Source organism: Aeromicrobium sp. Leaf245, from assembly GCF_942548115.1.
GTDB lineage: Bacteria > Actinomycetota > Actinomycetes > Propionibacteriales > Nocardioidaceae > Aeromicrobium.
This window is the reverse complement of sequence record NZ_OW824151.1, coordinates 502,427-728,492: the sequence shown is the minus strand read 5'-3', so window position 1 is coordinate 728,492 and position 226,066 is coordinate 502,427. Positions and strand designations below refer to the sequence as shown.

Annotated in this window: 214 protein-coding genes, 2 tRNA genes, 1 other RNA gene, 1 pseudogene and 2 riboswitches (1 of these 220 only partly in view); of the genes and pseudogenes, 90 read left to right on the top strand and 128 right to left on the bottom strand. The window is 71.9% G+C overall.

Features of this window, described 5'->3' with window-relative positions; genetic code table 11:
• Positions 1-278: 278 nt before the first annotated feature.
• Genes NBW76_RS03585 through NBW76_RS03570 form a run of 4 tightly spaced genes read right to left on the bottom strand, consistent with a single transcriptional unit; the run spans position 279 to position 3,646 of the window.
• Complete coding sequence (locus NBW76_RS03585) at positions 279-1,784, bottom strand: fused MFS/spermidine synthase (RefSeq protein WP_056556427.1); 1,506 nt, start codon at positions 1,782-1,784, stop codon at positions 279-281.
• A 49-nt stretch (positions 1,785-1,833) separates the two neighbouring features.
• A complete protein-coding gene (locus NBW76_RS03580; RefSeq protein WP_056556431.1) occupies positions 1,834-2,112 on the bottom strand; it encodes a Rho termination factor N-terminal domain-containing protein in 279 nt (92 codons plus the stop codon).
• A gap of 50 nt (positions 2,113-2,162) precedes the next feature.
• Positions 2,163-3,020 carry a glucose 1-dehydrogenase gene (locus tag NBW76_RS03575; protein ID WP_056556433.1) on the bottom strand — a complete coding sequence of 286 codons (858 nt, stop codon included), beginning with the start codon at positions 3,018-3,020 and terminating at the stop codon, positions 2,163-2,165.
• Positions 3,017-3,646 carry a hypothetical protein gene (locus NBW76_RS03570; RefSeq protein WP_156364879.1) on the bottom strand — a complete coding sequence of 210 codons (630 nt, stop codon included), beginning with the start codon at positions 3,644-3,646 and terminating at the stop codon, positions 3,017-3,019. Before NBW76_RS03570 ends, NBW76_RS03575 begins: the two co-directional genes overlap by 4 nt.
• Positions 3,647-3,721: 75 nt before the next feature.
• On the opposite strand from NBW76_RS03570, the gene NBW76_RS03565 reads away from it, so the two are divergent.
• Both NBW76_RS03565 and NBW76_RS03560 read left to right on the top strand, forming a co-directional pair.
• Positions 3,722-4,273, top strand: coding sequence for a hemerythrin domain-containing protein (locus NBW76_RS03565; RefSeq protein ID WP_056557206.1), 552 nt, complete (start codon positions 3,722-3,724; stop codon positions 4,271-4,273).
• A 79-nt stretch (positions 4,274-4,352) separates the two neighbouring features.
• Positions 4,353-5,102, top strand: a complete 750-nt coding sequence (locus NBW76_RS03560) for a GAF and ANTAR domain-containing protein (RefSeq protein ID WP_056556440.1) — start codon at positions 4,353-4,355, stop codon at positions 5,100-5,102.
• Between the two features lie 3 nt (positions 5,103-5,105).
• On the opposite strand, the gene NBW76_RS03555 is transcribed toward NBW76_RS03560, so the two are convergent.
• Positions 5,106-5,801, bottom strand: a complete 696-nt coding sequence (locus NBW76_RS03555; protein WP_055963082.1) for a GAF and ANTAR domain-containing protein — start codon at positions 5,799-5,801, stop codon at positions 5,106-5,108.
• A 106-nt stretch (positions 5,802-5,907) separates the two neighbouring features.
• Here NBW76_RS03555 and NBW76_RS03550 point away from each other — a divergent pair, with 106 nt between their 5' ends.
• From NBW76_RS03550 to NBW76_RS03525, 6 genes are all read left to right on the top strand, one after another.
• Positions 5,908-7,221, top strand: coding sequence for a threonine/serine exporter ThrE family protein (locus NBW76_RS03550; RefSeq protein ID WP_055963079.1), 1,314 nt, complete (start codon positions 5,908-5,910; stop codon positions 7,219-7,221).
• Positions 7,222-7,339: 118 nt separating this feature from the next.
• Entirely contained in the window at positions 7,340-8,497 is a 1,158-nt protein-coding gene (locus NBW76_RS03545; RefSeq protein WP_055963076.1) for an acyl-CoA dehydrogenase family protein, read from the top strand.
• Between the two features lie 7 nt (positions 8,498-8,504).
• Positions 8,505-9,620 (top strand): acyl-CoA dehydrogenase family protein, encoded by a 1,116-nt coding sequence (locus tag NBW76_RS03540; RefSeq protein ID WP_056556443.1) that lies wholly within the window; start codon positions 8,505-8,507, stop codon positions 9,618-9,620.
• A gap of 188 nt (positions 9,621-9,808) precedes the next feature.
• Entirely contained in the window at positions 9,809-10,903 is a 1,095-nt protein-coding gene (locus tag NBW76_RS03535) for a sigma-E factor regulatory protein RseB domain-containing protein (protein WP_056556446.1), read from the top strand.
• Positions 10,900-11,787, top strand: a complete 888-nt coding sequence (locus tag NBW76_RS03530) for an ABC transporter ATP-binding protein (protein WP_056556449.1) — start codon at positions 10,900-10,902, stop codon at positions 11,785-11,787. The genes NBW76_RS03535 and NBW76_RS03530 overlap by 4 nt, the downstream gene beginning before the upstream one ends.
• Positions 11,784-12,599 (top strand): ABC transporter permease, encoded by an 816-nt coding sequence (locus NBW76_RS03525; RefSeq protein WP_056556452.1) that lies wholly within the window; start codon positions 11,784-11,786, stop codon positions 12,597-12,599. Before NBW76_RS03530 ends, NBW76_RS03525 begins: the two co-directional genes overlap by 4 nt.
• Here NBW76_RS03525 and NBW76_RS03520 read toward each other — a convergent pair.
• Together NBW76_RS03520 and ffs are read right to left on the bottom strand one after the other, a co-directional pair.
• Positions 12,589-13,374 (bottom strand): triacylglycerol lipase, encoded by a 786-nt coding sequence (locus tag NBW76_RS03520; RefSeq protein WP_056556455.1) that lies wholly within the window; start codon positions 13,372-13,374, stop codon positions 12,589-12,591. The two genes, NBW76_RS03525 and NBW76_RS03520, sit on opposite strands and share 11 nt — an antisense overlap.
• A 58-nt stretch (positions 13,375-13,432) precedes the next feature.
• Positions 13,433-13,528, bottom strand: an RNA gene (gene ffs / locus NBW76_RS03515) — signal recognition particle sRNA small type.
• Positions 13,529-13,590: 62 nt separating this feature from the next.
• Between ffs and NBW76_RS03510 the strand changes: the two genes are divergently transcribed.
• Positions 13,591-13,675: transfer RNA gene (locus tag NBW76_RS03510), tRNA-Ser, on the top strand.
• Between the two features lie 251 nt (positions 13,676-13,926).
• The gene (locus NBW76_RS03505; protein ID WP_056556458.1) at positions 13,927-14,484 is read left to right on the top strand and encodes a dihydrofolate reductase family protein; all 558 of its coding nucleotides are present in this window, start codon (positions 13,927-13,929) and stop codon (positions 14,482-14,484) included.
• Positions 14,485-14,487: 3 nt separating this feature from the next.
• Here the strand turns inward: NBW76_RS03505 and NBW76_RS03500 are convergent, their stop codons facing one another.
• The gene (locus tag NBW76_RS03500) at positions 14,488-15,324 is read right to left on the bottom strand and encodes a helix-turn-helix transcriptional regulator (RefSeq protein ID WP_056556460.1); all 837 of its coding nucleotides are present in this window, start codon (positions 15,322-15,324) and stop codon (positions 14,488-14,490) included.
• Between the two features lie 120 nt (positions 15,325-15,444).
• On the opposite strand from NBW76_RS03500, the gene NBW76_RS03495 reads away from it, so the two are divergent.
• Complete coding sequence (locus NBW76_RS03495) at positions 15,445-16,383, top strand: SDR family oxidoreductase (protein WP_056556463.1); 939 nt, start codon at positions 15,445-15,447, stop codon at positions 16,381-16,383.
• A gap of 15 nt (positions 16,384-16,398) precedes the next feature.
• Here NBW76_RS03495 and NBW76_RS03490 read toward each other — a convergent pair whose 3' ends face one another.
• The 10 genes from NBW76_RS03490 to NBW76_RS03445 all read right to left on the bottom strand — a co-directional run bounded on the left by NBW76_RS03490 (position 16,399) and on the right by NBW76_RS03445 (position 25,388).
• Positions 16,399-16,731 (bottom strand): Lsr2 family protein, encoded by a 333-nt coding sequence (locus NBW76_RS03490; RefSeq protein ID WP_156364880.1) that lies wholly within the window; start codon positions 16,729-16,731, stop codon positions 16,399-16,401.
• 93 nt (positions 16,732-16,824) lie between these two features.
• Positions 16,825-17,580 (bottom strand): 2-phosphosulfolactate phosphatase, encoded by a 756-nt coding sequence (locus NBW76_RS03485; RefSeq protein ID WP_056556466.1) that lies wholly within the window; start codon positions 17,578-17,580, stop codon positions 16,825-16,827.
• A 29-nt stretch (positions 17,581-17,609) separates the two neighbouring features.
• Positions 17,610-18,263, bottom strand: coding sequence for a hypothetical protein (locus NBW76_RS03480; protein ID WP_056556469.1), 654 nt, complete (start codon positions 18,261-18,263; stop codon positions 17,610-17,612).
• A 22-nt stretch (positions 18,264-18,285) separates the two neighbouring features.
• Positions 18,286-19,092, bottom strand: coding sequence for an ECF transporter S component (locus NBW76_RS03475; RefSeq protein WP_056556471.1), 807 nt, complete (start codon positions 19,090-19,092; stop codon positions 18,286-18,288).
• Between the two features lie 139 nt (positions 19,093-19,231).
• Positions 19,232-20,845, bottom strand: a complete 1,614-nt coding sequence (locus NBW76_RS03470; protein ID WP_056557209.1) for an ABC transporter ATP-binding protein — start codon at positions 20,843-20,845, stop codon at positions 19,232-19,234.
• Positions 20,829-21,974 (bottom strand): energy-coupling factor transporter transmembrane protein EcfT, encoded by a 1,146-nt coding sequence (locus tag NBW76_RS03465; protein WP_056556474.1) that lies wholly within the window; start codon positions 21,972-21,974, stop codon positions 20,829-20,831. The genes NBW76_RS03470 and NBW76_RS03465 overlap by 17 nt, the downstream gene beginning before the upstream one ends.
• Positions 21,975-21,996: 22 nt before the next feature.
• Positions 21,997-22,830 (bottom strand): LPXTG cell wall anchor domain-containing protein, encoded by an 834-nt coding sequence (locus NBW76_RS03460; RefSeq protein WP_056556476.1) that lies wholly within the window; start codon positions 22,828-22,830, stop codon positions 21,997-21,999.
• On the bottom strand, positions 22,827-24,410 hold the full coding sequence (locus NBW76_RS03455) for a hypothetical protein (protein WP_056556480.1): 1,584 nt from the start codon (positions 24,408-24,410) through the stop codon (positions 22,827-22,829). Before NBW76_RS03455 ends, NBW76_RS03460 begins: the two co-directional genes overlap by 4 nt.
• 85 nt (positions 24,411-24,495) lie before the next feature.
• Positions 24,496-24,565, bottom strand: a riboswitch (cobalamin riboswitch).
• A gap of 95 nt (positions 24,566-24,660) precedes the next feature.
• Complete coding sequence (gene rraA / locus NBW76_RS03450) at positions 24,661-25,149, bottom strand: ribonuclease E activity regulator RraA (RefSeq protein ID WP_056556483.1); 489 nt, start codon at positions 25,147-25,149, stop codon at positions 24,661-24,663.
• Between the two features lie 86 nt (positions 25,150-25,235).
• Positions 25,236-25,388, bottom strand: a complete 153-nt coding sequence (locus tag NBW76_RS03445) for a hypothetical protein (RefSeq protein WP_156364881.1) — start codon at positions 25,386-25,388, stop codon at positions 25,236-25,238.
• A 96-nt stretch (positions 25,389-25,484) separates the two neighbouring features.
• On the opposite strand from NBW76_RS03445, the gene NBW76_RS03440 reads away from it, so the two are divergent.
• The 3 genes from NBW76_RS03440 (at position 25,485) to NBW76_RS03430 (ending at position 28,621) form a co-directional block, all read left to right on the top strand.
• Positions 25,485-26,180: a metal-dependent transcriptional regulator gene (locus tag NBW76_RS03440; RefSeq protein WP_056556486.1), complete on the top strand. Its 696-nt coding sequence runs from the start codon at positions 25,485-25,487 to the stop codon at positions 26,178-26,180.
• Positions 26,181-26,270: 90 nt separating this feature from the next.
• A complete protein-coding gene (locus tag NBW76_RS03435) occupies positions 26,271-28,172 on the top strand; it encodes an acyl-CoA dehydrogenase (RefSeq protein WP_056556489.1) in 1,902 nt (633 codons plus the stop codon).
• A complete protein-coding gene (locus NBW76_RS03430; RefSeq protein ID WP_056556492.1) occupies positions 28,169-28,621 on the top strand; it encodes a hypothetical protein in 453 nt (150 codons plus the stop codon). Before NBW76_RS03435 ends, NBW76_RS03430 begins: the two co-directional genes overlap by 4 nt.
• A gap of 31 nt (positions 28,622-28,652) precedes the next feature.
• Here the strand turns inward: NBW76_RS03430 and NBW76_RS03425 are convergent, their stop codons facing one another.
• Both NBW76_RS03425 and NBW76_RS03420 read right to left on the bottom strand, forming a co-directional pair.
• Positions 28,653-30,026 carry a GntP family permease gene (locus tag NBW76_RS03425; protein WP_056556495.1) on the bottom strand — a complete coding sequence of 458 codons (1,374 nt, stop codon included), beginning with the start codon at positions 30,024-30,026 and terminating at the stop codon, positions 28,653-28,655.
• A 759-nt stretch (positions 30,027-30,785) separates the two neighbouring features.
• A complete protein-coding gene (locus NBW76_RS03420; RefSeq protein WP_055963004.1) occupies positions 30,786-31,292 on the bottom strand; it encodes a MarR family winged helix-turn-helix transcriptional regulator in 507 nt (168 codons plus the stop codon).
• Between the two features lie 56 nt (positions 31,293-31,348).
• On the opposite strand from NBW76_RS03420, the gene icmF reads away from it, so the two are divergent.
• The 5 genes from icmF to NBW76_RS03395 all read left to right on the top strand — a co-directional run bounded on the left by icmF (position 31,349) and on the right by NBW76_RS03395 (position 37,382).
• Complete coding sequence (icmF, locus tag NBW76_RS03415; RefSeq protein ID WP_056556498.1) at positions 31,349-34,576, top strand: fused isobutyryl-CoA mutase/GTPase IcmF; 3,228 nt, start codon at positions 31,349-31,351, stop codon at positions 34,574-34,576.
• Positions 34,577-34,740: 164 nt separating this feature from the next.
• Complete coding sequence (locus NBW76_RS03410; protein ID WP_056556501.1) at positions 34,741-35,295, top strand: hypothetical protein; 555 nt, start codon at positions 34,741-34,743, stop codon at positions 35,293-35,295.
• A 110-nt stretch (positions 35,296-35,405) separates the two neighbouring features.
• Entirely contained in the window at positions 35,406-36,056 is a 651-nt protein-coding gene (locus NBW76_RS03405; protein ID WP_056556503.1) for a hypothetical protein, read from the top strand.
• A gap of 79 nt (positions 36,057-36,135) precedes the next feature.
• A complete protein-coding gene (locus NBW76_RS03400) occupies positions 36,136-36,636 on the top strand; it encodes a thioesterase family protein (RefSeq protein ID WP_056556506.1) in 501 nt (166 codons plus the stop codon).
• Positions 36,633-37,382 carry a helical backbone metal receptor gene (locus NBW76_RS03395; RefSeq protein ID WP_056556509.1) on the top strand — a complete coding sequence of 250 codons (750 nt, stop codon included), beginning with the start codon at positions 36,633-36,635 and terminating at the stop codon, positions 37,380-37,382. The genes NBW76_RS03400 and NBW76_RS03395 overlap by 4 nt, the downstream gene beginning before the upstream one ends.
• A 108-nt stretch (positions 37,383-37,490) precedes the next feature.
• Here the strand turns inward: NBW76_RS03395 and NBW76_RS03390 are convergent, their stop codons facing one another.
• The 6 genes from NBW76_RS03390 to NBW76_RS03365 all read right to left on the bottom strand — a co-directional run bounded on the left by NBW76_RS03390 (position 37,491) and on the right by NBW76_RS03365 (position 46,239).
• A complete protein-coding gene (locus tag NBW76_RS03390; protein ID WP_055962987.1) occupies positions 37,491-38,855 on the bottom strand; it encodes an NAD(P)/FAD-dependent oxidoreductase in 1,365 nt (454 codons plus the stop codon).
• A 63-nt stretch (positions 38,856-38,918) separates the two neighbouring features.
• Positions 38,919-39,959: a hypothetical protein gene (locus NBW76_RS03385; RefSeq protein WP_056556512.1), complete on the bottom strand. Its 1,041-nt coding sequence runs from the start codon at positions 39,957-39,959 to the stop codon at positions 38,919-38,921.
• A 72-nt stretch (positions 39,960-40,031) separates the two neighbouring features.
• Positions 40,032-42,647: an ATP-dependent chaperone ClpB gene (gene clpB / locus NBW76_RS03380; protein ID WP_250246815.1), complete on the bottom strand. Its 2,616-nt coding sequence runs from the start codon at positions 42,645-42,647 to the stop codon at positions 40,032-40,034.
• A 612-nt stretch (positions 42,648-43,259) separates the two neighbouring features.
• On the bottom strand, positions 43,260-44,876 hold the full coding sequence (locus tag NBW76_RS03375; protein ID WP_082482049.1) for an FAD-dependent oxidoreductase: 1,617 nt from the start codon (positions 44,874-44,876) through the stop codon (positions 43,260-43,262).
• Positions 44,873-45,754 (bottom strand): FAD:protein FMN transferase, encoded by an 882-nt coding sequence (locus tag NBW76_RS03370; RefSeq protein WP_056556520.1) that lies wholly within the window; start codon positions 45,752-45,754, stop codon positions 44,873-44,875. Before NBW76_RS03370 ends, NBW76_RS03375 begins: the two co-directional genes overlap by 4 nt.
• 20 nt (positions 45,755-45,774) lie before the next feature.
• On the bottom strand, positions 45,775-46,239 hold the full coding sequence (locus NBW76_RS03365; RefSeq protein WP_156364882.1) for an FMN-binding protein: 465 nt from the start codon (positions 46,237-46,239) through the stop codon (positions 45,775-45,777).
• 196 nt (positions 46,240-46,435) lie between these two features.
• On the opposite strand from NBW76_RS03365, the gene NBW76_RS03360 reads away from it, so the two are divergent.
• The 5 genes from NBW76_RS03360 (at position 46,436) to NBW76_RS03340 (ending at position 50,592) form a co-directional block, all read left to right on the top strand.
• The gene (locus tag NBW76_RS03360; RefSeq protein WP_056556523.1) at positions 46,436-47,056 is read left to right on the top strand and encodes a hypothetical protein; all 621 of its coding nucleotides are present in this window, start codon (positions 46,436-46,438) and stop codon (positions 47,054-47,056) included.
• A complete protein-coding gene (locus NBW76_RS03355) occupies positions 47,053-47,349 on the top strand; it encodes a transcriptional regulator (RefSeq protein ID WP_055962972.1) in 297 nt (98 codons plus the stop codon). The genes NBW76_RS03360 and NBW76_RS03355 overlap by 4 nt, the downstream gene beginning before the upstream one ends.
• A complete protein-coding gene (locus NBW76_RS03350; protein WP_055962968.1) occupies positions 47,346-48,224 on the top strand; it encodes an ABC transporter ATP-binding protein in 879 nt (292 codons plus the stop codon). Before NBW76_RS03355 ends, NBW76_RS03350 begins: the two co-directional genes overlap by 4 nt.
• A gap of 35 nt (positions 48,225-48,259) precedes the next feature.
• Positions 48,260-49,045, top strand: coding sequence for an ABC transporter permease (locus NBW76_RS03345; RefSeq protein ID WP_056556526.1), 786 nt, complete (start codon positions 48,260-48,262; stop codon positions 49,043-49,045).
• Between the two features lie 173 nt (positions 49,046-49,218).
• On the top strand, positions 49,219-50,592 hold the full coding sequence (locus tag NBW76_RS03340) for an FAD-dependent oxidoreductase (RefSeq protein WP_055962959.1): 1,374 nt from the start codon (positions 49,219-49,221) through the stop codon (positions 50,590-50,592).
• Between the two features lie 60 nt (positions 50,593-50,652).
• On the opposite strand, the gene NBW76_RS03335 is transcribed toward NBW76_RS03340, so the two are convergent.
• Positions 50,653-51,069, bottom strand: coding sequence for a hypothetical protein (locus NBW76_RS03335; RefSeq protein WP_055962956.1), 417 nt, complete (start codon positions 51,067-51,069; stop codon positions 50,653-50,655).
• Positions 51,070-51,214: 145 nt separating this feature from the next.
• Between NBW76_RS03335 and NBW76_RS03330 the strand changes: the two genes are divergently transcribed.
• The 3 genes from NBW76_RS03330 to NBW76_RS03320 all read left to right on the top strand — a co-directional run bounded on the left by NBW76_RS03330 (position 51,215) and on the right by NBW76_RS03320 (position 54,409).
• Positions 51,215-52,075, top strand: coding sequence for a 3-hydroxybutyryl-CoA dehydrogenase (locus NBW76_RS03330; RefSeq protein WP_055962953.1), 861 nt, complete (start codon positions 51,215-51,217; stop codon positions 52,073-52,075).
• Positions 52,076-52,669: a GNAT family N-acetyltransferase gene (locus tag NBW76_RS03325; protein ID WP_235493065.1), complete on the top strand. Its 594-nt coding sequence runs from the start codon at positions 52,076-52,078 to the stop codon at positions 52,667-52,669.
• A gap of 144 nt (positions 52,670-52,813) precedes the next feature.
• The gene (locus NBW76_RS03320) at positions 52,814-54,409 is read left to right on the top strand and encodes an AMP-binding protein (RefSeq protein WP_055962950.1); all 1,596 of its coding nucleotides are present in this window, start codon (positions 52,814-52,816) and stop codon (positions 54,407-54,409) included.
• On the opposite strand, the gene NBW76_RS03315 is transcribed toward NBW76_RS03320, so the two are convergent.
• Positions 54,402-55,070, bottom strand: coding sequence for a TetR/AcrR family transcriptional regulator (locus NBW76_RS03315; protein WP_056556529.1), 669 nt, complete (start codon positions 55,068-55,070; stop codon positions 54,402-54,404). The two genes, NBW76_RS03320 and NBW76_RS03315, sit on opposite strands and share 8 nt — an antisense overlap.
• A gap of 242 nt (positions 55,071-55,312) precedes the next feature.
• On the opposite strand from NBW76_RS03315, the gene NBW76_RS03310 reads away from it, so the two are divergent.
• On the top strand, positions 55,313-57,379 hold the full coding sequence (locus NBW76_RS03310; RefSeq protein WP_056556531.1) for an Ig-like domain-containing protein: 2,067 nt from the start codon (positions 55,313-55,315) through the stop codon (positions 57,377-57,379).
• On the top strand, positions 57,369-58,031 hold the full coding sequence (locus tag NBW76_RS03305) for a GNAT family N-acetyltransferase (protein ID WP_156364884.1): 663 nt from the start codon (positions 57,369-57,371) through the stop codon (positions 58,029-58,031). Before NBW76_RS03310 ends, NBW76_RS03305 begins: the two co-directional genes overlap by 11 nt.
• Before the next feature lie 50 nt (positions 58,032-58,081).
• Here the strand turns inward: NBW76_RS03305 and NBW76_RS03300 are convergent, their stop codons facing one another.
• The 13 genes and pseudogenes from NBW76_RS03300 to NBW76_RS03240 all read right to left on the bottom strand — a co-directional run.
• The gene (locus tag NBW76_RS03300) at positions 58,082-58,972 is read right to left on the bottom strand and encodes an NAD(+)/NADH kinase (RefSeq protein WP_056556537.1); all 891 of its coding nucleotides are present in this window, start codon (positions 58,970-58,972) and stop codon (positions 58,082-58,084) included.
• Positions 58,969-60,000: an SPFH domain-containing protein gene (locus NBW76_RS03295; protein ID WP_056556540.1), complete on the bottom strand. Its 1,032-nt coding sequence runs from the start codon at positions 59,998-60,000 to the stop codon at positions 58,969-58,971. The genes NBW76_RS03300 and NBW76_RS03295 overlap by 4 nt, the downstream gene beginning before the upstream one ends.
• A gap of 72 nt (positions 60,001-60,072) precedes the next feature.
• Positions 60,073-60,579 carry a hypothetical protein gene (locus NBW76_RS03290; RefSeq protein WP_056556543.1) on the bottom strand — a complete coding sequence of 169 codons (507 nt, stop codon included), beginning with the start codon at positions 60,577-60,579 and terminating at the stop codon, positions 60,073-60,075.
• A complete protein-coding gene (locus NBW76_RS03285; protein ID WP_055962929.1) occupies positions 60,576-61,190 on the bottom strand; it encodes a hypothetical protein in 615 nt (204 codons plus the stop codon). Before NBW76_RS03285 ends, NBW76_RS03290 begins: the two co-directional genes overlap by 4 nt.
• Positions 61,187-62,377 (bottom strand): MlaD family protein, encoded by a 1,191-nt coding sequence (locus NBW76_RS03280; protein ID WP_056556546.1) that lies wholly within the window; start codon positions 62,375-62,377, stop codon positions 61,187-61,189. The genes NBW76_RS03285 and NBW76_RS03280 overlap by 4 nt, the downstream gene beginning before the upstream one ends.
• Positions 62,377-63,675 (bottom strand): MCE family protein, encoded by a 1,299-nt coding sequence (locus tag NBW76_RS03275; RefSeq protein ID WP_082482050.1) that lies wholly within the window; start codon positions 63,673-63,675, stop codon positions 62,377-62,379. Before NBW76_RS03275 ends, NBW76_RS03280 begins: the two co-directional genes overlap by 1 nt.
• An 11-nt stretch (positions 63,676-63,686) precedes the next feature.
• The gene (locus NBW76_RS03270; protein ID WP_055962922.1) at positions 63,687-64,688 is read right to left on the bottom strand and encodes an MCE family protein; all 1,002 of its coding nucleotides are present in this window, start codon (positions 64,686-64,688) and stop codon (positions 63,687-63,689) included.
• Positions 64,685-65,722, bottom strand: a complete 1,038-nt coding sequence (locus tag NBW76_RS03265; RefSeq protein WP_055962918.1) for an MCE family protein — start codon at positions 65,720-65,722, stop codon at positions 64,685-64,687. Before NBW76_RS03265 ends, NBW76_RS03270 begins: the two co-directional genes overlap by 4 nt.
• Positions 65,719-66,732, bottom strand: coding sequence for an MCE family protein (locus NBW76_RS03260; protein WP_055962914.1), 1,014 nt, complete (start codon positions 66,730-66,732; stop codon positions 65,719-65,721). Before NBW76_RS03260 ends, NBW76_RS03265 begins: the two co-directional genes overlap by 4 nt.
• The gene (locus NBW76_RS03255; protein WP_156364885.1) at positions 66,729-68,030 is read right to left on the bottom strand and encodes an MCE family protein; all 1,302 of its coding nucleotides are present in this window, start codon (positions 68,028-68,030) and stop codon (positions 66,729-66,731) included. Before NBW76_RS03255 ends, NBW76_RS03260 begins: the two co-directional genes overlap by 4 nt.
• Positions 68,027-68,935 (bottom strand): ABC transporter permease, encoded by a 909-nt coding sequence (locus NBW76_RS03250; protein ID WP_082480360.1) that lies wholly within the window; start codon positions 68,933-68,935, stop codon positions 68,027-68,029. Before NBW76_RS03250 ends, NBW76_RS03255 begins: the two co-directional genes overlap by 4 nt.
• Before the next feature lies 1 nt (position 68,936).
• Positions 68,937-69,686: an ABC transporter permease gene (locus tag NBW76_RS03245; RefSeq protein ID WP_082480430.1), complete on the bottom strand. Its 750-nt coding sequence runs from the start codon at positions 69,684-69,686 to the stop codon at positions 68,937-68,939.
• A 414-nt stretch (positions 69,687-70,100) separates the two neighbouring features.
• Positions 70,101-70,697 (bottom strand): annotated as a pseudogene (locus tag NBW76_RS03240) (ABC transporter ATP-binding protein); the annotation flags it as partial.
• A gap of 304 nt (positions 70,698-71,001) precedes the next feature.
• On the opposite strand from NBW76_RS03240, the gene NBW76_RS03235 reads away from it, so the two are divergent.
• The 3 genes from NBW76_RS03235 (at position 71,002) to NBW76_RS03225 (ending at position 73,030) form a co-directional block, all read left to right on the top strand.
• Positions 71,002-71,331, top strand: a complete 330-nt coding sequence (locus tag NBW76_RS03235; RefSeq protein WP_056556552.1) for a hypothetical protein — start codon at positions 71,002-71,004, stop codon at positions 71,329-71,331.
• Positions 71,332-71,400: 69 nt separating this feature from the next.
• On the top strand, positions 71,401-71,613 hold the full coding sequence (locus tag NBW76_RS03230) for a helix-turn-helix domain-containing protein (protein ID WP_055962904.1): 213 nt from the start codon (positions 71,401-71,403) through the stop codon (positions 71,611-71,613).
• Between the two features lie 169 nt (positions 71,614-71,782).
• Positions 71,783-73,030, top strand: coding sequence for a helix-turn-helix domain-containing protein (locus NBW76_RS03225; RefSeq protein ID WP_082482051.1), 1,248 nt, complete (start codon positions 71,783-71,785; stop codon positions 73,028-73,030).
• A gap of 154 nt (positions 73,031-73,184) precedes the next feature.
• Here the strand turns inward: NBW76_RS03225 and NBW76_RS03220 are convergent, their stop codons facing one another.
• The 3 genes from NBW76_RS03220 to NBW76_RS03210 form a co-directional block, all read right to left on the bottom strand.
• Complete coding sequence (locus NBW76_RS03220) at positions 73,185-73,826, bottom strand: hypothetical protein (RefSeq protein ID WP_156364886.1); 642 nt, start codon at positions 73,824-73,826, stop codon at positions 73,185-73,187.
• Between the two features lie 75 nt (positions 73,827-73,901).
• Positions 73,902-74,537, bottom strand: a complete 636-nt coding sequence (locus NBW76_RS03215; RefSeq protein ID WP_055962894.1) for a hypothetical protein — start codon at positions 74,535-74,537, stop codon at positions 73,902-73,904.
• Between the two features lie 127 nt (positions 74,538-74,664).
• Positions 74,665-75,300 carry a hypothetical protein gene (locus NBW76_RS03210; protein WP_055962884.1) on the bottom strand — a complete coding sequence of 212 codons (636 nt, stop codon included), beginning with the start codon at positions 75,298-75,300 and terminating at the stop codon, positions 74,665-74,667.
• A gap of 297 nt (positions 75,301-75,597) precedes the next feature.
• On the opposite strand from NBW76_RS03210, the gene NBW76_RS03205 reads away from it, so the two are divergent.
• The 4 genes from NBW76_RS03205 (at position 75,598) to NBW76_RS03190 (ending at position 80,930) form a co-directional block, all read left to right on the top strand.
• Complete coding sequence (locus NBW76_RS03205) at positions 75,598-76,704, top strand: hypothetical protein (RefSeq protein WP_056556561.1); 1,107 nt, start codon at positions 75,598-75,600, stop codon at positions 76,702-76,704.
• Positions 76,705-77,083: 379 nt separating this feature from the next.
• Positions 77,084-78,271, top strand: coding sequence for a helix-turn-helix domain-containing protein (locus tag NBW76_RS03200; protein WP_056556564.1), 1,188 nt, complete (start codon positions 77,084-77,086; stop codon positions 78,269-78,271).
• Complete coding sequence (locus tag NBW76_RS03195; protein WP_056556567.1) at positions 78,268-79,695, top strand: HAD family hydrolase; 1,428 nt, start codon at positions 78,268-78,270, stop codon at positions 79,693-79,695. Before NBW76_RS03200 ends, NBW76_RS03195 begins: the two co-directional genes overlap by 4 nt.
• Before the next feature lie 104 nt (positions 79,696-79,799).
• Positions 79,800-80,930: a helix-turn-helix domain-containing protein gene (locus tag NBW76_RS03190; RefSeq protein ID WP_082482052.1), complete on the top strand. Its 1,131-nt coding sequence runs from the start codon at positions 79,800-79,802 to the stop codon at positions 80,928-80,930.
• Between the two features lie 9 nt (positions 80,931-80,939).
• On the opposite strand, the gene NBW76_RS03185 is transcribed toward NBW76_RS03190, so the two are convergent.
• From NBW76_RS03185 to NBW76_RS03165, 5 genes are all read right to left on the bottom strand, one after another.
• Entirely contained in the window at positions 80,940-81,335 is a 396-nt protein-coding gene (locus NBW76_RS03185; RefSeq protein ID WP_055962855.1) for a heat shock protein transcriptional repressor HspR, read from the bottom strand.
• Positions 81,332-82,492 (bottom strand): molecular chaperone DnaJ, encoded by a 1,161-nt coding sequence (gene dnaJ, locus NBW76_RS03180; RefSeq protein ID WP_056556573.1) that lies wholly within the window; start codon positions 82,490-82,492, stop codon positions 81,332-81,334. The genes NBW76_RS03185 and dnaJ overlap by 4 nt, the downstream gene beginning before the upstream one ends.
• 74 nt (positions 82,493-82,566) lie before the next feature.
• Positions 82,567-83,193, bottom strand: coding sequence for a nucleotide exchange factor GrpE (gene grpE / locus NBW76_RS03175; RefSeq protein ID WP_056556576.1), 627 nt, complete (start codon positions 83,191-83,193; stop codon positions 82,567-82,569).
• The gene (gene dnaK, locus NBW76_RS03170) at positions 83,190-85,034 is read right to left on the bottom strand and encodes a molecular chaperone DnaK (protein ID WP_056556579.1); all 1,845 of its coding nucleotides are present in this window, start codon (positions 85,032-85,034) and stop codon (positions 83,190-83,192) included. Before dnaK ends, grpE begins: the two co-directional genes overlap by 4 nt.
• A 183-nt stretch (positions 85,035-85,217) precedes the next feature.
• Complete coding sequence (locus NBW76_RS03165; protein ID WP_056556582.1) at positions 85,218-85,775, bottom strand: isochorismatase family protein; 558 nt, start codon at positions 85,773-85,775, stop codon at positions 85,218-85,220.
• 100 nt (positions 85,776-85,875) lie between these two features.
• Here NBW76_RS03165 and NBW76_RS03160 point away from each other — a divergent pair, with 100 nt between their 5' ends.
• From NBW76_RS03160 to NBW76_RS03140, 5 genes are all read left to right on the top strand, one after another.
• The gene (locus NBW76_RS03160; RefSeq protein WP_056556584.1) at positions 85,876-87,081 is read left to right on the top strand and encodes a sensor histidine kinase; all 1,206 of its coding nucleotides are present in this window, start codon (positions 85,876-85,878) and stop codon (positions 87,079-87,081) included.
• 47 nt (positions 87,082-87,128) lie between these two features.
• Positions 87,129-87,758, top strand: a complete 630-nt coding sequence (locus NBW76_RS03155) for a response regulator transcription factor (protein ID WP_056557214.1) — start codon at positions 87,129-87,131, stop codon at positions 87,756-87,758.
• Positions 87,759-88,085: 327 nt separating this feature from the next.
• Positions 88,086-88,877, top strand: coding sequence for an ABC transporter ATP-binding protein (locus NBW76_RS03150; protein ID WP_056556587.1), 792 nt, complete (start codon positions 88,086-88,088; stop codon positions 88,875-88,877).
• The gene (locus NBW76_RS03145) at positions 88,874-91,306 is read left to right on the top strand and encodes an ABC transporter permease (protein ID WP_156364887.1); all 2,433 of its coding nucleotides are present in this window, start codon (positions 88,874-88,876) and stop codon (positions 91,304-91,306) included. Before NBW76_RS03150 ends, NBW76_RS03145 begins: the two co-directional genes overlap by 4 nt.
• 115 nt (positions 91,307-91,421) lie before the next feature.
• Positions 91,422-92,756 (top strand): HNH endonuclease signature motif containing protein, encoded by a 1,335-nt coding sequence (locus NBW76_RS03140; RefSeq protein WP_250246814.1) that lies wholly within the window; start codon positions 91,422-91,424, stop codon positions 92,754-92,756.
• Positions 92,757-92,910: 154 nt separating this feature from the next.
• Here the strand turns inward: NBW76_RS03140 and NBW76_RS03135 are convergent, their stop codons facing one another.
• A complete protein-coding gene (locus NBW76_RS03135) occupies positions 92,911-93,465 on the bottom strand; it encodes a TetR/AcrR family transcriptional regulator (RefSeq protein WP_055962828.1) in 555 nt (184 codons plus the stop codon).
• 159 nt (positions 93,466-93,624) lie between these two features.
• Between NBW76_RS03135 and NBW76_RS03130 the strand changes: the two genes are divergently transcribed.
• Positions 93,625-94,380 (top strand): SDR family NAD(P)-dependent oxidoreductase, encoded by a 756-nt coding sequence (locus tag NBW76_RS03130; RefSeq protein ID WP_056556597.1) that lies wholly within the window; start codon positions 93,625-93,627, stop codon positions 94,378-94,380.
• 99 nt (positions 94,381-94,479) lie between these two features.
• Here NBW76_RS03130 and NBW76_RS03125 read toward each other — a convergent pair whose 3' ends face one another.
• From NBW76_RS03125 to NBW76_RS03090, 8 genes are all read right to left on the bottom strand, one after another.
• Positions 94,480-95,010 (bottom strand): 2'-5' RNA ligase family protein, encoded by a 531-nt coding sequence (locus NBW76_RS03125; protein WP_056556601.1) that lies wholly within the window; start codon positions 95,008-95,010, stop codon positions 94,480-94,482.
• A 29-nt stretch (positions 95,011-95,039) separates the two neighbouring features.
• The gene (locus tag NBW76_RS03120; RefSeq protein WP_082482053.1) at positions 95,040-97,106 is read right to left on the bottom strand and encodes a VWA domain-containing protein; all 2,067 of its coding nucleotides are present in this window, start codon (positions 97,104-97,106) and stop codon (positions 95,040-95,042) included.
• Between the two features lie 4 nt (positions 97,107-97,110).
• Positions 97,111-98,523: an AAA family ATPase gene (locus NBW76_RS03115; protein ID WP_056556604.1), complete on the bottom strand. Its 1,413-nt coding sequence runs from the start codon at positions 98,521-98,523 to the stop codon at positions 97,111-97,113.
• A 7-nt stretch (positions 98,524-98,530) separates the two neighbouring features.
• Positions 98,531-99,547 (bottom strand): aldo/keto reductase, encoded by a 1,017-nt coding sequence (locus NBW76_RS03110; RefSeq protein WP_056556607.1) that lies wholly within the window; start codon positions 99,545-99,547, stop codon positions 98,531-98,533.
• A 52-nt stretch (positions 99,548-99,599) separates the two neighbouring features.
• The gene (locus NBW76_RS03105; RefSeq protein WP_055962811.1) at positions 99,600-99,992 is read right to left on the bottom strand and encodes a DUF6157 family protein; all 393 of its coding nucleotides are present in this window, start codon (positions 99,990-99,992) and stop codon (positions 99,600-99,602) included.
• A 66-nt stretch (positions 99,993-100,058) separates the two neighbouring features.
• Entirely contained in the window at positions 100,059-100,745 is a 687-nt protein-coding gene (locus NBW76_RS03100; protein ID WP_056556610.1) for a maleylpyruvate isomerase N-terminal domain-containing protein, read from the bottom strand.
• Positions 100,742-101,227 carry an SRPBCC family protein gene (locus NBW76_RS03095; protein WP_056556613.1) on the bottom strand — a complete coding sequence of 162 codons (486 nt, stop codon included), beginning with the start codon at positions 101,225-101,227 and terminating at the stop codon, positions 100,742-100,744. Before NBW76_RS03095 ends, NBW76_RS03100 begins: the two co-directional genes overlap by 4 nt.
• On the bottom strand, positions 101,224-101,595 hold the full coding sequence (locus NBW76_RS03090; RefSeq protein WP_055962800.1) for a helix-turn-helix transcriptional regulator: 372 nt from the start codon (positions 101,593-101,595) through the stop codon (positions 101,224-101,226). The genes NBW76_RS03095 and NBW76_RS03090 overlap by 4 nt, the downstream gene beginning before the upstream one ends.
• 99 nt (positions 101,596-101,694) lie before the next feature.
• On the opposite strand from NBW76_RS03090, the gene NBW76_RS03085 reads away from it, so the two are divergent.
• Both NBW76_RS03085 and NBW76_RS03080 read left to right on the top strand, forming a co-directional pair.
• Complete coding sequence (locus NBW76_RS03085) at positions 101,695-102,237, top strand: hypothetical protein (RefSeq protein ID WP_055962796.1); 543 nt, start codon at positions 101,695-101,697, stop codon at positions 102,235-102,237.
• 55 nt (positions 102,238-102,292) lie between these two features.
• Positions 102,293-102,916 (top strand): hypothetical protein, encoded by a 624-nt coding sequence (locus tag NBW76_RS03080; protein WP_055962793.1) that lies wholly within the window; start codon positions 102,293-102,295, stop codon positions 102,914-102,916.
• Positions 102,917-102,919: 3 nt separating this feature from the next.
• Here NBW76_RS03080 and NBW76_RS03075 read toward each other — a convergent pair whose 3' ends face one another.
• A complete protein-coding gene (locus NBW76_RS03075) occupies positions 102,920-103,810 on the bottom strand; it encodes a rhodanese-related sulfurtransferase (RefSeq protein WP_056556615.1) in 891 nt (296 codons plus the stop codon).
• A 46-nt stretch (positions 103,811-103,856) separates the two neighbouring features.
• On the opposite strand from NBW76_RS03075, the gene NBW76_RS03070 reads away from it, so the two are divergent.
• Entirely contained in the window at positions 103,857-105,284 is a 1,428-nt protein-coding gene (locus tag NBW76_RS03070; RefSeq protein ID WP_235493066.1) for an amidase, read from the top strand.
• 58 nt (positions 105,285-105,342) lie between these two features.
• Here NBW76_RS03070 and NBW76_RS03065 read toward each other — a convergent pair whose 3' ends face one another.
• Together NBW76_RS03065 and map are read right to left on the bottom strand one after the other, a co-directional pair.
• Positions 105,343-107,262, bottom strand: coding sequence for a zinc-dependent metalloprotease family protein (locus tag NBW76_RS03065; RefSeq protein ID WP_250246813.1), 1,920 nt, complete (start codon positions 107,260-107,262; stop codon positions 105,343-105,345).
• Between the two features lie 147 nt (positions 107,263-107,409).
• Complete coding sequence (gene map / locus NBW76_RS03060; RefSeq protein ID WP_056556620.1) at positions 107,410-108,180, bottom strand: type I methionyl aminopeptidase; 771 nt, start codon at positions 108,178-108,180, stop codon at positions 107,410-107,412.
• A 188-nt stretch (positions 108,181-108,368) separates the two neighbouring features.
• Here map and NBW76_RS03055 point away from each other — a divergent pair, with 188 nt between their 5' ends.
• A complete protein-coding gene (locus NBW76_RS03055) occupies positions 108,369-110,462 on the top strand; it encodes a PhoX family phosphatase (protein ID WP_056557223.1) in 2,094 nt (697 codons plus the stop codon).
• Positions 110,463-110,535: 73 nt separating this feature from the next.
• On the opposite strand, the gene NBW76_RS03050 is transcribed toward NBW76_RS03055, so the two are convergent.
• From NBW76_RS03050 to NBW76_RS03015, 8 genes are all read right to left on the bottom strand, one after another.
• On the bottom strand, positions 110,536-110,919 hold the full coding sequence (locus tag NBW76_RS03050) for a hypothetical protein (RefSeq protein ID WP_055962780.1): 384 nt from the start codon (positions 110,917-110,919) through the stop codon (positions 110,536-110,538).
• Between the two features lie 166 nt (positions 110,920-111,085).
• The gene (locus NBW76_RS03045) at positions 111,086-111,910 is read right to left on the bottom strand and encodes an SDR family oxidoreductase (protein WP_056556624.1); all 825 of its coding nucleotides are present in this window, start codon (positions 111,908-111,910) and stop codon (positions 111,086-111,088) included.
• A 10-nt stretch (positions 111,911-111,920) separates the two neighbouring features.
• Entirely contained in the window at positions 111,921-113,144 is a 1,224-nt protein-coding gene (locus tag NBW76_RS03040) for an acyl-CoA dehydrogenase family protein (RefSeq protein WP_055962772.1), read from the bottom strand.
• 1 nt (position 113,145) lies between these two features.
• The gene (locus NBW76_RS03035) at positions 113,146-113,604 is read right to left on the bottom strand and encodes a MaoC family dehydratase (RefSeq protein ID WP_055962769.1); all 459 of its coding nucleotides are present in this window, start codon (positions 113,602-113,604) and stop codon (positions 113,146-113,148) included.
• A gap of 74 nt (positions 113,605-113,678) precedes the next feature.
• Entirely contained in the window at positions 113,679-114,407 is a 729-nt protein-coding gene (locus NBW76_RS03030; protein WP_056556628.1) for an energy-coupling factor transporter transmembrane protein EcfT, read from the bottom strand.
• The gene (locus tag NBW76_RS03025; RefSeq protein WP_056556631.1) at positions 114,404-115,783 is read right to left on the bottom strand and encodes an ATP-binding cassette domain-containing protein; all 1,380 of its coding nucleotides are present in this window, start codon (positions 115,781-115,783) and stop codon (positions 114,404-114,406) included. Before NBW76_RS03025 ends, NBW76_RS03030 begins: the two co-directional genes overlap by 4 nt.
• Positions 115,784-115,842: 59 nt before the next feature.
• A complete protein-coding gene (locus tag NBW76_RS03020; RefSeq protein ID WP_055962763.1) occupies positions 115,843-116,478 on the bottom strand; it encodes an ECF transporter S component in 636 nt (211 codons plus the stop codon).
• Positions 116,468-116,578, bottom strand: a riboswitch (TPP riboswitch). It overlaps the preceding gene by 11 nt.
• Positions 116,579-116,636: 58 nt before the next feature.
• On the bottom strand, positions 116,637-117,044 hold the full coding sequence (locus NBW76_RS03015; RefSeq protein WP_056556634.1) for an ankyrin repeat domain-containing protein: 408 nt from the start codon (positions 117,042-117,044) through the stop codon (positions 116,637-116,639).
• Between the two features lie 54 nt (positions 117,045-117,098).
• Here NBW76_RS03015 and NBW76_RS03010 point away from each other — a divergent pair, with 54 nt between their 5' ends.
• From NBW76_RS03010 to NBW76_RS02995, 4 genes are all read left to right on the top strand, one after another.
• Positions 117,099-117,767 carry a GPP34 family phosphoprotein gene (locus tag NBW76_RS03010; RefSeq protein ID WP_056556639.1) on the top strand — a complete coding sequence of 223 codons (669 nt, stop codon included), beginning with the start codon at positions 117,099-117,101 and terminating at the stop codon, positions 117,765-117,767.
• A 60-nt stretch (positions 117,768-117,827) separates the two neighbouring features.
• Positions 117,828-118,373, top strand: coding sequence for an NUDIX hydrolase family protein (locus NBW76_RS03005; RefSeq protein WP_055962753.1), 546 nt, complete (start codon positions 117,828-117,830; stop codon positions 118,371-118,373).
• A gap of 42 nt (positions 118,374-118,415) precedes the next feature.
• Entirely contained in the window at positions 118,416-119,573 is a 1,158-nt protein-coding gene (locus NBW76_RS03000; protein WP_235493067.1) for an MFS transporter, read from the top strand.
• A 180-nt stretch (positions 119,574-119,753) separates the two neighbouring features.
• On the top strand, positions 119,754-123,482 hold the full coding sequence (locus tag NBW76_RS02995) for a heterodisulfide reductase-related iron-sulfur binding cluster (RefSeq protein WP_250246812.1): 3,729 nt from the start codon (positions 119,754-119,756) through the stop codon (positions 123,480-123,482).
• Between the two features lie 270 nt (positions 123,483-123,752).
• Here NBW76_RS02995 and NBW76_RS02990 read toward each other — a convergent pair whose 3' ends face one another.
• A complete protein-coding gene (locus NBW76_RS02990) occupies positions 123,753-124,490 on the bottom strand; it encodes an MBL fold metallo-hydrolase (protein ID WP_056556644.1) in 738 nt (245 codons plus the stop codon).
• A 121-nt stretch (positions 124,491-124,611) separates the two neighbouring features.
• On the opposite strand from NBW76_RS02990, the gene NBW76_RS02985 reads away from it, so the two are divergent.
• Positions 124,612-126,411: a CocE/NonD family hydrolase gene (locus NBW76_RS02985; RefSeq protein ID WP_056556648.1), complete on the top strand. Its 1,800-nt coding sequence runs from the start codon at positions 124,612-124,614 to the stop codon at positions 126,409-126,411.
• 5 nt (positions 126,412-126,416) lie between these two features.
• Here the strand turns inward: NBW76_RS02985 and NBW76_RS02980 are convergent, their stop codons facing one another.
• The 8 genes from NBW76_RS02980 to NBW76_RS02945 all read right to left on the bottom strand — a co-directional run bounded on the left by NBW76_RS02980 (position 126,417) and on the right by NBW76_RS02945 (position 132,193).
• Positions 126,417-127,169 carry a hypothetical protein gene (locus tag NBW76_RS02980; protein ID WP_156364890.1) on the bottom strand — a complete coding sequence of 251 codons (753 nt, stop codon included), beginning with the start codon at positions 127,167-127,169 and terminating at the stop codon, positions 126,417-126,419.
• A 31-nt stretch (positions 127,170-127,200) separates the two neighbouring features.
• Positions 127,201-127,557 (bottom strand): hypothetical protein, encoded by a 357-nt coding sequence (locus NBW76_RS02975; protein WP_056556655.1) that lies wholly within the window; start codon positions 127,555-127,557, stop codon positions 127,201-127,203.
• Positions 127,558-127,723: 166 nt separating this feature from the next.
• On the bottom strand, positions 127,724-128,614 hold the full coding sequence (locus NBW76_RS02970; RefSeq protein WP_055962735.1) for a carbohydrate kinase family protein: 891 nt from the start codon (positions 128,612-128,614) through the stop codon (positions 127,724-127,726).
• A gap of 3 nt (positions 128,615-128,617) precedes the next feature.
• A complete protein-coding gene (locus NBW76_RS02965) occupies positions 128,618-129,526 on the bottom strand; it encodes a pseudouridine-5'-phosphate glycosidase (RefSeq protein WP_055962731.1) in 909 nt (302 codons plus the stop codon).
• Positions 129,527-129,544: 18 nt separating this feature from the next.
• Entirely contained in the window at positions 129,545-130,120 is a 576-nt protein-coding gene (dcd, locus tag NBW76_RS02960) for a dCTP deaminase (protein ID WP_055962728.1), read from the bottom strand.
• A gap of 80 nt (positions 130,121-130,200) precedes the next feature.
• Positions 130,201-130,836, bottom strand: a complete 636-nt coding sequence (locus tag NBW76_RS02955) for a class I SAM-dependent methyltransferase (protein ID WP_055966121.1) — start codon at positions 130,834-130,836, stop codon at positions 130,201-130,203.
• Positions 130,833-131,528 carry a DUF2064 domain-containing protein gene (locus NBW76_RS02950; protein ID WP_056556658.1) on the bottom strand — a complete coding sequence of 232 codons (696 nt, stop codon included), beginning with the start codon at positions 131,526-131,528 and terminating at the stop codon, positions 130,833-130,835. The genes NBW76_RS02955 and NBW76_RS02950 overlap by 4 nt, the downstream gene beginning before the upstream one ends.
• Complete coding sequence (locus NBW76_RS02945) at positions 131,525-132,193, bottom strand: glycosyltransferase family 2 protein (protein ID WP_055962721.1); 669 nt, start codon at positions 132,191-132,193, stop codon at positions 131,525-131,527. Before NBW76_RS02945 ends, NBW76_RS02950 begins: the two co-directional genes overlap by 4 nt.
• A 119-nt stretch (positions 132,194-132,312) precedes the next feature.
• Here NBW76_RS02945 and NBW76_RS02940 point away from each other — a divergent pair, with 119 nt between their 5' ends.
• The gene (locus NBW76_RS02940) at positions 132,313-133,638 is read left to right on the top strand and encodes a hypothetical protein (RefSeq protein WP_235493068.1); all 1,326 of its coding nucleotides are present in this window, start codon (positions 132,313-132,315) and stop codon (positions 133,636-133,638) included.
• Between the two features lie 90 nt (positions 133,639-133,728).
• Here NBW76_RS02940 and NBW76_RS02935 read toward each other — a convergent pair whose 3' ends face one another.
• Entirely contained in the window at positions 133,729-134,775 is a 1,047-nt protein-coding gene (locus tag NBW76_RS02935; protein ID WP_056556661.1) for an NAD-dependent epimerase/dehydratase family protein, read from the bottom strand.
• The gene (locus NBW76_RS02930) at positions 134,772-135,563 is read right to left on the bottom strand and encodes an S-methyl-5'-thioadenosine phosphorylase (protein WP_056556664.1); all 792 of its coding nucleotides are present in this window, start codon (positions 135,561-135,563) and stop codon (positions 134,772-134,774) included. The genes NBW76_RS02935 and NBW76_RS02930 overlap by 4 nt, the downstream gene beginning before the upstream one ends.
• Positions 135,564-135,664: 101 nt before the next feature.
• Between NBW76_RS02930 and NBW76_RS02925 the strand changes: the two genes are divergently transcribed.
• Positions 135,665-136,030 carry a UBP-type zinc finger domain-containing protein gene (locus NBW76_RS02925; protein WP_056556667.1) on the top strand — a complete coding sequence of 122 codons (366 nt, stop codon included), beginning with the start codon at positions 135,665-135,667 and terminating at the stop codon, positions 136,028-136,030.
• A gap of 18 nt (positions 136,031-136,048) precedes the next feature.
• On the opposite strand, the gene NBW76_RS02920 is transcribed toward NBW76_RS02925, so the two are convergent.
• The 3 genes from NBW76_RS02920 to arsB form a co-directional block, all read right to left on the bottom strand.
• The gene (locus NBW76_RS02920) at positions 136,049-137,419 is read right to left on the bottom strand and encodes an NAD(P)-binding domain-containing protein (protein ID WP_056556669.1); all 1,371 of its coding nucleotides are present in this window, start codon (positions 137,417-137,419) and stop codon (positions 136,049-136,051) included.
• 77 nt (positions 137,420-137,496) lie between these two features.
• Positions 137,497-137,901 (bottom strand): arsenate reductase ArsC, encoded by a 405-nt coding sequence (locus NBW76_RS02915; RefSeq protein ID WP_156364891.1) that lies wholly within the window; start codon positions 137,899-137,901, stop codon positions 137,497-137,499.
• Positions 137,898-138,968 carry an ACR3 family arsenite efflux transporter gene (arsB, locus tag NBW76_RS02910; protein ID WP_056557232.1) on the bottom strand — a complete coding sequence of 357 codons (1,071 nt, stop codon included), beginning with the start codon at positions 138,966-138,968 and terminating at the stop codon, positions 137,898-137,900. The genes NBW76_RS02915 and arsB overlap by 4 nt, the downstream gene beginning before the upstream one ends.
• Positions 138,969-139,174: 206 nt before the next feature.
• Between arsB and NBW76_RS02905 the strand changes: the two genes are divergently transcribed.
• The gene (locus tag NBW76_RS02905; protein WP_055962702.1) at positions 139,175-139,534 is read left to right on the top strand and encodes a helix-turn-helix transcriptional regulator; all 360 of its coding nucleotides are present in this window, start codon (positions 139,175-139,177) and stop codon (positions 139,532-139,534) included.
• Between the two features lie 12 nt (positions 139,535-139,546).
• Complete coding sequence (locus NBW76_RS02900) at positions 139,547-140,068, top strand: GNAT family N-acetyltransferase (RefSeq protein WP_082482057.1); 522 nt, start codon at positions 139,547-139,549, stop codon at positions 140,066-140,068.
• 237 nt (positions 140,069-140,305) lie between these two features.
• Here the strand turns inward: NBW76_RS02900 and NBW76_RS02895 are convergent, their stop codons facing one another.
• The 3 genes from NBW76_RS02895 to NBW76_RS02885 form a co-directional block, all read right to left on the bottom strand.
• Positions 140,306-140,677 carry a hypothetical protein gene (locus NBW76_RS02895; protein WP_156364892.1) on the bottom strand — a complete coding sequence of 124 codons (372 nt, stop codon included), beginning with the start codon at positions 140,675-140,677 and terminating at the stop codon, positions 140,306-140,308.
• Positions 140,664-141,176: a hypothetical protein gene (locus NBW76_RS02890; protein WP_156364893.1), complete on the bottom strand. Its 513-nt coding sequence runs from the start codon at positions 141,174-141,176 to the stop codon at positions 140,664-140,666. The genes NBW76_RS02895 and NBW76_RS02890 overlap by 14 nt, the downstream gene beginning before the upstream one ends.
• 458 nt (positions 141,177-141,634) lie before the next feature.
• Positions 141,635-144,061, bottom strand: a complete 2,427-nt coding sequence (locus tag NBW76_RS02885; RefSeq protein ID WP_082482058.1) for a DUF262 domain-containing protein — start codon at positions 144,059-144,061, stop codon at positions 141,635-141,637.
• Positions 144,062-144,178: 117 nt separating this feature from the next.
• Between NBW76_RS02885 and NBW76_RS02880 the strand changes: the two genes are divergently transcribed.
• Entirely contained in the window at positions 144,179-145,207 is a 1,029-nt protein-coding gene (locus NBW76_RS02880) for an EcsC family protein (protein WP_056556678.1), read from the top strand.
• 73 nt (positions 145,208-145,280) lie between these two features.
• On the opposite strand, the gene NBW76_RS02875 is transcribed toward NBW76_RS02880, so the two are convergent.
• On the bottom strand, positions 145,281-145,637 hold the full coding sequence (locus tag NBW76_RS02875) for a hypothetical protein (RefSeq protein ID WP_156364894.1): 357 nt from the start codon (positions 145,635-145,637) through the stop codon (positions 145,281-145,283).
• Positions 145,638-145,867: 230 nt separating this feature from the next.
• Between NBW76_RS02875 and NBW76_RS02870 the strand changes: the two genes are divergently transcribed.
• From NBW76_RS02870 to NBW76_RS02860, 3 genes are all read left to right on the top strand, one after another.
• Entirely contained in the window at positions 145,868-146,308 is a 441-nt protein-coding gene (locus NBW76_RS02870; RefSeq protein ID WP_056556686.1) for a hypothetical protein, read from the top strand.
• Positions 146,309-146,436: 128 nt separating this feature from the next.
• The gene (locus NBW76_RS02865; RefSeq protein ID WP_156364895.1) at positions 146,437-147,960 is read left to right on the top strand and encodes a hypothetical protein; all 1,524 of its coding nucleotides are present in this window, start codon (positions 146,437-146,439) and stop codon (positions 147,958-147,960) included.
• A 10-nt stretch (positions 147,961-147,970) separates the two neighbouring features.
• On the top strand, positions 147,971-148,543 hold the full coding sequence (locus tag NBW76_RS02860) for a hypothetical protein (protein ID WP_056556691.1): 573 nt from the start codon (positions 147,971-147,973) through the stop codon (positions 148,541-148,543).
• A 34-nt stretch (positions 148,544-148,577) separates the two neighbouring features.
• On the opposite strand, the gene NBW76_RS02855 is transcribed toward NBW76_RS02860, so the two are convergent.
• The 4 genes from NBW76_RS02855 to NBW76_RS02840 all read right to left on the bottom strand — a co-directional run bounded on the left by NBW76_RS02855 (position 148,578) and on the right by NBW76_RS02840 (position 154,891).
• The gene (locus NBW76_RS02855; RefSeq protein WP_056556694.1) at positions 148,578-151,910 is read right to left on the bottom strand and encodes a type I restriction endonuclease subunit R; all 3,333 of its coding nucleotides are present in this window, start codon (positions 151,908-151,910) and stop codon (positions 148,578-148,580) included.
• Complete coding sequence (locus NBW76_RS02850) at positions 151,910-153,139, bottom strand: restriction endonuclease subunit S (protein ID WP_056556697.1); 1,230 nt, start codon at positions 153,137-153,139, stop codon at positions 151,910-151,912. Before NBW76_RS02850 ends, NBW76_RS02855 begins: the two co-directional genes overlap by 1 nt.
• Positions 153,136-154,686: a class I SAM-dependent DNA methyltransferase gene (locus NBW76_RS02845; RefSeq protein ID WP_056556699.1), complete on the bottom strand. Its 1,551-nt coding sequence runs from the start codon at positions 154,684-154,686 to the stop codon at positions 153,136-153,138. The genes NBW76_RS02850 and NBW76_RS02845 overlap by 4 nt, the downstream gene beginning before the upstream one ends.
• 131 nt (positions 154,687-154,817) lie before the next feature.
• A tRNA-Gly gene (locus tag NBW76_RS02840) sits at positions 154,818-154,891 on the bottom strand.
• A 49-nt stretch (positions 154,892-154,940) separates the two neighbouring features.
• Here NBW76_RS02840 and NBW76_RS02835 point away from each other — a divergent pair.
• From NBW76_RS02835 to NBW76_RS02825, 3 genes are read left to right on the top strand one after another with little or no spacing between them, the layout of a single operon-like run.
• Positions 154,941-155,369: a cyclopropane-fatty-acyl-phospholipid synthase family protein gene (locus NBW76_RS02835; protein WP_056556702.1), complete on the top strand. Its 429-nt coding sequence runs from the start codon at positions 154,941-154,943 to the stop codon at positions 155,367-155,369.
• A 59-nt stretch (positions 155,370-155,428) separates the two neighbouring features.
• Positions 155,429-156,118 (top strand): SGNH/GDSL hydrolase family protein, encoded by a 690-nt coding sequence (locus NBW76_RS02830; RefSeq protein WP_235493070.1) that lies wholly within the window; start codon positions 155,429-155,431, stop codon positions 156,116-156,118.
• Between the two features lie 25 nt (positions 156,119-156,143).
• A complete protein-coding gene (locus tag NBW76_RS02825; protein WP_056556707.1) occupies positions 156,144-156,896 on the top strand; it encodes an enoyl-CoA hydratase in 753 nt (250 codons plus the stop codon).
• 102 nt (positions 156,897-156,998) lie between these two features.
• Here the strand turns inward: NBW76_RS02825 and NBW76_RS02820 are convergent, their stop codons facing one another.
• Complete coding sequence (locus NBW76_RS02820; RefSeq protein ID WP_250246811.1) at positions 156,999-157,895, bottom strand: LysR family transcriptional regulator; 897 nt, start codon at positions 157,893-157,895, stop codon at positions 156,999-157,001.
• A 407-nt stretch (positions 157,896-158,302) separates the two neighbouring features.
• Here NBW76_RS02820 and NBW76_RS02815 point away from each other — a divergent pair, with 407 nt between their 5' ends.
• Together NBW76_RS02815 and NBW76_RS02810 are read left to right on the top strand one after the other, a co-directional pair.
• A complete protein-coding gene (locus tag NBW76_RS02815) occupies positions 158,303-158,908 on the top strand; it encodes an HAD family hydrolase (RefSeq protein WP_235493071.1) in 606 nt (201 codons plus the stop codon).
• Positions 158,909-159,102: 194 nt separating this feature from the next.
• Entirely contained in the window at positions 159,103-160,980 is a 1,878-nt protein-coding gene (locus tag NBW76_RS02810; RefSeq protein WP_055962687.1) for an acyl-CoA dehydrogenase, read from the top strand.
• A 63-nt stretch (positions 160,981-161,043) separates the two neighbouring features.
• Here NBW76_RS02810 and NBW76_RS02805 read toward each other — a convergent pair whose 3' ends face one another.
• On the bottom strand, positions 161,044-161,919 hold the full coding sequence (locus tag NBW76_RS02805) for a DMT family transporter (RefSeq protein WP_200932695.1): 876 nt from the start codon (positions 161,917-161,919) through the stop codon (positions 161,044-161,046).
• An 82-nt stretch (positions 161,920-162,001) separates the two neighbouring features.
• On the opposite strand from NBW76_RS02805, the gene NBW76_RS02800 reads away from it, so the two are divergent.
• Positions 162,002-162,904 carry a LysR family transcriptional regulator gene (locus tag NBW76_RS02800; protein ID WP_055962684.1) on the top strand — a complete coding sequence of 301 codons (903 nt, stop codon included), beginning with the start codon at positions 162,002-162,004 and terminating at the stop codon, positions 162,902-162,904.
• Here NBW76_RS02800 and NBW76_RS02795 read toward each other — a convergent pair.
• Entirely contained in the window at positions 162,894-163,304 is a 411-nt protein-coding gene (locus tag NBW76_RS02795) for a DoxX family protein (RefSeq protein ID WP_055962679.1), read from the bottom strand. The two genes, NBW76_RS02800 and NBW76_RS02795, sit on opposite strands and share 11 nt — an antisense overlap.
• A 117-nt stretch (positions 163,305-163,421) precedes the next feature.
• On the opposite strand from NBW76_RS02795, the gene NBW76_RS02790 reads away from it, so the two are divergent.
• Positions 163,422-163,937 (top strand): hypothetical protein, encoded by a 516-nt coding sequence (locus NBW76_RS02790; protein ID WP_156364898.1) that lies wholly within the window; start codon positions 163,422-163,424, stop codon positions 163,935-163,937.
• Positions 163,938-164,732, top strand: a complete 795-nt coding sequence (locus NBW76_RS02785; RefSeq protein WP_056556716.1) for a maleylpyruvate isomerase family mycothiol-dependent enzyme — start codon at positions 163,938-163,940, stop codon at positions 164,730-164,732. It abuts the gene before it with no gap.
• 13 nt (positions 164,733-164,745) lie between these two features.
• On the opposite strand, the gene NBW76_RS02780 is transcribed toward NBW76_RS02785, so the two are convergent.
• Positions 164,746-165,543 carry a DUF4344 domain-containing metallopeptidase gene (locus NBW76_RS02780; RefSeq protein WP_056556719.1) on the bottom strand — a complete coding sequence of 266 codons (798 nt, stop codon included), beginning with the start codon at positions 165,541-165,543 and terminating at the stop codon, positions 164,746-164,748.
• Between the two features lie 52 nt (positions 165,544-165,595).
• Here NBW76_RS02780 and NBW76_RS02775 point away from each other — a divergent pair, with 52 nt between their 5' ends.
• Entirely contained in the window at positions 165,596-166,528 is a 933-nt protein-coding gene (locus tag NBW76_RS02775; RefSeq protein WP_056556722.1) for an oxidoreductase, read from the top strand.
• 9 nt (positions 166,529-166,537) lie between these two features.
• Here NBW76_RS02775 and NBW76_RS02770 read toward each other — a convergent pair whose 3' ends face one another.
• A complete protein-coding gene (locus NBW76_RS02770; RefSeq protein ID WP_056556725.1) occupies positions 166,538-167,806 on the bottom strand; it encodes a nitrate/nitrite transporter in 1,269 nt (422 codons plus the stop codon).
• A gap of 115 nt (positions 167,807-167,921) precedes the next feature.
• Between NBW76_RS02770 and NBW76_RS02765 the strand changes: the two genes are divergently transcribed.
• Positions 167,922-168,545, top strand: coding sequence for a DUF1684 domain-containing protein (locus tag NBW76_RS02765; protein ID WP_200931188.1), 624 nt, complete (start codon positions 167,922-167,924; stop codon positions 168,543-168,545).
• 146 nt (positions 168,546-168,691) lie between these two features.
• On the opposite strand, the gene NBW76_RS02760 is transcribed toward NBW76_RS02765, so the two are convergent.
• From NBW76_RS02760 to pdhA, 3 genes are read right to left on the bottom strand one after another with little or no spacing between them, the layout of a single operon-like run.
• Positions 168,692-170,074, bottom strand: a complete 1,383-nt coding sequence (locus NBW76_RS02760; RefSeq protein ID WP_055962658.1) for a dihydrolipoamide acetyltransferase family protein — start codon at positions 170,072-170,074, stop codon at positions 168,692-168,694.
• Between the two features lie 16 nt (positions 170,075-170,090).
• Entirely contained in the window at positions 170,091-171,101 is a 1,011-nt protein-coding gene (locus NBW76_RS02755; RefSeq protein ID WP_056556728.1) for an alpha-ketoacid dehydrogenase subunit beta, read from the bottom strand.
• Positions 171,098-172,267, bottom strand: coding sequence for a pyruvate dehydrogenase (acetyl-transferring) E1 component subunit alpha (gene pdhA / locus NBW76_RS02750; RefSeq protein WP_082482060.1), 1,170 nt, complete (start codon positions 172,265-172,267; stop codon positions 171,098-171,100). Before pdhA ends, NBW76_RS02755 begins: the two co-directional genes overlap by 4 nt.
• A 231-nt stretch (positions 172,268-172,498) precedes the next feature.
• Between pdhA and NBW76_RS02745 the strand changes: the two genes are divergently transcribed.
• On the top strand, positions 172,499-174,211 hold the full coding sequence (locus tag NBW76_RS02745) for an NAD(P)/FAD-dependent oxidoreductase (protein WP_056556731.1): 1,713 nt from the start codon (positions 172,499-172,501) through the stop codon (positions 174,209-174,211).
• Positions 174,212-175,032: 821 nt separating this feature from the next.
• On the opposite strand, the gene hisC is transcribed toward NBW76_RS02745, so the two are convergent.
• Positions 175,033-176,103 (bottom strand): histidinol-phosphate transaminase, encoded by a 1,071-nt coding sequence (hisC, locus tag NBW76_RS02740; RefSeq protein WP_056556734.1) that lies wholly within the window; start codon positions 176,101-176,103, stop codon positions 175,033-175,035.
• A gap of 44 nt (positions 176,104-176,147) precedes the next feature.
• Between hisC and NBW76_RS02735 the strand changes: the two genes are divergently transcribed.
• The 9 genes from NBW76_RS02735 (at position 176,148) to NBW76_RS02695 (ending at position 184,350) form a co-directional block, all read left to right on the top strand.
• Positions 176,148-177,113: a DMT family transporter gene (locus NBW76_RS02735; RefSeq protein ID WP_056556736.1), complete on the top strand. Its 966-nt coding sequence runs from the start codon at positions 176,148-176,150 to the stop codon at positions 177,111-177,113.
• Positions 177,114-177,280: 167 nt separating this feature from the next.
• The gene (locus tag NBW76_RS02730; RefSeq protein ID WP_056556738.1) at positions 177,281-177,664 is read left to right on the top strand and encodes a phage holin family protein; all 384 of its coding nucleotides are present in this window, start codon (positions 177,281-177,283) and stop codon (positions 177,662-177,664) included.
• 4 nt (positions 177,665-177,668) lie between these two features.
• Positions 177,669-178,175: a low molecular weight protein-tyrosine-phosphatase gene (locus NBW76_RS02725; RefSeq protein WP_055962638.1), complete on the top strand. Its 507-nt coding sequence runs from the start codon at positions 177,669-177,671 to the stop codon at positions 178,173-178,175.
• A gap of 10 nt (positions 178,176-178,185) precedes the next feature.
• A complete protein-coding gene (locus tag NBW76_RS02720; RefSeq protein ID WP_055962635.1) occupies positions 178,186-179,064 on the top strand; it encodes a fructosamine kinase family protein in 879 nt (292 codons plus the stop codon).
• A gap of 74 nt (positions 179,065-179,138) precedes the next feature.
• Positions 179,139-179,831: a response regulator transcription factor gene (locus tag NBW76_RS02715; RefSeq protein WP_055962632.1), complete on the top strand. Its 693-nt coding sequence runs from the start codon at positions 179,139-179,141 to the stop codon at positions 179,829-179,831.
• Complete coding sequence (locus NBW76_RS02710) at positions 179,831-181,354, top strand: cell wall metabolism sensor histidine kinase WalK (protein ID WP_082482061.1); 1,524 nt, start codon at positions 179,831-179,833, stop codon at positions 181,352-181,354. The genes NBW76_RS02715 and NBW76_RS02710 overlap by 1 nt, the downstream gene beginning before the upstream one ends.
• Positions 181,355-181,447: 93 nt before the next feature.
• Positions 181,448-183,031 carry a S1C family serine protease gene (locus tag NBW76_RS02705; protein WP_056556740.1) on the top strand — a complete coding sequence of 528 codons (1,584 nt, stop codon included), beginning with the start codon at positions 181,448-181,450 and terminating at the stop codon, positions 183,029-183,031.
• A gap of 167 nt (positions 183,032-183,198) precedes the next feature.
• The gene (locus NBW76_RS02700; protein ID WP_056556743.1) at positions 183,199-184,116 is read left to right on the top strand and encodes a DMT family transporter; all 918 of its coding nucleotides are present in this window, start codon (positions 183,199-183,201) and stop codon (positions 184,114-184,116) included.
• An 18-nt stretch (positions 184,117-184,134) separates the two neighbouring features.
• Entirely contained in the window at positions 184,135-184,350 is a 216-nt protein-coding gene (locus NBW76_RS02695; RefSeq protein WP_055962621.1) for a DUF2945 domain-containing protein, read from the top strand.
• Positions 184,351-184,383: 33 nt separating this feature from the next.
• On the opposite strand, the gene NBW76_RS02690 is transcribed toward NBW76_RS02695, so the two are convergent.
• The gene (locus tag NBW76_RS02690) at positions 184,384-186,324 is read right to left on the bottom strand and encodes an anthranilate synthase family protein (RefSeq protein ID WP_056556746.1); all 1,941 of its coding nucleotides are present in this window, start codon (positions 186,322-186,324) and stop codon (positions 184,384-184,386) included.
• A gap of 194 nt (positions 186,325-186,518) precedes the next feature.
• Here NBW76_RS02690 and NBW76_RS02685 point away from each other — a divergent pair, with 194 nt between their 5' ends.
• Positions 186,519-187,766, top strand: a complete 1,248-nt coding sequence (locus tag NBW76_RS02685) for an ArgE/DapE family deacylase (protein WP_056556749.1) — start codon at positions 186,519-186,521, stop codon at positions 187,764-187,766.
• 429 nt (positions 187,767-188,195) lie between these two features.
• Here the strand turns inward: NBW76_RS02685 and NBW76_RS02680 are convergent, their stop codons facing one another.
• The 11 genes from NBW76_RS02680 to NBW76_RS02630 form a co-directional block, all read right to left on the bottom strand.
• Entirely contained in the window at positions 188,196-189,143 is a 948-nt protein-coding gene (locus tag NBW76_RS02680) for an aminoglycoside phosphotransferase family protein (RefSeq protein ID WP_056556751.1), read from the bottom strand.
• 33 nt (positions 189,144-189,176) lie between these two features.
• Positions 189,177-190,784, bottom strand: coding sequence for a metallophosphoesterase (locus tag NBW76_RS02675; RefSeq protein ID WP_156364899.1), 1,608 nt, complete (start codon positions 190,782-190,784; stop codon positions 189,177-189,179).
• Positions 190,785-190,898: 114 nt separating this feature from the next.
• Entirely contained in the window at positions 190,899-193,004 is a 2,106-nt protein-coding gene (locus NBW76_RS02670; RefSeq protein ID WP_056556756.1) for an AAA family ATPase, read from the bottom strand.
• Between the two features lie 116 nt (positions 193,005-193,120).
• A complete protein-coding gene (locus NBW76_RS02665) occupies positions 193,121-193,867 on the bottom strand; it encodes an enoyl-CoA hydratase-related protein (protein ID WP_056556759.1) in 747 nt (248 codons plus the stop codon).
• An 11-nt stretch (positions 193,868-193,878) separates the two neighbouring features.
• Complete coding sequence (locus NBW76_RS02660; RefSeq protein WP_055962600.1) at positions 193,879-195,042, bottom strand: acyl-CoA dehydrogenase family protein; 1,164 nt, start codon at positions 195,040-195,042, stop codon at positions 193,879-193,881.
• Complete coding sequence (locus tag NBW76_RS02655; protein ID WP_056556762.1) at positions 195,039-197,018, bottom strand: biotin carboxylase N-terminal domain-containing protein; 1,980 nt, start codon at positions 197,016-197,018, stop codon at positions 195,039-195,041. Before NBW76_RS02655 ends, NBW76_RS02660 begins: the two co-directional genes overlap by 4 nt.
• A 29-nt stretch (positions 197,019-197,047) precedes the next feature.
• Positions 197,048-198,637 (bottom strand): acyl-CoA carboxylase subunit beta, encoded by a 1,590-nt coding sequence (locus NBW76_RS02650; RefSeq protein WP_371876627.1) that lies wholly within the window; start codon positions 198,635-198,637, stop codon positions 197,048-197,050.
• A gap of 10 nt (positions 198,638-198,647) precedes the next feature.
• On the bottom strand, positions 198,648-199,802 hold the full coding sequence (locus NBW76_RS02645) for an acyl-CoA dehydrogenase family protein (protein ID WP_082482062.1): 1,155 nt from the start codon (positions 199,800-199,802) through the stop codon (positions 198,648-198,650).
• Positions 199,799-201,565 (bottom strand): acyclic terpene utilization AtuA family protein, encoded by a 1,767-nt coding sequence (locus NBW76_RS02640; protein WP_056556765.1) that lies wholly within the window; start codon positions 201,563-201,565, stop codon positions 199,799-199,801. The genes NBW76_RS02645 and NBW76_RS02640 overlap by 4 nt, the downstream gene beginning before the upstream one ends.
• A complete protein-coding gene (locus tag NBW76_RS02635; RefSeq protein ID WP_056556768.1) occupies positions 201,562-202,392 on the bottom strand; it encodes a TIGR03084 family metal-binding protein in 831 nt (276 codons plus the stop codon). The genes NBW76_RS02640 and NBW76_RS02635 overlap by 4 nt, the downstream gene beginning before the upstream one ends.
• Position 202,393: 1 nt before the next feature.
• On the bottom strand, positions 202,394-202,990 hold the full coding sequence (locus tag NBW76_RS02630; RefSeq protein WP_235493072.1) for a TetR/AcrR family transcriptional regulator: 597 nt from the start codon (positions 202,988-202,990) through the stop codon (positions 202,394-202,396).
• A gap of 166 nt (positions 202,991-203,156) precedes the next feature.
• Between NBW76_RS02630 and NBW76_RS02625 the strand changes: the two genes are divergently transcribed.
• A complete protein-coding gene (locus NBW76_RS02625; protein WP_056556770.1) occupies positions 203,157-204,971 on the top strand; it encodes a DUF3352 domain-containing protein in 1,815 nt (604 codons plus the stop codon).
• A gap of 52 nt (positions 204,972-205,023) precedes the next feature.
• Positions 205,024-205,428, top strand: coding sequence for a VOC family protein (locus NBW76_RS02620; RefSeq protein ID WP_056556773.1), 405 nt, complete (start codon positions 205,024-205,026; stop codon positions 205,426-205,428).
• An 18-nt stretch (positions 205,429-205,446) separates the two neighbouring features.
• Here NBW76_RS02620 and NBW76_RS02615 read toward each other — a convergent pair whose 3' ends face one another.
• From NBW76_RS02615 to NBW76_RS02605, 3 genes are all read right to left on the bottom strand, one after another.
• Positions 205,447-205,824, bottom strand: a complete 378-nt coding sequence (locus NBW76_RS02615; protein WP_056556775.1) for a hypothetical protein — start codon at positions 205,822-205,824, stop codon at positions 205,447-205,449.
• Positions 205,825-205,863: 39 nt separating this feature from the next.
• Positions 205,864-207,147: an alpha/beta hydrolase gene (locus tag NBW76_RS02610; RefSeq protein WP_082482063.1), complete on the bottom strand. Its 1,284-nt coding sequence runs from the start codon at positions 207,145-207,147 to the stop codon at positions 205,864-205,866.
• A gap of 106 nt (positions 207,148-207,253) precedes the next feature.
• The gene (locus tag NBW76_RS02605; RefSeq protein ID WP_056556782.1) at positions 207,254-207,910 is read right to left on the bottom strand and encodes an SIMPL domain-containing protein; all 657 of its coding nucleotides are present in this window, start codon (positions 207,908-207,910) and stop codon (positions 207,254-207,256) included.
• 185 nt (positions 207,911-208,095) lie between these two features.
• On the opposite strand from NBW76_RS02605, the gene NBW76_RS02600 reads away from it, so the two are divergent.
• Positions 208,096-209,415, top strand: coding sequence for an ATP-dependent 6-phosphofructokinase (locus NBW76_RS02600; RefSeq protein WP_055962572.1), 1,320 nt, complete (start codon positions 208,096-208,098; stop codon positions 209,413-209,415).
• Between the two features lie 84 nt (positions 209,416-209,499).
• Complete coding sequence (locus NBW76_RS02595; protein WP_156364900.1) at positions 209,500-209,808, top strand: hypothetical protein; 309 nt, start codon at positions 209,500-209,502, stop codon at positions 209,806-209,808.
• 144 nt (positions 209,809-209,952) lie between these two features.
• Here the strand turns inward: NBW76_RS02595 and NBW76_RS02590 are convergent, their stop codons facing one another.
• The gene (locus NBW76_RS02590; RefSeq protein WP_056556787.1) at positions 209,953-210,387 is read right to left on the bottom strand and encodes a GNAT family N-acetyltransferase; all 435 of its coding nucleotides are present in this window, start codon (positions 210,385-210,387) and stop codon (positions 209,953-209,955) included.
• 106 nt (positions 210,388-210,493) lie between these two features.
• Here NBW76_RS02590 and NBW76_RS02585 point away from each other — a divergent pair, with 106 nt between their 5' ends.
• Both NBW76_RS02585 and NBW76_RS02580 read left to right on the top strand, forming a co-directional pair.
• Positions 210,494-211,783 (top strand): bifunctional o-acetylhomoserine/o-acetylserine sulfhydrylase, encoded by a 1,290-nt coding sequence (locus NBW76_RS02585; protein ID WP_055962563.1) that lies wholly within the window; start codon positions 210,494-210,496, stop codon positions 211,781-211,783.
• A complete protein-coding gene (locus NBW76_RS02580; protein WP_082482064.1) occupies positions 211,780-212,901 on the top strand; it encodes a homoserine O-acetyltransferase in 1,122 nt (373 codons plus the stop codon). The genes NBW76_RS02585 and NBW76_RS02580 overlap by 4 nt, the downstream gene beginning before the upstream one ends.
• A gap of 1 nt (position 212,902) precedes the next feature.
• On the opposite strand, the gene NBW76_RS02575 is transcribed toward NBW76_RS02580, so the two are convergent.
• Complete coding sequence (locus NBW76_RS02575) at positions 212,903-213,589, bottom strand: TetR/AcrR family transcriptional regulator (RefSeq protein ID WP_055962560.1); 687 nt, start codon at positions 213,587-213,589, stop codon at positions 212,903-212,905.
• A gap of 129 nt (positions 213,590-213,718) precedes the next feature.
• Here NBW76_RS02575 and NBW76_RS02570 point away from each other — a divergent pair, with 129 nt between their 5' ends.
• Entirely contained in the window at positions 213,719-214,624 is a 906-nt protein-coding gene (locus NBW76_RS02570; RefSeq protein ID WP_056556790.1) for an NAD-dependent epimerase/dehydratase family protein, read from the top strand.
• Positions 214,625-214,642: 18 nt separating this feature from the next.
• Here NBW76_RS02570 and NBW76_RS02565 read toward each other — a convergent pair whose 3' ends face one another.
• The 6 genes from NBW76_RS02565 to NBW76_RS02540 form a co-directional block, all read right to left on the bottom strand.
• Positions 214,643-214,843 (bottom strand): hypothetical protein, encoded by a 201-nt coding sequence (locus NBW76_RS02565; protein WP_055962552.1) that lies wholly within the window; start codon positions 214,841-214,843, stop codon positions 214,643-214,645.
• Positions 214,844-214,901: 58 nt separating this feature from the next.
• A complete protein-coding gene (locus NBW76_RS02560; RefSeq protein ID WP_082482065.1) occupies positions 214,902-215,834 on the bottom strand; it encodes an SPFH domain-containing protein in 933 nt (310 codons plus the stop codon).
• An 80-nt stretch (positions 215,835-215,914) separates the two neighbouring features.
• Positions 215,915-216,673 carry an SDR family oxidoreductase gene (locus NBW76_RS02555; protein WP_082482066.1) on the bottom strand — a complete coding sequence of 253 codons (759 nt, stop codon included), beginning with the start codon at positions 216,671-216,673 and terminating at the stop codon, positions 215,915-215,917.
• A 1-nt stretch (position 216,674) separates the two neighbouring features.
• Entirely contained in the window at positions 216,675-217,496 is an 822-nt protein-coding gene (locus tag NBW76_RS02550) for an SDR family NAD(P)-dependent oxidoreductase (RefSeq protein WP_056556793.1), read from the bottom strand.
• Between the two features lie 201 nt (positions 217,497-217,697).
• Positions 217,698-218,534 (bottom strand): rhomboid family intramembrane serine protease, encoded by an 837-nt coding sequence (locus NBW76_RS02545; protein ID WP_056556797.1) that lies wholly within the window; start codon positions 218,532-218,534, stop codon positions 217,698-217,700.
• 3 nt (positions 218,535-218,537) lie between these two features.
• A complete protein-coding gene (locus NBW76_RS02540; protein WP_055966091.1) occupies positions 218,538-219,062 on the bottom strand; it encodes a peptidylprolyl isomerase in 525 nt (174 codons plus the stop codon).
• Positions 219,063-219,178: 116 nt separating this feature from the next.
• Here NBW76_RS02540 and NBW76_RS16855 point away from each other — a divergent pair, with 116 nt between their 5' ends.
• Positions 219,179-219,301, top strand: a complete 123-nt coding sequence (locus tag NBW76_RS16855; protein ID WP_255353803.1) for a hypothetical protein — start codon at positions 219,179-219,181, stop codon at positions 219,299-219,301.
• Positions 219,298-220,095 carry an enoyl-CoA hydratase/isomerase family protein gene (locus tag NBW76_RS02535; protein WP_056556800.1) on the top strand — a complete coding sequence of 266 codons (798 nt, stop codon included), beginning with the start codon at positions 219,298-219,300 and terminating at the stop codon, positions 220,093-220,095. The genes NBW76_RS16855 and NBW76_RS02535 overlap by 4 nt, the downstream gene beginning before the upstream one ends.
• A 9-nt stretch (positions 220,096-220,104) precedes the next feature.
• Here the strand turns inward: NBW76_RS02535 and NBW76_RS02530 are convergent, their stop codons facing one another.
• From NBW76_RS02530 to NBW76_RS02510, 5 genes are all read right to left on the bottom strand, one after another.
• Positions 220,105-220,440 carry a DUF3817 domain-containing protein gene (locus tag NBW76_RS02530; RefSeq protein WP_056556803.1) on the bottom strand — a complete coding sequence of 112 codons (336 nt, stop codon included), beginning with the start codon at positions 220,438-220,440 and terminating at the stop codon, positions 220,105-220,107.
• Positions 220,437-221,261 carry an SURF1 family protein gene (locus NBW76_RS02525; RefSeq protein ID WP_056556806.1) on the bottom strand — a complete coding sequence of 275 codons (825 nt, stop codon included), beginning with the start codon at positions 221,259-221,261 and terminating at the stop codon, positions 220,437-220,439. The genes NBW76_RS02530 and NBW76_RS02525 overlap by 4 nt, the downstream gene beginning before the upstream one ends.
• Positions 221,262-221,263: 2 nt before the next feature.
• A complete protein-coding gene (gene glyA / locus NBW76_RS02520; protein ID WP_055962529.1) occupies positions 221,264-222,538 on the bottom strand; it encodes a serine hydroxymethyltransferase in 1,275 nt (424 codons plus the stop codon).
• Positions 222,539-223,311: 773 nt separating this feature from the next.
• Complete coding sequence (locus NBW76_RS02515; RefSeq protein WP_056556809.1) at positions 223,312-223,959, bottom strand: response regulator transcription factor; 648 nt, start codon at positions 223,957-223,959, stop codon at positions 223,312-223,314.
• A 25-nt stretch (positions 223,960-223,984) separates the two neighbouring features.
• Complete coding sequence (locus NBW76_RS02510; RefSeq protein ID WP_056556812.1) at positions 223,985-225,607, bottom strand: GAF domain-containing protein; 1,623 nt, start codon at positions 225,605-225,607, stop codon at positions 223,985-223,987.
• 253 nt (positions 225,608-225,860) lie between these two features.
• Between NBW76_RS02510 and NBW76_RS02505 the strand changes: the two genes are divergently transcribed.
• On the top strand, positions 225,861-226,066 hold the start of the coding sequence (locus NBW76_RS02505; RefSeq protein ID WP_056556815.1) for an ABC transporter substrate-binding protein. The gene runs 1,378 nt beyond the window's last position; only the first 206 of its 1,584 coding nucleotides appear in the window; it begins with the start codon at positions 225,861-225,863; the stop codon falls past the right edge of the window.

The window sequence follows — 226,066 nt, the reverse complement described above, 5'->3', positions numbered from 1 at the left end:
AGACCGGCGGGTCCTGAGCTCGCGACAGTGCGCGGGGCAGAGCGGGTCAGCGATTCTCCCTTCGCGCGGGACGGTCCACGAGAAGGAAGAATCCTGCGTGAATCACGCGCAGATGGAGAATCGTGGCCACGCCCCGCAGACCCAGCCGGGCCGAGAACCCCCGCTCCGGTCGAGGCCCTGTCGGAGCCCACCCGACTCTCGGTCACAGCGACGCAGCAGCGGGCGAGAGCACAGCCGCCGGAGAGGCCCGGCGGCAGCGAGGACCCGCTCGGCGACCGTCAGGGGGTGAGCAGCTGGTCGACCGGGGCGTAGTCGTCGCTCAGCTCCGCGGCGTCGCCCACCCAGGCGTCGAGGTCGTCGCCGTCGGTGACCTCCCACCCCACCTGGCGCTCACCCAGTCCGGCGCGCACCGCATCGACGTCGACCGGTCGCTCCGACGCCGCCACCACGATGTTGCCGCCGCCCGGTCCGGGGCCGTCGGCGGGCCAGCCGAGCACCGCCACGTGCGGCCAGCGCTCCTGGACGGTCCGCACCTCGGCGCGGGCGAAGTCCAGCGATCCGTGGTCGATCACGTTGAGCACGTAGACGCCGTCGTCGTCGAGGGCCTCGTGCACCTCCTCGGCCATCTCACGGGTGGTCAGGTGCCACGGCACGCTCACGCCGCCGAAGGCGTCACCGACCACGAGGTCGAGGCTGCCGGGCTCGACGTCGCGCAGGCCGAGCCGGGCGTCCTCGACCCGCACCTGCAGGGCGTCGCTGGTCTCCAGCCCCAGCTCGTCACGGTCGAGCTGCACGACGCCGCCGTCGATCTCCGAGACCACGCTCGTGGTGCCCGGGCGAGTCGAGGCCAGCCACCGGGGCATCGTCACACCACCGGCGCCCAGGTGATGCGCGGACAGCGGCTCCGACGTCGGGAACATCGCGTCGATCACGGCGGCGTAGCCGCGGGTATAGGCGAACTCGAGGTACTCGGGGTCGGAGAGGTCCACGAAGGAGTGGCGCAGGCCGTCGAGCACGAGCAGGCGGCCCTCGGGGGTGGATCCCCCGGGCTCCACCGACGCGCAGTGGTAGGTGGTCTCGACCTCGCAGCCGCCGGGCGCCAGGGCCGCGGTGCCACCGACGAGCACCGCCCCGCCGACGGCGAGCAGGCCGAAGCCCGGACCGCGCAGACGCAGCTCCAGCACGGCGGCGGCCGCGGCCAGGAGCACGCCCAGGCCGACCAGGATCACGCTCACCCGCACGTGCGAGATGAGCACGAATCCGGTCAGCACCGTGCCGACGATGGCCCCCACGGTGCCGATGCCCGAGAGCCGACCGACGACCGTCCCGGTCTCGTCGAGGGTGCGCAGCAGCAGCTTGGTCACCATCGGCGTCACTGCCGAGAGCAGGGCGCCCGGCACCACGATCGTCGCGGCGGCCACCAGGTACAGCAGCCCCACGGACTCGGGATCGGCCACGCTGCGCACCGCGAACGGCGTGGCGGCGATGACGACGCCCGAGATCGCGAGCAGCGGCGCGAGGGCCCGGCGCGGGTCGATCGTGTCGGCGGCCCTGCCACCGGCCCACGAGCCCGCCGCGATGGCCGCCAGGGCCAGACCGATGACGGTGGTCGACGTCTCGAGGGTGAGGCCGAGGTACGGCGCGAGTAGCCGCAGCGCGACGATCTCGACCACCAGCACCGCGGCGGACGATCCGAACACCAGGACGGCCGCGGCGAGGTCGCTCAGCGGTGGCGGCCCGCTCCCGGGGGCGGGCAAAGCGCTGGAGGACTCTCCGTCGGTCATGCCGACAGTCTTCCAGCCGTTCCCACCCCCGCAGGGTGGACGGCGTCCCTCAGTGGTTGCGCAGCTTCTCGATCAGCTCGTCCTTGCGCAGGTCCGAGTAGCCCTCGAGACCGAGCTCCTTGGCCCGGCCGCGCAGGTCGTCGACCGTCCAGTCCTCGTAGGAGCCGGACTCGCCTCCGCGCTTGCCGACGGTCCTCTCGCCATCGCGGGCGGCCGCGTTGGAGATCCGGGCGGCCTTCTCCTTCGAGGCTCCGTCGTCCCGGAGCGCCTCGTACATCTCGGGGTTCTTCAGCGACGGCTCGTCGCTCGCGTCCTTGCCTGCCGGCATGGCGCACCTCCTGTCGTTCGGTTCTCTCGTTCGATCGTGGCACCGTCCGGTCAGAAGACCGGCTTGCCGCCCGTCACGCCCAGCACCGTGCCGGACACGTAGCTCGCGTCGCGCTCCGACGCCAGGAACACGAAGGCAGGCGCCACCTCGGCCGGCTGGCCCGCGCGTCCCAACGGGGTGTCGGAGCCGAACTGCTCGATCTTCTCCGCCGGCTGGGTGGCGGGTTGCAGCGGCGTCCAGATGGGGCCGGGCGCCACCGCGTTCACGCGGATGCCGTCGGCCCCGAGCTCGGCGGCCAGGTTCACGGTCAAGTTGTTGAGCGCCGCCTTGGTGGAGGCGTAGTCCAGCAACGACGTCGACGGCTCGTAGGCCTGGATCGACGTGTTGTTGATGACGTTGCCCCCGCGCTCACGCAGGTGCGGCACCGCCGCACGGGTCAGCCAGAACGCGGCGTAGAGGTTGGTCTTCAGCACACGGTCGAGGTTCTCGTCGGTCAGCGCCTCGATGCCCTCCTCGCGCGCCATCTGGTAGCCGGCGTTGTTCACCAGCACGTCGAGACCGCCGAGCTCTCCGACGGTCTGGGCGACCGCGTCGTCGCACGCCGCGCGGTCGCGCAGGTCGGCCTCGAGCGCCAGGACGCGGCGGCCCGCCTCGGCGACCAGGCGGCCGGTCTCGGCCGCGTCGTCGCCCTCGTCGGGCAGGTGCGTGAAGGCGACGTCGGCGCCCTCGCGGGCGTAGGCGATGGCGACGGCGCGGCCGATGCCGGAGTCTCCGCCGGTCACCAGGGCGACCTTGCCCTCCAGGCGGCCGTGGCCGACGTAGGACTCCTCGCCGTGGTCCGGCTGGGGGTCCATCGCCCCCGTGCTGCCGGGCGGGTCCTGCTGCTGGGCGGGGAAGCCGTCACTCATCGGATCCCCGTCTCGTCGGGGGCCGGCGTCGGCTCGAGGGGGACCTCGGGCACGTCGTCCGGATCGTCGGGCTCGATCGGCTGCACGTCGGGCTCGGCTCCCGGGTCGGATGCGGGGTCCGCGTCCGGCTGGGGTACGGCGAACGGGTCGTCAGGAGCGATGGTCATGGTGATTCCTTCCGTTGTCGTGCACACGTCGACGTTCGCGTGGATCGTCAGACCTTGCATCTCGGGCTCGTCCTCGAGGACCGCGCTCGCGCCGTCGGGCGTGGCGGGCTCCAGGACCATGAGCCGCAGACCCGGCGCGTCCTGCGCGGTCGTCCACGCCGCCACCCGGGAGATGGCGGCCAGGACGCCGGGAGCGGCCAGCTCCCCGCCCGCGCGACGAGCGTGGGCGTCGGGCCCCGTGGAGTACCGCAGCACCACGACGAAGCGGCGCTCCGCCACGCGGTGCCAGAGGGACTGCACCTCGGCGTCCGGCTCGACAGCGGCCGGCACCAGGCACAGCACGGCGTCCGTGGCGCGGTCGTCCTCGAGGTCCCGCAGGTGTGCCACGTCCTCGGCATGAGCGATGCTCAGCACCAGGGCCGATCGTCGGCCCTGTTCCAGTCCGATTCGGGTCGTCATGGGCGCGATGTACCCAGGACCGGGCGGGTCATGCGCCGACGTGCGCGACCGATCGCGCGTGCCTACGCTCGCGCCATGACCTCCTCCACCACCATCGACCTGGGCCGCCCCGTCTCGGGCGACGTCATCGAGCTGATCCTCGACGACCACCGCCGCTTCGAGGACCTGCTGCGCCAGCTGCGCAGCACCGCGTCGGACCGCGACGCCGTGCGTCAGGCGTTCTCGGCCTTGCACGTCGCCCACGCCGAGGCCGAGGAGCGCCACGTGTACCCGCAGCTCAAGAAGCGGCGGGCCGTGGACGCCCACGAGGCCGACCACGGCGAGCACGAGCACGCCGAGGGCAACGAGGCCCTGCTCGCGGTCATGGAGTGCGCCGCCACCGACACGCAGAAGTTCGACGACGCCGTCGAGGAGCTGACCCGGCTCGTCAGCCACCATCTCACCGAGGAGGAGCTGACCATCCTCAACCCGGCGCGCGAGGAGCTCGGTCCCGAGGTCCTCGCGAAGCTCGGCGAGGCCTTCGCGACCGAGCGCAACCAGCAGATCGACGCGGACTGCGGGCGTCTGGACAACCTGCGACGCATCGTCCGCGAGGCGCGACGAGAGGGTCTCATCGACGAGGACTGACCCGGCGTGGGTCGGACCACACCGATGTGGTTCGCTACCCCTCGGTTGAGCAGCAGCCGACGACCTCACGCACCAGGAGGTGGTCGCGCTGACCCGTCCTGCCCCACCCCCGTCGCCGTCCTCGCCCGAGACGCCGGACCCCACGACCTCCGAGCCGACCCCCTCGGCGTCCTCCGCCGTCCGCGTCAAGCCACCGCCCACCGAGTCGGTGGCGCACCGCATCGCCTCGCTCGCGCTCGCCGTGGTCCCGTGCGACGCCGCCGCCGTGACGGTGCCGTCGGCCTCGGGCCGACCGGCGCTCGCGGCGACGTCACCCCAGGCGATGCAGGCGCTCCGTCTCCCGGGAGGCCCAGGAGCCGGTTCCTCGCTCGCCGACGCCGGGCCCGTCGGCCACGTCCACGTCCGTGACACCGCCAGCGATCCGCGCTGGCGCGACTGGGGTCGCGACGTGGCGATGCTGGGCCACCGGTCGGTCGTCGTGGTGCCGTTGTCCAGCCGCAGCGGCGAGCCCGGCCGCCTCGACCTCTACGCCGAGGACCCCGACGCGTTCGACGACGAGGCGTGCCTGCGCGCCACCGAGCTGGGAGGACTCGCCTCGGTCGCGCTCGGCGTCGCCCACGATCGCGACGGGTTGCGCCGCGCCCTCGACGCGCGTGGCGACATCGGCATCGCCGTCGGCGTGCTCGTGGAGCGCTACGGACTGACCGTCGACGCCGCCTTCCAGGTGCTCGTCCGCCACTCGCAGCACCACAACGTCAAGCTTCGCGACGTCGCGCGTCGGCTGGTCGAGGAGGGCGACCTTCCGGACGAAGTGACGTCGCAGGCCTGACGCTCAGTCGATCCCGGGCAGGCTCCGCGTGTGGACCAGGTCGCGCGCCACCTGCGCCAGCTTCACGTTGTGGTGCTGCGAGTACCGCACGAGCACCGCGAAGGCCTGGTCGGCGTCGACGCCGAAGCGCTCCATGAGGATGCCCTCCGCCTGGCCGATCACGGTGCGACTGGCGAGGGCCTCCTGCAGCGACGCCCGTTCCTGCGACGAGGCGATGGCGATCGCGGCGTGGCTCGCGAGGTGACGCGCTGCCTCGCGGTCGGCCTCGTCGAACGCGTCGACCGAGGAGCCGTAGAGGTTCAGGGCACCGAGGCCGCGGTCGTCGAGGTTCAGCTGTACGCAGAACATCGCCCGCACACCGGCCTCGACCACCTCGGGACGCCAGCGCGGCCAGCGCTCGTCGCTCGTGAGGTCGGGGGCGTCGATCTCGTCGGCGTCCAGCGCATCGACGCACGGACCCTCGTGGAGCCGGTGCTGCAGGTCGTCGGCCCGCGCCACGAGCTCGCTGGTGGGGGCCACGGTCTCGATCCGGCCCCGCGCACGGACCAGCGAGACACCCGCGTCGGAGGCGCCGCGGACCAGCTCGAGCGCCAGCGACGTCAGCCGCTCGGCGGTGCGCTCCGCGGTGGGCTGCGTCGCCAGCTCGCGGGCCATCGCCGCAAGCCGGTCGTCGAGCCCGTCGTCCACCTGTTCCGCCATGTGAGGATCCTCCTGGAGGGAGGATACCGAGGCGGGCCCCGGCCGGCCGCGTGAACGACCTGGCCACCCGCGCAGGGCCTCCGCACCACCCGGCACCATGGTGCTCATGACGGACTCCAAGGACGTGCAGCGCACGCTCGACCTCGCCCTGAGGATCGGCGAGATGCTGCTGTCCAACGGTGCGGGTGCGGCCGACGTGACCGCCACGATGGCCTCGGTGACCCATCACCTCGGACTGCGGCAGACCTTGGTCGACGTGACCTTCACGTCGCTCACGCTGAGCCACCAGGAGAGCGTGGACGACCTGCCGATCGTCATGCGCCGGCACGTGACCCACCGCGAGGTCGACTACGCCGACCTGACCGCCGTCGACCTGCTCGTCAACGCGCTGCTCACCGGCGAGATCGACCGCGAGGAGGCCGCGTCGCGCGTGGCTCGGATCGCCTCCACCGGCCACCCCCGGCCGCGTTGGGCGATCACCGCCAGCTGGGGCCTCACCGGTGCGGGCGTGGCTCTCCTGCTGGGCGGCGACTGGATCGTGCTCGCCGTGGCCGGTGTCGCCGGCGCCGCGATCGAGGTCCTGCAGCGACGGATCGAACGTCTGCGGCTGCCCTTCTTCTACTCCCAGGTGGCCGGAGCGCTCCTGGCCACGCTCATCGCGGTGGCCGTGGCCGCGACGCCCGCCGAGGTCAACCCGTCCCTGGTCGTGACGGCGGCGATCATCATGCTGCTCGCCGGACTCGGCTTCATCGGTGCCATCCAGGACGCGCTCACCGGCTTCTCGATCACCGCCAACGCCCGGATCATGGAGGTGATGATCGCGACCGTCGGCATCATCGTCGGCGTCTCCGCCGGTCTGCAGGTCGGCGAGTGGCTGGGGGTCGACTTCGCCCTGGACCCGGGGGCGTCCGGACTCTCGCAGCTGCCCCAGGTGATGGCGGGGGCCGGCGTGACCGCCGCGGCCTTCGCCCTCTCGGCCTACTCGCCCAAGCGCATCGTGGTGCCCATCGGTCTGCTCGCCGCCGTCACGTCGGGCGCCTACGCCGCACTCACCCAGGCCGACGTCGGCCGGCCGGCCGCCGCCGGCGTGGCCGCGTTCGCCGTCGGCTTCGTGGGCTACTCCGTGGCCCGCCGGTTCCGGGTGCCGCCGCTCGTGGTGGTCGTCTCGTGCATCGTGCCGCTGCTGCCGGGTCTGTCCATCTTCCGGGCCCTGTCGCTGCTGGCGGGCGAGAACCTGCTCGGCCTGCTCTGGATGATCACCGCCGGCGGCGTCGCCGTGGCGCTCGCGTCCGGTGTGCTGCTCGGCCAGTACGTAGCCCAGCCGCTCGGGCGGGAGGCGCGTCGGCTCGAGCGTCGACTGGCCGGACCCCGCCTCGTCGGGCCCCTGCGCGCTGCCGCCGCGCGCCGCCAGAAGGGCTGAGGGAGCCGGGCCCGGGGGCCCTCGTTCGTCGAGCCGTGGGACCCGGCACCTGGCAGGGTGTCGGGTGCAGCGCGTATCGTGACGATTAAGCAAGCGCTTACCCACCCGGAGAGTCCCCATGAAGCTTCGTCTGTCCGAGGAGGACGCCGCATTCCGCGAGGAGATGCGCACGTTCTTCACCACCCAGGTCCCGCAGCACATCCGCGACACCGTCGCCGCCCGGCGCGAGCTCAGCAAGGAGCAGATCGTCGAGGCGCAGCAGACGCTGAACGCCGCCGGTCTCGCCGTGCCGAACTGGCCCGTCGAGTGGGGCGGCAAGGACTGGACCCCGCTGCAGCGCCACATCTGGCACGAGGAGATGCAGCTGGCCTGCGTCCCCACGCCGCTGGCGTTCAACGCGTCGATGGTCGGCCCGGTCATCGCGGCCTTCGGCTCCCAGGAGATCAAGGAGCGGTTCCTCCCGGCCACCGCCAACCTCGACATCTGGTGGTCGCAGGGCTTCTCCGAGCCCGACGCCGGCTCCGACCTCGCCTCGCTGCGCACCACGGCCCGTCGCGAGGGCGACGAGTACGTCGTCAACGGGCAGAAGACGTGGACCACGCTCGGCCAGTACGGCGACTGGATCTTCACGCTCGTGCGGACCGATCCCGACGCCCCCAAGAAGCAGCAGGGCATCTCGTTCCTGCTCATCGACATGACGTCGCCCGGCCTGACCGTGCGTCCCATCGAGCTCATCGACGGCGGCCACGAGGTCAACGAGGTCTTCTTCGAGGACGTGCGCGTGCCGGCCGAGAACCTCGTCGGCGAGGAGAATCGCGGCTGGGACTACGCCAAGTTCCTGCTCGGCAACGAGCGTGTCGGCGTGGCACCCGTCGGCTCCACGAAGCGCTGGCTGGCCGCGGCGAAGGAGATCGCGGGCGACCGCCTCGACTCCGACCTGCTGCTCGCCACCCGCGTCGCGGACCTGGAGAACGAGCTGCTCGCCCTCGAGCTGACGGCGCTGCGCGTCGTGGCCCACTCCGCCGACGGCAAGCCGCACCCGGCGTCGTCGGTGCTCAAGCTGCGCGGCACCGAGCTGCAGCAGGCCGTCACCGAGCTCTACGTCGACCTCGCCGGCCCGCTCTCGCTCGCGTCCGGCGCCGGAGACGGCTCCGACGTGCCCGACTGGGCCCGCGTCAGCACCCCGCAGTACCTCAACTTCCGGAAGGCGTCGATCTACGGCGGCTCCAACGAGGTGCAGCGTCAGATCATCGCCAAGACCATCCTGGGACTGTGAGGCAGCCATGGACTTCACCCTCGACTCCGAGCAGACCGCCCTGCGTGACGCGGTGCGCGGCCTGCTGAGCAAGACCTACGACTCGTCGGAGACCCGCCGCGAGGTCACCAAGACCGACCCCGGGTTCTCGGAGAAGACCTGGCAGCAGCTCGCCGAGCTCGGTGCCCTCGGACTGCCGTTCTCCGAGGAGGACGGCGGCTTCGGCGCCGGACCCGTGGAGGTCGCGATCGTGGCCGAGGAGATCGGACGCGTGCTCGCGCCCGAGCCGTACCTCGAGACGATCCTGGCCGCCGGCCTGGTGGCCGACCTCGGCTCGGCCGAGCAGCGCGCCGACGTCATCGGCCGCGTGGCCGAGGGCGCCCTGGTGCTCTCCTTCGCCCACCACGACGTCGGCGACGCCGTCGTGGCCGCCGAGTCCGACGGCACCTGGACGCTCACGGGCGTCAAGGAGCCGGTGCTGCACGGCGAGCGCGCCGACCTGCTGGTCGTCACGGCCCGCACCGACGCCGGCGTCGGCGTGTTCCTCGTCGACCCCTCGGTCGGTGGCGTGGACCGGATCGGCTACCGCACGCACGACGGCGGTCGCGCGGCGCGCGTCTCGCTCGACGGCGCCACGGCCACGCCCCTGGGCGACCCGGCCGCCGACGTCTCCGACGTCGTGGCCCGGAACGTCGCCCGTGGGCAGATCGCCCTGAGCCACGAGGCCGTGGGCGCCATGGACGTGGCCCTGCGGACCACGACGGAGTACCTCAAGACGCGCAAGCAGTTCGGCGTCCCGCTCAACACGTTCCAGGCGCTCACGTTCCGGGCGGCCGACCTGTACGTGTCGGCCGAGCTGGTCCGCAGCACCGTCACGTGGGCCACGCTCGTGCTCCAGGACGACCCGGACCGGGTCCTCGAGGCGGCGGCGCGTGCCAAGCTGCAGGTCTCGCGCGCCGGCCGCCACATCGGCCAGGAGGCGATCCAGCTGCACGGCGGCATCGGCATGACCGCGGAGTACTCCGTCGGCCACTACACGAGCCGTCTGACCGCGATCGACCACACGCTCGGCGACGGCTCGGAGCACCTGCTCACGCTGGCCCGCTCGGTGGCCGACCACGGCGCCGTCGACCCCATCGGCTGACGGGCGACGCGCGGCTCGACCCACGATCCAGCCGCACGTGGCGCAGATCCTTTTCCGGCGCCGCGTGCGGCTGTCGTGCGTCGGGGGCCGCCCGTGGCCGCAGCGCGCCACCGACGCACTCGACGGTCCCGGGATCCACCCAGCTCCACCCGGCGAGGCGGGGTCCCACCTCGTACCGTGGTCAGGAGATGAAGTCCTCCGCCCGACGCTGGCTGCTCGTGGCACTGGTGTCGGCCCTGCTGGCCGCCGCGCCGGTGCTCCCCCGCCTGCTCCCGGCCGAGGCCTCCGACGTCTCGGCCGACCGGCTGCTCGAGCGGGTCGTCGCGTCACGCGACCTGGGGTGGTCGGGCGAGGTGCGCAGCCGCGGCACGCTGCAGATCCCCGAGACCGACTCGTTCGCCGGGGTCGCCGACCTGCTGGGCGACACCAGCACCCTGCGCGTCTGGTGGCGGTCGGACGAGCAGTGGCGCGTCGACCGCGTCCGCGCGAGTGGCGAGACCGACCTGGTGCGCGAGGGTGACCTGCTCACCACCTGGCGCTTCGAGTCCGAGCGCGCCACCTCGTCCCCGTACGCCACCGTCCGCCTGCCCGACGCCTCCGACCTCGTGCCGTCACAGCTGGCCCGGCGCCTGCTCGCCGGGGCCGACGCCGCCGAGCTGTCCCGCCTGCCGGAACGACGAGTGGCGGGGCGGTCGGCACCCGGCCTGAGGCTGGAGCCGGCCGACGAGCAGTCGACCATCGCGCACGTCGACGTCTGGGCGGACGCCGAGACCGGTCTGGCGCTGCGCGTCGACGTGGTCGGCACCGCCTCGGACCTGCCCGTGGTGTCCACCGCCGTCACCCGGTTCGACCCGTCGACCCCCGACCCCGGCACGACCACGTTCACCGCTCCCCCGGGCGCCCGCGTGGGCTTTCGCGACGCGATCGACGTCGCGGCGGGCGCCAACGCCTTCGCACCGTTCGTGCTCCCCGAGGCAGTCGCCGGGCTCGAGCGCCGCGGCGACCCCGACGAGCTCGGAGCCGTCGGCGTCTACGGCCGCGGGCCCACCGCCCTCGTGGCGGTGCCGCTCCGCCGCGGTCTCGCCGGCCAGGTGCGCGAGCAGCTGAGCGCCTCGTCGGCCGTGCGCACCGACGTCGGCACCTCGCTGGAGATCGGGCCGCTGTCCGTGCTGCTCACCGAGGGGGGCCGTGGTCAGGGCACCTTCTTGCTGGCTGGGACCGTGACGCCCGAGGTGCTTGCGGACGCCGCGGCCGAGCTGGGCGAGCAGGTGGGGCGGCGATGATCAGGACCCGAGCGCTGACGAAGCGCTACCGCGGCGTTCCGGCGGTCGCCGGCATCGACCTCGACGTGCGAGAAGGCGACGTCTACGGGTTCCTCGGGGCCAACGGCTCCGGCAAGACCACGACGGTGCGGATGCTGCTGGGCCTCGTCCTGCCCACCTCCGGGGAGGCCGAGGTGCTCGGCGAGGCGATGCCTGCGTCGGCCGCGTCGGTCCTCCCGCGCGTCGGCGCCCTGGTGGAGGGACCCGGCGCCTACCCGCACCTGTCGGGACGCAGGAACCTCGCCACCTTCGACGCCGCCGGGCCCGACGCGCGGCGACGTGGACGGTCCGGTCGCATCGGCGAGGTGCTCGAGCAGGTGGGGCTGGACCCCGCCGACCGTCGGCCCGTGCGTGCGTACTCGCTCGGCATGCGCCAACGCCTCGGCCTGGCCGGTGCGTTGCTGCGTCGGCCGCGGCTGCTGGTGCTCGACGAGCCCACCAACGGACTCGACCCGCAAGGGATCCGCGAGATCCGCGAGCTGCTGCTGGCCCTGAACGGCGAGGGCACCACGATCTTCCTGTCCAGCCACCTCATGAGCGAGATCGAGCAGATGTGCACCCGCGTGGGGGTGCTCGACCGCGGCCGACTGGTGCTGCAGGACCAGCTGGAGACCCTTCTGGCACCGAGCGAACGCGTCGTGGTGGGCACCCGCGACGTCGCGCGTGCCGTCGCACTGCTGGGCGAGGCCGTGGAGTCGTCCGTCGGAGAGCGCCTGGTGGTGGTGTCCGACGACCCGGCCCGGGTGAACGCACGGCTGGTGTCCGCCGGCGTCCGCGTCGACTCCGTGGGGCCGTTGCGCGTCAGCCTGGAGGACGTCGTGCTGCGCGCGAGCGAGGCGTCATGATCAGGGTGGAGCTGGCTGCGATGCTGCGGCGCCGACGCACCTGGGTGGTCATCGCGATGCTGAACGCCCTGCCCGCGCTCGTGGCGGTGCTGCTCGCGACCACGCAGCTGGGACCCCGTCCCGGCAGCGGACCGCCGTTCCTCTCCGCCGTCCTGAGCGACGGCACGCTCTTCCCCCTTGCTGCCCTGGGCATCGTGCTCCCGCTGTTCCTGCCGGTCGCGGTGGCGGTCGTGGCCGGTGACGCCATCGCCGGCGAGTCGCAGACGGGCACGCTGCGCTACCTGCTCGTCCGCCCCGTGGGCCGCACCAGGCTGCTGGTGGCGAAGCTGGTGAGCGTCGTGGCCTTCGTGCTCGTGGCCGTGCTGGTCGTGGCGGTCGTGGCCTACGTCCTCGGACGGCTGCTGCTCGGCGACGGAGATCCCAGCGGCACGGTCACCAGCGTCTCCGGCTCCACGCTCAGCCAGGCGGAGATGATCCAGCGGACGGTCCTGGCGCTCGGCTACGTGACGTGGATGATGCTGGGCGTGGCCGCGCTCGCGCTGCTGCTCTCCACGATCGTGGAGTCCGGGCTGACCGCCGCGCTCGGGACGGTGGCGGTGCTCATCGGCTCGACGGTGCTCCTCGGGCTCGAGGCCGCCGACGTGCTGCAGCCGTACCTGCCGACCCGGTACTGGCTGGCGTTCGTCGACCTGTTCCGCGACCCCATCCGGTGGACCGAGGTGGTGCGAGGCGTCGCCGCTCAGGCCGCCTACCTCGTGGTGTTCCTCGGGGCGGCCTGGGCCAACTTCGGCAGCAAGGACGTCAACAGCTGACGTCGGTCGGCGCGCGGGCGGCGTCCCGACCGAGCACCGAGGCCACCGTCGCGAGCACCGCGGCGTCACCGGGAAGCGCGCGGTGCGGGGTCGTCGAGCCGGGGCACAGCCGTTGCACCCGCAGGTTGAGAGCGCCGTCGAGCACCGCGGAGTCCGTGGGGACGACCACCCGGTCGGCGTCGGACCGCAGTGTGACCCACTCGGGTCCGTCCGGCGTCTCGTCACCGGCGTTCAGGCCACGCAGCAGGTCGCTGTCGGGCACGAGCTGCTCGCACGCGGTGGGGCAGCTGCCCGCGATCTCGACCGCCAGCGCGGCGACGTCGGTGCCGTGGTGGGGCGAGCCGATCGTCAGCACCCGTCGAGCCACGTCCGCCCCGCCCTGGTCGCGCACCCACAACCGTGCCACGACACCGCCTGCGGAGTAGCCGACGACGTCGACCGAGTCCGCGCCCGTGCGCTCGAGGGCCGCTTCCACCGAGCGGCCGAGTGCGGCCGCCTGGGCGCGCAGGTCTCCCCTGCCGTCGCCCTCGGGCTCGAGCACCTCGACGTCGCGGCCGGCCGACCGGAGCGCGTCGCGCAGGGGATCGAGGGACGCCACGCGTCCGCCGTACCCGGAGACCAGCAGCACGGGCCCGAGCTCGTCCTGCGACGCGGGATCCGTGGGGTCGAGCGTGCGGACGACCCCGATGCCGACGGCGACCAGCACCACGGCCACGAGCAGCGCCGCCCCCGCCAGCAGGGTGCGCCGCCGCTGCGGCGCGAGGTCGTCGAGCACGACCCCATCCTCGCCGACGACCCCTGAACATGGCGCGGGCGCGAGGAAGCTCCTGGAACGTGAGGACCCCTCGCGCACCCACTAGAGCCCACTGACCCTTGCTGCCTTCCGGCCCTGGGGGATTGGGTGAGATAGCGCCACGCGAGGGGCTGCGGCCAGCATACGGGGGCCGACCCGGTGGGTTCCAAGCGGGATGCGGCGGGTACGCTCGTCGGCGGAGGATTCGCATAGTGGCCTAGTGCGCTCGCTTGGAAAGCGGGTTGAGTGAAAGCTCTCAGGGGTTCGAATCCCCTATCCTCCGCAGAGATCGTGAGCCCCTCGGCACCTCAGTGCTGAGGGGCTCCGTCGTTCTCGAACACGCCGAGAGGCTCACGACCTCTGCATCCGGCGTGGCGATTCGAGGAGGAGCGGAGCGAGCGACGAAGTCCCTACCTCCACGGGTGCCTTCCTCCAGAGGGAGCGTCCCGCTCCGCCGCGCGGCGGAGCGGACGCCTGCTCACGACCCACAGGTGCGATAGCGTCGCTCTTCCACACAGGAACAAGGAGGCACTCGTGCGTCGCGTCGTGCTGTACCAGCTGCTCTCGCTCGACGGCGTCGCCGAGGAGCCGGGCGACTGGATGTTCGAGGCCGGCCCGGAGATCTTCGACAACCTGGCCGCTGTGATCGAGCGTCAGGACACGGTCCTCCTGGGCCGAGGTACCTACGACTACTGGTGCGACTACTGGCCCACGAGCGACGTGCAGCCCTTCGCCGACTTCATCAACGGGACCGAGAAGCACGTCGTCACCTCCACGCCCCTGACGGGGTCGTGGCAGAACTCGACGGCGGTGCACACCGACGCCGCCGACCACGTTCGCTCGCTCGCCGCACAGGACGGCGGCGACATCGGCATCCACGGCAGCATCGGTCTGGCCCAGTCGCTGCTCGCGGCCGGTCTCGTCGACGAGCTACAGCTCGTGGTGGTGCCGACGGTGGCCGGACACGGGAGGCGTCTGCTCGAGCCGGGTTCGCCGACCCGACGACTCGCCCTCGTCCGCTCCGAGCGGTCCTCCTCCGGCGACCTCCTGATCACCTACGTCTTCCGACCGGACGACTCGACGCCGTCCTGACCATCAGCCCGCCGCGCTCCCCACGACCGACAGCAGCTGCAGCCGCTCGTGGCTCTCGCTGCCGGGGACCGCGGTGTAGACGAGCAGGGAGTGCGCCTGCCGCGGGTCCTGGAGGATCTGGCAGCTCAGCTCGAGACGGCCCACCGTCGGGTGGTCGTACCGCTTGAGCTCGTGCGGCATGATCCCGACCTGGTGCTCGTCCCACAGCGCCCGAAACTCCTCGTTCTCGGCCGCCAACGCAGCGGCGAGGCGCGCCGCCTTCGACGTCGGCCCGCGCCGGGCCATGATGCCGCGCAAGCCGGAGACGTACATCCGGGAGAAGTGCTCGTGGTCCTCGGGCGGGTGGAGGTCCCGCGCCCCGGGGACGGTGAACCAGCGGTAGCCGATGCTGCGCTCCGGCCCGCTGAACCGCCGCAGGTCGCCGACGAGCGCGACACCGAGCGGGGTCTGGCGCAGGGTCTCGCCGAGCTCGGTCACGATCTCCGCCGGGGTGTCGACGAGCCGGTCGAGGATCCGCAGCATCCCCGGGCTCACGTGGTCGCTCTCGGCTCCGCGCTCCGGCGGCCGGTGCCCGGCGAGGTGGAACAGGTGGTCGCGCTCGTCGAGTGACAGGTGCAGGCCCTGGGCGATGGCCGCGACCATCTGCTCCGACGGCTGTGGTCCGCGCTCCTGCTCCAGCCGGGTGTAGTAGTCGGCCGACATGTGGCACAGCACCGCCACCTCCTCGCGGCGCAGCCCCGACGTCCGCCGTCGCTGCCCGCGCGGCAGGCCCACGTCCTCCGGCTGCAGCGCCTCGCGGCGCACGCGGAGGAAGTCCGACAGCCCGGTCCGATCGATCATGGCTCCATCGTGCCCCGTGGCGGTCCGCGCATCCACGGATCGTCGGACCCTGGATCCGGTCGGGGTCGTGCCGAAGGCTGGAGCCAGCGGCACGTGCCGCCCCCATCGTCAGGAGACACCGTGGCACCCAGGACCTACGACATCGCCGTCCCCGACCTCACCGGTCGGCTCGCGGTCATCACCGGCGCGAGCGACGGGATCGGGCTCGTCATCGCCCGGACGCTCGCCGCCGCCGGAGCCGACGTGGTCCTGCCCGTCCGGAACCGCACGAAGGGAGAGGCGGCCGTGCGGACGATCCGCGGGCGGCACCCGGGGGCTCGCCTGACCCTCCACGACCTCGACCTCTCGTCGCTTGCGTCGGTCGAGGCCTTCGCCGCCACGATGCGTGCGGAGGGCGAGCCGATCCACCTGCTCGTCAACAACGCAGGCGTCATGACGCCGCCGGAGCGCCAGACCACGCAGGACGGCTTCGAGCTCCAGCTCGGCACCAACCACCTCGCTCACGTCGCGCTCACCGCCCACCTGCTCCCGCTCCTCGTGGACGGCGGGGCACGGGTGACGTCGCAGGTCAGCGTGGCGGCCAGGAGCGGCGTCATCAACTGGGACGACCCCGGGTTCGAGCGCGCCTACGACGGCATGCGCGCGTACCGGCAGTCCAAGATCGCCCTGGGCCTCTTCGGCCTCGAGCTCGACCGCCGGAGCCGGGTCGAGGGCTGGGGCATCACGAGCAACCTCTCCCACCCGGGCGTGGCGCCGACCAGCCTGCTGGCGGCCCGGCCCGAGGTGGGTCGGTCCGGCGACACGCTCAGCGTGCGGGTCATCCGTCGACTCTCGGCCCTGGGGGTGCTCGTCGGCACTCCCGAGAGCGCGGCGCTGCCGGCGGTGCTCGCGGCGACCGCGCCGGACCCGGCGCCCTTCTACGGTCCGCAGGGCCTCGGGGGCACCGGTGGCGCGCCGGGTCCGGTGGATCTCTGGAAGCCTCTCAGCGACCTCGGCGACGCCACGCGTGCGTGGGACCTTTCCGAGGATCTCGCCGGAGTGGTGTTCGCGCGGGGATGAGTCGTCGGGCTCGGCTCAGTTCGCGGACTGGTAGGCCTCGATGAGCGACGACGGGACGCGGCCACGGGCCGGGACGTCCAGGCCCTGCTCCTGCGCCCAGGCTCGCACGGCCTTGGCGTCGACGCCGGAACCGCCGCCCGAGGAGGAGGTCCGGGTGGTGCGACCGGCGGCGCGGCGGCCGACGGCGATGTAGGGAGCCACGGCGTCGGCGAAGGCCTGACGCTCGGACTCGGTGAGGTCGACCTGGTAGCCCACTCCGTCGAACGTGAACGACACCGTCGGTGCCGGGGTGTCGATCTCGTCGCCACTCAGGTCGGAGTAGAACTTTTCCACGGTCTTTTTCGCCATGCCGGAACCATATCGCCCACCACCCGATAATGCGGTCATTTCCCGAGAGCATTCAGGACCAAAGTCATGAATAGTTTCCGAATGCGCCGACTTTCACGGGGCGGCGACGAAACCGCGGTCGCTCAGCACCGGCACGACGCCGCTGGCCCCGACCTCGGCCGCCACGCCGACGTCGTCGGACCAGCCCGCCGCGACGAGCTCCTGGCCGCTCGCGCAGGCCGTCAGGTGGGCGGTCTCGCGCCCCTGCACGAGCCGGTACGCGTCGGCCGCGGCGGCAGCCTCCGGCGACAGGCCCGGCCACTCGAAGTCCTCGAGCGCCGCGAGCACCGCACCGGCTCCCCACAGGTCCTCGAGGGCAGGTCGCAACGAGCCGTCGCTCCACCGTTCGCCCGCGGCGACCACGGCCACGACCGTGTCGTCGGCGTCGTGCTCCCGCGCGATCCAGGCAGCGACGGCAGCCGCGTTGCGCAGGCTCGCGCCCACCACCGTGGTGGCCGAGCCCGCGAGCGCGTGCGCCACGGCCGACCCGTTCGGTGACGGCAGCACCAGACGACCCGGCAGCGGGACCCGCAGCAGCCGCGCCGGCGAGAGCGTGGGCTCCTCCGGGCCCGCCGAGGCCCGGTCGGCGGCCAGCACCGCGCCGGTCTGTGCCGCGACCTCGGCCGCGTCGGCGCGACCGGTCGGGTACGGCACCACGACGCTGCCGCGTTCCACCGCCACCCCGAGCGCCGTGGTGAACGACAGCACGTCGACGACGACGGCGACGTCGGCCCCCTCGGAGATCGCGCGGCCGCCGACCGGGCCCCAGTCGAAGCGGACCGTGTGGCCCGGCTGGTGAGTCGTGAGCATGGGCCCAGTGTGCCGGGCAGCGAGAACCGTCAGGGCCGACGGCGGCGTGCCAGGACCACGGCGCCGACCACGAGGACGCCGAGCACGAGGACGAAGACGACGACCTCGACCCACCCGACGGCGTTCCCGGTGGAGGTGGCCACGTCGTCGGCCTCGCCCGGGGTCGCGACCAGCTCGGCCTCGGTGCGGGTCTGCTGCGTGCTCGGCGTCTCGACCGTCACGTCCTCCCCGTCCGCGAGCAGCTGGTACCGCAGGGCCAGGAACTCACCGGGCGCGACGTCGTGGTCGCGCACGCCGGTCTGGGCGTACGACCACTCGCCGCCCTCGTCGGCGGTGAGGAAGGCCCAGTACCCGTCGCCGGAGAGCGAGGCGCCGCACGTCTCCTGGGCCGCGTCGGGCCGACCGTCGATCCGGCAGACGAAGGGTGCGGACCCCTGCGTCTCCTCGACGTCGAGACCAGCCGCCTGGAGAGCGTCGTAGGCGGTGGCGTCGCCGGCGAGGTCCGTGGCGCAGCGGACGAGCTGATCACCGTCGAGCGTCGCGGGCTCGACCACGACCACGACGTCGTCGGACCCGCACTCGCCCTCGGCGGCCGCCTGCGCAGCGGACGGAGCGGCTACCAGGGCAGCGGCGCAGACGACGACGGACAGCAGCTGGTGAGCGTGGCGGAGCATGTCGTCCATCGTCACAGACGACGAGCCCGCCTCAGGGCTGCGGGACCGGTTCGGCCGTGCGGCCGTACCGAGCACGCCGGGCAGCCCGGCGCAGGGTCACCAGCACGGCGGGTCCGAGCGTGGCCACGAGCAGCGCGTTGGTGACCGCGCGGCCGGTGTCCCAGCCCCAGGTCGACGTGACGAGGTTGAAGACCAGGAAGCGGTGCAGGTTCTCCAGGATCGGCGCACCCGGCACGAGCTGCAGCGTCTCGTCGGCCCCGGGGGCGGCGATGCCGAGCTGGAACGGCCACGACGACAGGTTCATCAGCATGCCGAACAGGTACGCCACGACCACGGCGTAGACCACGAGCATCGCGATCTCCGCCCGTCCCGTGACCCGCCGCGGCAGCAGACCCGCACCCAGTCCGATCCACGCGGCGCACATCATCTGGAACGGCAGCCACGGCCCCACGCCCGACGTGAGCAGGGCCGACGCGAACAACGAGGTGCAGCCCAGCACGAAGCCGAACCCGGGCCCGAACACCCGCCCGGCGAGGACGAGGACGAAGAACACCGTCTCGATGCCGGCCGTCCCGGCTCCCAGGGGTCTCAGTGCCGCGTTCACCGCCGTCAGCACGCCGAGCATCGCCAGCGCCTTGGCGTCCATGCCGCCCTCGGTGAACTCGGCCACCACCACCATGACGACGATCGGCAGGAGCGCCATGAACAGGAACGGCTGGTCGACCCGCTCCGCCCCCGCGGTCGGCTCGATGAACAACGGCCACAGGAACATGACCAGGCCCGCGAGCGACGCGACGCCGAGCACGAGCGCCGAGCGCAGTCCCAGCCGCGCCGTCATCGTCGGCCCCCGTCCTGGGCCGACGCGTGGCCGCACCCATCGGTGGATCCGCAACCGCAGCCGCGGCGCTGGGGTTGAGGATCCACCGATGCGGGGCCCCGTGCGGTCCTGAGGTTTAGGATCCACCGATGGGGGGAGGTCATGGGAGGGCTCCCTCGACGTCGGCGACGGTGAGCCAGTCCGACCCCAGGACCTTGGAGACCTGGGGGGCGAAGGCGGGCGACTCGGCCAGGACCTTGGACACGCCTCCGGCCGAGACCACCTCGCCCTCGGCGAGGACGACGACCGCGTCGGCCACCTGGGCGACGAACTCCACGTCGTGGGTCGACACCACGACGCCGCGACCCTCGGCCGCCTGGGCGTGCAGGATCGCCGCCAGCTGCGCCTTCGCGGCGTAGTCGAGGCCGCGCGTCGGCTCGTCGAGCAGCAGCACGCGGGGCGACGTCGTGAGCACGATGGCCAGCACGAGGGCGAGCCGCTGGCCCTCGGACAGGTCGCGAGGATGGTGGGCCCCGGCGATGCCCGGTGCGAGCCGGTCGAGCAGTCCGCGGCAGCGCCCCGGCTCGGCGTCCGCGTGGGTGTCGGCCGCCGCGCACTCGTCGTCGACGGTCTCGAGGTACAGCAGGTCCGATGCGGTCTGGGGCACGAGCCCCACCAGCGCACGGGCGGCCGCCGGCGACAGTCCGGCCGGGTCGAGCCCGTCCGCCCCGACGGCCACGGAGCCGCTCGCACGCTTCAGGCCGCCCTGCAGCGCCCACAGCAGCGACGACTTGCCCGACCCGTTCCGGCCCATGAGCGCGACCACCTGGCCGGGGTCGACCGTCAGGTCCACGCCGCTGACCGCGCGGTGCCGGCGGTAGTCGACCGAGATGTCGCGCGCCTGCAGCACCGGGGGCCCCGTCTGCTCCGACGGCGTCCTGGTCGGCGCGCCCGCGAGGCGAGGACGCAGGTCGCCGGCCCGACGCCGCGCGTCGCGGACGGTGAGCGGAAGCGGCTCCCACCCGACGAGCCTGCCCAGCTCCACCAGTGGCGGCGCGACGGGACTCTCGCGCAGCAGGTCGGCCGGCTCGCCGTCGCGCACCCGACCACCCTCGACCACGACGAGGCGGTCGGCGAAGGGGATCACCCGCTCCATCCGGTGCTCGGCCACCACCACCCCGAGCCCGACGTCGGCCACGAGCCGGGCGACCGTGGCCAGCACGTCCTCGGCAGCCGTGGGGTCGAGCGCCGACGTCGGCTCGTCGAGCACCAGCATCCTGGGGTGCATCGTGAGCACGGCGCCGATCGCGACCCGCTGCTGCTGGCCGCCCGACAGCGTGCGCAGCGCACGACGTCGGAGGTCGGCGATGCCCAGCAGGTCGAGCGTCTCCTCCACCCGACGCCGCATGGTCTGCGGGTCGAGCCCGAGCTGCTCCATGCCGTAGGCCAGCTCGTCCTCCACGACGTCGCTCACGAAGCCCGACAGCGGGTCCTGCGGGACGTACCCGACGAGGTGCGCCAGCTCGCGCGGTGGCGTGCCGACGATGGACGTGCCGTCCACGCGCACGTCGCCCTCGAGCAGGCCGCCGCTGAAGTGCGGGACGAGGCCGTTGAACAGGCCGAGCAGCGTCGACTTGCCCGACCCCGTGCGTCCGCACACCAGGTGCAGCTCGCCGTCGGGCAGCACCAGGCCGACGTCGCGCAGGGTCGGCTCCGCCGTCCCGGTCCCTGCGGCGTCGTCGTAGGAGAAGGTCACGTCACGCAGCTCGAGCACGGTCCACCTCCTCGGCGTCGCGCCCCGGGCCACCGGCACGGTCGGCACCGCCGGCGACGTCGGGCGCCGGAGGTGGGGTCAGGAAGGCCGGGAGCACACCCACCAGCAGCACGAGCACGAGCGGGACGCCGATGGTGGGCCACCGCTCGAGGTCGGGGACCACCACGTACGGGTCGAGGTCGAAGGCGCGGTCGACCCCGACGGCGACCACGACGCCGCACAGCGCCGTGAGGACCTCGGGCCGACGCCACCGGTCGGGCCGGTAGCGGGTGCGCTGCACGCGCCGGCCGGCCGACCACAGCGCAGCGGCGGCGAGCAGGACCCCGAGCACGAGCACCGGCCCGGCGAGCAGACGGGGCGCGGTTCCGTCGAGGTAGGCGTACGCGCCGACGCAGAGCGCGCCGAGCCCGGTGAGCATGAGCACCCCGGTCAGGAGCCGCTCCCGCGGGGTCGCCGTGCCCGACCGCCCGTAGCCGCGCGCGTCCATCCCGGCCGCCAGGGTCATCGACCGCTCCAGGGCGTCCTCCAGCACCGGCACGACCACGCGCCGGAGCCGGCCGACTCCCTTGCCGGCGTCGCCCCGCAGTCGACGCGCACGGTTGACCCGCTGCACGCTCTCGGCGAGCTGCGGGAAGACCGACAGGGCCACGACCACGGCGGTGCCGACCTCGTAGAACGCGGGGGGCACGGCGGCGAGGAGGCGACGAGGGTTCGCCAGGGAGTTCGCGGCTCCCACGCACAGGATGATCACGGCCAGCCGCATGCCGTCGTAGAGCGCACCGAGCAGCGCCGTCGACGTCACGTCGCCCAGGAGCTGGATGCCGCGGGCCGCGTCGGGCAGCGGGATCTCGGGCAGGTGCAGCACGATCGTGTCGCCCTCCAGCGCACCTCCGCCGAACAGGATCCGGTACACGACCCTCAGCACCACGACGAACAGCGCGAAGTACACGTAGAACCGGAACGACATCGCCCACGGCGCCTCGCTGCGACGGGCCATCACCACCAGGACCACCACCGCCGCGATCAACGCGAGCACCAGCGGGTTGAGGGTGAACGACGCCGCCGCGGCGAGACCGAGCGCCCAGAGCCACCAGGCTCCGGGATGCAGGTCACGAGCGGGAGCGGTCATCGCCGTTCCGCGGCAGGGCAGGTCAGGGCGCGCTTCCCCTCCGCCGCCACGCGACGATCCCGGCGGCACCGAGCAGCACCAGCACGGCCGCGACACCGACCAGCGTCGGCCACGGCGACCCGGCGTCGGCCGACGTCGCGCGGGTCTCGTCGTCGGACGTCGTGCCGTCGTCGCCGGCTCCGTCGGAGGGGCTGGCGGCGCCCGCCTCGCCCCCCTGCCCCGACTTCAGCCCAGCCTTCTGCTCAGCCTTCTTCTCTTCCTGGGCCTTCTGCTCGGCCTTCGCCTTGGCGCTGGCCGAGGCCTCCGCGGACGGGACCGCCGACGTCGGCGCAGCCGTGGGCGCCTTCTGCGTGGGCCGGCTCGACGGCTTCGGAGCCGGGGCCGCGGCCGCCTTGCCCACCGGGGAGACCCCGGGCTGGGCCTTGCCGCTCTGGCCCTGCCAGCTCCAGGCGACCCAGCCGCCCTTCGGCACGGAGACGCCGCCGACGCCGGCCGTCGCGTAGCTCCAGCTGCCGTTGCCGCTGGAGACCCAGAGCGACCAGTAGGCGTCGGACGGCGAGGCCTGCACGCACCCGGCGTTGGCCGGCTTCGCGTTGACCTGGCAGACGAAGCCCTGCTGCCGGGCGGCGTAGCGGAGGGAGACGCCTGCGGCGTCGAACGCGGAGGTGGCCTTGCGACCACCGCCGGGGACGCACGTCGTGGAGGCACCCCCACCCAGCTGGTGGTAGTCGACGACCACGGTCACGCCGTCACCCTTGGCGCAGGCCGCAGCCTGCGCGGGTGCGGCGAGGACGACCGCACCGGTCGCCGTCCCGAGGAGGACGGCGACCAGCGCGGCGAGGAGTCGCCTGGTCACTTGACGACGGTGAACGACGCGATGCCCTGGCGCGTGTTCACGATGCCGCGGACGTAGACGTTCTTCTTGCCGGTCGACGAGCCGACGCCGAACGTGTAGTCGATGGTGCCGTCGGTCCGGGCGTTGGCGGTCTTGATGTACGTCCCGCCGTAGCCGATGCGCACGGGCTCGCTCGGGGCGAGGCCGCGGGCGGACACGCGGATCCTGCCGTTGCGCTTGACCGTCTTGACGTTCGTCGTCGCGACGAACCGCTTGGTCGTCGTGAGGACCCGCAGCGAGGCCTCGCCCTGGCGGGCGTCGCGCTCGCCGTAGACGTACACGGGGCGCACGCCCGGCGACGGGGCCGTGGCCGAGATGGTGGCGACACCGCTGGCGTTCGCCTTGCCGGCCTTGGCGATCGAGCCGTCGACCGAGTAGACGCAGTAGCGCTCACCGGGGGCCAGGCCCGACGCCGTCAGGGCGACCGGTGCGCCGGCGGCGACGTAGCCGCTGGGCGCGGTGACGGTGAACGTCGCCTTGGGCCGCGGGCTCGGGTCGTCGTAGGACTGCAGCGCGGTGATCGCCGGAGCGGTGGCGCGACGCCACTGGTCCACGGTCTCGACCTCGATGCCGTCGTCCTCGGCCGTCGCGATGGCGGCGTCGTCGTAGCCGACGGCGCCGAACTGGCCGTCGAGCTCCGTGCCGCAGGCGCTGTAGGCCGTGACCTGGCGCTCGGCGATCCAGGCTGCAGCCTTCGCGGCGCGGTCGGCGTCGCCGAGCTTCTCGAGCGCCACGGCGGCGACCGCGGTGCTGTTGGTGTTGGCGGTCTCGGTGCCGGGTCCGCCGGCGAAGGCGCCGGTGCTCGCGTCCTGCTGGCCGCTCAGCCACGCCTCGGCCTCGTCGAGCGCCGTGTCCACGGCCTGGGTGCCGCGCTGAGGGAGCAGCGCGTCGACCGCGATCGCCGTCGAGTCGGTCTGGGCGTCGTCGCCCGAGCAGGACGTGTCGGTGGCGGTGAAGTCCAGGCGGAACCCGCCGTCGGCGCACTGCTGCTGCAGCAGGAAGGCCGTGGCCGAAGCCGCCTCGCCGGACTCGGCGGCGTGGAGGCCCTTGACGGCGAAGGCCTGGCCGAACACGTTCGCGAAGTTGCCGAAGGCCGACTCGTCGGCCAGGCGACCCGTGCCGTCGACACGGGCCTCGGTGGCCGCCACCAGGTCGGTGCCGCCGAAGTCGGCGGTGTTGCGGTCGGCGGCCTGCACGGCCACGAGCGCCTTGGCCGTGGAGCCGGCGTAGCTCTCCCCGCCGGTGCCGATGTAGCTGCCGAGGTCGTCGGCGAGGGCGTCGGCGATGTCGGCGACCTTCGCGTTGTACCCGCCGACGGCGTCGAGGGCGAGGAGGGTGTCGAGGGTCAGGCCCCAGTCGACGAAGTCGAACTGCTCGTTGTAGAGCACGCCGTCGACGACCTGGCCCGACAGCCAGTCGGCCGCGTTGACCGTCTGCGGGGTGCGCGACGTGTCGGCCTGGGCGGCCGGGACGGCGAGGAGGCCGGCACCGAGGGCGGTGGCGGCGGTCGCGACGAGGCCGCGACGCAGGGACTTCTTCATGGGGTCCTCACCCGCTGCAAAGGCATGAGGATCCCGAGGGGACCCGCTGCGACCACGACAGCGTGATTGGTCAGGCGCCCGATGCGGCGTTCCGGCTCCCCTCGCGGAGCGAGGGCTACGGTTGCGGGTCAGCGCCGGATTCGGACCGGCTTCCCCGCATTCGGGCACGTGGAGTTGTGTGTCGAGTGACAGGCGGACCGTATCACTCGCACCAGCCCTGCGTCCCGGCGTCGCAGGTGCGACGAGGGTCTCAGACGAGGGGCTCGTCGGCCACGACCACGCCGTTGGCGTCGGCGTAGACCCACTGGCCGGACCGGATCGTCGCACCGCCGAAGGTCACCGCGACGCCCACGTCGCCGAGGCCGCGCTTCTCGGTCCGGACGGGGCACGGGGCGATCGCCTGGACACCCAGGTCGAGGTCCCGCAGGATCTCGACGTCGCGCACGGCGCCGTGGATGACCAGCCCGGACCACCCGTTCTCGACGAAGCGGGCGGCGATCACGTCGCCGAGGAGGGCGCGGCGCAGCGATCCCCCGCCGTCGACGACCAGCACGCGGCCGTCGCCCGGCTCGTCCGCGAGTCGCTTGACGTGCGAGTTGTCCTCGAAGCAGGCCACGGTCTCCACAGCTCCGCTGAACGCCTCACGGCCACCGAAGCCACGCAGCAGACCCGGCTGGACGACCACCAGCCGATCCGGGTGGTGGGTGTCGCAGAGGTCGGGCGTGGTCCAGCTGGTCATGGGTCCTCCATCGGTCGACTCAGCAGGACGCTACGCGTGCGCCGCGGCCGACGCCCGGCCACGACGTACTCAACGCACTCAACGCCTCAGGAGACGGCGGAACCGATCGCCAGGAACGCGACGAAGGCAGCCACGAAGAGCACCGTGCGCAGCAGGCCGGTGCGCAGCAGACGCGACTCGGCGGCCGTGAGCCGGCGCGGTGCCGGACGGCTGGAGCCGGAGTGCGCGATGTTCGCCATGCCTCAGACACTACCAGGCACGGGGCAACATGGAAGTTCGGTCAACCGAACTTCCATGGCGCCCGTCCTGCGGCTGTCCGCCGATACCCTGGACGTGTGCCTGACACCCCCTCCGCCTCGACCCAGGCCCCCTTGGCGCTGTCCTCCTCGATGCAGGACTACCTCAAGGTCATCTGGACGAGCCAGGAGTGGGACGACACCCCCATCTCCTCCAAGGCGCTGGCCGACCGCTTCGGCGTGACGCCCTCGACGGTCTCCGAGTCACTCAAGAAGCTCGCCGCCCAGGGGCTCGTCGACCACCGGCGCTACGGGGCGGTCACCCTCACGGCGTCGGGTCGGACGGCCGCGCTCGCGATGGTCCGTCGCCACCGGCTCGTCGAGACGTTCCTCGTCGAGTACCTCGGCTACGCGTGGGACGAGGTGCACGACGAGGCCGAGGTGCTGGAGCACGCCGTGAGCGACGACTTCGTCGAACGGCTCGCGGAGCGGCTCGGCCACCCCGAGTTCGACCCCCACGGCGACCCCATCCCGACGGCCGACGGCCGACTGCCCGCGCTCGACGCACGCCGGCTGGTCGACGTCGAGGCACCCGCCGACCTCGTCGTGGTGCGCGTCTCCGACGACGACCCGGCCCTGCTGCGCCACCTCGTCGAGCTCGGGCTCGTCCTCGGGGTCCGTGTGCACCTGGTGGAGCGGCACGACTTCGCGGGCACCCTGGCCGTCCGGATCGACGGTCGCACGCTCGACGTCGGGCACGTGGCCGCGGCGGCGATCTTCGTCTCGCCCGCCTGAGACCCGCTGCACGGCACCACCCGGCGTCCTGGCCGACCGACCTCGCGCGGACCGCTGCGGCGGAAGCGACCCACGAGTAGCGTTTCGTCCATGAGCCTGTCCGAAGAAGTCCGCATCGCCCTCGACGGCAAGTGGCGCCACGTGCGCGAGCAGTCCCGCAGGGAGCTCGCCGAGATGGACCTGGCGTACGACCTCGACCTCGACATCGACGCCGCTCGCGAGCGGACGCTGCGCCAGCTCGAGGGCCTCGTCGACACCGGCGTCCCCGCAGCCGGCTTCCGCACCGAGCACGGCGGCGGCGGCGATCCGGGCATGGCCGTCACCGGCATCGAGATGCTCGCCCAGTTCGACCTCTCGCTCATGGTCAAGGCGGGCGTGCAGTGGGGACTGTTCGGCGGCGCGGTCGAGAACCTCGGCACCGAGCGCCACCGCGACCTCATCCCGCGGCTCATCTCGCTCGACCTCGTGGGCTGCTACGCCATGACCGAGATCGGCCACGGCAGCAACGTGCAGCACCTCGAGACCACGGCCACCTTCGACGCCGACACGCAGGAGTTCGTCGTCGACTCCCCCACGCCGTCGGCCACGAAGGACTACATCGGCAACGCCGCCGCCCACGCCACCGTCGCCGCGGTGTACGCCCAGCTGGTCACCCGGGGCGAGAACCACGGCGTGCACTGCTTCATCGTGCCGATCCGCGACGAGAAGGGGCAGACCTGCGACGGCGTCGAGATCGGCGACGACCGCCACAAGGGTGGTCTCGGTGGCGTCGACAACGGCCGTCTCTCCTTCCACCAGGTGCGCATCCCGCGCGAGAACCTGCTCAACAAGTACGGCGACGTGGCCGAGGACGGCACCTACTCCTCGCCCATCGAGGACGTGAACCGACGGTTCTTCACGATGCTCGGCACGCTCGTGCGCGGGCGGATCAGCGTCGGCGGGTCGGCGCTCGCCGCCGCCGAGGTGGCCCTCAGCATCGCCGGACGCTACGCCCTGGAGCGGCGCCAGTTCGGCCAGGACGGCGAGCCCGAGGTGCTGCTGGCGGACTACCGCGTGCACCAGCGCCGCCTGCTCCCGCTCATCGCCCGTTCGTACGCCTACCGGTTCGCCCAGAACCAGCAGGTCTCGCGCATGGACCGGCTGCAGCGCTCGACGGAGCCCGACCTGCAGGAGCAGCGCGAGCTCGAGGGCCGCGCCGCCGGCCTCAAGGCGATCATGACCTGGCACGCGTCGCGGGCGATCAACGAGTCGCGCGAGATGTGCGGCGGCGCCGGCTACCTCGCCGAGAACCGCCTCACGGTGCTGCGCGGCGACATCGACGTGTTCACCACCTTCGAGGGCGACAACCACGTGATGCTCCAGCTGCTCAGCAAGGAGCTGCTCACGTCGTACGCGAAGGAGGTCGGTGGGCTCGACGCGGTCGGCATGGTGCGGTTCGTGGCCGAGACCGTCGCCGAGACGGTCCGCGAGCGGACGGCCGCGAGCCAGCTCATCCAGCGGCTCATCGACGCCGCGCCCACCGGTGGCGACGCCCACGACCTGCTCGACCGCGGCACGCAGCTGAGCCTGTTCGAGGACCGTGAGCAGCACCTGATCGAGACCGCCGCACGACGGCTGCAGCGAGCCGCCAAGGCCGAGGGCGACGAGGCCTTCCGCATCTTCAACGAGGCGCAGGACCACCTGATCCGGTGCGGACGGGCGCACGTGGACCGGGTGGTGCTCGAGGCGTTCACCGCCGGCATCGCGCGCTGCGAGGACCCCGACGCCGCCGACCTGCTGCGCAAGGTCTGCACGTTGTACGCGCTGAGCGTCATCGAGGACGACCTCGCCTGGTTCATGGCTCACAACCGGATCTCCGACCAGCGCGCCAAGGCCGTGACCCAGCTGCTCAACGAGCAGCTCGCCGAGCTCCGCCCGCACCTGCTGACCCTCATCGAGGGCCTGGGCGTGCCGGAGGAGACGCTCGGCGCCGCGATGCTGCTCAAGCAGTGACCCCTCGACGCCTCGCCGGCGCCGTCGCCGCGACGGCCCTCCTCGTCACCGTGACGTCCGGATGCACCTCGCCGGACGTCGACGTCGAGGGCGTCGCGCGCTGGCAGGACCGCACCGACGACGCGTTCCGATCCGCCCTCGAGGCGGTCGGTCCACGGATCGCACTGTCACCGGACGACGAGCTGGCCGGCCTGGCGGACACGCAGCGGTGCGACCCCGACGACCTGAGCCGGGTCCGGCACCGGGTCGACGCGAGGCTCGAGCTCGCCGAGCCGGCACCCTCCGACCTGGCCGACCGGGTCCGGGACGCCGTCCCCGCCGAGTACGGGGTGGAGGTCGAGATCAGTCCCGACTCCGTGCTGCTCGGCGTGGTCAGTGGCTGCATCGACGTGCCGAAGATCCAGGGCGTCGACGTGTTCCTGGAGGGCCGCTACCGCGTCGACCCCTGACGCTCGGACCTGGGCGCTCGGCGGTGGGACGTCAGACCACGAAGGCGATCGCCAGCACCATCGGCAGGCTGACCAGTGACGCGATGCTGGTGACCACCGTCATCGACTTCAGGGCGCCCTGGGTGGTCAGGCCGAGCAACGACTTGAACATCCAGAAGAAGTTGGAGTTCACCGTCAGCGCGAACATCGCACCGGAGGCGATCGCGAGGCCGATGGCGATCGGTGCCACCTCGATGGAGGTGAGCACCGGGCCGATGATGCCCGCGGCGGTGATGGCGGCGACCGAGACCGAGCCGATGGCCAGGTGCAGGACGGCGGCGATGAACCAGGCGAGCAGGACGCTCGTGACGACGGCCGCGCCCTCGCTGGCCGAGAACAGCCCAGCGAGCGTGGCGTCGAGACCGGTGGCCTCGATGACGGCCCCGAGCGAGCCGCCGATGCCGGTGATCAGCAGGATCTCACCCGTCGTGTGGAACCCGGTCTTGAGCGCCTTGTCGGTCCGCTCGGTGCCCGCGGCCGCGCGGGCGAGGACGTAGGCACCGAGCAGTCCCACGAAGAGGGCGACGTTCGCGTTGCCGATGAAGGCGATGAACGCGTTGGAGAAGTCGAGCAGCTCCGCGAACGCACCGAAGGCGATCATTATGAGCGGCACGAGGATCGGCAGCAGCGACGTGAACAGCGGCACCTCGACGTCGTGGAGCGTGTCGCGCTCGCCCGGGCCGGTGCCGGCCGTGTTCTGCTCGACGCCGTCGTCGTAGTCGAGCGGGTCGTCCTTCGCCTCGTCGGCCTCGGGCTTCCACCAGCCGGCCCGCAGCATCAGCCCGAACAGGTAGGTGGTGATGACGGCGGTGAGCGGCCCCAGGACGATGCCGTAGAGCAACCACGTGCCGAGCGGGACGTCGAGGAGTCCCGCGATCGAGACCGCCGCGAGCCCGGGGATCACGAAGACGTAGCCGGCGAAGATGCCGGTGCCGATCGCGCCGGCGAGGTGCGCGAGCCCGCGCGGTCCGATGTGCGGGGCCGAGGAGCGCGCGATGGGCGCGGCGAGCACGACCTGGACGTCGACGTAGATGGACGGGAAGACGGTGGAGAGCGCTCCGGTGAGGGCATAGGGCAGACGCTTCGCGCCCACGACCTTGAGCAGCGCGTGCACGAGCTTGCGGAAGGTGCCGAGCGAGTGCAGCAACGCCCCGATGAGCACGCCGAAGCCGATGAGCAGACCCACCTCGGCCATGATCGAGCCGAAGCCCTCGGTGATCGCCGTGATCGTGTCCGCGAACCCGACCCCGGCGGCGAGGCCGAGGTAGAGCGAGGCGATCACCAGCGAGATCACCGGATCGACCTTCACCCAGATGATCAGCCCGACGACCAGCACGATGGCGATGGCTGTGTGGACGACCTCCACGTCGATCCCCCCTCGTTCGATGTGGGCCTCACCCTAGGCGACGTCGGCGTGGACGTCGGGCTGCGACTGCGTCGGCGCGCTGGTCTCGGCAGGTCCTCCCCCGACTGCGTTGCTTCAGCCGAGCGCTCGACTGCGGCTGCGCCACCTCGGCTGAGCGCTCGCCTGCGGCTGCGTCGCTGTGGCTCCGAGTCGGGGTGGGCTCCGAAAAGGGCCTCGACCGGAGCGGTGGGACTGGTCCCGGTTGGGTCTGCGGGGCGCGGCCACGATTCTTCATCTGTGCGGGATTCACGCACGATTCTTCCTTCGCGTGGACCGTGCCTCGCGAATGGAGAATCGTGGCGCCGACATGGCGCTCTGGAGGGCAGTGATTCTCCTTCTGCGTGGAACGGTCCGCGCAAGGGGAGAATCCCTGCCCACCCGGCGCAAGAGAGGCCCGCGGTGGACGCAGAATTCTGCCTTCGCGTGCAGAACCCCGAACGATGATGCGTTCACGACGGGATCCGACCACGAACGCAGCATCCTTCGACCCCTCACGCAGGAACGCAGAATCCTGCGTCCCCCGAGCCACGCTCCGAGAGCCCGACCCGAGCCCGGACCCATCCGCCGGTCGAGGCCCTTTCGGAGCGCAGGTCCACTCGCAGCCACAGCAACGCAGCAGCAAGGCCCGCCCCAGCCGGAGCAGCGCAGCCGCAGGTCGGCTCGCACCCGCGGCGACGCAGACGCAGGCCGCGGTTCAGCGCGCCGGGGCCGCCGGCGCGGTCACGTGAAGTCGACCTGCCGCAGCCCCCGCAGCAGCGTGTAGGCCGCCTGCTGGTCGTCGGCGTCGAGCTCGGCCACGCCGAACTGGACGTCCATGAGGGCCTCGGTGGCCGCCTCGACCACGCGCTCGCCCTCGGGCGTGAGGGCCGCGAAGGTGCGCCGCCGGTCGGCCGGATCGGGCTCGCGGACCACGAGTCCGTGCGTCTCGAGCCTGTCGATCGCGTTCGTGACCGACGTAGGATGCACCATGAGCCGTTCGCCGATCTTGCTGAGGGGCAGGCGCCCCTCCCGGCTGAACGAGATGAGCCGAAGCACCTCGAACCGGGCGAACGTGATGCCGTGGGGCTTCAGCGCCGCGTCGAGCCGGCCGATCACCAGCTGCTGCACCCGCATGATCGACGTCGCGAGCCGCATGGCCGTGGCGTCGCCGATGCGCTCCTCCCACAGCTCCCCGGCCCGTTCCAGCGGGTCGAACGCGAGCCGCGGCGTGGGGGGCACGGAGGTCATGGGGTCAGTCTACCCAGGGTGGACGATTAGTTGGATGTCCGACTATTGTGGTTCCTATGGCTGATCTCCACGTCCCGTCGAACCCGGTCCGACTCGTCACCGCGTCGGCGCTCTTCGACGGCCACGACGCCTCGATCAACATCATGCGGCGCATCTTCCAGAGCCAGGGGGCCGAGGTGATCCACCTCGGGCACAACCGCTCGGTCAAGGAGGTCGTCGATGCCGCCATCGAGGAGGACGTGCAGGGCGTCGCGGTCTCGTCGTACCAGGGCGGGCACGTCGAGTACTTCGAGTACCTGGTCGAGTCGCTGCGCGAGCAGGGCGCCGGCCACGTCCGCGTGGTCGGTGGTGGCGGCGGCGTCATCGTGCCCGAGGAGATCGCCCGGCTCCGCGAGTCCGGCGTCACGATCTTCTCCCCCGAGGACGGGCAGCGCCTCGGGCTCGTGGGCATGATCAACTCCGTCGTCCGCGACTGCGACGTCGACCTGACCACCCTCGGCGACTTCGACGTCGACGCGGTGCTGGCCGGCGACCGCTCCGCCGTCGCCCGGGCCATCACGCTCGCCGAGACCGGCCGACTCGCCGACGCCGACCGCCAGCGCCTGCAGGACGCCGCGGCCGCGCACCCCTCCCCCGTCCTCGGCATCACCGGCACCGGCGGGTCGGGCAAGTCCTCGCTCACCGACGAGCTCGTGCGGCGCTTCCGCGTCGACCAGCAGGACAAGCTGCGCGTGGCGGTCCTCGCCGTCGACCCCACCCGCCGTCGCGGCGGCGGGGCCCTGCTCGGCGACCGCATCCGGATGAACTCCCTCGACGGGGAGCGGGCGTACTTCCGGTCGCTGGCCACCCGCGGCTCCCACGAGCTGCCCGACTGCCTCGACGACGTCGTCGCCGTGCTCAAGGCCGCCGCGTTCGACCTCGTGGTCGTCGAGACCCCGGGCATCGGCCAGGGCGACGCCGCGATCGTGCCGCACGTCGACACCTCGATGTACGTCATGACGCCGGAGTTCGGCGCCGCGTCGCAGCTGGAGAAGATCGACATGCTCGACTTCGCCGACGTCGTGGCGATCAACAAGTTCGAGCGCCGCGGGGCCAAGGACGCCTACCGCGACGTCGGCCGCCAGCTGGTCCGCAACCGCGAGGCCTTCGGCAGGAAGCCCGAGGACATGCCGATCTTCGGCACGTCGGCCGCCACCTTCAACGACGACGGCGTGACCGCGCTGTACCAGCACCTGCGCGACGCCCTGGGCGAGCGCGGTCTGCCCGTCGCCGAGGGCGTGCTGCCGCCCGTGGCCGTGCGGTACTCGAGCGGGATCCAGGCCGTCGTGCCCGCCGACCGCGTGCGCTACCTGTCCGAGATCACCGAGACGGTGCGCGGCTACCACGCCGAGACCGAGCGCCTGGCCGACGCCGCCGACCGGGCCCAGCGCCTCGAGACCACCGCGAGCGAGCTCGCCGAGGCCGACCTGGACGCCTCGAGCGTCACCGAGCTGCTCGAGACCGCCCGCAAGGCCGTCCCGCACGACGTCGCCGACCAGATCGAGCAGTGGCCGGCCGTCGTCGAGGCCTACTCCGGCGACGAGCAGGTCGTGAAGGTCCGCGACAAGGAGATCGTCACCCAGCTCACGCGGGAGTCGCTCTCGGGCACCAAGGTCCCGCGCGTCTCCCTGCCCCGCTTCACCGGCCACGGCGACCTCGTGCGCTTCTGGCGGCGCGAGAACCTGCCCGGCCACTTCCCGTACACCGCGGGCGTCTTCTCGTTCAAGCGCGACGGCGAGGACCCGGCCCGCATGTTCGCCGGCGAGGGCGACCCCTTCCGCACCAACCGTCGCTTCAAGCTGCTGAGCGAGGACGGCGACGCCACCCGCCTGTCCACCGCCTTCGACTCGGTCACGCTGTACGGCCGCGACCCCGACCCGCGCCCCGACGTCTACGGCAAGGTCGGCACGTCGGGCGTCTCCGTGGCGACGCTCGACGACATGGAGGCGCTCTACGACGGCTTCGACCTCGTCTCGCCGTCCACGTCGGTCTCGATGACCATCAACGGTCCTGCACCCACGGTGCTGGCCTTCTTCCTCAACACCGTCGTCGACCAGCAGGTCGCCCGCTTCCGGGAGAAGGAGGGCCGCGCGCCCACCGAGGCCGAGCAAGCCGAGCTGCGCTCGTACGCCCTCAAGAACGTCCGCGGCACCGTGCAGGCCGACATCCTCAAGGAGGACCAGGGCCAGAACACCTGCCTGTTCTCCACCGAGTTCAGCCTGCGGATGATGGGCGACATCCAGCAGTTCTTCATCGACGAGGGGGTGCGGAACTTCTACTCCGTCTCCATCTCCGGGTACCACATCGCCGAGGCCGGGGCGAACCCCATCAGCCAGCTCGCCTTCACCCTCGCCAACGGGTTCACGTACGTCGAGTCGTACCTGGCGCGCGGCATGGACATCGACGACTTCGCGCCCAACCTGTCGTTCTTCTTCTCCAACGGCATGGACCCGGAGTACTCGGTGCTCGGCCGGGTGGCGCGACGCATCTGGGCCGTCGCGATGAAGGAGAAGTACGGCGCGAACGACCGCAGCCAGAAGCTGAAGTACCACGTGCAGACGTCTGGTCGGTCCCTCCACGCGCAGGAGATGGACTTCAACGACATCCGCACCACGCTGCAGGCGCTCATCGCGATCTACGACAACGCCAACAGCCTGCACACCAACGCCTACGACGAGGCCGTCACGACGCCGAGCGCGGAGTCCGTGCGCCGCGCGCTCGCGATCCAGCTCATCATCAACCGCGAGTGGGGCCTGGCGATGAACGAGAACCCGCTCCAGGGCTCCTTCATCATCGACGAGCTGACCGACCTCGTCGAGAACGCCGTGCTGGCCGAGTTCGACGCCATCAACGAGCGCGGCGGCGTGCTGGGAGCCATGGAGACGGGCTACCAGCGCGGTCGCATCCAGGACGAGTCGATGCTCTACGAGCACCGCAAGCACGACGGCTCCCTGCCGATCATCGGCGTCAACACGTTCCGTCGCCCGGAGTCGGAGGTCGAGGCTCCGACGGTCGAGCTGGCCCGCGCCACGGAGGCCGAGAAGCAGTCGCAGCTCGACCGCGTGCACGCCTTCCAGGAGACGCACCGCTCCGAGGCCGAGGCAGCGATCGCCCGCCTCAAGAAGGCTGCGGTCGAGGGCGACAACGTGTTCGCCGTGCTCATGGACGCCGCCCGCGTCTGCTCCCTCCAGCAGGTCACCGAGGCGTTCTTCGAGGTCGGTGGACAGTACCGGCGCAACGTCTGAGCAGGGTCTCGAGCGCCACCGCCACGAACCCACGGAACGGCGCTCGAGCCCCTCCTGCGCGCCCCTCCCGACGCGCGCCCGTGCGCCATCTGCGCTACCAAGGAGGGGTAGGACGTGGCCCCCCAGCACCCGACGGTGCGGCCGCGGACTCGGAGGGAATCGAGATGGACACCTGGATCTGGATCGTCGTCGCCGTCGTGGTGGCACTGCTGCTGCTCGCCGTGGTGGTGTCGGTCGCCCGCAAGAGCGCCGAGGCCAAGCGCCGCCACCGGCTCGAGCAGGAGCAGCGGGACCGGCAGAAGGCCGGCACGCTCCGCGACGAGGCGCGTGAGGCCGCCGTGGCCGCGCAGCACACCGAGGCCGGCGCCGCCGTGGCGCGGGCCGACGCCGACGAGGCACGCCTGGAGGCCGAGCGCCTGGAGCGCCACGCCGTCGACCTGGAGAACGAGGCCACCGAGGTGCAGGGCGCCGCCGACGACCGGCTCGCCGAGGCCGATCGCCTGGACCCCGACGTGCCCGAAGCCGGGCGGGACCACCGAGCGACCGACCAGAGCCCGGTCGACGAGGCGCCCCTCACCCCGAGCACCGAGGCGCCGGCCGACCCGACGACGCACGGCTCCCACGTCGCGGACGACCACGGCGTGACCGATCGACCCGCCGTCGACCCGGACCCGTTCGAGACGCCGGGCGAGCACCGCACTCCCCCGCCCAGGTCCTGATCATCGGGACGGCGGCGGCGCGCTCATCGAGTCGCGCCGCCCCGGGACCCGGTCTACGTTCGTGACCACGCCTTCGGTCGTCGACCTGGCCCCATGACAAGGAGCTCGCCATGAGCACGCACGACCACCAGCCCGCCGCCTCCGAGCCGAGGCACGCCGACACGACCGCGGACGGCGACCGCGCCACCCCGGTCGTCGACCGCAAGGAGGTCGTCGAGCGGCAGAAGGAGCGCTTCGGCGGGGTCAAGATCGTCTGCGCGTTCTTCGGCTGGGTCACCGCCACCGGCATGACCGTGCTGCTCACCGCCCTCGTCGCCGCGGCCGGCGCCGGAGTCGGCCTGGTGTCGGGCGCCGACGTCACCGACGCCGCCGCCGACCAGGGACTCTCGGCCGAGGAGATCGGCTGGGCCGGCGTCGCGCTGGTCCTCGTGGCCGTCCTCGTGTCCTACTACAGCGGCGGCTACGTGGCCGGCCGCATGGCGCGCTTCGACGGCATCCGACAGGGCATCGCGGTCTTCGCGTGGGCCGTCGTCGCCGCGATCGTCGTCGCGGTCCTCGGAGCCGTGGCCGGGACCCGCTACGACGTCCTCGACCAGCTCAACGCCTTCCCGCGCATCCCGAGCGACCTGTCCGACCTGAGCCTCGCCGCCGTCGTGCTCCTCGTCGGCGTGGTCGCGGCCGCCCTCGTCGGCGCCATGCTCGGTGGACTGGCCGGCATGCACTTCCACCGCAAGGTCGACCGCGAGGGCCTCGGCCGCTGAGCCGGACCGACCCCGGGTGCCGCGACCGACGTTGCGGCCCCGGGGTTCGTCGCGCCCGGCGCCCGATACGGTCGGTCAGGTGACGACGCACCCCACCTACGCCCAGGTCGCAGCCCTCCCGACGGTGCACGAGCACGTGGTGGGGCCGGAGCACCTCGACGAGAACCGCCACATGAACATCGGCCACTACTTCACGTTCGGCGGGCACGCGCTCTGGGCCCGCCACCAGGACGAGCTGGGCATGCCGGACACCTACATCACCGAGCGGGGCCTCACCACGTTCACCGCGGAGCAGCACCTGCGCTACCTCGGCGAGTCCCTCGAGGGCGACCGGATCGGCGTGAGCGTGGTCATCGTCGACCGCAGCGACAAGGTGCTGCACGCCGCGGCGTTGATGACCAACCACACCCGGCAGGAGCTGTCCTGCGTGATGGAGGCGGTCTCGGTCCACGTCGACTTCGCGACCCGTCGACCGACGCCCTTCCCCGACGACATCGCCGCCCTGCTCGACGCAGCGATCGCCACCGACCGCACCGACTGGGCGCTCCCCCTCAGCGGAGGGCTCGGCATCCGCCGATGAGGGACGACCTCGGCCACGACGTCGACGTGCCCCGCGAGGCGCGCCGCGTGGTGAGCCTCGTGCCGTCCGTCACCGAAGGTCTGGCCGCTGCCCGCCCCGAGGCGCTCGTGGGCGCCACCGACTGGTGCACCCACCCCACCGACCTCGACGTCACGCGTGTGCGAGGCACCAAGAACCCCGACCGCGCCGCGATCGAACGGCTGCGACCGGACCTGGTGGTGGCGAACCAGGAGGAGAACCGCGAGCTCGACGTCCGACGTCTGCGTGAGGCCGGCGTGCCCGTGTGGGTCACCCGGATCGAGACCGTCGACGAGGCGCTCGGGTCGCTGCGACGTCTGTTCGACGACGCGCTCGGGTGGGGTGTGCCCGACTGGCTCGGCGCGGCGTCGGCTGCGTGGGAGGCGCCGGCCCCGGCGACGCGCGGCACCGTGGTGGTACCGATCTGGCGCGACCCGTGGATGGTCGTCGGCCCCCGCACCTTCACCGCCGACCTGCTGCGTCGGCTCGGGTGGACGGTGTCGGTCGGCGCGGCGCCGGACCCGACCTCGCGGTACCCGCACGTCGAGCTGGCCGACGTCGACAGCCCGGACGTCGACCTGGTGCTGCTGCCCGACGAGCCCTACGTGTTCGGACCCGACGACGGTCCCGAGGCGTTCACGTCGGCGCCGACGCGGCTCGTGTCGGGCCGGCTGCTCACCTGGTACGGACCGTCGCTGGTCGAGGCGCGGACCGCCCTCGACCTCTGAGTCACGGAAATCTCACGCCTGCACGGGTTGCTACCCGAGCAGGCGTGAGAATCCCATGCGCCGTGGAAGTTTCCCAGGTCGACCTGGGAATCTGCGAGACGGGGCGGGTCAGGACTGGCGCTGCGACGCGGCCTTGCGCTCGAGCACGCGGCGCTCGGCCTTCTGCTTCTCCAGGGGGGTGATCTCGAGCTTGTGCTTGGACACGACGTACGGCGTCTCGCCGACGATCGCGTTGTGGCTGCCCGAGAACAGGTACTTGCTGGACAGGTTGATCAAGGTGGCGAACCGGTTGCGGTTGCCCAGCAGGGTCGCGATGTGCAGGGCCACCCAGATGATCCAGGCCGGGAAGCCCGTGAGCTTGGGCATGTAGGTGATCTCCGCGACGGCCGACGACTTGCCGATCGTGGCCATGGTGCCCTTGTCGGAGTACTTGAACGGCTTCACCCGGTCGGCCTTGCCCTTGAGCTCGGCCTTGATCAGCTTGGCCACGTGCTTGCCGCCCTGGATCGCGGGCTGCGCGAGCTGCGGGAGCGGGTCGGGGCCGATCGCGATGTCACCGATGGCGAACGTGTCGGCGCGATCCTTGACGCGCAGGTGCTCGTCGACCTCGATCCGGCCGCCGCGGCCCTGCGGCACGTCCCAGTCGAGCACCGTCGGGTGCGCAGTGACGCCCGTGGCCCACACGACGATGCCCGCCGAGAGGAACTCGCTGTGGCCGTCCGTCTCGACGACCACACCGTCCTCGCGGACCTCCTTGACGGCCGTGTTCAGCCGCAGGTCGACGTCACGCTTGAGCAGCGACTTCTCGGCGTAGGCACGGAGCTTCTCGTCGAACGGGCCCAGGACGTTCGGGGCCATCTCGAGCAGCGTGACGTGGATCCGCGCGCGGTCCAGCTCGGGGTAGGTGGTCGGCATGTCGTTGTTGCGGAACTCCGCGAACGCACCGGCGGTCTCGACGCCCGTGGCACCGCCGCCCACGACGATGATGCGCAGGTCCTCGTCCTGGCCGTTGATCGCGAACTCCTCGAGGTTCTCGAACAACCGGTCGCGCACCTGCAGCGCCTGCGAGCGCTTGTAGAGCGGGAGCGAGAACTCCTCCGCACCGGGGGTGCCGAAGAAGTTGGTGGTGACGCCGTTGGCGAGCACCAGGTAGTCGTACGTCACCGAGACCTCGCCGTGCAGGCTCAGCACCTTGGCCTGGTGGTCGATGTTCGTGACGATGCCCTTCACGAAGCGCACGTTCTTCTGGTCGGCGCGCACCGCACGCAGGAACCAGGTGATGTCGCCGGGGTTCAGCGACGCGGTCGCGACCTGGTACAGCAGCGGCTGGAAGGTGTTGTACGTGTGCCGGTCGATGAGGGTGATGTCGACGTCGGCGCGCTTGAGCTTGCGGACGAGCGACAGGCCTCCGAATCCGCCTCCGACCACGACGACGTGGGGGCGCTTGCGGGCGGGAACGACGTTGCTGCTCATGCCTCAGACTCTACTCGCGCCGCTCCGGGGGCCGCCTCCCGACGAGGGGGTCAGTGAGCCCGGTCACGCCCGCGCGAGCCAGGCGCGCGCGTCGGGACGGCGTAGCTGCACGACCACGACGACGGCCGCCGCAGCCGTGACGATGCCGAGCGGGAGGAAGAAGACGGACACGCCGACCGTCAGGGCCGCGACGATCCTCAGGGCGACGACGCCGGCAGACATCCGCTTGGCGGTGGCGATCGCGGCGGCCAGGCCGACGGCGCTGAGCACGAGCCAGACCGTCGACGACAGACGCAGCAGCCCGATGACCTGGTCGGCGTCGACCCCGGCGGAGCGGAGCCAGTCCTGCGCCATCCCGGGCTCGGAGAGCGCGGACCGGTAGGCGTCGGCTCCGATCGTCGACACCAGCAGGGCGATCAGGCCGAAGAAGCCGACCACGGCGCACGAGACGACGGTGGTGACCACGGCGACGGTGACCGATCGCGGTCGAGCGGCGGAGGCCGGGCGCGACGGCACGGGGTGCGTCGGGGCGGGGGTCGCGGACTGCTCGCCGTCGGACGGGAAGGCCGCAGGAGCCCCTGCCTCGGGCGTCGACGACGGCGGCACGGCGGCGAAGGGATCCGCTGCGCCGGTGCGGGTGGCCGTCGCGAGAGCGGGCACGGCCCGCCCGTTCACCTGGTCGAACCAGCGCCGCGACTCGGCCGTCCACAGCGACCATCCGCACACGCCGGCGAAGGCGGCCGGGAGCAGTCCCGGGAGCCCGATCGCCGCGAAGACCAGGAACGCCAGGCCGCACAGGATGGTCAGCATGATCCGCGACGTCCGATGACCTCGGGCGGCGTAGAGCGCGAAGACGGCTCCGGAGGCCGTGAGCACGACGCCCACGTAGGCGGCGTACCGAAGGGCGTCGAGAGCCTGGTCGAGGCCGATCCCGGCCTCCTTGAGCGGCTCGGTGGCCAGCGCCTCGCGCACCGCGTCCTGCAGCTCGATGGAGCCCCAGGACGACAACGTCGAGACCAGGTTCACGAGCAGGAGCGCCGACCCCACGCCCACGAAGATGCAGGTGAGGGTCAGGGCCTGAGGTCTCGGCGGGCGGTCTGCCATGGGCCCCACCCTAACGAGGCGGCCCCCACGGCAGACCCCGCCGCGGCCAGGCCGCGGCGGGGGTCGAGTGCCTCAGCCGGCCCGCACCGAGAGCGCGTCGACGGGGAGCCCGTCGGCGCCCACCTCGCGGTCGACCCGCACCGTGTCGCCGTCGCGGACCTCGCCGGCCAGCAGCGCCTTCGCGAGCCGGTCGCCGATGGCCTGCTGCACGAGCCGGCGCAGCGGACGGGCCCCGTACGCCGGGTCCCAGCCGGTGAGCGCCAGCCACTCCTTGGCGGCGTCGGTCACGTCGAGCGTGATGCGCCGCGCCTCCAGGCGTCGACCGAGCGAGGCCAGCTGCAGGTCCACGATGTGCGTCAGCTCCGCCGTGCCCAGCGGCTCGAACGTCACGATCTCGTCGAGTCGGTTCAGGAACTCCGGCTTGAACGAGGCCTTGACCACGTCCATCACCGCGCTCCTCTTCGCCGCGTCGTCCAGCGCCGGGTCGGCCAGGAACGCCGAGCCCAGGTTCGAGGTGAGGATGAGGATGACGTTGCGGAAGTCGACCGTCCGGCCCTGCCCGTCGGTGAGCCGGCCGTCGTCGAGCACCTGCAGGAGGATGTCGAAGACCTCCGGGTGCGCCTTCTCGACCTCGTCGAGCAGCACCACCGAGTAGGGCCGACGTCGGACCGCCTCGGTCAGCTGGCCGCCCTCGTCGTAGCCGACGTAGCCGGGAGGGGCACCGACGAGCCGCGAGACGGCGTGCTTCTCGGCGTACTCGCTCATGTCGATGCGCACCATCGCGCGCTCGTCGTCGAACAGGAACTCGGCCAGCGTCTTGGCCAGCTCGGTCTTGCCGACGCCGGTGGGACCGAGGAACAGGAACGACCCGGTCGGGCGGTCGGGGTCGGCGATGCCGGCCCGGCTGCGTCGCACCGCGTCGGAGACGGCGGTGACCGCCTCGCGCTGGCCGATGAGCCGCTTGCCCAGCTCGTCCTCCATGCGCAGGAGCTTGCCCGTCTCGCCCTCGAGCAGACGGCCCGTGGGGATGCCGGTCCACGCCGCGACCACCTCGGCGATCTCGTCGGCCGTGACCTCCTCGTTCACCAGCCGGTCCTCGCCGTCGCCGGACTCGCGCGCCGACTCGGCCTCCTGGGCCGCGGCCAGCTGCGCCTCCATGGTGGGGATCTCGCTGTAGAGCAGCCGCGCGGCCGTCTCGAGGTCGCCGTCGCGCTGGGCGCGGTCGGCGGCGATGCGCACCTCGTCGATGCGCTCCTTGATCTCGCCGACGGCGTTCAGGCTCTGCTTCTCGCTCTCCCACCGCTGCTCGAGCGCCCGCAGGGTCTCCTGCTTGTCGGCCAGCTCGCCACGCAGCTTGTCGAGGCGGTCGCGGCTCGCGTCGTCGCTCTCGTTCTGCAGGTGCAGCTCCTCCATGCGCAGGCGGTCCACCGCGCGGCGCAGCTCGTCGATCTCGACCGGGCTGGAGTCGATCTCCATGCGCAGGCGCGACCCGGCCTCGTCGACCAGGTCGATGGCCTTGTCTGGCAGCTGGCGACCGGGGATGTACCGGTCGGAGAGGGCCGCGGCCGCGACGAGCGCGGCGTCGGCGATGGCGACCTTGTGGTGGGCCTCGTACCGCTCCTTCAGACCACGCAGGATCGCGATGGTGTCCTCGACGGACGGCTCGCCGACGAGCACCTGCTGGAAGCGGCGCTCCAGCGCCGGGTCCTTCTCGACGTTCTCGCGGTACTCGTCGAGCGTGGTCGCGCCGATCATGCGCAGCTCGCCGCGCGCCAGCATCGGCTTCAGCATGTTGCCGGCGTCCATGGCGGAGTCGCCGGTGGCGCCGGCGCCCACGACGGTGTGCAGCTCGTCGATGAAGGTGATGACCTGGCCGTCGGAGGCCTTGATCTCCTCGAGCACGGCCTTGAGCCGCTCCTCGAACTCACCGCGGTACTTGGCGCCGGCCACCATCGCGCCGAGGTCGAGGCTGATGAGCCGACGGCCGCGCAGCGACTCCGGCACGTCGCCGTCGACGATGCGCTGGGCCAGACCCTCGACGACGGCCGTCTTGCCGACACCGGGCTCGCCGATGAGCACCGGGTTGTTCTTGGTGCGACGGCTCAGCACCTGCACGACCCGACGGATCTCGGCGTCGCGGCCGATGACGGGGTCGAGCTTGCCCTCGCGGGCCACGGCCGTCAGGTCCACGCCGTACTTCTCGAGCGCCTGGTACGTGTCCTCGGCGTCGGCGCTGGTGACACGGGCCCCGCCCCGGACGGTCTCGAACGCGGCACCGAGGGCGTCGGGCGTGGCGCCGTGCTTGGCGAGCACGTCCTTGGCGGACGAGGCGACGGTGGCGACGCCCACGGCGAGGTGCTCGGTCGAGATGTACTCGTCACCCAGCTCGCCGGCGAGGTCGGCGGCGCGCTGCAGCACCTCGTGCGTGCTGCGGGACAGCCCGGGGTTCTGGACGCTGGTGCCCGATGCGGACGGCAGCGCGTCGACCGCTGCCTTGAGCTCGGACCTCACGACCGCGACGTCGACGCCGGCGGCCTGCAGCAGGGGTGCGGCGGTGCCGCCGTCCTGGGCGAGCAGGGCCGTGAGCACGTGAGCCGGCTCGATGGCCGGGTTCCCGGCGGCTGCGGCCTGCTGCATCGCGGCGGCCAGCGCCTGCTGGCTGCGGGTGGTGAGGTTCGAGAGGTCCATGGGCTGCTCCTGGTGCGTCCTTCCGTCGGCGCGGTTCGCCGTACATCAGGTACAACATCATGAGAGTTGAGTCCATTCCACTCAACTTTGGAGTCCATCCGTTTCGGACACTTCCGGGGCATTCGGGACCCCTCGACCGCCACACAACTGTCCGGAACGCCGCAGCCAGGTCTCGAAGGCCTGCCCGAGCCTCGGCCTTCGGCTGCGTCGGCTGCGGTCGTCGTCGCGGCGGCCTCCGAAAAGGCCTCGACCGGACGGCACCAGCGACGCGGGCGAGTCCTCGGACTGCGGCTTCCGTTTCGGACAGTTCCGGGGCATTCGGGGACCCTCGACCGCCCCGGAACTGTCCGAAACGCGATCTGACGCGGTGACGTCGGTTCCTGCGGCAGAGACCGACCGGAAGGCGTCAAGACGCACGGCCGGGGCCGGGGTGCTCGGCCGAGCGCCGCGCCGCCGTCCCGTCGAGGCCCTTTCGGGGACCGCCTCCCCACGGAGCCGCGCCGACGCAGCAGCACGTCCCCACGGAGCCGCGCCGACGCAGCCGCAGGGCCACACCCACCGCGCCGACGCAGCCGCAGGTCCACCCGGAGCCGACGTCGGCGCAGCCGCAGGTCAGTACCCCGAGAAGTAGTCCGTCCGCACACCCGCGCAGCGGGAACGCAGGGCGGACCGGACGCCGGCGACCATCGCGGGCGGACCGGACACGTACGCCGTGCGCGAGGCCGCGTCGGGCACCGCCTCGTCGATCGTCTCGCCGGTGACGAACGGGGCCGCCACGTGGACCCAGCCGTCGGGCAGGTCGCCCGGGGGCTCCGGCGAGACCAGCACCACCCGCACGCCGGTGGCCACCAGCTCGTCGCGGTACGGGACCGCGTCGCCGTCGGGCACGCCGTAGACGAGCACCACGTCGCGGGCCTCGCCCGAGCGCAGCTGGCTCAGGAACGGTGTCACCCCGATGCCGCCGGCCACGAGCAGGAGCGACTTCCCGCCGCGTCGGCTCGCGTCGCGCGGCCACACGAAGTCTCCGTGGACCCCCGTCGCGCGCACCCGCTGTCCCGCGTCGAGGTCCACCAGCGCCCGCTTGAACGAGGACGCGGGCTCGGGCACCCGGATCGCGATGCGCAGGTCGTCGGACTGCGGGGGCGAGCTGATGCTGAACACCCGCCGCACGCCGCGGCGGTCGGCACCGGCGTGCGGGAGGTGCAGCTCGAGGTACTGGCCGGGCTCGAAGCGCACCCGGCGGCGGGGGCGGAAGGTGACCTCCCACGTGTCGCCGGCCAGCCGACGCGCGCCCGCGGACTCCAGCACCACGCCGGTCCGCCGGGCGAAGGCGAACGCCACCACGTTGCCCAGCACGATCGCGAGCTCCGGCGTCATCGAGAGCGGCCCCCACGTGGGCGGGGTGACGTCGAGGACCGACGCGAACGTCGGGAATCCGAGGAGGACGCCCATGACGGCGGCCACGACCAGCTGCTGCCCGCGCCGCGGCGGCAGGGTGAGCGGCTCGCTCACCATGAAGCCCGCCATGAACAGGATCGGGTAGGAGTACAGCGCCGTCTGCCACGCCTGGGACAACGGCGTGCCGAAGCCCGCCGTGAGGCCGGTCAGCACCATGGCGAACGCGACCACCGCGAACACCAGACCGACGTCGAGCCGACGTGTCCGCCAGAGCACCAGCAGGGCGCCGACGGCGACGAACGGGGCCAGCGCCTCGGTGGCCGCGGTCTGCCACAACGCGTTGATGCTGGACTCCCGACCCACCGCCCACTGCACGACGACGACGAGCAGCGCGCCGGCGGCGGCCGGGTTGAGCACGTGCCGCCCCCGCCAGGCCAGGAGGTACTTCGACGCGTTCGCCAGCACCGCCGCGACTGCGAGCCAGGCGAGGTTCGCGGCGCCGACACCCGCACCGTCGCCCCCGGCCGCCTCGGGGAGCGGGGCGAACAGGAAGAACAGCAGGAGTGCCGTGATCACCGCCGACTCGTCGTGCGGCTTCAGGCGCCACACGAGGCCGAGCAGGCGGTTCGACCCGACCGAGGCGACCAGCAGCACCGCGAGCGCCACCAGGTTGCCGACGGTGGAGAGCCCCTCGATCACGCCGGTCGCCGTGAACACCACGTACACCGCCGCGACCACGGCCAGCACGATCGTGACGAGCCGGTACATCGTGACGCGGCCGAGGAGCCCGTCGATGCTCGGACGAGACCGCGTCGTCGTGCTTCGAGTCATGTGAACAGCTCCCCAGGGAGGTCGGGCGACCGCAGGACGCGACCGTCGGCGTGGATGCGGACGAAGTGGTGCGGGTGCAGGTCCATCAGGACCTCGGGATCGGCGAAGAAGTGCGCGGTGGCCAGGCCGTCGGCCTGCATGCACGAGTGCTCGACGAGGGTCCACGTGGCCACCACGTCGTCCGTCGGGAGACCGGTGCGACCGTCGACCACGTGGTGCAGGCCGTCGCCCCAGGTCCGACGGTTCACCGCAGATGCGCAGAGGGCCTGCTCGGGCTCCAGCTCCAGGACACCGATGGCCTTCGTCGGGTCGGCCGGGTGCTCCAGCGCGACCCTGATCGGCGCCGAGCCGCGGTGGTAGAGGTCGCCGCTGGCATCGACGGCGAACGCGTTCAGCCCACGGTTCTCCAGGACGACCGCCACGAGGTCGACGAGCAGGCCCTTGCCTGCCGCCCCGACGTCGAGCAGCAGCGGACGGTCGGTGCGGACGGTCCCGTCGACGTCGGCCACGACGGCGCCGTCACGCCGAAGCGCCGCCCAGTCCTCGGGCACCGCGTCGGCACCGGTGGGCCTGAGGGAGTAGTCGGCGTCGTAGCCGAGCGCCACGAGCGAGCGGCCCACCAGGGGCGTCACCGCACCGTCGGTCGCGGCGTGCAGGCCGTCGTAGAGGTCGAGCAGGAGCGCGGCGGACTCGACGTCGCGCCAGGTCCCCGCCTGCTGCGACATGGCCGTGACCACGGAGTCGCCGCGGAACCGCGACCACGCCCGGTCGAACCGCTCGATGACGGCGAGCACGTCGACCTGGACGCCCGGAGCCAGCGGCTGCGCGGTGTCGACCGCCCACCGCGTCCCGATGGCCTCGAACGTCCAGGTCGCCATGCGTCGGACCCCGGTGGGGCTCAGGCCTGGGCTTCGGACTTGATCTGGTCGACGGCCTCGTTGAAGCCGCCCGACGTGAGGGACGAGCCTGCGACCTTGGAGACGTCGATGTCGTCGATGTTCTTGCCGACGATCTCGTCGGCGATGCCGCCGGCGAACTTCTCCTGGTACTGCTTCGAGGTGCCGGACGCCTTGGGCGTGACCGTCACGTCGTCGATGACGCCGCCGTCGCCGAGGGTGATCTCGACGTCGACCTCGGAGGTGCCGCCGGGGTTGGAGTAGCTGCCGGAGCCCTCGTAGGTGCCGGCCGTGTAGTCGCCCGAAGCCTCGGACGACCCGCTGTCGTCGGCGGCCGCGCTGGTGGCCGAGCTCGAGGAGGACGAGCCGGCGTCGGAGTCGGCGTCGCTCCCGCACGCGGCGGTGAAGAGCAGGGTCGAGGTGGCCGTCAGGGCCAGGAGGGCCTTCTGGTGGCGGCGCAGGGTCATGGGTCTCTCCAGTCAGTCGGGCTGGGACGCGGATGTGGTTGCGTCGTCAACCAGCCCAACGGACCCGACCTCCGCGAGGTTCCATCCTCGCGCACTCCACAGCGGGAGCACAGCACCCGGGACCCCGCACGGTCTTGACCTTCTCCGCGGGTCCGTGCAAACTACTTTGCATGACAAACTGCTTTGCGGACGCATCATGACCGACGACGACCGCACCCCCGACCTCGCTGAGAGCTGGGCGCTGATCGAGTCCGAGCGCGAGCGCGCCCGACGTTCGGTGCGCGTCGACGAACGGGTGGTCTACGGCGTCTGGGCGCTGGCCTGGGGCGTCGGCTACCTGGCCCTGTTCGTGTGGGCCGGCCCGGAGGGGCAGCCGGGACTGCCCGGACCGATCGTCTTCGGCGTGCTCATCGTGGCCGCCATCGTGGTCACGGTCGCGCACATCGAGGGCCGGACGCGCGGTACCGGCGGGCCCGACGCCGAGACCAACGCGATGCTCGGCTGGGCGTGGCCCCTCGGCTTCATCGGCAGCAGCCTCACGGCGGGCGCGATCGGACGCGCCGGCATCGAGGGCGACGCCGCGGCCATCGTCTACAACGGCCTGCCGTGCCTCGTCGTCGCGTGCCTCTACATGGGCACCGGCGCGGCCCTGCGCGACCGACGCCAGCTCGTCCTCGGCGGCTGGATCGCGGTCACCGTGGGGATCGCCTCCTTCGTCGGCGGCGCACACCTGTACCTGGCCATGGCGGTGCTCGGCGGCGGCGGGTTCGCCGTCGCGACCGTGGCGGCGGCACGCGACCGGGCGGGGCGCCCGTGAGCGAGCTCGACCCCGTCATCCACGCGCAGGCCCGCCTCCGGGTCACGGCCTTCCTGGCCGTGCTCGAGCCCGGCGAGACGCTCACCTTCCCCCGCCTGCAGAAGGAGCTCGGCATGACCGCCGGCAACCTCTCCACGCACCTGCGCAAGCTCGAGGACGCCGGCTACGTCGAGCAGACCAAGACCATCAACGGACGCAGCCCCGTCACCTACGTCGGCCTCACCGACACGGGCCGCACGGCCTTCGAGACCTACACCCGCACGCTCCGTCAGCTCATCCAGGGGGACTCATGACCAGCACACCCGTCCTGACCATCGACCACGTCAGCCGCTCGTTCGGCGACCGACCCGCCGTCGACGACGTCAGCCTGGAGGTCCGTGCCGGGCAGGTCGTCGGCCTGCTCGGACCCAACGGTGCGGGCAAGACCACGCTGCTGTCGATGGTCTCCGGGCTGCGCACGCCCGACACCGGCACGGTCCGCGTGCTCGGGCTCGACCCCCGTCGGCCGGCACACCGTGCCGTGATCGGCGTGACGCCCCAGGAGACCGGACTGCCCGAGTCCCTCACCGCCGCGGAGGTCGTGCGCTTCGTGGCCGACCACCACGCGGACCCGCTCCCGACCCTGGAGGCGCTGGACCGGTTCGGCATCGCCGAGCTCGCCGACCGGCGGTGCGGGGGCCTGTCCGGTGGGCAGAAGCGACGCCTCGCCTGCGCGCTCGCCCTCGTGGGACGCCCCGCCCTGGTCCTGCTCGACGAGCCGACGACCGGGCTCGACGTCGACGCCCGGCACGCTCTCTGGCGGGGCATCCGCGCCCACCGCGACGACGGCGTGGCCGTCCTGCTGACCAGCCACCACCTCGAGGAGGTCGAGGAGCTGTCCGACCGCGTGGCCGTCATGGCCGAGGGGCGGGTGCTCGTCGACGACACCCTCGAGCGTGTGCTCGGCCGGGTCGACGTGGACCGGCTCTCCTGGTCCGGCACCACGGGCCGCGTGGCCGAGCTCGACGGCGTGGTGGACGTCCAGGTCGACGGTGACCAGGTGGTCGTCCTCGCCCGCGACGCCGACCTCGTCGTCCGGGCCCTCGTCGACGGCGCCGCCGACTTCGCCCGACTGCGTGTCCGCGGCGCCTCGCTCGAGGACGCCTTCACCCACCTCACCGCCGCCTGACCCACCCAGCCCATCCAGCGTCCACGGGGGACCCCATGACCACGACCACCACCGCACCACGACGCACCGCACCCGCGCTGCGCATCACCCTCGCCCACACCCGGCTGTCCGTCCTCGAGGCGCTGCGCGAGCCGATCGTCATCGTGAGCACCGTGGCCTTCCCGGCCCTCGTGCTGCTGTGCTTCGTCGTGCCGCAGCGCGCGGTCGCGGGCGACCCGTCCGCAGCGACCGCCGCCACCGGCCAGATCGCGCTCTTCTCGATCGTGTCGGTCTGCCTGTTCACCTACGGCGCCGGCATCGCCGAGGACCGGCAGCGACCCTTCGACACGTTCATCCGGTCGCTCCCCGCCGGCTCCGTGGCGCCGTTGGTGGCCCGGATCGTCACCGGCGTGGTGCTGAGCGCCCTGGGCCTGCTGCCGGTCGCCGTGATCTCGACGTTGCTCACCGACGCGGACGTCCCCCTCCTTCGCCTGCCATGGGTGGGGCTGACGCTGCTGACCTGCGGCGTCCCGTTCCTCGTGATCGGCTTCGCCATCGGGTACTCGCTGCGCCCGAAGGCCGCGCTGGCCGTGGCCCAGATCGTGCTGTTCCCGCTCGCCTTCCTGGGTGGGTTGTTCGTCCCGCCCGAGACCTTCCCGTCGTGGCTCGACGCCGCCTCGCAGGCCACGCCCACCCGAGCGGCGCGCGACCTCGTCGTCTCGTCGATGACGGGGTCGGGCGGCGAGGCCACCCAGCTGCTGGTCCTGCTCGGCTGGACGCTGGCCGCCGGCGCGGTCACCGTCTGGGCGTTCCGCCGCGACGAGGGTCGTCGCTTCCGCTGACCGGGCGAGCCGAGCCCCCGATCACCGGACGACTCGCCGGGCTCGGCCGCGCTCGACGTGGGCGATCTCGCACCGCGGACGACTGCGCAGGGTTGGTGCGGAGAACTTAGGATGGCCTCATGCACACCGCATGATCCGGTCGGTGTGCCCGCAAGCCCCCAGGAGTCACACTGATGAGCAGGAAGCTCAGGGTCGCGATCGTCGGCGCCGGCCCCGCCGGCGTCTACGCCGCCGACATCCTCACCAAGTCCGAGGTCCCCGCACCCTTCGAGGGCGCGAGCGTCGACCTCCTCGAGCGCGACCCCACGCCCTTCGGGCTGATCCGCTACGGCGTCGCGCCGGACCACCCGCGCATCAAGGAGATCGTCAAGGCGCTCAAGCGCGTCATGGCCAACGACGACATCCGCTTCTTCGGCAACGTCGCGTTCGGCGACGACCTGAAGCTCGACGACCTGCGTCAGTTCTACGACGCCGTCGTGTTCGCCACCGGCGCGCGCCGCGACCGCGACCTCGACATCCCCGGCATCGACCTCGACGGCTCGCACGGTGCCGCCGACTTCGTGTACTGGTACGACGGGCACCCCGACGTCGACCGCGAGTGGCCCTTCCAGCCGCACCAGGAGTCCGTCGCGGTGCTCGGCGTGGGCAACGTCGGCCTCGACGTCTCGCGCATCCTGGCCAAGACGGCCGAGGAGCTGCTGGTCACCGAGATCCCCGACAACGTCTACGAGGGCCTGAAGAAGAACGTGACGAAGGACGTGCACGTGTTCGCGCGCCGCGGTCCCGCGCAGGTCAAGTTCACGCCCATGGAGCTGCGCGAGCTCAGCCACTCCCCGACCATCGACGTCATCGTCCACCCCGAGGGCTTCGAGCTCGACGAGGGCTCCCTCGAAGCCATCCGGGCCGCGAAGAGCCAGAAGCTCGTCGTCGACGTGCTGCAGAACTACCTGGCCAAGGAGCCCACGGGCGCCCCGCACCGCATCCACATCCACTTCTGCCAGAACCCCGTGGAGATCCTCGGCGAGGACGGCAAGGTCGTGGGTCTGCGCACCGAGGTCACCGAGCTCGACGGCACGGGCAACGTCCGCGGCACGGGCGAGCTCGTGGACTGGCCGGTCCAGGCCGTCTACCGGGCCGTCGGCTACTACTCCGACAACCTGCCCGGCCTGCCCTTCGACATCACCGCCGGCGTCGTGCCCAACGACGGCGGCCGGGTCGTGGAGATCGACGGCTCCGCCCTGCCGGGTGCCTACGTCACCGGCTGGATCAAGCGCGGACCGGTCGGCCTCATCGGCCACACCAAGTCCGACGCGGCCCAGACGATCTCGATGCTGCTCGAGGACGCTCCCACGCTCGCCCAGGCGGCGCAGCCGGAGCCCCAGTCCGTCGACGCCTACCTCGACTCGCGCGGCCTGGAGTACACGACGTGGGAGGGCTGGGAGAAGCTCGACGCCCACGAGATGGGCCTCGGCGAGGCCCACGAGCACGAGCGCGAGCGCGTGAAGGTCGTGCCCCGTGAGGACATGGTCAGCATCGCCCGCTCCTGACGCAGCCCCGAGCACGAGGGGTCGGCCGCACGCGGTCGGCCCCTCGTGCCGTGTCCGGGGTCAGTCGGGCTGGAGGGCGAGCAGCTGCAGGTGGCACGGGCCGTCCGGCGAGGACGTGGGGATCTCGTCGAGCCTGAACCGCACCTTCGTCCCGGCGGCGACGTCGACCAGCCGGCGGGTGGTGGCCGGTCCCGCGCCGTCGGCCGGCCCCACCTGGGCGCTCACCTGGTAGCTGACCGGGTTCTTGGTGGGGTTCGAGACGACGCCGACCGCAGCCCAGACGCCGTCGTCGTCGGGGTTGCACCGGACCCCGGAGAGCAGCTCGGGCACGGGCGTTCCCGCCGGCAGGCCGCTGGCCGTGGGCGAGGCGGTCGCCGTGGGCTTCGTGGCGGGCTGGGGGTCGTCGCCGCTGCAGCCCGCCGTCAGCACCGCGACGGCCAGGATCGGGGCCAGCAGGGCCGGACGACGTGCACGCATGGCCCCATCCCACCACGTCGACCCCGCTCGTCCGGCCGCACCACGCGCCTGCATCACACCTGAGGGTCGCCTCACGTTCGCACGTCGGCGTCCCGTACGCTGGAGATCGTTGGACGTCCGAGCAATCGAGGGTGAGGAAGAGACGATGACGATCGCGCGACTGGGTGTCGTCGGGGGCGGACTCATGGGGTCCGGCATCACGGAGGTCGGCGCCCGCGCGGGCCTGTCCGTGGTCACGGTGGAGGTCGACGACGACGCCGCCAAGCGTGCCGCGGAGCGGGTCGAGGGTTCGCTGCGCCGGGCCGAGAAGCGCGGCAAGATGACGCCCGAGGACGTCGCGGAGACGCTCGAGCGGGTCACGTTCACGGCCGACCTGGAGGCGCTGGCCGACCGCGACCTGGTGGTCGAGGCGGCCAGCGAGGACGAGCAGACGAAGCTCGAGCTGTTCCGCACCCTCGGCTCGCTCCTGGAGTCCGACGACGCCGTCCTCGCGTCGAACACGTCGTCCATCCCGATCGTCAAGCTCGGCGCCGTGTCGGGTCGCGCCGACCGCGTGATGGGGGTGCACTTCTTCAACCCGGCACCGGTCATGAAGCTGGTCGAGCTCATCCCGTCGCTCACCACGAGCCCCGAGACGCTGCAGCGCATGCAGTCGTTCGTCTCCGAGACGCTCGGCAAGGAGCCGATCGAGGCCACCGACCGGGCCGGCTTCGTGGTCAACAGCCTGCTCGTGCCGTACCTGCTGTCGGCGATCCGCATGTACGAGGCGGGGTACGCCTCGGCGGCCGACATCGACTCCGGCATGGTGCTCGGGTGCGGGCACCCGATGGGCCCGCTGGCGCTGGCCGACCTGATCGGTCTCGACACCGTGCGCGCCATCGGCGTCTCGATGTACGACGAGTTCAAGGAGCCCCTGTACTCGCCGCCCCCGGTCCTCGACCGCATGGTCGACGCGGGCCTGCTCGGCAAGAAGTCCGGCCACGGGTTCTACCCCTACGATCGCTGAGTGCCCGACGACGAGATCATCCGTCCGCGCCTGGCTGACCTCGCCTGGCCGCGGCGCACGTCGCGCCTGACGCTGCGTCCGCTCACCGTCGACGACGTCGACGCGGTGCTCGCGTACCGGTCCGACCCCGACGTCGGTCGCTGGCTCGGGCGTCCGGCCCGCTCGCGGGAGGAGGTGATGGCCTCCCACTTCACCGAGCAGGACCTCCCGCACTCGCTGGCCGTCGAGATCGAGGGCGCCGTCGTCGGCGACATGATGCTGGTGGTGGAGGACGCCTGGGCCCAGCGCGACGTCCGTGAGCAGGCTCGGGGTTCCGTCGCGGTGCTCGCCTGGGTGCTGTCGCCGGTCCACCACGGTCGCGGCCTCATGACGGAGGCGGTGGAGGAGCTGCTGCGGATCTGCTTCGAGGACCTCGGCGTGCGCCGGGTCAGGGCGGAGTGCTTCGCCCTCAACGAACCGTCGTGGCGCCTCATGCAGCGCGTCGGCATGCGCCGCGAGCTGCACGGCGTCCGTGACAGTCTCCACCGCGACCTCGGCTGGGTCGACACCCTCGGCTACGCCCTCCTCGCCGACGAGTGGCGCGCGGCCCGCTGAACGGTTCGGACACGTCCGGGGCGTTCCGACCCGGGTCCGTGACCCGGAAGTGTCCAGGACGCGGGTCCGGTGACCTGCGACGGCGGTGCAACACCGAGCGTTGCATGATGGGCGTGACCCGCGTCATACGCTCTGGAGGCCCTCGTGATCGTCCCGTTCAGCATCCGCGACTTCCTCGACCGCGCCGTCACGGTCTACCCCGACCGGGTGGCGGTCGTCGACGAGCCGGACCAGCCTGCGGCGTCATGGGGTGAGCTGACGTACGCCGAGGTGATGCGGCTCGCTCAGGCGCAGGCCGCGCGCCTCGACGAGCTCGACGTCCCGGTGGGTGGTCGCGTGGCGATGGTGTCGCAGAACGCCGCCCGGCTGTACACGTCGTTCTTCGGCGTCTCCGGCTGGGGGCGCGTGTTCGTGCCGGTGAACTTCCGGCTCGCGCCGGCCGAGGTGGAGTACATCGTGCAGCACAGCGGCGCGGAGGTCGTGATCCTCGACCCGGGCCTGGAGCACCTGCGCGACGCCTGCTCGGGCGCCAAGCACGTGTTCGTCGTCGGCGAGGACGACGAGGCGGTGTGGGGCTGGAGCCCCGCCCCCGGCGGGGGTGCCGGGCAGCGGGCGGCGGAAGGTACCGGCCAGCGGCCGGAGCACGGCGCCGAGCCTCGCGCGTGGGAGCCCGACGAGAACGCCACCGCCACGATCAACTACACGTCGGGCACCACGGCACGACCCAAGGGCGTGCAGCAGACGCACCGCGCCCTCTGGACGAACGCCACCGTGTTCGGCTGGCAGGCCTCCGTCAGCGACCGCGACGTCTACCTCCACACGCTGCCGATGTTCCACTGCAACGGCTGGGGCCAGGTCTACGGCGTCACCGGCATGGGCGCCAAGCACGTCGTGCTGCGCCAGGTCGACGGCGCCGAGATCCTGCGCCGCATCGAGGACCACCAGGTCACGTACCTGTGCTGCGCCCCCGCGGTGCTGTCCGCCGTGCTCGACGCACTGAAGGACTGGGACGGCCCCACCGGTCGCGACCGCGTGCGCTGCGTCGTGGCCGGGGCCCCGCCGCCCACCCGCACGATCGAGCGCGTGCGCGAGGAGCTGGGCTGGGAGTTCATCCAGATCTACGGCCTCACCGAGACCGCGCCGCTGCTCACGATGAGCCGGATGCGCGAGGAGTGGGACGACCTCGATCCCACCGAGCAGGCCCGCAACCTCGGCCGCGCCGGCGCCCCCGCGCTGTCGACGTCGATCCGCGTCGACGACTCCGGCGAGCTGCTCGCCCGCAGCAACACCGTGCTGGAGGGCTACTGGGAGAATCCCGACGCCTCCGCGGAGTCACTCGCCGGCGGGTGGTTCCACACCGGTGACGGCGGCGCGTTCGAGGACGGCTACGTGACGATCGCCGACCGCAAGAAGGACGTCATCATCTCCGGCGGCGAGAACGTCTCCTCGATCGAGGTCGAGGACGCCCTCGCCTCCCACCCCGCCGTGCGCGAGGTGGCCGTGATCGGCATCCCCGACGAGAAGTGGGGCGAGCTGGTGACCGCACTCGTCGTGGTCGATCCCGACGCCGGCGTCGACGAGGCCGCCCTCATCGCCCACACGCGCGAGCACCTGGCCGGATACAAGTGCCCCAAGCGCATCGAGTTCCGCGAGGAGCTGGCCCGCACCGCCACCGGCAAGCTGCAGAAGTTCAAGCTGCGAGCCGAGTTCTGGGAGGGTCAGGAGCGCCAGGTCAACTAGCGTCCGGCGCCGCGCCCGAGGCGAGTCGGTTGAGGTCGATCGGGCCCCACTCCTGCTCGACCCAGAGGCCGACGAACACGGCGCGGACGAGGGCGACGGCTGACTGGGCGCGACGCTCGAACTCCGCGTCGTCCACGTCGTCGAAGGCCAGGGCGATGAGCACGTCGTCGATGGCACCGATGATCCGCAGGGCGGTCTCCCCGTCGAGCTCGACCTTCTCGGTGCCGTCGTCGGCGGCAGAGAGACGCTGCAGCATGGTGGCGTAGCGACCCTTCACCTGCCGACGCAGCGCGATCGCCTCGGGGCCGAGGTTGTAGAGGTCGACGAGGTGGGCTCGGGCGAGGAACGGCCGCTCGTGGGTCTGCGTGAGGAACGCGCGGACCGCTACCTCCGCGCCGGCCAACCGGTCCGGGGCGTCGAGCACCCGCGCCTCGAGCTCCTCCACCCAGCTCGCGTGGAAGCGGTCGGCGTGATCCATGAGGCACGCCGCCTTGTGCGGGTAGACCTCGTAGAAGGCTCGCTTGGACATGCCCGCCGAGGCAACGATGTCGGCCACGGCGATCTCGCCGAAGGGACGCCGGGCGAGCACGTCCTCGAGACCGGCGAGGATCCGTTGCGCGATGTCGGCCGTCCTCGCGAGGCTCGCGTCCTGGTCCTGCACCGTTCCCCCACCCGCTCTTCCTGGAAGTCCGCTTGACATCGGTACACACGCGTACCATCCTGGGTACGCAAGCGTACCAAGAGTTCGCCCCGACGTGCGTGGCGTGCGACTCGAGTCCAGGGGCGAGTCGCGCGCCGGCCGGTCCGGTGAATTCTTCTCGTTCGCCGGACTGGGGCCAAACTTGCGCATAGGCTCCTCACGCCCGCCGATCGTCGGGCACCTCTCGACATCCAGGGGCCCCCTTGTCCAGCTCGCCGCGTCCTGCCCTGCACCTGTTCGGCCGCATCGGGGTGACCGCGGTCGCCGCGTTCGCCACGGTCGCCACCTCCGCGCCTGCGGCTCTGGCCGCCGAGGGCGACCTGGCCCCGGAGACCTCGGAGCCGACGTCGACGTCCGAGCCGGCCGACGCGGCGCCGACCTCCGACTCGACCGCGCCGGAGAGCACCGAACCCGCCGGCGACACCGAGTCGACCCCGCCCCCGGCGGACGAGACCCCCGACGAGACCCCGGACGCCCCGGCCGAGCCCGCCCCGAGCGAGCAGGACACGGACGGGACCGAGGCCGATCCCGCGCCGAGCGCCGCTGCGGAGGGTGAGGCGGAGGGCGAGGCCGACATCGAGGCCGCCGACGAGCTCGGCTCCCAGCAGATCGCCATCACGATGGCCCTGAAGGCGGGCGACTTCTACCCCGACGACGTGGGCAGCCAGTACGTGTACGTCGCCATCTACCAGGGCGACGAGTACCTGCGCTCCGCCAACTGCAGCGCTCCTGTCGAGACCGTCGAGGCCGGCACCGAGGTCGCCTGCCTGAACGAGTCGGACGCATCACCCACCGTCGAGCTCGGCCCCGGCGAACGGGCCGTGATCGAGTACTACGACGGGACCCAGTACCGGAACGTCTACGTCGATCCGTGCCTCGCGTCGGAGTGCTCCGCCGATCCCGTGGCCGTGGACCTCGTGCGCGAGGGACCCGCACCGTCCGCGCCGAACCGGTCCTTCTCCGCCCGTCCGGGAGAGCCCGTCACGTTCGACGTGCTCGCCTTCGACCCCATCGACGACCCCGACACGACCGTGTCCATCGCCTCTGCGCCCCTGCACGGCACCGTGCGGGTCACCGACGACGGCCTCCAGCGGCTGGTCTACACGGCGGCCGAGGACTACGCGGGAACCGACACCCTCACCTACACCCTGACGAACAGCAACGGCAGCTCGACCGGCACGGTCAACATGACCGTCGCCGAGGACGCCGTGACCCCGAGCTTCGGGAGCCGCAAGTACCGCATCGGCACCCAGGTGGCGAGCGGCGCCTTCGTCCCCGAGGGCACCACCACCGCGGGCAGCACGATCACCATCACCACCTACCCCGCCGGCGGTGGCTCACCCGAGGTCGAGACGTGCACGACCTCGACCGGGTCGACCGGGCCGATCTTCCCGCCCGACGGGCCGTTCTTCCCGCCGCTCGGGCTCGCCGCGGCGGCCGAGGGCCCCACCGGCCTCAGCTCGTGCCCTGGCGACATCACCGGGATCGGGTCGTTCCTGCGCCTCTACACCGCCCCTCCCGGCGCCCGCGTCGAGATCACGCAGTCGGCCGTCCCCGACGGCCAGGCGCTGCTGCCCGACCCGCGCACGGTCGTCATCGAGCCGTGCGACCTGAACCTGACGCCCGGGTGCGACACCGAGGAAGTCACCCTCACGGCGACCGGCTCCATCCTTCCGGTCACGCGCCCCGACACGGCCACCGCCGAGCAGGGCGGCCCCGCCATCGAGGTGGACGTCCTGGCCAACGACGACAGCGAGGACCCGGACACCGGTCTCGAGGTCACCCCGCTGACCGAGGGCCGCGGCACGGTCGAGGTCGTGGGCGCGGCCGAGACGCCCGTGCCCGAGCCGACCGAGGGGGTCGGCACCCTGGCCGTCCCCTCCGCCGGCACGCTGCGCCTGCGCTACACCCCGCCCACCGGCTTCAGCGGCACCGTCCCCGTGCAGTACACGGTGACGAACTCCAACGGATCGACGACGGGGACGTTGACGATCACGGTCGAGGCGGCAGACCCCGTGGACCCGGTCGATCCCGGCGATCCCGGCACCGACGACGGTGACTCCGGTGACACCGGCGATGGCGACTCCGACGTCGCGCCGGCCTCCGCCTCGAGCGGCACGCGAGGCAGCACCGCCGCACAGGTCAGGACGCTCCCGGCCACCGGTGGTCCTGATGCGGCCCTCGCGCCCCTGGGTGCCCTGCTGGTCGCTGCCGGTGCCGCCGCACTGACCCGGGCCCGCCGCCGACCTGCCGCCTCGCGTGGCCGCTGAGGGGCCGCCACCGGGTGAGCCGGCATGGCCGTACTGGTACGTCCGTGCACTCGGACCGGGCTCTGCGCCGCTGTGGTCCGCCGTGCTGCAGTCGGGGCGGCACGGCGACGGGACGCGCCTCGCGCTGCCGGAGGACGAGGCGCTCGCCGAGATCGAGGGTGAGCCGCTCGTCGCGAGGGCCCAGCACGGTCCCGCCGGGACGGTCGTAGCCATCGAGGTCACCGCGGAGGCCGCACCCAAGGCACCTCCGCTGTGGTTCGCCGAGCTCCGTGAGCCGAGCAGCGAGCCGCCCGCCACGGTCCTGCTCGCCTTCACCGGCCACGGCGTCGCACCCGGCAGCCTCCTCGACCGACAGGCTCTCCGCCAGGTCGACGTGACGAGCGAGGACCAGCTCGGCGCCTACCGCTGGTACCCGTCGTCGGGCTTCGTCGACCAGATCTACGTGACGCCTCGGTGGCGACGTCGCAGCATCGGGACGGCTCTCGTCGCCGCCGCCTCGAGCGTGGTGCTCGCACGCGAGTTGCCGCGCATGTGGAGCGACGGCCAGCGGACGGCGGACGGCGACCGGATGCGGGCCGCCTCGCGCTGGACCGACCGGACGGACGATCTCACCCACCTGATGCCGCCGATGACCCCGTTCGACGAACGCTGACGACAGCGGTCGCACATCCTCCTGCGCGAGGGTCCTGTGGTCGGCCGCGCTCAGACGACGAGACGCAGCCGTCGCGACGACCGGCCGACCGTGAGCCGCTGGCCGAACGACAGCGTCACCGCATCGGCCTCGATGCCGTCGCCGAAGCACACCAGCGCGTCCGACTCGACCGTGACGACGAGCGATCCCTCCGCCTCGAGGACACCCTCGGTCACCGTGACCCCCGTGGCCGGCGACGGCCACGCCTCCCGGACGAACCAGCACAGCCTGGCGTCGGTCGCCGCCGGCAGGTCGAGCGGGCTGCGGCGCTCCTCCCACGCCGAGCGCAGCCAGCCGGTGGCCCCCGTCCCGGTGCCGACGAGGATGCCCGACGACGACTGCCGCTCCACCTGGTCGCCGCACTGCAGCACGTAGCGCGCCGACTGGTGGCCGGCGTGCCCGACGAACACCTCGTTGAGGGCCGAGATCATCTGTCCGTCGTCGGTCCGGGCCTGCACCATCGTGCGCTCCTGGACCTGCCGGTCCGCGCGCGCCAGGGCCGCCAGCACGGTCACGACGTCCTCGGGCCGGTGCGGGACGAGGACACCAGGGTTCCAGGCGGGTTCGGGGTTGACGCCCACGACCGGCTGCCCGTCGAGGTACTTGGCCGCGTTCGCCACGAGCCCGTCCTGGCCGACGGCGACCACGACGTCCTCGGGACCGAACACGAAGCGGTCGAGCTCGCTGCGCTCCACCTCCGCACGCCGCCAGTGCAGCGGGATGGCGGCCGAGACGGCCGAGCGCGCCCGGGCGAGGGCCTCGTGACGGTGCTCCACCTCGACGATGTCGCGGTCGCGGGAGGCCAGGAAGAAGGCCGCCTGCTCACGTGTGGCGTGACGTGCCACGAGCTCGTCGAGCTCGGACCGCCGGTGGACGACGACGGCCCTGGGCCGCAGCGTCACGCCGGACCGGGCTCCTCGGCCACCACCCGGTCGTCGCGGTCACCGAGCCGGTCCAGCAGCGGCGCGAGCAGCTCGGGCGTGACGGTCAGGTGGGTGAGCGGCGGCAGGTTGCCCGCGAGCTCACGCGCGGCGATCGCGAGGATCCGACCCTGGTCGATCTGCGCGTACGACGCGAACGCGGCGGACTCCGCCTCGGCCCGCGCCTCGCCCACCGTGCGCTCCTGGTCGGCCTCGGCACGGGCGAGGACGCCCTGGCGCTCGGCCTGGGCGGCCGCCGTGATGCGGTCGGACTCGGCCTGCTCGGTGGCGCGCCTGCGCTCGTTCTGCCCGCGCTGGGCCACGAGCTCCTCCTCGCGGCGGGCCAGCTCGATCTGGTTGGTCAGCTCGTTCTCGGCGATCGCGCGCTCCTTCTCCACCGCCATGGCGCGCCGCTCGAAGGTGGCTCGGTCGGCCTGCTGCTGCACCGCCTCGCGGGTGGGCGTCTGGAGGGCGCGCTCCAGGTCGGCCTCCGCACGGATGGCGACGACGCGGACGTCGGTGACCGCCAGGCCGCGCTCGACGAGGCGCTGGTCGCCGGCCAGCTCGTCGGCCACGCGCTGACGCACCGGGGAGATGCCGTGCGAGAGCGCGTCGGTCAGCGAGGTGCTCGCGAGGTGGTCGAGCGCCGGCTGCTGCGCCAGCTCGGTGAGCAGACCGCCCAGGCGCTCGAGGGGTCGCGCGTTCCATGCGCCGGTGCGCGGATCGATGCCGAAGTCGATGCGGGTCGCGGCCACGGCCGGGTCGACCACGCGGTAGGTCACCGTCGCCTGCACCGAGACCACCTGGAAGTCATTGGTCCGGGCGGTGAACTGCAGCGCCTGCTCGCGGTCGTCGAGCGGCACCTCGGCGAGCGCGGCGGTGCTCGGACGGAACCAGAAGGAGATGCCGGCTCCGGACTTCGTCGGTCGTCCCCCGCTCAGCTTGAGCACGAACGACGTCGGGTCCGACCTCAGGTGGTTCAGGAACGGACGTCGGGTGATGTCGGCCATGGGTGCCCCTCGCTGTCGGCTCGACTCGGCCCGCTCAGTCTGCCGCACCCGGTCCTGGGCGATGCTCCCGGTTCAGAGGGGGCGCAGGCTGGTGACCTGCCAGGACCCGGAGTCCGACCTCTTCGCCGTGACGGCGAGCTGGGCGGCCGACACGTTCGCCTGGTCCTCGCCGGCCCGACGGCTCGACTGGTCGACGTAGACGAGCAGGCTCGCCCGGTCCCCCTCGAGCTCGGTGACCCCGGCGGCGCTGACCTTGGCGGTGAGCACCAGCTTCTGCCCCGGCGCCTGCTCCTGCAGGGCGGCGAAGAGCGTCGCGTACTCGCTGCGCGCCTTGCCCGCGAGCATGGTCCTCGCCGACTCCTCCGTCGGCGTCGGGTCGGCGTGGTCGTAGGTGAGCACCCGCTCGAGCGCGACCGCGACCTGCGACTGGACCTCCGTCGTGCCCTTCTCGTCGACGAGGGCGGCGTTGTCCCCCGCCGGGCCCGACGTCAGGTCGACGTACTGCCACCACCCGACACCGCCCGCCACGAGCGCGAGGACGGCCACGGCGACCACGACGATCCGCTGTGCGCCCCTCATGAGACGTCCACCGCGAGCTGCTGGAGGTCGCTGACCTTCCACGTGCCGCCGGAGCGCTGGAGCGTGGCGGTGAAGCGGTTGCGCTTGACGACCGGCTCGGCGTCGACGTCCGCGCCGTCGCGGACGGTGGTCTCGACCGACGCGATGACCTCGGCGGTGGCACCGTCGACGTCGAGCACCGCTGCCTCCACCACGCGACCCTTCGAGATCTTGCGCTGGTCGGCGAGCAGCTCGCGGTCCTTGGCGTCCAGCCCGGCGAACTGGTCGTGGAGCGTGCCGGTGGTGACGGCCTTCCAGCCGTCGAGGCCGGCCTGGACGTCGCGGTAGTCGAGGCTGTTGAGGGTGGCGACGTCGCTCGTGGTCGCGATCAGCACCGCGTCCCGCGTGCGCGCCAGCTGCAGGTCCTCGCTGTGCGCGGCGGTCCACCACGCCACCGACCCGCTCAGCGCGACGACCAGGCCCAGCGCCACCAGCACCCAGCCGAGGACCCACGGCTCCCGCTTCTGCGCCCCCGGTGCCGGCGGGCCGGCCTCGTCCGGTGGCACGGCGTCGTCCGTCATCGACTGCTCCCCCACGTCCTCGCGCTCGGCGAGCGCGTCCTTCGTGCTCATCGTGCACCACCCATCAGGTCGGACAGCGAGTCGGCCATGCGGACGTCGGCCGTGACGGCCGGGCCGTCGGGTGCGGTCGCCACCGACGCCTGGCGTCGGGGCGCGCCCTTCGGTCCGCGGACGTTGGAGGCCTTCGCCGACGAGCGGCACCCGGCCTGCAGGTTGAACGAGGAGCCACCCGACGTCTGCGACCCGGGCCGCGGCGTGGTGCCCCCGTAGCCGGTGGTGCACGGCAGCGGCGAGAAGTACGACTGCGAGAGCGCGAGGTTGATCCCCCGCGAGCCGGTGACGGTCCATCCGATGCTGAACGCCTTGGGCGCGGTCACCAGCGCGTCCTGGACGCCCCCGGCGTTGATGCCGAACACCTGCGCGGGGGTCACCAGGTTGGCGAGCACGACTCCGAGCGGTCGGCCGACCTCCTGGAACAGCACGTCGATCTCGCGAGCCGCGGCGGGCGTGTTGTCGATGAGCCGACGCAGGTCCCCGTCGGAGGACTCGAGCGTGGAGGCGATGGTGGCGAGGTCCGCGCTGAACGAGCGGATGCTCTGCGACGACGCCTCCTGCGTGCGGAGCACCCGGTCGGAGTTCTCGATCAGGCCCCGCGTGGCGACGAAGTTCCGGTCGGCCGCCGCCTGGAACTCCTGCGAGCTCTCCAGCAGCGAGCCGAAGTCGAGCGCGACGCCCTGGGAGGCCTCGTAGCCCTCGTCGATCACCGACGTGAGCGCCTCCTCGGGCACGGAGGACACGAACTTCTCCCCGGACCGCAGCACCCGGTCGATGCCCGGAGGCTGGGACTCCTCGCCCGCCGACAGCCGGTCGCCGTCCGCCAGGGCGGCTCCCCCGGTGGTCCCGCCCTGCAGGTCCACGTACTGCTCGCCGATGGCGGAGCGGTTGACGACCTTGGGCGCGGCGTCGGCCGGGATGCGCGGGGCGTCGCCGTCGAAGGACATCGTGATGCGCACGCCCTCGTCGGTGGCCTCAAGGCTGTCGACGCGGCCGACGGGCACTCCTCGGTAGGTGACCTGGCCGTTCTCGAAGGCGCCTCCGGCGGAGGGCAGGGCCGCCGTCACGGTGAAGCCGGTGGAGAACGGGTTGATGCCCACGTACGTGGCGCCGAGGTAGGAGGTGGCGACCAGCCCGAGGACCACGAAGGCCACGATCTGGGCTCTGATGCGTCCGGTCAGCATCACTGCTCACCCTCTCGAGGAGTCGTGGTCGGTTCGACCGAGGGCGACGGGGAGGGCGACGGGCTCGGCGAGCCGTCGGGGGTGGGCACCGTGGCGCTCGGCACGGGGATCGTCGGTGCGGGTGACCCCGGGGCCGGGGAGGACGTGGGCGGCAGCAGGCTCGGCGGCACGTCCTGCTCGTCCTCGGCCGCCTCGAGCCGCTCCTCCAGCAACGCCTTCGGATCGAGTCCCTTGCGACGCGCGCCGCTCATCGGGTCGTCCGGGTAGTTCGGGTCCTGGACCTGCGCCCAGGCGCACCCCGCCGCCTCGCAGCCCGCGGGCAGGGTCCGGAAGTTCGTCTCGATGAAGGCGTTCACGTAGTCGCCCTCGATGGCCCCCATGACCGAGTCCGGGAAGGGGTACGTCAGCAGGATCTCGAGCGACTCCGGGAGGTCGCGCCCGGCACGCGCCAGGTTCTCGAGGATCGGGTCGAGCGCCTTCAGGTCGGCGACGATGTCGTCCTGGGAGGCGTCCAGCGTCTTGACCGTCACCGTCGAGAGCCGGTCGAGGGCCGACAGCATGGCCACGAGGTCCTCGCGCTGGTCGACGAGCACCTGCATGCCGGGTGACAGTCCTTCGAGGGCCGAGACGATCTTGTCCTGGTCGGCCTCCAGGTTCTCCGACAACCGGGCGAGCCCGTCGATGGCCGCGGTGATCGACTCCTTGCGGTCGTCGAGCGTGGTGACGAACGTGTCCATCTCCCGGAGGAACCCCCTGATCTCCTCCGGACGACCCGTCGACACCTCCTGCAGCTCGCGAGAGATCTCCTGGAACTGGCCGATGCCGCCACCGTTGAGCACCATCGACAGCGACCCGAGCACCTGCTCGACCTCCGCCGCCTGGGACGTGTCGGCCAGACCGAGCCGGGTTCCGTCGGCGATCGGCCGACCGGCCTGCGGCGTCTGCGGCCGGACCAGGGCGACGTACTTCTCGCCGAGCAGCGACGTCTGCTGCAGACGGGCGACCGTGCCGGCCGGCAGCTGCGCGTCCCGGTTGACGAGCAGGGTCACCCGCGCGCTGCGTCCGTCCGGGTTGAGCCGGATGCGGTCGACGCGGCCGACGGCCACGTCGTCGACCTTGACGCTGGACTGGGGCACGAGGTCGAGCACGTCGTCGAAGTCGGCCGTGATGCGGATCGGCTTGGAGCCGACGTCGGCGCCGCCGGGCAGGGGCGTGTCGTAGACCCCGCCGCCGAGCACGCCACAGCCGGACAGCGCGGCGAGACCGGCCACCACTGCGGCCACCAGCAGGCGCCTCATCGGCCCGCCCCTCATCGGTTCACCTCCGGGAGCAGGGCGGGCGCGTCGCCGCCGTCCTTCCAGATCGAGGCCTCGTTGAGGTTGCCGCGACCGGTGAGCGCCTTGAGGTCCGGGTCGTACGCCCGCAGGAAGTTCTGCAGGACGAGCGGGACCAGCCGGACGGTCTCCTCCAACGCCTCGCGCTGGTTGACGAGCACCCGGGTCGGACCCTGCAGGTTCTCGACGCTGGTCCTCAGCGCGCCGCGGTTGTCGCGGATGAAGTCGTCGACCAGGGCGAGCGCCTCACCGAGGTTGTCGATCGCTCCTGCCAGGTCCCCGCTGCTGTCGGCCAGGTAGTCGTTGACCTCGGCGAACTGCCGGTTCACGTCGGCCACGGCGTCGTCGTTCTCCACGAGCATGTCGTTGAACTCCCTGACGTTCGAGATCGTGGCGAACAGGTCGTCGCTGGAGTCCGCGAGGGTTCCCGAGGCGTCGCCGAAGTCGCCGATCAGCTGGTTGATCTTGACGCCCTGGCCCCGCAGGTTGCGGTCGGCCACGTCGAGGAAGCGCGACAGCGCGCCGTCGCGGTTGGCGCCGTCGGGACCGAGCTTCTCGCTCACGTCGGTGAGGCTCGCGTAGAGGTCGTCGATCTCGACCGGCACCGCGGTGCGCTCCATCGGCAGCACGGCGCCGTCCTCCAGCGTCGGGCCGCTCGTGTGCGGCTTCGTCAGCTGCACGAAGCGGTCGGACACCAGCGTCGGCGCCACGATGACCGCGGCCGTGTCGGCGGCCGCGGCCTGGCCCGGGTCGAGGCGCATGGTCACGGTCACGCCGGCGGGCCCGGGCGCGACGTCGGTGACCGTGCCGACCGGCACGCCGAGCATCTGCACGTCGGAGCCGGCGTAGAGACCCACGCTGGACTCGAACACGGCCTGCACGGTCGTGCGGTCGCGCGCAGCGGTCGCACGCCAGCCGACGACCGCCACGACGGCGAGCGCGGCCACGAGGGCGATGACGAGGCTCCGGCGTCTCACTGGCCCCCTCCCTTCTTCGGTGCGCAGTCACGGGCCACGTCGTTGCGCAGCTCGGGTGCGCCGCTGGCATCGAACAGTCCGCAGATGTAGGCGTCGACCCACGGACCGTTGCCGGTCGCCGACGCGAGCGTGCGGTAGTACGGACCGAGGCGCCGCAAGGAGGCCTCGAGCTTGCTCTGGTTGGCCTGGAGGATCTCGGCCACGTCGTCGAGCTTGGCGAGGGCCGGCCGCAGCTGCTCCTCGTTGTCGCGCACCAGGCCGGTGAGCTGGGTGCCCAGCCGCTCGGTGCCGTCGAGCAGCGCCTGCACCGTCTCGCGACGGGACGCGAGCTCCTCGAGCAGGCTGCTGCCGTCCTGCAGGAGCTTCGCGAACTCGGCGTTGCGGTCCTTGAGGGTGCCGCTGACCTCACGCGTGGAGGCCAGCAGCGCGGCGAGCTCGTCGTCGCGCTTGGCCACGACGCGCGAGAGGTCGGTCAGCCCGGCGACGGACTCGCGCACCGCCTTCGGCGTGTCCTCGAAGGTGTCGGACAGGACGTCGAGGCTGGTCTCGAGCTGGGCGGTGTCGATCTCGCCGATCGTGTCGGAGAGGTCGGAGAACGCCGCGTTGACGTCGTACGGCGTGCTCGTGCGCTGCAACGGGATGGGCCCGTCGATCTCGCCGGCCCCGAGCGGGTCGACGGCCAGGAACTTCTGGCCCAGCGTGGTCTTGACCTTGATGGCCGCCCGCGACTGCGGTCCGACCCGAACGTCCTTGGCCCGGAAGGTCACGACCACCGTGTCGCCGTCGAGCTCCAGCCCCGTCACCTCGCCGACCTTGACCCCGGCCACGCGGACCTCGTTGCCCGGCTTGAGCCCACCGGCCTCGGCGAACTGCGCCTGGTAGGTGCTTCCGCCGCCGATGATCGGCAGGGCCTGGGCGTTGAAGGCGAGCAGGAAGACGATCGCCATGGTCAGCAGCCCGACGACGGCGATCACGACGCGGTTGCGCTCCGCGAACGCCGTCGGGAAGCGGGGAGCCTTGCGTGTCCGGGTCATGCGGTGCACCTCTTCGCGACGGGCTGGGCACCGAGGTCGCCGAAGTAGCCCTCGGGACGCGGGATGACACCCGTGATCTCGCACTCGTAGAAGTTGATCCAGGACCCGTAGGACGCCGTGCGTCCGATGCGGTCGAGCTTGCCCGGCAGGGTGTCGAAGAAGCGGTTCAGCACGTCCTCGGCGTCCGCCAGCTCTCCGGACAGCGAGCCGAGCGAGGCGATGGAGTCCTTGAGCGGTCGGCGCCCCTCCTCCAGGAGGTCGGCGACGCTGCTCGTGAGCCGGCCCATGCCGTCGAGGGTGTCGCCGATGGTCTCGCGGTCCTCGGCGAGACCCGAGACGAGCTGCTGCAGCGTGATGATGGTCCGGTCGAGCTCGTCGGACCGCCCGTTCACCGTGGTGAGCACCGACGTGAGGTTGTCGATCAGCTCGCCGATGACCTGGTCCTTCTCGGCCAGGGTCGACGTGAGGCTGGCCGTGCTGGAGAGCAGCCCCTCGACGGTGGCGCCCTCGCCCTGGAACACGGCGATGATCTGCCCGCTGAGGGCGTTGACGTCCTTCGGGTCGAGGAACTGCATGAGCGGCTGGAAGCCGTTGAACAGCATGGTCAGGTCGAGGGCCGGCCGCGTCTCCTCCAGGCCGAACGTGTGACCGGTCGGCAGCGTGTCGGTGTCCGCGACCTCCGGCGGCTCGAGCGAGATGTACCGCTGGCCGACGAGGTTGCGGAAGCGCAGCTGGGCGGTGGTCCCACGGGGCAGCCGCACGGCGTCCTGCACGGTGAACTCGACCCCGGCCACGCGGTTGTCGTGCACGGCCACCTCGGTCACCGTGCCGACCTTCACCCCGGCCATGCGGATGTCGTCGCCGCGGTTCAGGCTCGTGGCGTCGGAGAACAGCGCCGTGTAGCTGCTCGACGAGCCGGGCGTCGAGTTGCGGATGGTCCCGGCCAGCGCCACGGTCGCGAGCACGGTGACGACCGTGAACACCAGGCTCTTGAGGACGAGCGTCTTCATCGCAGCTCCACCTTCGTGCCGCGCAGCGTCGGACCGACGAGCAGGCTCGCCCAGCGCGGGTAGTCCTGGGGGCTCATGCCCTGGCTCGGCGCGACCAGCTCGGCGATCAGCTGGTTCTCGGCCGGCGAGTTCGCCTCGCCCAGGCCCGCCGACGCCACCGCGGACCCGCGCGGGTCGTAGGCGGGCGGCTGGATCGCCTCGGGCTCGGACCTCGTGGTCGCGGACGACGCCCGCGCGGTGGCTCCGGTGGGGACGTAGGGGCACGACGGCTTGCCACCGCCGCTGAACGACGGGGTGTCGCGCCCGGGCCGGTAGCCGCTGCGCGGCGGGCTGACGTTGAGCACCACCTTCAGACCGGGCTGGTCCGTGCCCTTGCCGAGCACCCGGTCCATCCGCGGGATGAACTGCCGGGCCGACCGCAGCAGGCACGGGAACGTGCGCGCGTAGGGCGCCGCGGCCTCGAGCGCCTTGCGACTGTCCTCGGCCAGGATCTCGATGGTGCTCGCGTTGCCGGCCACCCAGCCCCGGCTCTCGTCGGCCGACGCGATGACCCGCTCGTACACCTCGGTGAGCGCCTGGCCCTTGGCCACCAGGGTGCCCGACGTGGTCGTGAGGTCGTCGAGTGCCGTGAGCAGGTCGGGAGCGGCGTCGGCATAGGTCTCGGCCACGGTGCCGAGCCGGTCGAGGTCCTCGGCCAGCAGCGGCACGCTGGGCTGGAGCCGCTGCACGTACTCGCCCCACGCCTGGAGCGTGTCGCCCAGCTCGCCACCGCGGCCGCGCAGCATCGTCGCGAGCTCGTTGAGGGTGGACTGCAGCTTCTCGGGCTGGATGGACTGCAGCAGCGGGAGCAGCTCGTCGAGCACCTTCTGCAGCTCGATCGCCTCCGCCGACGCGTCCTGCTCGATGACCGCACCCGCCTGCAGGTGGCCGCCTGCCGGGGCCGTGGTCTGCAGCTCGACGTAGCGCTCGCCGAACAACGTCTTGGGCAGCAGCCGGCCGGTGGTGTCGGGCGCCAGCCGCTCCAGGACCTCGGGCTGGAGCGCGAGCGTGAGGACGGCTCCGTCGTCGGCCGTGGTGATCTTCGAGACCTCGCCCACCGGGACGCCGTGCAGCTTCACGTCCGATCCCTTCTGCAGGGCGTTGCCGATCGCGTCGGTGCGCAGCTCGACGTCGGAGCGCGGCACGAACGCCCTGTTGTAGGCGAGCACCGCGCCCCCGACGAGCGCCACGACGACGAGCCCGTAGCCCAGGCCGAGCAGCACGTCGACCCAGCGCGGGGCGCCTCGGCGCGCGCTCATCCAGCGATCCGCACGGTCGTGGTGGTGCCCCACAGGGCCATCGACAGCACGAGGTCGAGCACCGCGACGGTGACGATGCTGCGGCGCACCGCCGTGCCGACCGCGATGCCGACGCCGGCGGGCCCGCCCTGCGCCATGAACCCGAGCCGGCAGTGGATGAGGATGATGAGGACGGCGAAGACCAGCACCTTGGCGAACGACAGCAGGATGTCGATCGGCGGCAGGAACAGCGAGAAGTAGTGGTCGTACGTGCCGGCCGACTGCCCGTACAGGTGGACGGTGACCATCCGGGCGCCGAAGTACGACGTGAGCAGGCCGATCACGTACAGCGGGATGATCGCGACGAAGCCGGCGACCACGCGGGTGGTGACGAGGTAGGGCACGCTCGGCACCGCCATGACCGTGAGGGCGTCGACCTCCTCGTTGATCTTCATGGCACCCAGCTGCGCCGTGAAGCCCGAGCCGACCGTGGCCGACAGCGCGAGCGCGGCCACGAGCGGCGCGATCTCGCGGGTGTTGAAGTAGGCGGAGATGAAGCCGTTCAGGGCCGACGTGCCGATCTGGTCGAGGGCCGCGTAGCCCTGCATGCCGACCACGCTGCCGACGAAGAGCGTCATGCCGAGCATCACACCGATGGTGCCGCCGATGACCGCGAGGGCCCCCGAGCCGAAGCTGACCTCCGACAGCAGCCGGAGGATGTCGCGCGGGTAGCGCCGGACGGTGGCCGGGATCCAGGCCAGCACGCGACCGTAGAAGCGCAGCTCGGCGCCGGCCGCGGCGACGGCGTCGATCGGCCGGTCCCACCAGCGGGCGGGTCGGTCGTCGATGCCGAGCTCCTCGGGCGTCGGCTCGGGCCGGGGCGTGCGCCCTCCGGCTCCGGGCCCCTGGGGCGGTGCGACCGTCATGTCAGGCTCCCTTGCCCGGGACGAGCTGCAGGTACAGCGTGGTGATCACGAAGTTGACGAAGAACAGCAGCAGGAACGTGATGACCACCGACTGGTTCACCGAGTCGCCCACGCCCTTCGGGCCGGGAGCGGTGTTGAGCCCCCGGTGGCAGGCCACGATGCCGGCGATGAAGCCGAACACCACGGCCTTGAGCTCGCCGACCCACAGGTCGGAGATCTGCGCCAGCGCGGTGAAGCTGGACAGGTAGGCGCCGGGCGTGCCGCCCTGCACCATGACGTTGAAGACGTAGCCGCCGACGACGCCGACGACCGACACCAGGCCGTTGAGCAGGATCGCGGCGCCGATGCAAGCGAGCACGCGCGGCACCACGAGGCGTTGCACGGGGTTCACGCCGATCACCCGCATCGCGTCGATCTCGTCGCGGATGCGGCGCGAGCCGAGGTCGGCGCAGATGGCTGCACCACCCGCCCCGGCGATCACGAGGCTCGTGACGATCGGAGCCGCCTGCTGGACGACCGCGAGCACGCTCGCCGCACCCGTGAACGACTGGGCACCGACCTGCACCGTGAGCGTGCCGAGCTGGAGGGCGATGACCGCCCCGAACGGGATGGCGACGAGGATCGCGGGGATCCACGAGACGCTCACGACGAACCAGAACTGCTCGAGCGCCTCGCGCGCGGCGAAGGGCCGGCGGAACGTGGCGCGGGTGGTGTCGAGGGCGAGGGCGAAGACGTCGCCGGTGGCGGTCAGCGACCGCGCGACGGCACCTGACGTCGGGTTCGGCGGGACTCGGTGGGTGTCGTCGTCGTCGGCCACGTAGAGCGGTGCGTTGCCCGCGCTGACCCGCTCACGGTGGCGTACGGAGCTGGGTCGAGCACCCCCCGAGCGGGGCTCGAGCTGGCGGGGCAGCACCTCGATCGCGCGGGCTCCGCCGTGGCGCAGGGGGCCACCCGCGCCGTAGTCCACGGGCTCGTCGAAGAGGTCGATCGTGCGGTGGTCGTTCTCCTCGCTCATGCCGATCGGACCCTCTGGGTCGCCGCTCATGAACTGGCTGACGACCGGGTGGTCGGTGAGCAGGAACTCCTCGCGCGGACCGAACATGACGAGCTCGCGGCGGTAGAGCATGCCGAGGTTGTCGGGCAGCGTGCGCGCCAGCTCGATGTTGTGGGTGACCACGAGCATCGTGGCGTCGGTTGCGGTGTTCACGTCGACGAGCAGCTGGGCGAGGTTGGAGGTGCGCACCGGGTCGAGGCCGGAGTCGGGCTCGTCGATGAGGATGATCTCGGGGTCGGTCACGAGCGCGCGGGCCAGGCCGGCCCGCTTCTTCATGCCGCCGGAGATCTCGCCGGGCACCTTGTGCTCGGTACCGAGCAGGCCCACCATGTCGAGCCGGTCGAGGACGACCTGGCGGATCTCCTCCTCGCTCATGCGGGTGTGCTCGCGCAGCGGGAAGGCGACGTTGTCGTACACGTTCATCGAGCCGAAGAGCGCACCGTCCTGGAACAGCACGCCGAACTTCTTGCGCAGCTCGAGGCGGTGGGCCTCCTTGACCGACACCATGTCGACGCCGTCGATCAGCACCTCGCCGCGCTCGGGGTCCACGATGCCCATGAGGGACTTGAGGAAGACGGACTTGCCGGTTCCCGAGGGGCCGAGCAGCGCGGTGATCTCCCCCGGCGGCAACGTGAGGGTGACGTCGTGCCAGATGTTCTGGCGCCCGAAGGACTTCGTCAGTCCCCGCACCTCGACGCTTCCGCCCATGCTCTTCGCCCCTCCGTCGTCCTGCAGGCCCGACGCATCCTGGGTGCGTCACGACCGTGGCCGACCGTAGGTGTGTCGCAGGCCACGCCGCCAGGCCCAGGGCCACAGAGCGTGCCTGCCGGTCATTTCTTGTCAGCCGCGTGACAACTTTCGGCGGGCCCGCGCCGCGGCGGCCCGCGAGACGTCGCACCGCTACCGATGAGTCGCACCCTGGAGCCGGGCACGAGCGCACGACCCGTGTCCGGAGCGCGCCCTAGCGTGGGCTGGACACCCCTTTCCGGGCGCAACGACGAAGGGACCCTGCATGGACGGTGACCACGCCCGACCCCGCTGGCTGCACGAGCCGTGCCCGTCCTGGTGCACCTCGACGCACCGGGAGGACGACGCACCGGAGGATCGTCACCACGAGGGCACGCCCCACTACCTGCCCGTCGTGATCGGCGTGCGGGAGCAGGGCAGTGCCCGACCGCGTCCGCAGACCACCGACCTGCTGGTCGTGCGCACCCGTCGCTGCGGGGAGCCCGAGGAGTGGGTCTTCGTCGGCGAGCCCGACCAGCAGCGTCAGCACCTGGTGCTCGCCCCGGACAGTGCGCGACGGGTCGCGACGGCGCTCCAGGCCCAGCTCGACCGGTGACCGGAGGGACCGCCGGATGCTACTCATCGGTCTGTCGACCGATGAGTCGCACTGCGCCACGCTGCACGCGTGAGCCAGCCACTGCAGCAGATCCTCGGCCAGCGCCTGCGCCGGCACCGTGAGTCCCTCGGCCTGAGCCAGGAGAAGTTCGCCGAGCAGCTCGGCTACCACCGCACCTACCTCGGATCGGTCGAGCGCGGCGAGCGGAACCTGACGCTCGTCAGCCTCGAGCACCTGGCCGCGCGCCTCGACGTCGACCCGTTGGACCTGCTGCGCCCCTGACCTGACTCTCCGACCTGCGCAGGAAGTTGTTACCCGCGTCACAAGTTCCCGATCGATTCCATGGCGGCGGTCCGTCGAGCCTGGACTCCACGCGACGCCTGCTCCTTGACTGTGCTCGAGGGAACGTCCGCGCGGCCTCGGGCTCGCGGCACGAGCAAGGGGGAGACACATGACTGCAGTGGCACACGAGCGCGACGCCCGTCCGACGGAGTCCGGCCGGGAGCGCCAGCTGCTGCGGGAGGTCCTGGGCCTTCCGCAGATCGACGCCGCGGTCGTGGCCGGCTACCGACCGCGCTCGGTGGAGCTGACCCGACGCATCGTCACCCGCATCCGGGAGGAGGTCGCGGGGTTCTCGGCCGACGCCGATCCCGTGATCCACAAGGGCATCGACGAGGCGATCACCCGCGCGGTGGCCGTCTTCGTCGACACCGTCGCCGGAGCGCCCACCTACGGCACCGAGATCTACACCTTCTACCGCTGGCTCGGCAGCTACCAGGCCGCGGCCGGCCTCAACCTCGACGCCATGCGGGCCGCGCACCACATCGCCACGCAGGAGTCGTGGACGGACGTGCGCCTCGCCGCGACCGCGCTCGGCCAGTCGGCCGAGGTCGTGGGGGCGCTCGGCGACGGCCTCATCGCGTACCAGACGGCGCTGTTCGAGCACGCGTTCACCGGCTTCGTGGAGACGAGGGCCCGTGCGACGCAAGTCCGGGAGCAGGGCCGCGCGGCCATGCTGGTGGCCCTGCTGGACGGCACGGGACCGGAGGGGCTCCGCGAGGTCGCCGACCGATGTTCGTGGGTGCTGCCCGAGCGGATCGTCGTCGCCGTGACCACGCACGACCAGGCCTCGACGTCGATGGTCTCGGCCTGCCAGGAGGCGCTGTCCGGCGTCCACCAGGACCGCCTGATCGTGGTGGCCGACCCCGAGACGGCCACCCGTCTGGCCCGTCACCTCGCGGGACGCACGGGCACCGACGTCGCCCTGTCGTGGCCGGTCGACCCGAGCGAGGTGCACCGCGCGGTGCGGTGGACCAGCCGCGGGCTGTCGCTGCTGCAGGACGGCGTGATCGAGGCCCCGGAGGACCACGTGCTCGACTGCGAGCTGCACCAGTCCCGGCTGTGCGAGCACGCCGACCCGGCGCTGCGTCGGCTCGCGGACGAGAAGGTGCTGGCGCCCCTGCTGGCCCAGTCGCCCAAGCGCCGGGTGGCCCTGGCCGAGACGATGCTGCTGTGGCTGCAGACCCGCGACAGCGCTCCCGCCCTCGCGGCGCGGCTCGGCGTGCACGACCAGACGGTCCGGCACCGCCTGCGCCGGCTGCACGCGCTCTTCGGCTCGCGCCTGGACGAGCCGACCCAGACCCTCGCCCTGCTGTCGGCCCTGGAGTCGAGCATCGTGGCGTGGCGGCGCGCGGTGTAGCTGCCGAGTGCATCTCCAGCGCGCGAGGTGGCGCGAGCCCCGGAGGCTGTCGTCTCGGCAGATCGGATGGCGTTCCCGGGCTCGCGCCACCTTCATGATACCGATCGGTAGCGGCCTGGGAAGGGCTTCGTCCCCAGGCCGCCCCGCGTCCTCGTCAGCTGATGTTGATCGCACCGTCGGGTGAGGTGAGCTGGAGGTTCATGGTCAGGTTCATCGCCTGGCCGTTCTGCACCCACCCGAGGCACCCTCGGACCTTCGACACCGTGAGGTTGCCGGTGAACCCGGTCTCCTCGATGGCGAGGCGCTGCGTTCCCTCGTCGAACGTGAACCGTGCCGAACCGGTCACGGTGTACTCGCAGACCGCGTACGACGACACGATCGTGACGTCGTCGAGGCGGCCGCGCACCTGGTCGGTGGAGCCGGACGTGGCTGGTCCGGTGACGTGGAGTGTCGCTGGTGCCGTCAGCCTCGTGTTCATGGCGCCGAGGGGCCACGTGCATCCCTGGAACGACATGGCTCGAACGGTGAGGACATCGGTGACGCCCGTCCCGCCATGCACCTCGGAGACCGGACTCGACGGGATCTTCGCACTGGTACAGCCCCACGCGAGCGCAGGCGCCGCCCACGAGACGGACCCCTGAGTCGTCGCGCTGAACGGGTGAGCACTGGGAGCACTGGTGCCTCCGACGGCGACCGTCACGCTGTTCCCCGTCGCTCCGGCCGGGCCGACGCCGACGGCCAGGCACAGGGCTGCGGCGGTGCCGGCGAGGAGCCGGCGCACAGTGGTGTTCCTCATGGTTCTCCTTCGATGCGTTGACGATGCACGTCGGCCCCGCGCCCAGGGGGACGCGGGGCCGACGAGGTCAGGGCGTCACTCCGCGACGACGCCGTTCGTCACGGTGATGTCGACGGTGTTGCCGGAACCGGGCACGAGGCTGTTGATCAGCGGCGTGTTGATGCCGCAGTTCTCGAACTTGCCGATCGTGTAGGTGCCGACGAGCTCACCGCCGTTGATGAGGTCGAAGCCCTCGTCCGGACGCGTGCCGACCGGGATGGACACGGGCGCCTTCGTCTTGCACTTGCTGCCCGCGAAGGTCGGGAACCCCGCGACCTTGATGTCCGACAGCTTCACGTAGTAGGTCGCCGTGGAGCTCACCTGGGCCTGCGTCTGGGTCAGGTTGATGTGACCGGTGAGCGGGGCCGCCTCGATGAAGTCGACCTTGGCCTTCACCGGGAGGAAGCCGGCGATCTTGAACTCCGTCGACGTGCCCGGCAGCGGAAGCGACCCGGTGAAGTCACCGGTGTCGATGTCGAGGTCCGTGCGCAGGGTGGTGGGGCCGAGGGCGACGTCGGAGTTCGTCTTGGCGATGTGGGAGGTGCCCTGGGCGTCGTAGGTGATGGTGACGATGGTGGCCGCGTGGGCCGCGACGGGGACGAGCGCGACGGCGGCGCCGGCAGCGGCCACGGCGGCGCGCTTGCGCCAGCGGGGCGCGAGGGTGATGGACATGGGTGCTCCTTGAGGGCTGGTGGTGCGAGGGGTGGTCGTTCGGGTGAGGTCAGGGACGGGTGGGGCCGAACGTGGGCTCGGCCCCACCCGTGATGGCCCGCCGTGTGGTGCAGCAGGCCGGGACGCGTCAGCTGACGTTGATCGCGCCGTCGGGCGACGTCACGTCGAACGTGCCCGTGAAGTTGGCCGCCTGGCCGTTCTGGACCTGCCCGAGGCAGCCGACCACGTTCGACACGCGGAGGTTGCCGGTGAAGCCCGTCTCGCTGACCTGCAGACGCTGCGTCGACTCGCTGAACGTGCCGTTGGCCTTGCCGGTCACCGTGAAGCGGCAGACGGCGTTGGCGACGTTGGCCGTGATGTTGTCCACGTGGCCGGCGACGACGTCGGAGGTGCCGGACGTGGCCGCGCCCGTCCCGTGCAGCTTCCACGAGCCCACCGTCGTGACCGCGAGCGAGCCACCCGGGCCCGTGCAGCCGACGAAGTTGATCTTGTTGATCGCGGCGATGTCGACGATGCCGGTGCCGCTCGCGACGGTCGAGACCGGCGAGGTCGGCACGTTCGCGCTCGTGCAGCCCATGGACAGCGTCGGGACCGCGAAGCTGAGGCTCCCGGACGACGCTGCCGTGATGGTGTGCGTGCCGGCCGCGGAGCTGCCGCCGACACCGACCGTGTAGGAGCTGCCGGTGGCGAGGGCCGGGCCGGCGGCGACGACACCCGCGAGGGCGACGACTGCTCCGCCGAGTGCTGCGTGCTTGATCTTCATGATGGTTCCTTCCGATCTGCCGATGGATGTGTGACCGCGGTCACCGTCCAAGTAGGCCCACGGAAGTCACCCTCCAGACAAGCGGGGAAGCCCGCCCGAGCCGAGATGCTGGCCGCGATTGTCACCCACGTGACAATTTCCCGACCCGAGTGACGACGGGGGAGGCACGTGCCACCACCCAGTCGCGGCAGGGCAGGGCCCGTGGCCGTTGTCACGCAAGTGACAAATTTGACCTCAACATCGCTCTCCCGCGCGATCGACGTTGCTTTTCGGGGCTCGGCTTGTGACGGTGCTCGCATGAAGACCCCTCTGCGCCGACGTCGCGAGCTGACCGCCCTGCTCACGGTCGCTCTCGCTCTCGTCGCCTCGATCGTCGGTGTCGCCTCCGCCGACGAGAGGACAGGGATCTACCCAGGACTTCCGTTCATCGAGTGCCCCGACGAACTGCCGCCGAGCGACTACGACCCCTGCTCGACGCCCGACTTCGCCAACCGATACGGCTGGATCAACGGCGTCAGTCTCGGGAGAACTGGTTCGCCGAAGGCGAAGCAGTGGGCACGCATCCCTCTCATGACCATGGGCAACAACATCCTCATCGGGAACAGGGTGGATGGCGAGGACAGGGAGTACACGATCGACATCCGGACCTTCCTGGTCTCTCCCAAGGGCTCGGACCGGAACTACGGTCGCTCGCCTCTCATCCCTGTTCGGACCGTCGCCTTCGGCTCCATCCCGGTCGAGGTGACCCTCCAGCTGCAGCAGCGACTGGATGCGGACGGCTACCCGGTTCCGTTCTACTTGCGGTCGGTCGAGAACGTCACGGCCGAGGACGGGGGCCGCCGCACCAAGGTCGAGCCCGCCGCGCTGGCCGCCGACGTCGACGTCCAGATTCGGTCCCTGAAGGTCGACGGGAACGACGTCGGCCTCGACGACTCCTGCGGGACGGGAACACGTTCCCGCCTGTCGGTCACGTCCAAGCCTCTCGACGTCCTCGAGGAACCCGGCTACGTCGGACCCAGCTTCTACGGCAAGTCGTTCGACACCTTCGACCCTGCCGAAGCGTTCTACGGGCTGTACGGAGGCACTCTCGAGGGTTCCATCGACATCGCTTCGCTCGAGGGCTGCTCGACGCACAGCGGCGACGACGTCTCGCCGGTACTCACCGCGGCGCTCTCGGGGCCGGGCAACCCGGTGACGCTCCAGGTCGGATCCTTCAACTGCGTGAAGTACACCGACGACTTCTCGATGGCGCTGCCGCCACAGCCTGGAGCCACGACGCCCGAGGAGATCGGGTGTGCCCAGAACTACTACGAGACACCCGACGAGTCCGTCACGAATCCACGTGTCCGCACAGTCCCACGCCCTCTCGACTTCCCCGACGAGGCGCCACGGCAAGTGGAGTGAACGACACGCCCAGAGTCGGCGGCCGTGCCTCGCCGCAGCGAATGCCGGGCACGATCAGCACCGAGAACACGTTCGACAGTCGGCCTTCGTCACCCGTGATTGTCACGCACGTGACAAGTTCAGGGCCGCACGCCACCGACACCCTCGTCGGCCCCGCTCGTCTGCGGCACAGTCGCCTCGGGGGCTCGGTCCGGCGCGGACCGTGCAGGCACGACGGGAGGACAGGGCCCTGAGCACCACCACGCACCACGACGGATCCGGGGTGCCCGGCGGTCCCGTCGTTGACGCCGACCCGGCAGCGGGGTAGAACTCGGTGCAGCCACACGAGTCATCGGATCGGGGAGCCGGCGATGGAACCTGGACCGCACGGGTCCGCGCGATGACGCTGTTCGCGGACCGTTCCACGTCCGACCTCGTCGCCGCCCACGCGCGCCGCGTGCGTCGCGTCGTCCCGACCCTCACCACCGAGATCATCGACGCCGTGTGCGAGCGCGTGCCGCAGTTCGCGCGCCCGACCAGCCGCGCCGTGGCCGCCGAGGCGGTCTCAACGGCACTGCACCGCTTCCTCGACGAGCTCGACGGCGCCCCCCACCGCGACCGGGGCGTGGACGACGTCTTCCGCTCCCTCGGGCGGCGGGAGGCCCGGGCGGAGCGGACGCTCGACGAGTTCCAGGTCGGGCTGGCCGTCGCCGTGCGCATCGGCTGGGCACGCTTCCAGGAGCTGGCCGAGGACGGGACGACGTCGGCCCTCGTCTCCGACGGGCTGCTGGCGTTCGTCGGCCACCTGCAGCGGCAGGTCGAGGCCGGGCACGAGGAGGCACGTCGACAGCGGGCCGCCGACCCGAACCGCGCCCGAGCGGCGCTGGCCGAGCAGCTGCTCACCGGGACCGTCCAGCCCGGGACCGACGAGGTCTGGCCGATCCCGGCCTCCATCGTGCTCGCCGTCGCCGAGCTCGGTGGCGAGCGTCCCGACCTGACGGTCCTGGCGCAGCGCGCCCTCCTGGTGCGTCACGACGAGACCGTCGTGGCGATGGTCGACTCCGCCGACCGCGCCTGCATGACCAGCGCCCTGGTGGACGCCGGCGTCACGCGCGTGGCCGTGGGCTGGGAGGTCGATCCCTTGGAGGTCCCGTCGGCGTTCCGGTGGGCTCGGCGTGCGCTCGACCTCGTGCGCCGCGGCGTCGTCCCCGACGCGCAGGTGGTCGACTGCCGGGAGCATCGCACCCAGATCTGGCTGCACGCCGAGCCGACCCTGCGCCAGCAGCTGGGCCAGGAGCTGCTCCGTCCCCTCTTCGCGGAGACCCCCAACTCCCGCGAGATCCTCTCCGAGACCCTGCTCGTCTGGCTCGAGACCCGCGACAGCGCGCCTGCGATCGCCGCCCGCCTCGGCGTCCACCCCCAGACCGTCCGCTACCGCTGGAAGCGCATCAACGAGCTGTTCGGCGAGGCCATGCACGACACCGAGTTCCTCGTGCAGCTGACCATGCTCCTCAAGGCCAGCGTGCCGCTGTGGAAGGCCGGCGACCAGAGCGACTTCGAGCGGTTCCGGGCGGAGGACGCGTCGTGACCGCGCACGCGGCAGCCGCCTCGTTCTCCGCGCAGGCGTCACGTCGTTGCCTGGTGCTCACGTTCGCCGTCGGCCTGGTGCTGACCGCAGGCACGGTCGGCGTCTCCACGGTCCCTGACCTGCGCTTCCAGGGCTGGCCGTGGACGCTCGTCGGGGTCGCCGCCCTCGCCTTCGTCCTGGCCGCGCCCGTGCACCAGCGGTCCCTGGCCGAGCTGGCGAGGCGGCGACCCGGGGCTGCCACGCTCGGCAGCCTCGGCCTGGTCGTCGCGCTCGTCGTCACCCTGTACGAGGCGCTGGCCGAGGAGCGGCCCACCACGGCGATCGCCGTCGTCGCCTCCGCAGCGCTGCTCAGCCTCGTGTCGCTGTGGCGAGGTGACGAGAGCATCGTGGACGCACCCGCCTGGTTCGTCCTGTCCGTCGTCACCGCGGCCACGGTGGCCGCCGCGGTCTGGGCGGTGGTCGAGACGCCCGGTCGTGGTCTCCAGGTCGCCGCCCTCGTGCTCGTGTCCGCCGGACCGGCCGGTCTGCTCGCTGCCGGGCCGGCGGCCCTGCGGGTCGCGCGCCGCCGCATGGCCCCGCACGACGTCACCTTCCCTCACCCGGCGGCGCTTCCCCAGGTGGCGGCCGCCGACGTCGCCCTCCTCGACAAGGACGGCACCGTGACCACCGGTGCCCTGCGGGTGACCTCGATCGATCCCGTGGAGCCCGACCACGAGCGCAACCTGCGCTGGTTCGCCGGCGCCCTCGAGCACGAGCAGGAGGGGCGTGTGGCACGCGCCGTCTCGCGACTCTCCGGTCGCGGTCGGGTCACCGAGCTGCAGCGCCACGGCGACGTCGGCGTGTCAGGTCGGGTCGACCGGCACCCCGTGCGCGTCGGTGACCTCACCTGGCTCGGCCTGCCGGCCCGGGAGGGCGTCTGGACCACCGTGGGCGTCGAGGTCGACGCACGCGTCCTCGGCACGCTGACCGTGGGTGACGACGTCCGGGCCGACGCCACCGAGGGCGTCCAGGCCCTGCGCGACCTCGGCCTCGAGGTCGTCCTCCGTTCCTGCGACACCGACGCGCGGACGCGCGAGGTGGCCGCGCAGGTGGGCATCGACGACGCGGCCGGCGATCTGGACGCCGACGGCCAGCGCGCCACGGTCGCCGCGTGGACGGACGACGGTCGACGGGTGCTGCACGTGAGCACCGGCTCGACCCTCACGTCCGACCTGGGTCTGGCCGACCTCGACGTCCGCCGGGTGGCGCGGGCCGTGCGGGCCGCCCGCGGCGCGGTCGGGTCGGCTCGTCGTGGTCAGTCCATCGCCCTGGCCTGGAGCGTGCTGGCCGGCGCGGTCGCGGCCGCAGGGCTGCTCGGTCCCGGTCTGGCCGGCATCGCCGCCGGAGTCGGCGTCGCCGCCACCGTGGTCGTGGCAGGCAGCTGAATCTCGACGGGTCTTGTCATGCGCGTGACAAGAATCGGCCGCGTTGGCGGCACCGGTGCCGTCGTGCGTTGACGCGGTGCATCTGCCGCTGTGACGGTGCAGCCATGGCGTCGACGGGAGCGGTGCGACCCTCCCTCCCGCACCACCCGTCGAGTGGCCTCCCTGACGGGGCGGGGTTGCGCGGCCGGCTCGAGAAGCTGGTGCGCAGCTCCGTCCCGCGCGCGCCCGACGCCTGGGTGGACCTCGCTCTCGCCTGCGCCGACGCCTTCGTCACCCATGGCGGCGACCCGGTGACCGCCGGGCGCAGCGTCGCGGCTCGCTGCCTCCACTTCGGCGAGACCCAGGCCCAGGCCGGGATGACCGACGACGAGCTGACCGCCGTCGTCCAGGCCGTCGGACGCGGCCTGCGGCGACACGTCATCCCGGCCGTGGTCCGCGAGCAGGACCTTCCCGACGTCGAGACGTTGTCGCGTGCCGTGCAGGAGCTGCTGCTGCGCATCGTCGGCCACGTCCGCCGGGGCATGCAGGCGGTGCTGCGCCTCCACGCCCTCAGCCCGGCCCACCGTCGGCGAGCCCTCACCTCGGCGCTCTTCGGCGGGTCCGACGGACCGGGCCTGCGCGGCCTGGCCATCGCCTGCGGGATCGACCCGAACGCCCGCCTGACTCCCGTCGTCGCGACGGCCTCGGGCGCGGTCCTCGACGCCGAGCTACGCGGACACGGCGACGTCCTCCCCGCCCCTCGACCCGAGGAGGCGGCCGTGCCGGCGGCGTGGTCCGACGACCGGGTCCGCACGCTCGCCGGCTCCGACATCGCCCGGGGACCGTCGGTCGACCTCGTCTCGCTGCCCGAGGCGGTCCGGCTGGCCCGCGCCACGGCCGCCGTCGCCGAGCCCGGGAGGCCAGTCACTGCGTCGGTCGACGTGCTCGCCCGGCTCGTCGTGACGTCGTCGCCGGTGCTCGTCGACCTGCTCGTCGACCGGCGGCTGGCCGCGCTGGCGGACCTGCCCGCGTCGCGTCGGATCTCCCTCGCGAGCACGCTGCTCACCTGGCTGGAGCACGGCCGCCCGGCCAACGAGGTCGCCCGCCTCATGGGCGTGCCGGCCCAGACGGTGCACACGCGGCTGGGCACCGCCAAGCGTCTGCTCGGCGACCCGCTCACCGACCCCGACGTCCGCCTCGAGCTGCTGATCGCGCTCCGTGCGGCCGTCCCCCGGTGGGAGCTCGAGACCCGCTGACCCGACCGCTCAGCGAGCGGGGCGGCGCCAGATCGAGATCTGCGCCTGCTGCGCCAGCACCGGCAGGTTCTGCACGGTGCCGAGCGCGTGGTGCGCCGCGGCGAGCTCGGTCTGCAGCTCGGCCACCTTCTGCTGGAGCGCCATCACCTGGTTCTCCAGGGCGATGACCCGCTTGACGCCCTCGAGGCCGAGGCCCTCGGCGCTCAGCTGGGCGACGGTGCGCAGCAGCTCGATGTCGCGCAGCGAGTAGCGGCGGCCGCCGCCGCCGGTGCGGCCGGCCTCGACGATGCCGAGCCGGTCGTAGGTGCGGAGGGTCTGCGGGTGCAGGCCCGAGAGCTCGGCCGCGACGCTGATGACGAAGACCTTCGCCTCGGGGCCGGGTGGGACGAACGGGCTTCCCGTCATGAGCTGGGCACCTCCTCGAACAGGCCGTCACGCGGGGTGGCGGCGCCGCGCGCCTCACGCAGAGCCTCGACCGCCGCGCGCTGGGCGTCGTCGAGGTCGGTGGGGACCTGCACCTCGACGGTGACCAGGAGGTCGCCGCGGGTGCCGGCCTTGGTGGTCGCGCCCTTGCCCTTGGCGCGGAACGTGCGACCGGACGGGGTGCCCGCGGGCACCTTCAGACGCACGGGCGGGCCGTCGAGCGTCGGCACGCCGATCTGCGCGCCGAGCACGGCCTCGTCGAACGCGACCGGGACCGTGATCGTCAGGTTGTCGCCCTTGCGGCCGAACATGGTGTGCGGCTCCACGTGCACGACGAGGAACAGGTCGCCGTCGGGGGCGCCGCCCTCGCCGCGACCGCCCTTGCCCTTCAGGCGGATCTTCTGGCCGTCCTTCACGCCGGCCGGCACCCGCACCTGCAGGGTGCGGCTCGACGGCGCGCGACCGCTGCCGCGACAGGTGGAGCACTCGTGCTCCACGACGAGACCACGGCCGCGGCACTGCGAGCACGGCTCGGTCATGGCGAACACGCCGCCCGACGCGCCGGTCTGCATGCCGCTGCCCTGGCACTTGGTGCACACCTTGGGCACGGTGCCGGGCTTGGCGCCCGTGCCGTGGCACGTGGGGCACGCCTCGTCGCTGGTCATGCGCAGCGGGAGCGTGGCGCCCTCGACCGCCTGGGCGAAGGTGATGGTGGCCTCGGTCTCGAGGTCGTCGCCCCGGCGGCCCTGCGGCTGACGACGTCGGCCGCCGCGCGACCCGCCACCGCCGAAGATGCCGCCCAGCAGGTCGCTCAGGTCGAAGTCGGCGGTGGTCCCGCCGCCGCCGTAGGTGCCTCCGGGCTGGCCGAAGCCACCGCCACCGAAGCCACCCTTGAACTGGCCGAACAGGGTGCGCTGCTCGTCGTACTGCTTGCGCTTCTCGGCGTTGGACAGCACGGCGTAGGCCTCGGAGACCTCCTTGAAGCGCTCCTCGGCGGCCTTGTTGCCGGGGTTGGAGTCGGGGTGGTTCTCGCGCGCGAGCTTGCGGTAGGCCTTCTTCACGTCGGCGGTCGACGCGTCCTTCGACACGCCCAGCGCCTTGTAGAAGTCCTTGCTCGCCCAGTCACTCGGGTTGCTCACGGCTCACCCCTTCCTCTCCTGATCGATCGGTGGTCCGGTCGGGCAGCAGCACACGGCTGCTGCCCGACCGCCCTTCACTCGTCCTCGTCGCCCGCCGACGCCTCGCCCGAGGCGGGCTCGATGACTCCGACCTGCGCGTGGCGCAGGACCTCGTCGCCCATCCGGTAGCCCGTGCGGACCACGGGACCGACCGACGTGACCTGCACGTCGGGCGACTCGCCGGCTGCGAAGAGCGCCTCGTGCAGACGGGGGTCGAACACGTCGCCCTCGGCACCGAAGCCCTCCAGCTTGTGCGCCTTGAGCGCCTGGTGGAGCGCGTCGGCGACGGCCTTGAAGCCGCCCGTCAGCTCACCGTGCTGCTCGGCCCGACCGATGTCGTCGAGCACCGTGAGCAGCGAGCGGAGCACCGCGGCCTCGCCCTGCTGGCGCGACTGCGCGCGATCGCGCTCGACCCGCCGGCGGTAGTTGACGTACTCGGCCTGCAGACGCTGCAGGTCGGCGGTGCGCTCGGCCAGCTGCTGCTCCGGCGTGGGCTCCGCAGCCTGCTCGGGCTCGGTCGACTCCTCGGCTGCTGCCTCGTCCACGACCTCCTCCTCGTCCGCGGGGACCTCGACGGCCTCGTCGACGGGGGCCTCCCCGGAGGTCTCCTGCGAGACCTCCGGGTCAGCGCCCTCGGTGGAGCCGTCGGGCCCAGCCGTCACTTCTTCTCCTCGTCGTCGACGATCTCGGCGTCGACGACGTCGTCGTCGGAGTCGGCGTCGGCGTCACCCGTGGGTGCGTCGGTGCCGGCGGCCTGCTGCTCCGCGGCGGCCGCGGCGTACATCGCCTCGCCCATCTTGGAGCTGGACTCGCCGAGCTTGGTGACGGCGGCCTGGACGGCGTCGTTGTCGTCACCCTCGAGCGCCGCCTTGAGCGCGTCGACGTCGGCCTGGACCTCGCCCTTGACGTCGTCGCCCACCTTGTCGCCGTTCTCGGCGAGGAACTTCTCGGTGGTGTGCACGAGCGCCTCGGCCTGGTTGCGCGTCTCGACGGACTCGCGACGCTTGCGGTCCTCCTCGGCGTACTGCTCGGCGTCCTTGACCATCTTGTCGATGTCGTCCTTGGACAGCGCGCTGCCGCCCGTGATGGTCATGGACTGCTCCTTGCCGGTGCCGCGGTCCTTGGCCGACACGTTCACGATGCCGTTGGCGTCGATGTCGAACGTGACCTCGATCTGCGGGACGCCACGCGGCGCCGGGGGCAGGCCGGTGAGCTCGAACGTGGCCAGCAGCTGGTTGCCCGCCGCCATCTCGCGCTCGCCCTGGTACACCTGGATCGCCACGGACGGCTGGTTGTCGTCGGCCGTCGTGAAGACCTCGCTGCGCTTGGTCGGGATCGTCGTGTTGCGCTCGATGAGCTTGGTCATGACGCCGCCCTTGGTCTCGATGCCGAGGCTCAGGGGGGTGACGTCGAGCAGGAGCACGTCCTTGACCTCGCCCTTGAGCACGCCGGCCTGGAGCGCGGCGCCCACGGCGACGACCTCGTCGGGGTTGACGCCCTTGTTGGGCTCCTTGCCGCCGGTGAGCGTCTTGACCAGCTCGCTCACGGCGGGCATGCGGGTGGAGCCACCCACGAGGACGACGTGGTCGATCTGGTTCACCGAGATGCCCGCGTCCTTGACGACGTTGTTGAACGGCGCCTTGGTGCGCTCGAGCAGGTCGGCCGTGATCTTCTCGAACTCGCTGCGGGACAGCGTCTCGTCGAGGAAGACGGGGCTGCCGTCCTGCACGGTGATGTAGGGCAGGTTGATCGACGTCGAGGACGAGCTGGACAGCTCGATCTTCGCGCGCTCGGCGGCCTCGCGGATGCGCGGCATGGCCATCTTGTCCTTGGTCAGGTCGATGCCCGTCTTGGACTTGAAGGTGCTGACGATCCAGTCGACGACCGCGTTGTCCCAGTCGTCACCACCGAGGTTGTTGTCGCCGCTCGTGGCCTTGACCTCGATGACGCCGTCGCCGATCTCCAGCAGGGACACGTCGAACGTGCCGCCGCCGAGGTCGAAGACCAGGATGGTCTGCTCGTCGCCCTTGTCGAGGCCGTACGCGAGCGCGGCCGCGGTGGGCTCGTTGATGATGCGGCTGACGTTGAGGCCGGCGATCTCACCGGCCTCCTTCGTGGCCTGGCGCTGGTGGTCGTTGAAGTACGCGGGCACGGTGATGACCGCGTCGGTGACCGTCTCGCCCAGGTAGGCCTCGGCGTCGCGCTTCAGCTTCTGCAGGATGAAGGCGCTGATCTGCTGGGGGTTGAACGACTTGCCGTCGACCTCGGTCTTCCAGTCGGTGCCGACGTGGCGCTTGACCGAGCGGATCGTGCGGTCGACGTTCGTGACGCCCTGGCGCTTGGCGACCTCGCCGGCCAGGACCTCGCCGTCCTTCGCGAACGCGACGACGGACGGGGTGGTGCGAGCGCCCTCGGCGTTCGCGATGACGGTGGGCTCTCCGCCCTCCAGGACGGCGACGACGGAGTTCGTCGTTCCGAGGTCGATTCCGACGGCTCGTGCCATGGGGGTTCCTCCTGCTGATCGGGTGCTGCTGCGGGGTTCGTGAGCTCGGGGAGCCGTTGCCGAAGTGCTGGCAACTGACTTGAGTCTGATCGTATCAACCTTGGTGGAGCCCGCAGTATTCCGTCCCCCGACCGCCGATATCCGGGCCCCGAGCCTGTCCGGGGCTCGAGAGGAGGACGAAGGTCAGAGCTCGACGTCGACCGCCGCCACGACGTCGGCGACGCGGTCGGGGCCCCCTTGGAACTGCCAGTAGAGGTTCGTGTGCGCCACGACCTCGGCGGGAGAGGGCGCTCCGTACGCGGTGAGGTCCTCGGTGGTGTGGGCGTCGCAGACGAGCGTGACGTCGTAGCCGCGCACGAACGCCCCGTGCAACGTGGCGCGGATGCACGCATCGGTCTGGGCGCCGGTGACGACGACTCGCCCCGCGCCGCGTTCGGCCAGGACCGTCTCGAGCTCGGTGGCCTCGAAGGCGTCGCCGTAGTCCTTGTGCACCACCGGCTCGCCGGCACGTGGCTCGAGCTCGGGGACGATCTTCCACCCCATGGTGCCGGTGGCAGGACCGTCGTCGTCGGCGAGGGAGTCCTGCACCCACACGACCGGCACGTCGGCGGACCTGGCTCGCTGCACGAGCTCGGCGATCCGGCCGACCACGGCATCACGCTCGTGGGCGTTCTCGACGACGTCGTTCTGCACGTCGACGACGAGGAGGGCGGTGCGTGACCTGTCGGGGAACTGGCTCATGTCCCGACGCTAGACCCGCGGGACGACGTTTCGGGACGCCGGATGCAGATCAGACCGTGGGTGGAGGCGTGGCGCTGCAGGAGCACCTAGGGTCGGGCGGGTGAGCACGCCAGCGGACCGTCCGGGCGGTCGTCGACCGTGGCGGCTGGGTCCGCGCGCCACCCAGTGGTTCGACGCCGCCCTCGTGGCCGGGCTCCTCCTGCTCGTGGCCGCGACGCTCGGGATCGACCAGCCGCTGTACGTCACCGCGCTCAGCGGGCTGCAGGTGCTGCCGCTCGTCTGGCGTCGACACCGCCCGGCCATGGCCTTCGCGCTGGTCTGGGTGTTCAGTGGCGTGCAGGCCCTGGTGCACGACTACCCTGCGATCGGCCAGCTCGCCTACCCCGTGGCGATGTACTCGCTCGCTCGCTTCGGGCGCCCCTGCGACGCCTGGGTCGGGCTGGGGCTCAGCGCCGTCGCGACGGGGGTCGCCACCTACGTCTGGGTCATGGCCGGGCGCTACGACGGCCTGCCGCCCACGGTCGAGCAGGAGCCCCTGAGCCTGCAGCTCTTCGCGCCGTACGCCCTGAGCATCGGGGCGATCGTGGTCGCCGCGTGGGCGCTCGGCACCCAGGCTCGCCTGCGACGCGCGTACGAGGCGGCGCTGATGGAGCGCGGCGAGCGGATGGCGGCCGAGGCGGAGGAACGCACGCGCGCCGCAGCCGCCGAGGAACGCACCCGTGTGGCGCGGGAGATGCACGACGTCGTGGCGCACGGCATCACCGGCATGATCGTGCAGGCCGACGGTGCGCGCTACGCGGCGGAGCAGGACCCGGCCGTCGCGGTGCGCACGCTCGGGACGGTGGCGACCACCGGCCGCGAGGCGCTCACCGAGATGCGTCGCCTCCTCGGCCTGCTGCGCGGCACGTCGGACCCCGAGCTGGTCCCTCAGCCCGGACTGGGCGAGCTGCCGGCCCTCCTGGCCGCCGACGTCGAGGCCGGCCGCGTGCGGGCCACGCTGCCGGACCCGACCCCCACCGTCCCCGACGGCGTGGCGCTGACGGTCTTCCGCGTGGTGCAGGAGTCGCTCACCAACGTGCGCAAGCACGCCGGCCCCGACGCGACCGCGGAGGTCGAGGTCCGCGAGGACGGGGCCGACCTCGTCGTGACGGTCGCCGACGACGGCCACGGCGCAGCCGGTTCGCCGACGTCGGGCGGCCTGGGGCTGGTCGGCATGCGTGAGCGCGTGGCGGTGCACGGTGGCTCCCTCGACGTCGGTCCGGCGCCCGGTGGAGGCTGGCAGGTGCGTGCGAGGATCCCCCGGTGAGCGACGCGACCGCACCCACCCGCGTGCTGCTCGTCGACGACCAGCAGATGGTGCGTGCCGGGTTCCGGATGCTGGTCGACAGCCAGCCCGACCTCGAGGTCGTGGGCGAGGCGGGCGACGGCCAGGCGGCGCTGGACCTCCTCGGCGCGACCCGCGCCGACGTCGTGCTCATGGACGTGCGCATGCCGGTGATGGACGGCGTGGAGGCGACACGTCGGATCCTGCAGGACGACCGCGAGACCGCGCCCCGGGTGATCGTGCTGACCACCTTCGACCTCGACGAGTACGCGTTCGCGGCCCTGCAGGCGGGCGCGTCGGCGTTCCTGCTCAAGGATGCCGCGCCACCGGACCTGCTGGCCGCGATCCGAGCCGTGCAGGCCGGTGACGCGGTCGTGGCGCCGTCGACCACCCGACGTCTGCTCGACCACTTCGTGCAGCCGTCGGGCTCGCGCAGCGTGGTGAGCGAGGCGACCACCCGGCGGCTCGCGGAGGTGACCGACCGCGAGCGCGAGGTGCTGGGCCTCATCGCCCGCGGCCTGACCAACCCCGAGATCGCCGCGACCCTCGTCCTCTCCGAGCCCACCGTGAAGACCCACGTCGGCCGACTGCTCGCCAAGACCGGCTCCCGCGACCGCGTCCAGCTCGTCCTGCTCGCCCTCGAGGCGGGGCTGGGGTAGGCCGGGGCCGCCGGGGGACGCAAGATTCTGCGTTCGAGTGCGGCGACCCGAACGATGCTGCGTTCGCGTCCGGATCCCGTCGTGAACGCAGCATCCTTCGCCTTCCCTCACGCGAAGGCAGAATCCTGCGTCCTCCTCGGGTAGGGAGGTAGGCCTCGCACCCCATACGGACCCGATGAGGTGCGAGACCTACCGCCGACCCCGCGATGCGGTGCGACACCTACCTCCGACGGCTCGGGCGCGGGCGGGAGTCCACCCTGGGGATGACGCCAGGACCATCCCTCGCTCCGACGACTCGGGGTGTGTCGGATCCATAGCGTCGTCGGCATGACGATCACAGCACAGGCAGCCGTCGCGACCGCCGCGTCGGCGCGCGACCTGACCAAGACCTACGGCACCGGCCCAGCGGCCGTGCACGCCCTCGACGGCGTCTCCCTCGACCTCGCCCCCGGACGCTTCACCGCGATCATGGGGCCCTCGGGCTCGGGCAAGTCGACGCTCATGCACTGCCTCGCCGGGCTCGACCGGCCGACGGACGGGACCGTCTCGGTCGACGGCGTCGAGCTGACCAGCCTCGACGACGACCGACTCACCCGGTTCCGGCGCGACCACCTCGGCTTCGTGTTCCAGGCGTTCAACCTGCTGCCGATGCTGACCGCCCGGCAGAACATCGTGCTGCCGTTCGAGCTGGCCGGCCGACGCATCGACGCGAACGTGCAGGACGACATCGACACCGTCGTCGCGGTCCTCGGGCTCGGCGACCGGCTCGACCACCGTCCGAGCGAGCTGTCCGGCGGACAGCAGCAGCGCGTCGCGATCGCCCGCGCGCTCGTGAGCCAGGCGTCGATCGTGTTCGCCGACGAGCCCACCGGCAACCTCGACAGCACCGCCTCGGCCGAGGTGCTCGCCTACCTGCGGCGTTCGGTGCGCGAGCTGGGCCGCACCGTCGTGATGGTCACCCACGAGCTCGACGCCGCCGCCTACGCCGACGACGTCGTGGTGCTGGCCGACGGTCGGATCCGCTCGCACCTCGTGGACCCGTCGCGGGCCGAGCTCGCCTCGGTGCTGGCCGCCCGCCCCGACGCCGACCTGACGCGGGCCGAGGGAGGCGCCCGATGAGGACCGTGATGCTCGCGTCGCTGCGCACCCACACGCGCCGCTACGTCGCCGCGCTGCTCGCCGTGACCATCGCCGTGGGGTTCGTGGTGGCCACCAACGCGATCGCCTCGGCGGCCAAGTCCGGCCTCTCCGCCGGGATCGACGAGGCCTACCGCGGCGCCGACCTGGTCGTCGGCGACGACTACGGGATCGGCACCGACGACGTCGCCCCCGTCCTGGAGACCGCGGCGCGCCAGGGGGACGCCGCGGCGGTCATCGGGTCGTCGTTCGAGCCCGTCACCCACGACGGCATCGGCCTCGGCTCGGACACGTCCATCGGCACGGTGAGCACCGACGAACGACTGCTGCGCCAGCGCATCGTCAGCGGTCGGGCCCCGACCAGCGACGACCAGGCGCTCGTGGACGAGCGCACCGCCACGGCGGCGCGACTCGGCGTGGGCGACGAGCTGGTCGTGGGCAAGGGTGAGGAGGCGAGCACCGTGACGGTCGTCGGCATCGCGAAGCCGTCGTCGTACCTCGCGGCCGACGTCTACGTCCCATGGGGCACCCTGTCGAAGCTCCCGTCGGCCTACCCCGACGCCGTCGTCTACGACGTGCGCGGCGGTGACACCGCAGCCGCCACGTCCGCGCTCTCCCGAGCGGTGGACGCGGAGGTGCGCGACCGCGCCGCGTACGTGGACGCGCGCGTGATCGCCGTCAACCAGGGAGTCGACGTCATCAGCTACGTGCTGCTGCTGTTCGCCGCCATCGCCGGCTTCGTGGCGGTCCTGGTCATCGCGAACACCTTCACCATCCTCTTCGCGCAGCGCACCCGCGACCTCGCCCTGCTGCGCTGCGTCGGCGCGACCCGGCGCCAGGTCGTCCGCTCGGTCCGCGTCGAGTCCCTCGCCGTGGCGCTGGTCGCGTCGACGGTCGGCGTGCTCGCCGGCGCCGGGGCGGGCTACGGCATCGTCGCCGCGGTGCGCGGGGTGACCGGAGGTCGTCTGCTGGGGACCGTGTCGTTGTCCCCCACCTGGATGGTCGCGGCCTTCGTCGGCGGCATCGTCGTGACGGTCACGGCGGCCTGGCTGCCGACCCGACGCGTGGTGCGGGTCAGCCCGCTCGCCGCGCTCCGGCCGATGGACGCGGACGTGCGCACCCGTGCGGGCAAGGGCCGCGTCGCCCTGGGTGTCGCGGCCGTGCTCGCCGGCTCGGCGGCTCTCGCCCTCGCCGTGCAGCAGACGTCCATGCCACCCCTCCTGGCCGGCGGCATGCTGTCGTTCGTCGGCGTGCTGCCGCTCGGACCCGTGCTCGTGCCGGCGATGCTGGGAGTGGCCGGACGTCTCCTGGGCCGCACCGGTCTCGCCGCCCGCCTCGCCACGGCCAACGCGGTGCGCAACCCGCGCCGCAGCGCCGCCACCACGGCGTCGTTGCTCGTCGGCGTCACCCTGACCACGGCGGTGCTCACCGGCATGGCCAGCGCCCGCGGAGCCATGGACGACGAGCTGAAGGTGCAGTACCCGGTCGACGTCGCGCTCACCGGTGACGGACCCGTCTCGGCCGGCACGCTCGAGTCGGTGCGAGCGACTCGCGGCGTCCAGGACGCCGAGGCCGTGCCCGGCGTCCGCGCGACGCTCGAGGGCGTTGGCGAGGTTCCCGTGCTCGCGCCCGACGCCGCCGCCTCGTCGGTGGCGCGAGGTCGTGGGTTGGTCGAACCCGGTCGCCTGGAGGTGTTCATCCCGCCGGACGTCTCGGCCGACACCGAGACCGGGTTCCCCGAGACGATGACGCTCGAGCGCGCCGGCCGCACCGTGGACGTCGAGCGGGTGCTCGTGGGCAGCGAGTGGGGGCGGTCCGTCGTGGCCGGGCCCGGCGTGCTGGAGGCCCTCGGCGGCAGCATCGAGCCGCAGGCCGTCTGGGTGCGAGCCGACGACGGCGTGGACGTCGACGAGCTGAGCGGCAGCCTGGGCGCCGTCGCCCGCGACGCCGACCTGGAGCTCACGTCCACCCTCGCCCAGCGGGGATGGGTCGAGAAGCAGCTCGACGTGCTGGTGTGGTCGGTCCTCGGTCTGCTGGCCGTCTCGGTCGGCATCGCCCTGGTGGGCATCGCCAACACCGTCGGCCTGTCGGTCCTGGAGCGCGGCCGTGAGCACGCGTTGCTGCGGGCCCTTGGCCTGACCCGGCGCCAGCTGCGCCGCATGCTCGCCGCCGAGGGCTTGTTGCTGGCGCTCGTCGCCGCGGTCCTGGGCACGGCGGTCGGCGTGACCTACGGCTGGCTCGGGACGCTCGCGGTCGTGCGGACGGCTGTCGCCGACGTCTCCCTCGTCACGCCGTGGGACCAGCTGCTGGCCGTGGTGGTCGTGGCCGCTCTGGCGGGTCTCGTGGCCTGCGTCCTGCCCGCCCGACGTGCGTCGCGGGTGGCTCCGGCCGAGGGCCTGACGCTCGACTGAGGCATCGGCGTGACGGAGGTCCCGGAGGTCCGGGACCTCCGCCACGTATTCGAACGTGTGCTTGTTTCCTGTCTGATCTACCCTCTAGAATGGGGGTAGACCAGCAGGAGGAAGCATGAGCGTCGCCGCACTCGACACCCACCCGGTGCCGTCGTGCGTGCGTTCCGCGCGTGAGTCGTTCTCCGCGGTCCCCACGAGTGCGTGGGACGGACTGGAGACCGGCGAGGTCCGACGGTTGATCGGTGAGCTGTCCCGGTTGGAGTCCCAGGTCGCCGCGCACAAGATGGCCGCCGCACGTGTGCTCGAGAAGGCCCGCAAGGCCGCAGCCAACGGTGACGGACCGCGACCGGGAACGGGCACCTCCACCGGAGCCACGATCTCGATCGACTTCGGTGGTGACCGCAGTGGCGCCGACGCGTTGGTGAACACCGCCGAACGGATCGAGGAGCAGACCACCCTCACCGAAGCCGCCCTCGCGGCAGGCGAGATCACGATGAAGCAGGCCGACATCCTCTCCCGCGCCCTCGCGAAGCTGCCCGAGGACGTCACCAGCGAGCAACGCCTGATGTGTGAGAAGACCCTGCTCAAGGACGCGCAGAAGCTCACCCTCAAGGACCTGCGCCGCAGGGCCGCCCGGATCACCGAGACCTACCGCAAGACCGTCGACGAGGTCGACGCCGACGAGGACGAGCTCCTCCGCAAGAAGGAAGAAGCCGCGCGAGCCAAGACCAGCTTCTCGATGTGGGACAACAACGACGGCACCGTCACCGGACGGTTCACCCTCCCCGAGGCCCAGGGCGCGATGCTCAAGACCGCGCTCGACGCGTTGGCCGCACCCCACCAGAAGGTCGGAACGGTCAACGCCGCCACCGGCGAGCACGACGAGGTGGGGTTCGGGCAGACCTACCCCCAGCGCCTCGGGCACGCCTTCGCCACCCTCGTCGAGCACCTTCCCGCCGACCAGCTCCCGTCCAACGGCGGCGTGTCCGCCGTGGTGACCGTGAATCTCGATCTCGACACTTTGATGGGCGGCGTCAAGGCCGCCGGGCTGTCGGACGGCACCCGCATCAGCGCCGGCGAAGCCCGCCGGCTCGCCTGCAGCGCCCAGATCGTCCCGATGGTCCTCAACGGCAAGCCGCTCCCCCTCGACCTTGGCTCCGCCAACCGGTACTTCAATCGGTCGTCCCGCCGGGCGATGGAGAAGAGAGACGGCGGATGCACCACACCCGGTTGCGACCGTGACGCCAGGTGGACCGAGGCTCATCACCTGAATCCGTACGCGATCTCCAAGACCACCGACATCCGCGACGGGGCACTGCTCTGTCCGTTCCACCACCACCGAGCACACGAACAAGGCTGGATCGGACGGATCAACCCCGACGACGGCCACGTCGAGTGGAAGACACCAGGATCCGAGACCTGGCAACGCAACACCCGCTGGCGACCCTGAACCCACACCCACCACCACACCCCGACCCATCGGTCGGGGCAGGCGTGCTGCCCAGCCACCACTGAACCGCCCGGAGTGGTCTCGACACCCCTCCCCTCGCCGGCGCTCGTGGAGGCACTCGGCCATCGACAGCCGGCAGGATCGGACGGCCCGGTCATCGGTCGAGCTGCGACCACCAGTCCGGCACGAGCCGATCGTAGATCGCCGTGAACGCCGCCGCGTCCGGGTCGGGCAGGTCGATCCACGACCGGATGACGCCGACCGTCCCGAGCGCGATGAGGCGCAGGGCCGCGTCGGCGACGACGTCCGGGTCGGCACCGGGGACGTCGGTGGGCAGCGAGAGGCGGCCCTCCTCGAGCAGCTGCCGCGAGGATCCGAGGAAGTGCTCGCCGAGCATGGCGTGCAGACCTCCGGCTCCCGCGTCGTCGGCCAGGCCACGTCGGTACACGGGCAGGTGCCTCAGGACGTGCTCCAGGACCCGTCGTGTCGTCTCCACCACGGCCGCGTCGGTGCCTCGGCCGGGGTCGTGGAGGAGATCGGCGCGCAGGCCGTCGAGCTCGGCCAGGAGCGCGGCACGCAGCAGTCCGTCCGGCGTGGACGCGTGCTCGTAGAACGTCGAGCGATGCACGTCGGCACGGCGGGCCACCTCGGTGACGCTCAGCTGCTCGACGGGCGTCTCGGCCGCGAGGGCAAGGACGGCAGCGAACAACCGGTCACGGCTACGTCGGGCTCTCGCGTCCATGGAACCCCTCCTCACCGACGTCGCCGGGACTGCCCCGGTCTCGTTCGTCACATCGCTGGGCAAGTCTATCCGACAGTTGTAGGATGAAATTTGTCCGACAGGTGTCGGACAGAAAGTGAGGACATCATGGCCACCTACGACGTCGCGGACCGTTCCGCGATCGTGACCGGCGCCGGCTCCGGCATCGGCCGGTCCGTGGCCCTGCTGCTCGCCGCGAACGGAGCCTCGGTGCTCGTCCACGACCTGCGACAGGACTCGGCCGACCAGGTCGTGAAGGAGATCGAGACCACCGGCGGCACCGCGCGCGCCTTCGTCGGCGACGCCGCCGACCCCGCGGTCGCCCAGGCCGCCGTCGCGGCAGCCCAGGAGATGGCACCGCTGCGGATCGCCGTCAACAACGCCGGCATCGGCGGTGCCGCCGAGCCCGTCGGCAGCTACCCCGTCGACAGCTGGGAGAAGGTCGTCGGCGTCAACCTCAACGGCGTCTTCTACGGCATGCGCGCACAGGTCCCCGCCATCACGGACGCCGGCGGCGGCGCGATCGTCAACATGGGATCGGTGCTCGGCTCAGTCGGCATCGCCGGCTCCTCGGCCTACGTCACCACGAAGCACGCACTCGTCGGCCTGACGAAGAACGCAGCACTCGAGCACAGCGCCGACGGGGTCCGCGTGACGGTCGTCGGCCCCGGCTTCATCAGCACCCCGCTGCTCGAGGCCAACCTCGACGACGATGCGCAGGCCGCCCTCGCCGCCAAGCACGCGACAGGCCGCCTCGGCACCCCCGAGGAGGTCGCGTCGCTCGTGGCGTTCCTCGCCTCGGACGCGGCCACGTTCGTGACGGGCAGCTACCACCTGGTCGACGGCGGGTACGCCGCCCAGTAGGCAGCGCGGCCCGGGCCGGCGTCGCACGGTCGACCGGGCCCACGATCGCCGGCGCGACGTGTCGTCATCCCCTGGAGAGGCGTCGTGCCGGCCCCGCCCTCACGCGTCGCCGCGTGCTCGTAGGACGTGGACCGCCTTCGCGTCGGAGTCCCAGTGGCGCAGGGCGGCAGGAGCGCCCGCGAGCTCGGACGGGATCCCGGCCAGGAGGTCGAGCGCGTGCGCGAGCTGCTCGTCGCCGAGACGACGGGCGAGCGTGACGTGCGGCGTCCAGCGCCCGGGCAGCGTGAGGTCGGGCCGATCGGGCGCGTCGACCATCGCCGCGTCGACGGCCGCGTGGGTGGCGAGCAGAGCCGCGCTCGGGATCACCGCACGCGAGACCACGGCGGACCGTCGTCCCCTGAACACCAGCAGCCCCCCGAGCCGGATCTCGTCGGGCAGCTCGACGTCGGCAAGGCGCTCGATCGTCGCCTGGCTCAGCGCCGACGCGACACCCAGCGTGACGTGCGGGGCGTTGGTGAGCCCCAGGTGCAGCGCCTGGCTCGGCAGCCCAGCCGCCGACAGCAGGTCCCACTCCCCGCGCACGGCGGCGTCGAGGTCCTCGTCGAGCGTCAGCTCGATGGTCTGTGGCACGGTCCCGTCCTCTCCGGGCCGACCGTAGTTCAGCCGGCCCAGAAGCCGCGGCCGGGCCAGCCGCCGAAGCCGCCGTCGAACCCAGCGCCACCGCCAGTGCCACCGCGGCGGGAGCCGAGGTAGGACTCGACGACCGCGACGCCGAGGTCGTCGAGCTCCGGGGCCACGACGGTGCCGTCGACCTTGCGCGCCATCTGGTCGATGAAGCGGGCCAGGCCCGGGTCCTCCCCCAGCCTGAAGAAGGTGGTCTTCGCGCCCAGGCGCATCGACGCCTCCAGCTCGCGGACGCTCAGGGCGATCGTGACCGGGTGGGGCGGGTAGCTGAAGAACACCTCGCCCGACGACTCCAGGTGCGACGTCGGCTCGCCGTCGGTGACGATCAGCAGCACCGGCTGGGCGTTCGGGTGCTTGCGGAAGTGCCGGTTGGCGAGCAGCAGGGCGTGGTGCAGGTTCGTGCCCTTGGCGTACTGCGCGTCGAGCGCGGTCAGCTCCTCGATCTGCATCGACTCGGCATGCCGGCCGAACGCGATCAGCTCGAGCGCGTCGCCGCGGAACCGGGTGCTGATGAGGGTGTGCAGCGCCAGCGCCGTGCGCTTCATGGGCACCCAGCGGCCGTCCATGGCCATCGAGAACGACGTGTCCACGAGCAGCGCCACGCAGGCCTGCGTGCGGTCCTCGGTCTCCTGCACCTCGACGTCGCCGATCTGCAGCCGCACACCGTCGCGGGCCATGGACGCCGCGGTCCCACCCTCGCCGACCGTGCGCACCACGGCGTTCGTGACCGTGCGGGTGACGTCCCACGGCTCCGTGTCGCCGAAGGCCCACTCGCGGGTGGCGCCCGACCGCTCGCCGGCCGCACCGGCATGGCGGGTGTCGCGCTGGCCCTGGCGACCCGACATCGACTCCGCGACGTCGCGCAGCAGCGCCTTGCCCAGCTGCCGCATGGCCTTGGGGGTCAGCCGCAGGGCACCGTCGGTGCCGCGCTGCACCACACCGGAGTCGCGCAGCGCCTTCTCCAGCTCCTTCAGCGTGCGCAGGTCGACCGACGCCTCGTCGCCGAGCTGGCGCGAGAGCGCGTCGAGGTCGACGTCGTCGAGGTTCGAGCCCCGGTAGGACTGGGCCAGCTGCTCGGCCAGGGCGTCGAGGTCGGCGAGGTCCTGGAAGACGCCCGTGCCGTCGCCGAGGCCCACCCCCTGCTCGCCGTCCATAGGGGTGGAGCCACCCCAGTCCTCACCCGGCCGCAGGGACTGGAGATTGCCGTCGAGCCGGTCGAGCGCCTCCATCAGCTGGGGCGAGCCGAACGCCTGCGCCGACATCTGCATGAGCTCCTGGCGCTGCTCGGGCGTCATGGAGTTGAGCATGCGCTGGGCCGCAGCGGACCGCTGGGCCATGGTGTCGAGCAGCTCGTCGAGGTTCGACGGGTTCTCCGGGAAGTGCTCGCCGTGGCGCGCCATGAAGTCGTCGAAGTCCTGCTGGGTGTCCACGCCCTGCTGACGCTTCTCGAGCAGCCCGTTGAGGTCGTCGAGCATCTCGTTGACGGCCTCGCGGTCGGCGTCGGTGGCGTTCTCGAGGGCGTTCTTCATGCCCGCGAAGCGCTGGTCAAGCAGCTCACGCCCGAGCAGGTCCTTGATGCGTTCGTAGTCCTCGCGGGCCTGCGAGGACTGCCAGTCGTAGCCGTTCAGCTCGCTGACCGCAGCCGCAGGTGAGGGCGGGAGGTTGTCGAGCGTCAGCTCGGCGAGCGCCCGGTCGCCGTCGTCGAGGTCGACGTCGCGGGCCAGCTGCTTGCGCTCCTCGAGGACCGCGCGGTCGAGGAGCTCCTTGACCTCGGCCAGGGTGCCGTCGAGGTTGTGCTTCTGCATGAGCTCGCGCCGCTTCTCGGCCACCCGGCGGGCCAGGTCGTCGAGGCCGCGCTGGTCGGCGCCTCCACGGCGCAGGAACTCCTGCAGGGCGTGGTCGGGCGAGTACCCGGCCATGACGTCCTCGCCGATGGCCTCGAGCGCCTCGCTGAGGTCGACCGGCGGGGCCAGCGGGTCGGGGCCGTCGACGTACGCCCCGTACCGGGAGGCACGGGACAGTCGACGGTTCTGGCGACTCACGCCGTCACCCGTAGACCGTCTCGCCGCCGGCGGTGTCCTTGCTGATGCGGCGGGCCAGGAAGAGTCCCTCGAGGGCCAGCTCGATCGCGCCGGCGCGCTCACCGTCGTTGCCCCCGCCCTCGAGCCCTGCGCCGACCCGCTCGCAGACCTGGTCGTAGAGGTCGGACTCGCCCAGTGCCGGCAACCCGGCGAGGAAGTCGCGGGCGCTCACCTGCTCGCCGGTGGCCACCAGGGAGCCGCCCTCGAGCGCCTCGACCAGCAGCCCGAAGTCGATGCCCGTGAACAACCCGCGGACGGTCTCCGCGGTGGCGGTGCGCAGGAGGTGGTCGAGGACGAGGTCCTCGCGACCCTCCTCGCCGGACTCGAACTCGATCTTGCCGCCGAGCACGTCGACGGCGGTCTCGAGGTCCACCGGACGGGCCACGGCGTCCGGCTCGCCCTGCCGGGTGGCGCGGTGCAGCGCCGCGGCCGCGATGGTCTCGGCCCCGGCGATGGCGAACCGGGCGCTCACGCCGCTGCGCTGGTCGACCGCCGACGACTCGCGCAGGGCCCTCGTGAAGCGGGCCAGCACCTCGACCAGCTGGTCGGGGACGGTGGCGACGAGGTCGGCCTCCTGCTTGATCACGGCGATCTCGTCGACCAGCTGCGTGGGGTAGTGGGTGCGGATCTCGGCGCCGAACCGGTCCTTCAGCGGCGTGATGATGCGGCCGCGGTTGGTGTAGTCCTCGGGGTTGGCGCTGGCCACCACCAGGACGTCGAGCGGGAGCCGCAGCACGTAGCCGCGGATCTGGATGTCCCGCTCCTCCATGACGTTGAGCATGGCCACCTGGATGCGCTCGGAGAGGTCGGGCAGCTCGTTGATGGCCACGATGCCGCCGTGGCTGCGCGGGATGAGCCCGAAGTGGATGGTCTCGGGGTCACCGAGGCTGCGACCCTCGGCCACCTTCATCGGGTCGACGTCGCCGATGAGGTCGGCCACGCTCGTGTCGGGCGTGGCCAGCTTCTCGGCGTAGCGGTCGTCGCGGTGGCGCCACCGGACGGGCAGGTCGTCGCCCAGCTCCTCGGCACGCCGGAGGCTGGCGACGGTGATCGGCTCGTAGGGGTGCTCGCCCAGCTCGGAGCCGTCGATGACCGGCGTCCACTCGTCGAGCAGACCGACGAGCGTGCGCAGGATGCGGGTCTTGCCCTGGCCGCGCTCGCCGAGGAGCACGACGTCGTGGCCGGCGATGAGGGCGCGCTCCAGCTGGGGGATGACGGTGTCCTCGAAGCCGTGCAGGCCCGGCCACGGGTCACGACCCTCGGCGAGGGCCGCGAGCAGGTTGTCGCGGATCTCCACGCGCAGCGGCCGGTGCACGTGGCCGGAGGCGCGAAGCGCCCCCACGGTGGTGATGTCGGGGGCGGGGGTGGTGGCAGTCATGGGGTCCTCACGCGTCGATGCTGGACAGGTCGCCGTAGCGGTCGCCCTGGACGGCGTCGCGCGGGACCGCGGACTCCAGGTCGGCCACGAGGTCGGGGGTGAGCTCGACCTCGAGCGCGCCGGCGTTCTCCTCGAGGTAGGCCACGCGCTTGGTGCCGGGGATGGGCGCCACGCCCACGCCGTCGCGGCCCGAGCGGCTCAGCACCCAGGCGAGCGCCAGCTGGCCCGGCGTGCAGCCCAGCCCCTCGGCGATCTCGCGGATCCTGGCGACGAGCCTCAGGTTGGCCTCGAGGGCCTCGCCCTGGAACCGCGGGAAGTACGACGTGGTGCGCGAGTCGGCCTCCTCGAGGTCGGACTCGGCGGTGATGGCGCCGGTGAGCAGGCCACGCCCGAGCGGCGAGTACGGCACCAGGCCGATGCCGAGCTCGCTGAGGACGCCCCAGATCTCGTCCTCGAGGTGACGCGTGAACAGGGAGTACTCGGTCTGCAGCGCGGTGATGGGGTGCACGGCGTGGGCCCGACGGATCGTCTCGGCCGACGCCTCGGAGAGGCCCAGGTGGCGCACCTTGCCGGCCTGCACGAGCTCGGCCATGGCACCGACGGTCTCCTCGATGGGCACGGTCTTGTCGACGCGGTGCTGGTAGTAGAGGTCGATCGTGTCGACGCCGAGGCGCTGGAGCGAGGCGTCGCAGGCGGAGCGCACGTAGTCGGGCTTGCCGTTGACGCCGAGCCGGGTGCCGTCGGGCAGCCGCTCGTTGCCGAACTTGGTGGCGAGCTGGACGGCGTCGCGTCCCTGGGCGCTGGAGGCGATGGCCGCTCCGACCAGCTCCTCGTTGACGAACGGGCCGTACATGTCGGCCGTGTCGAGGAAGGTGACGCCGAGGTCGAGCGCGCGGTGGATCGTGCGCGTGGCCTCGGCCTCGTCGCGCGTGCCGTAGAACTCGCTCATCCCCATGCAGCCGAGTCCGAGCGGGGAGACGTCCAGGGGCGAGGTGGTGCCGAGCGTGGTGTGCGTCGTGGTCATGACCCCAGTCAACTCCGCCCGCACAAGGTTGCACCTCGGGACGATCGCGCGCTCAGGCGCGGGACGACCTCATGCCGGAGGTCTGCGTCAGGTCGGGGTCGGCCGCGAAAGCGGCGTACTCCGCGGACTCCACGGGCACGAGCGCGACGCGACCCTCGGCGTCGTGGTGGACGCCCCAGCCGTACCGCTTGACCAACGGGGACGCGCGCAGGCACGGCTGGCCCTTGGAGAAGAACGTGTCGCGGTCGATGCCGCGCCGCTCGCCCTGCGAGCGGTGGACGACGTCGTCGGACGTGTAGCGGTAGGGCGCGTCGACCAGCATGTCGTACTGCAGACGCGCGACGCTCGGCTCCTTGCGCACCGGCGGGACCTCGGCGACGGATGCCGGGCAGTCGGGCGCGACGGCGGTGAAGGTGTCGGTGTTGTTGGTGGTGTGCTGGGCCATGGGGCGCTCCTGGATCGTCCTGCTGTCATCGTGCACCGGCGCGCCGACGGAAATCCAGCGTCGCGGTCAGGCTCGCGCCGGGGGCGCCCAGGCGGGGTCGCGTCCGATGAAGGCGACGAACCGGTCCTGCACCGACGCGTCGTCGGGCACCGGCACGGCCGGACCGTACTGACCGGACGCGCGCAGCATCTCCTCGATCGGCTGCATGCCGGCGAGCATGGCGGCGCAGCGGTCCGCGTCGAGGTCGACGTCCTGCCCGCTCGCCCGCGCGAGGTCCCAGGTGTGCATGAAGACGTCGGCGGTGTAGAACTGCGCGACCGCCTGGTCGAGCGGATGGGTGCCGGCGTGCGGGTGGGTGAACGGGCGGTCGGCGTCGGGACCGTCCAGCAGGTGCTGCACGGCGTCGGCGTGGGCGCGCCAGGCCCTGGCGGGGGTGCCGGGCCGTGGGCGGCGGACAGCACCGGCGGGGGTGCCGGGCCGTGGGCGGCGGACGGCTCCGGCGCGGGTGCCGGGCCGTGGGCGGCTGGAAGCATCACCGGGGTCGTCGCTCGGCAGGTCGACGTCGAGCGCGACGCCGCCGCCGGCGAGGAAGGCCGGGAACCAGGTGACGAGGTGGTCGACGACGTCGCGCGCCGCCCACCCCTCCACCGGTGCGGGTGCGTCCCAGTCGGTCACGCCCTCGACGACGGTCGTGAAGTCGGCTGCGACCCGGCGGTGGTCGTCGGCGGGTCCACCCACCCGGGAACCGCTCACCCCAGGGCCCTGTCGGCGAGCAGTGCGTCGAGCTTGGCGTAGCCGTCGTTCACGCCGACGTCCATGCCGCTGCTGAGCATGCCGTCGCGGGCCTCGAAGGAGCCGACGAGGCTGGTGGCGTGCATGCGCGTGCGGCCGTCGCCCAGGTCCTCGAACGTCATGGTGTCGAGGGAGACGCCCTCGGGCATGCCCTCCCAGGTGAACGTCTGGACGAGCCGGTCGTCGGACACGTGGTGGAAGCAGCCGTGAAAGCCCTGGCCGGCGTGCTCGTAGCGGTAGCTGCCGCCGGTGCGCCCGTCCCAGTGATCGATCGTGGTCACGTAGCCGTTCGGCCCGATCCACCGGACGAACAGCTCCGGGTCGGTGTGCGCCCTGACGAGCTGGGCCGCGGTCGCGGCGAAGTCGCGGGTGATGTGGATGGCCGGGACCGTGGGGTCGGCCTCGATGGCGGCCTCGGCCTGCTGCTGGTGCGTGCTGGTCATGATGCTGCTCCTTCGGTGGTGGTGGCGTCGGTGGCCCCGTCCTCGGTGGTCCCGTTCAGGTCGGCGAGCACGGCGTCGAGCCGCTGGTAGCGCTGCTCGGCCTGGCGCCGGTAGCGCTCGATCCACTTCTCCATGAGGTCGAACACCCCCGCCTCCAGTCGGACCGGTCGGGTCTGGGCCGCGCGGCCCTTGGTGACGAGCCCGGCGCCCTCGAGCACCTTGAGGTGCTTGGAGACCGCCTGGAGGCTGACGTCGTAGGGCTCGGCGAGCTCACCCACGGTGGCGTCGGCGACGGCGAGCCGGGCGACGATGTCGCGTCGGGTCGGGTCGGCGAGCGCCGCGAACACCTGCGAGAGCTGGTCGGCCATCGGAGATCCTTTCTCAACCATGTGGTTGATCACAACCTAGGCAAGCTTCCCTCGCCTTGTCAACCATCCGGTTGATCTCGGGTGCGCGATACTGCCTGCATGAGCCCCGACGACGTCGATCCCCTCCTCGCCGGTCGCGGTGGTCTCTCCTACGCAGAGCTCGACGACTGCGCCCGCCGCCTCCGCGGCCTGCTGGTCGCCACTGCCGAGCGCCAGATCGGTCGCCCGCTCCTGCACGAGTTCGAGATCGGCGTCGACACCGACGGCGCGCTGCAGCTGAGCCCGCCCGACGGCTACCGCCGACCGGCAGCGGGCGCGGTCACCGTGCGCGTGGTCGTGCAGTCACGCACCTCCACGGCTGCGCGCCTCGGCCTGCGGGTGACCGTGTGGCCCGCGCTCGGCGGTGCCGACGTCGTGGACCTCCTCGTCGTCCGCGAGGGCGTCGAGTCCATGGAGGGCCCGGCCGAGGGGCACCGGCTCGAGGTACGCATCGACGAGATCCACCCCGAGCCCACCGAGGCGCTGCAGCGCCGGGTGAACGACTTCGTCGCCCGCCAGGTGGCGCTCGTGGTGAGCGACCTCAACATCGCGATGCAGCGACGCCTGGCCAACCCCGACTGGGACGGTGGCGAGCTCGGCTGAGGCCCGCCCGGGGCTGGACGTGCGACGCCCTGCGGGCGCGGCTAGGTTTCCGGGCATGCGCCGCCTCCAGCCCCACCTCGTCCGACACCGTCCCGTCCGGTCCGCCCTCGTCGCCTCGGTGGCCGCTCTGGTGCTCGCCGCCTGCGGCGGTGGTGACGGCGGCTCCGACGACCCCGACGCCTCGAGCTCGGCGTCGAGCAGCTCCTCGGCCGCCGCGTCCGACGTCGAGCCCGCCTCGGGCGACACGATCGAGGCCGACGGCTTCAGCTACACGGTGCCGGAGGGCTGGGAGAAGAACACCGACCTGCAGGGCACGGCGATCACCCTCGCGCTCGACTCCACCGACAAGGACGGCTTCGCCGACAACGTCAACGTGGTCACCGACCCCACCATCACGAGCCTCGAGGGCGACGACCTGGCGGACGCCATCACGAACGCGCTGGAGCAGGCCGACGTCACGGAGATCTCCGTGCGCGAACCGTTCGTCGTCGACGGCCAGGAGGCCGTGCACACGACGGGCCTGTTCAACCTCAACGGCAACGAGTACCGGGTCGACCAGTACACGCTCACCGTCGACGGGACGGGCTACGTGATCACGTTCTCGCACAACGCGGACCAGTCCGAGTCCGAGCGCGACGACGTCGACCACTCCATCCTGGCGTCCTGGTCCTGGGCCTGACCCTCAGGCGTGCGCGGCGCACCGTGACGAGGCCGCCGCGCACGACGGGCAACGCACCATCTGCCGCACGCAGGCCAGGTCCGAGCAGTCGACGACGTCGCGGCTGGCGGTGCCGCACGTGTCGCAGCGTCCGACCACGGTCGCGTCGGGGCTGAACTCGACCGTGGTGCGCGCGTCGAACACGTACATCGACCCCTCCCACAGACCCCCGTCCCCGAAGGTCTCGCCGTAGCGGTGGATGCCGCCGTCGAGCTGGTACACCTCGCCGAACCCGCGGCTGCGCATGAGCGGGGTGAGGACCTCGCACCGGATGCCGCCCGTGCAGTACGTGACGACCGGGCGGTCCTTCAGGTCGTCGTAGGCGCCGGAGTCGAGCAGCTCCACGAACTCGCGGGTGGTCTCGACGTCGGGCCGGACGGCACCGGCGAACCGGCCCACCTCCGACTCGATCCTGTTGCGTCCGTCGAACAGCACGACGTCGTCGCGCTCGGCCACGAGGTCGTGCAGCTGGGCGGGGGTCAGGTGCGTGCCGCCGCCGACCACGCCCTGCACGTCGACCTGGACCTCGTCGGGGGTTCCGAAGGTGACGACCTCGTCGCGCACCTTGACCGACAGCCGCGGGAAGAGCGCCGTGGTCACGCCGTCGTCGAGCGCGCGTCCGGCCGACCACTTGACGTCGGCTCCACGGAACGGCGCGTAGTCGCGCAGGCCCCGCACGTACCTCTTGAGCACGTCGAGGTCGCCACCGAGCGTCGCGTTGATGCCGTGCGGCGACACGATCACCCGGCCGCGCAGACCGAGCGAGCCCGCGAGCTGGCGCTGCCACACCTGGATCGCCTCGGGGTCGGGCAGCGGCGTGAAGACGTAGAACAGGATCACCTTCGGCACGGCCACGCCGTCGATTGTCCCCGAGCCGATCGACGCGTGGCACGCTGGACGGGTGACCGCGCTGCACGAGCTCGACGCCCACGCCATGGCCGACGCCCTCGCACGCGGCGAGACCACGTCGCTCGAGCTGGTGGAGCACCACCTGCGCCGCATCGACGACCGCGGGCCCGCGCTCGGTGCCTTCGTGACCGTGACCCACGAGCGCTCCCTCCAGGCGGCACGCGACGCCGACGCCACCCGACGTGCGGCGTCGCCCGAGGCCCTGCCGCCGTTCCTCGGCGTGCCGACGGCGTTCAAGGACCTGACGTCGACGGCCGGCGTGCGCACCACGCTCGGCTCGCGGCTCATGGCCGACCACGTCCCCGACGTCGACGCCCACGTGGTCACGCTCGTGGAGCGGGCCGGGTTCGTCAGCCTGGGCAAGACGAACACCCCCGAGCTGGGGCTCTCCTCCTACACCGACAACGACGTGGTCGGGCCGGCGCGCACGCCGTGGGACCTCGACCGGACGGCCGGCGGATCCTCCGGTGGGGCGGCAGCGGCGGTCGCCGCCGGGCTCGTCCCGCTGGCCCAGGGCAGCGACGGCGGTGGATCCATCCGCATCCCGTCGAGCTGCTGCGGGGTGTTCGGGTTCAAGCCGAGCCGCGGACGCGTGAGCGCCGGACCCGTCGGCTCGGACTGGAGCGGACTCGCCGGCGACGGCCCGATCGCCCGCACGGTGCGCGACGCGGCGGCCCTGCTCGACGCCATGGCCCACCCGATGCCCGGCGACCTGAGACCGCTCCCCGACCCCGTCGAGCCGTTCGCCGCCTGGGCCGGTCGACGGCCGGGTCGGCTGCGCATCGCTCGCTGGGTCGACCCCTACCTGCCCGAGCTCGAGGCCTCGGCGGGGTCGGTGGCGGCCTGGGAGCACGCCACCGAGGTGCTGCGCGGGCTTGGCCACGAGGTGGTCGACGTCGAGAACCCGTTCCCGCCCGAGCTGGAGCCGCAGTTCAACGTGGTGTGGTCGAGCGGCATGGCGGCGGCCCCGATCCCGGAGGAGGGCCTCGACCTGCTGCGCGGCACCACCCGCTACTGGCTGGAGCGCGGTCGCACGCACAGCGCCGCCGACCTGGCTCGCGCGATGCAGTTCCTGGAGGCCACCACGCGCGACGTCGTCACGTCGATGTCCGGGTTCGACGCCTGGCTCACGCCCACCCTGGCCCTGCCGCCCCAGCCGGTCGCGTGGTTCACCGAGTCCGGCGACCCCGCGGAGGACCACCGCCGCGAGCTGGCCTTCACGCCCTACACCGCGGTCTACAACATGGCCGGGGTCCCCGCGGCGAGCCTGCCGCTCGTCGAGGTCGACGGTCTGCCCGTCGGCGTCATGCTCGCGGGACGCCCCGGCGGGGACGGACCGCTCTTCTCCCTGTGTGCACAGGTCGAGGAGGCCGACCCGTGGAACCGGCGTCGTCCGCCACGTCCTCCCGTCCACGACTGAGCGAGAGACCGGACGACGACGTCCTCGCCTGCCTGCCCACCGGGGTGCGCCGGCCCCGTCACTTCACGGTGGTCGTCCGCGCCGACGTCCTCGTGACCGTCGTGTAGCCGGACTTCCGTCCGGTCACCTTGACGGTGAGCCGCTTGCCCTTCACGCCCCTCGTCGGGACGTAGGTCGACCTCGTCGCCCGGTAGATCGCCTTGCCGTTGGCGTACCAGCGGTAGGAGAACGTGGTTCCGCTCGTCCAGGTCCCGCGGAGGGCGGACAGTCGGCGGCCCACCTTCACGGTGCCGGAGATCCTCGGCGTCGAGTGGGTGAGCGTCCCCGGGACCACCGCAGCCGTCGAGGCCGACGTCCGCGAGATCGGGAGCAGCCCGAGGAGCGACCCGGTCACCCGGACCGACACGCGCTTGCCGCGGTGCGACGCGGCCGGGACAAACGTCGACGCCGTCGCTCCGGTCACCGTCGCACCGTCGAGCCGCCACTGGTAGGCGAAGGTGACGCCCGGCGTCCAGGTCCCCGTCCGTCCCGTGAGCCGGGACCCGACCTTGGCAACACCCGAGACGAGCGGCGTCGCGGCCACGACGGTCGCAGGAGGAGCCGCGACGCCGTTCGCCACCGTGACGGTGGCGGCGCTCGAGGAGATCGCGTCGACGCGGACCGTCACCGAGCCCGACACGTACGACTGTCCGGCCTTCCACGCGCCCTGGCGCACCGACCCGTCCAGACGCGGTCGCAAGGACGTCACGCCGGTCCCGTCGGTGGCCCGGATGCTCACCGTGACCCCGGTGGGGTACTTCCTCGTGCCGCTGACCCACACCGAGCCGGTCGCCTCGCGGGCGTAGTAGCTCGACGCGTCGCGGCCCGTCGCCGGCCGCCACTCCACCCAGTGGCTCGTGCCGCCGGAGCGGACCTCCAGACCTCGCAGGCCGGAGGTCGACCCGCGCGCAGCGAGGGTGCGGGTGACCGCCGTGCCGGACGGAACGACCTCGACCTCGCCGGAGCGCGCCAGTCCGAGCTGGGCGCGGTACTCGGTGTCGAGCGCGGTCGTGCCCGAGCCGGACACGGCGAGCCCCATGGGGCTGTAGAGGTCCCAGTACTCCACGGACTCGAGGTTGGCGTGGCGCAGGCCCAGGTTGTGACCGACCTCGTGCACGAGGGTCGGCGTGAAGACGCGCGAGGACTCCGTGAGGGTCACCAGTCCGCCGTCGGCCACCGATCCGCCGATCGTGCCCACACCGGTGCCGTCGCACTGGTCGTCGACGACCACCACCAGGTGGTTGCCCGCCGCGGAGAAGTCGACCGTCGGGAACCGCTGCATGGCCTCGCTCCACAGGCCGCTGACGTCGCCGAACCCGCACCGGTCGGCGCGGCCGGAGGAGTACCGCACCGTGCCCGCCCGGGAGAAGGTCGCCCCGGTCTCCTGCGACCACCAGGTGAGTCCCGCGGCGATCCTCGACTCGATCGTGCTCGTGGCGTCGACGCTGCCGCTGTTGGCCACGATCGCGACGTAGGCGCGGTGGGCGCCGGTCGTCGCGGTGGTCTCGCTCCGGTCGAACACCGCGGTGGCCACGTCGACCGCCTGCGTGACGGTGCCGTCGAGCGCGGACTCCAGCGAGGCGCTCTCGACCAGCTCGGCGACGACCGGGGCGCCGGCGAGGTCCAGCTCCTCCAGCGCCTCCTCACCGCCCGCGAGGGCCGCGAGGTCGACCGGGACGACCGACCCGTCGTCGGTCACCAGCACCGGCTCGCCGACCTCGGCGCCCACGTGGCCACCCTCCCCGTGGCCGTCGGACTCCGCCCGCTCGACCACGACCTCGCGCAGCACACCCTCGACCGTCGCGGTGGGCTCCCCCTCCAGCGCGGGGTCGGTGTACTTGACCTCGTCACCGCTCGAGCTGATCGTCGGCTCCTGCGCCGACACGCTCCTCGGTACGGCCACCAGCACGGCGGCGACCAACAGCGCTCCCACAGACATGGCGACACGACGCATCGCGGGGCCCTCCCAAGCTCCCTCGACCTACACTCCCGCCGTTAGCGTAGGACCAAAGTCACATGCTCGGAGGGCCTTGTGGCGCACTGGGGCGAACGCACCAGTCCCCGGTGCGAGCCCGGACGCGCCTCGTCAGTCGCGTGCGGTGAGGATGATCGGGTCGCCCTCGGTGACCGCGATGGTGTGCTCGCTGTGGGCTCCGCGGGAGCCGTCGGCGCTGCGGATGGTCCAGCCGTCGGGGTCCATGACGATCTCGTCGGTGGTCTGCAGGAACCACGGCTCGATCGCGATGACCAGCCCCGGGTCGAGCCTCACGCCGCGCCCCGCCCGGCCGTCGTTGGGCAGGTGGAGGTCGCCGTGCATGGTGCGGCCGACGCTGTGGCCGCCGAACTGGGTGTTGACCTTGAGTCCGTGGGAACGCGCGACGTCGCCGATGGCGGCGCTGATGTCACCCAGCCGGTTGCCGGCGCGCGCGGCCCCGATGCCCGCCTCGAGGGCCTCCTCGGTGGCGGCGATGAGCGCCAGGTCCTCCTCGCGCGGGGTGCCGACCACGACGCTCACGGCGGAGTCACCGACCCAGCCGTCGACCGAGACCGCGAAGTCGAACGTGACCAGGTCGCCGTCGCGCAGCCGGTAGCGGTGCGGCAGCCCGTGCAGGACCGCGTCGTTGACCGACGTGCACACGACCTTGCCGAAGGGCCCGCGACCGAACGAGGGCGCGTAGTCGATGTAGCAGGACTCGGCTCCACGCTCGCGGATCATGCGGTGCGCGAGCGCGTCGAGGTCGAGCAGGTCGACCCCCACGTCGGCGGCGTCCACGAGGGCCGTGAGGACCTCGCCGACGAAGCGCCCGGCCGCACGCATCTCGTCGACCTGGTCGGGGGTGCGGAGCTCGATCGCCATGGGATCGAGCGTAGTCCGCCCGGCCACGGGCCCGGGCCCTGAGTACCGTCACCTCCTGTTCACCCAGGGTCCACGTCGACGTCCGGCGGCGCTCCTACCGTCATGGCGTCGAAGGGGGGCGGCCCGACGCTCCCCCGCTCTGGAGGACTTCCGTGACGATCACGCCCGAACGCCCCTTGCTCCCCGTCGTGACCCTCCCCACCGAGGGTGCCGCCGGAACCTGCCCGCCCGAGGCGCCCTGCGCGTCCGGACGCGCCGCCCTCACCTGCCGCTACCGCTGCGGCGACGCCTGCGCCCACGACGCGCCCAACACGTCGGACAACGAGACGTTCGCCGACGTGATGGCTCGTGCGGCCAGCCGCCGCGGCGTGCTGCGCGCCGGTGCCGTGATCGGCGCCGCCACGGCCGCCACGGCGGCGTTCGCAGGGCCGGCCGCCGCCGTGCCCACGGCCCCCGCCACCAAGGGCCCCAAGGGCAAGCCCGGCCCCGCCCCCAAGGGCAAGGGTCCGTACGGCCTGCGCTTCGACCCCGTCGCCCCCAACACCGCCGACGCGATCACCATCCCCTCCGGCTACCGCCAGGACGTCGTGATCCGCTGGGGCGACCCGCTGTTCAAGGACTCCCCGCGCTGGTCGGTCGACCGGCAGAGCGCCGCCGCTCAGCGTCGCCAGTTCGGCTTCAACAACGACTTCCTCGCGCTCCTGCCGCTGTCGCGCGGCACGCAGCTGCTGGTCGCCAACCACGAGTACACGAGCGAGGAGCTCATGTACCCCGGCTACGACCCGGCCAACCCGACGCGCGAGCAGGTCGAGACGTCGTGGGCCGCCCACGGGCTGTCCGTGGTGGCGGTCCGGGAGACCCGCAACGGGTCGCTGGAGCCGGTCGTCGGGCACCAGCTCAACCGCCGCTTCCACACCCAGACCGAGTTCCGGCTCACCGGTCCCGTGGCCGGCCACCCGCTCGTCCGCACGAAGGCCGACCCGCGTGGTCGCACCGTGCTCGGCACCCTCAACAACTGCGCCGGCGGCACCACGCCTTGGGGCACGTGGCTGACGGCCGAGGAGAACTTCAACCAGTACTTCGCCAACGCCGCCACGGTGACCGACCCGACGACCGCGGCGCGGCTCGCCCGCTACGGCGTCGCCGGCACCGCGAGCGAGCGCCAGTGGGAGAAGTTCGACGACCGCTTCGACCTCGCGAAGGAGCCCAACGAGGTCAACCGCTTCGGCTGGATCGTCGAGGTCGACCCGTACGACCCCCGCGCCGTCCCGCGCAAGCGCACCGCCCTGGGCCGGTTCAAGCACGAGGCCGCCCAGCCCCGCATCACGAAGGACGGACGGGTCGCCGTCTACATGGGCGACGACGAGCGCTTCGACTACCTGTACAAGTTCGTCTCGCGCGACCGCATGAAGAAGGGGCGGTCCGCGTCGGCCAAGCGACACAACGACACGCTGCTCGACCACGGCACCCTCTACGTCGCGAAGCTGACCGGCGACTCCCCCACGTCGCAGATCGACGGCACGGGCACGCTCCCGAAGGACGGCGAGTTCGACGGCTCCGGCACCTGGATCCCGCTCGTGAGCGGCACGAAGTCGTTCGTGAAGGGCTTCACGGCCGAGGAGGTGCTGCTGTTCACCCGGCAGGCCGCCGACGTCGCGGGCGCCACCAAGATGGATCGCCCCGAGGACGTGGAGCCGAGCCCCGTGAGCGGCAAGGTCTACGTGGCCCTGACCAACAACTCGAACCGGGGTGCCGCGGGCAAGGCCGGTGCCGACGAGGCAAACCCGCGCAACGCCAACAAGAACGGCCACGTGCTCGAGCTGACGGAGCACCGCAACGACAGCGGTGCCACCCGGTTCGCGTGGAGCCTGCTGCTGGTCTGCGGCGACCCGAACGACCCGGCCACGTACTTCGGCGGCTACGACAAGAGCCAGGTCTCGCCGATCTCCTGCCCGGACAACGTGACGTTCGACCGGCACGGCAACCTCTGGGTCTCCACGGACGGCAACGCGCTCGGCTCGAACGACGGGCTGTTCGGCGTGGCGGTGGAGGGTCGCGACCGTGGCCTGACCCGCCAGTTCCTCACCGTCCCGCTCGGCGCCGAGACCTGCGGGCCGGTGGTGCAGAGGCACCGCGTGCTCGTCTGCGTCCAGCACCCGGGCGAGAAGGACGGCGCGTCGGCGGACGCCCCGGCGTCGCACTGGCCCGACGGCGGCTCGTCGGTCCCGCGTCCCTCGGTGGCCGTGGTGTGGCGCAAGGACGGCCGCGAGATCGGCGTCTGACGCACGGCACGACACACGCACCACGACGGGCCCCGACCATGGCGGTCGGGGCCCGTCGTCGTGCGTGCGTGGCTCAGGACAGGGAGCGGCGTGCCGACGACAGCTGGTGGCACACCACGGCGGCCACGAGCGCGGCCGTCCCGAGCGTGGCCAGGGCGGGGGCGCCGAAGATCCGACCGGCCTCGGCAGCGGTGACCGCGGAGGCGAGGGCCGCGCCGCCGATCAGCGACGCGCCGGCCGAGGCGTGCACGAGGGGGGTCCGCTGTTGCGAGGTCACGCTCGCCCACGCCTGGTAGCAGATCCCGGCGATGACGACGGCGGCGACGACCACGACCACGCGACCGGGCACGACGAAGCCGTCGGGCCATGCGGCGTCGCCCAGCACGTCGGTCACGTAGAGGGCGAGCAGCACGAGCTCGGCGAGGGCGGGCACCACGAGGCCGGGTCCGATCTTCATGGCCGCGACCCTACCGAGCGACTCTCCGGCTCGACCTGTGGCGGGTACTGGCCACGCACCCACCATGGTTCTCACCCACTCACCCCGGCGGGCACGCCGAGGTGAGTGGCAGAGAACCATGGTGTGCTCGCGATTCCCATCACCTGATGGGAATCGCTGGGACGGGTCAGGCCTCGAGGTGGCGGCGGTAGCGCTGCATGCCGGAGATCCAGCGGTCGGGGTCGGCGGCCTTCTGCGCCCACATGGTGGCGACGTCGGGGTGGGGCAGGGCCTGGAAGCGACCTGCCTCGACGGCGTCGAGGATCGTCGCCGCGACCTCGGCCGGCTCGAGCGCGTTGCCGGCCGACGTGACCGCGCGCATCCCGAGGGTTGCGTCGGGGTCGTCGCTCGTCTCGCCCGACTCGAGCATGGCCGTGCGGACTCCCATGGGGCACGCGCAGGTGACCTGCACGCCGCGGTCGCCGTAGGTGGCGGCGAGCCACTCGGCGAAGCCGACGGCCGCGTGCTTGGTCACCGAGTAGGTCGGCGAGCCCAGCTGGGTGAGCAGGCCCGCGGCCGACGCGACGCTCACGAAGCACCCCGCCGGTCCGCTCTCGGCGGTCGCGCCCTCGACCCACCCGGGCACCAGTGCCCGGGCGGCGGCGACGTGGCCCATGACGTTGACGTCCCACGACGCGGCCCAGTCCTCCGGGGAGGCCTCGAGGCCGAAGCCGCGGAACACGCCCGCGTTGGCGACGTAGAGGTCGACCGGCGTCGGGGCGCTCTGCAGCACCGCGTCGACACCGATCTCGCTCGTCACATCGGCAGCGCGGCGGTGGACCCGGTCACCGAGCTCGTCGGCCAGGGCGTCGGCGGCGGCGTCGAGCCGGTCGCCGTCGAGGTCGGCCAGCACGACCGAACCCGCACCACGCTCGAGCAGGGCCCGCGCGACGGCCAGGCCGATGCCGCCGGCCGCGCCCGTGACGACCGCCGACGCTCCCTCGATCCTCATCGAGCAGTCCTCATCGTGCCGCGTACTTCTTCAGCTCGGCGCGGGCGAGCGAGGCCTTGTGCACCTCGTCGGGTCCGTCGGCGAAGCGCAGGGTGCGGATCCCGGCGAACATCTCCGCGAGCGGGAAGTCCTGGCTCAGCCCACCGGCGCCGTGCACCTGGATGGCCTTGTCGAGGATCCACTCCACCGTCTGCGGGGTGGCGATCTTGATCGCCTGGATCTCCTTGTGGGCGCCGCGGTTGCCCACGGTGTCCATGAGCCAGGCGGTCTTGAGGGTCAGCAGACGCAGCTGCTCCAGCTTGACGCGCGACTCGGCGATCCAGTCCTGGACCACACCCTGCTGGGCGATCGGCTTGCCGAAGGTCGTGCGGCTGAGCGCACGCTCGCACATGAGCTCGACCGCACGCTCGGCCAGGCCGATCGAGCGCATGCAGTGGTGGATGCGGCCGGGCCCCAGGCGCGCCTGGGCGATGGCGAAGCCCTCGCCCTCGCCGCCGATGAGGTTCGTGGCGGGCACGCGGACGTCGGTGAACCTCAGCTCGGCGTGGCCGCCGTGGTCGCGGTCGTGGAAGCCGAACACGTGCATGCCGCGCACGACCTCGAGCCCGGGGGTGTCGCGAGGGACGAGGATCATCGACTGCTGGCGGTGGCGCTCGGCCGACGTGTCGGTCTTGCCCATGACGATGAAGACCTGGCAGTTCGGGTTCATCGCGCCGGTGATCCACCACTTGCGGCCGTTGATGACGTACTCGTCGCCGTCACGCACGATCGACAGCTCGATGTTGGTGGCGTCCGACGAGGCCACGTCGGGCTCGGTCATGGCGAACGCGGACCGGATCTCGCCGGCGAGCAGCGGCTTCAGCCACTGCTCCTTCTGCTCGGCGGTGCCGAACATCGTCAGCACCTCCATGTTGCCCGTGTCGGGCGCGGCGCAGTTGATGGCCGCCGGAGCCAGCTGGATGGACCGGCCGGTGATCTCCGCGAGCGGGGCGTACTGCAGGTTCGTCAGACCGCCCTCCTCCGGGTGGCCGGCGAGGAAGAAGTTCCACAGACCGCGCTCGCGCGCCTCGGCCTTGAGGCCGTCGAGCACGGCCGGCGGGTCCCAGCGGTCCTCGTCGTACAGGGCCTTGATCTGCTGCTCGGCCTCGTGCTCGGCGGGGTAGACCTTCTCGTCCATGAAGGTCTCGAGCTTCTGGATGAGCTCGGTGGTGGTCTCGTCGAAGGCGAAGTGCATCTCAGGCACCGGCCATCACGTAGATGACCTCGGCGATGCACACCGGCTTGTCGGAGCCCTCGCGCTCGACGACCACGTTGACGATGCCCTGGGTGCCGATCGGGATGTCGCGGGTCTCGACGAGGGTGGCGGTGGCCCGCAGCCGTGAGTCGACCGGGACCGGGGCGGGGAAGCGCACCTTGTTGGCGCCGTAGTTCATGCCGAACGCCAGGCCCTGGATCGAGTAGATCTGCTCGACGAAGACCGGCAGCAACGAGAGCGTGAGGTAGCCGTGCGCGATGGTGCCGCCGAACGGGCCCGATGCGGCACGCTCGGGGTCGACGTGGATCCACTGGTGGTCGCCGGTGGCGTCGGCGAACGTGTTGATCTGCTCCTGGGTGACGGTGACCCAGTCGCTGGTGCCGAGCTCCTCCCCAGCGGCTGCCTTGAAGGCGTCGAGACTGTCGAACACGCGGACCATGGGGGTACCTCCGGAAGTGACGTCGGGCTAAGCGCTTGCTTAGTTCGCACCCTAGTGCGTGACCCAGGTCCTGGCTAGACCGCCACCAGGAGCACCACCGGGACGGCCGCGAGCATGGCTCCCCCGACCGCGACGGCCACGTCGAGCCGGGTCCACGGCGCCGGCTCGGCCCACGACCGGCCGTGGGCCGACGCGAAGCCGCGCGCGTCCAGGGCGATGGACTGGCGCGACGCACCGCGCAACGAGGAGACGAGCAGGGCGAAGACCAGGCCGCCGCCGTATCGGGAGCGGGCGACCGGGCCACCGGCCGGTCCCGCGCCCCGGGCCCGGCGCGCTCGCACGAGCTGCTGCCAGGTGACCAGCAGACCGGCGGCCTGCTGCAGCGCCGACGTCACCGCCACCACGGGCCGCGCCGGCAGCCGGAGGTTCTGCGCCAGGTGGTCGCCGAGCCGGGCCGGGTCGACGAACACCGCCACCACGGCGCCCGGCCAGGCGAGCACCACGATGCGCAGGCCCGCGGTGAGGGCCAGCGTCTCGTCGTGCCCGCCGAGACGCCACGTGGAGTAGGCGACCGTGAGGCCCGCGAAGGCCGCGAGCGCCAGGCACAGCAGCGTGTACCGCACCGACGGGACCACCAGCAGGAGCACGACGGCGTAGACCGCCACGGTCACCAGGGCGATCGGCAGCGTCCGCACGGCGAGCGACCCGGGCACGGCAGCGACGCCCACCACGGCAAGCGCCAGCGGGTTCACGTGCAGCAGGAGCGACCGTCGACCGGTGGGAACGGTGTGCCGGGTCGTCATGCGAGCCGCCCTCCGTCGAGCCGGTGGACCCGGTCGGCGAGCGCCACGAGGTCGGCGTCGTGGCTGGCGGCTGCCGCGACGGCCCCGGCGTCCGCGGCGGCACGCCACCAGCCGGCCACGGTCGCCCAGGTGAGCCGGTCCTGGCCGACGGTCGGCTCGTCGAGCAGCACCGAGCCTGGCCGGTGCGCCAGCGCGGCGGCGAGGGCGAGCCGTCGCTGCTCACCACCGGAGAGCCGGTAGGGGTTCCGGTCCGCATGGGCACCGAGCCCGAGGTGCTCCAGCACGGCGTCGACGTCGACGGATCGGCCGAGACGACCCGCCGTGAAGGCGACCTCCTCGCGCACCGTGGTGGTGAGCAGGCCGTGCTCGGGGACCTGCGGCACCCAGCCCGAGACGGCGGCCAGTGCCGACGACCGCATCCGGTGCAGTGGCTCCCCCGCGCGCTCGACCGCTCCCGAGGTGGGGGCCTGCAGACCGGCGCACGCCGCGAGCAGCGTGGACTTGCCCGCCCCCGACGGACCGACGACGGCGTGCGCGGCGCCGTCGACCAGGCGCAGGCCGACGTCGTCGAGGGCGCGGGTGCGGGTGGTGCCGCGCCACGAGCGACGCACCAGCTCGACCGTGAGCCGCTCGACGTCGAGCGGCACCGCGTCGTCGTCCGGCGCCACCAGCCCCCGGTCCGGGAGCACCGGGACTGGAGCCGCGAGCCCGGGCATCCAGACCCCGACCGCGCCGAGGGACTCACGGTGCGCGGCCACGAAGGTGGTCGGATCCGTGTCGGCGAGCACGCCACCGTCACGGCCGAGGACGACCACCCGGTCCACGAGGTCGAGCCAGGGCCCGATGCGGTGCTCCACCACCACGAGCGTCGCACCCGTCGACGCCACGGCGTCGGTGACCGCCCGTCGGACCTCGGCGGCCGAGACCTCGTCGAGCATCGAGGTCGGCTCGTCGAGCAGCAGCAGACCGGGGCGCAGGGCGAGGGCGCCGGCCAGGGCCAGACGTTGGGTCTCTCCCCCGGAGAGCGCGTCGGTGGGGTGCTCACGACCGTAGGCCAGTCCGACCGCGTCGAGCGCCGCGTCGACCCGGCGCCACGTCTCGTCGTGGTCGAGACCGAGGTTCTCGGGCCCGAAGGCGACGTCGCGGCCCACGCGGGCCGACACCACGGCGTCGCCGGGCTGCTGCGTCACGAGCCCCCGCACGCCCTCGGCGCGGACCGATCCCGAGAGGTCCCCGGGCACGGACTCGCCCAGCGCACCGGCAAGCGCCAGCAGGAGGGTCGACTTCCCGGCGCCGCTCGGGCCCGCGAGCAGCACCCGCTGGCCCGCTGGGACGTGCAGGTCGAGGTCGGCCACGACGGGTCGGGCGTGACCCACCGGCCGCCACCCGAACCCGTCGAGGCGGACCTCGACGGGTCGGGTGGTGGTCAGGGCGGTCAGGCCTGCACGCCCTCTCCGGCGGCGTCGCGACCGGCGCCGAAGGAGTCGAGCGCCCCGGTGCCCGCGAGCGAGCGGACGAGCATCCAGCCGAGCAGACCGGCGACGACCGCTCCCGACACGGCGAAGAAGCCGAGGTGGGCGACCTTGTAGGCGAGGCCCCAGTCGACGTAGTAGAAGTTCCACTCGTAGACGGAGGCGAACACGGCCGACAGCACGCCCGCGAGGACGGCCACGCCGAGACCCCACCGGCGGTAGCGACCGAGGGCGAAGCCCAGCTCGGCGCCGGCGCCCTGCACGAGGCCCGAGAGCAGGACGGTGAAGCCCCACTCGGTGCCGCCGAGCACGAACATCGAGATCGCGGCGGCCACCACCTCGGTGCCGAACGCGGCACCCGGCCTGCGGATGACCAGCCCGCCGACGACCCCGGCGAGGAGCCAGCCGCCGCCGAGCAGCGCGCCGGCCGGCGGGTAGCCGATCGTCGCGGCCAGGTCGAGGAGGCCGTAGAGCTTCCCCCAGGCCCAGAAGATGACCCCGAACGCGACACCGAGCGACGCGATCGTGACGAGGTCGATGGTGCGATAGGACAGACGTGCCCGACCCTCGGTCGGTGTACGCGTGGATGCAGAACTCATCGTGACTCCCTTCGCCGGTGCTAACCGGAGCAGGTTCAAGGGTCTGCGGCTGATCCGCACTCTCAGCGCCCTCTGCGGCGGCGCTCCCCTGTCGTGGTGGTGCCAGCCTAGCCGCCCACGGGCCACCGCGCCCAGCCCGTCCGGGCCGCGAGCCGGGGTCAGGCCAGGAGGTCCTCGCGTCCGAACATCGCCGCGGTCTCGCGGGCCGTCGGGTGACCGGCGTCCGGGTCGGCGCCGGCCTCGAGCAGGACCCGCACCACCGCGTCCTCGCCCTTGAACACCGCACCGGCCAGCGGGCTCTGGCCGCGGTCGTTCAGCGCGTCGACGACGGCGCCGCGGGCGGTGAGCGCGGCCACCGTCACCGCATGCCCGTGGTAGGCCGCGAGCATGAGCAGCGTGTTGCCCGAGGCATCGGTGAGCTCGACCGGGACGCCCGCGTCGAGGTGCTGCACCAACCGCTCGGTGCGACCCTCGCGGGCGTCGTCCAGCAGGTCCTGCGCCAGCTCCACGGCCCGCGGGTCGAGGGCCGTGTGGTCAGGGGTGGTGGCGTCGTCCGACGGGTCCATCCCTCGACCGTAGGGCGGGGTGACGTCGGTCGCAGGTCGGCCTACGCTCGAGGCATGACCGTGGCTCGCGACCTCCTGCTCGTGGCGCTCGACCCGGAGTCGGGCAAGGTGCGGCTGCCGTCGATGGCCGCCGAGCCCGCGCTCGGTGGCGCGGCACTCATCGACCTCGTGCTGCTCGGTCGCCTCGAGCTCGTGGGCACGGGACGGAAGGCCCGCGTGGCCGTCGCCGACCGCACGCCCGTGGACGATCCCGACCTGCAGGCCGCCTTCGAGCGCGTCTGGCAGAAGGGCCACCAGGCGCCGAAGGCGATCGTGACCCGCCTGGGCAAGAAGCAGCGCAAGGCCGTGCTCGCGTCCCTGGAGGCCGACGGGCTCGTGCGGGACGAGCAGCGCCGCGTGCTGGGCATCCGGCTGGAGCGGTACGAGCTCGTCGACGTCGCACGACGCGACCAGCTCGTCGGCGCGATGCGGCAGGTGCTCCTGCACGACCAGCCGGCCGACCAGGTCACGGGTCCGCTCGTCGGCCTGCTCCTGGCCGCCGACCAGCTCGGGCTCGTGGTGGAGAAGCGGGAGAGGAAGGCCGCGAAGACGCGGGCCAAGGTCGTCGCCGACGGCGACTGGGCCAGCGAGGGCGTCCGCAAGGCGATCCAGGACGCCCAGGCCGCCATGACCGCCGCGATGACGGCCAGCATCGCGGCCTCCACCACCGCGTCGAGCTCCTGACGAGGGGCCGTCCCGCCGGGGCGGCACGGCTGACGCCCACGCGTGGGGGAGGATGAGGCCATGGCGTCCGTCCGCACCCCTGACCCCAATCCCGGCTGGCTCTCCGAGATCGCGCTCGACGAGACCCGCTCGCGCGTGCCGATCCTCTACGTCGAGGGGATCCCCGTCCGGGTGGACGCCCACGGCCAGGTCGAGCACCTGGGTCTGCTGCTGCGTGGTTCACCCACCACCGGGGCCATGACGCGCACCTTCGTCTCCGGACGCGTCACCCACGGCGAGTCGGTGCGCGACGCGCTGCTGCGCAACCTCGAGAAGGACCTCGGCCCCACCGCCTTCCCGCAGCTGTCGGCGTCGATCGTGCCGTTCACGGTGGCCGAGTACTTCCCGCTGCCGGGTGTCACGCCCCTGCACGACCCCCGCCAGCACGCGGTGGCGCTCGTGTACGTCGTGCCGGTCACGGGTGAGTGCAACCCGCGCCAGGACGCCCTCGAGCTCAGCTGGATGACGCCCGAGCAGGCCCTCGACCCGGCCGTCCTCGACGAGATGGAGGGCGGGCGCGGGATGCTCGTCCGGCAGGCCCTCGCCCACGTCGGCGCCCTGGCCTGACCCCCCTGCCGGCACCGGTCGGCGCGGGCGGACCATGGTCCGGTGACCACCCCGAACCGCTGGTTGATGCTCGCGGTCGGCATGCTCGCGCAGGCGTCGGGGACGGTGGCCGCGAACGCCGCCGTCTTCCTCATCCCCTACCTGCACCTCGAGCGGGGACTCCCCCTCCCGCAGGCCGGCGCGCTGGCGTCCGCCTCGCTGCTCGGCACCACCGTCTCGCTCGTGGCGTGGGGCGTCGTCGTCGACCGGTGGGGTGAGCGACTGACCCTCACGCTCGGTCTGGTGGTCACGACCGGCGGCACCGTCGCCGCCGCGTTCGTGGACGGCTACCCCGCCCTGGCGGCGTGCTGGTTCGTCGCCGGCGTGGGCGTGGCCAGCTCCAACGCCGCCAGCGGTCGACTCGTGGTGGGCTGGTTCCCGGCCGAGCGCCGCGGCACCGCCATGGGGGTGCGCCAGACCGCGCTCCCGCTCGGGGTCGGGGCCGCGGCGGTCTTCGTTCCGACGACGGTGCAGGCCACCGACCTGCGCACGACGCTGCTGTGCATCGCCGCTCTCAACGCGGTGGTCCTCGTGGCCTGCGCCCTGCTGGTGGTCGATCCACCACGAGGGTCCCGCGCCGACGCCGACGACGCAGGCGAGACGGGCAGCCCCTACCGGGGCGACGTCACGCTCGTGCGCATCCACGCCGCGTCGGCCCTGCTGGTCGTCCCGCAGTTCACCGTGTGGACCTACATGCTCGTCTGGCTCATCGACGAGCGCGGCTGGGCCGCCGGCGCAGCCGGTGTGCTCGTGGCGTCCACCCAGCTGCTCGGCTCTGCCGGCCGCATCGGGGTGGGCTGGTGGTCCGACCGGGTGGGCAGTCGCATGGGACCCATGCGGATCGTCGCGGTCGGGGCGGCGCTGACGATGCTGGCGCTCGGCGTGCTCGAGCCGACGCCCCTGGCCGTCGTTCTCATCGTCGTGGCCACGGTCGTGACCGTCGCCGACAACGGCCTGGCCTTCACCGCCGTGGCCGAGCGGGCCGGGCCGTGGTGGTCGGGCAAGGCGCTGGGCGTCCAGAACACCGGCCAGTACCTGGTCAGCGCGGCCGTCCCGCCGGTCGTCGGGCTCACCGTGGCCGGGCTGGGCTACGGGTGGGCGTTCGCGCTCGTGGCCCTCTTCCCACTCGTCGCGATCCCGCTCGTCCCGCGCGATCGATGACGAACGACTCACACCACGCCGACAGGACAAGGCGGCGCCGCCCGGGATAGCCTTTACCTACCCACCGGTAACCGACCGCTGACCTGCACGACCTTTGGGTGGCCTTACCCCGCGGACCCGCTCGCGAGGGGCTACTGTCAGCCCAACTGTCACGGTCGTCGCCCCAAGGATTGAGGCTCCATGCAGCTCGTCGCGATCATCGTCTCGTTGGCCGTCACGGCCATCACGATCCCCGTCACGGTCGTCGCCGTGCGCCGGATGACCGCCGTCATCCGTGCCGGTGGCCCGGCACCAGGCCGCACGGACGACCCCGCCGCGCGCACGGTGAACATGCTCAAGGAGACGTTCCTCCACACGCGCATGCTCCAGTGGAGCTGGATCGGTGCCCTGCACTGGTTCGTCTACCTCGCGTTCCTGGTGCTCGCGACGGCCGTCGCCCAGGCGTTCTTCCAGCTGTTCGACCCGGAGTTCGTCTGGCCGATCATCGGCCACTTCTTCCTCTACGAGTGGATCAGCGAGGCCATCGGCCTGCTCGGCGCGCTCGCGATCATCCCGCTGGCGGTCTACCGCCAGGTCAAGCACCCCAAGCGCCTCCAGCGCCAGAGCCGGTTCTTCGGCTCGCGGATGGGTCAGGCCTACTTCGTCGAGTTCATGGTGTTCCTCGAGAGCGCCGCGATCCTGTTCATCCGCGGCGCCGAGTACAACCTGCTGCAGGCCCGCGGCGGCGAGGACGCCGAGTACGCCACCGGCTTCCACTTCCCGATCGCCCAGTTCTTCGGCAACCTCTACCCGACCGGCGCCGAGAACATCGACACCCTCGAGAACATCATCGTCGTCATCGCGATGATCAAGGTGACCTCGGCGATGATCTGGCTGCTCGTCATCTCCACCAACCTGACGATGGGCATCGCCTGGCACCGCTTCACCGCCTGGCCGAACATCTGGTTCAAGCGCGAGTCCGACGGTGGCACGGCCCTCGGCGGCCTCGAGCCCATCCGCATCAACGGCAAGGCCCTCGACATGGAGGCCATGGAGGACCTCGAGGAGGAGGACTTCGAGAAGCTCGGCGTCGGCAAGGTCGAGGACTTCTCCTGGAAGGGCCTGCTCGACTTCACGACCTGCACCGAGTGCGGTCGCTGCCAGAGCCAGTGCCCCGCCTGGAACACCGAGAAGCCGCTCAGCCCCAAGCTCCTGGTCATGGGCCTGCGCGAGCACGCCTACGCCAAGATCCCCGCCCTGGCGATCCCCGAGGACGAGCGCACCGAGGAGCAGCAGAAGGAGGTCGAGCGTCCGCTCATCGGCGACGAGGAGATGTACGGCGTCATCGACCCCGACGTCCTGTGGTCGTGCACCAACTGCGGCGCGTGCGTGCAGCAGTGCCCCGTCGACATCGAGCACGTCGACCACATCGACGACATGCGCCGCTTCCAGGTGCTCGTGGAGTCCAACTTCCCCGCCGAGCTCAACAACATCTTCAAGGGCCTGGAGCGCAAGGGGAACCCGTGGGGCATGAACCCCAAGCACCGCATGGACTGGGCCAAGGACCTCGACTTCGAGGTCAAGCAGGTCGGCGTGGACGTGGAGAGCCTCGACGAGGTCGAGTGGCTGTTCTGGGTCGGCTGCGCCGGCGCCTTCGAGGACCGCGCCAAGAAGACCACGCAGGCCGTGGCCGAGCTGCTGAACACCGCCGGCGTCGACTTCGCCGTCCTCGGTGACGGCGAGACCTGCACCGGCGACCCCGCGCGTCGAGCCGGCAACGAGATCGTCTTCATGCAGCTGGCCATGGAGAACGCCGAGGTGCTCAAGGAGACCAAGGCCAAGAAGGTCGTCTCCACCTGCGCCCACTGCTTCAACTCGCTCAAGAACGAGTACGCCGAGTTCGGCGTCGAGCTCGAGGTCGTGCACCACACGCAGCTGCTCAACCGCCTCGTGCGCGAGGGCAGGTTGACGCCGGTGGCCGGCAAGGCCGGTGCCGCCGCGGCCGAGCCCGAGAAGACGATCACCTACCACGACCCCTGCTTCCTCGGCCGTCACAACCAGGTCTACGAGGCGCCGCGCGAGCTGCTCAGCGTCATCCCCGGCGCGAAGTTCGCCGAGATGCCGCGCAACTCCGAGCGCTCCTTCTGCTGCGGCGCCGGTGGCGCGCGCATGTGGATGGAGGAGAACCTCGGGTCGCGGATCAACGTGAACCGCACGCAGGAGGCCGTGGCCACCGGTGCCGACCAGATCGCCGTGGGCTGCCCGTTCTGCCGCGTCATGCTGTCGGACGGCCTGACCGCCCAGCAGGCGGCCGGCGAGGCCCGCGAGGAGGTCGAGGTCCTCGACGTCGCGCAGATGCTGCTCGCCGCCGTGAAGCGGGCTCCCGAGCCGACGGCCGAGGAGTCCGCCGACGTCGTCGACGAGGCCGAGGCGGCCACCGCCGCGGCCGCGGCGGCCGGGTCCTCCGACCAGGCCACGGACGCCGAGCCCGACGCGACCGACCAGGCCGACGACGCCTCGATCAGCGACACCGAAGACGCCGCGCCGGCCGCGGACGCCCACGAGGAGCCCGAGGGGACCGACGTCCCCGACGACGAGCCGCAGGACGAGCCCGCCACGACGTCGCGCGAGGAGGACGCCGAGGTCGCCGCCAAGCACAACATGGACGTCGACGACCAGGGTCGAGCCGCCGACACCTCCGGCGACGCCGGCCAGGCGCCCGGTGCGGACGAGGTCGAGGCGGACGAGGCCGAGGCGGACGACGCGAAGGCCTCGACCGAGAGCGACGAGTCCGGGGACGCGACGCCCGACGAGGCGCCCGCCGCCGAGACGTCGAAGGCCGACGAGACCGGCGCCGACGGTGACGAGGCCGAGACCGAGAAGGACGAGCCCGTCCAGGTCGACGCCCCGCCGCAGCCGGCCAAGCCCGCCACCGACGGCAAGGCCGAGGAGGGTGGGGACGAGCCGAAGGCCGAGTCCACCACCTCGTCCGACGGTGCCCCCGAGCCCGACCCGGAGCCCGAGCCCGGCGACACCACCGACCCCGAGGTCGAGACCGTCCCGAGCGATGGTGCTGGGGGCGACGACGAGGCCAGCCCGGCCACCGACGACGAGCCCGCACCCGCCGAGGACGAGCCCGTCGACGGCGGTGTGGTCGAGCAGGGGGCCCGCGAGGAGGAGGCCGACGCCGCAGGCGACGTCCAGGCCAAGGCCGACACCGACGGTGAGGAGTCCGAGACCGAGAAGGACGAGCCCGTCCAGGTCGACGCCCCGCCGCAGCCGGCCAAGCCCGCCACCGACGACAAGGCCGAGGAGGGTGGGGACGAGCCAAAGGCCGAGTCCACCACCTCCTCCGACGGTGCCCCCGAGCCCGACCCGGAGCCCGAGCCCGGCGACACCACCGACCCCGAGGTCGAGACCGTCCCGAGCGATGGTGCTGGGGGCGACGACGAGGCCAGCCCGGCCACCGACGACAAGGCCGAGGAGGGTGGGGACGAGCCAAAGGCCGAGTCCACCACCTCCTCCGACGGTGCCCCCGAGCCCGACCCGGAGCCCGAGCCCGGCGACACCACCGACCCCGAGGTCGAGACCGTCCCGAGCGATGGTGCTGGGGGCGACGACGAGGCCAGCCCGGCCACCGACGACGAGCCCGCACCCGCCGAGGACGAGCCCGTCGACGGCGGCGCGCGCGAGGAGGAGGCCGACGCCACCGACGTGGAGGCCAAGGCCGACACCGACGGAACCGGCGCGGCCAAGAACGAGGCACCGTCGGAGGTCGTCGCCGTCGAGGACGCGCCGAACGCCGACCCGGAGTCCGACGACGTCGCGCCGCTGAGCGACGCGAACCCGTCGGGCACGGACGTCTCGACCGCGGCCACCGACGCGGCCAAGGACGAGGAGCCCCAGGGCGAGGACGAGCCCAAGGCCTGACGCACGACCGATCCCAGCCGAGAGGGCGCCCGCACCACGCGGGCGCCCTCTCGTCGTCTTCGTCCCCGTGCCACGCCCCGACAGGCGCACGGGAGCCGTCGCACGGTGCCGGCCGCGGGAGGTAGGTGGCCCGCGCAACCCCGGCACCCCGAGGTAGGTGCCACGCGGATACGCGCCTCCTATCCGCGCGCCACCTACCTCTGACGAGTCGATTCCGCGCGCCACCTACCTCTGACGAGTCGATTCCGCGCGCCACCTACCTCTGACGAGTCAAGGCCGGGGGGAGAGGGCCTGGTCGACGGCGTCGCCCAGGGGGCCGCGCCAGGCCGGGCCATGACCGGGGGCGATGGTGTCGGCGTCGAGGGCGCGCAGCCGCTCCAGCGAGCGCTCCGCCTGCACGCCGTCGGCCGTGAAGAAGCCGGGCAGCTGCTGGGGGCCGCGCCGACGCGAGATCGCGTGGCCCGTCACCAGGGCGTCGCCGGTGACGAGCACGCCGGCCGCGGGGAACAGGTACGCCGCGTGTCCGCTGGTGTGGCCCGGCGTGTGCACCGGGACCGGGGCGCCCGGCACGTCGAGCGGCGCACCGTCGGTCCACGCGCGGGCGTGGGCGAAGGTCTGGTGCGACGTCGCGCCCAGCCGGGAGATCCGGGCAGCCCACAGCGCCGTCCGCGGGCGCCAGGCCCGACGCGCGACGTCGAGGGTGGTGGCCGACTCGACCCGCTCCCCCGTCGCGTTGGGCACCTCGTCGGCGTGCATCAGCACCGGCACCCCGTGGTGCTCCCACCAGCGCGCCACGCTGCCGACGTGGTCGACGTGCGCGTGCGTCACCAGCACGGCCGAGACGTCGCCGGGCACGAGACCGAGCTCCCGCACCGACGCGTCCAGCCGCTCTGCGTCCCCGGGATAGCCGGTGTCGACGACCGTCAGGGCGTCGCCGTCCTGCACCAGCACCCAGTTGACGTCCGTGCCGCCGGACAGGTGCACCCCGTCACCGATCTGCGTGAGCATGCGTCGACGCTACCCCCGCAGGCGTCAGCGTTGGCAGCCCCGAGTCGGGACCTTCGTCCCCGTGACCCACCTCACGGTTGCTCGTTGCAACCTGTACCCGCGTACCAGTCGAGGAGCCACCGTGCGTCGAGCCGTCCTGACCGCCCTGTCCGCCGTCCTCGTCCTGGCCGGGCTCGCCGCCGCACCCACCGCCACGGCTGCTGCCGCGCCGTACACCGTCACCTCGCTGTGGTTCCGCGTGACCGTCGGGGAGAAGAACGACCAGAAGTGCACCATCGTGGCCGACCAGTACCTGCCCCGCACGGCCACGGCGAGGAAGCCGGTGCCGGCCATCCTCACGACCAACGGCTTCGGCGGCTCCAAGGACGACCAGGCCGGTCTCGGACGCCTCTTCGCCTCCCGCGGCTACGCCGTCATCAGCTACTCCGGGCTCGGCTTCGGCGGCTCGGGCTGCCCGATCTCCCTCGACGACCCCGCGGTCGACGGCAAGGCCGCCAGCCAGATCATCGGCTACCTCGGCGGCGCCACCGGCACGGCCTACCTCGACGCCGGCCTCACGAAGAAGGCGCCCGCCCTGACGGTCGTGAAGCGCGACGCGAGGAACCAGCTCGGGACGGTCTCGCGGAACGACCCACGCGTGGGCATGGTCGGCATCTCCTACGGCGGTGGCATCCAGTTCGCCACCGCCGCCATCGACCCGCGCCTCGACACGATCGTCCCCGGCGCCACGTGGAACGACCTCAGCTACTCCCTCGCGCCCAACAACACCTCCCAGACCGGGGTCAGCTCGGCCACCCCCGGTGCCGCCAAGCTCGTCTGGGCGCTCGGCTTCGTCGGCAAGGGCGCTCTCGACGGCTTCACCGGAGCGCCGCAGGACCCCTCTCGCATCGCGGGCTGCCCGAACTTCGTGGCGTTCGTGTGCCCGGCCGTGGTCACCGCCGGCGTCACCGGGACGCTCGACCAGGGCACCGTGCAGGAGCTGCGCAGGCGCTCCGTGGCCAGCTACGTGAAGCAGGTGCGCATCCCCACCCTCCTGCTGCAGGGTCAGTCGGACACGCTGTTCAACCTCAACGAGGGCACCGCCACCTTCCAGGCGCTCCGGAAGCAGAAGGTGCCCACCAAGCTCGTGTGGATCAACGGTGGCCACTCCGGCCCCAACGCACCCGGCGAGATCGACTTCGACGCCCCGAGCATCTCCGGCCAGCACCTCACCGCGCGCCTCAGCGCCTGGTTCGACCACTACCTCAAGGGGCAGAAGACCGACACCGGGCCGCTGTTCTCCTACTTCCGCGACTGGGTCCCCTACACCGGCAACGCCCGTCCGGCGTACGCGACGAGCTCGACGTTCCCCATCGGCTCACGCACGCCGTTCTACCTCTCCGGCACGGCACTCACGCGCTCGAAGGGTGCCGTGGCGAAGGGGTCGCAGACCCTGCTCACGGGACCCGCCGGCGCACCCACCTCCCTCGGCACGATCGACGTCGTCGGCTCGCAGGTGCCGATCGCGCTGCCGGAGCTGGACCTGCCCGGGACGTCCGCGAGCTGGACCACCCCCGCCCTCACGGCACCGCTGACGGTCGTGGGCTCCCCCACGCTCGACCTGTCCGTCACCGCACCCACCGCGGCTCTCACACAGGCCCTCGACGCCGGCAAGGTCGTGGTCTTCGTGAAGGTCCTCGACGTGGGCCCCGACGGCAAGGGCACCGTCGTGCGCGACCTCGTCGCGCCGGTGCGGGTGCCCGACGCCGGGCAGCCGTTCACCGTGACCCTCCCCGGCATCGCGCACCGCTTCGAGAAGGGTCACGCCCTGCGCCTCGTGGTCGCCGGCGGTTCGGTCAACTACCGCGGCGGCCTCGTCTCGGCGCCGGTGACGATCACGACCGGATCGGCGAACCAGGTGCTCACGCTGCCGCTCGTCTGAGCAGGTCAGGCGCAGCCGACGGCACCGAGCGCGGCGAGTCCCACCCGGTCGCCCGGGCCCCACGCGTCCCGCGGGCTGCTCGGGTGCATGAGCTCTCCGAGGTCGTCGACGTGGTCGAGGCCGAGCACGTGGGCCAGCTCGTGCATGAGCACCCCGGTCGCGACGTCGCCACCGTTCCCGCGGCGCACCAGGTCGGGGGCGTCGAGCATGATCTCGCCGGTCACGTAGGTGCGGCGGTCGTCGCGCTCGACCCAGGTGCTGCCGCCGAGACCACCCACGCGACCCTCCAGCTCGGCGACCTCGTCGGCGTCGGTCCAGCTGATCTGCACCGGACGCCAACCCTCCCCGTCCTCGGGGTCGTCCTCATGCGCGAGCGGCGCGTCGGTGGTCGTGCCGACGACCCGCAGGTCGAGCCCGCTGGCGTCCTCCACCTCCGCCACGGCTCTCCGGAGCACCGCGTCGGCGTCGTCGGGGGCGCGTCGCTCGTTGACGACGATCCGCACGGGCGTGCACGGGTCGTAGGCCACCGGCGTCTCACCGTCGGCCTGCGTCTGCAGGAACGCGTACGACCCGCCCCCGGGAGCCGCGCGGGTCTCGCCGGACGTGGCGGAACCCCGGTCGGGGAAGACCGTGCCGGTGGACTCCGGGGCGATCACGATCCACGCCATGAGCACGCCGAGCATTCCCACCAGCACGCTCACCGCGAGGACGGCACGCGAGCGCGGGTCGCGCCGCCACGAGACGCCCTGTCCTGTCACCCGGACAGGATGACACCGCATGGCCCACGGGTCAGGGCGAGTGGTGGCGAGCGACGCTCAGCGGGACCAGCGGCACGCCGTCGGCGCCGGCGACGAAGGTGTAGCCGGAGGCCCCGGGGGAACGCTCGAGGATGCTGACGAACCAGTCACCGGGCCCCGGCGCCGCCACGGTCACCCGGTCCGGAGCAGCGTCGTGGTCGGCGTACGTGGTGACGACGCCGCCCCGGAAGTCGCGGGCGTCCTCGGGCGAGCGGTAGTAGGCCACCACGTACACGCGGTGACCGGTGGCGGCCACGTGCTCGGTCCCCTCGACGATCACCCGCCGCCGAACCGGCGCCGAGCGCGGTCCCCGGACGTGGCGGCGTCGAGCCGGCAGCGCGAGCGACATGATCCCCTCCCTCGTGAGGCCGATCCCTGGGCGGTCCCACGGATCGATGAAACCTCAACCACCCGCGTTCTGGCCAGCGATTCTCGAAGAACTGTCACGGAACCGCAATAAATGGCCCGATAGGACTACTGATTCCGCAACTTCCGGGCAAGTTCGCGCCGGATGCTCACCGCGGGGGTCGCGCGCCGAGCGCGGCGATGCACCGCTCCGCGGCCGACCGGCCGGCCTCCAGGGCCGGCACGGGGTCGTGCCGACGCACCCACACCGACAGGAACCCGGCCGCGAAGGCGTCGCCGGCTCCCGTCGTGTCCACGACCGACGTGCGGGGCGCGGTCAGCTGCTCGCGCACGGGTGCACCGTCGACGGAGCCGATGAAGGCCGCGCCCATCGAGCCGAGCGTCACCACCACCGCCCCGAAGCGACCCGCCAGGGCGTCGAGGTCGATCTGCGGCCCGCGCGCGTCGACGAGGACGCGCGCCTCGTCGATGTTGGGGAACGCGAGGTCGGCGCCGTCGACCCAGTCGAGGAACGTCGCCCCGCCGCACGCCCGCAGGAACGACACCGTGCTGGGGTCGATGCTGACCCCGGCGCCTCGTGCCCTCGCCTGCGCCACGAGCCCGAGGGCCATCGACCGGGTGCCCTCGTCGAAGAACGAGTAGCCGGTGAGGTGCAGCCAGGTCACGCCGTCCCAGGCCTCGGGCGGGACGTCGGCCGCCCCCAGCCGCGTGTTCGCACCCCTGTCGACGAACATCGTCCGCTCCCCGACCTCGTCGAGCTGCAGCAGGATGGTGGCGGTCGGCAGCTCGGGGTCGGCCGCCAGGCGGACGTCCACGCCGTGCGCCTGCAGGGCCGCCGCGTGGCGCTCGACCGCGTCGGCGCCGACCCGGCCCACGAACCGGGTCGGGACGCCGAGGCTGCCCAACCACGCCGCCACGTTGGCCGCCGAGCCACCGGGTGCCATCCGGATGGTCGCCGGCGTGTCGCTCGCCGGGGTGACCTCGGCGAGCGGCTGCACGCTGATGTCGTCGACCACGTCGCCGACGACCAGGATCGTCATCGGCTACAGCGCGGCCCAGGCCGACGCGATGTCGGCCGCCACCCTGATGTTGTTCTCGACGATCCGCAGGTTCACGGACAGGCTCTCCCCGTCGGTGAGCTCGACGATGGTCGAGAGCAGGAAGGGGGTGACCTCCTTGCCCTCGATGCCCTTCTCCTCGCAGCGGCGCAACGCCTCGGCGAGCACCCGGTCGTGCAGGTCGGGGTCGAGCTGCTCGTCGACGGGGAGCGGGTTGGCCACGACGATCGCGCTGCACAGCTCCAGCTGCTCGCGCGACTCCATGACCGCGGCGACGGCGCCGCCGTCGGGCACCGTCCAGTCCAGCGGCTCGCCGGACGACCGCAGCCAGAAGCTCGGGAACTCCTGCGTGCCGTAGCCGAGCACCGTGATGCCGAGGGACTCCATGCGCTCCAGCGTCGCGCCGATGTCGAGGACCGACTTCACGCCCGCGGAGACGACCGTGATCGGCACCTCCGAGAGCGCCTTCAGGTCGTTGGACTCGTCGAAGGTGCTGCCCGCTCCTCGGTGCACCCCTCCCAGGCCGCCGGTGGCGAAGACCCGGATGCCCGCGTGGTCGGCGATGAACGACGTGGCCGCCACCGTCGTGGCACCGCTGCCACCGCGAGCCAGCACCACGGGCAGGTCGCGCATGCTCAGCTTGGCGACGTCCTCGGACGCGACCCGCTCCAGCTCGGCGTCGGTCAGCCCGGCCTTCAGCTGGCCGTCGAGCACCGCGATCGTGGCCGGGACCACGCCGCGATCGCGCAGCATCTGCTCGAAGTGCCGCGCGGCCACGAGGTTGTCGGGGCGGGGCAGGCCGTGGGAGATGATCGTCGACTCCAGGGCCACGACCGGACGCCCGGCCGACAGTGCCTCGGAGACCTCGGTGCTGATCGAGAGGGGTAGGGACATGGGGGATCGCCCTCGGCTCTAGATGCGTGTCTGGTGGAAGTTGGCGTGGGACCGCGACGCCGTCGGTCCGCGCTGCCCCTGGTAGCGGGACCCGTACTTGGCCGATCCGTACGGGTTCTCGGCCGCCGAGGACAGCCGGAAGAAGCAGAGCTGGCCGATCTTCATGCCCGGGTAGAGCTTGATCGGCAGCGTGGCGACGTTGGCCAGCTCGAGCGTCACGTGGCCCGAGAAGCCGGGGTCGATGAAGCCCGCCGTGGAGTGGGTCAGCAGGCCGAGCCGACCGAGCGACGACTTGCCCTCGAGGCGGGCCGCGACGTCGTCGGGCAGCGTCACGAGCTCGTAGGTGGACCCGAGGACGAACTCGCCCGGGTGCAGCACGAACGTCTCGTCGCCCTCGACCTCGACGGGGCGCGTGAGGTCGGACTGGTCGGCTGCCGGGTCGATGTGCGGGTACTTGTGGTTGTCGAACACCCGGAAGAACTTGTCGAGCCGCACGTCGATGCTCGACGGCTGGATCATCGAGCGCTCGAGCGGGTCCAGACCCACGCGTCCCGCATCGATCTCGGCCAGGATGTCGCGGTCGCTCAGCAGCACGGCAGCAACGTAACCCATCGCGGGAGCGCGAGCGACCAAGGCGCCCGGTCCCGGACGGGGCGGGGCGACGAGCGGCGTCGTCAGGACGCGAGGGGTCGTTGGAGCTCGGCGACCCAGCGGCCGTCGGCAGACAGCGTGCGGGTGTGCTGCAGGTGCGCCCGCTGGGCGAGCCAGGGGACCGCGTCCAGACCGACCACGGCCCACGGGAACGGCTCTCCGAGGGTGCCGTCGACGCGCAGGCGGCGCGACTCCTGCAGGATCGCCCCGTGCTCCTCGACCTCGACCAGCACGGTGCCGCCCGGCACGACGAGCTCTCCGACGCGGCGCAGCAGACGGTCGGGACGGCCGCCGATGCCGATGTTGCCGTCGGCCAGCAGCGCGTGCTGCCAGCCGCCCTCCCCGGGCAGCCGCTCGAACAGGTCGCGCCGCAGCACGAGGGAGCCCCGGGCGCGGGCCAGCCCGATCGCCGAGCGCGAGCTGTCGACCCCGAGCGCGTCGAGGCCCCGCGCCAGCAACGCCTGCACGAGCCGACCCGGACCGCAGCCCAGGTCGAGCGTGGGTCCGACGCACGGGTCCACGAACAGCGTCAGGTCGGCAGCGTCGGCGTCGGCGGCCCAGCGGTGGACCGCCAGACGCTCCTCGGCGCCGTGGTCGTCGACGAAGTGCGAGTCACCGGACGTGAAGACCGGGTCGAACAGCGAGTCGTCGAGCGTCATGCCACCGCCTCCGCGCATCGGGCGACGGCCGCGGCGAACCGCGAGCCGGGCACGTCGGCGGCGACGCGCTGGGCGTCGGGCCACTCGTCGACGTCGAGCAGGGGGCGGAGCAGGTGCACGTCGCCGCCCAGCGCCTCGACCGTCCGGGTGCCCGTGTCGCCGCGCGACATCGGCACCGCACGCAGCGCGTCGGCGTGCGTGGGATCAGGCAGCCCGAGGAGCCACCAGCCACCGTCCTCGGCCGGGCCCAGCACCTGCGTGCCGTCGCGGACGAGCTCGCCCGCTGTGACCAGGTCGTCGGAGGTGACCTGGGGGGTGTCCATGCCGATCTGCACGGTGCCCCACGCGGGACCGGACGCCGACAGCACGCCGCCGGCGTCGACGTGGGCGTGCGCCAGGCGGGCACCGAAGTCGTCGCCGCGCTGGGGCACCACGGTCACCCGGGCCAGTGCGTCCTGGACGGCACGCGACCGTGCGGCCTGCTCGAGGTCGCCGGTCATCGCGACCACGACCGGCCAGCCGGTCACGTCGTGGGCGGACGAGACGGCGTCGAGGGTGTCGAGCAGTGCGGCGGCGGCCACGTCGGCGGCCCGCTGCGGGCCGGCCACGCGACCGAGCCGCGTCTTGGCCAGACCCGGCACGGGCGCCTTGGCCACGACGAGCAGCACGGGGACGATCGTTCCGCTGTTCATCGCAGCACCTTCGCGAAGTCCTGCACCACGCGCGCGGTGCCCTTGACGGAGCCCGAGACCTTCGAGCGGGTCCCGGCGGCGCGCGGGCGGTAGTCGATGTCGAGCTCACGGACGGTCCAGCCGGCGCGCGAGGCCTTGACCATCAGCTCGAGCGGGTACCCGAAGCGTCGGTCGCGCACGTCGAGGTCGAGCAGGTCCTGGCGGCGGCACACCCGCATGGGCGCGAGGTCGTGGATGCCGAAGCCACTGGATCGGCGGATCCACGTGGCCAGGGCCAGCGTGCCGGCACGGGCGTGCCACGGCCACACGCCGCGGGCGACGGGCCGACGTCGGCCCACCGCCATCGTCACGCCGCCGTCACGCACGGCGTCGAGCATGGGGAGCAGGTCGACGAGCCGCATGGAGTCGTCGCCGTCGATCACGCCGACGTACTCGGCGGTGGCGGCCTCGATGCCCGCGTGGACAGCGGCCCCGTACCCGGGTCGGGGCTCGTGCACGACGCGCGCGCCGAGCTCGCGAGCCACGTCGGCGGTTCCGTCGGTCGAGCCGTTGTCGACCACGATCGGGCGGAGCCCGGCGGGGAGGTCACGCAGCACGAGGGGCAGCGCCGCGGCCTCGTCACGGCACGGGATCACGACGTCGCACGCCCCGAGGTGATCCTGCATCCCCCGAACCTAAGCCGCGCAGGGCCCGCTCGCACGTCAAGGGGTCCTGCGACAGGCGCTCGACCACGTTCCCCCGGGACGGCCATGCGTCCCCTGGGTTCGCCGGATAGCGTGGCGCCATGCTGGCCCGCCCCCGCACGGCCGTGCTCTCGGCACTGGTCGGCCTCGTGCTGGTGATCGCCGCGATGGCGGTCCCGGCCGTCCTCTCCGACGACGTGCGCGTGCACTGGCCCCCGCTCCACGCCTTCTGGGGCCCGCGGTTCGATCCCGTCCTCCTGGTCGCCGTCGCGACGGCCGTGCTGCTCTGGTCGGCGCTGCCCCGGGCGTGCCGCGATCTCCCGTGGCGCGTCGTCGTGGTGCTCGCGACCGTCTCGTCGTGGCTCTGGACGTGCGCGCTCGGGCTCAGCGACGGGCGCTACGGCTTCAGCCGCGTATACGGACGCAAGAGCGAGTACCTGCACGACGCGACGGAGGTCCGCGACGTCCCCGCCGCGCTGCACGACTTCGTCGAGCGCATCCCGTCGGCCGCGGTCGACAACTGGCACACGCACGTGGCCGGTCATCCTCCGGGAGCGCTGCTGTCGTTCGTCGCGCTCGACCGCGTCGGGATCGACGACCCCTTCTGGGTCGCCATGGTCGTCGTGACGATCGGCGCCACGTCGGTGGCGGCGGTGCTGCTGACCCTCGACCTGCTCGGCAGCCGCGACCTGGCCAGGCGCGCTGCTCCCTGGCTCGCCCTGGCGCCGCTGGTCGTGTGGGCGGGGGTCAGCGCCGACTACTACTTCGCCGCGGTGGCGGCCTGGGGCCTGTACCTGCTCGCCCGGGCCGCGGTCGCGGTCGGACCCCGGTCGTGGGCGCTCGGCGTCGGGGCGGGGCTGCTGCTCGGGTGGTGCGTGTTCCTGTCGTACGGGCTCGTGCTGCTCGGCATCCTCGCCCTGGCCGTCCTCTGGCTGGCGCACGGCCGCGACGCTGAGCGACCGGGTGCGGGCTGGCGGGTGCTGCCGTGGGCCGTCGGCGGGGCCCTGGTGGTGACGGCGACCTTCTCGGCGTACGGGTTCCACTGGTGGGAGGCCTACCCGGTGCTGCGCGAGCGCTACTACGAGGGCATCGCGTCCGAGCGCGCCTACGGCTACTGGGTCTGGGCCAACATCGCGGCCTGGACCTTCACCGCAGGTCTCGCCGTGTGGGCCGCGTTCCCTGCCGCCGCCGACGCCGCTCGCCGTCGCGTCCCGCTCGCCGTGCTGGCCGGCGCGGGCGTGGCCACGATCGTCGCGGCCACCCTGTCGGGCATGAGCAAGGCCGAGGTCGAGCGCATCTGGCTGCCGTTCACGATCTGGGTCGTCGCGATCCCCGCCCTCCTGCCGGACCGCTGGCAGCGCCCTCTCCTCGCCTCCCAGCTCGTCCTCGGCCTCCTCGCCCAGACCCTGCTCATCACCCGCTGGTGACGGCCGAGCCGGCCCTCGTCTCGGACCGTTGCGGGGCGGTTCGGAGCCCGCGGACGCCCCGCAGGTGTCCGAATCGGGGGGCGTAGACCCTCAGCGGCGACGGAGCGGGTCGGTGGCCAGGCGGGCGATGCCGTCCTCGGGCGCGATCTCGGCGCGGAAGCCGAGACCCTCGGCGGCCTTGTCGGGCGAGGCGAGCACGTGCCGGACGTCGAAGACCCGCGCGTCGCCCGTCACCTCCGGCTCGGGTCCGTCGACGGCGCGCGACAGCACCTGCGCCATCTCGCCGATCGTGAACGGTCGCCCCGACGCCACGTTGTAGGCCGTCACGCCCACCGGGTGCTGCGCCACCTGCTCCACGGCCAGCGCGTTGGCCAGCGCCACGTCGTCGACGTGCACGAAGTCGCGCACCTGGGCGCCGTCCTCGAAGACGCGCGGCGCCTCGCCCCGCTCGAGCGCCGACCGGAAGATCGCGGCCACGCCCGAGTAGGGGGTGTCCGCGGGCATCCCCGGCCCGTACACGTTGTGGTACCGCAGGGCGACGGCGTGACCGGACTGCAGCGTGCACCACGCGTCGGCGAAGTACTCCTGCGCGATCTTGGACGCCGCGTACGACGTGCGCGGTCGGATGGGCGCGTCCTCGGTGACCCGGCGCCACGTCACGTCACCACCGCACACGGGGCAGCGCGGGTCGAAGCGGCCGGCCGCCAGGTCGTCCTCGCGGCGCACCGCGGGCGGCACGTCGCCGTGGTCGGGGCAGTCGTAGCGACCGTCGCCGTAGACGACCATCGACGAGGCGAGCACGAGGTCCTGGACCCCTGCGCGGGCCATGGCGGCGAGCAGGCGTGCCGTGCCGAGGTCGTTGTGCTCGGCGTAGCCGGGCAGGTCCTGGGCGTCCACGCCGTTGCCGACCATGGCCGCCTGGTGGCACACGACGTCGACGTCGGCCAGGACGTCGTCGAGGTCGTCGGTGCGCAGGTCGAGCAGGTGCACGTCGGCGGGCGCGTCGTCCCGGGCGTTCGGTCCGTGCGCCATCGGCAGGTACGCGTCGAGCGCGACGACGTCGTGGCCGCGCTCGTCCAGCCGCAGCGCGATCCGCGACCCGATGAACCCGGCCGCACCGGTCAGCAGGACCTTCACGGCAGCTCGAAGGGCAGGGTCATGCCGTCCACGGCCGATGCACAGGCGCAGTCACGCTCGCCGATCGAGCCGACGACCCCGGCCAGCGTCGACTTGAGGGTGTCGGTGTGCTCCCGGAACACCTGGAACACCGCCTCCATGCTCACGGAGTCGCTGGCGTCGACCCCGGCGTCGTGGTCGGTGACCAGTGCCACGGTGGCGTAGCAGAGCGCCAGCTCGCGAGCCAGGATCGCCTCGGGGTGGCCGGTCATGTTGATGACGGCCCAGCCGTTCTCGGCGTACCAGCGCGACTCGGCGCGCGTGGAGAACCGCGGGCCCTCGATGACGACCATGGCGCCGCCGTCGGTCGGGTCGTGGTCGGCGAGACCCTCGAGCAGGTGGCCACGCAGGCGGTCGCAGTAGGGGTCGGCGAAGGAGACGTGCACCGCGCCGGTGTCGTAGTACGTCTGGGTGCGCGCGGTCGTGCGGTCGACCAGCTGGTCGGGGACCACGAAGCTGCCCGGACCCAGCTCGGGTCGCAGACCGCCCACGGCGCAGGGGGCGAGCACCTGGCGGACGCCCAGCGAACGCAGCGCCCAGAGGTTCGCTCGGTACGGGACCTGGTGGGCGGGGAAGCGGTGGTCGGCACCGTGCCGCGGCAGGAAGGCGACCGTCCGGTCCCCCACCTGGCCGACCGAGATCGGCGCCGACGGCGCGCCGTAGGGGGTGTCGACCTCGACCTGCTCGGGGTCGTCGAGGAAGGTGTAGAAGCCGGAACCGCCGATGACGGCGACGTCGGGTGTGGTCATGACCCCACCCTCCCAGCGCGCGGCGGCGCACGCACGCGGTGGGGTCGAGGAGGGGTCGTCGGACCCTCGCGGGTCGCGCCGGACCGGACTACCGTGGCGACATGTCAGAGACTCCCGGCCCCGAGAACTCGTCGATCGACGTCACGGTCAAGCCCTCGGGCGCGGGGTGCGTGGAGTGCCTCGCGGAGCCCGACGGGTGGTGGGTGCACCTGCGGCGCTGCGCGCAGTGCGGCCACGTGGGCTGCTGCGACAGCTCCCCCGCCCAGCACGCCACGGCGCACTTCCGCGAGTCCGGGCACCCGATCGTGCAGAGCTTCGAGCCCGGTGAGGACTGGTTCTGGGACTACGCCTCCGAGACCGCCGCGAGAGGTCCCCGGCTGGCCGACCCGCAGTCGCACCCGGGCGACCAGACCGCACCCGGTCCGGCCGACCGCGTGCCCGACGACTGGCGCGACCGGATCCACTGACCCCGGCGGGCTGTCGTCTCAGCGCGTCCCGACGCCGCCGATGCTCAGCACCTCGACCGCAGGTGCTCCGCAGCACCCGCCGTCCGTGGCCGTCTCGTCGTCGAACGTGCCCGCGCCCCCGCACACCCCGGTGTCCGGGAGCGTCAGCTCGACGCGCGCCGCCGCCTCGTGGTCGCCGGCGAGGGCCGCCGCGACCGACCGGGTCTGCTCGAAGCCGGTGAGCGCGAGGAACGACGTGGCGCGTCCGTAGGACTTCATGCCGACCGGGTAGTACCCGACCTCGGGCTGGGCCAGCTCGGCCACGCCGTGCGGGTAGACGGTGCCGCACGAGTGCTCGTTGGGGTCGATGAGCGGGGCGAGGGCGCGCGGTGCCTGCAGCACGGGGTCGAGGTCGAGGCGCAGCTCGTCGGTCCACCCGAGGTCGGGGCGGAACCCGGTGAGGGCGAGGACCTCGTCGACCCCCTCGACGACCTGACCGTCGAACGAGACGAGGTCGAGGCGGTCGTCGTCGCGTCGCCGGACCTCGGCGGTGCGGAAGCCGGTGCGGGTCGTGACGGGGCCACGGTCGACGGCGGCCCGGGCCAGCTGCCCGAGGGCGCCGCGCTGGGGCAGCTCGTCCTGGCCCGACCCGGCGAAGGCCGCACCCACGCGGCTGCGGCGCACGAGCCAGGTGATTGTCGTGCCGGGCTCGCTCTCGGCCAGTGCCGTGAGCGCCAGCAGGGCGCCCTTCGCGGAGGCTCCGGTACCGGCGACCACCACGTGCCTCCCGGCGAACCGGGAGCGCTGGACCGCCTGGTCGAGGTCGGGCACCCGGTAGCCGATGCGGTCGGCGCTCTCGCGCTCGCCGAGAGCGACCACGCCGTCGCCGCCCAGTGGGTTCGGCGTGCCCCAGGTCCCCGTGGCGTCGACGACGGCTCGGGCCGCCAGGTGCTCGGTGCCGGCGGAGGTGCGCAGGTGGAGGGTGAACGCCGACCGGTCCCGGCCCGAGCTGACGAGGCGGTCGCGACCGTGGCGGGCGACGGCCGTGACCCGGGTCCCGTAGCGCACGGCCGGAGCGAGCACCTCGGCCAGCGGGCGGAGGTAGTCGTCCACCCAGCGGGCGCCCGTCGGGTAGCGGTCGGGATGCGGCGGCTCCCAGCCCTGCTCGAGCAGGAGCTCCCGGGCGACCGGGTCGACCAGCTCGCGCCAGGGCGAGAACAGCCGCACGTGGCCCCACTCGGCGACCGCGGCCCCGGGGCCCTCGCCGGCCTCGAGCACGAGGTGCGCCACGCCACGACTCCTGAGGTGCGCCGCGGCGGCCAGGCCGATGGGCCCCGCTCCCACGACGACGACGGGCAGGTCGGCCGGGCCGGGGCTGATCGACGTGGCACTGGACGACGTGGGGCTCATGCGGACTCCTCGGTCAGGACATCGACGACTATCGATGTGTTGAGCCTAGCCCTCCATCGATGGATGTCAATGGATGGTCAGGAGAGCGAGGCGATCAGCGTCTCGACCCGGCCGCGGATCTCGTCGCGGATGGGTCGCACGGCGTCGATGCCCTGGCCGGCGGGGTCCTCGAGCACCCAGTCCTCGTAGCGCTTGCCCGGGAAGTAGGGGCACTCGTCGCCGCAGCCCATCGTGATGACGACGTCGGAGGCCTCGACGGCCGAGTCGGTCAGCTTCTTCGGCTGCTCGCCCGCGATGTCGATGCCGACCTCGGCCATAGCCTGCACGGCCACCGGGTTGATCGCGTCGCCGGGCATGGAGCCGGCCGACAGCACGTCGATGCGGTCACCGGCGAGATGGTTCAGGAAGCCGGCAGCCATCTGGGAGCGTCCGGCGTTGTGCACGCAGACGAACAGGACGCTGGGACGGGCGGAAGGGTTCACGAGGTCTCCTGGGTGGCGAAGAAGCGGCGCGCCCAGAGGGCGACGTAGACGAGGCCGACGAGCACCGGGACCTCGATGAGGGGACCGACGACACCGGCGAGGGCCTGGCCCGACGTGACCCCGAAGGTGCCGATGGCCACGGCGATCGCGAGCTCGAAGTTGTTGCCGGCTGCAGTGAAGGCGAGGGTCGCGGTCTTGGCGTAGCCGAGGCGCAGCGCGTGGCCCAGCACCATGCCGAGGGCGAAGGTGATCGCGAAGTACGCCAGCAGCGGCAGGGCGATGCGCACGACGTCGAGCGGACGGCTCGTGATGGCGTCGCCCTGGAGGGCGAACAGCACGACGATCGTGAACAGCAGGCCGTAGAGCGCCCAGGGGCCGATCCGCGGCAGGAAGGTCGACTCGTACCAGTCGCGGCCCTTCGTCCGTTCGCCGATCGTGCGGGTGGCCCAGCCCGCGACGAGCGGGATGCCGAGGAAGACGAGCACGCTGACGGTGATCGACCAGATGGAGAACTCCGCCGACGTGGTCTCGAGGCCGAGCCATCCCGGCAGCGTCTGCAGGTAGAACCAGCCGAGGGCGGCGAAGGCGAACACCTGGAAGACGGAGTTGACCGCGACCAGCACGGCCGCCGCCTCGCGGTCGCCGCAGGCCAGGTCGTTCCAGATCAGCACCATCGCGATGCACCGGGCGAGGCCGACGATGATGAGGCCCGTCCGGAACTCGGGCAGGTCGGGGAGCATCAGCCACGCGAGGGCGAACATGAGGGCCGGGCCGACGAGCCAGTTGAGGACGAGGGAGGCCAGCAGGAGCCGCTTGTCGCCGGTCACGCGCGACGTCTCGTCGTAGCGGACCTTCGCCAGCACCGGGTACATCATCACGAGCAGGCCGATCGCGATTGGCAGCGAGACCGAGCCGATCGAGACCGACTCGAGGGCCTCGTCGAGACCGTCGATCGTGCGGCCGAGCACCAGGCCGACGACCATCGCCAGGACGATCCACACCGGCAGGAAGCGGTCGAGCCTCGACAGCCTCGCGATCACGTCCTCGTCGGTCGACGCGTTCTCCATCGCCGTGCGGTCCACTCGTTGCTCCTCGGGTCGCCGTCCGACGCAGGCGAACTGCATCGACGTCGGTCTATGTACAGCTCACCGTAGCGGTCGATCCGCGGCCTTGTCAGGCTCGGGGCGGACCACGGCGGTGAACATCGGGTGAACGCGCCCGGGGGTCCGCTCGGGCCGGCCCGGGGTCACCGTGACTGGGGCATACTCGCCTCATGGCCCAGACCGTCCCCGCGCCGCCGAGCGGCTGTGGAACGCCGCTGACGTCGGCACCCATCGAGCGTGACGAGGCCGTCGAGCTGGCCCGCACGTTCAAGGCGCTCGGCGACCCGACGCGGGTGCGACTGCTGTCGCTCGTGGCCGCGCACGAGGGCGGCGAGGCCTGCGTCTGCGACATCACCGAGCCGGTCGGGCTGAGCCAGCCCACCGTCTCGCACCACCTCAAGGTGCTGGTGGAGGCGGGCCTGCTGGCGCGCGAGCAGCGCGGCACGTGGGCCTACTACTCGCTCGTGCCGGGTGCGCTCGCGCGCGTGGCCGGCGTGCTCGCCGACGCCGACGTCGACGCGACCGTCTGACCCGCTTCCCCCGTGCAGCGCTCGGAGATCACGCTGGTCCCCCTGACGGAGCGCCACTGGCCGCAGGTCGAGAGGATCTACGCCGAGGGCATCGCCGCGGGCAGCGCGACGTTCGAGACCGAGCCGCCGTCGTGGCGGGACTTCGACGCCTCCCGCCTGCCCGGCCATCGGCACGTGGCCCTGCGCGGCGACGGTGACGTGGTGGGTTGGGTCGCCTGCTCCCCCGTCTCCACCCGCGCCGTCTACGCCGGCGTGGTGGAGCACTCGGTGTACGTCGCCGCGTCGGCGCGGGGCCTCGGCGTCGGCGGCCTGCTGCTCGGCGCCCTCGTCACCTCGACCGAGGTGGCCGGCATCTGGACCATCCAGTCCAACGTGTTCCCCGAGAACGAGGCGAGCCTCCGGCTGCACGCCGCCCACGGCTTCCGCGTCGTCGGCACCCGCGAACGCATCGGCCGGGCTACGGTCGGCCCCCACGCGGGACGGTGGCGCGACACGGTGCTGGTCGAGCGGCGGAGCGGCCTGGTCGCCGGCTGACTGTTCGACAGGGATCGCTGCGTGATGCCGATGACGGGCTCCCTCGAGAGGCGCCTTCGGCGCGGAGGGGGGCCCAACTCGATTCCCGTCAACGGGCGAGGCGCCTTCGGCGCAGAGAGGGGTTTTCGCACTTTGACACTAGGGCCTGGAACCACGGGCAGAACGCGGATCTATTCGCGAAGCGTTAAAGCCGCTTGCACCCATCAGGGAAAAATTCAGCACCCCTGCACCCCACGCTCAGTCGCAGTCCTCGCACCCGATGTTGGCCAGTACCGGCATGCCGTGCACCGGGCACGCCGCCGGCTCCCTCCTGGCCGGCTTCTTCGACCCAGCTCGGTGCTTGATGGTGGAAAGGTCGATGCCCTCCCAGTTCGGGTCGGCCAGGACCTCGGGCCCGAGCCCACGGGCGAACGTGATGTAGCCGGGGTGGAGCGACATGACCTTCTTGCCCGCGGCGTTCTCGCAGCCGATGTAGCCACCACTGTCCGGCCGGTAGTACGTCACCGTCTCGAGCCGATCCAGGTGCTCCTCGATGATCTGCCGGTCGGCGTAGGACCACTCCGGGTTCCACGCCACAGCCTGTGCGCGGGTCCGCTCACGCCTGGGCATGGCGCACCTCGCTCCACCGACTGGCGGTCTCGGTGGTCGCCATCCAGGAGACCTCACCCGGGTGGTTGGGCATGCTCTTGGCGCTGAGCGGCCAGGACAGGTCGCCGTCCGCCTCCCGCGGAACGTCGGCGAAGTGCGCCTTCAGGTGCCGGCTGATCTTGCGGGGCGCGTCTCGCCACTCGGTGATGCTCATGCCGGACAGCTCGGCGACCTTCGACGTAGGCAGGTAGGTGCCGGGCTGGTCGCAGCACACGTCCAACGCCTTGGCCCACCGCTGACCGGTTGCGGTCGAGCTCGACGCGAGACGAGCGAGCTGCTCGACGCTCCACGGCTCGGTCGCATCGGTGCCGGGGGAGTCCGTCGACGTGGGACGGGCCTCGGCGATCTCGTAGACGTTCTCGAGCCCGCTGCCGTCGCGCCCTGCCTCCAACTCGGCGAGCAGTGCGGTGACCTTCTCGAGGTCCTCCAACCGCACCAGAACCGGAATCCACTGGGTCATCTTCATCATCCTCCGTAGGTTTGGATCGCGTAAACACACAGTAGCCCCTTTGTGGTCCATTGTCTACCCGACTGCCTGGACTACTATGGAAGGCGGTCTGGGTGCCAGCGGACGGCGACACGAGCAGCACGGCAACCACTGCCCACGGTCATTACCGTGAGCGGTGGTTATTGCTGCGGAGAGTGTTCAGGCAGCTTGGCCGTCTGACCCGCGTCCGTCGCAGCGGATCTCGTCATCTTCGGCGCTGGCGCGCTTCGCCAGCTCTCGAGAATCCGAATGGTGCCGGTTCGAGTCGAGCGAACTGTCGCAGGAGCCTCAAGAGGTCGAGCGGCTAACGACGAAGCCCGAGCCGACAGCACCTGATACGACACGAACTACAAATGGCAACGGACCGGCGAAGTCGCGGTCCGTGGTCTTGGAAGCGAGAGAGTTGTTCTGCCAAGGCTTGGAACCGATTGCTATTCGCTGATCAGCGCGACCAAGTCGTCATTGGCCAGCTCCCTCGTGGGGTCCGCTCGGTCTTCGATGAAGGCGAGCCCCTCGCCGAGGAGAAGATCCTTCGGGTCGCGCTGGTCGTTGGGGTCGCTCCAAGTGAACGCGGGCGCCACGCGTCCGTGCTTGGCGAGGATGCGGTGAGCATTGGTGCACTGCAGACATTTGGTGATGTGTCCGCCCAGCGGCTGCGCGGCTGTTCCGACTGCGTCGGCCAGGCTTCCGTAGGTGGTCCAGCTGCCGGCCGGCAACGCTTCCAAGATGGCGTGCAGGGCAGTCCAGTCGAATCGACCCTCTTGGGTCGTCGTGTCGCCTCGGAACTCGGCGCGGACGTCGGAGAGCTTCCGTCCGTCGTCGAGACGCCAGAAGAACCATCCGTTCACCGCCCTGCCGAGGACTTCCTTGCCGGCGCCCGACGGGGTCTCGAACCTTCGGCCCTTCACCTCGAGTGTTCCGTCTGGGACCACGACGGCCGTGTGGAGTTCGTGCTCGCTAGGACGGGGGGTAAGCACGGTGCCGGGCTGGAGCAGACCGGCACGAACGAGGTCCTTGATCTCCACTCCCTCTTGCGTCTTGGCCTGGGGGTCAACGATGTCGCCCTCGTGTCCGGCGGGCACCGGCCACACCTGGAGCAGGATGTCGACGACGCTCTCCGTTCGGAGGTCGATCTGATCCTCATCCCAGTCGTCCCCACCGACCTCGGCCAGGAGTCGACTGTTCATGAGCAGGGTGTCGTGCTGCGCCAGCGCTGCCCTCTTGGTGGGCCATGCGCCGTTGGAGACCTTGGAGTTCAGCGAGGAGGTCAGGAGCGTGAGGTTGCCGAGGCGATGGACGTGGTTGCCGCGTTCCTGCTCGGCCTCCAGGCTCTCGACGGCCCAGTTGTCGGACCACTTCTGCGGCAGGATGTGCTCGATCGGGTATCCGCGGCGAGGGACACGTGGCTGGTTCGTCGTTGCCCGATGGTGGTCCTCGACGGCCTCGAGCAGCATCCGGAGCCGGCCGCGCTTGAAACGTCGGTAGGTCTGTTCGGTGCGAAGGGCGACCCTGATCTCCTCATCCCCTGGCCAGTAGGTGCTGGAGACGTTCAGTCGGGTCAGGTGGGCGCGGACGCGGTCGGCCAGCTCGCTCGCTGGCGCGTCTCGGTGTACGCGGATCACGTCCGCCACGATGCGGCCGAGGTCGCTCGTGGTGAGACGCAGGAGTTGACGGCGGACCAGCCAGCTTTCGGCCGAGGAGACCACGTCGTCGATGACGTGGGGCGGGATGGCGCGTCCGGGCTCGTGCAACCAGATGAGCAGGGGCTTGAGCAGCTCCACCTCCGAGGACTTCATCCGGTAGATCGACAGCTCGACGCGGGTGAGCTGCTTGTCGGGATCTTCGGCGGCACGCGTCCAGGCCTCGTAGAGGGCTGCTTGTTCCTTGAGGATGGGAAGCAGGTCCGTGACCTTGCGGCCGCTCTCGCGCTCGACGTAGTGCTTGAAGCGGGTGAATGTCGACTTCGGGCTGATCTCCTCGCCCACCCGCGATGCCAACCACTGGTTGAAGAACAAGGAGCTGCGGCTGATGGCGTAGCGCCCAACGCTGACTTCGCCCTCCCAGAACTTCGTGTCGAAGGACCACTGCTCGGCGTACACCTTCTTGGTGTCCGCGCCCTCGGCAGCGAGCTTCTGGAAGACGAAGTTCTTGATGAGGTCGGCTGCGGTCAGAGGCGTGCCTCGGGCGTTGAGGGTTTCGAAGATCTCCTGGGAGTTCTCGTTGACGCCGAGGTTGATGGCCACCAGCTGGAGCCCGCGGGTCAGGACGTCGACCAGCGTGCTGGCCCGAAGCACGAACTCGGGTTCGGCGGCATCACCCAGCCACTCCTGGACCGCGCTGGCGAAGTACTCGTGGGCCCGTGCGATGAGTGACCCGGCGTGACGCAGCTCGGGGTGCACGACCGGCGGGTCGGCCTGCATCACCTCGTCGAACGCGGCCTGGTCACGGTTGGTGTGACGGATCTTGAGCCGTACACCTTCGGTCACGTAGATGGCCTGGTTGTGAGTGAGCACGTCGAGCTGTGCGGCGAGGGCTTGGCTTCCGGAGGCGTCGAGGACGGCGGCGGCGGCATCCATGAGCAGCTGCAGTGTGGTCAGCCGCTGCTGGCCGTCGATGATGTTGTGCGCCTGCAGTGCTCCAGCCACAGGCTCCTGGGCCTGGATGACCACCGCACCGAGGAAGTGGGTCGGGGTGGAGTAGCGGTCCGCGAGCCGGGATTCCGTCAGGCGGCGGACGTCTTGCCAGAGGGGCGCCCACTGCTCTTCCTTGTCCCACACGTACGGGCGCTGGAACGGTGGTACGACCAGGTGCTGGGGCTGCAGGAAGATGTCTTGCGGCGTCCTGACGTGGGTGTCCATGACGCCATCCTGCCTTGCCACTAGGACACCGTCGGACGATGAGAGCGCTCGAACCTCGCTGCGGACCTGGCCCGTGGGACCATCGGCGGGAGCCGGACTCGGGACGAAGGGGGCAGGGTGGACATCGGACAGATGACCTCGTACGACCAGGCGGCTTGGCGGGAGTCCATGAAGATCCTGCATGCTCCGCCGCGTCAGATCATTCCTGCCGCCATCAGGGGACGCACTGCGGCCACGACTGCGCTCGTAAGCCGCAAGGCGAGCGAGCTTCCTGGAGCAGATGGAGTCAAGGAGACGGTCGACGCCGTGTTCCACGGAACGCTCAACGTGACCTTCCTGCCGGCGCTGCAGAGTGCCAGTGCAACGAGAACGGTGGCCAAGTACGCGAAGCGGCACCCGGAGGTCCGGAGCCTCGAAGACGTCCAAGGTCTGCCGCTGAGGACCCGAGACCAGATGGTGCCGGCGAAGGCCGGCTACACCCTCGCGTCGGCCGGCCAAGGTGGTGCCACCGCGATCGCGGTGACCGGCGCCGAAGTCGCCACGACCGTGAGCGGAGGCGTCGCGGGAGGCGTCGTGATCGCGGCCGTGGCCGCCGACGCCGTGTCCTCGCTCGCCATGATGGGCCGAACGGTCGGAGTGATCGCCAGTCGGTACGGCTACGACCCGCGTATCCCTGAGGAAGAGCTCTTCGCCATGGGCGTCCTCTCGGTCGGGCTGGCCGGCACCGTGGGAGCCAAGACACAAGCCCTCGCCAGCCTCTCGCGTCTCTCCCAGCGCATGATGCGTCGAGCCACGTGGAAGGAGCTCCAGTCGCACGTTCTGGTGAAGGTCACCGACAAGGTCTACCGCCAGCTCGGTCTGCGGCTCACCCACCGCAAGCTCGCGCAGACCATCCCGGTCGTAGGCGTGGCCATCAACGCTTCGCTGAGCGCCCAGATCACCGAAGCCACCTTCCGCCGAGCGCAGGCCGTCTATCGTCTCCGGGCTCTGAGCGAGACCTACGGGATCGATCCAACGGAATGGATGAAAGCCCCCGCACCCCACGGTGCGGCTGCGCCCGTCGACGACAGCAACACTGTTGATGTCCTGGAAGTCCTTGAGGCTGAGCTGGTCGAGGAGAGCGAGACCGGGCGCCACGACGTCTGACGACTGAGTTCGACGGCTCACGAACAGAACGGGTGGGGTGAGCTTCTGCTCACCCCACCCGCGATTACGTGTCTCAGGCCGCGTACGGCGGCTCCAGGTTGATCTGCGCCTCGGCCGCGATGGCCTCGCAGAGGCTGCAGCCGAACGTCAGCATGCCCACAGGGTGCTCGTAGGAGCACTCCTCCAGCGCCCAGAGGGCGAACTGCTGCTCGTAGACGACCGGGAACTCGTCCTGGATCGTCTGCTCGAGCTGGAGCTGCAATGCCCACAGCGCTGCGGCGTCCTCGAGTGCGTGCGACCGGTGCTCGGCCGTCGCGATGGCGATGCTGCGCCGCGTCATCAGCAGGGTGTCCCTGCGTCGGCGGGCCTTCGCGTCGCTCAACCTGACGACCCCGGCGAGGCCGTCCCGACTCTCCTTGTTTGTGATCATCTGTGCCCTCCAGGGGCGTGAGGCGCTGTCCCGGACCTGGATGTCCCGGACCGTGCGCGGAGTGCCGGAGCACTCGTGCACGCACCGTGGGAGCGACTTCTTGGTCCACAACATCGCCCGTGCGCGATTGGCGCCCGCGGGTCGTCGGCCAACGGTCAGGGAACGAAAGCCGCGATGACGTGCCGGCCAACCCGGCCGGTGTGTAGCGGCACAACCGAAAGGGACACCCCATGACCAACCGACACATCCTCTTCGTCTACCCGGACCACTCCGGGTCCCGCGTCCTCGCCTTCGTGAGCCACTTCAGGTGGCACGCGGCCATCGCGTCGACCATGGACCTGGCTGCCGTGGCTGAAACGGCACGCGCCGTGCACTGCGAGAGGGAGATCGGCGAGGCCGGGAAGATGTTGCGAGTTCTCGCGCCCGGCCACACCAAGGTTCTCGTCCGGCTGTGGAGGTCGCCGGTCCTGGGTGACGACAACACACCCTCGCTCGTTCTGGAGGCACCGGACGACTGCGCCGACGAGTGGCGCGACCTCACCAAGCACCTGTTCGGGCTGAGGCTCACCGTCATCACCACACCGCTCGACGGGTCCGGTGCCGAGACGACCTACCGCTACTGGGAGGGCAAGCGTCGCCTCATCAGTTATGCCAACAGAGCGGCCGCCTGATCCAGCAGCACAGTGCGCTCCCACCCCGTCGGGTGGGAGCACACTGTCGTACGAGGCGGCGGTCCACGAGGCCAACGCATCCGACCGATGCGACCACCCGCCGCGTCGAGATGCGACATAGTCAGCAAGTGAGTGAACGCGGGGGGCCGCCCCATCGTGGAGAACCGAACTCCAGCGATGCGGTCGCAGACGACCCCGCAACCGAACTGAGGCGCAAGCCCCGGCGCCGGTTCTGGATGCTTGCGGCTCTCCTGGCCATCGTCGTCGCGTGCAGCTACACGGTCATCGAACTGAACGACGGCCCACCGGGGCGCTCGAGCAGCCCGGCCCCATCACCGACTGCACCGCTCGACTCCGACAGGGACGGCCTGTCGAACGAGGTTGAAGCAGCCACCTGGATCACCCGCAGCGGCACCTTCCGAACCGATCCTGAGGTCGCCGACACCGACGGCGATGGACTCAGCGACGGCGAAGAAGCCGGCGAGCTCGTCGCCGGACAACGTGCAGAGAAGGCCGTCTACCTCGGGTTCTCCGACCCGACCTCGATCGACTCCGACGGCGACGGACTCAGCGACGCCGACGAAGCGGACCTAAGCATCGACCCCTACGAGCGCGATACCGACGGCGACGGCATCCCCGACGGCCGAGAAGTCGAGGCCATCGGCACGGCACCAGACGTGGTCGACACCGACGGCGATGGGTTCGACGACGGCTTCGAGGACGCCAACCGGGAAGAACGGGGTCTCGACCCCCTCGTAGTCGACGTCAAGGTCGGCAAGTTGTCCTACGCCTTCGACTTCGCGAAGGGTTCCATCACAGGGGACCTGTGGCGGGAGGACTCACTCGCCTGGCTGGCGGGGAACCTGACGTCCGGCGGTGCCAGCTCCATCCCCGTCATCGGCTCGGCGGTTGGCGCGGTGTTCGATCTTCGCGACGTGGTCGGCTCCGCGATCCGCGCGGACTGGGTCGGTTCGGGCTTCAGCGCGGTCGGCGCCGTACCCGGCGGAGATCTCGTCGCTCTCCCCGGCAAGGCCGCAAAGTTCGTCTCCCGCAACCCCGAGCTGACACCAGCGGCAGCCGCCATCGTCGCCACGGCGGCCAAGGTTCCAGCAGACATCAAGCTCAAGGCCGCGAGGGCGATGTGGGGTCAGAGCTGGGAGGACCTCAAGAGCGCAGGCGCGAGCAACAAGGCTCTGCTGCAGCTGACCAGAGGCAAGACCAACCTCCGCCGGGTGGCCGAAGCTCGCGAACGACCCGGCCACATCGACGGTGGGCTCGGGAAGTTCTTCTCCACCGGATCCGCGGGCGAACGATTCCTCGCATCGCTCTATGGAGTCAATGCGAAGGGCGCGGACACGCAGGTCTCCGCCTCCACGAGGGGCTGCGAGGTGGTCTGCAACTCTGTTCGCCGAAGGTTCGACGTCGTCGCCGACGGCATCGCTCACGAGTCCAAGGTCGGCAAGGTCTCTCTGACCGCATCCGTGGAGAAGCAGCTCAGAAGTGACGCCTACCTCATCGAGACCGGCGCGATCGAAGGCGCCCACTGGCACTTCTTCGCCAGCTCGGCATCGAACACCCTCGGTTCATCCAAGCGACTGCTCGACCGACTCGACGAGCTCAACATCCCCTACACGATCCACCTCCTCGCCTAGGAGGAGCACGATGTCCGAGTACACGAACTTCGTCTCGATGACCAAGCCCGAAGCGGCCGACTACCTCGTCGAGTTCCTCGACGACATGGAGCCGGCCCTCGAGAGGTTCGCTAGCTCCGTGGAGGTACTTCTGACCTTCGAGCCGGCCTCACTGAGAGAAGCGTGGGCGTCGACGGTCACGCGTCTCTCGTGGCGAGTCGGCTACGCACCACCGAGCCGCGGCCAACCTGGGCCACGAATTGGGACAGACGAGATCGAGCCTGCGCAGGAGCTTCCCTCGTGGTTCCACCACCCCAGCGGTGCCGGGTACGCACGGTTCTCGTCAGAAAGCCTCTGGCTGATCGACGGTGCCGCGCGCTACCTCGGCGAAACGGTCATCCGGTCCACAGCGGGCCACTGGGCGCCTGGCAACGAGCGCATGAAGGGCTACATGTTCCAGAACCAACCGGTGATCGTCGGCGTCACAGCAGATCCCGTGAGCCCCATGCAGACCTGCGCCGTGCTGGCTTCCAAGGAGTTGGGATCGACCACACCAGCCGGCCCGCGCACTCTCACCGATGTCTACGAGAGGTGGGTCAGCTAGGCGTCGCGAGAACACTTTCGTCGGGCAATTTCGGTCAGATAGGGTCCTGCTCTGGGAGGCGCCCAAGCTGTTCGGCAACGTGTCGAGCGAACTCCGGGTCGGCGTGAATGCGCGCCACGACGTCGTCGGCGATCTTGTCGACGTTCACCGGTCCGTCGTACTCGATGGGGACCGGTTGCGTGAACTGGTGGTCGACGGTCCCGCTGTAGGCGCTCTCGCCGTCGTCGCCGTAGGCGGTGAGCACGTGGTCGAAGACGAGCTGGACCTTCTCTCCGAAGATCTCGGGCGTGTAGGGGTCCTGGGGTAGACCAGCGTCGAGAATCCGACGGATGGTGCTGTTCACCTCGTTGGTGGCCGCGACCTTGATGCGCCAGTCCTGGACGAGCTTCTCGTGCAGGTGAGTGAGAAGCGTTCTCGCGCTGGCCTTGACCGTGTCGCGTTCCTCGTCGGTGAGAACGGGGTTCGGTTGGGTGAGCAGGTCGAAGATCGCGAGCTCTTCCTCGCTCATGCCTTCGCGAACTGCGCGCTCTTCTTCGGCGGTCAACGTCTTGGAAAGCTCGATGAGGCGACGGAGGTACTCGTCGATGTTGAGGCTGCCGGCGTTGTAGTCGGCGATCAGCTGCTCGATGCGCTCGACGAGCTCGTAGCGCGTGGGGTTGCGTTGTGCGGCACCGATCGCCTGCTGGCGCAGCAGCTGGGCGAGCCGGTCGGTCTCAGCGCGTTCGCGTCCTGCGAACGTGGCCGCGAGTCCCTCGAAGTCGATCTGTGAGAGGTCGATCAGTGGATCCGGGTGTGCGCCTTCCGCGGCCGCCCGGATGACGTACTCCTCGGCTCCGACCGACCGGTCGAGCAGTGCGTCGACGGCGTCGGAGACTGCCGTGATGTCGGCCTCGGGCGGCCGGGTGACCTCGATGATGCGCTCGTGCAGCACGCGCACCGCGGCAACCGTCCGCTGCTGGGCGGCTGCCTGGGGGTTGGGCAACAGCGCCTTGAACAGCTTGCGGATCTGCCGCGCCTTGACGATGAAGTCGTTGCGGGTCTCCTCGTCGACCAGCAGCGCCTCGACGGCCTCGTCGCGGCGGGCGATGTGGTCGAACCCCTCGGCGTCGCGCACGGCCGCCAGGTCGACGCCCACGGCCGTACAGAACGTCATCAGGTCGTCGACCGCGGCGTCGAGCTCGCCGGCCAGGGCGTCGATGATCTCGATGGGCGACTCGGTGGTACTGGCGGCCCCGTAGACCGCGAGCGCCTTCTCCAGGTTCCTGAAGACGCCGACATAGTCGACGATCAGGCCGTTGTCCTTCTCGGGGAAGACCCGGTTGGCGCGTGCAATGGTCTGCATCAGCGTGTGGTTCTTCATCGGCCGATCCAAGTAGACCGTCGACACGCTCGGAGCGTCGAAGCCGGTCATCCACATGCCGCAAACGAACACCATCCGCAGCGGGTCGTCGGCGTCCTTGAACTTCTCGGCCAGGTCCTCGCGGTTCATCCGCTCCCGGTGCGGGCGGATGTCCAGTCCCTGGTCGTCGAGGAACTTCAGCTCGTTCTGGCTCTGCGAGACGACGACCGCCATGTCGGTGGTCTCCATCAGCTCGATCCGCGACGCCAGCCACGGACGCTCCAGCTCCGGCAGCGCGCCGTGCTCGAGCCTCAGCTCGGCGAGGTGCTCGGCCCAGGCGGCCTTGACCAGGTCGTGCATCCGCACCGCAGCGGCCTTGTCGAGGCCGACGTACATCGCCTTGCCGGAGAAACCGCGACCGACGAAGTGCCGCACCAGGTCCGACGCGATGGTGCGCAGCCGCTCAGGACGCATCAGCAGCGTGTACTGCGTGCCGAACGCGCGCGCCAACGCGCCCTCGGCGTCCTCGTCGAGCTCGGCGGCCTCGAGGAGCGAGTCGAGCTCGTCGGAGAAGTTCTCGTTGACCAGTTGCAGCTCGGGGATTCGGTTTTCGTAGTACAACGGCACCGTGGCGCCGTCCTCGATGGCGTCGCGGAAGTTGTAGATGCTGACGTACTCGCCGAACTGCTGCCGGGTGGCCTGTTCCTCGCCAGCTATCAGTGGCGTGCCGGTGAACCCCATCATCGAGGCGTTGGGCAGGGCGCGTCGCATGTTGAGCGCGAGGGTGTCGTACTGGCTGCGGTGCGCCTCGTCGGTGATGACGATGACGTCGGCGCGGTCCGACAGCACCGGCATCTCCCGCTCCCCCGCGGCCTTGGACGGCTGGAACTTCTGGATCAGCGTGAACACGTACCTGTGGTCCGCAGCCAGAAGCTGCCGCAGGTGCGCGATCGAGCCGGCGTGCACCTTGGCCTCGGGTGGAATGACGCCGGCGTCGGCGAACTCGCCGTGCAACTGAGTGTCGAGCTCGGTTCGGTCGGTGACCATGACGAACGTCCAGCTGCCCGGCACCTGGCGCAGGACCTTCTGGGTGAACCACAGCATCGACAGCGACTTGCCCGAGCCCTGGGTGTGCCAGAAGACGCCGAGCCGCTTGTCCTGCTCGGCGCGGGCACGGTGCAGGTTGTCGATGGCGGCGTTGACGCCGAGGTACTGGTGGCAGCGGGCGACGGTCTTGACCAGTCCGCCGGGCCGTTCGAGGTAGGCGACGAAGTTCTCGAACAGGTCGAGCAGGACGGCCGGGTCGCAGGTACCGCGCAGCGCGGTCTCGAGCGCAACGGCACCACGAGCGCCGGAGGCGTCAATGACGTTCCAGTCGCCGAAGAACTCCCACGGCGAGTATGTCGAACCGCTCTTCGCTTCGCTGCCGTTGGACAGCAGCACGAAGCAGTTGGGGATGAACAGCTGCGGGATCGTGTCGCGGTAGTCCGTGAGGTTGGCGTCGTACGCAGACTTCAGCGAAGCGCCCGGTTCTTTGAACTCCATCAGCACCAGCGGCACGCCGTTGACGAACAACGCGACGTCGAGGCGACGGCTGTGCAGGTGGCCCTTGACCCACATCTGCTGCACGGCCAGTAGGTCGTTGTTGCTCGCGTCCTTGAGGTCGAGGAAGCGCAGCGTCTCGATCCGCTTCGTCCCATCGCTGTCGGTCCACTCGGCGCGGTAGCCGTCACGCAGCAGGTCGTAGACCTCACGGTTGGCCCGCACCCGGTCCATGACCGAGCGGTCCTTGGTGAGCATCTCGATCGCTTCATCGACCGACGTTTCCGGGACGTCCGCCGGGTTGAGCTCGCGCATCGCGGACCGCAGCCGGTGGATCAGCACCACGTCGTGCTGCGAGTCCCGACCGAGCGTCCCCTGATGACCGAGGATCTCGCCGTACGCGTCAACCGGAGTCCAGCCGAGCTGCGTCAGCAACTCCATGCTCGGCCGCTCGACGTAGCGCAGCTCCGGACCCGTCGGCGACATCACGCCACCGCGCCCTCAACGAGTGCGTCGAGATTGAGCATCGACACATCGATCTGGCCCGTGACCAGCTTCGGCAGGAGCAGGTCACGGCTCGCGGCGAGGCGATCAGCGCCGAGCCGGAGAGACGACATGGACTCACGAAGCGGGCGCATTGCGCGACCGAACGCTTCCTGCAGATGCTGTGGTGGCAACGCGAGTTTAATCGCCTGCAAGCGATCAGTTGAGAGCTTCCCTGTTCCGTGCCCCGCGAACTCCACCATGCGCTGAATCTCGTCCGCACGTGAGATGACACTGAACGCGAGGAACAGCGGTTCTACCCCTGGCGAAGCGATCAAGGCCTTTACGTCCTGACCGAAGGCGAGGCGGCTCTCAGCGATGCCGACTCGAAACTCCTTCGCCAAGCTCATTCCACGCACGACGAACAGCAACGCGTCGCGTTCAACGAGTCGTGTCCCGTTGGCCGCCCCCAACTCAGTCAGCATTCGGTCCGAGCGATCGAGCAGCATCGAAGTCAGGGTGCCGCTGGTAATCCAGGGAATCTCGCCATCCCAGTAAGCGGCGACTGTCGTACTCGGCGTGCCACCCGAAAGCCACCGCGCCGTAGCGCCAAGCGCCGAGATCTCCCATCCCTCCGGGACGGGGCCGAGTGCGGAGTCGACGAAGGAGACGTCCTCGTGGCCGGGGTAGCGGAACTCCACGAACCACTCGCGGTAGATGGCCCGCGCCATCTCTTCCAGCACCTTCACTCGCCGCCGATTGTTCTCGATCAGATCGTCAAACGCGTCAAGCACCGAACCAAGCATTTGCTGCGCATCGAAACTAGGCACCAGGAGCGGAATCCGCTTCAGGTGCGCTTGGGAGAGTTTCGGCTGCGCAGCCCCCGTCAGCCAACTGCCTATGTGAGTCGCTTGCAACGCGCTTTGGACGAAGCGGTCGACCGCCTTGCCCGGCTTAGCCTTGATGATGTGCGCATGGTTGTTCACCCAGAACTGACCCTCGGCGAAGTAAGCGATTGGCAGCTTCCTGCTTCGCAGGTTCTCTCCATCCTCTGGGACGAGGATGTATCGGCCCTCAAAAATGAAGTCGTCAATGTGGTCAATGACTCCCTGGGCCCCGTAGTAGGGATAAGGCCCCTTTCGTCCGGCGCGTTGCGCGCTTGAGAGGGGTACTCGCTGACTATCGAAGATGTCAACGAGCTCGCCGAGCGGCACCTCAGTCCAATCGCTCATGTGCCGAGAATCCCTTGGACGGCGGCGTCGACCTTGGCGCGGAGCACATCGGCCTCGTCGCTTAACATCGTGAACTGCTCGTACAGTTTTTCGAGGTCGCCCATGAAGTCGGCGTCGCTTTCGTCGACCGCTGCTGTGCCGGTGTAGCGGCCAGGGTTGAGGCTCCAGCCCTGGGCCTCGATCTCTGCGCGTGTCGCGACCTTGCAGAGACCGCCGACGTCGACGTACTTGCCGTCGGGAAAGTTCTCCTTGAGCAGGACGTCGCTGCCATCGGTCGTCTCGACTTCCTCACCGCGGTAGAGCCGCACGACGTTGGCGAGAAACTCGACCTGCTCGGGCCGGAAGTCGCGGTGAGCGCGGTCGATCTGCTGGTAGAGGTGCCGAGCGTCGAGGAACAGCACCTGGTCCTCGCGCGGCGTACCGGCCTTAGCCTTTTCGAGGAACCACAATGTCACCGGCAGCGTCACGGTGTAGAAGAAGTTGGAGCTGATCGCGACCATCACGTCGACCGCGCCCGACTCGACGATCTGGCGACGGATCTCCTTCTCGGAGTGGGCCGCGTCGCCGGCGGAGTTGGCCATGACGAAGCCGGCGCGCCCTTTCTCGTTGAGCGCGGCGTAGAACTCCTGGATCCACAGGTAGTTGCCGTTGTCGGCCTTGGGCAGTCCGAACGGGAAGCGCTTGTCGCCGGCGAGTTGGTCCTTTTTGATCTTGTCGACGTTGAACGGCGGGTTCGCCATCACAAAGTCGAAGGCGCCGACGGCAGCGTGCGGATCCTCGTAGTAGCTGTTGGCCTGACAGATGTCGCCTGACAGCCCATGCAGCGCGAGGTTCATCTTCGCCAGCGGGACAGTATCGTCGGTCTTCTCTGCACCGAAGACTGACAGCTTGCGGGTGGCCGACTCGTGGTGCCGCTCGACGAACTTGGCGCACTGCACGAACATGCCGCCCGAGCCGCAGGCGGGGTCGAAAACGCGCCCCTCGAACGGCTGCAGGATCTCCACGATCAGCCGCACGATCGAGTACGGGGTGAAGTACTCGCCGCCGCCCTTGCCCTCCTGGGCGGCGAAGTTGGACAGGAAGTCCTCGTAGATGAAGCCGAACGCGTCACCCTCGAGCTGAGTCGGCAGCGGTGCGAACAGCCGCAGCAGCTCGATGAGGGTCGAGCGCTCCAGCTTTTGGTAGCCGCGCGGGAGGATGTCCTTGAGCTCCGGGTTGGCGGACTCGATGGCCTTGATCGCCTCGTCGACCGCCTTGCCGATGTCGTCACCCTCTGGCAGGTCATTGAGGTGCGACAGCCGCGACTCGTCGGGGAGGTATAGCACCGCCTTGGCCTTGTAGTCGGCGATCGTGGCGGGATTGCGAGCGGTCGCCTTCGCCTCGACCTCGCCACGGACGGTCTCGAAACGGTTCTCGGCGTACGCCAAGAACACCAGACCCAGCACGGGATCGCGGTACTGAACGGGCGTCAGCTTGGAGTTGGCCCGCAGTTCGTCGGCGGCCGCCCACAGGGTCGATCGGACCTTGGCGAGATCGGTGGCTTTCACGGACCCGAGGCTATCTGCGCCGGACGATGCTTAGTGGCACATTCACCTGAGAACGGGAGGACCGACCCCAGCTGTCGTTGCGATGGTCGTTCATTCTGCGAAGATCTGCACTGAATTCTGCGAAGACCCCATGGAGCCGATGACGGGAATCGAACCCGCGTGTCTTGCTTGGGAAGCAAGCGCTCTGCCATTGAGCTACATCGGCCGGTGACGTCACAGTACCCAACCGGCGGGCGAGCGGCGACGATGGGAGCGTGCCCGCCCCACCGTCAGCCCGCATCCTGGCCGCGGTCGACGCGCTCCCGCTCGAGCCCGGGATGCGGGTGCTCGAGATCGGGTGCGGTCCCGGCGCGGCCGCCCGCGAGGTCGTCCGACGCCTCGGACCCGATGGCTTCGTCCTGGCCACCGACCGCTCCGCGACCGCCGTCGACCAGTGCCGACGTCACGCTGCCGCGGAGATCGCGGCCGGGCGGCTCGACGTCCGGCAGGTCGCCGTCGAGGACCTCCTGCTCGAACCCGACGAGGCGCCGTACGACCTCGCGTTCGCGCTGCGGGTGGGCGCCCTCGACGGCCGTCACCCCACTCTCGCGTCGCGGGCTCTTCCTCGTGTCACGGCCGCCCTCGCGCCCGGCGGACTCCTCCTCGTGGGCGACGGCGCCGACCTGCGCGACCCCCGCGGCTGACGCGTGAGACCGCTCACCTGACCTGCGCGATCACCCGACCGTTGCTTCACTTGGTGATCGTGACGACGTTCGACTACTCCAACCTGAGCGATCGGCCGCCGGGGCCGGTGGTCTCGAAGCTCGCGCTGGTGCTCCCCGGCGTGCGCAGCGTCATGGGCCAGGTGGAGCCCTACGCGCGGTGGTGGGAGGACAGCAACCGTCGCGCACTCGGCTCGGGCCGGCCGTTGTGGGTCGCGCTCGGCGACTCCATGACCCAGGGCATCGGCGCCAGTGCTCCGGACCGCGGCTGGGTCGGCCAGATCGCGGCCGACCCGCCCACGAGGATCCGCGACGCGGCCGTGCTCAACCTGGCGTTCAACGGTGCACGCGTGCTCGACGTGCTCGAGCGGCAGCTCCCGGCGCTGGACCAGGTCCGCGAGCAGGGCCACGAGATCGCGCTCGTCACCCTGCTCATCGGCAACAACGACCTCATGAGCCCCAAGTGGAGCAGGCTGCTGCCCTCGGCGATCGAGACGCTGCTCGACGCCGTGCCGCACGGCACCGTCGTCGCGACCCAGCCCGGTCTGCAGCGCTCCGCCGCTCGCTTCAACCGGGCCGTCGACGCCCACGAACGGGCCGGGGAGATCGTGATCGCCGACTTCCGGGTCCCCCACATGCGCGACTGGCGCGGGCGCCTCGCCGAGGACCGGTTCCACCCCAACGACAGCGGCTACGCCGGCATGGCCGACGTCATCCGGCACGCCCTCTGAGGCGTCCCGCCGGTACGGTCGCCGCATGTCCTACGTGCTGCTGGAGTCCGACGGTCCACTGCGGACCATCACGCTGAACGACCCGGAGCGGCTCAACGCGCTCGACTGGCCGCTGCTCGACGAGCTGCGTGAGGCGGTGGTCACCGTGGCCGCCGACGAGGATGCCCGCGCCCTCGTGGTGACCGGCGCCGGCCGGGCGTTCTGCTCGGGCGCCAACGTGGGCAACCTGTTCGGCGACCGCACCCGGCCCGTCGACGAGCTGCGCGACCACCTCATGAAGGTCTACGCCTCGTTCCTGCCCATCCGCGACCTGGCGATCCCGACGATCGCCGCGGTCCACGGGCCCGCGGTGGGCGCCGGCCTCAACATCGCGCTCGCGTGCGACGTGATCGTCGCCGGGCCCAAGGCGGGGTTCGGACCGACCTTCACCCAGATCGGCCTGCACCCCGGCGGCGGCTGCACCTGGATGCTCACGCAGCGCATCGGCTCGGCCAACACGGCCGCCGCGCTCTACGCCGGCGACGTGATCGGGGCCGACCACGCGCTGCGGCTCGGCATCGCCCAGGAGCTCGTGGACGACGCGCCGACCCGCGCCCGGGAGCTGGCCCTGGGCTGGTGCGAGCGCAACCCCACCCTGATGGCGCACGTGAAGGAGTCCGTGCGCGTCGCGTCGACGTCGGACTTCGTCGCGTCGCTCGACGTCGAGGCGCAGTTCCAGGCCGAGTCGCTCTCGAGCCCGGAGTTCGAGCGCTTCGCAGCCCGATTCTCGAAGTCCTGACACCTGCACGGTTTGCCTACGTCTGCACGGGAAGCAACCCGTGCAGACGTAGGGGAAACCGTGCGGACCGGAAGATACCCAGGTCGACCTGGGAATCTGCGGTCAGGCGGCGCCGTGGGCGTCGGCGACGAGCCGCGCCTCCTCGCGCAGGGCCTGGACGACGAGGCGGACGGAGGGGCGCTCGAAGCGGTCGGGACGCAGCACGGCGGAGATGTCGCGGCGGGCGCGGACGCCGATGAGCGGGCGGGTGACCAGGCCGTTGCTGTGCTCGCGGGTGGTGAAGCGCGGGAGGATCGCCAGGCCGTGGCCGCCGGCCACCATCGCCTCCACCACCCCGTTGTCGGCGAAGCGCTGCGCCACCCGCACCGGCTGGCCGGTGGCGACCACCACCTGCTCCAGCACCCGGTCGAAGGGATAGCCGGGCGGGACCCCGATCCACGTCTCGTCCACCACGTCGCGGGGCGACAGGCTCGCCTTCCGCGCGAGCGGGTGGTCCTCGGGCAGGGCCACGTCGAGCGGCTCGCTCATGAGCGGCACCACCTGCAGTCCGCGCTCGTGCCACGTGGCCGACGTCGTCGGCGCGTCCGACAGCACCACGTCGTGGTCGGCGGTCAGGTCACCGGCCGCCTCGGGGTCCTCCAGGTCGGTGCACACCAGCTCGACGTCGGGCCGCTCGGCCATGCGGGTCAGCAGGCCCGGCAGCAGCATCTCGCCACCTGTCGGGAAGGTCACGAGGGTGACGCGGCCGGCCGGCTGCTCCATGAAGGCGCGCCAGTCCCCCTCGGCGCGCTCGATGGCCACGGCGATGTCGGTGGCCGCTCGGGCCAGCGCCCGCCCCGCCTCGGTCAGGGAGACGCCGCGGCCGGCGGCCTCCACGAGCGGGTAGCCGGCCTCCTTCTCGAGCGCCTTCAGCTGCTGGGAGACCGCCGACGGTGTGACCCTCATCGCGTCGGCGACGGCCCCGACGGAGCCGCGTTCCGACAATTCCCTGAGAACCATGAGGCGGCGCACTTCCATGTAGAGATGCTACACGTTACATGTAGTTCTCTTCGCTTGTCCTTGACGATGAGCAGGGTCATCCTGAGAGGGAAGAACCACCCCCCGACCCTCCCGAGGAGGCCCCCACCATGCTCGCTCTCTCCGTGCTCGGCGCGATCGTCGTCACCATCGGTGTCACCAAGACCGCCTACCTCGTCGCGACCGACGGCTACGGCCGCATCCCGACCATCCGTCGCTTCTGACGCGGCGCCGGTCCGCCGGCCCGCGGCCCGGCAACCCCCCCCACCCACGTCTGACCGCACGACGTCCGCGGCCGGGTCCCGACGCCCCGGCCCCGCGGCCTGCAGGTCAGCAGCACTCGCAGCCACCGTCCACCCCCGGGACGGTGGCTGCGTAGTCTTCACGACGTGAGCCGCCTCGTCGTCGGGTTCGACCTCGACATGACGCTCGTCGACTCCCGTCCCGGCATCGGCGCCACCTACCGGGCGCTGTCCGCCGAGACCGGCACCCCCATCGACGTCGACCTCGTGACGTCCCGCCTGGGTCCGCCGCTCGAGCACGAGCTGGCGAACTGGTTCGCGGCCGAGGACGTCCCGGCCGCCGCCGACCGCTACCGCGCCCTCTACCCAAAGCTGGCGATCCCCCGCGTCGAGCTGCTCCCCGGCGCGCGCGAGGCGGTGCAGGCCGTGCTCGACGCCGGCGGCGAGGCGTTCGTCGTCACCGGCAAGAACACCCACAACGCCCGTCTGCACCTGCAGCGCCTCGACGTCGAGCTCGACGTCGTGGGCGACGTGTGGCGCGAGGGCAAGGCCGACGTCTTCCGCGAGCGGGGCGTCGCGGCCTACGTCGGCGACCACGTGCACGACATGGACGCCTGCCGCTCGGCCGACGTCGTCGGCATCGCCGTGCCCACCGGCCCCTGCACCGCCGACGAGCTGCGTGCCGCCGGCGCCACCCACGTCGTGCCCGACCTGCTCGGCGTCGTGGACCTGGTTCCGTCGCTCACGTCCTGATCCGCACAGCAGCGCACGTCCGTCCCCCGGGGGCGTGTCCAAGAACATCGTGCGAGGTGGGCCGAATGACTTGTGTCGAGCCCCTGATCTGCGGATACTTAAGTTACCAGCCGGTAGCACTCACGAGTAATCCTCGCGCACCGGACCCCTGAATGCGTGCACCGCACGCGCCCCCGACCCAGGAACAGGCAGTCATGAGCCACTACAAGAGCAACCTGCGTGACGTCGAGTTCAACCTCTTCGAGCTGTTCGACCGCCAGGACGTCCTCGGCGCCGGCCCGTTCGAGGAGATCGACTTCGACACCGCCAAGAGCATCCTCGGCGAGGTCGACCGCCTCGCCCGCGAGGACCTCGCCGCATCCTTCGACGACGCCGACCGCAACCCCCCGGTCTACGACCCCAGCGCCATGACGGTGGCGATGAACCCCGCGTTCGTCAAGAGCTACCAGGCCTGGATGGATGCCGAGTGGTGGCGCCTGCAGGTCCCCGAGGAGCTCGGTGGCCAGCGCACCCCCGCCTCCATCATCTGGGCCACCGCCGAGTTCGTGCTGGGCGCCAACCCGCCCATCTGGATGTACGCCGCCGGCCCCGCCTTCGCGCGGATCGTGTTCGAGAACGGCACCGAGCGGGACAAGAAGATCGCCGGCCACATGGTCGAGCGTCAGTGGGGCGCCACCATGGTGCTCACCGAGCCCGACGCGGGCTCCGACGTCGGCGCCGGCCGCACCAAGGCCTTCCCGAACGAGGACGGCTCCTGGAACATCGAGGGCGTCAAGCGCTTCATCACCTCGGGCGAGCACGACATGAGCGAGAACATCATGCACCTCGTGCTCGCGCGCCCCCAGGGCGTCGAGGGTGCCGGCGGCCCCGGCACCAAGGGTCTGAGCCTGTTCCTCGTGCCCAAGATCCACTTCGACCACGAGACCGGCGACCTGACCGGCGAGCGCAACGGCGTCTACGTCACGAACGTCGAGAAGAAGATGGGCATCAAGGTCTCCACCACCTGCGAGGTCACCTTCGGCGACCCGTCCACCGGTGGCGGCGAGCCGGCGAAGGGCTGGCTGCTCGGCGAGGTTCACAACGGCATCAGCCAGATGTTCCGCGTCATCGAGAACGCGCGCATGATGGTCGGCGCGAAGGCCATCGCCACGCTGTCGTCGGGCTACCTCAACGCGCTCGAGTACGCCAAGGAGCGCGTCCAGGGCGCCGACCTCACGCAGGCCTCCGACAAGACGGCCCCGCGCGTGACGATCACCCACCACCCCGACGTGCGCCGCTCGCTCATGACGCAGAAGGCGTTCGCCGAGGGCCTGCGCTCGCTCGTGTTCTACACGACCACGTGGCAGGACGCGATCATGCAGAAGGAGGAGTCTGGCGAGGACGCCTCCCTCGAGGAGTCGGTCAACGACCTGCTGCTCCCGATCGTCAAGGGCTACGGCTCGGAGCGCTCCTGGGTGCTGCTCGGCACCGAGTCGCTGCAGACGTTCGGCGGCTCGGGCTTCCTGCAGGACTACCCGATCGAGCAGTACGTCCGCGACGCCAAGATCGACACCCTCTACGAGGGCACCACGGCGATCCAGGGACAGGACCTGTTCTTCCGCAAGATCGTGAAGGACAAGGGTCGTGCGATCGGCTACCTGGCCGAGCAGGTCGGCGAGTTCGTCAAGAGCGAGGCCGGCAACGGTCGCCTCAAGGTCGAGCGCGAGCTGCTCGCGACGGCCCTCGACGACGCCCAGGCCATCCTGGGTGCCGCGTTCACCGACCTCATGGCCAGCAACCCGGCCGACGAGAAGGGTGACGTCAAGAACCTCTACAAGGTCGGCCTGAACACGACGCGCCTCGTGTACGTGCTCGGCGACCTCGTCGTGTCGTGGCTGCTGCTGCGCGGCGCCGAGGTGGCGCTGGCCCGGCTCGACGAGGGCGTCACCGGCTCCGACAAGGCCTTCTACGAGGGCAAGGTCGCCGCGGCGTCGTTCTTCGCTCGCACCGTGCTGCCCCGCCTGACGGCGGAGCGCGCGATGGCCGAGAACGTCGACGCGAGCATCATGGAGCTCGACGAGGCCGCGTTCTGATCGCCTGACCTCCACGACGACGCCCCACCCGGTCGCGGGTGGGGCGTCGTCGTGCGTCTGGAGTCAGGCGGACGGGGTGGGTGCCGCGGGCACGGTCTCGCGGCCGCCCGAGCGCGTGGCACCCACGCCGGCCGCCACGACGCAGACGAGACCGAGCACGGCAGCGACGTCGGGCACCTGGTCGAGCACGACGAGCCCGACCACGAGGGCGATGGCCGGCTCCAGGCACATGAGCGTCCCGAACGCGGCGGTCGTGAGGCGGCGCAGCGCCAGCATCTCGAGCGCGAACGGGACCACCGGCACGAGCAGGGCCAGTCCGATGCCGACGACGAGCAGCTCCAGGTCGAGATGGCCGATCGTGGCCGGCCCCGCCACCAGCGTGGCGACCAGACCGGCGACCGGCATCGAGACGCCCAGCCCGACCACGCCGTCCACGGCGTCGCCCACCTTCTGCGTGTAGACGATGTAGGCCGCCCAGCAGCAGGCCGCGCCGAGCGCGTACAGGACACCCCGACCGTCGGTCTCGCCGCTCCACGGCTGGGTCAGCAGGAGCACGCCCGCCGCGGCCAGCGCGGGCCACGCCCACGTGCCGCGCCGACCGCGGAGCACCGCGACGGACAACGGCCCCAGGAACTCCAGGGCGCTGGCCGTACCGAGCGGCAGCCGAGCGAGGGCGGCCATGAACAGCATGGTCACGCCGGCCGTCACCACGCCCAGCACCACGCAGGCTCGCAGCGCGGCCGGACTCAGGCGTCGACGCCAGGGTCGGACGAGCAGCAGCATGATGACGCCCGCCCACGAGAGCCGCAGCCACGCCGCGCCCTCCGAGCCGATGCGGTCGAACAGGCCGACGGACGCAGCGAGGCCGATCTGCACGGAGGTCATGGAGCCGAGCGCCATGAGGGCGCCACGTGAGGCGGGCGTCGGGTTCTTCTGCACCCCGCCATCGAACGCCACCGCGCCATCCGTGTCCACGCGACATTGATGGACAGATCGTCCGTCGATCATGGACGATCATGAGGTGAACACCGACCGCCTCGTCGTGCTGCTGGAGCTGGCCCGCCACGGGTCGATGCGCGCCGTGGCCGACGTGCTCATGACGAGCACCTCCACCGTCTCGCAGCAGGTGGCTGCCCTGGCCCACGAGGTGGGCACGCCGCTCGTCGAGCCCGACGGCCGCGGCGTCCGACTCACCCCCGCAGGACGTCGGCTGGCCGACCACGCCGTCTCGATCCTCGCCGCCGTCGAGGCCGCACGCACCGACCTCGACCCCGACGCCGAGCCGGCCGGCACGGTCCGTGTCGCCGGCTTCGCCACGGCCATCCGGTCCACCCTGCTGCCCGTCGTCGAGTCTCTGGCCGGAAGCCACCCCGACGTCCACGTCGTGGTGCACGAGCTGGAGCCCGGGGAGGCCCGCGAGGCGCTCCTCGCCGACCGGATCGACCTCGCACTCGTCTACGACTACGACCTGGCGCCCGTGACCCTCGACCGGGCGATCGATGCCGAGCCCCTGTGGCGGGCACCGTGGGGCCTGGGAGTGCCGACGTCCGACGCGCCGTCGGTCGACCTCGCAGCGCCCGACCTGCTGCGCCGCCACGCCGATGATCGGTGGATCGGGAACTCCCGCAACACGGCCGACGAGGAGGTGCTGCGGGTCCTGGCGTCGATGGCCGGGTTCGAGCCGCGGGTCGAGCACCTCTCCGACAGCCTCGACCTCGTGGAGGACCTGGTCGTGGCCGGGCTCGGCGTCGGGATGCTGCCGCTCTGGCGTGCGCCGCGCGACGGCGTGACCGTGGTCCCCTTCCACGACCCGGGCGTCACGATGCGCACCTACGTCTGGACGCGCCGAGGGCGAGCGACGTGGCCGCCGCTCGCCCTCGTGCTGGAGCGCCTCGCGGGCGCCCCGGGAGTCGTCACCAGCTGACGAGCGCCCCGGTGATCGTGTACGGCGCGAAGTCCGTCGACAGCAGGACGAACAGCGCGAGCGCGCCGCCGGCGAGCGCGACGTTCTTGTTGAACGCGACCATCTCCATCTGCTTGGCCTGGCCGTCGCTCTCCTTCCAGAACGCGTGCATCAGCACGGCGGTCACGAGGAGCAGCACGGCCAGCCCGAGCGCGCCGATGTCGCCCCAGATGCCGAGCAGCACCGACAGGCCGCCGGCGAGCAGCGCGACGCCGCTGATCTGCACGAGCAGCTTGGCGTTGGAGAGGCCGCGCGACTCGGCGTAGCCGGCCATCGCGCCGGTGGCCGTCAGGTGGCCGATGCCGGACCCGATGACGAGGTAGGCGAACAGGATGCGGGAGATGAGGAAGACCTCGTCCATGGCGGACTCCTAAAGAAGGTGAATGTTCAACCATCGTCCTCGTTCGACGTGCCGCGGTCAAGCACCGACGCGCGTGGTCACACCGGCACCTCGCCCGAGGTGTGCCAGAGTGAGCGCGTGCGTCTGACCAACCCGCTCTGGTACCTCGCGGCGCTCTTCGTGGTCCTCGGCGGGTGGATGGTCGGCACGATCGTCGCGGCCGGCTCGTGGGACCACGTGCGCGACGCGACGCTGGAGTCCGTCACCGAGCGCGTCGACGCCGGCGGGGGGTCGCTCGCGGTGTTCACCGACGTCCGCCAGCCCGAGCGCGACGTGACCTGCACGGCCACCCCGCCGGGCAAGAGCGCGAAGCCGGTCGAGCTCGAGAAGGCGCCGATCGACCTGACCGTCGCGCGCGACGGCTCCACCTGGTACCTCATCGCGTTCGAGCCCGAGGGTCGTGACGAGGTGGCCGTCCGGTGCACCCCGCGCGACCGCGCCGCCGACGCCGCCACCTATCGGGTGGCCGTCGCCGAGGGCGTTCTCGACCGGGCCCGGCTGGGCGCGGGCCTCACCTGGATCGCCACCGCGGTGGGCGTCGTGCTCGCCATCGCCACGTGGTGGACCCGACGCAAGAGCCATCAGGAGAGCTGAATGCTGCAGACCTACATCGACGCCTGGCTCGCCAGCGCCCGCGACACCCTCGCCCTGCTCGAGGACCTCGACGACGCGCAGTGGTCGACGCCCACCGACCTGCCGGGCTGGACGGTCGCCGACGTCGCGTCCCACCTGGCGCACCTCGAGGCGGTGACGGCCGGGCACGTGGTCGACGAGGCACCGACCACCGCCTCGCCAGGAGGTCTCGCGTCGGCCTACACCGAGGCCGGCGTCGAGGCACGCCGCGGACTCTCCCGCGAGCAGGTGCTGACCGAGCTCCGTGCCGGCATCGACGCGCGGGCCGACCGCCTGGCCGACGCGCCGCCGACCGACCCCGCGGCCCGCGCCGACCACACGCCCGCCGGCGTCGGCTGGACGTGGGACACGATGCTGCGCAACCGCACCGTCGACATCTGGTGCCACGAGCAGGACGTCCGCCGCGCCGTGGGCCGGCCGGGCAACCTCGACTCGCCGGCCGCGGTCGTCACCACGCACACCTTCTCCTTCGCGATGCCGTACGTGCTGGGCAAGAAGGTCGGTGCCACCGCGGGCACGTCGGTGCTGTGGGACCTCACCGGCCCCCTCGCCATGCAGGTGGGCGCCACGGTCGGCGACGACGGTCGAGCCCGTCCCGGCGTCCCCGGATCGCCGTCGGCCACCCTGACCCTGTCGTCGGACGCCTTCGCCGTCCTGGCGGCGGGCCGACGGGGCCCGGGAGCGGTCGACGTCGGGATCGCCGGCGACACCGACCTGGCCCACCGCGTGCTGGAGCAGATGGCCGTCACCTTCTGACGACCCTGCGGCGTCAGCCGCGCAGCGCGTCGACGTCGTCGAGGAGCTCGCGCCAGCCCAGGCGCAGCCGGTCCCACTCGTCCTCGCAGAGGTCCGCCCGGTCCTGGGTGAGCGGCTCGTCGTCGACCAGGTCCTCCCAGGTGGCCGGGTCGGACCCGTACAGGTAGCAGAGGTAGTTGACCGCCCGCGCGGCGTCGGAGGAGTGCTCGTCGTCGGGGTCGGCCTCGTAGGCCGACGCGAGGACCTCGTACTCGAAGGCCGACGACAGGAGTGCGTCGGTCGACGCCTCGTCGCCGGACTCGGCGAGCCGCCAGGCGGCGAACTGGTCGGCCACGTCCTCCTCACGCCCCGTGAAGGGCAGGTCGAGCAGGTCGATCAGGGCGTGCCCGGCCTCGTGGAAGAACGTCTCGCGCCAGATGCCCCGGAGCGTCTCGTCCACGTCGTCGGCGTCCGCGTCCTCCAGCTCGTCGCGACTCGACTTCACGTCCTGCAGGCAGAGCTCGACGAGCGCCTCGCCCTGCAGGTAGCCGGTGCCGTCCTTGCAGGTCGTCACCTCGACGGTGAGCTCCCGCGGGAGGGCCACGACGGACCGCAGGTCCTTCGCGGCCTCCTCGAGCACACCGCTCTCGCGCACGTCGTCCTGCCAGCCGCGCCACGCCTCGGGCACGCCGGGATAGGTGACGACGACCTTCGCGCCGGCCCCCGCGTCGCCCACCGGGACCGACGACACCTCCTCGACCGAGGAGGACCCGAGGACGAACCCTGCGACGGCTGCGACGACCACGGACACGACGACGAGGACCCTGCTCACGAGCGGATCATAGGTCCGGCGCGGCTCGCCGGGGGCCGCTACCGTTCATCCCATGAGCTGGAGCGCGCAGGACATCCCCGACCTCACCGGCACCCGAGCGGTCGTCACCGGCGTCACGGGCGGGCTCGGCTTCCACACGGCCCTCGAGCTGGGGCGCAAGGGCGCCGCGCTCGTGGTCACCGCACGCAACCCGAAGAAGGCCGACGCCACCGTCGCACGGCTGCGGGCCGAGCTCCCCGACGTCGACCTCGAGACGCTCGCCCTCGACCTGGCCGACCTGGCCGACGTCGAGCGCGCCGCCGACGAGCTCACGTCGCGCCACGACCGGATCGACCTGCTGGTCAACAACGCCGGCATCATGATCCCCCCGAAGAGCGCCACCGCCGACGGCTTCGAGCTGCAGATGGGCACCAACCACCTCGGGCACTTCGCCTGGTCCGCGCGGCTGTGGCCCGTGCTGAAGGCCAGTGACGCGCGCGTGGTCACAGTCTCCTCCCTCGCCCACACCGGTGCCAAGGGCGTCGACCTGCGAGCCCTCACGCCCGAGGGCTCGCCGCGGCGCTACCGCCGCTGGCAGACCTACGCGGAGTCCAAGCTGGCGAACCTGTCGTTCGCCCTCGAGCTCGACCGGCGCGCGAAGGCCGCCGGCCTCGGCGTCGTCAGCGTGGCGGCGCACCCCGGCTACGCCAACACCGAGCTCCAGCAGACCGGCCTCAAGATGGGCAACCCGATGCTCGGCTTCGGGCTGCACCAGATCAGTCGCGTGGTCGGCCAGTCGGCCGCCGCCGGTGCCCTGCCCTCGCTGAGGGCGGCGACCGACGAGAGCTTCACCGGCGGCGAGTACGTCGGCCCGAACCTGCTCGGTCAGATGCGCGGCAAGCCCGTGCTCGTGGGCATGACCCGCGCCGCGCGCGACGAGGAGCTGGCCGACAACCTGTGGACCGCGTCCGAGCTGGCCACGGGCGTCACCTTCGACGTCGCCTGACCGGTTCGGCTAGGCGAGGCCGTCGCGCCAGCGCTCGCGGGCGTCGGGGTCCTCGGCGATGAGCTCTGCGCGCGTGCGCCGACGGTAGCGCCAGATCTGCACGATGCCGACGGCCCACAGCACGTACTGCACCGACATCGCCCAGCGGAACGACTCCGCCGAGTAGGTCGTGCTGGTACCGGGCGTGCGCCAGTCGAGGACCAGGCCGATGGCCACGACGAGCAGCAACGAGGCGACGAAGCCACCCTGGTTGATGATGCCCGTCGCGGCGCCCAGCCGGTTGGGAGGATTGAACGATCGGCCGAGGTCGAAGCCGATCATCGACGCGGGTCCGCCCACGCCCACCACGACCACGAGCACCACGAGCAGCCAGGCCGGCGCGTCGCCCGGCCACACCAGCACGACCGTCCACACCGCGACGACCGCCCACACGATGCCGAGCACGATGCTCGAGCGCTGCCACGGGTCGCGGGTGATGGCCCAGGCCAGCGTCGGCCCGGCCACCATGACGGCGAGCACCAGGATCGTCAGCAGGGCGCCTGCCTCGGCGGGCGTGCGACCCTCGCCGCGCACGAAGAAGGGGTAGCCCCACAGCAGGCCCAGCGTGGTGGCGCTGAACTGGGTCGTGAAGTGCACCCAGAAGCCCAGTCGGGTCCCCGGGTGACGCCACGACGCCGCGAGGCTGGAGCGGACCGTCGTCCACGACAACGGGGCGCCGAGCACCCGCGGCGAGCCGGGCTCGTCGTGCACCACGAGCAGGAGGGCGGCGAGCAGGACGATGCCCAGCGACGCCGCCGACAGGTAGGTGGTGGTCCAGCCGAGCTCGCGCAGCGCCCACGTCATGGGAGCGGCGGCCACGAGGGCTCCCATCTGGCCGAGCACGCCCGTGAGCTGGGTGACGAGCGGGATCCTGCGCGACGGGAACCACGTGGTCACGAGCCGGAGCACGCACACGAAGGTCATCGCGTCGCCCAGCCCCACGAACACGCGGGCGACGAGCGCCACGGCGAACGTGTCGGCCAGGGCGAAGGTCACCTGCGCCGCGGTGAGCACGAGGACGCCGATGGTGAGGATCCGGCGGGGACCGAACCGGTCGAGCAGCAGACCCACCGGGATCTGCATGCCGGCGTAGACCACCAGCTGCAGCATGACGAACGTCGACAGCTGGGCGGCCGAGATGCCGAACCGCTCGCTCGCGGCGAGTCCCGCCACCGCGAGCGACGAGCGGTGGAAGACGGCGAGGAAGTAGAGCGAGAGCCCGACGAGCCAGACCGCCACCGGCCCTCTCCTGCTCGTCGCTCCGCTCACTCGCCCCAGTATGCGCCGGGTGTCGGGCCGTGCCCAGGTCGCCTCGGGGGTTGCGGATCCGCCGGGGGTCTCTAGCGTGGCCGGTGTGCTGACCTTGGTGGACTGGCGGGTGCGCGTGGCCGCGCTCTACGAGCAGGTGCGCGCCGATCCCGACCCCGAACGGGGTCATGCGACGTGGCGGAGCGGTCGCGACGACCTGTTCCGCAGCCACCCCCAGTCACCACTGCCGGCACGCGACCCGCTGCGCGAGACCGGGCTGCCCTACTGGCCCTACGACCCCGCCTGGCGGTTCGAGCTGCCGCTGCTGCCCGCGCCGACCGATGCCGTGGACCCCGACGAGCGGGTCGTCGACGGCGGGGGCGACGGCGACGTGACGATGCAGCGCACCGGGCAGCTGGCCCTGCCCTCGGGCTCGACGCTCGACGTGTGGACGCTGCAGCAGTACGCCGGCGGCATCTTCGTGCCCCTGCGGGACGGCACGTCGGGCCGGGAGTCGGAGGCCGGCGGGTCGTACGGTGCGGGGCGCTACCTGCTCGACACCGCCAAGGGCTCCTGGCTGGGCGAGGGTGCCGACGGCAGCACGCTGGTCCTGGACCTGAACTTCGCCTACCACCCGTCGTGCCGCTACGACGACCGCTGGCGCTGCCCCCTCGCGTCGCCGGGCAACATGGTCACCGACGTCGTCGAGGCGGGCGAGCGCCTCTCCTGACTCCCCCCGATCGGTGAGTTCTCCACCGAAACGGTGCGCATCGCGCAGGGAGGTGTGGATTCCACCGTCTCAGCCCTGAGCCGGTGGAATCCGCACCGCTCGGCCACTCCGCCCGCCCATCGGTGGAGAAGTCACCGCTCGGTGGGTCAGAACGTGAGGGCGAGGGCGGGGTCGCGCAGGAGCGCGGCGACGTCGGCCAGGAACTGCGAGCCCTGCTGGCCGTCGACGACGCGGTGGTCGAAGCTGACGGCCAGGGTGGTCACCCAGCGGGCCTCGACGCGCTCCTGCGGTCCGGCGCCGACGATCCAGGGACGTCGATCGATCTGGCCCACGCACAGGATGCCGGTCTCGCCCGGGTTGAGGATGGGCGTGCCCGCGTCGACGCCGAACACGCCGACGTTGGTGATCGTGAACGTGCCACCGCTCATCTGCGCGGGCTGGGTGCGGCCGGCCCGGGCCGTGGCAGTGAGGTCGCCCAGCGCCTGCGCCAGCTCGACCAGGCTCATCCGGTCGGCGCCCGGGATGTTGGGCACCACGAGACCGCGGTCGGTGGCGGCCGCGACGCCGAGGTTGACCGAGCCCTTGAGCACGATCTCCTGCGCCTGCTCGTCCCAGCTGGCGTTCAGCTCGGGCGTGCGGGCGAGCGCCAGGCAGACGGCCTTGGCCACGACCAGCGTCGGCGAGACCTTGACCTCGCGGAAGCGCCGGTCGGCCTTGAGCCGCTCGACCAGCTCCATCGTGGCGGTGACGTCGAGCGTGACCCACTCGGTGACGTGCGGTGCGGTGAACGCCGAGCTGACCATGGCCTGGGCCGTGGCCTTGCGGACCCCCTTCACGGGGATGCGGGTGTCGCCCTCGGCCGACCTGACGGGTGCCGGCGCGGCAGGTGAGGTCGACGTCGGCACGGTGACCGGCTCCGACCTGCGTCCGGCGATGAACGCCTCCACGTCCGCGCGGGTGACCACGGGGCCGTCGCACGGGACCGTGGTGAGGTCCACGCCGTGGTCCTTGGCCAGCTTGCGCACGGGCGGCTTGGCCAGCGCACGCACGTCACCCGTCGCCGAGCCGGACCGGGCCGGACGCTCGACCCTCGCCACGCCGGCGTTCGGGGCGGCCAGGGGAGCGCTCACCTGCTCGTCGCCCTTGCGCCGACGTCGGCGCGTGGACGCGGTGCGCACCCCGTAGCCGACGAGCACGGGCTCGCGCTTGTCCCGCGCCGCCGGCTCCTCGGCGTCGTCCTCGACCGGGCGCTCGTCGGTGAGGTCGCGGGCGTCGTCGGGCACGACGGCTCCCGTCGGACCCCCGATCGCGATGATCGGCGTGCCCACGGGCACGGTCGTCCCCTCGCGCACCAGCAGGGCCGTCACCTCGCCCGCGAACGGGCTGGGCAGCTCCACGACCGACTTGGCGGTCTCGATGTCGACGATCACCTGGTTCACCTCGACGACGTCGCCCACGGCGACGTGCCAGGTGAGCACCTCGGCCTCGGTCAGTCCCTCGCCCACGTCGGGCAGCCTGAACTCACTCATCAGATGTCTCCCGCTCTCAGAACGCCATCGCGCGGTCGACGGCGTCGAGCACACGGTCGAGGTCGGGCAGGAACTCCTCCTCCACCCGACTGGGTGGGTAGGGCATGTCGTAGCCGGTGACGCGCAGCACGGGTGCCTCGAGGGAGTAGAAGCACTCCTCCTGCACGCGGGCGGCGATCTCGGCACCGAGGCCGAGCGTGCGCGACGCCTCGTGCACCACGACGGCGCGGCCCGTGCGACGGACCGACTCGTGCACCGGGCCCAGGTCGAGGGGGCTGAGGGTGCGCAGGTCGATGACCTCCAGGTCCACCCCGTCCTCGGCGGCGGCCTCGGCCGACTCCAGGCACGTGCGCACCATGGGTCCGTAGGCCAGCAGCGTGGCGTGGCGGCCGTCGCGCACCACCTGCGAGGCGTGCAGCGGGGTGCTCTCCTGGCCGACCGGCCCGGCGTCCCAGTAGCGACGCTTGGGCTCCATGAAGACGACGGGATCGTCGCTGGCGATCGCCTGCTGGATCATCCAGTAGGCGTCGTGGGCGTTCGACGGGCTCACCACGCGCAGCCCGGCGGTCAGGCAGAACTGCGCCTCGGGGCTCTCGGAGTGGTGCTCGACCGCGCCGATCCCGCCGCCGAACGGGATGCGGATGACGGCCGGCATCGTCACGACGCCCTGGCTGCGGGCGTGCAGCTTGGCGACCTGGCTGACGATCTGGTCGTAGGCGGGGTACACGAAGCCGTCGAACTGGATCTCCACCACCGGGCGGTAGCCGCGCAGCATCATGCCCACCGCGGCGCCGACGATCCCGGACTCCCCGAGCGGGGTGTCGATCACGCGGCCCTCGCCGAAGTCCTTCTGCAGGCCCTCGGTCACGCGGAAGACGCCGCCGAGCGGGCCGACGTCCTCACCCATGACGACGACCTTGGGGTCGGACTCCATGGCGGCCCGCAGGCCGGCGTTGATGGCCTTGCCGAGGCTGAGCCGCTGACCGACGGCCGACGTCCTCTGGCTCGTGCTCGTGCTGGTGCTCATGCCGCACCGCCCTCGGTCTCGAACGACGCCCGGTAGGTGAGGTACTCGGCCTTCTGCTCGGCCAGCTCGGGGTGCGCGTCGGCGTAGACGCCGTCGAACAGCGCGCCGAGGTCGGGCTCGGGCAGGGAGCGGCAGGCCTCGCGCAGGTGCGCACCGAGGTCCTCGGCCTCCGTCTGCAGGTCGGTGAAGAACGACTCGGGGGTGTCGACCTCGCGCAGGTACGTCTCCACGCGGGCCAGCGGGTCGCGGTGCTTCCACGCCTCCACCTCGGCGGTGTCGCGGTAGCGGGTGGGGTCGTCCGACGTCGTGTGCGCGCCCATCCGGTAGGTGACCGCCTCGACGAGCGTCGGTCCCTCGCCGTCGCGTGCTCGCTGGAGCGCCGCCTGGGTGACGGCGTGGACGGCCAGCACGTCATTGCCGTCGACCCGCACGCCACCGAAGCCGTAGCCGGCGGCGCGCTGCACCAGCGGCACGCGGCTCTGGCGGGCCATCGGCACCGAGATGGCCCAGTGGTTGTTCTGGCAGAAGAAGACGACCGGTGCGTTGAACGACGACGCCCAGACGAACGCCTCGTGCACGTCGCCCTGGCTGCTCGCGCCGTCGCCGAAGTAGGCGAGGGCAGCGGCGTCGCGGGTCTGGTCGCCCGTGCCGACGACGCCGTCGCGCTGCAGGCCCATCGCGTAGCCCGTGGCGTGCATGGTCTGCGCGCCGATGATGATGCTGTAGAGCGCCATGCCGGTCTCGGCGGGGTCCCAGCCGCCGAGCTCGACACCGCGGAACAGGCCGAGCAGCTTGGCCGGGTCGATGCCGCGGCACCACGCCACGCCGTGCTCGCGGTAGGTGGGGAACGCGAAGTCCTGCGCCGCGAGCGCGCGGCCGGAGCCGACCTGCGCGGCCTCCTGCCCGAGGCACTGCGCCCACAGGCCGAGCTCGCCGTGACGCTGCAGGGCGTGCGCCTCGTGGTCGATGCGGCGGACGAGGAGGAGGTCGCGGTACATCGCGCGGATGCTCTCGTCGTCGCCCTCGAAGGCGTAGCGCTCGTGCTCGACCCGACGACCCTCGGGTGTGAGCAGCTGGACGAGCTCGGTGTCGACGGTCGAGGGCGTGGTCACTCGCCGCGACCCGGCGTCCGTGGACGTGGTCGGGGTGTGCAGGGGTACGGTCATGCGCTGTTCCTCTCGCTGCCGGCGCGGGGTCTCCACGTCGGTGGGGCGGTACGGGACCGCTGACCCGCAGTGGTGGCGCGGGCGTGGCGGTCGGTCGTGGCGTGACCGCAGTCACATCACGACGCCACGGTAACGCGTCGGGCCCACGTCGGCCAAGCCCCGCGGCCCCCGTGGGGCGCACGTTCACCGGATCGTCACCGGAGGCGACCGGGGCCTTCCTAGACTTCGAGGGTGGACCACCCCGTGATCCTCCTCGCGAGCAACGACCACGCGTCGCTGCTCGACGACGAGTTCTGCCGCTACCACCGCGACTACGACGTGCGGGTCGCTCGCACGTGCGCCGACGCCACCGCCCTGCTCGAGCGGCTGTGCGCCGACGGCCGCCAGGTCGCGCTCGTGGTGCAGGACGCCGCCCTCCCCGACGCCGACGTGTGGACGTCGTTCGCCACCTGGCGTCGGGTGGTGCCCACCGCGCGTCGGCTCGTGACCGTTCCCTGGGACCGCTTCCTCGACGAGGGCGACCGACTCCGCCCCGGCCTCGCGCACGGCAAGTTCGACGGCTACCTGCTCATGCCACGGGGCCTGCGCGACGAGGAGTTCCACGGCGCCGTCGGGGAGCTGCTGTCGGACTGGGGGTCCACCGTGGCCGCACCGGAGGTCGAGACGATGCGGATCGTCTCGGGCCCGTCCAACCCGCTCACGGCCGCCGTGCGCGACTTCGCCCAACGCATGGGCATCCCCACGGGAGTGCACCACCCCGACAGCGACGTCGGCCGCGCGGTGCTGGCCGAGCTCGTCGAGAACGGCGGCGAGCCCGGGGAGCCGGTGGTCGCCAGCGTGTACCGACCGCCCTTCGTGCCGACGTCGGTGCGCGAGGTGGCCCAGGTCATGTACGGCGGACCCGGCGAGACGGTGGTCGACGACGTCGTCGACGTCGCGGTGGTCGGCGCCGGACCGGCAGGACTGGCCGCCGCCGTGTACGCGGCGAGCGAGGGGCTCAGCACCGTCGTGCTCGAGAGCGAGGCCATCGGCGGGCAGGCCGGCACCAGCTCGATGATCCGCAACTACCTCGGCTTCCCGCGCGGCGTCTCCGGCATGCGACTGGCGCAGCGCGCGCGGTCGCAGGCGATCCGGTTCGGGGCACGGTTCCTCACCGGGTGGGAGGTCGACGCGCTCCGGCCGTGCGTCCCGTCGGCCCCGCACGCCGAGCGTGAGCACGTCATCACCACGGTGGGCGGCGGGCAGGTGCGCGCGCGGTCGGTCGTGATCGCGACGGGCGTGGCCTACCGCCACCTCGACGTCGAGTCCGTGGAGGAGCTCGTGGGTCGCGGCGTGCACTACGGGTCGGCGATGACCGCGGCGCAGGAGGTCGAGGGCCAGCCGGTGGTCGTGGTCGGTGGCGGCAACTCCGCCGGGCAGGCGGCCATCCACCTGGCCCGCTTCGCGTCGTCGGTGACGATCGTCGTGCGCCGCGACCTCGCCGAGACGATGTCGCAGTACCTCGTCGACGAGCTCCGCTGGAACGAGCGCGTCTCGGTCCGGGTCGGCGTGGAGGTCGTCGACGGCGGCGGCGCGGGGCAGCTGGAGTGGCTCGACCTGCGCACCAACGCCACGGGTGAGGTCGAGCGGGTCGTCGCGGCCGGGCTGTTCCTGCTGCTCGGCGCGCGCCCGACGTGCAGCTGGCTGCCCGCCGAGGTCACGCGCGACCCCAACGGCTTCGTGCTCACCGGTCGCGACGTGCCGAAGGAGGCCTGGCTCGGCCCCGGCGGCGTGCCCGGCCCCTGGTCGGCCGAGGCGATCGTCCCGCCCGAGACCCTCGCCACCACCGCCCCCGGCGTCTTCGCCGTCGGCGACATCCGCGCCGGGTCGATGAAGCGCGTCGCGGCGGCCAGCGGCGAGGGCTCGTCGGTCGTCCCGCTCATCCACCGCTGGCTGGCGCCGTAGGTCCGGTCGTCGTCCTGCGGCTGGGTCTGGTCCTTCGGCTGCGTCTGGTCCTGCGGCTGCGCTGCCTCGGCTGGGTCTGGTCCTGCGGCTGCGCTGCTCCGGCTGGGTCTCGGCTCGGTCTCCGAAAGGGGCCTCGACCGGCGGATGGGCTCCCGCTCGGCCGAGCCCCGGTGCCGCGGCCGGTCCTGGGTCGTCAGAGGTAGGTCTCGCACCTCATCGGGCCGTCAGAGGTAGGTCTCGTACCGAACCGGGCCGTCAGAGGTAGATCTCGCACCTCAAACCGCCCGGATGCGGTGCGTCACCTACCTCCCACTGCCCAGGCCGAGTGAGAGGTAGGTGGCTCGCCGAACCGGCTCGTCAGAGGTAGGTGGCCCGCGGAATCGGAGCGTCAGAGGTAGGTGAGCCGCGGTATGGAGGTCCGTATCCGCGTGCCACCTACCTCCGCCCTGCGGATAACGCGCGCTACCTACCTCTGACGGCCCCGACCGACACACGACGAGGCAACGAGACGGTCAGGACGACCCGAACGCATCATGCGACCCACGGCCCGACAACCCGGACCGAGCACCCACCCCGCTGCCGGTCGAGGCCCCTTCGGAGCGCAGGACCACTCGCCCCGCAGCAGCGCAGCGGTGCGACCGGCCCCGACCGATTCGCGAGAACCTCCGCCGAGCGCGCACCCCACCGCCGGTCGAGGCCGCTCTTTAGACCCAGGACGACGCCGAGCCGACGCAGCGCAGCCGCAGGACGAGACCCAGCCGACGCAGCGCAGCCGCAGTCCAGACCCAGCCAGAGCAGCGCAGCAGCAGGACGGGACCCGGCTACCGCCCCGTCAGGTGCCGCGCCGCGGCGTCGAGCAGGCGCTCGTTGGCCGCGTCGGTGCCGACGCTGATCCGCACGCCGCCGCCGTCGGGCACCGGGCCGGGGAAGGGACGGACCGAGACGGGCCACAGTGCCTCGGCGAGGGCGGGGCCGTCGTCGGTGGGCAGCCACACGAAGTTCGCCTCGCTGTCGGGGACGGTCCAGCCCTGGCCGCGCAGGCCCTCGAGCAGCGTCGCACGCCCGGCGACGACCGACTCGACGCGCTCGGCCAGCTCGTCGCGCGCCTCGAGCGACGCGACCGCGGCCGCCTGGGCGACGTCCGTGACGCTGAACGGGGGCGTCGCCTTGCGCGTCGCCGAGGCCACGTCGGCATGGCCCACGAGGTAGCCGACACGCAGGCCGGCGAGCCCGTACGCCTTCGAGAAGGTGCGCAGGACCACCACGTTGTCGAACCGCGCCTGCAGCTCCAGACCACGTGCGGCGGCCGGGTCGCGCACGAACTCCACGTACGCCTCGTCCACGACCACCAGCACCGACGGCGGCAGGGACTCGACGAAGCGCTCCAGCTCGACATGGCCGACGACCGGGCCGGTCGGGTTGTTCGGCGTGCAGACGACGACGACCTTCGTCCGCTCGGTGACCGCTGCGGCCATGGCGTCGAGGTCGTGCGTGGCGTCCGCGCGCAGCGGCACGCGCACGTGCGTGGCCCCCGTGACCGTGACGGCGATCGGGTACGCCTCGAACGAGCGCCACGCCGTCACCACCTCGTCACCCGGACCGCAGTAGGCGTCGAGGAGCGAGAACAGCACGGCCACCGAGCCGGTGCCCGCGGCGAACGCCTCGGTCGGTCGGTCCAGGTGGGCGGCCAGCGCGTCGTGCAGGAGCGTGACGCCGGCGTCGGGGTAGCGGTTGACGCGAGCCAGCTCGGCCGCGGCGCGCTCGACGACGCCCGGCAGCGGCGGGAAGGGGTTCTCGTTGCTCGAGAGCTTCAGCTCGTCGAGCTCGGCGGCGCGGCCGGCCTTGTAGCCGGGGATGGCGTCGACGACGGAGCGCGGCAGCGGGACGGTCATGGGCCGAGGGTAGCCGCGCGCCGCTGGACCGCGATGATGCTGTCGTGACCAGCGCCCACCTCCCGCAGCCCGTGCGGTCGCCCGTCGTCGGCTACGCGCTGGTCCTCACCGCGGCCGTCCTGTTCGGGCTCAACGCCGGCGCCTCCCGCATCCCCCTGCGCTCGGGCACCGACGAGGCCACGTTCACGACGGTGCGCATCACCGGGGCGCTGCTCGTGCTCGTCGTCGTCGCCCTCGTCGTCGACCGGTCCGCCCTCCGCCTGCCCGCCGTGCGCCGCCTGCCGCTGCTGATCGGCCTCGGTGTCGTCGGCATCGCCGGGCTGCAGGGGTTCTACAACGTCGCGATCAACCGGCTGCCGCTCGGCATCGCCCTGCTGCTGGAGTACACCGGCCCGGTGCTCGTGGTGCTGTGGGTGCGCTTCGCCCGACGCGAACCCGTGCACGCCCGGATGTGGCCGGCTCTGGCGCTCACCCTGGTCGGGCTGGCGGTCGTGAGCCAGGTCTGGTCGGGCCTGGTGTTCGACGGGCTGGGCGTGGTCATGGCGCTGCTGGCGGCGGGCTGCTTCGCCGCCTACTTCCTGCTCGGGGAGGACGGTGGTGTCTCGGCCGAGCCGCTGCACCACATCCTGTGGGCGTTCGCGATGGCCGCGGTCCTCTTGAACGTCGTCGCACCCGTCTGGGAGGCCGACGCACTGGGCGCGGACGCGTCGATGCTCGGCCGACTCTCCGACCTCACGGTCCCGGCGTGGCTGGCGATGGGCTGGGTCGTGGTGCTCGGCACCGTCACGCCGTTCTTCCTGCTGCTGCTCGCGCTGCGCGCCCTGCCGGCCACCGTCGTGAGCGTGGTGGCCATGCTCGAGCCCGTCGTCGCGAGCGTCGTCGGCTGGGGCTGGTACGCCGAGTCGCTCACCGCCGTGCAGCTGGGCGGCGTCGTGCTGGTGCTGGTCGGCATCGTGCTGGCGCAGACTGCCCGGCGCGACCACCCGGACGAGCTGCCACCTCTGACCTAGCCGCACGGTTCTCCCCGCTCGCGCACGGGAAGCAACCCCTGCAGACGGGGGTTTCCCGTGCGCGGCGGCAGATTCCCAGGTCGACCTGGGAATCTGCGGGACGGGAGGGGCGGAACACGTTCCGCGGCGAATCGCGCCGGGAGCGGGGCGACTGCCATGATCGACGCATGCTCTCTCGACTTCTCACCTCCTGGGTGCTCGGCGCGGCGGCGCTGGCCACGGCCGCGTGGCTGCTCGGCACGCACATGAGCATCGGCACGGCGAGCGACACGACGTCGGACCGGCTCGTCACCCTCGCGGTCGTCGCGGCCATCTTCGCCGTGGTGAACACGTTCGTCGCGCCGATCATCAAGGTGCTGTCGCTGCCGTTCATCATCCTCACGCTGGGGCTGGCGCTGGTCGTCATCAACGCCGGCCTGCTGCTGCTGACGTCGCGCATCGCCGACTCCCTCGACGCCCCGTTCTTCATCGACGGCTTCTGGTGGGCGGTGCTGGCGTCGATCGTGATCTCGATCGTCAACGCCGTCCTCGGCGCCTTCGCGGGTGACTGAGCGCATGAGCGAGCGACCCCTGCGCGTCGAGGTCACCTGCCTGGGCAACATCTGCCGCTCCCCCATGGCGCACGTGGTGCTCGAGCAGCGGCTCGCCGACGCCGGCCTGGCCGACGACGTCGTGGTCACGTCGTCCGGCACCGGCGGGTGGCACGAGGGCGAGCCGATGGACGAGCGCGCCGCCACCGCACTGAGCGCCGCCGGGTACGACCCGACCCGTCACCGCGCCCGCACGTTCACCACCGACACGTACGCCGAGGCCGACCTCATGCTCGCGATGGACGCCCGCAACCACGCCGACATGACCGAGCTCGCCCCCACCGTGGCCGACGCCGAGCGCGTGCGGATGTTCCGCTCGTTCGACCCGGAGGCCGCGCCGGGCGACGACGAGGTCGAGGACCCCTGGTACGGCGGGGCCGAGGGCTTCCAGCAGGTGCTCGCCATGGTCGAGCGGACCAGCGACGCCGTCGTGGCCGCCGTACCGCGGCTCCGTGCCGACCTCACCGGGTAACCTCGCCGCCATGGCACGGATGACGGGGACGGCAGCGCGCGCGGAGGCGCTCATCGGGCACGGGGTGGTCGCCACGACCCCCGTGGCGGGTGGCGACATCTGCACGACCACCCGGCTCCGGCTGAGCGACGGCCGCACCGCGGTCATCAAGACCCGCCCGCAGGCCCCCGCCGGGTTCTTCGCCCGGGAGGCCGCCGGGCTGCGCTGGCTGGCCGAGGTGTCCGACGGGGTGAAGGTGCCCGAGCTCCTGGGTGCCGACGACGAGTGCGTGGTGCTGGCCTGGGTCGAGCCCGGCAAGCCGACCGTCGAGGCGGCCGAGCGGTTCGGCCGCGCCCTGGCCCGCACCCACGCCGCCGGGGCGCCCACGTTCGGTGCCGACGTCGACGGCTTCATCGGGCTCGCCCCGCTGCCCAACCGTCCGCTCGAGACGTGGCCGGAGTTCTACGCGTCGCGCCGGGTCATGCCCTACGTACGTGCCGCGGTGCAGCGCAAGGCGCTCACGAAGGAGCAGGCCGGCACCATCGAGCGCACGATGGGCCGCATCCGTGAGATCGCCGGGCCGGCCGAGCCCCCCGCCCGCATCCACGGCGACCTGTGGTCGGGCAACGTCGTGTGGGGCACCGACGGACAGGCCTGGGTCATCGACCCGGCCGCGCACGGCGGGCACCGCGAGACCGACCTGGCCATGCTGTCGCTGTTCGGGCTGCCTCACCTTCAGCGGGTGCTCGAGTCCTACGAGGAGCAGGCCCCGCTCGCCGACGGGTGGCAGGCCCGCGTCCCGCTGCACCAGCTGCACCCGCTGCTCGTGCACGCCGTGCTGTTCGGCGGCACCTACGGCGCCCGCGCCACCGCCGCCGCGCAGGCCGCGCTCCACCCGCCCACCGACTGACCGCACCCGCGGTCCGCCGCAGGACTCGACGGCGAACTCAGCCGATTCTCACCAGGGTTGGGCACACTGGACCCATGCGCATCCTGGTGGTCGACGACGACCGCGCCGTCCGTGACTCGCTGCGACGCTCGCTGGAGTTCAACGGCTACACCGTCGAGCTCGCCTCCGACGGCGCCGAGGCGCTCGCCGTGGTCCCCCGCACCGACCCCGACATCATCGTCATGGACGTCATGATGCCGCGGCTCGACGGGCTCGAGGCCACCCGTGCGCTGCGCAGCGCGGGCAACGACGTGCCGATCCTCGTGCTCACCGCGCGTGACGCCGTGAGCGACCGCGTCGACGGTCTCGACGCCGGCGCCGACGACTACCTGACCAAGCCGTTCGCCCTCGACGAGCTGCTGGCCCGCGTGCGCGCCCTGCTGCGTCGCTCGGCCCGCCAGGCCGAGCTCGAGGCCGACGAGCAGCCGCTGGAGTTCGCCGACCTGACCCTCGACCCGGTCACCCGCGACGTGACCCGCGGCGAGCGCGCCATCTCCCTGACCCGCACCGAGTTCGCCCTGCTCGAGCTGTTCATGCAGCGCCCGAAGCGCGTGCTGGAGCGGTCGTACATCCTCGAGGAGGTGTGGGGCTTCGACTTCCCCACCACCGCCAACTCGCTCGAGGTCTACGTCGGCTACGTGCGCCGCAAGCTCGAGGCCGAGGGCGAGGCGCGGCTCCTGCACACCGTGCGCGGCGTGGGCTACGTGCTGCGCGAGACGCCGCCCTGATGACGGCCTCGTCCCCCGACGCCTCCCGTCCCGCCACGACGAGCGTCCGTCCCTCGGGGGCCGGCGCGGCGAGCGGTGACACCTCGCCCGCCGAGGAGACCTCGCGGACGACCGGCGTGGTCGACGCGGCCAGGCGGCGGATCCACCCGTACACCGCGCGGGCCTCGCTGGCCCTGCGCGTCGCTCTTCTCACCACGGGCGCGGTCGCCGCGGTGCTGGCCGTCGCGAGCGCCACGGTCTACATCACGGTGCGGGCCGAGCTGGAGGGCTCGCTCGACGCCTCGCTGGTGAAGCGGGCCGACGCGGCCGTGTCGGCCGGCTACTCCCCGTCGTCGATGTCGGCGGCCGACGTCGACCTGCTCTCGGTGTTCGGGATCCGGTTCATCTCCGTCGAGGGCGGCAAGATCTTCACGGCGCAGACCCGCTCGAACGTGCCCTACGACCAGCGCGAGATCGCCGTGTCGCTGGGCGAGGAGACGACGTCGCAGCGCACGGCCCGCATCGGTGGCGTGCCGTACCGCATCGTGGCCGTCCAGGCCGGACCCGGGCAGGCCCTGGTGCTGGCGCAGTCGATGGAGTCCACCCAGCGCTCGCTCGACCGGCTGCAGCTGATCCTGCTGCTCACGAGCGCCGTCGGCATCCTCGTGGCCGGCGTGGCGGGCTGGGTGGTGGCCACCAACGGGCTGCGGCCGGTCCGCCGGCTCACCGCCGCCACCGAGCGCGTGGCCCGCACCGCGGAGCTGAAGCCGATCGAGGTCACCGGGTCCGAGCACGACGAGCTGGCCCGGCTCACGTCGTCGTTCAACCAGATGCTCATGGCGCTCGACGCCTCGCAGCAGCGCCAGCGCCAGCTCGTCGCCGACGCGGGCCACGAGCTGCGCACCCCGCTGACCAGCCTGCGCACCAACATCGAGCTGCTGGGCCAGGCCACCGAGCGGCAGGACCGCACCCTGAGCCTGGAGCAGCGTCGCGAGATCATGGACGACGTGCGGGCCCAGCTGGGCGAGCTGACCACCTTGGTCGGCGACCTGGTCGAGCTGGCGCGCGACGAGCCCCTGCACCGCGCCCCCGAGCCGCTCGACCTGGTCGACGTGGTGGAGCAGGCGCTGGAGCGGGTGCGACCCCGCTCGACCGGGCTGACCTTCGACGTCCGCCTGGAGCAGTGGGACGTGATCGGCGAGGCCCACGTGCTCGAGCGCGCCGTGACCAACCTCCTCGACAACGCGGTCAAGTGGAGCCCGGACGGCGGCAGGGTCACCGTGGCCCTGCACGAGGGCGTGCTGACCGTCCGCGACGAGGGTCCGGGCATCGCCGCGGAGGACCTGCCGCACGTGTTCGACCGGTTCTTCCGCTCCACCGAGGCGCGCACCATGCCGGGGTCGGGGCTGGGTCTGTCGATCGTGCAGCAGGCGGCGGTGCGCCACGGCGGTGCCGTGCACGCTGAGTCGCCCGAGAGTGGCGGCACGGTCGTCACGTTCTCGCTGCCGTCGGCGGCCGAGCGCGGCGACGACACGCCGCTCTGACCTGCGGCGTCGGGCCACAGGAACCGCGATCTTCTTCCGCCGCTCACACGCGCCGCTCAGCGCGCTCTCAGTGATCGGGGAGAATGTTGTTCCATGACCGACCAGAACGATCCCTTCGCCGATCGCCCCTACTCCCCCCCGACGCAGCGCGGGGCCGGCGATGCGCCCTCCTCGGGCGCGGAGGGCACCCCTGGCGCTGCCCCCGAGCAGCACCTTCCCCAGCAGCCCGCCGACGCTCAGATCACGCCCGAGCAGGCGACCGGTGAGCCGCAGGCCGGTGGCCACCCGGCCGACCACGAGCCGACGGTGCAGACCCCCGTCGAGCACGGCTCGACCCCGGACCGCACCACTGAGCAGCCCACCACCGGGCAGCCCACGACCGAGCAGCCCGCGGCCTCGACCCCCGACCGCACCGGCACCCCGGTCCCCCCGGAGTACGCGCACCGCTACGAGGCACCCGCCGCGCCCGCGGCCGGCCACCCCGGCGCCGAGCCCACCGTCGTGCTCCCGGCCGGCGCCGGTGGCGGCCAGCAGCCGCCCTTCGCCGAGCACACCGCGCCGGCGGACAAGCCCCGACGTCGACCCCGCCGGGCCGTGGCCGGCGTCGCCGCCATCGCGCTGCTGGCCGCAGCCGCCGGAGCCGGTGGAGCCGCCCTCTACGACCAGCTCGGTGCCGGCGACTCCGGCACGAGCCCGGTGGTCAGCTCGCTCGACTCGACCAGCGGGAGCGACCAGGCCACGAGTGGCCAGGTCGAGAAGGTCGCGAAGGCCGTGCTGCCGTCCGTGGTCCAGATCAACGTCTCCGGTGGGTCGGAGGCCGGGTCCGGCACGGGCATCGTCATCAGCAGCGACGGCAACATCCTGACCAACAACCACGTCGTGGAGGCGGCCGCCGAGCAGGGCACCATCACGGTGGCCTTCAGCGACGGCACCACGTCCAAGGGCACGATCGTGGGCCGCGACCCGAAGACCGACCTCGCCGTGGTGAAGGTCGAGCGCGACGGCCTCACCCCGGCCACGTTCGGCAAGTCGTCCGACCTCGCGGTGGGCGAGGAGGTCGTGGCGATCGGTTCGCCCTTCGGGCTCGAGAGCACCGTCACGAGCGGCATCGTGAGCGCGCTCAACCGTCCCGTCTCCTCCTCAGACGGCTCGGGCCAGAACACCACCGTGTTCCCCGCCGTGCAGACCGACGCCGCGATCAACCCGGGCAACTCCGGCGGACCGCTCGTCGACCTCGAGGGTCGCGTGGTGGGCATCAACTCCGCCATCCGCTCGGGTGGCACGACCGCCGCGAGCGCCGGTTCCATCGGCCTGGGCTTCGCCATCCCGATCGATCTCGCCAAGAGCGTGGCCGACCAGCTGGTCAAGGGTGAGAAGGTCGAGCACGCCCTCATCGGCGTCACCGTCCGTCCTGCCGTCGACAGCGACGACATCACCGGCATCGGTGCCGAGATCACCGAGGTCAACCCCGACAGCGCCGGCGCCGAGGCCGGTCTGGAGCAGGGCGACATCGTGACCGCCATCAACGGCCAGCCCGTCGGCAGCTCCGACGCGCTCGTGGCCGGCATCCGCGGCTACCGCCCCGGCGAGAAGGTCACGCTGACCTACCTGCGCGACGGCAAGAAGGCCGAGGCGGAGGTGACCCTCGCCTCCGACGGTGGCGAGACGAGCGACTGACGCTCCCCCGATCGGCGGCGCGCCCCTCCCCCCGAGCACTGCGCCGCCCTACTCCTCCCCGGAACGCGGCACCTGCGTCCGGGGAGGAGCCATGTCTGGCGGCATCTCAGGCCTACGTGTCCGAAAACCGCGCGACGTCAAGGTCCTGCCAGCCCTAGCGTGGAGGCATGACCGTCTCCCCCGTGACCGAACGCGTGACCGAGCGGGACTGGTCGGTGGCCGCGCTCGCCGTCACCGTGGTGCTGTGGGCGTCGGCGTTCGTCGGCATCCGCGCCGTGGCCGACGTCTTCGAGCCCGGTCCGCTGAGCCTCGGTCGGTTGCTCGTGGGAGCGCTCGCGCTCGTGGTGATCGCCCGTCCGTGGCGTCACCGCCTGCCGCGCGGACGCACCCTCGGACTGGTCGTCGTCTACGGCGTGCTGTGGTTCGGTGCCTACAACGTGGCCCTCAACGCAGGGGAGACCTACCTCGACGCCGGCACCGCCGCGCTCGTCGTGAACATCGGGCCGATCCTCATCGCGCTGCTCGCCGGGATCGTGCTCAAGGAGGGATTCCCACGTCCGCTCGTGATCGGCACGGCGATCGCCTTCGCCGGCGTGGTGCTCATCGCCACCAGCACGCGTCACGACACGGCGGTCGAGACGGCCAGCGCCACCGGTGTGCTGCTGTGCGTCGCCGCCGCGGTGCTCTACGCCGTCGGCGCCCTCACCCAGAAGCCGACGCTGCGGACCGTCGCTCCGGCCATGTCGGTGTGGATGGCGTGCACCATCGGCGCCGTGGTCTGCGTGCCGTTCGCGCCGGGCCTCGTGGACCAGCTGGGGTCGGCGTCGAGCGGTGACGTGGCGTGGCTCGTCTACCTGGGGGTCTTCCCCACCGCCATCGGGTTCACGACGTGGTCGTACGCGCTGCGCCGGCTCAGTGCCGGCTCGGTCGCGTCGACGACCTACCTCGTGCCGGCCGTCGCGACGCTCATCTCGTGGGCGCTCCTGGGCGAGGTGCCGGCGCCCCTCGCGTTCGTGGGCGGCGCGTTGTGCCTGGCCGGCGTGGCCGTCACCCGCCTGCGTCCTCGACGTGCGCACGTGGGCTGATCATCGCACCCTGAGGTCATGACGAAGAACATCCAGGTCGGTGATCGGGTCAGCTGGGACAGCCCGCAGGGCCGCACGCAGGGCAAGGTCGTGGAGCGCAAGACCAAGGACTTCCAGCTCGACGGCCGGCAGTGGAAGGCGAGCGATGACGAGCCGAAGCTCGTCGTCGAGAGCGAGAAGACCGGCGCGAAGGCGGCCCACGAGCCGTCGGCGCTGAACAAGCTGAAGAGCTAGCCGCGCGACCCCCGCCCCGCCCGCGCCGACAGCTCAGCCGAGCAGGTCGAGGACCAGGTCGCGGAGGATGGCGAACCCGCGCTGGGTCAGCACCGACTCGGCGTGGAACTGGATGCCGTGGAAGTGCGGACCGGCCACGTGGTGGATGTCGCCGGTCGCCTCTTCTCGCTCCACGGAGACGCCTGCGGGCAGGCCCGTCGCACCGACGCGGGCCACGAACGTGTTGTAGAAGCCCACCGTCTCCGGTCTGCCCAGCACGTCGAGCCGCGACTGCGTGCCCTGGAAGACGATGTCCTTGAAGTCGACGTCGAGGCCGAGGTTGCGGCTCAGCACCTGGTGACCCAGGCACACCGCGAGGAACGGCTGCTCCGAGGCGAGCAGGTCGACCACCACGTCGTCGAGGACCGCGATCTTGGCGTCGCCGACGTCGCGCGGGTCGCCCGGGCCCGGACCGACGACCACGAGGTCGTACTCGTCGAGCGCACGCCCGCCCTCGACCCAGGCGCGGTAGGCGTCGTGGCGCACGACGTCGGTGCTCATGCCCAGCACGCCGAACACGTGCGACAGCATGTTGACGAAGTCGTCCTCGCCGTCGACCACCACGACCCTGCGGCCCTGCAGCGACGGCTCGGGCGCGGCACCGGACTGGTCCGACAGCCAGAACTGGCTGAGCCGGGCGTTGCGCTCGCCGAGGGCGATGAGCACGTCGTCCTCCCGGGTGAACGCGTCGAACGTGTCGGGCGCGCCGCCCGTGGCGGGGGCCGGCGCGTCGACCAGGCCGAACGCGCTCAGCACGCCCGAGGCCTTGGCCCACGTCTCGGCGGTCTCGTAGTCGGGGTCGGAGTCGCGCACGAGCGTGGCCCCGGCGGTGACCTTCAGGTTGCCCTCGAGGTCGACGTCGGCCGTGCGGATGAGGATGGGCGCGTCGGCGCGCTGCAGCCCGTCGGCGTCGCGGCCCACGAGGGCGGCCACCGACGCGTAGTAGCCGCGGCCGTGCGCCTCGTACTGCTCGATGAGCCGGCAGGCGTTCTCCACGGGGCTGCCCGTGACCGTGGCGGCGAACATCGAGTCGCGCAGCACGGCGCGCACGTCGCGGTCCGTGCGACCGGCGAGCAGGTACTCGGTGTGCACGAGGTGGCTCATCGGCTTGAGGTACGGCCCCAGCACGAGACCCCCCTCGTGGCAGATGTCGCACATCATCTTGAGCTCCTCGTCGACGACCATGAAGAGCTCGTAGATCTCCTTCTCGTCGCGCAGGAACTCCAGCAGGGCCGACGTCTTCTCGGCGTGGGTCGTGAGCCCCTTGGTGCGGAACGTGCCGCTGATCGGGTTCATCCGCACCTGGCCGGCCTCGACGCTCACGTGCCGCTCGGGGCTCGCGCCGATGAGGTAGCGGTCGCCGGTGAAGATGCAGAACGTCCAGAACGCACCGCGCTCGCGCTCGAGCAGCCGACGGAACACGGCCAGCGCGGCGTCGTGGCCCCAGTCGGCGACCTTCGCCCGGTAGTGCCGCCCGATCACCAGGTTGGCACCCTCGCCGCGGCCGATCTCGTCGTCGATGATCTGGCGCACCATCGAGGCGTAGTCGGCGTCGGACGTCTCGAAGCCGCCGCGGTCGGCCAGCTGCACGCCGCCGTCTGGCAGCGTCGGCAGCAGGTCGGCCAGCGGGACCTCGTGGAGGACGTCGGCGCTCACCACGCGCAGGGGGGTGCCGTCGTCGTGCGCGGCGAACCCGCGCTCACGGGCCTGTCGGAACGGCACCAGCACCAGGTGGTCCCACACTCCGCCACCAGCCGCCCGCGGCCCGGCACCCCCGCCGAGCCGGTCGGGGACACCGGCCGACAGGGGCACGTCGGCCAGGTCCTCGACGTCCTCGAAGGCGCCACCGAGGAGGGTCACCGTGTCGCTGTCGCGCACACGGATCAGCGCGAACGCGGCCTGCTGCTGGAGCTCGCCGACGAGCGGGTGGGTCATGGTGTGTCCTTCGGGTCGCCTCGGCCGACGCCGGGACGGAGAACGCCCAGACCGCTCGGCTGAGGGGTCTGGGCGTGGGTCGCGTCGAGGCCTCCTCTAGAGGAGGCGCCACCAGGGGGTGGGAACGACGATCATGGCGCCAGCGTAGTGCCTCGGCTGCGGGGACGGCTGTCACCCTTGCCAGACTGTGCGACGTGGAGCCCTTCGAGATCGACGTCGACCTGATCCGCCGCGACCTCGCGCAGCTCGTCAGCTACCCCAGCGTGGGCGGCAGCGAGTCCGAGGCGTCGGTGCAGCGCTGGTGCGCCGCGACCCTGCAGGGACTGGGGCTCGACGTCGACCTCTGGCCGATCGACCTGGCCGCGCTGCGCGCCGACCCCGACTACCCGGGCGAGGAGGTCGAGCGCGACGAGGCCTGGGGCTGCGTGGGCCTCGGCGCGGGTGCCGGGCCCCGGGCGGCGGACGGCACTGACGGCGCCGGCGTCCCGAACCTCGTGCTCAACGGCCACGTCGACGTCGTGCCGCCGGGCGACCCGGACTGGTGGACCGCGCACGATCCCTGGTACCTGCAGGAGGCCGACGGCCGCTGGTACGGGCGCGGCACCTGCGACATGAAGGGCGGCGTGGTCGCCATCCTCGCGGCCGTGCGTGCCGTCGGCGACCGCCTGACCAAGCCCTTCGCCGTGCACGTCGTGGTCGGCGAGGAGGACGGCGGCATCGGCACCTTCGCCACGCTGCGCCGCGGCCACACGGGTCTGGCCTGCCTCATCGCCGAGCCGACGGCGGGTCAGATCGTCTCGGCCAACGCCGGGTCGCTCACGTTCCGGATCGAGCTGCGCGGCCGGGCCACGCACGGGTCGCGCGCTGGGCACGGCGTCAGCGCCGTCGACCTCTTCGAGCGCGTTCACGCGGCGCTGCGCCGACTCGATGCCGAGCGCAACGTCGACCCGCCGGCACCGTTCACCGACCGCCCGTGGCCTCTGTCGGTCGGCATCGTGCAGGCCGGCGACTGGGCCAGCACCGTGCCCGACCTGCTCGTCGCGGAGGGCCGGTTCGGGGTCATGCCCGGCGAGTCCTTCGTCGACGCCATGGCCACGTTCGAGGCGGCAGTCGCCTCCGTGGACGACCCGTGGCTGCGCGAGCACCCGCCGCAGGTCACGTGGCCCGGCGGTCGGTTCGCAGCCGGCTCGCTGCCCGACGCCCATCCGTTCGGCGACTCGGTGCGTGACGCCGTGGTGGCCGCCGGGGCCGAGGCGCCGCCGTTCGTGGGCGCCCCGTACGGCTCCGACCTGCGCCAGTACGCCGCCGCCGGCATCCCCACCGTCCAGTTCGGCCCCGGCCACATCGAGCACGCCCATGCGGTCGACGAGTACGTGCCGATCGACGAGGTCGTGCTCAGCGCCCGGGCCTACGCGCACCTGCTCCTGCAGCACTGCAGCTGACCTGCGGGAGGTCTCGACCTGCCGGTGCGCGGCCGCGCGAGGCTCGACCTTGCTGGTGCGCAGCCGCGGCTCGCGCCGGGTGCGGCCCCGGAGGGCCTCGACCTGGCGGCTGGCGGCGCGGTCGCTCGAGCCCTCGCCCTGCGGCCTGGGTGGGCGGTAGGTGACGAGAGGAACGGAGGGGCGGCGGTAGGTGGCACGCACTTCCCGGGCCTCGGCGGTAGGTGTGGCGCGGAAAGCGAGCGTGTATCCGCGCGCCACCTACCTTCCCGACGCAGGAAGCGCGCGCCACCTACCTCCACCGCCCACGACCCGCCGCAGTCCGAGAACCCAGCCGACCATGGCGCCGGCCGCCCGGTCGAGGCCTCTTGGAGACCGGCACCTACGCGAGCCGAGGCAACGCGACGGCGAACCCAGGCCAGCGCCGAGCCGTCAGTCCTGGACGGCCTTGGCCACGGTGACGCAGGTCGTCGACCAGTCGCGGTCCCCCGTCGTGAGCGGTCGGCCGAGGCGCTGCGCGTCCTGGACCGCCCAGAGTGCGTTGTGCATCATGCGGACGACGACCCAGTCGCGCGCCCGGTCCTCGTCGAGGCCCGCCGCGTCGACCACGGTGTGGAAGCGTCGACGGACCGCGAACCGGACGTCGCGAGCCGCGAGCACCTCGTCCCAGCGGTTCCACAGCAATGGGGCCGGCTCGTAGTGCGGGTCGCCGCTGATGCCCTTCGGGTCGATCGCCAGCCATGGTTCACGCAGGTCCGCCTCAGCCGGCGCTCCACGACGCGAGGCGAGGACGTTCGCGTCGTGCAGGTCGGTGTGCACCGCCACGCCGTCGGTGTCCGGGTCGGCCGCGAGGTCACGCCCGAGCGAGACGGCCTGCTGCACGAGACGTCGCGGCGCCGGGACCGTGGCCTCCGCCGCGGCGAGCTCGTCGGTCCAGCGGGCGACCAGCGACGACAGCGCGACGAGCCGACGCGGCGCGGGCCGGTGCAACGTGCCGTAGAGCCCGGCGACCACCTCGCACGCCTCCAGCACCGGGAGCGACGACAGTGCGGCGGGGCCGGCGCGCTCCAGCAGGAGCGCCCCGCGGGCCGGGTCGGCACGGAGCATCCGCACCGCACCGCGGCCGTCCCAGGTCGACAGCGTCAGGTGCTCGTGCCGGGTCTCCTCGTCGACGAACCCGACCTTGAGCACGGCCTCGACCCCGTCGGCGGTCCGCACCGGCAGCACGAGCGCGCACTCACCGTGCATCGCCTCGCCGTCGCGCCGCACCGTCCACTCCTCGAGCAGCGTCTCGACGGTCCGGGGCAGGGCCTCCACGAACGTGGCCCACTCCGGCCCGCGGTCGGCGAAGGCCAGGACGTCCGGCGGGAGCGCGATCACGCCTCCAGACAACCACCCGGCGCCCACCGCGGGTCACGGCTGGACGGGCGCCTCCGGGTCCTCCTCGTCGGCGGTCGGGTCCTCCGTGGGATCCGGCTCGGCCGGCGTCGGAGCCGACGTGAGCGGCAGCGGCGTGTAGTCGCCGACGTCGATCACGCCGGCGGGCGTGAAGGTGACGACCTGCAGACCGACCGGCGCACCGTCGGCGTCGAAGGTGACGAGCGTGACCTGGGCGTCGCGGCGCAGGCTGCTGCCCAGCGCGATCGGCAGCACCGCGCCGCCGGTCGAGCCGGTGGTGAGGCGTGTGGTCGTGGCACCGTCCGGACCGGCGATCGCCTTCGGCCCCACCTGGTAGTGCAGGTGACCGGTGAGCACCAGGTCGACGCAGCCGCTGCCGGCCACCTCCTTCGCCGACGCCCACGAGTGCACCGCGAGCACGCCCACCCGCTCGCCTCGTTCGTCGGCCTCGCACGCCACGTCGCGCAGGGCGGTGTCCTGGTCCGACAGCGCGGAGTCGCGGGTGGCCGCGTCCTCGGTGTAGCCGGTGATCTTCGTGCCGCGCGGGTCGGTCTCGCCCAGGAAGCGCACCCCGCCGACCTCGACGGGCTCGGCGTCGAGCACGGTGAAGCCGTTCTTGCGCATCTGCTCGACGGTGGGGTCGGCGTCGTGGTTGCCGCCGACGGCCACGACGTCGAAGCCGTCGAACTCGCGGGCGAGGGAGTTGATGCTGAAGTTCTCCCACTCCCCGCCCTGCGACGTGTCGTCGCCGAGGTCGATGAGGAGCTCCGCCTGCGCCTGGTCGGCGATGCGGCGCGCGACCGGGTCCATGCCGATGTTGTCGTGCCGGTCGGTGACGACCAGGGCCGTCTTCTCGCCCTCCTCGGGCCGGCGCACGCTCACCTGCTGGGCCTGCTCCTCCAGCGCGCCGTAGAAGCTGACGGAGTCCTGGTAGAGGTAGAGCGCGCCCTCCACGAGGGCCCGGCTGCTCGTCGTGGCGCTGCCCTGCGCCAGCTCGAGCCGGTCGAGCACCGGGTCGGCCGGCAGCTGGGGGAAGATCTCGCGCACGCTCGACCACGTCTGCTCGGGAGCGTCGTCCTGGCGCTCGGGAAGGGTCACCAGCACCAGGGAACCGACCACCACGACCGACGTCGCGACCGCACCCGCCACCTGGCCGCGCGACGGCTGCACGGCGTCGCGGCGGATCCGGCGACGTCGGTCCTCGCCGACCGCCCGCCACGCCAGCACCACCACGGTGACGGCCAGCACGCCGACACCGACGCCACGCAGCGCCGCCTCGGCAGCCATGTCGGTCACGGCTGCCGTGACCTCGCGGATCTCACCCTGGGGCTGCGCCGCGATCGCGGCGTCGCGCTGCAGCAGCTCCTCCAGGCCGACGGCGTCGGAGTCGCCCAGGCGGATGTCGACACCGAGGCCGACGGGTGCATCGACGTCGACCCGGGCCTTCGGCAGCAGCGGCCCGAAGTCGAGGGTCGCGTGCCCGTCGAACGCCGGGCTGACCACCGCCTGGTGCGCGCCGATCGTGAGGTGCCGCTCGCTGTGCACGAACGTCGAGGACGCGACGGGGAGACCGGCCAGCACGGCCACCGCCAGCAGGGCCACTCCGACCAGGATCCTTCGCACGGCACCACCCTAGGAGGGACGTGCCGGTCCCACGGGCCTAGGCCATCCGTTTCGGACAGTTCCGGGGCACTGTCGGGGTCCGGACCGCCCCGGAAGTGTCCGAGACGGAGGGACTCAGGAGACGCGGGAGAGCCAGGTCTGCGTCGTGCCGACGGTGGTGAGCAGCTGGGTGGCGCGAGTCAGGACGACGTAGAAGGTGCGCCAGCCGGCCTCGGACTCGGCGACGATCGCGTCGGGCTCGACCACCACCACGGCGTCGAACTCCAGGCCCTTGGTGTCGAGCCCGTCGAGCACCCGCAGCCGGTCGTGTGCGGCGAGCTCGCCGGCGAGCCGCTCCCGCAGACGGGGCAGGTCGGCGCGGGCGGCCACGACCGCCACCGTGCCCTCGACCCGCTCGAGCATCGTGGCGACCTCCGCGGCGGTCGCGTCGAGCAGCACTGCGTCGGCCACCCACTCGTGACGCGGCGCCTCCCCCGTCTTGCGCACCGCCTCGGCGAGGTCGGCGCCGGGGATCGCGACCTGGGCCACGTCGGCCGCGAGCTCGTAGATCTCCGCGGAGTTGCGGTAGTTGGTCGACAGCCGGAACCGGTGCTCGGGCTTGCCCTCCAGCGCGGTGGACCGGGCGGCCGCGGCTTCCTCGGGGTGCGGCCACGACGACTGGGCGGGGTCGCCGACGATCGTCCAGCTGGCGTACCGACCGCGACGTCCGAGCATGCGCCACTGGAGGGGCGACAGGTCCTGGGCCTCGTCGACGAGCACGTGGGCGTACCCGTCGTCGTCGATGCTGGTGGTGGAGCGCAGCTCGTTCTCGACCTCGCGCTCACGTCGCTCGAAGCTCATCAGCTGGCGCGGGACGTCATGGTCGTCGTCGTCCTCCGGCGGGACCTCGCCCACGAGGTAGCGCAGCTCGTCGATGAGCGGCACGTCCTCGATGGCCGGCACGCCCGCCTGCCACGACGCGACCATGGCGTCGAGCTCCTCGGCCGAGAAGGCGCCGTTGGCCAGCTCGCGCACCCGTCGGGGCAGCGTGCGCCACAGCTCGACGGCCTCGACGGGCGGCCACCAGGCCTCCACGAAGTCGACGTAGCGGTAGTCGGTCGTGAGCGTGTCGAGGAAGCCCTCCTCGCCCTTCTCGAGCGCCCGCTCGCCCTCGACCTGCTGCCACAGGGCGCGCGCCACGGCGGCCGGGGCCTTCGCGTAGGCGCGGTTGCGCGGCAGGTTGGCCAGCAGCCCGCGCCGGATGTTCGCCAGCTTCTTGGCGTCGAGGACGAGCACGTCGTCCTTGTAGAAGTAGCGGAACGACGTGGGCTCGCTCGGCTGGGGCGACGTGGCGAGCCGGCGCAGCACCGGCAGCATGCGCGACGAGCCCTTCGCGGCGGCGGCCTTGGGCTCGTCGTGCTGCAGCGCCCGAAGCCCGTCGACGACCTCGCCGAGCGAGCGCAGCGTGACGGCCGTCTCGCCGAGGCTCGGCAGCACCCGCTCGATGTAGTTCATGAACACCGACGAGGGCCCGACGACGAGCACGCCGCCGGACTCGAAGCGTCGCCGGTCGGTGTACAGCAGGTAGGCGGCGCGGTGCAGCGCGACGACGGTCTTGCCGGTGCCCGGGCCGCCGCCGATGATCGTGGCGCCGCGGCTGGGCGCCCGGATGGCCTCGTCCTGCTCCTTCTGGATGGTCGCGACCACGGAGTGCATGGTGCTGTCGCGGGCGCGCGAGAGGCTGGCCAGCAGCGCGCCCTCGCCCACCACGACCATGTCGTCGGGGGCGTTGTCGCCGTCGAGCAGGTCGTCCTCGACCCCCACCACGGTCTTGCCCGAGCTGCGGAGCACCCGGCGACGCACGACGCCGGACGGCTCCTGCGCGGTGGCCTGGTAGAACAGCGCCGCCGCAGGGGCGCGCCAGTCGATGAGCAGGATCTCGCGGTCGGCGTCGCGCACGCCGATGCGGCCGATGTAGCGCGCCTCCCCCTCGAGCAGGTCGAGCCGGCCGAACACGAGACCGTCGTGGGCGGCGTTGAGCGCCGTCAGCCTGCGCGTGGCCTGGAAGACCATCGCGTCACGCTCGACGAGGCCGCCCTCGTTGCCGACGTGGCCCCGCGCGAAGCCCTCGGTGACGAGTGACTGGGCCACCTTCGTCGACTCGTCGAGACGGCCGTACACGACGTCGACGTACGCCTGCTCCGCCGCGATCTCGGCGGCGGCCTGCTGCTCGGAGGACACGCTTTCCTCGGCTCTCGTGGGTCTTTCTGCGAACTACCCATCCTAACGACCTGGGCGCCCAGGCATTCCCTCAGCCCGCAGGTGTTGGCCGAAACGTCACCCACCGCGGCGCAGGCTCAGCGCTTGCGCTGCAGGAAGGCCGTCATCGCCTCCCGGGCCTCGTCGCTGCCGAACAGGCGCGCGGACTGCTCGGCCACGTCGGCGCCGAGCGCGTCGATGCGGGCCACGAGGTCGTGGTTCAGCAGTCGCTTGGTCTCGCGCAGCCCCTGCGGATAGCCCTGCACCAGGTCGGCCAGCACTGACCCGACCGCGTCGGCGAGGTCGGCGTCGGGCACGGCCCGGGTGACCAGGCCGGCGGCCTGCGCCTCCTGGGCGTCGAAGGTGCGGCCGGTGAGGAACAGCTCGGCCGCGGCCCGGTCGGAGAAGCGCTCGAGCAGCGTGAGCGAGATGACCGCGGGCGCCAGCGCCAGCCGGACCTCCGTGAGGGCGAAGGTGACCGACTCCGCCGCGACGACCACGTCGGCTGCTCCCACGATGCCGAGGCCCCCGGCCCGCACCGGGCCGGCCAGCTCGACCACGACCGGCGTCCCGGCGGTCGCGATCTGGCGCTGCAGGGCGACGATGGCCCGCGCGCCCTCCTCCATGCCGCCGCTCGCGGCCTCCGAGAGGTCGGCCCCCGAGCAGAACACACGGTGCGCGGACCGGACCCGGATCGCCCGGACCGCCGGGTCGGCGTCGGCGCGCTCGAGCCGGTCGGCCAGCTCGGTGACCAGCTGCCGGCTGAGCGCGTTGCGGTTGTGCTCGCTGTCGAGCGTGACCGTGGCGACCGCGTCGGCCACCTCCAGGTGCACCAGCTCTGCCATGACCGCTCCTCTCAGTAGGACTTGGGCAGGCCCAGGGAGAACTGGGCCACGAAGTTGAGCGCCATCTCCTTGGACACGGGGGCGATGTTGCTGAGCCGCGACGAGGCGACGGCCTGCACGAGGCCGTACTCGAGCGCCAGGCCGTTGCCTCCGTGCGTCTGGATGGCCTGGTCGACGGCCTTCGCCGCGGCCTCGCCGGCGGCCACCTTCGCCATGTTGGCGGCCTCGCCCGCACCCATCAGGTCGCCGGCCGCGTAGAGCGCGGCAGCCTTCTGGGTGAGCAGACGCGCCATCTCGACGTCGATGTGCAGGCGGGCGAGCGGGTGGCTGATGGCCTGATGGGCGCCGATCGGCTTGCCCCACACCTCGCGCTCCTTGGCGTAGGCCACGGCCTTGCGGATCGCCCAGCGGGCCGTGCCGGTGGCCATCGACGCCGCCATGATCCGCTCGGGGTTGAGACCCGCGAAGAGCTGCTCCAGACCGGCGTCCTCGTCGCCGACCAAGGCATCGGCGGGCACGCGCACGTCGTCGAAGAACAGCGTGAACTGCTTCTCCGGGCTCACGACGCCCATCTCGATCTGCTGCTTCGTGAAGCCCTCGGCGTCCGTGGGCACCATGAACAGCGCGGGCTTGAGCTTGCCGGTGCGGGCGTCGGAGTAGCGCGCGACGACCAGCAGGTGGCTGGCCTCGTCGACGCCGGAGATGTAGGTCTTGGTGCCGTTGAGCACCCACGTGCCGTCGTCGTCCTTCCGGGCGTTCGTGACGATGTTGTGGGAGTTGGAGCCGGCGTCGGGCTCGGTGATGGAGAAGGCGTACGTGGCGGTGCCGTCGGCCAGGCCGGGCAGCCAGCGCTCCTTCTGCTCCTGCGTGCCGTACTGCGCGATGGTCGTGCCGACGATCGCCGGGCTGACCACCATGAGCAGCAGCGGGCAGCCCGCCGTGGCCAGCTCCTCGCACACGGCCGCGAGGTCGCCGATGTCGCCGCCACCACCGCCGAACTCCTCGGGGATCGAGACGCCGAGGTAGCCGTTCCTGCCGGCCTCGGCCCACAGCTCGGTCGTCTTGCGTCCCTCCGCCGCGGTCTCGTGGAAGTACTTCTCGCCGTACTTGGCGCCCAGGGACGCGACGGCCTTGCGCAGCTCCTGGCGCTCCTGGGTCTCGGTGAACTGGCTCATGAGAGGTTCCCTTCGATGGTTTCGATGACGGCGAGGACCGCACCGGACTCGACCTGCTGGCCCGCCGTGACGGCGAGCTCGGTCACCACGCCGTCGACGGGCGCGGTGATGGTGTGCTGCATCTTCATGGCCTCGAGGACGACCACGACGTCGCCCTTCGTGACCTGCTGGCCGGCCTCGACGCCGACCTGCACGACGCTGGCCGGCATGGGAGCGAGGAGCGAGCCCTCGGCGACGACGTCGGCCGGGTCGACGAACGTGGGCACGACGTCGAACGACAGCGACCCGGCGGGCCCGTCCACGTCGACGGTCTCGTCGGCCACGGTCACGCGGTAGGTCTCCACGACGCCGTCCGCCTCGAGCACGACGTGTACCGCCTGCCGCCCACGGCCCGGCACCCCCGCCGGGGCCGTGGACACGTCCACGACGTCGGCGACGTCGCTGACGAGCCGCCGACCCTCGGCGCGGTACTCGATCGTGAGCTCCTCGGTCCCGAGCAGCAGCGAGCGGCGCCGCGGCTGGCTCGGCACGTTGCGGAACGCGGTGGGGATGCGGCCCAGCACGGGCGACGACGTCGACGCGGCGCGCGCCTGCGCGAGCACGGCGGCCAGGGCCGAGCGCTGCACCGCGGCGTCGTCGAGGAGGGGCTTCGTCCAGTCGGCGATCCGCTCGGCGAGCAGGGCGGTGTGCACCCGGCCGGCGACGAACTCCTCGTCGGCCAGGACGCCGCGCAGCAGACCCACGTTGGTGGTGAGCCCGTGCACGCGCGTGCGGCGCAGGGCGTCGTCGAGACGTCGGACCGCCTGGGTACGGTCGTCGGCGTAGGCGACCACCTTGGCGATCATCGCGTCGTAGAAGTGCGTGACGACCGAGCCGGACTCCACCGCCGAGTCCGTGCGCAGACCCGGCCCGCTGGGCACCTCGAAGGTGCGCAGGGTGCCGGTCTGGGGAGCCCAGTCGTCGCCGGCGTCCTCGGCGTAGAGGCGCACCTCGATCGCGTGGCCGGTGGGTCCGGTCGGCTCGTCGGCCGGCAGCGCGTGACCCTCGGCGACCGACACCTGCAGCGCGACGAGGTCGATGCCGAACACCTCCTCGGTGACGGGGTGCTCGACCTGCAGGCGGGTGTTCATCTCCAGGAAGAAGACGCGACCGTCGTCGGCGTGACCGTCGGACACGAGGAACTCCACGGTGCCGGCGCCGACGTAGCCCACCGCCTCGGCGGCGTTGCGAGCCGCGGTGTGCAGGGTGCGACGGACGGCGTCGCTGAGGTTCGGCGCGGGCGCCTCCTCCACGACCTTCTGGTGCCGACGCTGGATCGAGCAGTCGCGGTCGCCGAGGATCCAGGTGGTGCCGTGCGTGTCGGCCAGCACCTGCACCTCCACGTGGCGCGCCGTCGGCAGGTACGGCTCGACGAACACGGTGTCGTCGCCGAATGCCGACGCCGCCTCGGCCGCGGCGGCCGTCAACTCGCCCTCGAGGTCCTCGGCGCGCTCGACCACGCGCATGCCGCGTCCACCGCCGCCAGCCGACGCCTTCACCAGCAGCGGGAAGTCGCCGGGCTGGGCGGTCTCGGGCTCGATGCTGAGGATCGGCACGCCCGCCTGGGCCATGATCTCCTTGGCGCGGATCTTGCTGCCCATCGCGTCGATGGACTCCGGCGTGGGGCCGATCCAGACCAGGCCGGCCTCGGCGACGGCGCGCGCGAAGTCGGCGTTCTCGGACAGGAAGCCGTAGCCGGGGTGGATCGCGTCGGCGCCGGCCCGACGCGCGGCGTCGATCACGAGGTCGGCGCGCAGGTACGTCTCCGTCGGGCTGTTGCCCACCAGGTGCACCGCCACGTCGGCCTCGGCCACGAACGGCGCGGAGGCGTCGGCGTCGGAGTGCACGGCGACGGTGCGGATGCCGAGGTCACGGCAGGTGCGGAACACCCGGCGCGCGATCTCCCCTCGGTTGGCCACCAGGACGGAACGGATCATGGAAGGACTCCTGTGCTGCTCGCTCGTGCTCAAAGCCTGAACACCCCGTAGCCGCGGGCGCCCTCGACGGGTGCGGTGTGGATCGCGGAGAGGCAGATGCCGAGGATCGCGCGGGTGTCGCGGGGGTCGATCACGCCGTCGTCGTAGCCCATGCCCGACGTGAAGTAGGCGAGGGACTGCTCCTCGATCTGCTGCTCGACGTAGTCCTTGACGCCCTGGAACCCCTCGGCGTCGAACACCTGGCCCTTGGACTCGGCCGACTGGCGCGCCACGATCTCCATGACGCCGGCCAGCTGCGCCGGACCCATGACGGCCGACTTCGCACCGACCCAGCTGAACATGAACCGCGGGTCGTAGGCGCGGCCGCTCATGCCGTAGTGGCCGGCGCCGTACGAGGCGCCCATGACGACCGACAGGTGCGGAACCTTGGAGTTGGAGACGGCGTTGATCATCTGGGCGCCGTGCTTGATGATGCCGCCCTGCTCGTACTCCGCGCCCACCATGTACCCGGTGGTGTTGTGCAGGAAGAGCAGCGGCGTGTCGGTCTGGTTCGCCAGCTGGATGAACTGCGCGGCCTTCTGCGCCTCGGCGCTGAAGAGCACGCCCTGGGCGTTGGCCAGGATGCCGATCGGGTAGCCGTGCAGCTGTGCGTACCCGGTGACCAGGCTCGAGCCGTACAGCGGCTTGAACTCGTCGAACTCGCTTCCGTCGACGAGGCGGGCGATGACCTCGCGCGGGTCGAACGGGACCTTGAGGTCGGTCGGCACGATGCCCAGCAGCTCCTCGGCGTCGAGCACGGGCTCGGCGTAGTCGGTGCGGGGGTCCGAGCCCTTCTTGCGCCAGTTGAGCCGCCGCACGATCTGGCGGCCGAGGCGGATCGCGTCGTGCTCGTCGACGGCCAGGTAGTCGGCCAGCCCCGACGTCTTCGCGTGCATCGAGGCGCCGCCGAGGGACTCGTCGTCGGACTCCTCGCCCGTGGCCATCTTCACCAGCGGCGGACCGCCGAGGAACACCTTCGCTCCACCGTCGACCATGACCACGTAGTCGCTCATGCCGGGGATGTAGGCGCCACCGGCGGTCGAGTTGCCGAACACGAGGGCCACGGTGGGCCGTCGGTCCTCGCTGGCGCGGGTGATGTTGCGGAAGCTCGCGCCGCCGGGGATGAAGATGTCCTTCTGCGTCGGCAGGTCGGCGCCACCGGACTCGACCAGGTTGATCGTCGGGAGGCCGTTCTCCTCGGCGACCTGCGCCGCGCGGAACCCCTTCTTGACGGTGACGGGGTTCGACGAACCGCCCTTCACGGTCGGGTCGTTGGCGACGATCATGCACTCGACGCCCTCGACGACGCCGATGCCGGTGACGATCGAGCCGCCCACGGTGAAGTCGGTGCCCCAGCCGGCGAGTGCGCCGAGCTCCAGGAACGGGGTGTCGGCGTCGAGCAGCAGCTCGATGCGCTCGCGGGCGGTGAGCTTGCCGCGGGTGTGGTGGCGCTCGACGTACTTCTCGCCGCCACCGGCGAGCGCCTTGGCGTGCTGCTCGCCCAGGTCGGCGACACGCTCCAGCATCTGGGCGCGGTTGTCGGCGAACGTCGCCGTCGTCGGGTCGATCGTGGTCTTCACAGCAGGCCTCTCAGTAGCCCAGGAGCTTCGCGGACAGGTCCTTCATGACCTCGGTGGCGCCGCCGCCGATGCCGAGGATGCGGGCGTCGCGGTAGTGGCGGTCGATCTCGGACTCACGCATGTAGCCCATGCCGCCGAAGATCTGCACGGCCTCGTGCACCACGTGCTCGACGGCGGCCACCGAGACGTTCTTGGCGGTGACGGCGTCGAGGATGAGCGACGGGTCGGTCTTCGGCGTCTCGAGCGAGCGCTCGAGCGCCTGCCGGGTGAGGGCGCGCGCGGCCGCGGTGCGGGCGTGCATCTCGACGAGCTTGTGGCGGATCACCTGCCGGGCGATGAGCGGCTTGCCGAACGTGTCGCGCTCGCGGGCGTACGCCACGGCGAGGTCGAGCGCGCGCTGCGCCGTGCCGTACGCCTGCACGGCCAGCCCGAGCCGCTCGCCCACGAACTGCTGCATGACGAGGTAGAAGCCGCCGTTCTCCTCGCCGACCAGGTTCTCGACGGGGACGCGCACGTCCTCGAAGGCCAGCTCGGCGGTGTCGGAGCAGTGCCAGCCCATCTTCCGCAGGCTCTTGCTCACGGTGAAGCCGGGCGTGTCCTTGTCGATGACGAGCAGCGAGATCCCGGCATGCCCCTCACCACCGGTGCGGACCGCGGTGGTGACGAAGTCGGCCCGGACGCCCGACGTGATGAACGTCTTGGCGCCGTTGACGACGTAGTGGTCGCCGTCGCGCACGGCGCGGGTGCGGATGTTCGCGACGTCGGACCCGCCGCTCGGCTCGGTCACCCCGAGCGAGCCGATCTTCTCGCCGGCCAGCGTCGGCCGGACGTAGGCGTCGATCAGCGCTGGGTCACCGGCGTCGATGATGTGCGGCACCGCGATGGAGTGGGTGAACAGGCTGGCCTGCAGACCGGTCGAGCCGCCCGCGGCCAGCATGGCCTCGGTGACGACGCACGCGTCGAGCGAGTCGCCGCCCGCGCCACCGACCTCCTCGGCGTAGCCGACCGCGAGGAAGCCGGCCTTCGCGGCGGCGGCGTGCAGCTCGCGCGGGAGCTGCCCGTCGTCCTCCCACTGGGGCAGGTGCGGCACGATCTCGCGCCGGGTGAACTGCTCGACGGCCGTGCGCAGCGCCTCGCGCTCGGGGGTCGTCCACAGGTCCGTCATGGTCGGGCTCCTTCGAGGAGGGTCAGGGGGACGGCGGTCACGCGGGCGCGCAACCACTCGCCGAGGGCCTTCGCCTGGGGGTCGAGCCGGGTCGACGACGACACGCCCTCCCCCAGCAGCCCGTGGATCACGATGTTCACGCCGCCGAGGTTCGGCAGCGGGTGCACGTCGACGTCGAGGTCGGCGGCCTCGGGCAGCATCGCCTGGACCCAGCCGGGGTTCACGACGCCGAGCAGCCACGCCACGGCGTCGTCACGTCGGGGGTGCTCCGCGGGGACCCACAGCCCGACGTTCGCGTCGCCACCCTTGTCACCCGAGCGCGCGTGCACGAGCTCGCCGAGCGGGACGGCGCGGGTGTCGCCGAGGTCGGGCGCCGGAGCGGGTCGGGTGGACGAGCCCTGCTCGGGATCGGCCGTGCCGGTCGGCGGGGCGATCTCCTCACGCGTCCCGTCCGGGTGCACGACCACGTGGGGCACCTCGGACTGCGGCACGTAGGCCGGGCGGTAGACGCCGAAGGGCGCGCCGCGGCCGGGCGGGGCGGTCAGGGTGAAGCCGGGGTACGACGCCAGGGCCACGTTCACGAACGCGTCGCTGAACGTGCGACCCACCGGCTCGGGCCGGGTGCTCTTGGCCACGCAGCGCAGCAACGAGGTGGCCGCGGCCTGGGTGGGCGGGTCGAACACGTCGGTGCGGTCGAGCGTCCACACCAGCGCGTCGGGCGGGTCGGACTGCAGCGCGTCGGTGACCTGGCGGCGCACCCAGGCGGCCTTCGCCTCGATGTCGAGCCCGGTGAGCAGCAGCTCCACGCTGTTGCGGAAGCCACCGATCAGGTTGAGGCAGACCTTGGTGATGGCCGGCGGGGGCGTGCCGCGCACGCCCGCGATGCGCACGCGGTCGGGGCCGTCCTGCGTCAGCTCGACGGTGTCGAGGTGCGCGACGACGTCGGGGTTGAGGTACGCCGGGCCCTGGATCTCGTAGACCAGCTGGGCGGTGACGGTGTCGACGGTGACCGCACCACCGACCTCGCGCCCCTCGCCCCCCCGCCCCTCGACGCCGGCGTGCTTGGTGACGACGCTGCTGCCGTCGGCGGCGACCTCCGCGATCGGGAACCCCAGCGGCGCGGACGTGTCGAGGCTGCGGAACCCGCTGAAGTTGCCACCCGTGGCCTGCGTGCCGCACTCGATGACGTGACCCGCCACGAGCGCGCCCGCGAGGGCGTCGAGGTCGTCGCGGCCCCACCCGTGGGCGTGGATCGCCGGGCCCATCACCACCGAGGCGTCGGTGACGCGACCGGTGACCACGACGTCGGCGCCGGCCTCGAGCGCGGCGGCGATGCCGAACGCGCCCAGGTAGGCGTTGACGGTGAGCGCGTCACCGGGCAGGTCCAGCTCGGCCGCGCGGGCCTTGAGGTCGTCGCCCTCCACGTGGGCCACGCGCACGTCGAGCCCCTGGGCCGTCGCGATCTCGCGGATCCGCTCGGCGAGCCCGGCCGGGTTGAGCCCGCCCGCGTTCGTGACGACCTTGACGCCCTTCTCGAGCGCGAGCGCGAGACCGTCCTCGAGCTGGCGCACGAAGGTCTTGGCGTACCCGGTGGACGGGTCCTTCATCTGGTCCTTGCCGAGGATCAGCATCGTCAGCTCGGCCAGGTAGTCGCCGGTGAGGTAGTCCAGGTCGCCTCCCTCGAGCATCTCGCGGAAGGCCGACAGCCGGTCGCCGTAGTAGCCGGAGCAGTTGCCGATCCGGGCCGGCCGGTCGAGGGTCATGCGTCCCCGCCGTCGGTGCCCCGCTCGGCCAGGGGTCGGGGGTCGTTGCCGGGCAGCCCGGCGAACGCCTGCACGATGTCGAGCCAGTGGTCGGCGTCCGCGCCCTCGGCACGCACGTCCACGTCGTCGCGGTGCCGACGACGGGTGGCGAGCAGCGCGAAGTCCCACGCGTCGCCGGTCACGCGCTGCTCGGCGTCCTCGGGACCCCAGGTCCAGGTGTCGCCGCCGGGCGCGACCAGCTCCACCCGCACGTCCGACGTCGGCAGCTCCTCGCCCCGCATCAGGTGGGCGAAGCCGCGGGTGCGCACGCCGATGTGGCACACGTGACGCACGCGGTCGGTGCGCGGGACGTCGACGCCGAGCGCCTCGGCCACGTCGTGCGCGTGGGCCCACGTCTCCATCACGCGAGCCGTGGCCATCGACGTGGGGCTCATGGGCGGGCCGAACCACGGCACCTTCTCGCCGGCGGGCACGGCGCGCAGTGCCTCGGCCAGACGGCGCCGACCGTCGCGCCACTCGTCGATCAGCGTCGGGACGGGCTTGGCGGCCCAGCTGTTCGCGCCGTCGTCGACGAAGCCGCTGGGGCTCTCGGCCGCGGCCTTCATCCCCGCACCGAAGGCCTCGGGGTCGGTGAGGGCCGCGAGCGAGGCCTGGTCCGTCCAGGCCAGGTGTCCCACCTGGTGCGCCACCGTCCATCCCTCGGGCGTGGTGACGGCGCCCCACTCCTGGACCGGCAGGTCGGCGACCCAGCCGTCGAGCTGGTCGCTCTCGGCCGCGAGGTCGGTCAGGACGGCGGCGAGCCGGTCGTCGGGTTCGGTCGGCGGCATGTCAGCGCTCCAGTCCGGCGTCGAGGGTGACGGCCCAGGCGTCGAGCACGGCGGCTCGACGTCGGCTGTCGTCGGTGAGGGTCCCGGCGAGGCCGAGGCCGCGCAGCAGGTCGAGCGTGGCCTGGACGAGGGCCCGGTTGCTGCCGCGGTCCTCGTCGACGCCGAGCAGGTCGACGGCGTAGGCGTGGGTCTCGCGGCCGACGCGGCGCTCCAGCGGGCCGACGGCTCCGCGCAGCTCGGCGTCGGTGCGGGCGGCCACCCACAGCTCGAGCGCGGCGAAGAACACCGGCGACGTGAACTGCTCGGCCAGCACGTCGAGCACGGCCCGGGTGCGGCCGACGTCGGGCAGGGCACGCACCGCGTCGGCCATGGCGTGCCGGCGGCGCTCGGTCAGGTGCTCCACGGCGCCGACCACGAGGGCCTGCTTGCTCGGGAAGTGGTGCAGCTGCGCACCCCGGCTCACCCCGGCGCGCTGGGAGACGACCGTCGTCGAGGTGCCGGCCCAGCCGAGCTCCACCAGGGAGTCGACCGTGGCCTCCATGAGCCGCAGCCGCATGGCAGCGGTCCGCTCGGCCTGCGGGGTGCGGGTCGTGGTCACCCGGACATCCTGCGCCGCACCACAACAAACAGTCAAGTCTGTTTGTTAGTTCCTCGGGTGTGACGCAGTCCTGGGACGCACGCCCAGGAACAGGTCCAAGGGCCCAGGACCCGGGCGGCGCGCCGTCGATAGCCTTCGACGGCACACATCCCCCTGGAGGACCCCCATGAGCGACGACACCCCCACCAGCCCCCAGCCCACGGCGCAGCCCACACCGCCTGGGGACGGTGCCGCCGACGCCACCGTCGTGCAGCCCGCGGCGACCGGGACCGAGGGCGCGGCAGACGGGTCCGGCGGCGCCGGCAAGAAGATCGGGTTCGGCATCGCCGGTGCCCTGGCCGTGGCCGCGATCGGTGGCGGCGCCTACGCCTTCACGCAGCTCTCCGGCGGCGGCACCCAGCCCCACGACGTGCTGCCCGCCGACACCGTCGCCTACGTGCGGCTCGACCTCGACCCGTCCGCCAGCCAGAAGGTGGACCTCTTCCGCCTGGCCAAGCGCGTGCCGGACCTGTCGAAGGAGCTGGGCATCGAGGACGAGGACGACGACCTGCGCAAGCTGGTGCTCGAGGACGCGCTCGGCGACTGCAAGGACGTCGACTACGACCGCGACGTCGAGCCGTGGCTCGGTGAGCGCATCGGCCTCGGCATCGGCTCCAACTTCGAGGACGAGGAGGAGGTCATCCGCATCGCCGTGCAGGTCAGCGACGAGGACGCTGCGAAGAAGGGCATCGCCAAGCTCTTCGCGTGCAACGACGAGGATTACGGCATCGGCTTCCTCGACGGCTACGCGATCGTCACGCCCTCCCAGAAGAGCGCCACCGCCGCCGTGAAGGCCGCGGAGAAGAAGCCGCTCGCCGACGTCGAGCAGTTCACCGCCGCGCAGGACGCGCTCGACGAACAGGGCGTGATGTCCGGCTGGGTCGACGTGAAGAGTGGTGTCGAGGCCGCGAAGAAGGCGGGCATCGACAAGGAGCTCGGCGGCGACGCGGCCGAGCTCGACCAGATCACCGACGAGGTGAGCAGCGTGGCGTTCGCGCTGAGCGCGTCGTCCACCTCGCTGCACTTCGACGCCGTCGCCCGACAGGGCGACGAGCCTAGCGAGGTCCCCGAGATCCGCGGTCTGGGCGCCCTGCCCGAGGACACCGTGGTGGGTCTGACCGTCCCCGGCGGCGGCAAGGCCGTGGAGGAGAACTGGGACGAGCTGAAGTCGGGCGTGCAGGACCTGCTCGAGCTCGGCCCGGCGCTCGGCTTCGTGCCCGGCCTGTCCGGCGGTGCCGCCGCCGGACCGGTCGGACCGCCGGTGGAGTTCGACGCGGACGCCTATGCGGCCGACCCCGAGGGCTACCAGCAGGAGTACCTCGACCAGCTCGAGCAGCAGTCGTCCGGCGGCGGCCTCGGAGGCTCGCAGGCCCCCGACGTCGAGGACACGCTGGCCGAGATCGAGCAGACGCTCGACGTGACGCTGCCCGAGGACCTCGTGACCCTGCTCGGTGACGCGTTCACCGTGTACGTCGGGTCCGAGGGTCTGGAGACCCTCGCGAGCGCCCAGGGTCCGTCCGACCCGTCCGAGGTGAGCACCGGGCTGGTCATGGAGGGCGACGAGGCCAAGGCCTCCGACCTGGCCGGGCGCCTCGTGGCGACCGTCCAGAAGCTGGCCGGCGTCGAGATCGCCACGGCCGACGGCGACGACGCGGTCTCGCTGGCCACGTCGCCCGAGGTCGCCGAGTCGCTCGTGAAGGACGGTGGCCTCGGCGGCTCCGACCGGTTCTCCTCGGTCATCGACGAGGACGCGAAGGGCGGCGGCCTGTTCGTCGACGTGAGCACCATCCTCGACACCGTCGAGAACGCCGAGCCCGACCTGGCCGAGGACGAGGTGTTCACGGGCCTGCGCAACATCGAGGCGGTCGGCATCAGCGGCACGCGCCCCGACGACGGGTACCGCGGCTTCTCGCTCGCCGTCGCGTTCACCGAGAAGAAGTAGCACCGGCACGCACGGGCTGGACAGGAGACGGGGGTGCGGCGAGGCTGACGACATGACGTCGTTCGTCTCCCACACCTCCGTCGACTGCGCCGACGCCTATGCGCTCAGCGAGTTCTGGAAGCAGGTCCTCGGCTACGTCGACGTCGAGGGCGACCCCAACGAGCCCGGCCACGAGGAGTGCATGATCCTCGACCCGGGATCAGGCCACCACCTGCTGTTCATCGAGGTGCCCGAGGCCAAGGCCGTGAAGAACCGGATCCACCTCGACCTGCGACCCCGGTCGGGGACGCAGGCCGACGAGGTCGCCCGGCTGGTCTCGATCGGCGCGACCCAGGTCGCCGACCTGCGGGGCAAGTACGGCCCTGGGACGGGCTGGGTGGTGCTGGCCGACCCGGAGGGCAACGAGTTCTGCATCCTGCGCTCGGAGGCGGAGAATGCCGCGCGCGACGAGGACTGAGCTTCCTCGGCGCGTGTCCTAGGTGCCGGGTCGGTCCTTCAGCACGGTCACGCGGTGCAGGAGCGGGGTCCAGCGCGGACGGTCCGCCGTGGTGAGGGCGAGACCCGCGCACACCACCACCGTCGCGGCCCACGCGCCGGTCAACGTCACCGTGACGGCCTCGTGCAGGTCACGCGGCAGCACGTTGATCGTCAGGACGACCAGCGCCACGACGACGAGCCCCGCCAGGGAGAGGTCGATCGCGCGGCCCACCGCGTCGGTCCACGACGCCTGCCGGCGGGTGCCGAGATAGGCCGCCACGGCCAGCAGCACCACGAGGCTCAGCAGGTCGATGCCCCGCGCCAGCGACACGAGCGGCAGCAGCATGATCGCCGCCTGCAGCCATCGGGGTCTCACGGCGCCATCGTCCCAGACGTGGTGCCCCAAGACGACCCGTCAGCCGGCCTGGAAGAACCAGCGACGCCGACCCTCCCCCACGAGCTCACCCTCGATCACGTCGACCTGCGGTGCCGACTGCTCCTCGACGACCTCGCCGGAGATGGACTCCTCGTGCTGCGGGTCGTCGTGCTGGGTCGGATCGGCCTCGTGCTCGGTGGTCGAGGCCTCCCCGACCGCGCGCCGGGCGAAGTCGGCGGCGAGTCGCAGGGCCTGCCGGCTCTCCGGCAGGGTGTCGGCCAGGACCGGGAACGCGTGCACCTGGCCACGCCACAGGTGCGTCTCGACCTCGACGCCGCGCTCGGAGAGCATCAGCGCCATGGCCTCCACCTCGGGCCGCAGCATCTCGTCCTCGACCGCCACGAAGAAGGCGGGCGAGCTGATGTGGTCGACGGCGTCGAGCGGCGACACCTCGCCCTCGATGACCGCGCCCTCGGGGACCCACCGCTTGCGGATGAGTGCCACGCGCCCGATCGGCAGGTAGGCGTCACGCACGCGGGAGACCCGGGCGACGCCCTCCTTGTCGATGCGGTCGGGGTCGAGGCTCAGCAGCGGCGAGAAGGTGAGCAGCGCCGCGGGAGCCGGTAAACCACGACGGTGGGCCAGCTCGGCGATCTTCATGGTCAGGTAGCCACCGGCGGAGTCGCCCGCGACGACGATCTTGTCGGGGCGGTCGCTCATCTCCACGAGCGCCTCGTAGGCGGTGATGGCGTCGTTCACCGAGTCGGCGACCGATCCCTCGGGCAGCTGCACGTACTCGACGGAGATCACCGTGGCGCCGGTGTAGAGCGCGAGCCGCTCGCAGATCCGCCGGTGGGTCTCGATGCCGCACGAGAAGAACCCGCCACCGTGCAGGTAGAGCACGGTCATCTCGCTCTCGGGGCCGTAGCGGTGCGTCATGGACTCCACGTGCACGCCACCGAGCTCGAACGAGACGGGCTCCACGTAGCGCGAGCGCGGGCCGCGGGCCGACAACCGGTCGAGGGAGCGCAGAGTGGTGAGGGTGCGGTCGTTGAGGGGTGCCAGCCGCAGGAGCGGCTTGAAGACGAGCCGTGCGGTGCGGCCCAGGAACCGGCTCTTGAGGCTGACCGACTCGTGCACCACAGCCTCGTCGTAGACCACGCGCATGGGACGGGAGCCGAGCGGAAGCACGTTCCTCGCTCGTTCGGCGACCGCCACGACCGGCGGCAGCGGACGGGTCCGGGTGGTCTCGTCAGCGGTCGGCGACGAGCCGCCGGGCAGGAGCAGGTCGCGCAGGCGACGTGCCAACGAACGTAGGGACATGCCTCCACCGTACTCCCGGTATGGGTTCGGGGCCAGGAGCGTCGTCACACCCGGACGGGATGTTTGCGCAGGTCAGCGCACGTGCACGCCGAGCCGAGCGGGGAGATCACTCCGCCTGGAAGCGGGCGTCGACCTCCACGCGGATCACGATGTCGGCCGGCACGAGGTCGAGTCCGGCACCGCCTGCGTCGGCCGAGGCCAGGGCGAAGGCACGGGGCTCGCCGTGCCCGGGATCACCGGGCCGGTCGAGCATGCCGGGGTCGGCCAGCTCGAGCGCGGTCACCCGGCCCCGTCGCACCGCGTCGGCGTAGGACTGGGCCTTGGTGACGGCGTCGTCGACCGCCGCCTTGCGCACCTCGGCCTCGTGGACCCGTCGGCTCTTGACTCCGAGGTCCCACTCGAGGCCCTGGACCTCGACCCCGGCCTGGCCCGACCAGTGGTCGACGAAGCCGCTGAGCCGCTCGAAGTCGACGAACTCGGCGAGCACCTGCACCTGGGCGCTGTGCACCAGGTCGTCGGAGCGACGGTCGTCGACCCACGGGTGCCGGCTGAAGACTCGGACCTGGTCGCTCGACCACGTCCGCACGGCGCCGAGGCTCACGAGCTCGCCGAGCTGGGAGCGCAACGGCTCCTGCAGCGCCACGGCGCGGTCGCGCACGTCCTGACGCTCGGCGCCCTCGACCACGACCTCGAGCCGCACGAGGGCGCGCTCGGCCGGGAATCGCCCCTCGGCGGAGCCTCGGACCGTGATCTGCACACCCATTCCCCCATCGTGCCGTTCTCGTGGTGCCTGCGCGTCCTTTCGCCGAGACCGGACGGCGGCCTTCTCCTTCGGAAGAGGCACGATCGCCAAAACTCTGACGCGGGCCGCGTCGTGCAGGACGATCGGCCCGTCCTCGCGGGGCCGCCGTGGCGAACCCGAGGGTTCCCTCACCCTAGGATGGAGCCATGGTGACCCTCGCCGAGCTGCAGGTCCGAACCCTCGGCCCGACCACCGTCCCGTCCCCGCTCGCCCAGTACGTGGGCGGGCGCGCGACCAACGAGTACTACGTGGGCGAGGACGACCGGATCCTCTTCGACGACACCATCTCGTTGATCCAGCAACGCGGCCTCCCGCTCGAGGAGCTGCCCTCCTTCGAGACCGGCGGCCCCCGGGACAAGCTCTTCTTCGACCCCGCCACCGTGCGGGTCGGCATCGTCACCTGCGGTGGCCTGTGCCCAGGGCTCAACGACGTGATCCGGGCCCTCGTCATGGAGCTGCACGAGCACTACGGCGTCAACGACGTGATCGGCTTCCGCAACGGCTACGCCGGCCTCGTGCCCGAGAACCTGCTCGAGCCGGTGCAGCTCACCCCCGGGTTCGTCGCCAACATCCACGAGCGTGGTGGCACGGTGCTCGGCTCGTCGCGCGGTGCACAGGACGTGAAGACCGTCGTCGACACGCTCCAGCTGCGCGACATCGACATCCTGTTCGTCATCGGGGGCGACGGCTCGATGCGCGGCGCCCACCGCATCGCCGAGGAGGCCCTCGCGCGCGGCGCGCAGATCGCAGTCGTCGGGGTCCCCAAGACGATCGACAACGACATCCCGCACATCGGCCAGAGCTTCGGCTTCCAGACCGCCTACTCGCGGGCCGCGCAGTCGATCAAGGCCGCCAAGATCGAGGCCGAGGCCTCGCTCAACGGCGTCGGCCTGGTGAAGGTGATGGGTCGCCACGCCGGCTTCATCGCGTGCTACTCGGCGCTCGCCGGCCACGACGCCGACTTCGTCCTCATCCCCGAGGTGCCGTTCGAGCTCGAGGGTGAGAACGGGCTGCTCGAGCACGTGCGACGCAAGGTGCAGGCCCAGGGGCACGCCGTGCTGGTGGTGGCCGAGGGTGCCGGCCAGGAGCACCTGCCCAGCCACGACGAGACCGACGCGTCGGGCAACGCCCGCCTGGCCGACATCGGTCGTCTGCTGCGCGAGCGGATCACCGACGACTTCTCCTCGCGGGGCGCCGAGGTGCTGTTCCGCTACTTCGACCCCGGCTACTTCATCCGCTCGGTCCCGGCCGAGCCGGCCGACTCCGTGTACTGCTCGCGCCTGGCGCAGACCGCCGTGCACGCGGCGATGGCCGGTCGCACCGACATGGTCGTCGGGCGACGTCGGCACCGGTTCGTGCACGTGCCCATCCCCTACGTGACGCACCGCCCCCACCACGTCTCGCCCGACGGCGACCTGTGGCTGAGCGTGCTCGAGTCCACCGCCCAGCCCTTCGACATGCGCTGACTGCTCATCGCCCGCAGCGCCCGAGTCACCTACCGTTGACCAACGTCAGGTAACACGCGTGAGGCGAGACATGGGGGCATTGCCATGAAGAAGCGATGGTTGACAGCGTTTGCGGTGAGCGTGCTGAGCCTTCCCGCACTGGGTTCGTTCAGCGGTCCGGCGTCAGCGGCCGCGTGGCCCGCGGGCTGCAAGGTCACGCTCACACCCAGTGGCACATCCACGACGGTCCAGGGCGTCTGCCCGTCCAACAGGCACAAGACACTCGCGGTGTGCCGGACCAACACGGGAGTCATCGCCTACAAGGAGTCCAGGATCGCCGGGGTGGGCCAGACCTCGCTCACGGGCTGCTTCGGGAACGACCGCCTCTTGAAGGCTGACATCAAGGTCTACTGACGTCGGGCGCCCGGGGTGGGCCGGTCCAGAAGCTTCCGCCCGAGGTCCTCGAGGCCACGGCGCTGGGCTCGGGGCGCGACGTCGTGCTGGCTGCGCTCGTGCAGCGCTGGGGTCGCGGCGAGGTCCCTCCTCGGACGACGGTGCCTAGCCTCGTGCGTACCCGACCTCGACGGGGAACGGCTCGAACTCGCAGGGCTGCGAGCGGCCGTCGGGGCGCCAGCCGTGCCGCTCGTAGAAGCGGCGGGCTCGGGTGTTGGCCTCCAGGACCCAGAGCCGGTCCACCGACGTCGGCACCGACGCGAGCACCTCGGTGGCCAGGCCGGTGCCGCGGTGGCGGGCCACGACGCCGATGTGGCGCAGCGTGGTCGCGTCGTGCGCCAGGTAGCCCACCGCCACCTGGTCGACCACCACGAGCCATGCGCGCACGGCAGGGTCGGCGAGCACCTCGACCCAGCGGTCGCGCACTTCGGTCCACGGGTACGGGCCGTCGAACACGTGGGCCAGGGCGTCGGTGTTCGCCGCCTGCTCGACCGAGGCCAACAGACCCTCGTCGCCGGGGACGGCGCGGCGCAGCTCCATGCTGCGATCGTCGCATGGTCCGGATGGTGAGACCTCTTCTCATCCCTTGGAGTACCTGTCACCGTGGAGGTCCATCGACACCCCGCGCCCCACCTCAGGAGATCCCATGAGCGATCAGTGGTCGTTCGAGACCAAGCAGATCCACGCAGGCCAGACGCCCGACCCCACCACCGGTGCGCGGGCCCTGCCGATCTACCAGACGACGTCGTACCAGTTCCGTGACACCCAGCACGCTGCCGACCTTTTCGCGCTGGCCGAGCCGGGCAACATCTACACGCGAATCATGAACCCCACCCAGGGCGTCGTCGAGGAGCGTCTCGCGGCCCTGGAGGGCGGCGTCGGCGCCCTGCTGTTCGCCTCGGGCCAGGCCGCCACCACCGGCGCCCTCACCAACGTGGCCGAGGCCGGTGACCACATCGTGGCCTCCGCCAGCCTCTACGGCGGAACCGACTCGCTTCTGCGCCACACCTTCCCGAAGCTCGGCATCCAGGTGACCTTCGTCGAGGACAACAACGACCCCGCCGCGTGGCGGGCCGCCGCGCAGGAGAACACCAAGGCGTTCTTCGGCGAGACCATCGGCAACCCGAAGGGCGACATCCTCGACCTCGAGGCGATCAGCGCGGTCGCCAAGGAGGTCGGCGTCCCGTTCATCGTCGACAACACCGTGGCCACGCCGTTCCTGCTCAACCCGCTGAAGCACGGCGTCGACACGGTCGTGCACTCGGCCACCAAGTACATCGGCGGCCACGGCACCACGATCGCCGGCGTCGTCATCGACGGCGGCACGTTCGACTACGCCGCCCACGGCGACAAGTTCCCCGGCTTCACGACCGCCGATCCCAGCTACCACGGGCTCGTGTTCGCCGAGGCCCTCGGGCCGGCGGCCTACATCGCCAAGCTGCGCGTGCAGTACCTGCGCAACGTCGGCCCTGCCCTCTCGCCGTTCAACGCCTTCCTCATCGCCCAGGGCCTCGAGACCCTGAGCCTGCGGATGGAGCGCCACATCGAGAACACCCGCAAGGTCGCCGAGTGGCTGACCGCCCGCGAGGACGTCTCGAAGGTCACCTGGGCCTCGCTCGACGGCAACCCCTACAAGGAGCTGGCCGACAAGTACACGCCCCGCGGCTCCGGCGCGGTGCTGACGTTCGAGCTGCCGGGCGGCGTGGACGCCGGGCGCCGGTTCATCGACTCGCTCGAGCTGTTCAGCCACGTGGCGAACATCGGCGACGTCCGCTCGCTCGCCATCCACCCGGCCAGCACCACGCACTCGCAGGGCACCCCGGAGGAGCACGCGGCCACCGGCGTCACCCCGGGCCTGGTGCGTCTGGCCGTCGGCATCGAGGGGATCGACGACATCCTCGCCGACCTCGAGGCGGGACTGCGCGCGGCCAAGTGACCTCACCTCACCTGACCGACCAGGATCTCCCTTCCGTCACCGGCGCGTGGCGTGAGGGAGATCCTGTCGGTTCCCGACAGTTCGCCGACGTCGGCGACCTGACGCTCGAGTCGGGCGCCGTGCTGCCCGACGTGCGGCTCGCCTACGAGTCGTGGGGCACGTTCACGGGCGACAACGCCGTGCTGGTGCTGCACGCCCTGACCGGCGACAGCCACGTGGTCGGCCCGGTCGGGAACGGGCACGCGAGCCCGGGCTGGTGGGACACGCTCGTGGGCCCTGGCCGCCCGATCGACACCGACCGCTACTACGTGGTGGCCGCGAACATCCTGGGCGGTTGCCAAGGGTCGACCGGCCCGTCCTCGACGTCGCCCGCCGACGGCGAGCCGTGGGGCGGGAGCTTCCCCGACCTCGCCGTCCGCGACCAGGTCGCGGCCGAGGTCGCGTTCGCCGACCGACTCGGGATCGACCGCTGGTACGCGGTCATCGGCGGCTCCGCCGGGGGCATGCGAGCCCTGGAGTGGGCCGTCACGCACCCGGACCGCGTGGAGCGGCTGTTCCTGCTGGCCACGTCGGCGCAGGCGTCGGCGGAGCAGATCGCCCTGTCGTCGACGCAGCAGGCAGCCATCACCGCCGACGCGCACTTCCACGACGGCGACTACTACGGCGCTCCCCTGGGTCCGACCGCCGGCCTCGACGTGGCCCGCCGCATCGCTCACGTCGCCTACCGCAGCGAGACCGAGCTGCAGCAGCGGTTCGGACGGACGATCCAGGACGACGGCCGGTTCGCCGTCGCGTCGTACCTGGAGCACCACGGCGTCAAGCTCGTCCGTCGCTTCGACGCCAACTCCTACCTGGTGCTCACCCGCGCGATGGACAGCCACGACGTCGGCCGTGACCGTGGCGGGGTGGCTGCCGCCCTGGCGCGCATCACCGCCCGCACGGTGGTGGCCGGCATCGACACCGACCGGCTGTACCCGATCCACCAGCAGCAGGAGCTGGCCGACCTGATCCCCGGTGCCGACGGACTCGACGTCGTCACGTCGCTGCACGGACACGACGGCTTCCTGGTGGAGTTCGACCAGGTCGGCGCCCTCGCCGCAGCCCTGCTCGTCGACTGAGCTAGAGGCCGACGGTCTCGGCGAGCGCCGCCACGTGGACGTCGAGGAAGGCGGCGGTGTCGGTGAGGGTGTCGGGGCCGTACTGGCCGAAGACGTCGAACGCCACGGCTCCGACGACGGCTGACCACAGCCCCATCCCCCGCGCCAGGTTGGTCGCGGGCAGCGTCAGCCCGTACTCGGCCCTGATCGACTCCAGGTCGGTGCGGACCGATCGCGGCAACGGTCCCGGAACCTCACGAAGTCGTCCGGCGAGGTGCGCCCGCTCGAGGACGCCCGCCAGGGCGACCACGACGCGGGTGCCCGGCTCGTTCGTCACGGTCGCCGGGGCTGCGTAGCCGGGGACCGGCGTGCCGTAGAGCAGCGCGAAACGGGAGGGCTCACGCCGACCCCAGGTGCGCATGGCCTGGGCCGCCGCCTGCAGCTGACCGGTCCCGGTGCGGCGCGCGGCCGCGGAGACCGCGTCCTCCACCTCGGACCCGAGCTCGTCGTAGGCGTCGACGATGAGCAGCGTGAGCAGCGCGTCGCGGTCCTTCACGTAGCGGTAGACCGCCGACGACACCATGCCGAGCTCGCGGGCAACGGCCCGCAGCGAGAGCTCGGCCGGGGTGACGTGCGCGAGCTGCTCGCGGCCGATCCGGACGATGTCGCGCAGGGTCTGCTCGCGGGCGAGCTCGCGGGGAGTGGGCACCCACTCACCCTAGGGCGTCAGCAGCGCTATGTCGACAACGCGAGCAGTGCTCTTGACATCCCGGCGCGCGAGGCGCACTCTGAACACAACAGAGAGCACTGCTCTCGTTTCGGACAACCAGGAGACATCATGCGCACCCTCGTCATCGGAGCCGGCCAGGTCGGCCCCCACGTCGCTCTTCAGCTCGCCCGTCGCGGCGAGTCCGTCCGTGTCGGCACCCGTTCCGGCTCCGGCCCCGAGCACCCGCTCGTCGAGCGCGTCCGGCTCGACGCCACCGATCCCGCGGACCTCGACCGCGCGTTCGCCGACGTCGACGTCGTGCACCTGTGCCTGCACGCCTCGGCCTACCGGCCCGACGTGTGGGAGCGCGAGCTGTACCCCCTGGAGGCCGGGGTCCTCGCGGCAGCGGCGCGGCACGACGTGCACGTCGTCTATCCGGAGAGCGTGTACGCCTTCAACACGTCGGCCGTCCTCGGCGACGATCCCCGCGTCGCTCCCCGATCCTCGATGGGACGCATCCGTGCCGAGCTGCTCGCGCGTCGAGCAGCGTCCTCGGCGCGGACCACGAGCGTGGTGGCGTCGGACTTCTACGGTCCGGGGGCGTCCATGGCGCACGGCGGCGACCGCGTGAGGAGGCCGGCGGCGGAAGGACGCACGGTCCGCCCGCTCGGTCGGGTCGACCTCCCCCACGCGTGGACCTACCTGCCCGACCTGGCGTCGGCGATGATCGCCGCCGCCGAGCTGCCGGCCACGCCCGACCGGGTCGTCCTCGCCCCCGTCGTCCACGCCACCCAGCGCGAGCTGGCCACGGCGTACGCCGTGGCGGCCGGGCACACGTCGGCCCGCGTGCGTCCTGTACCCGCCTGGGTGCTGAGGTCGCTCGCCCCGGTCAGCGCGGACATGCGGGCCATGGCCGCGATGTCCTACCTCTTCACCGAGCCGCTGCTCGTCGACGAGCAGGCGAGCGTCGAGCGGCTCGGCATCGCCGCGACTCCCCTCGAGGCCGCCGTGGGCGCGTCCGTCGCTGTGCCGTGACCCCGTGTCGGAAGGACGTCAGTCGTCCTTCGGCGGACGGCCGGGACGGCGCGGGGCCGCGGCACCCTTCGGCATCCGCCCGGCGTCCTTCAGCGCCCCGCGCAGCAGGTACTCGATCTGCGCATTCGTGCTCCGCAGGTCGTCCGACGCCCAGCGGGCGAGGGCGTCGTGGACCTGCGGGTCCAGCCGCAGCAGCAGCTTCTTGCGCTCGGTGCTCATCGGGACGGGTTCACGGTGTCGGGCTCACAGGGTCGCGGACATGGTCGAGGTCACCCTCTCAGGAGTACAACGAACCGGTGTTGACCACGGGCTGGGCGTCGCGGTCGCCGCACAGCACGACGAGCAGGTTGCTCACCATGGCGGCCTTGCGCTCCTCGTCGAGCTGCACGAAGTCCTTGGACTCGAGCCGCTCCAGCGCGGACTCGACCATGCCCACGGCACCCTCGACGATCTCCTGGCGCGCGGCCACGATGGCGCCGGCCTGCTGACGACGCAGCATCGCCTGGGCGATCTCGGGGGCGTAGGACAGACGGTTGATCCGTGATTCCACGATCCGGACGCCGGCGGACCGGACCCGCTCGTCGACCTCCTCGGACAGCCGGCCGGTGATCTCGTCGGCGTTCTCGCGCAGCGAGAGCCTGCCGGCGGCGTCGTAGGGGTAGCTGCCGGCGATGTGGCGCACGGCCGCCTCGGTCTGGATGGCCACGAACTCCACGAAGTCGTCGACCTCGAAGCTGGCGCGCGCGGTGTCCTCGACCCGCCACACGACGATCGCCGAGATCTCGATCGGGTTGCCGTCGGCGTCGTTCACCTTGGCCGTGCCGGTCTCGTGGTTGCGGATGCGGGTGGAGATCTTCGTGCGGCCGGTCAGCGGGTTCACCCAGCGCAGACCCTCCGTGCGGACGGTGCCGGTGTAGGAGCCGCCGAGGATCTGCAGCACGCGCGCCTCGTTGGGCGCCACGAGCGTGAGCCCGCAGGACGCCGCGAACGCGACGAGGGCGAGCAGCACGCCGACGACGATCAGGGGGATCGACTCCTGGACCGCAGCGAGCACCACCAGGCCGACGCCGACGAGGAACCCGACGATCGACGCGATGGCGATCGTGGCTCCTCCGGTGCTCCAGGCCTCGCGCTCGGCGATGGTCGGCTTCTCGTCGGCCAGCGGCGTCTCGACGGCCGAGGCGGGCTCGGGGACGACGGGTGCGCTCATGATGCTCTCCTCCCAGCTCCCCGGGTCGTCCGGAGTGCTATGAAAGTGATATCACATTAACGGTCATGGCCCCAACCCCGTCAGACGAGCTTGCGCACGATCCCGCGCGGGGCGTGCTTCATGACCTGGCCGACCGCCGCCCAGGGCCAGCCCGGCGTGGCCGCGGTGTCGACCTCCTTCTGGATGGCCTTGACCATCGAGCGCACGCCCGTCTCGGTGTCGACCATGAGCTTCTGCTCCTGCTCGACCTGCTCGTTCATCTCCGAGGCGATGTAGCCGGGGAACAGCGTGGTCACGGCGATGTCGACACCCTTGCGCCCGACGAGGTCCATGCGGATCCCCTCGGCCAGGTGGGCGATGCCGGCCTTCGTGGCGGCGTAGGAGGTCATCGACGACGGCATGCCGCGCATGGCCGACATCGACGAGATGACCACCAGGTGGCCGGCCTTGCGCTCGTAGAAGTGCTCCATCGCGGCCTCGCACTGGGCCATCGCGGCGATGAAGTTCGTCTCGGCGGTCTCCTTGTTGGCCGCGAACATCCCGGTGCCGATGCGTCCGCCCTTGCCGAGGCCGGCGTTGACGATCACGCGGTCGAGCCCGCCCAGGTCGCCGATGGCGGACTTGAAGACGGCGAAGACCTGGTCGTGGTCGTTCACGTCGAGCGCGTGCACGACCACCCGCACCTCCGGGTGCGCCGCAGTGATCTCGGCGGCGAGGGCCTCGAGGCGGTCCACGCGCCGCGCGGTCAGGGCGAGGTGGTGGCCCTGGGCGGCGAGCTGGCGGGCCATCTCGGCGCCGAGGCCCGAGCTGGCCCCGGTGATGAGGACGTTGGTGCGCACGTCAGTCCTTCCGGGCCATGCGGGTGGCCGCCTTGGCCATCTCGCGGTAGTACAGCGGACGCAGGAAGCGCTTCGCGGTGTAGGCGATCCTGCCCTCCCGGTCGGTCAGCACGATGTGGCGACCCTTCTCCACGTCGGCGAGGACGACCGTGGCGATGTCGGCCGCGGTGCGCTTCGATCCGTCGATCAGCTTGGCCGCAGAGGCCTGCGCCGACTCGTCCTTGCCGCGCATGGAGGCGGTCAGGTTGGTCTTGAAGAAGGTCGGGCAGACGACGCTCACGGCGATCCCGTACGGCTTGAGCTCGTGGAACAGCGTCTCGCTGAGGGCCACGACCCCCGCCTTGACGGCGTTGTACTCGCTCATGCGCGGCGGGTGGATCAGTCCGGCGGCCGAGGCGGTGTTGACGATGGCCGCGGTGCCACCCTGCTGCTTGAAGACCGGCACGAAGGTGCGGCAGCCCCGCACGACGCCGAGCAGGTTGATGTCGACGATCCACTGCCACTGGTCCATCTCGGACAGCTCGATGCGGCCACCTGCCGCGACGCCGGCGTTGTTGAACAGCACGTCGAGGCCGTCCCAGGTCTCGACGACGTGGTCGCGGACCGTCTGCCAGTCGACGTCGGAGGTGACGTCGAGCCGCCGGTACTCCACCGTGCCGGGTCCGGCCTCGGCGATGGACTGCACGGGAGCTGGGACGTCGTCGTGCACGTCGGTCGCGAGCACCCGGCAGCCACGTTCGGCCAGCTGGGTCACGAGGGCGAGGCCGAGACCGGAGGCGGCACCGGTGACGAGCACACGAGTGCCCGGAGCGAAGATCGTCATGGTCAGATACTAACGGTATCCGAAATCGTGGGACAGGCCGTGCCCCTCGACGACGTCGGGAGCGGACCGGGCCTGCCCCTCGACAGGCTCGGGGAGCGAACCGGCTTCGTGCACAGGTGTGGACGGCCCTGTGCACGAATGACACCGGTGTTGTTCACAGCTGTGGGCAAACCTGGGGAGAACTACACGGGTGTGATTCGACTACCCGGTGAGCGCTGCGGAGCGGACGACCACGCCCACCACGACCGCGATCCACAGCCCGGAGAAGGCGAGCACCTGCACGAGGGTGCGGCGCTCGCGCGGGGCGTACGCGAAGACGAGACCGAGCAGGCAGCCCGCCACGAGACCACCGAGGTGGCCCTGCCAGCTGATGTTGCCGGTGAAGCTGATCGCCCCGTTGATCGCCAGCAGCACGAGCAGGCCGCGCACGTCCTGACGGGCCTTGAGCAGCAGCACCAGGGCCATGCCGAAGAGGCCGAAGACCGCTCCCGAGGCGCCGGCGGTGCCGCCGAGCGGGTTCGACAGCCACATGACGAACACGCCCGAGACGACCGCCGTCGTCACGTACGCGGCGATGAACCGCACTGTGCCGAGGGCGCGCTCCACGAACGGCCCGAACAGGTACAGCGCGTACATGTTGAAGGCGATGTGCAGCACCGACAGGTGCAGGAACGCCGAGGTCAGGAGCCGCCAGTACTGCCCCTCGGCCACGCCGAACGGCCACATGGTGCCCTGCTGGTACAGCTCGCTGCGCAGGTCACCGGTGGCCATCTGCAGCACGTACAGGGTGACGTTGACGACGATGAGCGTCATCGACACGATGCCCTCGCGCGTCTGCACCGCGCCGCCGGCGACCGTGCGCGGAGCGCGGACGGCCTTGGCGCCCTTGTTCACGCACTCCGGGCACTGGAAGCCGACCGACGCGTCGCGCATGTCGTCGGGGCAGATCGGCCGCTCGCACCGCTGGCACGAGATGTACGCCTCGCGGTCAGGATGCCGGTAGCACCGCTGCGCGCCGTCGGCGCGCGGTTCGTCCACGGGTCAGCCGCGGTCGATCGTGACCTTCTCGATGACCACGGGGTCGACCGGACGGTCGAAGCCGTCGGTCGGCACGGCCACGATGGCGTCGATGACCTTCTGGCTCGCCTCGCCGTCGACCTCGCCGAAGATCGTGTGCTTGCGGTTGAGCCAGTCGGTGGGCACCACGGTGATGAAGAACTGCGAGCCGTTGGTGCCGGGCCCGGCGTTGGCCATGGCGAGCAGGTACGGCTTGTCGAAGCGCAGGTCGGGGTGGAACTCGTCCTCGAACGTGTAGCCGGGACCGCCGGTGCCGGTGCCGAGCGGGTCGCCGCCCTGGATCATGAAGTTGCTGATGATCCGGTGGAAGGTGAGTCCGTCGAAGAACGGGCGGGTGGCGACCTGGCCGGTGGCCGGGTCGAGCCACTCCTTGGTGCCCTCGGCCAGACCGACGAAGTTCTCCACCGTCTTGGGGGCGTGGTCGGGGAACAGACGGATGACCACGTCGCCGTGGTTGGTCTTGAAGGTGGCGCTCAGGGGGGAAGACACGTCGTTCCTCTTCTGGTCGTGCGGGGCGGGACCCTTCCATCCTTCCACGCGGCCTCAAGAGAGGCGCGGCGACGCTCCGCACCGCATGCCGTCGGTACGCCCGCTACGGTGAGCCCATGCGAGAGCACCCCCTGCGCCTGGTCCTGGCCCTGCTCGCCCTGGCGGCGGGCGTCGTGGTCGCCCGCAACCTGACGGCCGACCGGGGTGGGGTCTACGACCCGGCCGGCGACGCCCGATGAGCGCCGCCGCGGGCTCCGACCTGCGGGTCGCGGTGACCCGGGTCGACGGGATAGCCGTCCTGACCTTCAGCGCGCCGCCGGTCAACCTGTACTCCCTGGAGCTGCACGACGCGTTCGACGTGGCGCTCGACGAGGTCGAGGCGGACCCGCCGCGCGCGCTGCTGGTGCGCGCCGAGGGCAAGCTCGTCTCCGGCGGCGTCGACGTGGCCCAGTTCCACGCCCGCACCTCGCAGGCCGACACCAAGGCGCTCTACGACCGGATGCTCGAGCTGCCCGAGCGGATCGCCGCCCTCGACGTGCCCACCTTCTTCGCGGCGCACGCCCTCACCCTCACGTGGGCCCTCGAGGTGGCGCTGGCCTGCGACATCGTCCTCGCGAGCGAGAAGGCGAAGTTCGGGCTCGTCGAGCGCGTGATCGGCCTGACCCCCACGATGGGCGGCACGCAGCGCCTGGCCCAGCGGGCCGGCGTGGCCCGGGCGAAGGAGGTCGTCTTCACGGGCGAGCTCTTCGACGCCGCCACCTTCGAGCGCTGGAACGTGGTCAACCGGGTGCTGCCCGTCGAGGGCTTCGACGACGCGGTCCTCGACGTCGTGCGGCAGGTGGCCGTCGGCCCCACGCGGGCCTTCGGCGCCGCCAAGCGGATCCTGCGGGTGCACGAGTCGTCGGGCGTGCCCGGTGCCGTCGCGGCCACCACGCGCATCGCGTCGGAGCTGTTCGAGACCGAGGACCTGCAGCACGGGATGGCCTCGTTCCTGGAGAACGGGCCCGGCAAGGCGACCTTCTCCGGTCGCTGAGCCGTCGCGTCAGGCGGCGCCGGGGGCGTCGGCCTCCGCGCGCAGCACCCGCGTGGTGCGACGCTCGGCCCAGAAGCTCACGAAGGGCACCGTGGCCAGGAGCATCGTCGTGACGGTGAACACCGGCTTCCAGCGGTGACGGCTCGACAGCAGGGCGATGAGCACGAGAAGCACCATGAAGAGGAACCCGTGGACCTGGTCGATGACCAGGAAGACGTCCTGGTTGCGGCGCCACCACGAGCCGGGCTCGGTGAGGATCTTGCCGAAGAATCCGGCGAACACGACGAGCAGGTTCACGCCCACGACCCAGGCGAGGATGCGGTAGGCGACAGCGATGCGACTCACGGGGCCAGGTTATCGGCGGGCTGGTCGTCGGGTCGGTCGGCGGGTCGCTCCGGTGGTGCGGCGCCGTGGCGGGCGCGTGCCTCGTCGACCTGGTCGCGACACATCCGCCACCACATGACCACGGCGAACAGGCCGAACACCCACCACTGGAGGGCGTAGGCGAGGTTCTTCAGGCCCACCGTCCAGGAGACGTCGGGGTCGGGCGGTTCCACGGGGGTCCAACCCTGCGCCAGCGCACCGTCGGGCGCGGGCGTGTCCAGGAGCCCGTAGCCGGACCAGAGCCGGTAGGGCAGCTCGTTCAGCAACGAGGGCGTGGTGATCGCCGTCGTCGTGCGTTCGCGACCGAGGGGCGACCCGCCGCCCTGGCTGGGCTGCAGCACCACCGACAGCTGCTGGCGACCCTCGGGGACCGCCGGGATGGCGGCGTCCCGCTCGGCCGACGGATCGGCGCGTCCGCGCACCACCAGGAGCGCGCCGTCGGAGCCGTCGACGACGAAGGGGGCGACGAGCCACACGTCGCCTCGCGTCATCTCGCCCCGCACCCAGAACTGCTCGTCCACCGGCCCGAACCGTCCTTCGACGGTCACGCGCCGGTCCTGCAGGTTGGTCCGGAACGGCTGGCCCAGCCCCCATACGTCGACGATGGGAGCCGGCGCCGCAGCGGCGGACTCGCGCGCCGCCTCACCCTGGCGCGACTCGTACGCGCCGAGCTGCCAGAACCCGCCCGCCACGCACGCCGCCAGCGCCACCAGCGCGAACAGGTGCAACGGCGTGAGCCGCAGCCACAGCCGCGCGGTGGACGGCCTGGCCGCGGACGTCACGATCAGGAGGTGAAGGGCGTGAGGTGCGGGTAGAGCGGGAACCGCTCCGCAAGCGTCGTGACCCGCTTGCGCAGACCCTCGACGTCGATGTCGCCCGGCTTGAGCGCCTCGGCGATGACGTCGGCGACCTCACGGAACTCCTCGGCACCGAACCCGCGGGTGGCGAGTGCGGGCGTGCCGATGCGCAGTCCCGACGTGATCATCGGCGGCCGCGGGTCGTTCGGGACCGCATTGCGGTTGACCGTGATACCGACCTCGTGGAGCCGGTCCTCGGCCTGCTGGCCGTCGAGCTCGCTGTCGCGCAGGTCCACCAGCACGAGGTGGACGTCGGTGCCGCCGGACAGCACCTGCACGCCGGCCTCACGGGCGTCGTCGGCGAGCAGCCGCTCGGCCAGGATCTGTGCGCCCTCGATGGTGCGCTGCTGGCGATCCTTGAAGTCGGGCTCGAGCGCCATCTTGAAGGCGACGGCCTTGGCGGCGATGACGTGCTCGAGCGGGCCGCCCTGCTGGCCGGGGAACACCGCGGACTGGAGCTTCTTGACCAGCTCGGGGTCGTTGGACAGGATCACGCCGCCGCGGGGACCACCGAGCGTCTTGTGCGTGGTGCTCGAGACGACGTGCGCGTGCGGCAGCGGCGACGGGTGCAGGCCGGCCGCGACCAGGCCCGCGAAGTGCGCCATGTCGACCCACAGGTAGGCACCCACCTCGTCGGCGATCTCGCGGAACGCGGCGAAGTCGAGCTGACGGGGGTAGGCCGACCAGCCGGCGATGATGACCTTGGGCGAGTGCTCGCGGGCGAGGCTGCGGACCTCGTCCATGTCGACCAGACCGGCGTCGTCGACGTGGTACGGGACGACCTCGTACAGCCGGCCGGAGAAGTTGATCTTCATGCCGTGCGTCAGGTGGCCGCCGTTGGCGAGGTCCAGACCCATGATCGTGTCGCCCGCGCGGGCGATCGCGTGCAGCACGGCGGCATTGGCGCTGGCGCCCGAGTGCGGCTGGACGTTCGCGTAGTCCGCGTCGAACAGCTGCTTCAGCCGGTCGATCGCGATCTGCTCGACCTCGTCGACGACCTCGCAGCCGCCGTAGTACCGCTTGCCCGGGTAGCCCTCGGCGTACTTGTTGGTGAGCACGCTGCCCTGCGCCTGCAGGGCGGCGACGGGGGCGAAGTTCTCCGAGGCGATCATCTCGAGCGTCGTCTGCTGGCGCTCCAGCTCGGCGTCGAGGAGACGCGCGACGTCGGGGTCGAACGCGGCGAGCGACTGGTTCAGGTCCATGCCCCCAGGGTAGTGGGCGTCCTCGAAGGGCGGGGGAGTCCGGGTGTGACGTGGGCGGGGGGTGGGTGGCGTGCGTTCGTCATGTCCTGCGACTGCGCTGGCTCGACTGGGTCTCGTCCTGCGGCTGCGCTGCCGCGGCTCCGCGTCGACCTGCGCTCCGAAAGGGCCTCGACCGGCGGTGGGGTGCGTGCTCGGCCTGGGTTCTCGGGGCGCGGGGACGTCAATGATGCTTTCGGGGCGTGCTCACCGTCTCGTTGCCTCGTCGTGCGTCGGTTGAGGCAGTGGGAGGTAGGTGGCGCGCGTTATTCGCCGGGCGAAGGTAGGTGGCGCGCGGATACAGACCTCCATACCGCGGGCCACCTGCCTTTGACGCTCCGATTCCGCGGGCCACCTACCTCTGACGCTCCGATTCCGCGCGCTACCTACCTCTCACCCGTCTTGGGCAGTGGGAGGTAGGTGACGCACCGCATCCGAGTCGTTTGGGGTGCGTCACCTACCTCTGACGGCCCGGTTCGGTGCGTCACCTACCTCTGACGACCTGGTTCGGTGCGAGACCTACCTCCGACGGCCCAGGACCAGCCCGCGGCACCGGAGCTCGGCCGAGAGGGAGCCCATCCGCCGGTCGAGGCCCCTTTCGGAGACCGAGCCGAGACCCGGCCGGAGCAGCGCAGCAGCGAGCCGAAGCCCCGCCAGGAGACGCGGCCGCAGGACGAGACCCAGCCAGCGACCGCAGCCGCAGGCCAGGAGGAAGCCCAGCCGGCCGAAGGGAGGGGTCAGTCCCCGGAGAGGCGGTGCTTCTCGGCGAGCACCGCGGCCTGGGTGCGGCGCTGCAGGCCCAGCTTGGAGAGCAGCTGGGAGACGTAGTTCTTGACCGTCTTCTCGGCGAGGTACATCTCGGTGGCGATCTGGCGGTTGGTCATGCCCTGGCCGATGAGGCTGAGGATACGGCGCTCCTGTGCCGTCAGCTCGGCGAGCGGGTCCTTCGGCGCGGGCGCGTTGCGGATCCGGTCGAGGACCTGGGCGGTGACCGCGGGGTCGAGCAGCGACTGGCCGTCGGCCACCCGGCGGACGGCGTCGACGAGGTCGTTGCCGCGGATCTGCTTGAGCGCGTAGCCGGCGGCGCCGGCCATGATGGCGGAGAACAGCGCCTCGTCGTCGTCGAACGACGTCAGGATGATGACGTTGACCTCCGGGTGCGCGGCCCGGACGTCGCGGCACACCTCGATGCCCGACCCGTCGGGAAGGCGCGCGTCGAGCACCGCCACGTCGGGCAGCAGCGTCGGGATGAGCTCGAGCGCCTCGCCGACGGTGCCGGCCTCGCCGACGACCGACAGGCCGTCCTGCGCCTCCAGGAGGTCGCGGATGCCGCGTCGGACGATCTCGTGGTCGTCGAGCAGGAAGATCCGTACGGACTCGCTCATGTGGGGGTTCCTTCGTTGGCGGGGATCACGGCATCGACTTCGGGACGCTCCAGCGGACCTGGAGGCCGCCGTGCGACGGCTCCAGGAACTCGCAGCTGCCGCCCAGGTTCTGGGCGCGGTGCCTCATGTTGCGCAGTCCGTTGCCGAACGGCTGGTCGGGATCGAGCCCGAGTCCATCATCGGTCACGGTGAGCACGATGTCGTCGGTGACGTCGAGCTCGATGGCGACCTCACCGGCGTGGGAGTGCCGCACGACGTTCGACAGGATCTCCTTGAGCACGGCCGCCAGCTGCTCGGCCGCCATGTCGGGCACCACGCTCTCGACCGGTCCGATGGTCTCCACCGTCGGGCGGTAGCCGAGCATCCGCTCGGCCTCGCCGACGATGGCGTCGATCTCGAGCCGCAGGTTGGCCGGCACCGTGGGAGAGCTGAGGTCGAAGATCGTGCGACGGATCTCCTTGATGGTCTGGTCGAGCCCGTCGACGGCGTCGGACAGTCGAGCCCCGACCGCCGGCGGGACCGAGGCCGAGGCGCTGTCGAGCGAGAGGCCGATGGCGAACAGGCGCTGGATCACCAGGTCGTGCAGGTCGCGGCCGATGCGGTCGCGGTCCTCGAAGATCGCCAGCTTGGCCTGGGTCTCGCGGGCCCGCACCACCTGCATGACCAGGGCCGCCTGCTGGGTGAAGCCGTTCGGCAGCTCGGGGTCGAGGGCCCACGTGGACGACATCTGCTCGGAGAACCACCCGATGACGAGGACCGCCGTGCCCTCCTCGAAGTGCAACGGGTGCGCCTGCACCGTCTGCAGCCCCGGGAGCGCGGCCAGCGTGTCGTCGTCGATGCGCTCGTCGTGGAGGGCGTCGGTGATGACCACCGCCTGCCCCGACCGGACGACCTCGCGCAGGAACGGGATGTCGGGACGGATTCCCACCGGGTCGGGCTCGATGCCCACCGCGGCCGTGACTACGAACGGCCCGTCGTCGTCGGGCACGACGAGGGCAGCAGCCCCGGCGCCGGCGACGTCGCGGACCCGCTCGACGATGAGCTGGCTGGCGGCCTGGCGGGAGATGGGGCGCAGCAACGCCGTGGCGACCTCGGAGGTGGCGCGCAGCCACCGACGCTGCTGCTCGCTCTGCTCGAACAGCCGGGCGTTCTCGATGACGACGCCCGCGGCCGACGCGATCGCGACCGCGACCTCCTCGTCCTCCGGCGTGAACCCGCCGTCACCCTGCTTGTCGGTGAGGTAGAGGTTGCCGAACACCTGGTCGTGGACGCGGATCGGCACGCCGAGGAACGACGTCATGTCGGGGTGGAGTCGCGGGAACCCCGCGCTCTCGGGATGGTTCTTGAGGTCGTTGACCCGCAGCGGCTCGGGCCGGTCGATCACCAGCCCGAGCAGGCCCTGGCCCTGCGGGAGGCGGCCGATCATGTCCTGGTGCTCGGCGTCGAGCCCGTGCACGGCGAACGTGCCGAGGCGGTGCGAGGAGCGACCGTCGAGCACGCCGAGGAAGCCGTAGGTTGCGCCGACGAGCTCGCTGGCAGAGTCGACGATGCGCTGGAGGACGTTGTCGAGGGAGAGGTCCTGGGACAGCGCGACGACAGCGTCGAGCAGACTGCTCTGACGCTCCGACCCCACTCCGCTCTTCTTCATCGACGACTCCCTCCCGAGGGAGGATAGTGCTGTGGCCGCTCCCACGGAGGGGGTTGAGCCGAACCTGATGGACACATGTCTGCGAGAGTCCCCAGCCGCCCGGTCATGACGCGAGGCCGCGCGCACCGACCGCGTCGTCATCGAAACGCAACCTGCGCGCCCTTCCAGCGGGCGCGAGCCACCACTAGCGTGCCGAGAAGTCCATGATCCGCGCAACCATCGCGCGTGGCACACCTGCTCAGGAAGGCAGCGCATGCACATCCATCGGGGGGCAGCGGTCCTCGCTGCGACGACACTGGCCGGGGTCACCCTGGCCGCCTGCGGCGCAGGCAACTCAGGCGACACGAAGGCCGGCATCCTCGTCGGCACCACCGACAAGGTCGTCTCGATCGACCCGGCCGGTGCCTACGACAACGGCTCGACGCAGATCCAGACCCAGGCCTACCAGTACCTGCTGAA

Excerpts from the sequence above, each read along its gene's own strand:
- NBW76_RS03585 (WP_056556427.1), bottom strand. The coding sequence starts at position 1,784 with ATGACCGACGGAGAGTCCTCCAGCGCTTTGCCCGCCCCCGGGAGCGGG.
- NBW76_RS03580 (WP_056556431.1), bottom strand. The coding sequence starts at position 2,112 with ATGCCGGCAGGCAAGGACGCGAGCGACGAGCCGTCGCTGAAGAACCCC.
- NBW76_RS03575 (WP_056556433.1), bottom strand. The coding sequence starts at position 3,020 with ATGAGTGACGGCTTCCCCGCCCAGCAGCAGGACCCGCCCGGCAGCACG.
- NBW76_RS03570 (WP_156364879.1), bottom strand. The coding sequence starts at position 3,646 with ATGACGACCCGAATCGGACTGGAACAGGGCCGACGATCGGCCCTGGTG.
- NBW76_RS03565 (WP_056557206.1), top strand. The coding sequence starts at position 3,722 with ATGACCTCCTCCACCACCATCGACCTGGGCCGCCCCGTCTCGGGCGAC.
- NBW76_RS03555 (WP_055963082.1), bottom strand. The coding sequence starts at position 5,801 with ATGGCGGAACAGGTGGACGACGGGCTCGACGACCGGCTTGCGGCGATG.
- NBW76_RS03550 (WP_055963079.1), top strand. The coding sequence starts at position 5,908 with ATGACGGACTCCAAGGACGTGCAGCGCACGCTCGACCTCGCCCTGAGG.
- NBW76_RS03545 (WP_055963076.1), top strand. The coding sequence starts at position 7,340 with ATGAAGCTTCGTCTGTCCGAGGAGGACGCCGCATTCCGCGAGGAGATG.
- NBW76_RS03540 (WP_056556443.1), top strand. The coding sequence starts at position 8,505 with ATGGACTTCACCCTCGACTCCGAGCAGACCGCCCTGCGTGACGCGGTG.
- NBW76_RS03535 (WP_056556446.1), top strand. The coding sequence starts at position 9,809 with ATGAAGTCCTCCGCCCGACGCTGGCTGCTCGTGGCACTGGTGTCGGCC.
- NBW76_RS03530 (WP_056556449.1), top strand. The coding sequence starts at position 10,900 with ATGATCAGGACCCGAGCGCTGACGAAGCGCTACCGCGGCGTTCCGGCG.
- NBW76_RS03525 (WP_056556452.1), top strand. The coding sequence starts at position 11,784 with ATGATCAGGGTGGAGCTGGCTGCGATGCTGCGGCGCCGACGCACCTGG.
- NBW76_RS03500 (WP_056556460.1), bottom strand. The coding sequence starts at position 15,324 with ATGATCGATCGGACCGGGCTGTCGGACTTCCTCCGCGTGCGCCGCGAG.
- NBW76_RS03490 (WP_156364880.1), bottom strand. The coding sequence starts at position 16,731 with ATGGCGAAAAAGACCGTGGAAAAGTTCTACTCCGACCTGAGTGGCGAC.
- NBW76_RS03485 (WP_056556466.1), bottom strand. The coding sequence starts at position 17,580 with ATGCTCACGACTCACCAGCCGGGCCACACGGTCCGCTTCGACTGGGGC.
- NBW76_RS03480 (WP_056556469.1), bottom strand. The coding sequence starts at position 18,263 with ATGGACGACATGCTCCGCCACGCTCACCAGCTGCTGTCCGTCGTCGTC.
- NBW76_RS03475 (WP_056556471.1), bottom strand. The coding sequence starts at position 19,092 with ATGACGGCGCGGCTGGGACTGCGCTCGGCGCTCGTGCTCGGCGTCGCG.
- NBW76_RS03465 (WP_056556474.1), bottom strand. The coding sequence starts at position 21,974 with ATGACCGCTCCCGCTCGTGACCTGCATCCCGGAGCCTGGTGGCTCTGG.
- NBW76_RS03455 (WP_056556480.1), bottom strand. The coding sequence starts at position 24,410 with ATGAAGAAGTCCCTGCGTCGCGGCCTCGTCGCGACCGCCGCCACCGCC.
- rraA (WP_056556483.1), bottom strand. The coding sequence starts at position 25,149 with ATGACCAGCTGGACCACGCCCGACCTCTGCGACACCCACCACCCGGAT.
- NBW76_RS03445 (WP_156364881.1), bottom strand. The coding sequence starts at position 25,388 with ATGGCGAACATCGCGCACTCCGGCTCCAGCCGTCCGGCACCGCGCCGG.
- NBW76_RS03435 (WP_056556489.1), top strand. The coding sequence starts at position 26,271 with ATGAGCCTGTCCGAAGAAGTCCGCATCGCCCTCGACGGCAAGTGGCGC.
- NBW76_RS03420 (WP_055963004.1), bottom strand. The coding sequence starts at position 31,292 with ATGACCTCCGTGCCCCCCACGCCGCGGCTCGCGTTCGACCCGCTGGAA.
- icmF (WP_056556498.1), top strand. The coding sequence starts at position 31,349 with ATGGCTGATCTCCACGTCCCGTCGAACCCGGTCCGACTCGTCACCGCG.
- NBW76_RS03410 (WP_056556501.1), top strand. The coding sequence starts at position 34,741 with ATGGACACCTGGATCTGGATCGTCGTCGCCGTCGTGGTGGCACTGCTG.
- NBW76_RS03405 (WP_056556503.1), top strand. The coding sequence starts at position 35,406 with ATGAGCACGCACGACCACCAGCCCGCCGCCTCCGAGCCGAGGCACGCC.
- NBW76_RS03395 (WP_056556509.1), top strand. The coding sequence starts at position 36,633 with ATGAGGGACGACCTCGGCCACGACGTCGACGTGCCCCGCGAGGCGCGC.
- NBW76_RS03390 (WP_055962987.1), bottom strand. The coding sequence starts at position 38,855 with ATGAGCAGCAACGTCGTTCCCGCCCGCAAGCGCCCCCACGTCGTCGTG.
- NBW76_RS03385 (WP_056556512.1), bottom strand. The coding sequence starts at position 39,959 with ATGGCAGACCGCCCGCCGAGACCTCAGGCCCTGACCCTCACCTGCATC.
- clpB (WP_250246815.1), bottom strand. The coding sequence starts at position 42,647 with ATGGACCTCTCGAACCTCACCACCCGCAGCCAGCAGGCGCTGGCCGCC.
- NBW76_RS03375 (WP_082482049.1), bottom strand. The coding sequence starts at position 44,876 with ATGACTCGAAGCACGACGACGCGGTCTCGTCCGAGCATCGACGGGCTC.
- NBW76_RS03370 (WP_056556520.1), bottom strand. The coding sequence starts at position 45,754 with ATGGCGACCTGGACGTTCGAGGCCATCGGGACGCGGTGGGCGGTCGAC.
- NBW76_RS03365 (WP_156364882.1), bottom strand. The coding sequence starts at position 46,239 with ATGACCCTGCGCCGCCACCAGAAGGCCCTCCTGGCCCTGACGGCCACC.
- NBW76_RS03360 (WP_056556523.1), top strand. The coding sequence starts at position 46,436 with ATGACCGACGACGACCGCACCCCCGACCTCGCTGAGAGCTGGGCGCTG.
- NBW76_RS03350 (WP_055962968.1), top strand. The coding sequence starts at position 47,346 with ATGACCAGCACACCCGTCCTGACCATCGACCACGTCAGCCGCTCGTTC.
- NBW76_RS03345 (WP_056556526.1), top strand. The coding sequence starts at position 48,260 with ATGACCACGACCACCACCGCACCACGACGCACCGCACCCGCGCTGCGC.
- NBW76_RS03340 (WP_055962959.1), top strand. The coding sequence starts at position 49,219 with ATGAGCAGGAAGCTCAGGGTCGCGATCGTCGGCGCCGGCCCCGCCGGC.
- NBW76_RS03335 (WP_055962956.1), bottom strand. The coding sequence starts at position 51,069 with ATGCGTGCACGTCGTCCGGCCCTGCTGGCCCCGATCCTGGCCGTCGCG.
- NBW76_RS03330 (WP_055962953.1), top strand. The coding sequence starts at position 51,215 with ATGACGATCGCGCGACTGGGTGTCGTCGGGGGCGGACTCATGGGGTCC.
- NBW76_RS03295 (WP_056556540.1), bottom strand. The coding sequence starts at position 60,000 with ATGGCCGACATCACCCGACGTCCGTTCCTGAACCACCTGAGGTCGGAC.
- NBW76_RS03290 (WP_056556543.1), bottom strand. The coding sequence starts at position 60,579 with ATGAGGGGCGCACAGCGGATCGTCGTGGTCGCCGTGGCCGTCCTCGCG.
- NBW76_RS03285 (WP_055962929.1), bottom strand. The coding sequence starts at position 61,190 with ATGAGCACGAAGGACGCGCTCGCCGAGCGCGAGGACGTGGGGGAGCAG.
- NBW76_RS03280 (WP_056556546.1), bottom strand. The coding sequence starts at position 62,377 with ATGCTGACCGGACGCATCAGAGCCCAGATCGTGGCCTTCGTGGTCCTC.
- NBW76_RS03275 (WP_082482050.1), bottom strand. The coding sequence starts at position 63,675 with ATGAGGCGCCTGCTGGTGGCCGCAGTGGTGGCCGGTCTCGCCGCGCTG.
- NBW76_RS03265 (WP_055962918.1), bottom strand. The coding sequence starts at position 65,722 with ATGACCCGGACACGCAAGGCTCCCCGCTTCCCGACGGCGTTCGCGGAG.
- NBW76_RS03260 (WP_055962914.1), bottom strand. The coding sequence starts at position 66,732 with ATGAAGACGCTCGTCCTCAAGAGCCTGGTGTTCACGGTCGTCACCGTG.
- NBW76_RS03255 (WP_156364885.1), bottom strand. The coding sequence starts at position 68,030 with ATGAGCGCGCGCCGAGGCGCCCCGCGCTGGGTCGACGTGCTGCTCGGC.
- NBW76_RS03250 (WP_082480360.1), bottom strand. The coding sequence starts at position 68,935 with ATGACGGTCGCACCGCCCCAGGGGCCCGGAGCCGGAGGGCGCACGCCC.
- NBW76_RS03235 (WP_056556552.1), top strand. The coding sequence starts at position 71,002 with ATGGACGGTGACCACGCCCGACCCCGCTGGCTGCACGAGCCGTGCCCG.
- NBW76_RS03225 (WP_082482051.1), top strand. The coding sequence starts at position 71,783 with ATGACTGCAGTGGCACACGAGCGCGACGCCCGTCCGACGGAGTCCGGC.
- NBW76_RS03220 (WP_156364886.1), bottom strand. The coding sequence starts at position 73,826 with ATGAGGAACACCACTGTGCGCCGGCTCCTCGCCGGCACCGCCGCAGCC.
- NBW76_RS03215 (WP_055962894.1), bottom strand. The coding sequence starts at position 74,537 with ATGTCCATCACCCTCGCGCCCCGCTGGCGCAAGCGCGCCGCCGTGGCC.
- NBW76_RS03210 (WP_055962884.1), bottom strand. The coding sequence starts at position 75,300 with ATGAAGATCAAGCACGCAGCACTCGGCGGAGCAGTCGTCGCCCTCGCG.
- NBW76_RS03205 (WP_056556561.1), top strand. The coding sequence starts at position 75,598 with ATGAAGACCCCTCTGCGCCGACGTCGCGAGCTGACCGCCCTGCTCACG.
- NBW76_RS03200 (WP_056556564.1), top strand. The coding sequence starts at position 77,084 with ATGACGCTGTTCGCGGACCGTTCCACGTCCGACCTCGTCGCCGCCCAC.
- NBW76_RS03190 (WP_082482052.1), top strand. The coding sequence starts at position 79,800 with ATGGCGTCGACGGGAGCGGTGCGACCCTCCCTCCCGCACCACCCGTCG.
- NBW76_RS03185 (WP_055962855.1), bottom strand. The coding sequence starts at position 81,335 with ATGACGGGAAGCCCGTTCGTCCCACCCGGCCCCGAGGCGAAGGTCTTC.
- dnaK (WP_056556579.1), bottom strand. The coding sequence starts at position 85,034 with ATGGCACGAGCCGTCGGAATCGACCTCGGAACGACGAACTCCGTCGTC.
- NBW76_RS03165 (WP_056556582.1), bottom strand. The coding sequence starts at position 85,775 with ATGAGCCAGTTCCCCGACAGGTCACGCACCGCCCTCCTCGTCGTCGAC.
- NBW76_RS03155 (WP_056557214.1), top strand. The coding sequence starts at position 87,129 with ATGGTGCGTGCCGGGTTCCGGATGCTGGTCGACAGCCAGCCCGACCTC.
- NBW76_RS03150 (WP_056556587.1), top strand. The coding sequence starts at position 88,086 with ATGACGATCACAGCACAGGCAGCCGTCGCGACCGCCGCGTCGGCGCGC.
- NBW76_RS03145 (WP_156364887.1), top strand. The coding sequence starts at position 88,874 with ATGAGGACCGTGATGCTCGCGTCGCTGCGCACCCACACGCGCCGCTAC.
- NBW76_RS03140 (WP_250246814.1), top strand. The coding sequence starts at position 91,422 with ATGAGCGTCGCCGCACTCGACACCCACCCGGTGCCGTCGTGCGTGCGT.
- NBW76_RS03130 (WP_056556597.1), top strand. The coding sequence starts at position 93,625 with ATGGCCACCTACGACGTCGCGGACCGTTCCGCGATCGTGACCGGCGCC.
- NBW76_RS03115 (WP_056556604.1), bottom strand. The coding sequence starts at position 98,523 with ATGACTGCCACCACCCCCGCCCCCGACATCACCACCGTGGGGGCGCTT.
- NBW76_RS03110 (WP_056556607.1), bottom strand. The coding sequence starts at position 99,547 with ATGACCACGACGCACACCACGCTCGGCACCACCTCGCCCCTGGACGTC.
- NBW76_RS03105 (WP_055962811.1), bottom strand. The coding sequence starts at position 99,992 with ATGGCCCAGCACACCACCAACAACACCGACACCTTCACCGCCGTCGCG.
- NBW76_RS03095 (WP_056556613.1), bottom strand. The coding sequence starts at position 101,227 with ATGACCAGCACGCACCAGCAGCAGGCCGAGGCCGCCATCGAGGCCGAC.
- NBW76_RS03090 (WP_055962800.1), bottom strand. The coding sequence starts at position 101,595 with ATGGCCGACCAGCTCTCGCAGGTGTTCGCGGCGCTCGCCGACCCGACC.
- NBW76_RS03085 (WP_055962796.1), top strand. The coding sequence starts at position 101,695 with ATGAGCCCCGACGACGTCGATCCCCTCCTCGCCGGTCGCGGTGGTCTC.
- NBW76_RS03080 (WP_055962793.1), top strand. The coding sequence starts at position 102,293 with ATGCGCCGCCTCCAGCCCCACCTCGTCCGACACCGTCCCGTCCGGTCC.
- NBW76_RS03065 (WP_250246813.1), bottom strand. The coding sequence starts at position 107,262 with ATGTCTGTGGGAGCGCTGTTGGTCGCCGCCGTGCTGGTGGCCGTACCG.
- map (WP_056556620.1), bottom strand. The coding sequence starts at position 108,180 with ATGGCGATCGAGCTCCGCACCCCCGACCAGGTCGACGAGATGCGTGCG.
- NBW76_RS03050 (WP_055962780.1), bottom strand. The coding sequence starts at position 110,919 with ATGAAGATCGGACCCGGCCTCGTGGTGCCCGCCCTCGCCGAGCTCGTG.
- NBW76_RS03045 (WP_056556624.1), bottom strand. The coding sequence starts at position 111,910 with ATGAGGATCGAGGGAGCGTCGGCGGTCGTCACGGGCGCGGCCGGCGGC.
- NBW76_RS03040 (WP_055962772.1), bottom strand. The coding sequence starts at position 113,144 with ATGCACTTCGCCTTCGACGAGACCACCACCGAGCTCATCCAGAAGCTC.
- NBW76_RS03035 (WP_055962769.1), bottom strand. The coding sequence starts at position 113,604 with ATGGTCCGCGTGTTCGACAGTCTCGACGCCTTCAAGGCAGCCGCTGGG.
- NBW76_RS03030 (WP_056556628.1), bottom strand. The coding sequence starts at position 114,407 with ATGACGACCCGGCACACCGTTCCCACCGGTCGACGGTCGCTCCTGCTG.
- NBW76_RS03020 (WP_055962763.1), bottom strand. The coding sequence starts at position 116,478 with ATGAGTTCTGCATCCACGCGTACACCGACCGAGGGTCGGGCACGTCTG.
- NBW76_RS03015 (WP_056556634.1), bottom strand. The coding sequence starts at position 117,044 with ATGGACCCGTCGGACGACGCCACCACCCCTGACCACACGGCCCTCGAC.
- NBW76_RS03010 (WP_056556639.1), top strand. The coding sequence starts at position 117,099 with ATGACCGTGGCTCGCGACCTCCTGCTCGTGGCGCTCGACCCGGAGTCG.
- NBW76_RS03005 (WP_055962753.1), top strand. The coding sequence starts at position 117,828 with ATGGCGTCCGTCCGCACCCCTGACCCCAATCCCGGCTGGCTCTCCGAG.
- NBW76_RS02995 (WP_250246812.1), top strand. The coding sequence starts at position 119,754 with ATGCAGCTCGTCGCGATCATCGTCTCGTTGGCCGTCACGGCCATCACG.
- NBW76_RS02990 (WP_056556644.1), bottom strand. The coding sequence starts at position 124,490 with ATGCTCACGCAGATCGGTGACGGGGTGCACCTGTCCGGCGGCACGGAC.
- NBW76_RS02975 (WP_056556655.1), bottom strand. The coding sequence starts at position 127,557 with ATGTCGCTCGCGCTGCCGGCTCGACGCCGCCACGTCCGGGGACCGCGC.
- NBW76_RS02970 (WP_055962735.1), bottom strand. The coding sequence starts at position 128,614 with ATGACGATCCTGGTCGTCGGCGACGTGGTCGACGACATCAGCGTGCAG.
- NBW76_RS02965 (WP_055962731.1), bottom strand. The coding sequence starts at position 129,526 with ATGTCCCTACCCCTCTCGATCAGCACCGAGGTCTCCGAGGCACTGTCG.
- NBW76_RS02955 (WP_055966121.1), bottom strand. The coding sequence starts at position 130,836 with ATGACGCTCGACGACTCGCTGTTCGACCCGGTCTTCACGTCCGGTGAC.
- NBW76_RS02950 (WP_056556658.1), bottom strand. The coding sequence starts at position 131,528 with ATGAACAGCGGAACGATCGTCCCCGTGCTGCTCGTCGTGGCCAAGGCG.
- NBW76_RS02945 (WP_055962721.1), bottom strand. The coding sequence starts at position 132,193 with ATGCAGGATCACCTCGGGGCGTGCGACGTCGTGATCCCGTGCCGTGAC.
- NBW76_RS02940 (WP_235493068.1), top strand. The coding sequence starts at position 132,313 with ATGCTGGCCCGCCCCCGCACGGCCGTGCTCTCGGCACTGGTCGGCCTC.
- NBW76_RS02930 (WP_056556664.1), bottom strand. The coding sequence starts at position 135,563 with ATGACCACACCCGACGTCGCCGTCATCGGCGGTTCCGGCTTCTACACC.
- NBW76_RS02925 (WP_056556667.1), top strand. The coding sequence starts at position 135,665 with ATGTCAGAGACTCCCGGCCCCGAGAACTCGTCGATCGACGTCACGGTC.
- NBW76_RS02920 (WP_056556669.1), bottom strand. The coding sequence starts at position 137,419 with ATGAGCCCCACGTCGTCCAGTGCCACGTCGATCAGCCCCGGCCCGGCC.
- arsB (WP_056557232.1), bottom strand. The coding sequence starts at position 138,968 with ATGGAGAACGCGTCGACCGACGAGGACGTGATCGCGAGGCTGTCGAGG.
- NBW76_RS02905 (WP_055962702.1), top strand. The coding sequence starts at position 139,175 with ATGGCCCAGACCGTCCCCGCGCCGCCGAGCGGCTGTGGAACGCCGCTG.
- NBW76_RS02895 (WP_156364892.1), bottom strand. The coding sequence starts at position 140,677 with ATGCCCAGGCGTGAGCGGACCCGCGCACAGGCTGTGGCGTGGAACCCG.
- NBW76_RS02890 (WP_156364893.1), bottom strand. The coding sequence starts at position 141,176 with ATGACCCAGTGGATTCCGGTTCTGGTGCGGTTGGAGGACCTCGAGAAG.
- NBW76_RS02885 (WP_082482058.1), bottom strand. The coding sequence starts at position 144,061 with ATGGACACCCACGTCAGGACGCCGCAAGACATCTTCCTGCAGCCCCAG.
- NBW76_RS02875 (WP_156364894.1), bottom strand. The coding sequence starts at position 145,637 with ATGATCACAAACAAGGAGAGTCGGGACGGCCTCGCCGGGGTCGTCAGG.
- NBW76_RS02870 (WP_056556686.1), top strand. The coding sequence starts at position 145,868 with ATGACCAACCGACACATCCTCTTCGTCTACCCGGACCACTCCGGGTCC.
- NBW76_RS02860 (WP_056556691.1), top strand. The coding sequence starts at position 147,971 with ATGTCCGAGTACACGAACTTCGTCTCGATGACCAAGCCCGAAGCGGCC.
- NBW76_RS02855 (WP_056556694.1), bottom strand. The coding sequence starts at position 151,910 with ATGTCGCCGACGGGTCCGGAGCTGCGCTACGTCGAGCGGCCGAGCATG.
- NBW76_RS02850 (WP_056556697.1), bottom strand. The coding sequence starts at position 153,139 with ATGAGCGATTGGACTGAGGTGCCGCTCGGCGAGCTCGTTGACATCTTC.
- NBW76_RS02825 (WP_056556707.1), top strand. The coding sequence starts at position 156,144 with ATGTCCTACGTGCTGCTGGAGTCCGACGGTCCACTGCGGACCATCACG.
- NBW76_RS02820 (WP_250246811.1), bottom strand. The coding sequence starts at position 157,895 with ATGGTTCTCAGGGAATTGTCGGAACGCGGCTCCGTCGGGGCCGTCGCC.
- NBW76_RS02810 (WP_055962687.1), top strand. The coding sequence starts at position 159,103 with ATGAGCCACTACAAGAGCAACCTGCGTGACGTCGAGTTCAACCTCTTC.
- NBW76_RS02795 (WP_055962679.1), bottom strand. The coding sequence starts at position 163,304 with ATGGACGAGGTCTTCCTCATCTCCCGCATCCTGTTCGCCTACCTCGTC.
- NBW76_RS02785 (WP_056556716.1), top strand. The coding sequence starts at position 163,938 with ATGCTGCAGACCTACATCGACGCCTGGCTCGCCAGCGCCCGCGACACC.
- NBW76_RS02775 (WP_056556722.1), top strand. The coding sequence starts at position 165,596 with ATGAGCTGGAGCGCGCAGGACATCCCCGACCTCACCGGCACCCGAGCG.
- NBW76_RS02760 (WP_055962658.1), bottom strand. The coding sequence starts at position 170,074 with ATGAGTGAGTTCAGGCTGCCCGACGTGGGCGAGGGACTGACCGAGGCC.
- NBW76_RS02755 (WP_056556728.1), bottom strand. The coding sequence starts at position 171,101 with ATGAGCACCAGCACGAGCACGAGCCAGAGGACGTCGGCCGTCGGTCAG.
- pdhA (WP_082482060.1), bottom strand. The coding sequence starts at position 172,267 with ATGACCGTACCCCTGCACACCCCGACCACGTCCACGGACGCCGGGTCG.
- hisC (WP_056556734.1), bottom strand. The coding sequence starts at position 176,103 with ATGACCGTCCCGCTGCCGCGCTCCGTCGTCGACGCCATCCCCGGCTAC.
- NBW76_RS02730 (WP_056556738.1), top strand. The coding sequence starts at position 177,281 with ATGCTCTCTCGACTTCTCACCTCCTGGGTGCTCGGCGCGGCGGCGCTG.
- NBW76_RS02725 (WP_055962638.1), top strand. The coding sequence starts at position 177,669 with ATGAGCGAGCGACCCCTGCGCGTCGAGGTCACCTGCCTGGGCAACATC.
- NBW76_RS02720 (WP_055962635.1), top strand. The coding sequence starts at position 178,186 with ATGGCACGGATGACGGGGACGGCAGCGCGCGCGGAGGCGCTCATCGGG.
- NBW76_RS02715 (WP_055962632.1), top strand. The coding sequence starts at position 179,139 with ATGCGCATCCTGGTGGTCGACGACGACCGCGCCGTCCGTGACTCGCTG.
- NBW76_RS02710 (WP_082482061.1), top strand. The coding sequence starts at position 179,831 with ATGACGGCCTCGTCCCCCGACGCCTCCCGTCCCGCCACGACGAGCGTC.
- NBW76_RS02705 (WP_056556740.1), top strand. The coding sequence starts at position 181,448 with ATGACCGACCAGAACGATCCCTTCGCCGATCGCCCCTACTCCCCCCCG.
- NBW76_RS02700 (WP_056556743.1), top strand. The coding sequence starts at position 183,199 with ATGACCGTCTCCCCCGTGACCGAACGCGTGACCGAGCGGGACTGGTCG.
- NBW76_RS02695 (WP_055962621.1), top strand. The coding sequence starts at position 184,135 with ATGACGAAGAACATCCAGGTCGGTGATCGGGTCAGCTGGGACAGCCCG.
- NBW76_RS02690 (WP_056556746.1), bottom strand. The coding sequence starts at position 186,324 with ATGACCCACCCGCTCGTCGGCGAGCTCCAGCAGCAGGCCGCGTTCGCG.
- NBW76_RS02665 (WP_056556759.1), bottom strand. The coding sequence starts at position 193,867 with ATGGCAGAGCTGGTGCACCTGGAGGTGGCCGACGCGGTCGCCACGGTC.
- NBW76_RS02660 (WP_055962600.1), bottom strand. The coding sequence starts at position 195,042 with ATGAGCCAGTTCACCGAGACCCAGGAGCGCCAGGAGCTGCGCAAGGCC.
- NBW76_RS02655 (WP_056556762.1), bottom strand. The coding sequence starts at position 197,018 with ATGATCCGTTCCGTCCTGGTGGCCAACCGAGGGGAGATCGCGCGCCGG.
- NBW76_RS02645 (WP_082482062.1), bottom strand. The coding sequence starts at position 199,802 with ATGACGGACCTGTGGACGACCCCCGAGCGCGAGGCGCTGCGCACGGCC.
- NBW76_RS02640 (WP_056556765.1), bottom strand. The coding sequence starts at position 201,565 with ATGACCCTCGACCGGCCGGCCCGGATCGGCAACTGCTCCGGCTACTAC.
- NBW76_RS02635 (WP_056556768.1), bottom strand. The coding sequence starts at position 202,392 with ATGCCGCCGACCGAACCCGACGACCGGCTCGCCGCCGTCCTGACCGAC.
- NBW76_RS02625 (WP_056556770.1), top strand. The coding sequence starts at position 203,157 with ATGAGCGACGACACCCCCACCAGCCCCCAGCCCACGGCGCAGCCCACA.
- NBW76_RS02620 (WP_056556773.1), top strand. The coding sequence starts at position 205,024 with ATGACGTCGTTCGTCTCCCACACCTCCGTCGACTGCGCCGACGCCTAT.
- NBW76_RS02610 (WP_082482063.1), bottom strand. The coding sequence starts at position 207,147 with ATGTCCCTACGTTCGTTGGCACGTCGCCTGCGCGACCTGCTCCTGCCC.
- NBW76_RS02605 (WP_056556782.1), bottom strand. The coding sequence starts at position 207,910 with ATGGGTGTGCAGATCACGGTCCGAGGCTCCGCCGAGGGGCGATTCCCG.
- NBW76_RS02600 (WP_055962572.1), top strand. The coding sequence starts at position 208,096 with ATGGTGACCCTCGCCGAGCTGCAGGTCCGAACCCTCGGCCCGACCACC.
- NBW76_RS02595 (WP_156364900.1), top strand. The coding sequence starts at position 209,500 with ATGAAGAAGCGATGGTTGACAGCGTTTGCGGTGAGCGTGCTGAGCCTT.
- NBW76_RS02590 (WP_056556787.1), bottom strand. The coding sequence starts at position 210,387 with ATGGAGCTGCGCCGCGCCGTCCCCGGCGACGAGGGTCTGTTGGCCTCG.
- NBW76_RS02585 (WP_055962563.1), top strand. The coding sequence starts at position 210,494 with ATGAGCGATCAGTGGTCGTTCGAGACCAAGCAGATCCACGCAGGCCAG.
- NBW76_RS02570 (WP_056556790.1), top strand. The coding sequence starts at position 213,719 with ATGCGCACCCTCGTCATCGGAGCCGGCCAGGTCGGCCCCCACGTCGCT.
- NBW76_RS02565 (WP_055962552.1), bottom strand. The coding sequence starts at position 214,843 with ATGAGCACCGAGCGCAAGAAGCTGCTGCTGCGGCTGGACCCGCAGGTC.
- NBW76_RS02560 (WP_082482065.1), bottom strand. The coding sequence starts at position 215,834 with ATGAGCGCACCCGTCGTCCCCGAGCCCGCCTCGGCCGTCGAGACGCCG.
- NBW76_RS02550 (WP_056556793.1), bottom strand. The coding sequence starts at position 217,496 with ATGACGATCTTCGCTCCGGGCACTCGTGTGCTCGTCACCGGTGCCGCC.
- NBW76_RS16855 (WP_255353803.1), top strand. The coding sequence starts at position 219,179 with ATGCGAGAGCACCCCCTGCGCCTGGTCCTGGCCCTGCTCGCCCTGGCG.
- NBW76_RS02535 (WP_056556800.1), top strand. The coding sequence starts at position 219,298 with ATGAGCGCCGCCGCGGGCTCCGACCTGCGGGTCGCGGTGACCCGGGTC.
- glyA (WP_055962529.1), bottom strand. The coding sequence starts at position 222,538 with ATGGACCTGAACCAGTCGCTCGCCGCGTTCGACCCCGACGTCGCGCGT.
- NBW76_RS02515 (WP_056556809.1), bottom strand. The coding sequence starts at position 223,959 with ATGAGCGAGTCCGTACGGATCTTCCTGCTCGACGACCACGAGATCGTC.
- NBW76_RS02510 (WP_056556812.1), bottom strand. The coding sequence starts at position 225,607 with ATGAAGAAGAGCGGAGTGGGGTCGGAGCGTCAGAGCAGTCTGCTCGAC.